This window comes from Streptomyces sp. LZ34 (genome assembly GCF_053890475.1).
The window spans coordinates 2872050-3101041 of the sequence record NZ_CM132680.1; the positions used below are offsets into that span (position 1 = coordinate 2872050).

Genomic DNA, 228992 nt, shown 5'->3' on the forward strand with positions numbered 1-228992 from the left:
CCAGCTCGTCCAGGTCGCGGGAGAGCGTCGCCTGGGTGACGGACAGCCCGTCGTCGGCGAGGAGCTTCGCGAGCTGGCTCTGGGAGCGGACCGGCTGCCGGTTCAGGATGTCCACGATCCGGCGGTGCCGGGCGGTGCGGGTCTGCGGCACGGCCGGACCACCATTGTGGGAAGTGCCGTTGCCCCGCGCCTCGGTGTGCTGCGCCTCGGTCATCGTCTCGTCAGTCTCCGGATCCGTCAGTGTCCGTGTCTCCCCTGGGCGGCGTCCAGGGCTCCGGGGAAGGCCCGGAGGAACGCATCCGCCTCCTCGTCACCGACGACGAGCGGCGGGGCGAGCCGGACCACGTCCGGCGCGACCGCGTTGACCAGGAGTCCCGCGTCCTGAGCCGCCTGCTGCACCTGTGGCGCGAGGGACTCTGTCAGCACGATACCCAGCAGCAGGCCGGAGCCGCGGACATGGCTGATCAGCGCGTGGCCGAGAGACTCGATCCCGTCACGCAGCAGCTCCCCGGTCCGCTTGACCCGGTCGAGGATGTCATCGGCCGCGAGGGTGTCGAGCACGGCCAGCGCGGCGGCGCACGCCACCGGGTTGCCGCCGAAGGTCGAGCCGTGCTGACCTGGCGTCAGCAGCTCGGCGGCGGGCCCGAAGGCCACGGTCGCGCCGATGGGCAGGCCGCCGCCCAGCCCCTTGGCGAGGGTCACCACATCGGGCTCGACGCCCTGTGCCTGGCATTCGAGCCAGTGGCCGGTGCGGCCGATTCCCGTCTGGATCTCGTCGATGACCAGCAGGGTGCCGGTGGCCCGGGTGATCTCGCGAGCCGCCGCGAGATATCCCGCCGGGGGGACGATGACGCCGTTCTCGCCCTGGATCGGCTCCACGATGAACAGCGCGGTGTCGGTGGTGACGGCCGCGCGCAGCGCGTCCACGTCCCCGTACGGAACGTGGGTGGCATCGCCGGGCAGCGGCAGGAACGGCTCCTGCTTGGCGGGCTGGCCGGTCAGCGCGAGGGCGCCCATGGTGCGGCCGTGGAAGCCGCCGGCGGTGGCCACCATGTGTGTACGGCCGGTGCGCCGCCCGATCTTGAAGGCGGCCTCGACGGCCTCCGCGCCGGAGTTGGAGAAGTAGACCCGCCCGGGCCGGCCCGAGAGCTGAAGCAGCCGCTCGGCCAGGGCCACCGGGGGCTCGGCGATGAACAGGTTCGAGACATGGCCGAGGGTGGCGACCTGGTCGGACACGGCCCGTACGACGGCGGGGTGGGCGTGGCCGAGGGCGTTGACGGCGATGCCGCCGACGAAGTCCAGATACTCCTTGCCGTCCGCGTCCCAGACCTTGGCGCCCTCGCCGTGCGTGAGCGGGACCCGCGGGGTGCCGTAATTGTCCATCAGCGCGCCTTGCCAGCGCTGCGTCAGCTCCTCGTTGCTCACCGGTCCGCCCCCTCGTCGTTGTCGGTTTCGCCGGTGTTCCCGTTGACCGGGTCCGGCAGGACCATCGTGCCGATGCCCTCGTCGGTGAAGATCTCCAGCAGGATGGAGTGCTGCACCCGCCCGTCGATGACGCGCGCGGTGTTGACGCCGTTGCGCACGGCGTGCAGACAGCCCTCCATCTTCGGGACCATGCCACTGGCCAGCTCGGGCAGCAGCTTCTCCAGCCGGCTCGCGGTGAGCTTGCTGATCACCTCGTCGCTGTTCGGCCAGTCCGCGTACAGGCCCTCCACATCGGTGAGCACCATCAGCGTCTCGGCGCCCAGCGCGGCGGCGAGTGCGGCGGCCGCGGTGTCGGCGTTGACGTTGTAGACGTGGCCGTCATCGGCGCTGCGGGCGATGGAGGAGACGACCGGGATCCGGCCGTCGTCCAGCAGGGCATGGACCGCGCCGGTGTCGATCTCGGTGATCTGGCCGACCCGGCCGATGTCCACCCGCTCGCCGTCGATCTCGGCGAAGTGCTTGGTGGCGGACATCAGATGCGCGTCCTCGCCGGTCATGCCGACGGCGAGCGGTCCGTGGCGGTTGAGCAGCCCGACCAGCTCGCGCTGGACCTGTCCGGCCAGCACCATCCGTACGACGTCCATGGCCTCGTCGGTGGTGACCCGGAGCCCCGCCTTGAACTCGCTGACGAGGCCGTGCCGGTCGAGCTGCGCGCTGATCTGCGGGCCGCCACCGTGCACCACGACGGGGCGCAGCCCCGCGTGGCGCAGGAAGACGACGTCCTGGGCGAAGGCGGCCTTCAGCTCCTCGTCCACCATGGCGTTGCCGCCGAACTTGATCACGACGGTCTTGCCGTGGTGGCGGGTCAGCCAGGGCAGCGCCTCGATGAGGATGCGCGCCTTGGGCAGGGCGGTGTGTTTACGGGCGGTCGGCTGGCTCATGAGGAATAAGCGCTGTTCTCGTGGACGTAGTCGGCGGTCAGGTCGTTGGCCCAGATGACGGCGGACTCGCCGCCCGCGGCCAGGTCGGCGGTGATGCGCACCTCGCGGTAGCGCATGTCGACCAGCTCCCGGTCCTCGCCGACGGAGCCGTATCTGCACACCCAGACGCCGTTGATGGCGACGTTGAGCTGGTCCGGCTCGAAGGTGGCGGAGGTGGTGCCGATCGCGGAGAGCACCCGGCCCCAGTTGGGGTCCTCGCCGTGGATGGCGCACTTGAGGAGGTTGTTACGGGCGATCGAGCGGCCCACCTCGACGGCGTCGTCCTCGGTGGCCGCGCCCACCACCTCGATGCGGATGTCCTTGGAGGCGCCCTCGGCGTCGCCGATCAGCTGCCGTGCCAGGTCGGCGCAGACCTTGCGGACCGCCTCGGCGAACTCCTCGGCGGCGGGCGTGACACCGGACGCCCCGGAGGCGAGCAGCAGCACGGTGTCGTTGGTCGACATGCAGCCGTCGGAGTCGACCCGGTCGAAGGTGGTGCGGGTGGCGGCGCGCAGCGCCGTGTCGAGGTCCTGGGCCTCGACATCGGCGTCGGTGGTGAGCACGACGAGCATGGTGGCGAGGCCGGGGGCCAGCATGCCCGCGCCCTTGGCCATGCCGCCGACGACCCAGCCGTCCGCGCCCTGGGCCACGGCGGTCTTGTGCACAGTGTCGGTGGTCTTGATGGCGATGGCGGCCTTGTCGCCGCCGTGGGCGGTCAGCTCGGCCGCCGCCTTCTCCACGCCGGGGAGCAGCTTGTCCATGGGCAGTCGGAGGCCGATGAGCCCGGTGGAGGCGACGGCGACCTCGCCGGCGCTGTGCCCGAGGACCTCCGCGACCTTCTCGGCGGTGGCGTGGGTGTCCTGGAAGCCGAGCGGGCCGGTGCAGGCGTTGGCGCCACCGGAGTTGAGGACGACCGCGCTGACCGTGCCGCCCTTCAGCACCTGCTCGGACCACAGGACGGGGGCGGCCTTGACGCGGTTGGAGGTGAAGACACCGGCGGCGGCCGACCGCGGCCCGTTGTTGACGACGAGGGCCAGGTCGGGGTTGCCGTTTTCCTTGATGCCCGCGGCGACGCCGGAGGCGGTGAAGCCCTTGGCTGCCGTAACGCTCACTGTGACTCCTTGTTCGCCCCGCCATGGGGGTGGGTGATGTGGTACGCGCTGGTCACGGTGCTACGCCGGTTGTGGAAAGCCCCAGCTCCTCCGGGAGGCCGAGCGCGACGTTCATGCTCTGGACCGCGCCGCCGGCGGTGCCCTTGGTGAGGTTGTCGATGGCGCTGATGGCGATGACGCGGCCCGCCGCCGCGTCGTGGGCGACCTGGATCAGCGCGGCGTTCGAGCCGTACACGGCGGCGGTGGACGGCCACTGCCCCTCGGGGAGGAGGTGGACGAACGGCTCGTCCTGGAGCGCCTTCTCGTAGGCGGTCCGGACGGACTCGGCCGTCACCCCGGGCCGGGCCTTGGCGCTACAGGTGGCGAGGATGCCGCGGGGCATGGGGGCGAGGGTCGGGGTGAAGGAGACCAAGACCGGCTCCCCGGCCGCCGCCGAGAGGTTCTGGATCATCTCGGGCGTGTGCCGGTGGCCGCCGCCGACGCCGTACGGGCTCATGGCGCCCATCACCTCGCTGCCCAGCAGATGCGGCTTGGGTGCCTTGCCCGCGCCCGAGGTGCCGGAGGCGGCGACGATCACGGCCTCGCGCTCGACCAGCCCCGCCGCGTACGCCGGGAACAGCGCGAGCGAGACGGCGGTCGGGTAGCAGCCTGGGACCGCGACGCGCTTGGACCCCTCCAGCGCATCGCGGGCCCCGGGTAGTTCGGGGAGGCCGTAGGGCCAGGTGCCCGCGTGCGGCGAACCGTAGAACTTCTCCCAGTCCGCCGCGTCCTCGAGCCGGAAGTCGGCCCCGCAGTCGATGATCAGGACCTCGTCCCCGAGCTGCTCCGCGACGGCGGCGGACTGGCCGTGCGGCAGCGCGAGGAACACCACGTCGTGCCCGGCCAGGGCCTCGGGGCTGGTGGGCTCGAGCACCCGGTCGGCCAGCGGCAGGAGGTGTGGCTGCAGGGCTCCGAGGCGCTGGCCGGCGTTGGAGTTTCCGGTCAGGGTGCCGATCTCCACCCGGGGGTGGGCGAGCAGCAGGCGCAGCACCTCGCCGCCCGCGTATCCGCTCGCTCCGGCCACCGCCGCACGTACCGCCATCGATACCTCCCTCTCGATGGCATGACTATACGGTCGACCGAAGCTTTATGCAATGAGCCTTTTCGAGGGTCCATTCGAGAGGGGGCCGATGACGAGATATCTTGATGTCGAGCAATGTTGCAGACGTGGAGCGGAGCACCCGGTGACTGACTCGACCATCATCTATACGCACACCGACGAGGCCCCGGCCCTGGCGACGTATTCGTTCTTGCCGGTGGTCCAGGCCTATGCGTCGTCCGCCGGTGTGGCTGTGGAGACCCGTGACATCTCGCTGGCCGGGCGCATCATCGCCGTCTTCCCCGAGTACCTGGAGGAGGGCCTGCGGATCCCCGACGCCCTCGCCGAGCTCGGCGAGCTGGCCAAGACGCCCGAGGCCAACATCATCAAGCTGCCGAACATCTCGGCCTCGATCCCGCAGCTGAAGGCCGCGGTCACCGAGCTGCAGCAGCAGGGCTACACGCTGCCGGACTACCCGGACGACCCGAAGACCGACGAGGAGCGCGAGATCCGCGCCCGCTACGACAAGGTCAAGGGCTCCGCCGTCAACCCGGTGCTGCGCGAGGGCAACTCCGACCGCCGCGCCCCCGCCTCGGTCAAGAACTACGCCAAGACGCACCCGCACCGTATGGGCGCCTGGTCCTCCGAGTCGAAGACCAACGTCACCACCATGGGTGTCGACGACTTCCGCTCCACCGAGAAGTCCGCGGTGATCTCCGAGGCCGGCTCGCTGCGCATCGAGCTGGCGGGCGACGACGGCTCCACCACCGTCCTGCGTGAGTCCGTACCGGTGCTGGCGGACGAGGTCGTGGACACGTCCGTGATGCGGGTGGCCGCGCTGCGTGAGTTCCTCACGGCTCAGGTGGCCCGCGCCAAGGCCGAGGACGTGCTGTTCTCGCTGCACCTGAAGGCCACGATGATGAAGGTCTCCGACCCGATCGTCTTCGGCCACGCGGTGCGGGCCTTCTTCCCGAAGACCTTCGCCGAGTACGGCGAGGTGTTCGCCGCGGCCGGCCTGACCCCCAACGACGGGCTCGGCGGCATCCTCAAGGGCGTGGAGTCGCTGCCCGAGGGCGCCAGGATCAAGGAGTCCTTCGAGGCCGAGCTGGCCGAGGGCCCCCGGCTGGCGATGGTCGACTCCGACCGCGGCATCACCAACCTGCACGTCCCCTCCGACGTCATCGTCGACGCCTCCATGCCGGCCATGATCCGCACCTCCGGCCACATGTGGGGCCCCGACGGCCAGGAGGACGACACCCTCGCCGTCCTCCCCGACAGCAGCTACGCCGGCATCTACCAGGCCGTCATCGACGACTGCCGGGCCAACGGCGCCCTCGACCCCGCCTCCATGGGCTCGGTCCCGAACGTCGGGCTGATGGCGCAGAAGGCCGAGGAGTACGGCAGCCACGACAAGACCTTCGAGATCCCCGTCACGGGCACCGTCCGCGTCCTCGACGAGACCGGCAACGTGGTCCTGGAGCAGGTCGTCGGCGCCGGTGACATCTTCCGCATGTGCCAGACCAAGGACCTGCCGATCCGCGACTGGGTCAAGCTCGCCGTCACCCGCGCCCGCGCCAGCGGCGACCCGGCCGTCTTCTGGCTCGACGAGAACCGCGCCCACGACGCTCAGCTGATCGAGAAGGTCAAGGCGTACCTGCCCGAGCACGACACCGAGGGCCTGCGGATCGAGATCAAGGCTCCGGTCGACGCGATCACGTTCTCCCTGGAGCGGATCCGCCGCGGCGAGAACACCATCTCGGTCACCGGCAATGTGCTGCGTGACTACCTGACCGACCTGTTCCCGATCCTGGAGCTGGGCACCAGCGCCAAGATGCTCTCGGTCGTCCCGCTGATGGCGGGCGGCGGCCTCTTCGAGACGGGCGCCGGCGGCTCCGCGCCGAAGCACGTCCAGCAGCTGGTCAAGGAGAACTACCTGCGCTGGGACTCGCTGGGCGAGTTCTTCGCGCTGGTGCCCTCCCTCGAGCAGTACGCGAAGACCACCGGCAACGCGCGCGCGCAGGTGCTCGCCGACACCCTCGACCGGGCCACCGCCACCTTCCTCAACGAGGACAAGTCGCCCAGCCGCCGGGTCGGCGGCATCGACAACCGCGGCAGCCACTTCTACCTGGCGCTGTACTGGGCGCAGGAGCTGGCCAGGCAGACCGACGACGCGGACCTGGCCAAGGCCTTCGGCCCGCTCGCCGAGACGCTCACCGCCCAGGAGCAGACGATCGTCGACGAGCTCATCGCCGTCCAGGGCGAGCCGGCCGAGATCGGCGGCTACTACCAGCCCGACCCAGCCAAGGCCGCCGCCGTGATGCGTCCGTCGGCGACCTTCAACCAGGCCCTCGCCACCCTCGGCTGATACCGCGGCCTGCCCCTTCCCGCCCCGGCTGGACACTTGTCCGGCCGGGGCGGTTTTCTTTTCACGCTCCGCGGTCCCCCGGTCACCGATCCGTCGATCAATAGCCGATGCCTACAAAATCCTGACGCCGGACTGCTGGGACCACAACATCCGCTCGAGCGGAATCCCCCTGACAGAGTGGCCGACAAGACGATCTCCTCCCGCACTTTATGCGGGAGTTGTGTGTCCACTACACGGGGGTAGTTTCGATGCGCGCTGACACCGACCAGGTGGTGGTCACCGGTCTCGGGGCCACCACGCCGCTCGGCGGGGATGTGGCCTCGACGTGGTCCGGGATGCTGACGGGAAAATCCGGGATCAGCAGAATCGAGGAGGAGTGGGCGGCCGAGGCACCCGTGCGGATCGCGGGCCGGCTGGCGGTCGAGCCGTCCGAGGTCCTGGACCGGGTGCAGGCCCGGCGCATGGACCGCTGCCAGCAGATCGCGCTCATCGCGGCCCGTGAGGCATGGGCCGACGCGGGCGCCCCCGACGTCGATCCGGAGCGGGTGGCCGTGGCCATCGGCACGGGCACCGGGGGCACACTGACCATGCTCCGTCAGAACGACATCATGGAGTCCTCCGGGATGCGGCGGATGTCCCCGCACTCCGTCCCCATGCTGATGGCGAACGGCCCCGCCGCCTTGGTCAGCATCGAACTCGGCGCGCGCGGCGGCGCCCATGCCCCGGTCAGCGCCTGCGCCTCGGGAGCCGAGGCGATCGCGCTGGGCTTAGACCTGATCCGCCTCGGCCGGGCCGACGTGGTCGTCGCGGGCGGCACCGAGGCCTGCGTGAACCCTCTCGTGCTGGCCGGGTTCGCCCAGGCCAGAGCCCACTCCACGCGCAACGACGAGCCCGAGCGGGCGTCCCGGCCCTTCGACGTCGACCGCGACGGCTTCGTCATCGGCGAGGGGGCGGCCGTGGTCGTCCTGGAGCGCGCCGAGTTCGCCGCCGCCCGGGCGGCCCGCGCCCATGCGACGCTCGCCGGGGCCGGGGTCACCTCGGACGCCCACCACATCACCGCCGCCCACCCGGAGGGTCAGGTCCGCGCCATGCGCCTGGCCCTGGCCGCGGCGGGACTGACCCCGCTCGCGATCGAGCACATCCACGCCCATGCGACCTCCACGCCCATGGGCGATCTCGCCGAGGCCGAGTCGATCGCCGAGGCCATCGGCGTCCATCCGTCCGTGACCGCGACCAAGTCCATGACCGGCCACCTCTTCGGCGCGGCGGGAGCGGTCGGCGCGCTCGCCGCGATCCTCGCGGTGCGCGACGGGGTGATCCCCGCGACCCAGAACGTCGACGTCCTCGACCCACGGGTGAAGCTCGACGTGGTCACCGGGCAGCCCCGGCGAGGCGCGGCGCCGGCCGCCGCGCTGACCAACTCCTTCGGATTCGGCGGCCACAACACCTCGCTCGTGTTCACCGCCGCGCCATAGGCCGTGTCCGGGCTGCTAAGGGTTTTCCCGCAGCGTCAGCCCGTAGAAGTTCACCTGGTAGTCGTCCACGGTCTGGGCGTGGTCCGAGAGGCTCAGATCCTTCGGCGACGCCACCCCCAGGCCGCGGAGGGTGTCGACGAGCAACCTGGCCAGCCGGCGGCCGTCGATGTCGTCCGGGCCGAAGACGCCGGAGTGGTGCGTCCAGTCGACCCAGTGGGAGAGCTCCGCGGGCGTGGTGGCCTCCGGGATCCAGCCCAAGGAGGCCGGGTCGGTGCCAGAGCCCGCGCCTTCCAGCTCCTCCGTGTTGTAGACGATCTCCAGCCGGTCGCCGCAGAGGATATGGAAGACGACCGGCCCGAAGGTGCCCGGCACCAGCGCGTGGATGCCGAAGTCCAGCCCGGTGCCCAGGGCGCGGGTCTCGGCCGGGAGCGAGCCCAGGAAGTCGCTCAGCGCGGTGGTGTAGACGTCCCAGTCGTCCGTGCTCCAGTAACCGGGGTAGCCCAGGCCCCCGTTGGCCGAGACCGGGAGGGAGCCGAAGAAGCCGCCGAGCGCGAAGTCCTCGCCGTGGCCCTGCCGCCAGAACCAGTTTTCCGCGGGGTCGGTCGGCTGGAGCAGCAGCTCCGGCCCCCGCTCCCCCGCGCGCAGCTCCAAGGTGTCGGGCTTTCCGCGCCACCGCAGGAAGGGGCTCCCCCACAGCGGCGTGGACTCGTAGAACGGCCCGAGGTCCCCGTACGCCCCCATGATGGACGCGCGCCCGAACGCCTCCGTCAGCGTCTCCGCCGCCCTGCGGAAGCTGTCCGCCTTGGCCGCGGCCCCGCCCGCCACCAGCTCGACCGGCACATGGAGCCCGACGAACTCCTCCCCGTCATGGACGAACGGCGACTCGTACTGTCCCGTCGGCCGCAGCCACGCCACGCCCGCGTCCCCCGCGGCCACGCGCCACTCCCACCCGAGCGACGAGACCACCGCCCGCAGCGCGGGCTCCCGCCACCCTCCGGTGTCGGCGTCCCTGAGCCGCCGCGCCACCTCGGCCAGCCGCTCGCCTTCCAGCATCACCGTCACGTCCGAACTCCCCGTTACGCACAGCACTTGACGCCCTCGACGATGCCATACGGCACCGACAGCGCGCCGGGCCCCCTGGGTAAGGTCAGTGCCCATGACCTCGGAGCACCCCAACGCCTGGGCTTCAGAAGCCATCCGGCGCCTCCACGCGGAAGGCCGCGCGCACGGCCCGACCCCGCTCCGGCCGCTCCCCCTGCCCGCGCTGCGGGACGTCGAGGTCTATCTCAAGGACGAGTCCGCGCACCCCACCGGCAGCGTGAAGCACCGCCTGGTACGGGCCATGTTCTGCCAGGCGATCGCGAGCGGCCGGATCACGGCGGACACCACGGTGGTGTCCGCCACCGGCGGCGCGGTCGCCGTCGCGGGGGCCCGTTTCGCGCGCCTGCTGGACCTTTCGTTCCTCGCCGTCGTACCGGCGAAGACCCCGGCGGACACCCTGGCCCGCATCGAGCGGGAGGGCGGTCGGTGGCAGGTGGGCGAGCAGCCGCCGGCCGCGGTGCAGAAGGAGGCCCGCGCGCTGGCCGAGCGGCTCGGCGGCCACTTCCTGGACCACTTCACCGACGCCGAACCGGCCCTGGCCGGATGCGGCGAGCCGACGATCGCCGACGAGATCTTCGAGCAGCTGCGCGCGGAGCCGCACCCGGTGCCCGCGTGGCTCGTGACGGGCGCCGGAACCGGCGCCACCTCGGCCTCGATCGGCCGCCATCTGCGACACCACGGCCACCCCACCCGGCTGGCCGTGGTGGACCCGGAGAACTCGGCCTACTTTCCCGCGTGGGCGAGCGGCTGCCGCGACTACGCGACCGGCATGCCCTCCCGCATCCCCGGCATCGGCCGCCCCCGGACCGAGCCCGGCTTTCTGCCGACCGTGATCGACTTGGTGATCCCGGTCCCGGACGCCGCGTCCATCGCGGCCCTGCGGTGGCTTCACGACACGGCCGGCGTCCCGGTCGGCCCGGCGGCCGGCACCGGCCTGTGGGGCGTGTGCCACCTCGTGTCGCGGATGCGCGAGGCGGGGGCGCGGGGCAGCGTGGTCAGCGTCGTCGGCGACCACGCCGAGCCGTACCGGAACACCCACCTGGACCCGGAGTGGGTACGCGCGCGGGGGCTCGACCCCGGGCCGTACGCGGCCGCCGTCGAGCGGTTCGCCACGACAGGGGAATGGGACGCCGGCTAGGGCGTAGCGGCGCGGTCCGTGCCCAAGGGCCCTCGGCCGGCGGCCACATGGCCGACGAGCGCACGAGCGACCTCGGCGATGGCCTCGCGCACCCCGGGGTCCGTGACGGTACCGGTCTCGGCGTCGACGGCGGTCCGGGGCACCGGCACCCGCACACACGCCTCCTCGACCAGCCGCGCCCCCGTGTACCCGAGGACCGTGCGCAGGGCGCGGTGGGCACCCTCGGCCCCGGTGGGGGATGAGGAGGCGTTGATCCAGCCCACCGGCTTGTCCACGATCTCCGTCCCGCCGACCGTCCAGTCCAGCAGGTTCTTGAACGAGCCGGGCAGGTCCCCCGCGTATTCGGGCGTGCAGAACAGCACCGCGTCGGCTTCGGCGACCGCCCGGCGCAGCCGGGTCACCTCCGCGGGCAGCGGCTCTACGTCGTCGTCCGGGTTGAAGTGCGGCAGCGCCGCCATGCCGCGGTACTCCACCGAGTGGGCCCGGTCGCCGAGGAGCCCGGGCAGGGTGCGCACCACCGCCGTGTTGGTGGATCCTTCGCGCAGACTTCCGCTGATGAGTACGAGATTCGCCGTCCGGTTCATGGTCGAGATGCTAGGCGCGTGGCTTCTAGCGGGACCCGGCGAGGTGCCGGGCGCGGTGCAGGCCGGCGGTGACATCGGCGAGTGTCGCGCAGGGGGCACCGCCCAGCGGTAGCTGGGGGACGGTGACCGATGCCCCGGCGGGCAGCGGCAGGTCGGCGGGCGGGCGGCGGGCGGCGACCGCGTCGGCCAGGTCCGACAGGCCGGCCCGCAGCCGGTCCGCCAGGGCCGCGTCCGGGGGCGGCGCGCCGTGGTCCAGCCGGACCCCGCACGCCGTCGCCGCGTCCACGATCTCCTCGAGCGCCGCGACCACCGGGGCCCACGCCGCCAGATCGCGACCGAACGGCGGGTGTTCGGCCCCGGCCACCTCCACCGCGCGGCGGGCGTCGGCCAGCGCGCGGTACGCCTCGCGGCGCAGCCGGAGCCGTAGCGCGTAGGGCGCGTCCGCGGCCAGCACCCGGTCCAGGTGGTCGCGGGTGGCGCGGACCGCGAGCGACAGCCGCACGGACACCTGGGCGCGCGGGCCGCCGAGGCCCGGCAGCGCCCCGGAGGCCAGCACCACCGCGCAGGCCAGCAGCGTGTCCGCGAGCCGCGCGTACTCCGCGCCGCGGTCGCCGCCGAGGTACACCAGGGACAGCAGCAGGGGCGTGAGCACCGCCGTCTGGAGCGCGAAGTGGCGTACGGACACCGGGATCAGCGCCGAGCACACCGCGGCGACGGCCACCGGCCATACCCCGTCCGCCCCGGCGAGCGGGCCGAGCAGCGCGGCGAGCCCGGCGAAGACGGCCACGCCGACGGCGGTGCCCAGCGCCCGGGAGACGGCCCGCGACACCAGGGGGCCCATGTCGGGCTTGACCAGGAAGGCGGCGGTGGCGGGGAGCCAGTACCAGTGGTCGCCCGGCAGTGACGTGGCCAGCGCGGTGGCGACGCCCACGCACAGCGCCACCCGGGCCGCGTACTCCCGGCCCGCCGGGCCGAGCACCCGGCGCAGCCGCTGCCGGGGGCCGGGCCCGACCGCGCCGACCGCCGGGGCGGGTTCGCCGTCGAAGACGCGGGCGGCAAGCAGCACCGCGCGGTGTGCGGCCAGGCCGCCGGCGGTGTGCGGCGCGGGCGCGGCGAGGGGGCCCGGCGGCCGGCCGGTCCGCACCGAGCGGGCCAGCAGCGCGGGGGTTCGCGCCACCCGGGTGGGCAGCGGTTCGCCCTCCCACAGCAGCGTCACCGCGGTCTCGCTCAGCGCCCCGGCCACCGCCAGCAGATCGCGCAACCGCCGCAGGCCGGCGTCGGGGCGGTGGAGCGGGATCCGGTGTCCGTAGAGCGATTCGTAGGCGGCGTCGTACGCGGCGGTCAGCCGGCGCCGGGCCGCCTGGCCGCGCTCGGTGCCGACCGCCGCCATCAGGTCGGCGAGCGCGTCGTAAACGGCGGCCACCGCGCGCCGCTCATCGGGCAGGCCGGCTGGGCGGCGAGGGGGCACCTCCCAGCGGCTGCGATCGCCACGCGGCGGAGCCGCATATCGATACAGCCGGCTACCGCCGCGTGGTCGACCGTCGACAGGGGCTGTAGCACCCCGGGGACGAACCGAGCCCTGAAAAATAGGCAGCAGCCACGCCATGGCCAGTACCCACACGGCGCCGGCGAGCAGCAGACCGGCCCGGACCGGCGGGGGCTCGGGGGCGGGCATGCCGGTTCCGACCACGCACACCACCATCAGCTGGACCCCGGCCGAGGAGCAGACCGGCCCGATCGCGCTGATCGCGCCGGACACCAGGCCGACCGCCGCCAGCGCCGGCGCTATCCAGGCGCCGAGCCCCAGCGTGCCCAGCCACGCCCCGGTGAGCATGCCCGCGGCCCCGGCCAGGGCGGGCAGGCCGATGCGCACCAGGCGGGTGGCGCGGGTGGCGGGCCGGTCGTTGATGTGCGCGAACATCGCGCCGAGGCCCGCGGTCACCCCGGCGGAGGTCTGCCCCGCGGCCACTCCGGCCGCCAGCACCGGCCCCACGCCGAGCGCGCCGCGCGCCACCGCCGCCCAGGGCACGGGCCCGCGCAGCCCCCGCGCGCCGTGCAACGGGTGGGTGAGCCAGCTGGGTGGCGCGGGCGAGGGGTGCGATGCGCGCAACGGTGTCCTCCGGGCGGTACGGCGGGGTGGGTTCCCTCTTCGTCGAGGACGTGTACCTCGAACGTACGCGCCCCATGCCGACATCCCGTAACCGCGACGTTTCCACTGTGTAGACCGTGCGGCGCGGCTGCCACCGCGCTTCTACAGTTGCGCTTCGCGGTCCACGCACAGCCGCCAGTTCCCGGCCCCGCCGGTCAGTGTGACGGTGGACAGCGGGAGTACGTCGACGTTCCAGTAGCAGTGCGCCGGCGCCTTCATCGCATGCGTCACGGCGGCGCGGATCACGCCCGCGTCGGCGACGGCGAGCATCCGGCCGTCGCTTTCGGCGGGCCGGTTGTCCAGCCATCTGCCCACGCGGTTGACGAACGCGGACAGCGACTCCCCGCCGTGCGGCGCACTGCCCGGGTCGGCGAACCAGGCGTCGACCGCCCCGGGCTCGCGCGCCTTCACCTCCTGGAGGGTGCGGCCGCGCCAGCTGCCCATGTCGCAGTCGCGCAGCGAGGTTTGGGCGAGCGGCATGAAGCCGAGGATGTCTCCGGTCTCCCGGCTGCGCGCCGACGGCGAGCAGTAGCGCAGCTCCGCGGAGCCCAGTGGAAGCAGGGTGGGCGCCACGCGCTCGACCTCGCGCCAGCCCGCCGGGTCGAGCGGCCGGTCGTCGTCGAAGCGTTCGGCGAGCCGGGAGGACCTGCGGGCGGAGGCGATCAGGGTGAGCCGGAAGTTCATCCGGGCATGCTAAGGCGCACGGATCGCGGCCGTCGGCCGTCGGCGTCCGTTCCGCGGTGTGGGAATGGTGGCGCGATGTGTGGGGTGTGTGTCCTTGCCGCCATCCGGGACAGACCGCAGGGTGGAGGGGTGAACCAGCGACACGTCGTCTTCGTGATCCACGAGGAGTTCCAGTCGCTCGACCTGGCCGGTCCGCTCGAGGTGTTCCAGCACGCGGACCGGCTCGCGGGCGGCTACGCCTGCCGGATCGTGGCTCCCCGCCCGGGCCCCGTGCGGTCGTCCAGCGGCCTGCCGGTGCACGCCGCGCACGGGGTGGCCGATCTCGACCCCGGCGGGATCGACACCCTGGTGGTGGCGGGCGGCGCAGGGGTGGACCGGGCCCGCCACGATCCGGAGCTGATCGGCTGGATCGCGGCGGCCGCGGCCGGCGCCCGGCGGATCACCTCGGTCTGCAGCGGGGTGTTCCTGCTGGCCGCCGCCGGGCTCGTCGACGGGCTGAGGGTCACCACCCACTGGGGCCGCGCGGAGCAACTGGCCCGGGAGCACCCCCACGTGCGGGTCGACTGCGACCCCATCTTCATCCGGGACGGCCGGGTGTGGACCTCGGCGGGCGTGACCGCCGGGATGGATCTCGCGCTCGCCCTGGTGGAGGCGGATCTGGGGCGGGAGGCGGCCCACACCGTGGCCCGGCATCTGGTGTTGTTCCTGCGCCGTCCCGGCAGTCAGTCCCAGTTCAGCGTGGGGCTGTGGGCGGCGCAGCCGGCCACCGACTCGATCCACGCCGCGGTGTCGGCGATCCACGCCGACCCGGGTGCCCGGCACACGGTCGCGGATCTGGCCGGGTCTGCCGGGCTGAGCACGCGCCACCTCCAGCGCAGGTTCACCGCCGAGCTCGGCATGCCGCCCGCGGTCTATGTGGAGCGGGTGCGTGTCGAGGCGGCGCAGCGCGCGCTCGTCGAGGGCGATGTCCCGGTCGAGGCCATCGCCCGGCGGTACGGCTTCGGCACCGCCGAAACCCTGCGCCGCGCCTTTCACCGCCATGTGGGCGTCACGCCGTCCGAGTACCGGGACCGTTTCCGATCCACGAGGGAGTACGCATGACCACATACGGCCTGCTGGTGTTCGACGGGGCCGAGGAGCTCGACTTCGTCGGCCCCTGGGAGGTGTTCACCGCCTCGTCGATGCTGCGCGACCACGCCGACACCGCGCTGCTCGTCGCCGAACGGCCCGACGCCGTCCGCTGCAACAAGGGCATGCGGGTGCTGCCGGACCACACGCTGGACGACCATCCGCCGCTGGACGTCCTGCTGGTGCCCGGGGGCAACGGCACGCGCCACGAGGTGTCCAACCCGGCGGTCATCGACTGGATCCGCAAGACCTCCGCACACGCCGAGTGGATCACCAGCGTCTGCACCGGGGCGCTGCTGCTGCACGAGGCGGGCCCGGCGCGCGGTCGCCGGGTGGCCACCCACCACGGCTTCGAGGACGCGTTGGAGGCCCGCGGCGAGGTCACCGTGGTGCGCGACGCCCGTTATGTGGTCGACGGCGATCTGGTCACCAGCCAGGGCGTCTCGGCCGGGATCGACATGGCGCTGTGGCTCGTCGGCCGCCTCCACGGCCGGGACCACGCGCGCGCGGTCCGCCGCTACATCCAGTACGAGCCGGCGCCGCCCTACCTCGCCGACGAGCCGCTCGGGTCTGCCCTCTGAGCACCGGCAGGGAGCACGCCGCAACCATGGGCATGCGGCAGCACGCCCCCCTCATTACCAAGTCTTTGCCATTCGTTAGGGTGTGAGGGGGACGTCACCGGCCGGCACCGGCTGCCGTACGTCCACCGGTAAGTGGCACGTACGACGGAAGGATGGCCGTGGGCGCTCCGCGGATCAGCAGTACGCCGTTGCCCGGGATCGGTGTCCGTTACGACCTGACCACGCGCGAGCAGCGCCGTCTGTCGGTGGTCGCGCATCGCGACGGCGGACGGACCCTGAGCGGATACCGCGAGGACGATCCCGACGAGTGCGCGCTGTCGGTGCGGCTGACGGCGAAGGAGGCGGAGGCGGTCATCGGCGCGCTGATGCCGTCACACCACAGCCCGGCGCTGTTGTCCACCACCGAGCTGGGGCTGGTGGCCGAGCGCGTCGAGCTGTCGTCGGTCTCGTACTGGAACGGGCGGGTGCTGGGCGAGACGCGGATGCGGACCGAGACCGGCGCCTCGATCGTGGCGGTGCTGCGCCGCGCGGAAGCGATCCCCTCCCCGGCGCCGGACTTCCGGCTGGCCGGCGGCGACACCCTGATCCTGATCGGCACCCGCGAGGGCGTGGAGACGGCCGCGGCGATACTCGGGCGGGAGTGAACCGTGCACTCCTCCGCTCTTTTCCTGATCGAGTTCGGCGCGGTCATCCTGGGCCTGGGGCTGCTGGGCCGGCTGGCCGGACGTTTTCAGTTCTCCCCGATCCCGCTGTATCTGCTGGCCGGTCTCGCCTTCGGCGAGGGTGGTCTGCTGCCGCTGGGGGCCAGTGAGGAGTTCGTGGCGATCGGCGCCGAGATCGGCGTGATCCTGCTGCTGCTCATGCTCGGGCTCGAGTACACCGCCAGCGATCTGGTCAGCAATCTCAAGACCCAGTACCCGGCCGGGCTGGTCGACGCCGCGCTCAACGCCCTGCCGGGCGCCGCCATGGCGCTGCTGCTGGGCTGGGGCCCGGTGGCCGCGGTGGTGCTGGCCGGGGTCACCTGGATCTCCTCGTCCGGCGTCATCGCCAAGGTCCTGGGCGACCTGGGCCGCCTCGGCAACCGCGAGACCCCGGTCATCCTGTCCATCCTGGTCCTCGAGGATCTGGCGATGGCCGTCTATCTGCCGATCATCACCGCTCTGCTGGCGGGGGTGAGCCTGGCGGCGGGCAGCCTGACCTTGGCCATCGCGCTCGGCATGGCCGGTCTGGTGCTCTTCCTCGCCGTGCGCTACGGCCGGGTCATCTCGCGCTTCGTCTCCAGCGACGACCCCGAGAAGCTGCTGCTGGTGGTGCTGGGCCTGACCCTGCTGGTCGCCGGGATCGCCCAGCAGCTACAGGTGTCGGCGGCCGTGGGCGCGTTCCTGGTGGGCATCGCGCTGTCCGGGGAGGTGGCCGAGGGCGCGCACAATCTGCTCAGCCCGCTCCGGGATCTGTTCGCGGCCGTGTTCTTCGTCTTCTTCGGCCTGCACACCGACCCCGCGAGCATCCCGCCGGTCCTGCTGCCCGCCCTCGCGCTGGCCGCCGTCACCGCCTGCACGAAGATCGCCACCGGCTACTGGGCGGCGAGGCGCGCCGGGATCTCCGCCAAGGGCCGCTGGCGCGCGGGCGGCACCCTGGTCGCCCGGGGCGAGTTCTCCATCGTCATCGCCGGACTCGCCGTCACGGCCGGCATCGAACCGGAGCTGGGGCCGCTGGCCACGGCGTACGTACTGATCCTGGTGATCCTCGGCCCCCTCACCGCCCGCTACACCCAGCCCCTCGCCATGCGGCTGACGGGCCACCGCACGGCCGCCGAGCCGACCGCCCGCGCCGAGATGGCCGAGACCGGCGAGACCGGCGAGGCCGTCGAGGAGCCGCGGGAGGCGGTGGACCAGCACGGCGGCCACTGACCGGCCCGTGGCCAGGCCGGGTCACCTCCCCGGCGCGCCCCCGCCGGGAAAGCGCAGGGTCATCCAGTGCTCCGGGTCGTCCACGAGCGAGAAGCCGACCTTCTCGTAGACGCCGTGGGCGTCGAACGTGGCGAGCAGGATGCGCCGCAGCCCGAAGGGCTCCAGGTGGTCGCGGACGGCCGTGATGAGCGCGGTACCGAGGCCCGTCCCGCGCGCGGACCGGTCGACGTAGACATCGCACAGCCAGGCGAAGGTGGCGTGGTCGGTGATGACCCGGGCGTACGCGACCTGGGCGCCCGAGGCGGTCTCGTACGCGCCGAAGTTGAGCGAGCCCGCGATGGCCCGGTCCTGCTTCTCGCGGGTACGGCCCAGCGCCCAGTACGCGTCGGTGGACAGCCAGTGGTGGATACGGGCCGCATCGAGACGGGAGGGGTCGGTGGATATCTCGTAGCCGTCGGTCGCCGACCGGCCGTTCGCATCGCTCATGGCGCGAGACTCGCAGGTCACAGGGGCCGCGTCGAGGGGTTTACGGCACGTACGGCATCCGGTGCGCGCGGTGGGCCGTCAGCCGAGCACCTCGTCGCAGGCGGTGCGCAGCCGGCGCAGCCCCTCCGCCAGCTCGGCGAAGCCCGCCGCCGAGGCGAAGCCCAGCCGCAGGTGCGGGGCGGGCGGTTCGGCGCAGAAGTACGGGCGGCCGGGCGTGACGGCGACCCCGGCGCGCAGGGCGGCGGCCGTCAGCGCGGCCTCGTCGGTGCCGTCGGGCAGCCGCGGCCACAGGTGGAAGCCGCCGGACGGGACCTGGCGCAGGGCGAGTTCGGGGAGGTCCCGCCGCACGCCCGTGGCCAGGGTCTCGCGGCGGACGCGCAACTCGGCGGCGACGGTGCGCAGATGGCGGGTCCAGGCGGGAGAGCCGACGAGTTCGAGCGCCGCCTCCTGTAGTGGGCGCGGCACGAAGAAGCTGTCGACGACCTGGATGGCGCGCAGCCGCTCCAGCGCGGGGCCGCGGGCGGTGAGCGCGCCCACCCGCAGGCTGGCCGAGGTGATCTTGGTGAGCGAGCAGACGTGGACGACCACGCCGTCGGGGTCGTCGGCGGCGAGGGTCGCGGGCAGCGGCCCCGCGTCCTCGTGGGCGAGGCGCCGGGCGAAGTCGTCCTCGATCACGAACGCGCCCGCCTCCCGGGCCACCCGCAGCACCTCGCGGCGGCGCTCGGCGGAGAGCACCGCGCCGGTCGGGTTCTGGAAGAGCGGCTGGCAGAGGAAGACCCGCGCCCCGCTCGTGCGGAGCGCCTGTTCGAGCAGATCGGTGCGGACCCCGTCGGCGTCCACCGGGACCGGGACCGGGCGCAGCCCGAAGGCGCGGGCGGCGGCCAGCGCCCCGGGGTAGGTGGGGGACTCGACGAGCACGGGCGCGCCGGGCGGCGCGAGGGCGCGCAGCGCGGTGGTCAGCGCGCTCTGGCCGCCCGCGGTGATCAGCACCTCGGAGGGGGCGAGGGCCCCCGCCCGGCCGCCGATCTCGGCCGCGAACCACGCGCGCAGCTCGGCCAGCCCCTCGATCGGGGGGCGGTCCCATGCCCCGGGCCGCCGCCCGGCGCGGGCGAGGGCGGCGGCCAGCGCCCGCTCCGGCTGGAGCGACGGGTGCAGATAGCCGCCGTGCAGTTCGAGGGCGCCGGGCGGCGGGACGGCCAGGGTGGCCAGCACCCCGGAGGCGTCGACGGAGCGCGGGACCGACTCGCCGGACGTCTCGACGCTGAGGGCCACCTCCTGCCAGGAGGTGTCGCCCGGGCGCGGCGCCTCCTCGGCCCGTGGCCGGGCGGCCCGGAATACCCCGGCGCCGGGGCGGGTGACCACGAGCCCCTGGGCACGGAGTGTGGCGAGCGCGCGGGAGACGGTCACCGGGCTCACCCGGTAGCGGTCCACCAGGGCCCGGCTGGACGGCAGCTTCTCACCGGGAGAGTAGCGGTTCAGCTCCTTGCGGAGGAGATCGGCCAGTTCCGCGACGCTGCTACGCTCTTGCATGAGAGCCCAAGATAGCGCTATCGCGAGCGAGACGATAGCGGTGAGCGGTGGCACCGAGCCGCGCACCACCGCCCGAGCCCCGCTGGCCCGCCCCCGCCCCGCGCCGGCCCCGCCCCGCCCCGGCGGACGCCGGGGTGGCACCCTCGGCACCGTTCTGGCCGCGCTGGGCGTGGCCGCGTTCTCCCTGACCTTCCCCGCCACCGCCTGGGGTCTCGAGGGCCTGGGCCCCTGGTCCCTGGTCGCCTGCCGGCTCGCCCTGGCCGGGCTGGTGGCGGGCGGCGCGCTGGCCGCCCTGCGCGTCCCGCCGCCCGTCCGCCGTCACTGGCCCGGGCTGCTGGTGGTGGCGGCCGGGGTGGTCGTGGGCTTCCCCCTGCTGTCCACGCTCGCGCTGCGGACCTCCACCACCTCGCACGCCGCCGTGGTCGTCGGCCTGCTGCCGCTGACCACGGCCGCATACTCGGCATTGCGCACCGGGGCCCGGCCCAGCCGCATGTTCTGGGCCGCGGCCCTCGCCGGCGCGGCGGTGATCGTCGCCTTCGCGCTGGAGCAGAGCGGGGGCGCACCGACCGGTGGCGATCTCTATCTGTTCGGCGCGCTGCTGGTGTGCGCGGCGGGCTACGGGGAGGGCGCCCGGCTGGCGGGCCACATGCCGGGCTGGCAGGTGATCGGCTGGGCGCTGGTGGCCTGTCTGCCGCTGTCGGTGCCGGGCGCGGCGGTCGCCCTGGCCGCCGAGCCCGTGCACCTCGGGGCGCACGCCGTCGCCGGGGTGCTGTGGCTGGCCCTGGGCTCCCAGTTCCTGGGGCTCGTGGTCTGGTACCGCGGGATGGCCGCCATCGGCGTGGCCAGGGCCAGCCAACTCCAGCTGGCCCAGCCCCTGCTCACCCTGGTCTGGTCCGTACTCCTCCTGGGCGAACACCTGACCTGGGTCGCGCCCGCGGCCGCCGTGGCCGTGCTGGTCTGCATCGGCGTGACGCAGCGGGCATCGACCGGCGCGAAGCGGGCACCAGTAAGCACAGACCCGGCAGGGGCAAACCCGGAGGAGCGGCCATAAACTGGCCTCAGGGACCGCAATACCCTCCGGGGCACCGGACAGGAGGTCACGCGTATGGAGGCGACCGTAGGCGACAAGCTGCTGGTACACGGCAGGGTTGTCGGAATTCACGACCGGACCGCGGAGATCATCGAGGTACTCGGGGACCACGGGACCCCGCCGTACCGCGTCCGCTACGAGGACGACGGCCACGAGTGCCTGGTCTCCCCCGGCCCGGATTCGGTCGTGCGTCACCTGCCCACCGGACGCCCGCGGCCATAGCGCCGGCCGGGCGGCTCAGCGGGGCGGACGCACGCGATATGGGTAGTGGTCGGCGACCACGCGCGCCATGGCGCCGTTGCGGTCGGCGGCCACTTCCTTCGCGGAGAAATACACGTTGCCCCGCACCTGCGGATAGTCCCGGTCGAAGGTGAGATGCCGGGACAGCTCCGCCGGGTCCTGCCAGGGCGCGGGCTGCGCCGGGTCCCCGGCCTTGTAGAGCGCCTCGCCGATGTAGAGGTCCACACCGGTGCCGCGCACCACGTCCGCCCACCAGGGCACCAGCTTGGCGTAGTCGGCGGCGGCGAAGCCGATGTTCCAGTACACCTGCGGCACGATGTAGTCGATCCACGCCTCGCGGACCCACTTCCGCGTGTCCGCGTACAGGTCGTCGTAGGTCTGCACCCCGGCCCGGGTGTCGGAGCCCAGCGGGTCGGTGGCCTGGTTGCGCCAGACGGCGAAGGGGCTGATCCCGAACCGCACCCGCCGGTTCAGCCGCTTGATCCGCCCGGCGGTCTCGCGCACCAGACGGTCGATGTTGTCCCGCCGCCACGCGGCCCGGTCCGGGTACCCCGCGCCGTAGCGCTCGTACGCCGCGTCGTCGTCGAAGACCTGGCCCGCCACCGGATAGGGGTAGAAGTAGTCGTCCCAGTGGACGGCGTCGACGTCGTAGCGCGCCACCGCGTCCAGCATCGCGTCCTGGACGAAGCGGCGGACCTCGGGCAGGCCTGGGTTGTAGTAGAGCTTGCCGCCGTAGGGCACCACCCACTCCGGGTGCAGCCGCGCGGGGTGCGTGGGGGCCAGCCGGGTGGGGTCGGTGTGGTTGGCGACGCGGTACGGATTGAACCAGGCGTGCAGTTCGAGGCCGCGCCGGTGGGCCTCGCGCACGGCGGTGCCCAGCGGATCCCAGCCCGGGTCGCGGCCCTGGACTCCGGTGAGGTACTCGGCCCACGGCTCGTACCGGGAGGGCCACAGCGCGTCGGCGGTCGGCCGGACCTGGAAGACCACCGCGTTCAGTCGGCGGGCGACCGCGGTGTCCAGGAAGGCGAGCAGTTCGGCGCGCTGCTCGGCGGCGGTGAGGCCGGGCTTGGAGGGCCAGTCCCGGTTGGCGACGGTGGCCAGCCACATCCCGCGGAACTGACGCCCGGGATGCCCGCCGCTCCCCTGCTCCTCGCGCCCGTATGCCGCCGCCGTGCCCGCCGTGGAACCCGCCGTGACGGCCGCGGCCAGCGCCCCCGCGGCCGCGGCCGTCAGGCCCCTGCGCGTGATCTGCCCCATCCTCGCTCCTCGCTGTTCCTGGTCCGGCTTCCGATCGTGGCTAACTCCCGCCGATGATGCGGGTCTTACGGGCGCGGGGCAATCCTTCCCACCCTTCCGGACGACTTGGCTCTTAACCGCCACGCCCTCTTGACGTCACTCTTCTCGCCCGGTCATCCGGCCGCTAGCATCGGTGTCACGCACAATGGGAGCGCTCCCAATCCCGGACACGGACAGACCCGCACAGACCCGCCCCCGTACCGCCGCACCCCGCGGCGGATGCCCGGAGAGGAAGTTCCCGTGCGTTTCCATGGCATTCCCGTCCGTTCGAACGGCAGAAGCGGACCACTCGGCGCGCTCATGGCCGCGCTGGCGCTCGTCGGCGGATTACTGACCGCGGCCGCCGCCCCCGCCGCCGCCCGCCCCGACGACACCCCGAGCAAGCCCACCGCCGGCCTGGCGGCCGCCACCTGGAAGAACGTCCGCGTCGACGGCGGCGGCTTCGTCCCCGGCATCATCTTCAACCGCAAGGAGAAGAACCTCGCCTACGCCCGCACCGACATCGGCGGGGCGTACCGCTGGGACCAGTCCGGCAAGCAGTGGGTGCCGCTGCTGGACTGGGTGGACTGGGACCGCTGGGGCTGGTCCGGGGTGGCGAGCCTGGCCAGCGACCCGGTCGAGCCGAACAAGGTGTACGCGGCCGTCGGCACGTACACCAACAGCTGGGACCCGACCAACGGCGCGATCCTGCGCTCCTCCGACCGCGGCGCCACCTGGCAGACCACCACGCTCCCCTTCAAGGTCGGCGGCAATATGCCCGGCCGCGGCATGGGCGAGCGCCTGGCGATCGACCCGAACAAGAACAGCGTGCTGTACTTCGGCGCGCCGAGCGGCAACGGCCTGTGGCGCTCCACCGACTCCGGCGCCACCTGGTCGAAGGTGACGGCCTTCCCCAACGCGGGCAACTACGCCCAGGACCCGAGCGACTCCAGCGGCTATCTGAGCGACAACCAGGGCGTGGTGTGGGTGACCTTCGACGAGCGCACGGGCTCGTCCGGCACCGCGTCCAAGAGCATCTACGTGGGCGTGGCCGACAAGCAGAACACCGTCTACCGCTCGACCGACGCCGGCGCCACCTGGTCGCGGGTGGCCGGGCAGCCGACCGGCTACCTCTCCCACAAGGGCGTCCTGGACGCCAAGAACGGCTACCTCTACATCACCACCAGCGACAAGGGCGGCCCGTACGACGGAGAGAAGGGCCAGGTGTGGCGGTACGCCACGGCCACCGGGGAGTGGAAGAACATCAGCCCGATGACGGACGCCGACACCTACTTCGGCTACAGCGGGCTGACGGTGGACCGGCAGAAGCCCGGCACGCTGATGGTGACCGGCTACAGCTCCTGGTGGCCGGACACCCAGATCTTCCGCTCCACCGACTCCGGAGCGACCTGGACCCGCGCCTGGGACTTCACCAGCTACCCCAACCGCTCCTTCCGCTACACCCAGGACGTCTCGTCCGTTCCCTGGCTGACCTTCGGCACCAACCCGTCCCCGCCCGAGGTCACCCCGAAGCTGGGCTGGATGACCGAGGCCCTGGAGATCGACCCGTTCGACTCCAACCGGCTGATGTACGGCACGGGCGCCACCGTCTACGGCACCGAGAACCTCTCCGCCTGGGACTCCGGCGGCCAGATCAAGATCACCCCGATGGTCAAGGGCCTGGAGGAGACCGCGGTCAACGACCTGGCGAGCCCGCCGTCCGGCGCCCCGCTGCTCAGCGCCCTGGGCGACATCGGCGGCTTCCGCCACACCGACCTCGACGCGGTGCCCAAGACGATGTTCACCTCGCCGAGTTTCACCACGACCACCAGCCTGGACTACGCCGAGACCAACCCGAACACGGTGGTGCGGGTCGGCAACAACGACGCCGCGCCCCGGATCGCCTTCTCCACGGACAACGGCGCCAACTGGTTCCAGGGCAGCGAGCCCTCCGGCGTCACCGGCGGCGGCACGGTGGCCGCGGCGGCCGATGGCAGCGGCTTCGTCTGGAGCCCCGACGGCACCTCCTCCGTCTACTACACCTCCGGCTTCGGCAACTCCTGGACCGCCTCCAGCGGCATCCCGGCCGGGGCGGTCGTCGAGTCCGACCGCAAGAACCCGAAGAAGTTCTACGGCTTCAAGGCCGGAAAGTTCTACGTCAGCACCGACGGCGGCGCCACCTTCACCGCCAAGGCCGCCACCGGCCTGCCCACCGACGGCCCGGTGCGCTTCAAGGCCCTGCCGGGCACGGAGGGCGACATCTGGCTCGCGGGCGGCACCGCGAGCGGGACGTACGGGCTGTGGCACTCCACCGACTCGGGCGCGACCTTCACCAAGCTGTCGAACGTCCAGCAGGCCGACACCATCGGCTTCGGCAAGGCCGCCCCCGGCGCCTCGTACCAGACGCTCTACACCAGCGCCAAGATCGGCGGCGTCCGCGGGATCTTCCGCTCCACGGACGCCGGGGCGAGCTGGGTGCGGATCAACGACAACGCACACCAGTGGGCCTGGACGGGCGCCGCGATCACCGGCGACCCGCGGGTCTACGGGCGGGTGTACGTGAGCACGAACGGACGCGGCATCCTGCGCGGCGACTCGGCGTAACCGCAGGCCGTCAGGCGCAGACCACTCCAACGGAGACCGCCACCCGCCCGCTTGAGATCCCGGGCCGGGGTCCGGACCACACGGTTCCGGCCCCCGGCCCACCCCATGGACCGGACCGGAGGGTAACGTCGGGACGACCAGAAGATCAGCGGAAAGGCACGAGGTGACCGACATCGAGCGCGTCGGAGTGGTGGGCTGCGGCCAGATGGGCGCGGGCATCGCGGAGGTGTGTGCCCGTTCCGGCCTGGACGTCAAGGTCGCGGAGACCACCGGTGAGGCCCTGGAGCTGGGGCGTACCCGGCTGACCAACTCCCTCGGCAGGGCCGCCGAGCGCGGCAAGATCACCGAGGCGGAGCGCGACGCGACGCTGGGACGGCTGAGCTTCACCACCGACCTCGGCGAGTTCGCCGACCGCGATCTGGTCATCGAGGCGGTCGTGGAGAACGAGCAGGTCAAGACCGAGATCTTCCGGGTCCTCGACCAGGTCGTGACCCGCCCCGACGCCATCCTGGCCTCGAACACCTCCTCCATCCCCCTGGTCAAGCTGGCCGTCGCCACCTCCCGGCCCGACCAGGTCATCGGCATCCACTTCTTCAACCCCGCCCCGGTCCAGAATCTGGTCGAGCTGATCCCGGCCCTCACCACCGGCGACCACACCATCAAGCGCGCCGAGGCCCTCGTCCACGACGTCCTCGGCAAACACGCCATCCGCGCCCAGGACCGCTCCGGCTTCGTCGTCAACGCCCTGCTGATCCCGTACCTGCTCTCCGCCATCCGTATGTTCGAATCCGGCGTCGCGAGCCGCGAGGACATCGACAACGGCATGGAACTCGGCTGCGCCCACCCCATGGGCCCGCTCAAGCTCTCCGACCTGATCGGCCTGGACACGATCGCGGCGATCGCCGACTCGATGTACGCCGAGTACAAGGAGCCCCTGTACGCCCCGCCACCGCTGCTGCTGCGCATGGTCGACGCGGGACGGCTGGGCCGCAAGTCGGGGTCGGGCTTCTACGAGTACGCCTGACCTGTGCCGGCCCAGGCCATCGGCACGGAGCGGCTGGACCTGCTGCCGCTTCACGTCGAGCACGCCGAGGAGATGGCCGCGGTGCTGTCCGACCCGGCTCTGCACGCCTTCATCGGCGGCACCCCGGACAGCCCGCCGGCCCTGCGCTCCCGCTATCAGCGCATGACCGCAGGCTCTCCCGATCCGGCCGTCTCCTGGCTGAACTGGGTGATCCGGCTCCGTGACGAGGCCTGCCTGACGGGCACCGTCCAGGCGACGATCAGCCCCTCCGGCCACGGCCACTGCGCCGAGATCGCCTGGGTGGTCGGAACTCCCTGGCAGGGAAGAGGCATCGCCACCGAAGCGGCCCGAGGACTCATCGACTGGCTCGGCCGACAGCCGGTGCGGACCGTCGTCGCCCACATCCACCCCGAACACCGGGCGTCCGCCGCCGTCGCCGAAGCCGCCGGGCTCACGCCCACCGACGAATGGCACGAAGGCGAGATCCGATGGCACCGGAATATCGGATGACGCTGTTCGGCTCGGACGCTCCCTACGGCGACCCGGCCCTTTCCCGGATGACGGTGGCACGCGTGGCACGCCCCCGGGCACTGCGCGACCGCGTCTTCGGCGGCACCCTCGCCGAGTTGCCCGCGCTCTGAGGAGGGGCGGCGGTCTGGAGGCGGACGACGGCGTCGAGGCCGCCGTCGGGGGCGGGGCGCAGGGCCGTGCCGCCGCCGCTGGCGTGGGTGAGTCGCTGGACCAGGGAGAGGCCCAGGCCCGTGCCGCCCTTGGGCGCGTCGGGGGCGCGCCAGAAGCGGTCGAAGGCGCGGTGGCGCTGTTCGGCGGTCATGCCGGGGCCCTGGTCGATGATGTGCAGTTCGACGCAGGCGGGGCGTGGGGTGCGGTGGTGGCGGCGGTCGGCGGGGGCGGAGCGGAGTTCGAGGGTGACGGTGCCGGCCAACGGCGACGCGCGCAGGGCGTTGGAGAGCAGGTTGTCCACGATCTGCTCGATCGCCCCGGGCACCGCGAGCACCTGGCCGACGAACTCGCCGCGCCGCACCAGCCGGACGCCGTGCTGGTCGAACAGCGGGGTCCAGGCGCGTTTCCGCTCGGCGCACACCCGGTCCAGGTCGACGGGTTCACGGGTGCCGGCGCTCTCCTCCATGCGGGCCATCGCCAGCAGACCTTCGACCATGCGGGCCAGCCGGTCGGTCTCGGTCATCGCGGCGGTGAGGCTGCCGCGGGCGTGCCCGGCGACGTCGGGCTCCAGGTTGTCCAGGCGCAGCCGCAGCGCGGCGAGGGGGGTCTTCAGCTGGTGCGAGGCCTCTCCGGCGAAGGCGCGCTGGGAGGCCAGGAGGTGTTCGAGGCGGGCCGCGGTCTGGTTGAAGGTGGCGGCGAGGCTGCGTATCTCCGGTGGTCCTTCGGTGGTGGGAACGGGGGTGGCCAGGCTGCCTTCGGCCAGGCGGCGGGCGGCCCGTTCGAGGTGGAGGATGGGGCGGCTGATCCAGCGGGCGAGCCCGAAGGCCACCGCGGCGAGGGCGGTGAGGACGGCGAGCCCGGCGAGGGCCAGGAGCAGCCAGACGCGGTGGATGCGCGCGGACACCGCCTCCGTGGGCACGATGACGCGTACGGCGCCCTGGAGTTCGGCGCCGTGTGTGACGGGGGCGGCGACGGACAGGGACCGCACTCCGCCGATGGTGGAGGTGCGTACGTCGGCGGTGGACCGGCCGCCCAGCGCGGCCGCGATCTCGGGGCGCGCCGCCAGGTCCCGGGACTCGCGGGCGGACAGGTCGTGGGAGGTGGCGAGCGGACGGCCGCGGCCGTCGACGACGAGGACCTTTCCGCCGATCCGCTCGGCGCACATCAGGACGCGGGGGCGCAGTTCGCGTTCCGCGCGCCCCGCGGTGATGGACAGTGAGGCGTACGCGGACACCGAGTCGGCCTCCTCCTTGGCGGCGGTGACCACGCGCTCCCGCTCGCCCCGGCTGTAGACGAAGCCCAGCGGGATCTCCAGGCACAGCAGGACCAGCGCGGCGAGGCTCAGATAGCTGAGCAGCAGTCGGCGCCTCATGCGGTTTCGTAGGCGGGGGCGTCGAACCACGACCCGGGGGCGGCCGGTGCAGGTTCCGGTCGAGACTCGGGGGCGCGTTCCGGGGTGCGTACGGGGGTGCGTACGGCCAGCCGGAATCCCACCCCGCGCAGCGTCTGGATCCAGGCCGGGTCGCCCAGCTTGCGGCGCAGCGCCGCGATATGCACGTCGAGCGTCTTGGTCGGGCCGTGAAAGTGCGGGTCCCACACCTGATCGAGGATCTGCTGGCGGGAGTACACCGCGCCGGGGTCCTCGGTGAGCAGGGCGAGCAGTTCGAACTCCTTGGGGGTGAGGGAGATGAGCGCCTCCCCCACCCACACCTGCCGGGTGCGCCGGTCCACGACCAGCGGCGGGGCGGGCAACGGACCGTCCACGGCGGGCTGAGGGGAGACCGGGAAGGCCGGTGGCTCGGGCGCGGGAGCGGAGACAGGGCGGTCGGCCGACGCCGGTTCGGCCCGCCCGGTGCGGCGGGTGACGGCGCGGATCCGGGCGATGAGCTCCCGGATGGAGAACGGCTTCGCCAGATAGTCGTCCGCGCCGAGCTCCAGGCCCAGCACCCGGTCGGCCTCCTCGCCGCGCGCGGTGAGCATGATGATCGGTACGTCGGAGACCTGCCGGATGCCGCGGCAGACGTCGATGCCGTCCATGTCCGGCAGCCCCAGGTCGAGCAGGACGATGTCGTCGTACGGCCCCGCCAGCCCGGCCGCGCCGGTCGTCACATGATGGACCGTCAGTCCATAGCGCGCCAGCCCCTCGGCAAGCGGTTCGGCGATCGTCTCGTCGTCCTCGATGAGCAGCGCTCGTACGGTCATGGGTCCTGTCTCTTCCGTGAATACGGACAACACGAATCCCCCGGTCGGAGCCGACACGCTACAAGAGGGTCATTGGCCGGTCCCGAGTTTTGTGATGTTGCGAGTAAAAACCGGATCCGGACGAGTTCTGGTCGGGCGCTGGCCTTCGCTTAACCTTCCGCTGGCCCAGACCTGCCTACGGTGCATGACACCTGGTCCAGCCAGCTGTCAGGAGGCACGATGAAATCCTTGGTCGAGCACGCCCGCTCATTTCGCTACCGGGCCGATTTCGCGGGCGACGAGTACCGGAAACTGGCCGAAGGGCAATTCCCCGAAGCGCTGTTCATTACCTGTTCGGACTCCCGGGTCATACCGGCTCTCATCACCGGTGCCCGCCCCGGGGAGATTTTCGAGCTGCGTAACGCGGGGAACATAGTTCCGCCGCACGGAATGCATCTGGTCTCCGGTGAGGCCGCCACCATCGAATACGCCTTGGACGTGCTCGGGGTGCGGGACGTCGTCGTCTGCGGCCATTCCCACTGCGGCGCCATGGGCGCGCTGGAGTCCGGCGCGGACCTGTCGACGCTGCCCGGAGTGAGCGCCTGGCTGGAGCTCGCCCGGCCGGGGCTGGCCCCGGAGATCACCGGTGGCTGCGAGGACCCGTCGCTGAGGGGGCTGGCGCAGCTCAATGTGCGCAACCAGCTCTCCGCGCTGAGGGATTATCCGGCGGCCCGCCGACGGCTGGAGGAGGGTCGGCTGCGACTGCACGGCTGGTACTACCAGGTCGACACCGGCGAGCTGTGGGAGCTCGACCAGGACGGCCGCTTCCGGGAGCATCCGTGCTGACCGGGCACGGCGCGCCCCGGCACGCCCGGGGCCGCCATGCGGCGGGGCCGCCGGTCACGTACCGGGGCACCACCGACCGGCCGTACGGGCCTGCCGACGCGCCGTACGGGGCCGGCGACCCGTCGTACGGCACCGCCGACCCGTCGTACGGGGCCACCGACGCGCCGTACGGACCTGCCGAGGTGCCCTACGGGGCCGCCGCCCCGACGCCCGCGCCCGCCGCGGCGCCGCCACAGCCAGCCGCGCCACCGCCGAGGCCGACCGGCCGCGGCCCCACGGGGCGCGGCACCCGGGCCCGTGGCGGCAAGCCCCGCGCGAGCGGCGGCGGCTTCGGCGGCACCGGCGGCACCGGCGGCATCGATCTGGGGACCGAGATCACCGCCTCGTTCGTCGTCTTCCTCGTCGCTCTGCCCCTGTGCATCGGCGTCGCCGTCGCCTCCGGCACACCGCCCGAGCTCGGCATCATCTCGGGCGTCGTCGGCGGTCTCGTGGTGGGCGTGGCACGGGGCAGCACCCTGCAGGTCAGCGGGCCCGCCGCGGGGCTGACCGCGCTGGTCCTGGAGACGGTGACGGAGCACGGCCTGGCCATGCTCGGGGTGATCGTGCTGGCCTCCGGGGTGCTCCAGATCGTGCTGGGGCTGATCCGCCTCGGCCGGCTGTTCCAGGCCATCTCGGTCGCCGTGGTCCAGGGCATGCTCGCCGGGATCGGCCTGCCGCTGATGTTCAGCCAGTCGTATCCGCTGGCCGACGCCCGGGCCCCGGGCACACCCTTGGAGAACATCGCGGGGTTCCCCGGGCTGGTCGCCGATACCCTGCGGGACCCGCAGACGATGATCGCGGCCGGGCTCGGCATCGCCACGATCGTCCTCGGCTTCCTGTGGAAGAAGGTGCCGGGGCCGGTCGGCAAGGTCCCCGCCGCGCTGGTCGCGGTGGGCATCGGCATCGCCGTCGCCGCACTGCCGGGCGTCGAGGTGAAGACGCTGGAGGTGGGCGATCTGTTCGCCTCCGTGCAGGTGCCGGGGGCCGCGGAGTTCGCGGGGCTGGCCGACGCGGCGGTCCTGGGCGCCGTGCTCACCTTCACCGTCATCGCGTCGGCGGAGAGCCTGTTCACCGCCGCCGCGGTCGACCGCATGCACGACGGCGCCCGCACCCGTTACAACTCCGAACTGGTCGCCCAGGGCGTCGGGAACACGGTGTGCGGGTTCCTCGGCGCGCTCCCGGTGACCGCGGTCGTGGCCCGCAGCTCGGCGAACGTCCAGGCGGGCGCCAAGACCCGGCTCTCCCGTACGCTGCACGGCCTGTGGCTGCTGGGCTTCGCGCTGCTCCTGCCGAACGTGCTCGCCCTCATCCCGATCTCGGTCCTCGCGGGCGTCCTGGTCCACAGCGGCTGGAAGCTGCTCGCCCCGCAGGAGTTCCCGAAGATGTGGCGTCAGGACCGCGGCGAGTTCGTCGTCATGACCCTCACCACGGTCGCCATCGTCGCCACCGCGCTGCTCGAAGGCGTGCTGATCGGTCTCGCCGCCGGGGTGGTGCTGGCCGCGCTGCGCATGTCGCGCACCCAGGTCAGGGAGCACACCGAGGGCGACACGGCCCATCTCACCATGGCCGGCAACGCCACCTTCCTGCGCCTTCCCCAGGTGATCGAGGCGCTGGAGGCCATCGCCGGGTCCGGCAAGCCGCGGATCCGCCTGGACCTGACGGGAGTGACCCATCTGGATCACGCCTGCCGCAGCCAGATCGAGGAATTCGTCGCCCAGCAGCGCGCGTCGGCCGCGGTATCGGTGGAGCTGCTGATGCCCGAGGGCGAGCCGGCCCCGGCCCCAGGCCCGGACCCCGCTCCGGCCCCGGGTCCGACGGCGGAGTGGTTCTATCTGGACACCCGTCCGATCGAGGAGGTCCGGGCGCCCGGGGCGGCGTTCGCCCGGGGCATGCGGTACTGAGAGCAAGACGGCCGTGGATACTCACGCAGCGTGACCGCTCTCGGCTCCGGAAACGGCCGACCACACAACTCGGTCACACGGTTTTCACACGGGGTGTGCGGCGCTGACCCGCGTCCGTCCTGCGCACACTCTCCCGCGCCCCCCTGCGACAGGGTTGACTCGGATTGTCGAAAGTGCACGGAAGCACATTCCGGAAGGGGAACAGCCCGTGACCACCGAGCCCGAGCACGCCGCGTTAGCCGTGGAGCTCGCGGAAATCCGCCGCAGGGTCGATGTCAGCCTGGCCCGTGTCGACGGACAACTCGCCCTGCTCGACCACCGCGGGGAACAGTCCGAGGAGGATGTGGAGCAACTGGCCGCACGTGTACGCCATCTGGAGCACGGGCGCTGGCCGCTGCGGTCCATCGCCGCGCTGACCGGCGTATGCGCGATGGCGCTGACGGTGTGGCAGGCCGCCGGCCGCTGACGCCCGGCCGGGGGGCACGCGGTCGGCCGGCCGCCGGCGGGGGCGACGCCGGCGGTCAGCCGAAGCGGATGTGGTGGAGCAGCAGCAGCGCGGCCGCCATGTTCGCGGCGGGCACCTCGCCGCGCGCCACCATGTCCGGCACGGACTTGAGCGGCACCCAGGCGCGCCGGTCGGATTCGAAGTCGTCCTCCGGGGGCCCGACGTACGCGGCTTCTTCCGCCCAGTAGATGTGGTGCCGGGCATCGGTGAGCCCGTTGGACGGCTCGACGGAGAGCAGATGGCGCAGCGGGCCGGGGCGCCACCCGGTCTCCTCCTCCATCTCGCGGGCCGCGGCGACCTCGATGTCCTCGCCGTCCTCGACGACGCCGGCCGCCAGCTCCCAGCCCCAGGCGTCGGTGATGAAGCGGTGCCGCCACAGGAGGAGCACCTCGTTGGCCGCGTTGACCACGGTGGCCACGGCCACGGGGCGCAGCCGGATCAGATAGTGGTCCAGGTGGCGGCCGTCGGGGAGTCTGACGTCGGCGAGGTTCACCGAGAACCACCGGTTCTCGTACACGGTCCGCTCCCTGAGGTTCTTCCATCGCACTGTCAGCCACCTTCCGCCGCACAGTTGGCAAGGCTGTCGACGAGGGCGCGGACCGGACTCAGAGGGGCACGCGCAGCGCCCCGTCGATGAGTTCGGCGACTTCGGCAGTCGCCGCGCTCCCGCTCTCGGCGAGGTGTTCCCGCACGGCGCGGAGTCGGTCGCGTAAGCGCCGGGACTCCATCCCGCGGGCCCGCTCGGTCATTTCCACCGCCGTGGCCACCGCCCGGTCCGCGTCGCCCTGTCTCAGCGCGATATGGGTGAGCATCGCGAGCCGGTGCACCCGGCCCCGGTCGTGCGCGGGGGTGCCGACCGCGGCGGTGGCGTGTTCGCATGCGCCGCCGAGGTCGCCCAGGCTCAGCAGCGCCTCCGCGACCTGGACGTTGACCAGGCCGGGCTGGACGTAGCCGGTCTCGTCGGGCTCATGACCCGGGCGGATCCGGTCGGCGGCGGTCTCGGCGCGCCGGATGCAGGACAGCGCCCCGGCCCCGTCGCCCAGCCGCGCGTACGCCTTGGCCTGCATGGCGTACAGGTCGGCGGCGAGCGCCGGGGTGATGCGCGAGCCGGAGGCGCGCAGCGCCGACTCGGCGAACGCGACCGCCTGCCGGTACTCCTTCATGAACAGGGACTGGTTGACCAGCAGCGCGATGACATACGCGCCGAGCCCGCGGTCCCCGCTGGCCTTGGCCAGCCGCAGCGCCTGGTGGAAGTAGCGCTGGGCCAGGCCGTGGGTGTCCGAGTCATAGGCGCAGATGCCGGCGATGGCGACCAGGCCGCCGGTCGCCCGGTGCAGCTGGCGACCGGTGGCGTCGGGGTAGCTGCCGCGCAGCAGCGGCGCGGCCTCGGCGTTGAGGAAGCCCACGACGCGGGCTCTGGTCGCCACGCCGCCGGCCTTGCGGTACATCTGCTCGTAGTGGGCGCGGGCGGCGCGCAGCATGTCGATGTCGGCCATGCTGACGCGGGTGAGGCCGCGGCGGGAGACGTCCGAGTCCTCCGGCGGGTTCTCCCACTCCCACACCGGGATGACGGCGGGGGTGCCGGTGACCGCGGGGGCGGCCATGACATGGGGCCGCTGCTGCTCGTCGGAGCGCCACAGCGCGGTGGCGCGCTCCACGAAGCCGGACAGCGGGGTGGCGGGGGCGCGCGGGGAGCCGGGGGTGCCGAGGCCGATGTCGTCGAGGGTGAGCGCGCGGTGCAACCGCCCGCCGAGCACCTCGCAGATGAGGTCGGGCACCTGGCCGCGGGGGCGCTGGCCCTTCAGCCAGCGGGCGACCGCGGTGTGTTCGTACCGCAGCTTCATGCCGCGGGCCCGGCCCGCCTCGTTGATGTGCGCGGCGAGCCCGGCATGGGAGATCCCGGCCTCGTCGAGTACGGAGTCGAGCAGTGTGTTGGGCTCCATGGCCCCCTCCTGATGCGCCCCCAGCCGCGTGCCCCCCGGTGTGGCCAGCGTAGTGGAGGTCAGTTCGCACGGGGTGTGAAGTGACCGGGCTTCGTCTCACTGCGCAGCGCCAGCAGGGCGACGTCGTCGGCGAGTCGGCCGCCGGTGTGCCGCAGCACCGCCGACCGCACCCCTGCGATGACCGCCGCGGGGACGATCGGGCCGGTGCCCGCGGCCTGGGCCAGGGCGGGCCCGAGCGCGAAGAAGGTCCCCTGCGCGTCGCGGGCGTCCTCGGCCCCGTCGGTGTGCAGGACGAGCGCCTCGCCGGTCGTCAGCGGGGCGCGGTGGGCGCCGGGGAGGTCGTCGGGCAGCGGGAAGGGGCCGAGTGGGGGCAGCACGTCGCCCAGGGTCAGTCTGCGGGCCCGCGCCACGCCGCCGGTCGGGTCCTCGGACAGCAGATACGGCCAGGGGTGGCCGCAGTTGAGCGCGGTGAGCTCGCCGCCGGGTCCCAGTTCGAGCAGCAGCACGGTGACGAACTCCTCCGCGACCGGGGTCTCCGGCTCCTCGCCGGCCGGGGGATCGCCCAGGGCGAGCTCCCGCAGACGGCGCTGCAGGGCGCGGTCCAGGCGGCGCAGTACGCCGGCGAGTTCGGGCTCGTCGTGGGCGGCCTCGCGGAAGCTGCCGAGCACGGCGGCGACGGTGCCGATGGCGCCGAGGCCGTGGCCACGCGCGTCCCCGATGATCACGCGGACGCCGTGCGCGGTGGCCAGCACCTCGTACAGGTCGCCGCCGACCGCGGCGCCGCGGCTGGCCGACAGATAGCCGGCCGCCATCTCGATGCCGTCCAGGCGGGCCGGCAGCGGCCGCAGCACCGCGTCCTGCGCGGCGGTCGCCACCGCCCGCAGCTGCTCCAGTTCGCGGACCAGCCGCAGCCTGCGGCCGTTCGTGAGATAGCTGGCGACGACCACGGCGAGGATGGCGCCGCAGCTGACCAGGCTCGCGTGCGGTTCCTCCACGTCGCCGTCGGGTTCCAGGGCGCTCGGCGGGCCGAGGGCGAACAGGATGCTCGCGCCGCCCAGCAGCAGGATGCATCTGCGGCGGCCGCTGCTGGCGCAGGCGATGGCGGGCGCGGCGGCGAGGAGCGGGATCACTTCGGTGTCGTGCGGGGTCAGCAGCTCCCAGCAGAGGACGCCGAGCACCCATAGGCAGGGGACGACCTTGGTGAAGGCCCGCCGACCCCGTGCTCCCCGTACGAACGCGCCGCCGACCGCCCATGTCCCGATCATGTGTCGCCCCCCAACGCCAACCAATGAGGCGGTCGGCCGGGCCCTGATGGGTCGGTGCTGCGCGGACCGTGCGACCGGGACGATTCTGGCGACAGCTCCTGTCAAAATGAGTAGCCGGACTCCGATTCTCACCTGATCGGGTGAGGCAGCCGTCGCCGCATTGCCGAACACCGCGCCGAAGCAGCGGGAAAGGGCCCCAACGCGGTGGGGGCGCACCCCGCGTACGGGATGCGCCCCCACCAGGGCTCAGGCGACGGATCTTCAGGCGCCGCGCAGCACGGCTCCGGTGCGCTCGACCGACGCCGCGACCGCGGCGTCGCGGGCCGCCGAGGCCTCCTCGGCGGTCAGCGTGCGGTCGGGGGCGCGGAAGCGGAGGGCGTAGGCCAGGGACTTCTTGCCCTCGCCCAGCTGTTCGCCGGTGAAGACGTCGAACAGCCGCAGCGACTCGAGGAGTTCGCCCGCGCCGGCCCGCAGCGCCGCCTCGACATCGGCCGCGGCGACCGACGCGTCGACGACGAGCGCGACGTCCTGGGTGGCCACCGGGAAGGTGGACACCTGCGGGGCCTGGACCGGGCCCGGGTCCGCCCGCTCGAGGCGGTCAAGATCGATCTCCATCGCGCAGGTGCGCTCGGGCAGGCCGAGGGCCTTGGTGACCCGGGGGTGCAGCTCGCCCGCGTTGCCCACGAGGATCTCCTGGCCGTCGACGACGGCCAGCAGCGCGGCACAGCGGCCGGGGTGCCAGGGGTCCTGCTGGTCCTGGCGGACGATCAGCTCAACCCCTGCCGCACGGGCCACGATCCGCCCCGCCTCGACCGCGTCGGCCCAGCTCACCGGGGTGTCCTTGCCCCACCAGCCGGCCTGCTCGCGGGCGCCCGCCAGGACGACGGCGGCGCGCCGCGGCTGGCTGGGCAGCGCGGCGTTGAGCGCGGCGAGCTCCTCGTCCGACGGACGGTGGTCGACGGGCAGGCTGACCGCCGGGGGCTCGTCGCCGGTGGCGCGGAAGACCAGACCCGTCTCGAACAGCGCGAGGTCATGCGTCCCGCGGCCGTCGTTGCGCCGCAGCGCGGCGAGCAGCCCCGGCAGCAGGGTGGTGCGCAGCGCCGGCTCGGCGTCGGAGAGCGGGTTGACCAGGCGGACCACGTCGCGCCGCGGATCGTCCGCGGCCAGGCCCAGCTGGTCGAGCACCTCCTCGCCGATGAACGGGTAGTTCAGGGCCTCCACATAGCCGGCGCCGGCCAGCGCCCGGCCGACCCGGCGGTGCAGTCGCTGGCGCTCGGTCAGCCCGCGGCCGGCCGGCGGCCGGGGCAGGGTCGAGGGCAGGTTCTCGTAGCCCTCCAGCCGGATGACCTCCTCGGCGAGGTCGTTGGGGTCCCGCAGGTCGGGCCGCCAGCTGGGGACGGTCACGGTGAGGGTGTCGGCGCCGTAGACGTCGCAGCCGACCTGCTGGAGCCGGCGCACCACGGTCTCCCGGCCGTAGGCGAGGCCCGCGACCCGGTCCGGGTGGTCCGCGGGCAGCGTGACCGTACGGGGCGCGCTGGGCGCGACGATCTCGGTGACGCCCGCCTCGGCGGTGCCGCCCGCCAGCAGCACCAGCAGGTCGACGGTGCGCTGGGCGGCCGCCGAGGCGGCCTCGGGGTCGACGCCGCGCTCGAAGCGCCGGGACGCCTCCGAGGACAGCTTGTGGCGGCGCGCCGTACGGGCGATCGAGACCGCGTCGAAGTGCGCGGCCTCGATGACCACATCGGTGGTGCCCTGGACGGCGCCGGTCTCGGGGTCGGTCACGGCGTCGGCGATCTCGGTGTTGGCACCGCCCATGACGCCGGCGAGCCCGATCGGGCCGTTGTCGTCGGTGATCACCAGGTCCTCGGCGTCCAGGACGCGCTTGGTGCCGTCGAGGGTGGTGAACTTCTCGCCCGGCTCGGCGCGGCGCACCCCGATCGGCCCGCTGACGCGCGACCGGTCGTAGGCGTGCAGCGGCTGCCCGAGCTCCAGCATGACGTAGTTGGTGACGTCGACGGCGAGCGAGACCGGCCGCATCCCCGCCTTCTGCAACCTGCGCCGCAGCCAGATCGGGGAGTGCGCCTCGGGGTCGAGCCCGGTGACCGTACGCGCGGTGAAGCGGTCGCAGCCGATCCGGTCGGCGACCTGGACCGGGTAGCCGTGCGCGTTGGGCGCGGGCACGTCCAGCAGGGCCGGGTCGCGCAGCGGCAGCCCGTAGGCGGTGGCGACCTCGCGGGCGATGCCGCGCAGCGACAGGCAGTAGCCGCGGTCCGGGGTGACGGCGATGTCCAGGACCTCGTCGACGAGCTCCAGCAGCTCGATCGCGTCGGTGCCCACCTCGTACTCCGGGGGCAGCACGATGATGCCCTTGTGGTCGTCGGACATGTCGAGCTCGGCGGCCGAGCAGATCATGCCCTCGGAGACCTTGCCGTACGTCTCGCGCGACGAGATCGCGAAGCCGCCGGGCAGCACCGCGCCGGGCAGGGAGACGACGACCTTGTCGCCGACCTCGAAGTTGGTCGCGCCGCAGATGATGTTCTGCGGCTCGCCCGTACCGTTCGCCTGCCCGACGTCGACCTGGCAGTAGCGGATGGGCTTCTTGAAGCCCTCCAGCGTCTCGATCGCCAGCACCCGGCCGACCACCAGGGGGCCCTTGAGCCCGGCGCCGAGCTGCTCCACGGTCTCGACCTCGAGTCCGGCCGAGACGAGTTTGGCCTGCACGTCGCGGCCGGTCTCACCGGCCGGCAGGTCGACGTACTCCCGCAGCCAAGAAAGCGGGACCCGCATCAGATCTCCATCCCGAAGGGCCGGGTGAAGCGCACATCACCCTCGACCATGTCTCGCATGTCTTCCACGGTGTGCCGGAACATCAGCATCCGCTCGATGCCGAAGCCGAAGGCGAACCCGGTGTACTTCTCCGGGTCGATGCCACAGGCGATCAGCACCCGCGGATTGACCATGCCGCAGCCGCCCAGCTCGATCCAGCCCTCGCTGGAGCAGGTGCGGCAGGGCCGGTCGGGGTTGCCGACCGAGGCGCCGCGGCACACATAGCACTGCATGTCCATCTCGGCGGACGGCTCGGTGAACGGGAAGAAGTTCGGCCGCAGCCGGGTGGACATGCCCTCCCCGAACAGCGCCCTGACCATGTGGTCCAGGGTGCCCTTGAGGTCGGCCATGGTCAGGCCCTCGTCGATGGCCAGCAGCTCGACCTGGTGGAAGACGGGGGTGTGGGTGGCGTCCAGCTCATCGGTGCGGAACGTCCGGCCGGGGCAGATCACATAGATGGGCGGCTTCCGGTCGAGCATCGAACGGATCTGCACGGGCGAGGTATGGGTGCGCAGCACCACCCCGGACCCGGTGCCCGCCTGCCCTTTCGCGCCCTGCACGAAGAAGGTGTCCTGCATCTCGCGGGCCGGGTGGTCCGGCGGGAAGTTGAGCGCGTCGAAGTTGAACCACTCCGCCTCGACCTCGGGCCCCTCGGCGACCTCGTAGCCCATGGCCACGAAGACGTCCTCGATGCGCTCGGAGAGCGTGGTGATGGGGTGGCGGGCGCCGGCCGGGATCCGGTCGTACGGCAGCGTGACGTCCACCGCCTCCTCGACCAGCACCCGGGCGTCCCGCTCCGCCTCCAGTTCCGCCTGCCGGGCCGCCAGCGCCTTGTTCACCGCCCCGCGCGCCTGGCCGACGCGCTTGCCCGCGTCCGCCTTCGCGTGCGGCGGCAGCGCGCCGATCTCGCGGTTGGCCAGCGCCAGCGGCGAGCGGTCGCCGGTGTGTGCGACCTTCACCTCGCGCAGCGCCTCGAGGTCTCCGGCGGCGGCGACGGCGGCGAGCGCCTCGTCCCGCATCCGGGCGACCTCTTCTGGTTTCAATGCCTCGACCTCGACCGGGTCGTACGACTTATTCGGTGCCGACATCTCTTCCCGTGTTTCCGATTGGCTGGCTGCGCGACCCGCCTCGACCACTGGTGCGCCAAAGGTGCCAAAAGCCGAGTCTAAAGGGCGCTGGACCGCGCTGTTCCGGGGGACGCCCCGGGCCCCGGTCGGGTGTGGGCCCGTGGGCCCCTCAGGCCAGGTAGGCCGGGGTAGCCACGGGCAGGGTAAATCGGAACTCCGCGCCGCCGCCGTGGGCCCGGCCGACGGTGATGGTCCCGCCGTGTGCCTCGACGATGCCCTTGACGATGTACAGGCCCAGGCCGGTGCCGCCGCGCTTGCTGCCCCGCCAGAAGCGGGTGAAGACGCGGCTCATCGACTCCTCGGGGATACCGGGGCCCTCATCGCTCACGGTGACGGAGGTCCTTTCGACAGCGGGGCCTTCCACGGCAGGCTTGGCCTGCTCGGGGGCCACCTCAATGGTGACGGTTCCCTCGCCGTGGCGCACCGCGTTTTCCAGCAGGTTCCCCAGCACCTGGTCGACCTTGTCCGGATCGGCCCACAGGCCCGGCAGCGGCTCCCTGACCTTGATGAGAAAGCGCTCGGAGGAGTGACCCGAGGCGGTCAGCGCCTGGACGTGGCGCCGGACCGCGGCCGCGATGTCGACCGGCTGGCGGCGCACCTCCAGCCGGCCGGAGTCGATCCGCGATATGTCGAGCAGCTCTGCGATCAGCCGGGTGACGCGGTTGGCGTCGGCGTCGACGGTCTCCAGCATCAGCCGCTTCTGGTCGTCGGTGAAGCGCTCCCATTTCGCCAGCAGCGTCGCCGTGAAACCCTTCACCGAGGTGAGTGGGGAGCGCAGCTCGTGGGCGACGGTGGCGATCAGCTCGGCGTGGCTGCGCTCAGTGCGGCGACGCGCCTCGGTGCCGCGCAGCGAGACCACGACCCGGCGCACCGGCCCGGTCGGCCGCTCGCGTACGTACCGGGCGGAGACCAGCACCTCACGGCCGCCGGGCAGCAGCAGATTCCGCTCGGGCTGGCCGACGCGGGTGGCCAGGCCCCCGTAAGGATCGGTCAGCGCCCACCAGCGCCGGCCCTCCAGGTCCTCTAACGGGAGCGCGCGCTCCAGCTTCCGCCCCAGGGCGTCGGCCTGGCGGGTCGCGGTGATCCGGGCCGCCGCGGCGTTGAAGCAGGTGACGCGGCCGGTCTCATCGGCGATGACCAGGCCGTCGGGCAGGTCGTCCGGGTGCACGCCGAGGCCCGCCGTCGCCTCGTCCGGCTCCCACCGCGCATACCCTCCGGGCAGGCGCGCTCCGGGCGCACAGGCATCACTCGACCTGGCGCCGGAGGTCCTGACGTCCATCCCCGCACCCCCTCCTAGGGCCTGTCGTCAAAGGGGGAGCCTGCTCCCGACGCCGCAGTGACATCAGCCGCTGCCGCGGCGGGCGGCACCTCGCCGCGTTGTCGCATCGCCCAAGTACGCCCAGTACGAGGGCGATGCTCCGCCTTGCGATGTACCGCACCAGACGCCGCTCGCGGCCGGACGCCCCCTTTGACGACAGACCCTGGGCCCCCAGAGGGGGCAACCCTACTAGGTCGATGTGACGGAGCGGCACCCTCCGGGAGCGCGCTGCGCACGAGCGGAGGCATAGAGGCACACGGCGGCGGCCGTGGCGAGGTTGAGGCTCTCGGCCCTGCCGTGGATCGGAACGCGCACCACCTCGTCGGCGAGTGCGCGGGTCGCCTCCGGCAGCCCCCACGCCTCATTGCCGAAGATCCAGGCGGTGGGCGCGCCGAGGACCCCCTCGTCGAGCTCGGTGTCCAGGTCCCGCTCACCCGCCCCGTCGGCGGCCACCACCCGCGCCCCGGCCTCCCGCAGGCCGCTCACGGCGCGCTCCACGGGCACGCCGACGGCGACGGGCAGATGGAAGAGTGAGCCCACGGAGGCCCGTACGGACTTGGGGTTGTACAGGTCGACGGAGGCGTCGGTGAGCACCACGGCGTCCGCCCCGGCGGCGTCCGCACAGCGCAGCACGGTGCCGGCGTTGCCGGGGTCGCGGACGTGCGCCAGCACCGCGACCAGCCGGGGGCGGGCCCGCAGTATCTCCTCGAACGGCGTGTCCAGGAAGCGGCACAGCCCGACGATGCCCTGCGGGGTGACGGTGTCCGACATCTCGGCGACGACCTCGTCGGTCGCGGTGAGCACGGGGGCGCCCGCGGCGCGGGCGGCGGCGACGATGTCCTCGTGGCGCGCGGCCGCCTCCGGGGTCACATACACCTCCACCAGGTGCGCGATCGCCTCCCGGACGGCCTGCGGGCCCTCGACGAGGAATCTGCGCTCCTTGCCGCGGAAGCTGCGCTTGGCGAGCCGTCTCGCCGCGGTGACGCGCGGCGATTTCAGGGAGGTCAGCTCGGGGGTCGCCATGGGGGTGTGCTCTCAGTTCTGTTGTCCGGTGCCCGCCGATACGCACGGACCCGCAGGTGACAGTTCACCTGCGGGTCCGTTGCCGGTCGGGCTCAGCGCCGCGATCAGGCAGCCTTCGGGGCGTTGACGTCGCTCGGCAGCGCCTTCTGGGCCGCCTCGACCAGCGCGGCGAAGGCGTTCGCGTCGTTGACCGCCAGGTCGGCCAGGATCTTGCGGTCCACCTCGATGTTGGCGGCCTTCAGACCCTGGATGAAGCGGTTGTACGTGATGCCGTTGGCGCGGGCAGCGGCGTTGATGCGCTGGATCCACAGCTGACGGAAGTCGCCCTTGCGCTTCTTGCGGTCGTTGTAGTTGTAGACCAGGGAGTGGGTGACCTGCTCCTTGGCCTTGCGGTACAGGCGGGAGCGCTGGCCCCGGTAGCCGCTGGCCTGCTCGAGGATCGCCCGGCGCTTCTTGTGGGCGTTGACTGCCCGCTTGACGCGTGCCACTTGTTTAACTCCTTGTACGGGGCCGCGGCTGACTCACACGGCCCGGAAACGAATAGGTCCCGGTCGGCTCGACGCGCGCCCCGCCCGAGCGGGGCGGGGCGTCACTTGCCGAGAAGCTTCTTGATCTTCTTGACGTCGGCCGGGGCCATCTCGGTCGTACCGGCCAGGCGGCGCGTCAACGTGGACGGCTTGTGCTCGAGATAGTGGCGGCGACCGGCGCGCTGGCGCATCACCTTGCCGGAGCCGGTGAGCTTGAAGCGCTTGCTGGCACCACTGTGCGTCTTGTTCTTCGGCATGTCGCCGTTCTCTCCTCGTCGGGACGCCGTCCGGCCGCGGCGGGCAGGGGGAAGCATCGGGATGTTTCGGTTTGTGTCCGGGGCGCGCAGCCCCGGGGCGAGGCTCGCGCCTCGAATCACGCCTCGGCGGGCTCCTCGGCGGGCTCCTCCGCGGGGCTGTGGCCCTGCTGACGCTCCGCCTTGCGGGCGGCCTGCGCCTCGCGGGCTTCGGCCATCGCCTCGGTCTTCTTCTTGTGCGGACCGAGAACCATGATCATGTTTCGGCCGTCCTGCTTCGGGTTGGACTCGACGAAGCCCAGATCCTGGACGTCCTCGGCCAGCCGCTGCAGCAGCCGGTAGCCGAGCTCCGGCCGGGACTGCTCACGGCCACGGAACATGATCGTGATCTTGACCTTGTCGCCCTGCTTGAGGAACCGGACGACGTGACCCTTCTTGGTGTCATAGTCGTGCGGGTCGATCTTCGGCCGGAGCTTCATCTCCTTGATGACCGTGTGCGCCTGGTTCTTGCGCGCCTCACGGGCCTTCATGGCCGACTCGTACTTGAACTTTCCGTAGTCCATGAGCTTGCAGACCGGCGGACGAGCGGTCGCCGCCACCTCGACGAGGTCGAGGTCGTACTCCTGCGCAAGCTCCAGGGCCTTGGCAAGCGGCACGATGCCGACCTGCTCGCCACTGGGACCGACGAGTCGCACCTCGGGGACGCGAATCCGGTCGTTGATGCGGGGCTCGGCGCTGATGGGGCCTCCTCGGTTGCACCACGCGACCGCCTGGCGGACTGCCGCGTAACGTCTGTTTTGGTTGGACCACCGCGCCGTGACGTGAAAAACGCCCCGGACGGTACACAGGCGGGGCTCCTCATAGACCGGGAGCACCGCCGCGATGTCACCGCGGGGCGCAGCCTGACCAATGACCTGCCGACCCGGGGGTCGGTTCAGGTGGGAGTTCGGAGCCTCCACTTGCGGGCCGGACACACGAGTGACCGGCCGGTCGTTTTCCACGATACCAGGACTGGCTGAGAATGCTCACACCGGGAATGCTCACCGGCCCGCCCCTCGCCCCGCGGAACGGGCCCGTGGCGCGCCGCCTAGGCTGGGTCGCACCATCCAGCAGGAAGTGAGCCTCGAGCACCATGAGCGACGCCAACGCCGGGCAGCAGCCGACGCCCGACTTCGAACAGATGACCCGCGACATCGCGGATGTGCCCGCGGTCGAGGTGATCACGACCGTCGCGGTGCACCTGATGAGCGCGGCGGCGGTCAATCTGGGGCTGGCCGAGGAGGGCCCGCGCCACAAGGACCTGGACGAGGCACGGAAGCTGATCAACGCCCTGGCCGGTCTGGTCACCGCCAGCGCCACGGAGATCAGCTCCTTCCACGCCGCGCCGCTGCGCGACGGGCTGAAGTCGCTCCAGCTGGCCTTCCGCGAGGCGTCGGTGGTGCCGGACGAGCCGGGGCAGGGGCCGGGCGAGAAGTTCACCGGGCCGGTGTTCGGGGGCTGAGCGCTCCCTCCGGCCCCTTTGGTTCCTTCCCGCTCAGGTTTGCTGCCCACGCTTGCTGCCCACGTTTGCTGCTCACGTGTGCCGCTCACGCGGCTTCCGGCCCCTTGGTCTCCGGCTCGCCCGTCACGGGGCCCCTGCCGCCGGGCCGCCTGCCCCAGAGCGTGTGCGGCCGGTCCCCGGTCACCTGCTCCTGCTCCTCCTCGGCGACCGGGTGCCCGGGCTGGGTGAGCATGTGCAGGCCCGCCGCCAGCACCCCGCCGATCATCGGCGCGATCAGGAACACCCACAGCTGTGAGAGTGCCCCGCCGCCCGCGAACAGCGCCGGGCCCAGGCTGCGCGCCGGGTTCACGGAGGTCCACGTCAGCGGAATGCCGACCAGGTTGACCGCGGTGAGGGCCAGGCCCACCGGCAGCGGCTCCACGCCGACCAGCGCGACCTTGCTGGTCACCATGAGGAAGATGAAGACCAGCAGGAACGTCAGCAGCACCTCGGCGAGGAAGGCCCCGCCGCCGCCGATGCCCACGGGCGACCTGCCCCCGTAGCCGTTGCTGCCGAACGCGTCGCTGGTCACCAGCCTCGGCACCTGCTTGGCCAGCAGGAAGAGCACGGCCGCGCCCACGATCCCGCCGGCCAGCTGCGCCACCCAGTACTCGACGGCCGTACGGATGTCGATGCGCTTGGCCAGCAGCACACCCAGGGTGATCGCCGGGTTGACGTGGCAGCCGGAGATACGGCCGAAGGCATAGGCGATCGCGATCAAGGTGAAGCCGAAGGCGAACGAGATGCCGACGGCGTTGATGTAGTCGCCCGCGAGGACCAGGGAGCCGACCCCGAAGAAGACCAGCAGCGCGGTTCCGACGAATTCGGCTACGACCGTTCTCGTCTCCGTCGTTCTCGTCTCCGCCGTACTCGTATCCATCGGCGTTCTCCTCGATCGGATCGCCAGTTGTCGTCCTTGCATTGTGGGACGAAACAGGAGATTCCGCCTGTCGGAGATCGCGGAGGCGCGGGGCTGCTCAGGGCCTCAGGGCGTAGCGGCGCGGGGCTTCATGGAGCCGCAGGGCTCAGCGGCTGAACAGCGGCTCCCCCGGTACCGGCGTCCCGGGCGGCAGCAGCGCCAGGTCCAGCCCGCGCACCAGCCGGGCCCGCAGCGTCTCGTCCGCGGCCAGGGCCTCCGCGACCCGCCGTACGGTCTCCGGCGCGGGAGCGCCCGGGTCCAGGGTGAGCGCGAGGATCCCGTCCGCGTCCGCGGCGGGCGTCAGATGGGCGCGGAGCACCCCGGGCTCGGCGGCCAGCACGGTGCGCAGCGCCGCCGCGACCGCCGGGTCGGCGAGCGGATCGGCGCTGGTCCGGCCCTCGGCGAGGGCGATCAGGGCGGGCCCGGTCAGCTGGTACGGCACCGGCCCGGCCAGGTCGAGCACCACGGTGTCCGCCTTCTCGTGCGCGGCGGCCTCCAGCGCCTGGCGCAGCGGTACGGCCACCGGCCGGGCGTCCGCGCGCCAGCGGGCCAGCGTCTCCAGGGAGGTGAAGGCGGGCAGGGCGCGTCGGCCGCCGGGCGCCTGCAGCGTGGGCACCGCCATGTCGCTGCTCTTCTCCTGACGCAGCCCCCCCGGGCCCTCCTCGACCTCGCCGAGAAGCGCGACGACCGGCACCAGCAGCCGCGCCCCGGTGAGCGCGCCGAGCACCTCGGGCTCGGCGGAGGGGTCGTCGGCCCAGGCGGCGAGCGCCGCGGTCAGCCGGGGGTCGGCGGAGCCGTCGTCGCCGGAGAAGCCAGGATCGGGGATGTTCTTGAGCGCCACCCGACGAGGGTATCGGGGCGGTCGGAGCGTTTTCTCACGGGCTCTTAACCTGCCTCTTAACAAGGAAGCAGATCAGCCGCTTAGCGTCGCCCGGCATGGAATCCGGCACTCCCGGGGGCGGAGACAACGTCGGCGCGCGCCACGGCGCACGCCGCCCGGCCACGCGCCGCCCCGCTCTGTACGCGGCCGCCGCGGCACTGGCACTGTTGGTGGCCGCGGTCGCCGTCGGCACACACATACGGGCTCACGACCGGTCGCGTCATACCGCCGCGGGCGCTTCGGCCGCCGCCTCGCAGTCGGCCACGGCCAGCGGCGGCGGACCCCGGAGAGGGAGGGGAGGGAGGGGTGGGAGCGGCATGGAGCGAGTGGACAGGAAGAAGTCGCAGGCGACGGCGTCGGCACCGCCGTCGGCCGCCGCGCTGACCGCGGCCCTGACCGACGCGCTGAACGCCGTGTCGGACGGCACCGACGCCCAGTTCTCGGCCGCGGTCCTGGACACCGGCTCGGCGGCGAGCGCGGTGTACGGCGGCGACGCGTACGACACCGCGAGCATCGTCAAGGTGGACATCCTCGCCGCGCTGCTGCTTCAGGCGCAGGACGCGGGGCGGCGGCTGACGGCCCAGGAGCGCTCGTACGCCACGGTGATGATCCAGCAGAGCGACAACGACGCGGCGACCGCGCTGTGGCAGGAGATCGGCGGCGCGGCGGGCCTCGACGCCGCCAACCAGCGGCTCGGTCTGACGGAGACCCACGGTGGCCGGTCCGGCGAGTGGGGGCTCACCCAGACCACCGCCGCCGATCAGCTGAGGCTGCTGCGGGAGGTCTTCGCGGCCGGAGAACCGGGCCACGAAGCGGTGCTCAGCGAGCCGTCCCGCGCGTATGTCCAGCAGCTCATGGGGCAGATAGCCGCGGACCAGGCCTGGGGCGTCTCGGCCGCCGCCGACGACGGGACGCGCACCCGGCTCAAGAACGGCTGGATGCCGCGCAGCGCGACCGGGCTGTGGGTCATCAACAGCATCGGCCGGGTCAGGGCGGGGGGCCGTACGTACCTGGTGGCCGTGGTCTCCAAGGGCCACCAGGACAAGGACAGCGGCGTCGCACTCGTGGAGACCGCCGCCCGCGCGGCCGTGGCTACTTTTTAGGCTCGGTTCTCCGGGAAACCAACTGGACGAAATCGTCCGCGCCCCCGGAGGCGAGCCGAGCCCGCAAAAGAGGGGCGGGCCCTCAGTGCCGTCGCGGCCCGAGCCCGGTCCGGCCGCCGGGCCCCCACCGCCACCGGGGGAGCCCCGGCCGACGCAGTGGCCCCGACCCGCGCCACAGCGCGACCGCGGCGGCCAGTAGGCCGGCTCCGGCCGCTCCGGCGGTGAGCGCCAGGCTGTTCGGTCCGCCCTCGTCGCTGTCCGTACGGGCTTGGTCCGGGCCCGAGCCGAAGTAGCGCCCCGGAGCGGCGCCCACGGCCGGCCGCTGTGCCTGGGGCTTCAGTTTCGCCCCCGCCTTGATCGCCGCCGCCGGGTCCACCAGGCCCGCGCCGAGTTCGTCGCTGCGGCCGCCGGTGGGGCGGTCCTGGGCGGTGTCGGTGAGCAGCTGTTTGATCTGTAGGGGGCTCAGCTCGGGGTGGGCGGCGCGGACGAGCGCGGCCGCGCCTGAGGCGAACGCGGCGGCGGCGCTGGTCCCCCAGCCCACGTAGTAGCGCCGGTCGGGGTCGGCGATGACCACGTCGACGCCGGGCGCGCAGACCGCGGCGTACCAGCGGCGGGTGGAGAAGGCGGCGCGCGAGCCGTAGCGGTCCACGGCGGTCACGGCGATCACCCCGGGGTACGCGGCCGGGTAGGAGGCCCGGTCGCCGTCCTCGCCGCCGTTGCCCGCCGAGGCCACCACGACCACGCCCTTGCGCAGCGCGTACTGCACGGCGGCGTCCTCGGCGGGCTCCGGGTGCGCGGAATTGCTGTCGTCGCCCAGCGACAGGTTGATCACGTCGGCGCCGTGGTCGACCGCCCAGCGGATGCCGTTCGCCAGCGCGCCGCCGCGCTGCGTACGGGCCTTCTTGCGCGCCGGGTCGGCCTCCTCGAGGATCACGCGCACCGGCAGGATCTTCGCCTCGGGGGCCACGCCCATCACCCCGTCGCTGTCGGCGGTGCCGTGTCCGTGCCCCGCGATGATCCCGGCCATCGCGGTCCCGTGCCGGGCCCAGGCGCGGTCGCCGCGCCCGGCTCCGAAGCCGATCATGTCCTTGCCCTCGAGGACCCGGCCCGCGAGGTCCGGGTGCCGGTCGTCCACGCCGGTGTCGAGCACGGCGACCGTCACGCCCGCGCCCTTGGTCGTCTTCCAGGCGGCGGGGGCGTGAATGGCGTCCAGCGCCCATTCCTGTGCCTGTAGCCCGTCCGCCCGGGCGGGCGCGGCGGGCAGCAGCGCCAGCCCGGCCGCGGCCAGCCCCGCGCCCACGGCCCGACGCAGCCGCCGCCACCGGGTCATCGCGGGACCTCCGTCATCGCGGGACCTCCGTCTTGGACAGGGCGCGGCGGAAGGCGCGCTCTGTCTCGTCGGCGATGCCGCGCGCGTCGTGGCCGAGGCCCGCCTGGGCCGGGGCCGTCGTCGCGCCGCCGCGGGTGGCCTCGCCGGCCGGTTGCGGGTCGGTGACCTTACGGCCGTCGGCGAAGCCGGACACGGTGTACACGACGGCCGGGGCGTCGGCCAGGATCCGGATCCGCCAGCTGGCGCGCTGGGCGTCGCCGAAACCGGCGGCTGCGGTGCCCTTCGCCGCGTACGGGCGGGGCATCAGGTCGGCGCGCTCACCGAGCCCTTCGGACTGGAACCGCTCGCCGAGCTTGCGCATGGCCCCCGACCCGGCCTTGGTCACCAGCAGGCCGACGGTGGTCACGCCGGTGCTGGTCGCGTCCGTGTAGGTGGCGCGCAGCAGCCGCTTGCAGCCCACCGGGGCCAGGGCCTTCTCGAGCAGCGGGTCGAAGGCGCCACCGCAGCTGCTGTCCGGGGCGACCGCGATCCGGGTCCAGGTACGGTCGGCGCCGCCGGGGCCGGTCCCGCGCAGGATGCGTGGGAAGAGTTCGTCGACGGGGACGCTGTGCCAGGCGCTGCGGGCCCGCGCATAGCTGTCGTCGGCGGCCGGCCGGGACCCGGAGTCGCCGGTCAGCCAGGATCCGGCGGCCGCGCCGCCGAGCAGCCCGAGGCCGAGGACGAGACTCGCGGCGGCGGCCGCGACCCTGCCGGGGGTACGGCGGCCGGCCGGGCGGTCCGGGGTGGCACCGCCGTACGGGGAGTCGAGCGTGGACCGGTCGGGGCGGCGCCAGGGGCCGAAGGCGGCGGGCCGGGGGGCGAGCGGGGGCGCGGCGATCGAGGGGGCGGCGGTGGGGCGCGGGGGAAGGCCGGTGGGGCGCGGCGGGGGGCTCGTGGGGCGCGGCGGGCCGGCGGCCGACCGCGCCCGCGGTATGCGTGTGCCGCTGCCCGCGCCTGTGCTTCCGCCTGCGTTGCCGTTGGTGTTGGCGGTGGTGTTCCCGCCTGTGTTCCCGCCCCCGTTGGCGCGCGGGGCACGCAGCGGCACGCCCAGGATCGGGGTGTCCGGATCGCCCAGCGGCCCGGCTCCGGCTGGGGAGCCCGGCGGGGGCGCGGGCGCGGGGTGCGGAGGGTGAGCGGGGCGGGGCGGTGGGATGCGGCGTGGGGTGCGTGCCTGTTCCGCTTCGGTGCTCACCTGCACCCCTCTCGCACCCTCGAAAGACGTGTTCACCTGGTCGCGCCGGCCGCCCACCTCACCCGGCGGCCTTGCGACCTTTCAGGCAGGTGGGCCCGTATGCGGACATCACGCCGCTGACCTGCCGGTCGTGGTGTGCGCGACACTCTACGGGGCACCGGGCGCCATCCGCACCGGCCGCCCTCTACCCGGTGGTAATGGCCGTCTGGCAAGCTTCGCCCATGTCCGCACTCCCAGCTGGTCTCCCTACTGATCTGTCTGCCGACCGCGCCCGTTACGACCGGGCCACCGCTCATCTCGAGGCACCGCTGGCGATCGTCGATCTGCGGGCCTTCGACGACAACGCCCGGGATCTGGTGCGGCGGGCCCACGGCAAGCCGATCCGGGTGGCGAGCAAGTCGGTGCGGTGCCGCGCGCTGCTCGATCGGGCGCTGGCCAAGGACGGCTTCGCGGGCGTCATGAGCTTCACGCTCGCGGAGTCGCTGTGGCTGGCCCGCGAGGGGTACGAGGATGTCCTGCTCGCCTATCCGTCCGCCGACCGGGACGGGTTCGCCGCGCTGACCGGCGATCCGAAGCTCGCGGCCGCCGTGACGGTGATGGTGGACGACATGAGCCAGCTCGACCTGATCGAGAGTGTGCGCGCCGGGACCGAAGAGGTCCGGGTCTGCCTGGAGTTGGACACCTCGCTGCGGCTGCTGGGCGGCCGGGTGCGGATCGGCGCGCTGCGCTCGCCGCTGCGCGACCCGGCGCGGCTGGCGGAGCTGGCAGCGGCGATCCAGCGCCGCCCGGGGTTCCGCGTCGTCGGGCTGATGGGGTACGAGGGGCATGTGGCGGGCGTGGGCGACGCGGTGGCCGGGCGCCCGCTGCGGTCCCGGGCGATCCGGCTGATGCAGTCCGCCGCGCGCCGCGAGCTGGCCGAGCGCAGGGCAGCGGCGGTGCGGGCCGTACGGGCGGTGGCGGACCTGGAGTTCGTGAACGGGGGCGGCACGGGCAGCGTGCAGCACACCGCCGCCGAGGGCGCGGTGACGGAGATCGCCGCCGGGTCCGGGCTCTACCAGCCCCGGCTGTTCGACAACTACACCTCCTTCCGCGGCCGTCCGGCGGCCCTCTTCGCCCAGCCGGTGGTGCGCCGGCCGGGCGTGGGCGTGGTGACGGTGCTCGGCGGCGGCTACCCGGCGTCGGGCGTGGCGGGCCGGGACCGGCTGCCGGTGCCGTATCTGCCGCGGGGGCTGTCCTACGACCCGATGGAGGGGCCGGGCGAGGTGCAGACGCCGCTGCTGGGGACGCCCGCCGACGATCTGCTGATCGGCGACAAGGTGTGGTTCCGGCACGCCAAGGCCGGGGAGCTGTGCGAGCGCTTCGACGTGCTGCACCTGGTCGACGGGGACCAGGTGGTGGGCTCGGTGCCCACGTACCGGGGCGAGGGCCGCACGTACCTGTGACGGCGGATGTCCGGGGCCGGGGTCAGACGGACTCGCCGTCCCCGTTGTCGCCCAGCGCCTTGATGCCCTTGACGATCTTGTCCATGTCGGACAGCGGCGGCGCCTTGTCGCTGACGTCGAACCCGAAGCGCACCAGAACCATGTTGTCGTGCAGGAGGGGTGATGGGAAGGCGACGGTCTGGACGTAGCCGTCCTCGCCCTTCTTCGTGATCACCTTCCAGCGCACCAGGTAGCCCTTCTGCCCGGCGACCGTGACCGCCTCGGACTTGAGCTGCTTGTGCGAGGTGATCCCGCCGTACGACTGCTTGCCGTTCTCCGGGTTCTTGCCGTAGGAGCTCTCCGCGGACTGCTTGATGTCCTCCTTGGCGATGCCCTCCGCGGACTTGGCCTTGAAGCCCGTGGCCGGCATGGAGAAGACGCCGCCGCGCAGGCAATTGCTCTTCGGGTCGTTCGGGCAGGGGTAGCGGTCCTCGGTGGTGACGCCCGCGCCGCCCGCGCTGCTGCGGCCCTCCTGCCAGCCGTCCAGGACCGGCAGGCCGATGCCGTTCAGGGCGTCCTCGGCAACGGTCGGGTCGTCGGTGGGCTCGGGGGCGCTGGGGGTGTCGGTGGGGCCGCCCGGGCCCCTCCCGCCGTCGCTGCCGGAGGAGCCGCCGTCGCCACCGGAGGTGCCCCCGTCGCTGCTCCCGCCGTCGCTGCTGTCCGGGCCGGGCGCGGTGGCGGTCGGCCCGGGCTTGGCCCGGTCACCGGACCCGCCGTCGTCGTCGTTGAGCAGCGCGACGCCGCCCGCGATGGCGGCGGCCACGACGGCCGCCACCACGACGGCCGCCGCGATCTTGGGGCCGCGGCCCCGCGCCGGGGCGTCGGCCTCCCCCGGCGAGTACACGGGCACGGGCGGGCCGAACGTCTGGCTCGTCGGTCCCGGGGCCTCGCGGGTGTGCTCGGTCCAGCCGAACCCGTCCCACCAGCGTTCGGGAGCGGGGCCGAGGCCTGTGTAGCCGGGGTCCGGGTACCAGCCCGGGGGTGTCGTCATGCTCACGCCGTCACCCTATGGGCACACGTCGACTCAGTACACCGCACCCACCCGTCCCAACCCCAGGCCGCTCACACCGGCGTGACATACGCACCCGCGATGCCGCCGTCGACGAGGAACTCCGCGGCATTGACGAACGAGGAGTCGTCGCTGGCGAGGAAGGCGACCGCGGCGGCGATCTCCTCCGGCTCGGCGAAGCGCCCCACCGGGACGTGCACCAGACGGCGCGCGGCACGCTCGGGGTCCTTGGCGAACAACTCCTTCAGCAGCGGGGTGTTGACCGGCCCGGGGCACAGCGCGTTGACCCGGATGCCCTCGCGGGCGAACTGCACACCCAGCTCGCGCGACATCGCCAGCACCCCGCCCTTGGAGGCCGTGTAGCTGATCTGCGAGGTCGCGGCGCCCATGACGGCCACGAAGGAGGCCGTGTTGATGATCGACCCCTTGCCCTGCCGCCGCATATAGGGAAGCGCGGCCTTGCAGCACAGATAGACGGAGGTGAGATTGACCTCCTGCACCCGCTTCCAGGCGTCCAGGCCGGTGGTGAGGATCGAGTCGTCGTCGGGCGGCGAGATGCCCGCGTTGTTGAAGGCCACGTCGACCGAGCCGTAGGTGTCGTACGCGGTCTTGAACAGCGCCTCGACCTGCTCGGGGTCGGTGACGTCGACCCGGACGTACAGCCCGCCGACGTCGTCGGCCGCGGCCTTGCCCGCGGTCTCGTCGATGTCGGCGCAGACGACCCGTGCGCCCTCGGAGGCCAGGCGGCGCGCGGTGGCCAGGCCGATGCCGCTGCCCGCCCCGGTGACGACGGCCGTACGGCCCACCAGGCGTCGGCACACCGGGGCCTCGGGGGCCTCGGGGGTCTTCGGGGTGTCGGTCACGTCACTGCTCCTCGGTGCTGATGAAGACGTTCTTGGTCTCGGTGAAAGCGGCCAGCGCGCCGGGCCCCAGCTCCCGCCCGAGACCGGACTGCTTGTAGCCCCCGAACGGGGTCCAGTAGCGCACGCTGCTGTGCGAGTTGACGGACAGGTTCCCGGCGGCCACCGCCCGCGAGACCCGCACGGCGCGGCCCACGTCGCGGGTCCAGATGGAACCGGACAGGCCGTAGTCGGTGGCGTTGGCCAGCCGTACGGCGTCGGCCTCGTCCTCGAAGGGCAGGACCACGGCGACCGGCCCGAAGATCTCCTCGACGGCGGCGCGGTGGGTGGTCCCGGTGCCCTCCAGGACGGTGGCCGGGTACCAGAAGCCCTTGCCCGCCGGGGCCTCGCCGCGGATGGCGACGGGCGCGTCCTCGGTGACGTAGGACCGTACGCGCTCGCGCTGCGCGGCGGAGATCAGCGGGCCCATGGCGGTGCCGGGCTCGGCCGGGTCGCCCACCACGACGGACCGCACGGCGGGCTCCAGCAGCTCCATGAACCGGTCGTAGACGCCGCGCTGGACCAGGATGCGGCTGCGGGCGCAGCAGTCCTGGCCGGTGTTGTCCAGGAACGAGCCGGGGGCGGAGCGCGCGGCCCGCTCGATGTCGGCGTCGGCGAAGACGATGTTGGGGCTCTTGCCGCCGAGTTCGAGGGTCACGCGCTTCACGCCCGCCGCGCACTTGGCCATGATCCGCTTGCCGACGGCCGTCGACCCGGTGAAGACGACCTTGGCGACGCGTGGGTGCTCGACCAGCGCCTCGCCCGCGACCGGCCCGGCCCCGGGCAGCACCTGGAAGAGCCCGTCGGGGAGCCCCGCCTCGGTGGCGAGTTCGGCCAGCCGGAGCGCGGTGAGCGGGGTGGTCTCGGCGGGCTTGAGGAGGACCGCGTTGCCGGCCGCCAGGGCGGGGGCGGTGCCCCAGGCGGCGATCGGCATGGGGAAGTTCCACGGCGCGATGACGGCGACGACGCCGAGGGGCTCCTGGAAGGTGACGTTCAGCCCGCCCGGCACGGGAATCTGGCTGCCGGCGAGCCGCTCCACTCCCCCCGCCGCGTACTCCAGCAGATCGCGGACGTTGCCCGCCTCCCAGCGGGCGTTGCCGAGGGGGTGTCCGGCCTCGCGGACCTCCAGGTGGGCCAGCTCCTCGAGGTGGTCGTCGACGGCGGCGGCGAAGCGGCGCAGCAGCCGCGCGCGGTCGCCGGGCGCCAGGGCCGCCCAGCCGGCCTGGGCCCCGGCGGCCCGGGTGACGGCGGCGTCGACGTCGGCGGGGGTGGCGGCGGGGACGGTGGCGATGACCTCTTCGGTGGCCGGGTTGAGTACCTGGTATTCGTGCGGGTGCTCGTTGCTCACTCGGTGGTTCCTCACATGCGCTCGAAGGACCGGAAGCGCTCCCAGTCCGTGACGGCGGTGTCGTACGCCTCCTGCTCGACACGCGCCATGTTGAGGTAGTGGTCGACGACCTCCTCGCCGAAGGCGGCCCGCGCCACGGGGCTGGTCCGCCACAGCTCGGCGGCCTCGCGCAGGGTGGCCGGGACGTGCTCGGCGTCGCCCTTGTAGGCGTTGCCGGTGCACACCTCGGGGAGCTCCAGCTCCTCCTCGACCCCGTACAGCCCGGCCGCGACCATGCCCGCGACGGCGAGGTAGGGGTTGACGTCGCCGCCCGGGAGCCGGTTCTCCAGGCGGTGGGAGGGGCCGTGGCCGATGACGCGCAGCGCGCAGGTGCGGTTGTCCGGGCCCCAGGCGACGGCGGTGGGCGCGAAGGAGCCGGGGCGGAAGCGCTTGTAGGAGTTGATGTTCGGCGCGTAGAGGAGGGTGAAGTCGCGCATCGCGGCCAGCTGCCCGGCGAGGAAGTGGCGCATCGTCTTGGACATGCCGTACGGGCCGTCGCCGTCGGCGAGCACGGGCGCCCCCGACTCGTCGCGCAGCGAGAGGTGGATATGGCAGGAGTTGCCCTCGCGCTCGTCGTACTTGGCCATGAAGGTCAGCGCCATGCCCTCCTGGGCGGCGATCTCCTTGGCGCCGGTCTTGTATATGGCGTGCTGGTCGCAGGTGGTCAGGGCGTCGTCGTAGCGGAAGGCGATCTCGTGCTGGCCGAAGTTGCACTCGCCCTTGGCCGACTCGACGGTCATCCCGGCCGCGCCCATCTCGTTGCGGATGCGGCGCAGCAGGGGCTCGACGCGGCCGGTGCCGAGGACGGAGTAGTCGACGTTGTACTGGTTGGCGGGGGTCAGCCCGCGGTAGCCGGTGCCCCACGCCTGCTCGTAGGTGTCCTTGAAGACCATGAACTCCAGCTCGGTGCCCGCGTACGCGGTCCAGCCGCGCTCGGCGAGCCGGTCCAGCTGGCGGCGCAGGATCTGGCGCGGGGAGGCGAGTACGGGCGAGCCGTCGTGCCAGGCCAGGTCGGCGGTGATGAGCGCGGTGCCGGGGTTCCAGGGGGTGCGGCGCAGGGTGGCGGTGTCACCATGCATGGCGAAGTCGCCGTAGCCGCGCTCCCAGGAGGACATGGCGTAGCCGTCGACGGTGTTCATGTCGGCGTCGACGGCGAGGAGGTAGTTGCACCCTTCGGTGCCGTGCTCCAGGACCTCGTCGCGGAAGAACCGGGCGGCGAACCGCTTGCCCTGGAGCCTGCCCTGCATGTCGGTGAAGGCGAGCACGACGGTGTCGATCTCTCCGGTGTCGACGAGCCTGGTCAACTCGTCGACGGAGAGCGGGGGCGTGCGGTCGGCCACGGTGAGGCCTCCTGTCGGTACGACTCGGTGCGGCAGCAGCCATAAGGTATTCGGGTAGACCATTGATTGGGAAGTAGGTGCGGAAGGTTCCATGAACGGCGGCGGAAGCGGCACGGGGACCGCGGGCGGCGGCGCAGGAGCCGCGGGCGGCACCGCGGACGACCGGCTGGCGCCGGTGCTGCGGCCGGTGCGGGCCGGCAACGGCTTCGAGGAGGCGCTCGAGCAGATACTCCGGATCCTGCGGCTGGGCCTGGTCCCCGAGGGCGAGCGGCTGCCGGCCGAGCGGGAGCTGGCCGAGCGGCTGCGGATCAGCCGGGTGACGCTGCGCGAGGTGCTGAAGGTGCTGGCGGACCAGGGGCTGGTGGAGAGCCGGCGCGGCCGCTACGGCGGCACCTTCGTACGGGCCCGGCCGGAGCCGGCCGGCGGCGAGGACGAACTGCGGCGCCGGGTCCGGGAGGTGGACGTCGAGGACACGCTGCGGTTCCGGGAGGTCCTGGAGGTGGGCGCGGCCGGGCTGTGCGCCGCGCACGGGCTGTCCGGCGAGCGGGCCGCCCGGCTGCGGGCCGCCCTCGACGCGACGCGCGACGCGCCGCTCGCCGACTACCGCCGGCTGGACACACTGCTCCACCTCACGCTCGCCGAACTGGCGGGCTCGCCCTCGCTCGCCGCCCAGTACGCGGGCGTCCGCGCCACCGTCAACGACCTGCTGGACTGCATCCCGCTGCTGGTGCGCAACCTCGAGCACTCGCAGCGGCAGCACACCGCGCTGGTCGAGGCGGTGCTGGACGGGGACGCCGACGGGGCGCGCGAGGTGATGCGCGAGCACTGCGAGGGCACGGCGGCGCTGCTGCGCGGCTTTCTGGCCGACGGCCGGGACGGCGCGCGCCCTGCTGCCGGACGGTCTTAACCGGCGTTTTACGCACGGGTCTTGCGCACCTCCACCGAGCGAGGCAAAGGTATGCCTCCAAACCATTGCCCTCGCCTCTCGTGTGGACCAGGAGCATCCATGGCCGACGGAACCGAGTCCTCGCGCGCCTCTGTCAGCTCGCCGGGCGCCTCCCCACCGGACGGTGGCGCCGCGCCCGGCGAGGACGCCTATCTGGAACGCCGCACGCTGCGCCGCGGCAGCGCGGGCCCGCTGCTGCTGACCGGCCTCGGCGTCGCCTACGTCGTCTCCGGCGACTTCTCCGGCTGGAACTTCGGCCTGGCGGAGGGCGGCTTCGGCGGCCTGGCCATCGCCGCCGTGCTCATGGGCCTGATGTACACCTGCATGGTCTTCGCCCTCGCCGAACTGGCGGCCATCCTGCCCACGGCGGGCGGCGGCTACGGCTTCGCCCGGCGCGCCCTCGGCACCTGGGGCGGCTTTCTGACCGGCACGGCGATCCTCATCGAATACGTCCTGGCGCCCGCCGCGATCGCCATCTTCATCGGCGACTACGTCGAGTCGCTCGGGCTCTTCGGCCTCGAGTCCGGCTGGCCCGTCTACCTCGCCTGCTTCGTCATCTTCATCGGTATCCATCTGTGGGGCGTGGGCGAGGCCCTGCGCTTCAGCCTGATCGTCACCGCCATCGCCGTCGCCGCGCTGCTGATCTTCGCGTTCGGCGCGTTCACCGAGTTCGACTCCGGCTCCCTCGACGACATCCCGGTCGACCACTCGGCCCTCGGCGCGAGCTCCTGGCTGCCGTTCGGCCTGCTCGGCATCTGGTCGGCGTTCCCCTTCGGCATGTGGTTCTTCCTGGGCGTGGAGGGCGTGCCGCTCGCGGCCGAGGAGACCCGCGACCCGGCGCGCACCCTGCCCAGGGCCATGGCCTGGTCGGTGGGCATCCTGCTGGTGCTGGCCCTGCTCACCTTCCTCGCCGCGACCGGCGCACGCGGCGCGAACGCCGTCCAGGACGCGGGCAATCCCCTCGTCGAGGCGCTCCAGCCGGACGGCAAGGCGACCACCCTGTCCCGCACCGTCAACTACGCGGGCCTGGCCGGCCTCGTCGCCTCCTTCTTCTCCCTCATCTACGCCGGCTCACGGCAGTTGTTCGCCCTCTCCCGCGCCGGCTACCTCCCCCGCTTCCTCTCCCTGACCAGCCGCCGCAAGGCCCCCTACCTGGGCCTGCTGGTCCCCGGCGCCCTCGGCTTCGCGCTCGCGGCGGCGACCGGCGACGGCGCCCGGATGCTCAACGTCGCGGTCTTCGGCGCCACGATCTCGTACGCGCTGATGTCCCTCTCCCACATCGTGCTGCGCCGCCGCGAGCCGGGGCTGCACCGCCCGTACCGGACCCCGGGCGGGGTGGTGACCTCGTCCGTCGCCTTCGTGCTGGCCTGCTCGGCGCTCGTGGCCACCTTCCTGGTCGACAAGGACGCCGCCTTCATCGCGCTGGGCGTCTACGCCGTGGCCCTCGCCTATTTCGCCTTCTACAGTCGGCACCGTCTGGTGGCGGCGGCTCCGGAGGAGGAGTTCGCGGCGCTGGCGGAGGCGGAGGCGGAGCTGTCCCGCGACTGAGAGATTGGACCCTGCGTTGTCAAAGCCCCTCATCGGCATCAGCACCTACCTGGAGTCGGCGGTCAGCTGGGGCGTCTGGCACCAGCCCGCCGCCCTGCTCCCGGCCGGCTACCACCGCCTCGTCCAGCGCGCGGGCGGCCTCGCCGCCATGCTGCCGCCCGACCCCGAGGACCCGGCGGCGGCCCGTTCCCTGCTGTCCCGGCTGGACGGCCTGGTCATCTCCGGCGGCCCCGACGTCGAGCCCGCCCGCTACGGGGCCGAGCCCCACGAGCGGACCGGCCCGCCCGCGCGGGAACGGGACAGGTGGGAGCTCGCGCTGATCGAGGCGGCACTGGAGGACGGCATCCCGCTGCTGGGCATCTGCCGCGGCATGCAGCTGCTGAACGTCGCGCACGGCGGCACGCTCGTCCAGCACCTGGAGGGCCATGTGGGCCCGCCGGGTGTCTTCGAGCGACACGAGGTCAAGCCGGTGCCAGGCACGCTGCTGGCGCGGATCGCGCCGGAGTCGGTGTCCGTGCCGACGTACCACCACCAGGCGGTGGACCGGCTGGGCGAGGGGCTGGTGGTCTCGGCGCAGGCGACGGGGGACGGGACGGTGGAGGCGGTGGAGGTGCCGGGAGGCTCGAGCTTTGTGCTGGGGGTGCAGTGGCATCCGGAGGCGGGGGAGGATGTGCGGGTCATGCGGGCGTTGGTCGAGGCGGCGGCGCGGTGTTGACATCCGCGTCCAGGTCCAGGTCCAGCTGTGCGAAGACGATGTTCCGGACACGCCGGACGGCATTCGGGTCCAGCTCGGCGAGGACGGGCAGCGCATAGTGCCAGCCGTCGCTCGCCAGCACCTCGGCGAGCAGGCGTCGGGCGCAGGCGAGTCGCTCACCACGGGCCTCACCGCGTGGCACGGGCAGCGCGGCGCACACGTGCAAGTAGATTGCCAGATCAGGGCTCACAAGCTCCCGCTGGGCGATCGTCGATTCCTTCTCCACGCCCACCAGCAGCGCGGCCAACGCCGCGCGGGAATGCGGACGTTCCCGCTGCGGGCGGATCCTGGCGGCCGATTCCTCAGCCTTCTCGTACTCCCCGAGCGCCGCGTGGACCAGAGCGCGCGCACCGCGCTCTTCGGCGTCGGGCTGCCCGGCGGCCCTCTCGAGGTCCCGTAGGCGGGCGTCCACGCTGCTCAGCAATCGCTCCGCATCGGCGGGATGAGCATCGATCAGCGTCAGCGCCGCCAACACCAGCGTCTTGGCCGGACCGGGCGGCTCATCCTCGTGGGGCGTCAGTGTCCGCCGTCGCATCTCGTTCACGAGAAGTTGGGCACGCTCCCGGTCCCAGTCTCTGACGGCCGTGATGAGCAGTGCAAGGGTCCTTTCTCGACTCCCCGGAGTATGCGTCGCGGGCCACTGTCCAGCGGAGCCGACCAACTCGACAGCGGACGCCCGCTCTCGTTTCTCCAACCTGGACGCCAACGCGGCACCTGCCTGATGCCTCTCAGCCGTCCCTCCCCTGATCGCGTACACCAATGAGCGCGCCCGCGAGCCGTGGCCCACGTGTCCGAGCACTTCGCCCGCCATCATCAACGCCTTGTCGCGTAGCCGCTGGTCGGTCTCGGCTTCCGCGCAGTCTCCCGCCTCCTCCGCGAGCCGCGCGGCACGGCCTGGGTCGCTGTGAGAAAGCGGCACGACCACTGCGGCCAGTGCCTGAGCCCGTCGGTCGGGTCTGGTGATCATCCGCGCCAGACGCTCAGCGGAGTCGAACTCCCCGCAGGACGCGAGCGCCCCCGTGAGCGTCTCCAGATTGCCGACCCGGTCATCGGCAATCGGGCGGGCCGCCGCTTCCAGCGCCGCTTCCAAGAGCCGCGCTGCGCGAGGCGGATCGTGGTCAAGCGCCTGTTCCGCCAGGCACCCCAACGCTTCCGCCAGCCACGCAGGGTGTCCGATCCGGGGCGCACACCGCTCGGCCTCGTCGAAATGCCCAGCGGAGGCCAGTGCCTCAACGAGCCGGACCAGCAGCCAAGGAGACACCGCCACCGGGGCGCAGTTCTCTTCCAGTATCTGCCGCGCCCGTTCGAACTGCCCTGCCCGCGCCCAACCGACGGCGACCGTCTCGTAGAACGGCGCCCGGATGTCCTGCCGGAACTGACAGAGATCAGCCAGAGCATGCGCATCGGAAACCAATCCGACGTCCACCAGCGCACACACCGTAGCTTCTACAGACTTGTAGGCCGTCATGACCGGGGGTCCACCGAGCGCCCGCCTCGCATACTGAATCGCCTCGCGTGCCCATTGCGTGGCTCGCTCTGGGCAGATGTCGTGCAGGGCCGTCGCTGCCGTCGAGAGAATGGCCGCCTTTCCGATCATGTGGTCGGCGAGCTCCTGCTCAATCCGGTCGAGCAGCCGGGAAGCACGCGGGGGATCCGTGCGAGAGCACGCGCGGACAGCCGCAGACAGAATGCGGATACGTCCCCCAACTGTGAATTCGTCGGCGGCCCGCTCCGCCCTGTTCAGGATGTCAGTGGCGAACCCCGCGTCATGACGGCGTAGTGCCACGGACACCTCGGCCATGGTCACGGCGGCGTCATCCGTCATGACGTGAACGTCGTCCTCGGCCTCCGTGCCGTACGAGCCCGCCTCGCACTCCCGGCCCATGATCGCCTCGTACTTCCGTCGCGAATACACCTGCTGAAGGGACTCAGCGCGAGCCAGTGCCCATTCGCCTGCCCCCGCCGCCGCGGCAGCCACAGCGGCGTCCTTCACTACCCGGCGCGCAAAGTGCTCGCTCCCCTTCTCCGCTGTGTCCGCCCCAAGCTGCCGGGCGAGCCGCTCCGCGTCCCGCGCCAGATCGATCGCACGCGGATCGTCGTCGTCCGCCATGGCCCGCGCCACTCCGGCCAACGCCACCGCCCTGTGATACGGATCGGGGATGCTCCGCGCCAGCCCCTCCGCGCGTCCCAGCCGGCCGAGCCGCGCCATCACCCTCGGTACGTTCGAGGGCAGCGCGATGTTGCGGCGGACCATCAGGCCCTCGGCGGCGGCGAGCGCCGCCAGGCAGCCGAGATCGTCCGGGGCCCGGCGCCTGACCGAGGACCGTACCGCGTCGAGCTCGGCGAGCCCGGCGGCATCGCTGCCGGTCACCTCGCTCATACGGTCATGCCGCCGTACGTCGGCTGCGAGGTCCACTGCCCGTTCGAGATCACCGTGGCCCAGCACCATCCGCCCGTACTGCCGCAGCAGATACGGCGGCGTCTCCTCCGGCCATCCCAGCTCCCGATACTCCTTCGCCCAGCCGTGCAGCCGCTCCCGATAGGGCCCCACATCCGGCCCCAGCAGCTCCACCGCCGCCGCGAACAGCGTCTCGTGGGCGAACAGATACCCGCGGTCGTCGAACTCCCTCGCCGAATCGCCCCGGACCCGCAGGATCCGCCCGAACACCCCGTTCACCCGCTGCCGCACCTCGTACACCTTCCGCCCGCTCAGCTCGCGCAGATCCTCCGTCCGCAGACTGCCGCGCGCCGCCGCCAGCAGGCCGACGATCTCCTTCTCCAGATCATCGCCCTCCAGCGCGCGGGACAGTTCGAACTTTGCCTCGTGCTCCAGGTCCGTCACGGCTTCCGTGCTGCTCAGCGTCTTCACCGCACAGCGCCGCAGCGGATGGCCGTGCTTGACGTCCAGGGGCAGGTCGGGGTTGGGGCGGCTGGTGACGAGGACGCGGACGCCTGTGGGGAGGCGGTCCGGGAGGAGGGAGGCGATGCTGGGGCCCAGGGCGCCTGGGTTGCGGGCCGAGTGGTCCTCGTCGAGGCCGTCCACGACGAGCAGCAGGGTGCCGCCGTCCTCGGCCACCCGCTCGGCGGCCTCGGCGAGCAGCGCTCGGCGCTCGCCGTCGCGGATGGCGGGCGAGGCGTGGGCGGAGGGCTCGCGGCCGACGAGGGCCGCGAGCTGGTGGACCAGGGCCTCGGTGTAGGCCGTGCTGTCCGCTTGGCCGGCGAGCCGCGAGGTGATGAAGAACGACACCGGCACCACCCCGCGCGGTGGGTGCAGCGCGAACGACGACACCAGCGCCGTCTTGCCCGCCCAGGGGCGCCCCTGGATCCAGTGGTACGGCTCCGGGCCCGCGCAGAACTCCATCAGCTCCCGCAGTTCGTCGCGGCGCCCCACCAGCTGGACCGGGGCGATGTCCTGTAGCAGCGCCTCGTACCCGGCCTTGATCCGGCCGAGGCCGGACGGCGCGACGACGTCAGGCAGCCGCTCCGGGGCCAAAGAGCCCCCCAACAGGCCCTCCAGCCGGGAGAGTTCCGAATCCGGGATCCGCCGCGCCCATCGGTCCGCTCTGCTGACCGCGAGCCGCCCGGGCCCGTCGTCGAAGTGATGGGCGGCCACCACGCCGACGATCCGGTCGCCGCTGAAGACGGCGGCCCCCGACATGCCGTCCCAGCTGCCGTCCGGCGGCGGCACTCGGAGGTCCAGGGTGCCTTCCTTGCGGTTCGACAGCACTGAGCAGGTGCCGTGCACATGCTCGGAGTCGCGGTACGGCCTGCCGTCCTGGCCGTCCCGCAGCTTGAAGGCGGGAAAGCCCATGGCGCTGCAGCGCAGCACCGCGTCGTGCTCGCCGACCCGCCCGTACCGGGCTCCCACGACCTCGTCCGAGCGGTCCGACAGGGCGAGCACGGCGACATCGGCCCCCGCGTGTGCGAAGGCGACCTCGGCGGTCACCACACGCTCCTCGGGCCGGTGTGCCTGAAACCGCACCCGCACCCGGGCCGCCCCGGCCACCACATGGGCCGCCGTCAGCACCGTCCCCGGCGCGACCAGATAGCCGGAGCCCCGCCTTCCGGGGCCCACCGCGACCGTGACGAGCACTTCGGCCACCCGGCCGACCTCGAGCCCGGGCACGGCCGGCTCAGCGCTCCCCGTCCACCTCGGCGCCGGAGATCCGGGCGGTCGTGGTCGTACCGCCCGGACCGGTCATCGTCGGCTGGAGGGTGAGGGAGACGCGCTGGGTCTCGCTGGTCGAGTACTTGCCGTTTGCGCCCGCCTCGACGACCCAGAAGCGGACCTTGCCGTTGACTCCGCCCTCCTTGGTGACGGCCACGGTGACCTCGATCTCGATCGGGCCGACATCGAACTTCAGCGCCTCGCCGGCGCCGGCCGCTGCCGCGGCGGTCAGCTGCGCACGCAACTCGCGGATCATCTCGGACAGTTCAACCACGGGATCCCCCTCGTCACTCGTCCCGGAAGACGAAATTTTACAAGGGAGCGCCGACAGTACCGACAGCGGCGGGCAGCCGAGCGGAGGGGACGATCAGGAGTTGATCTCGTACGGGTCGCCGTACACCTTCCACTTCAGCGGGGGCTCGAGGCCGAGGTTGCCCTCGTTGAGGAACTTCCGCTGCTCGGTGTCCACCCGGCTGGTGTTGCTGTGCGCCTCCTCGCTCTGCATGGCCTTCTTGCGGGCGTCCAGGAAGGCGTTGAGGTAGGTCTTCTCGTCGCCGCCCTGCGCCGGGGTCTTGGCGTTGGACAGGGCGGTCTTGCGGATGCCGCCGAAGCTGTACTTGCTGTCGCCGGGGCCGTGCATGACGATCGCGTCGTAGTAGATGAACTGGCCGAGCGTGCCCAGTCCGTCGTCCTTGCCCTGCTTGACGGAGGGGTTGAAGTAGACGCGGTCGCGCTCGTGCTCCTGCGCGTCCTGGAAGGCCTTGTCCTGGGCGGCGGTCTTCCAGTCCTTGGTGAAGTTCGGGTCGAGGCCGGAGTGGGAGTCGCTGCCGTCGACCTTGCGCAGCGCGGGCAGGTACTTGGCGAGCACGTTGCCGGGCTTGACCTGTGTGTAGTACTCGACGAGTTCGAGCATGTCGCCGGTGCCGGAGCAGAAGCCTATGATTCCGGCGGTGTAGCCGCGGCCGTCGTCTATGTCCTCGATGTACTTGAACTGGGCGCGCCAGTCCAGCGAGGAGTTCTCGGCGCTGGAGACCAGCTTCATGGCGATCTCCTTCTTGGCGGGATCGTCCAGGTTCTTCACCGCGGCGGCCCGGTGCTCCGCCTGCGCGGCCCGCGCGGCCTGCGCCGCCTTTCCGGCCTGTGCGAACGCCGACGACGGCGTGTGCTCGGCGGCCTGGCCGATTCCGACGCTGGCGAGGACGAGCGCGGCCGGGACGGCTACGGCGGCGGCCGCGAGGCCGATCCTCTTGGGCATCTGGTTCTCCGTTCCTTGTCGACTGTGGGGGGAGCGCGCACGGGTCGTCAGGGGAAACACGATCCGTTAGGAACCTTTCCTAACCATTCAAGCGAGCATGCCATGCTCGCGACAAGGGTTAGGAACAAAGAACCGTAACCCGCGGCCGCGACAGCGCGGCCGCGGTCAGGTGGCCCGCTACGCCTGGGGAATGGGGACCGCGGCCCCCGGGCCGCCGGTCTGGTCGCCGGGGCCGCGGCCGGACGCCGCGGCGCTCCGGCCCGGCACCTGCGGCGAGACCGCCGCCGCGGCCACCGCGCCCGCCGCCGGCCGCGCCGCGATCGCCCGCCACCACGGATCCAGCGGCAGCCCCGCCACCGGCTCGAACGGCTCTCCCGGCCGGGGCACGGCCACCCGCGCGCCGACCGCCTGCGCGGCGGTCAGCGTGCCCTCGGCCGGCTCCTCCCAGGGGTGCGGGGCGAGGTTGAAGGTGCCCCAGTGGATCGGGAGCATGATCCCCCGCTCCGGCTCACCGCCCTGGAGATCGACATGGGCCCGCAGGCCCTCCTCGGGGAGCATGTGGATGTCGGGCCAGAACTCGCTGTAGGCGCCGATCTGGATCATCGTCGCGTCGAACGGCCCGTACGCCTCCCCGATCTCCGCGAAGCCGGGGAAGTACCCGGTGTCCCCGCTGTGGTAGACGCGGTGCTCCGGCCCGGCCACCACCCAGGAGGCCCACAGTGTGTGCTGGGTGTTGCGCAGCGCGCGACCGCAGAAGTGGCGGGCCGGGGTCGCGGTGAGCCGCAGGCCGGCCACCTCCGTCGACTCACGCCAGTCCAGCTCGGTCATCCGCCGCGCGGGCACCCCCCAGCGCTCCAGATGGGCGCCGACGCCCAGCGGCACCACGAACACCGCCTCCGACCGCACCAGGGCGCGGATGGTCGGCATGTCCAGGTGGTCGTAGTGGTCGTGGGAGATCACCACCACGTCGACCGGGCCGAGCTCGCGCAGCGGCACCGGCACCGGGTGGATCCGCTTCGGCCCGGCGAAGGAGAAGGGCGAACAGCGCTCGCCCCACACCGGGTCGAACAGCACCCGCCGCCCGTCGATCTCCGCCAGCACGGTCGAGTGGCCCATCCACGTCAGCCGCAGCCCGGAGGCGGGCGGAGCGGCCAGGTCGGCGAGGGTGGTGGGGTGCACCGGCACGGGCCCGGCGGGGGCCCTGCGGACGCGCTCCTCCTTGCGGAAGTACGTGGGCAGGAACTTCAGCATGGAGCCGGACGGCGCGGTGCGGGCGCCCACCGGGTTCACGAACACGCCGTTCGCGAAGTTCGGCGACCGGCGGATGCGCTCCATCCGCTCACCGGCCGGGTCCGCCCCGAAGGCGGCGGGGCGCAGGGCGGCGGTGAGCCGGGCACGTTTCTGGCTGGGGCCGGTCACGGCACCTCCTGGGTGAAGGGGCGGACCCCTCGTACGGTCTGCGGCGTGGCAGCGCGGCGGGGACCGCCGCGCTGCTTAGGACAACTCGCGAGACCGCCGACGTTGTTCCGCTGGGTTCTGCCGATCAGCAGCCGAGGTTCGATCCGGGGGTGGTGCCCAGTATCTGGACGAACCTCTGATAGGCGTCGATCCGGCTCTGCACCTGGCCGGGGTTTCCACCGTTGCACTCGATGCTGCCGTTGATGCTGCGGATCGTCTCGCCGAAGCCCCGCTGGTTGACCATCGCGTCGTGCGGGGTCATGGTGCCCGGTCCGGTCTGGGTGTTCCAGTACCACAGGGCGGTCTTCCAGGAGACCGCGGCGTCCCGCTCGACCAGGTACGGGTTGTTCAGCAGGTCGATGCCCAGCGCGTCACCGGCCGCCTTGTAGTTGAAGTTCCAGCTGAGCTGGATCGGCCCGCGGCCGTAGTACGCGGCCTGGCCGGCCGGGCAGCCGTAGGGCCGGCTCCAGTCGCAGTAGTGCGGGTAGTTGGCCTGGTTCTGCTCCACGATGTACACCAGGCCACCGGTCTCGTGGCTGACGTTGGCCAGGAAGGCGGCCGCCTCCTGCTTCTTGACGGTGTCGCTGCCGGTGTTCGCGAAGCCGGGGTAGGCGCTCAGGGCGGCGGTCAGACCCTGGTAGGTGTAGAACGAATTCCGGCCCGGGAACATCTGGTTGAACTGCGCCTCGCTCACCACGAACCCCGCCGGGTTCTGCCCGGAGCCGCAGTCGTACGGGTCCCAGTACCAGGTGCTGATGGTGGGGTCATAGCCCGGGTTGTCATGTTCGGCGCGGTAGTACTTGCCGTCGGTGTACTTCACGATGTCGCCCGCCACGTACCACTTGCCGGCGACCCAGTCCGGGTAGGAGCAGGCCGCACGGGGGGTGGTGGCCGTGGAGGCCGCCGAAGCGGAGGCCATGGGCATGACAAACAGAAGGGCGCAGACGGCCGCGGCGGCGGCGAGACAGGCCCGGAGGCGTTTTGCGATCAAGACTCCTCCTTCAGGGGGGACTTGAGGGTCAGGGGGACCTCAGACCACTCAAGCGGACTTGGTCTATACCAGTCAAGGTCTAGACCAAGTCGTTCCCATCCCCCCTGCGGCCTCATGCGGTCATGTCTGGCGCTCCGGGGCGTATCCGTCGGCATCCAGGCCGAAGGTCCAGGCGACGCCCTCACGGGCGGTGGCGGTGCGCGGCGGCACGCGCAGCCAGTACGTGCGATGCGTCCCGTCCGGCTCCGGCGTGGAGTTGACCACCTCGACCATCGTCACCGGCTCGTCCCCGGCCATCTCGATGCGCCACAGCACCCCGGTCTCGTCGCGGTGCAGCGGCCGCGCCCCGGACTCCGTGAGATAGCGGTCATAGCCGTAGTGCTCCAGCATGACGCGGCGCAGCTCCGCGTTCTCCTCGGCGCGGATGCGCTCGGCGGTCAGCTCGGACAGCTGCTCGAGGAAGGCCGCGGGCACCGGCATGCCCCGCCACGCGTACAGCGCGAAGCCGTCGGGGTAGTCCAGCGCGGGCCCGGCGCCGCTGTCGAGGCGGCCCGCCTCGTCGCGGTGCAGCGTGACCGGACGCTCGGCGATGACCACGGCCTTCTCGTACGGCCACCACCACCCCGCGGAGCGCGCCACCGCGGCCGGGCCGGCGAGCTCGTCGGCATCCGCGCCCTCGTCCGAGCCGGCCTCGCCCTCTTCGGTCACCGCCGCCAGCCACGGCGCGTCGTGCTGGCCGAGCACCGCGTCCAGCATGGCCAGCCGGACGGCGGATTCCCGGTCCCGGTCCGACTGCGCCGCCAAGGCCTCGACGACTCCGGTGCGGACACGCTCGATGAGGGAGCGGGTGACGTCCCACAGCGGCGCGCCCGTCAGGGCCCATCGCTCGGCCCAGCCGGAGCTGCCGAGCGCGCCGTGCAGCCGCTGTCGCGCGGCCGCCCACGGAAGGGTGCGCACCGCCTCCCGTACGCAGGAACCCGCCGCGCCCGCCTCCGGCTCGACCCCCGCCGCGCGCAGCGCGCCGGCCGCCCGGTCGGCGATCGCCTGCGGCAGTGCGCCACCCTGGCCGGTCAGCAGCATCGCCGCCGCCGTGCCCTCCAGCGGGGAGTCGACCCACACGATCCGCTCCGGGCGCGCCACCCCGGCCGCGTCGTAGGCCAGCCGCACACCCTCCTCGGCGGCCCGGCGGTCGGCCGGGCCCGTGGCCGCGGCCACCGCCCGCCACCGCTCGACCGGGGTCAGGGTTTCCGCACTGCCCGGACCCGCGATGTCCGATGCCGTCGTCATGGAGCTCATGGTTTTTATCTCCCGTTTCCCAGTCCCGGTTCTCAGTCCGCCACGACGCGCACGGCGCCCGGCATGTACTCCCGCTGCCGGACCACGCGGTACCACCCCTTGGGCAGCGGTATCGCCGCGTGTTCCTCGTGCACCACCCGCCCGCCATCCGGCAGATGGAGGTACGACACGCCGAACGGCCCCGACTCGCGCACCAGCGTGCCCGGCCCGACCACCGCATGGGCGTGTCCGGTCACCTCGCCCAGCGCCAGCACCAGCCGCCCCCGCGGGTCCCGCGGCTGCCGCGGCAGCGCTTCGGTGTTCGGCGGCAGGGCCTCCTCGGCCACCGGCACGATCAGCACGTCTCCCTGTCGGTACATGCGCTTCTCCTTTTTCACCGCACAGCGGCGTCCGGGCCCACCGCTCGTACGGGGGCCGGTCGATGTCCACGACGTTAGGCGCGGGGTCTGACAACGCTTCGGCAACGCCCGCCGCCCCCGCTGTCGGTGGGGCTTGGTAGAACTCTTCGCACGCCCTTCGGAAACGGGCACGCCCACACGAAGCATCAGGAGATCTCCCGGCATGGACTACGCCGAAAACCACGACGCGCTGCACGGCCTCCCGGCCTTCGACTTCCCGGCGCCCGACGAGGTGCCGGAGCTGCCCGAGCCGGAGACCGTGGCATGGCGGCTCTCCTACGACCCGTACGGCGACTCGGGTCCGGACCACAACTTCGCCGACTGCTTCCAGCGGTTCCTGGACACGGTGGACACCTCCCGGGTGCGCGCGCTGATCTTCGGCGTATGGGGCGAGGCGTACGCGAACGACTCCAGCATGGTCATCGAGCCGCTCGTCGCCGCCAAGGACCGGTTCCCCTCCCTCGAGGCGGTCTTCATCGGCGACATCGCCGCGGAGCAGGCCGAGATCTCCTGGATCCAGCAGTCCGATGTCACCCGGGTCCTCGACGCCTTCCCCGGGCTGCGAGAGCTGAAGATCCGCGGCGGCACGGGGCTGGTGTTCCCGGCCGTCACCCACGAGCGCCTGCACACGCTCCGCTTCGAGAGCGGCGGGCTGCCGGGCACGGCGGTGCGCGGCGTCTGCGACAGCGAACTGCCCGCGCTGGAGCGGCTGGAGATGTGGCTGGGGGTGAGCGAGTACGGGGGCGACTCGACCGTCGCGGACCTCGGCGGGCTCCTCTCGGAGGGCCGCTTCCCCGAGCTGCGCCACCTGGGCCTGCAGAACAGCGAGATCCAGGACGAGATAGCCACCGCCGTCGCCGCCGCCCCCGTCGTCGCCCAGCTCACCTCCCTCGACCTGTCCATGGGCGTACTGACCGACGCGGGCGCCGAGGCCCTGCTCGGCGGCCAACCGCTCACCCACCTCAAGGCCCTCGACCTCCACTACAACTTCTTCTCCGAGGCGATGGAGCAGCGGCTGCGCGAAGCCCTGGAGCCCTCCGGCGTGGAGCTCGACCTCTCCGAAAAGGGCGACGAGGACGAGGACGAGGACGACGGAGAGGTCGAGGTGTGGCGTTACACCGCGGTCGCCGAGTGACGACCCCCTTACCCGAGACCTCGAGAGCCGCACGCCACGACGACCGAAAGGACCGCCCCGCCTCATGATCAGCGAACTCCTGGAGTCCTTCGCGGGTCTCCCCGTCGCCGACTTCACCACCTCCGGGACCGACTCCACCGATCTGCCGCCCGCCGATGCCGTCGCCTGGCGGCTGGCCTGCGGCTGGGACGATGAGCGTCCCTTCGGGCTGCTGTGGCGGGACTTCCTGGAGACCGTCCCGGCAGACCGGATCCGCGCGATCGTCATCGGCAGCTGGTGGGACGAGGGCGGATACAGCAATGTGCGGCCGGTGCTCGATCTGCTGACGGAGTCGGCCGGGCGCCTGCCGGCGCTGCGGTCGCTCTTCCTCGGCGATGTGACGGGCGAGGAGTGCGAGCTGTCCTGGCTGGAGATGAACGATGTCACGCCCGTGGTCGAGGCGTACCCGCTGCTCGAGGAGTTCGTGGCGCGCGGCTGCGGCTACGGGGGGCCCGAGGAGGAGCTGTCCTTCCGTCCCGTACGCCATGAGCGGCTGCGGACGCTGCGGTTCGAGTCCGGCGGTCTGCCCGCCGAGGTCGTCCGGGCCGTCTGCGACAGCGAACTCCCCCGCCTGGAGCACCTGGCGCTGTGGCTGGGGGTCGACCAGTACGGCGGCGACGCGAGCCTCGCCGACCTCGCGCCGCTGCTGGCCGGTGGCCGCTTCCCGGAGCTGCGCCACCTGGGCCTGCAGAACAGCGAGATCCAGGACGAGATAGCCACCGCCGTCGCCGCCGCCCCCGTCGTCGCCCAGCTCACCTCCCTCGACCTGTCCATGGGCGTACTGACCGACGCGGGCGCCGAGGCCCTGCTCGGCGGCCAACCGCTCACCCACCTCAAGGCCCTCGACCTCCACCACCACTACCTGAGCGACAAGCTGGCTCAGCGGGTGCGCGACGCGCTGGAGCCGAGCGGGGTCGAGGTGAACCTCTCGGAGCAGCAACAGGCGGAGAGGTACGACTGGGACGAGAGCAATGAGGAGCACCGCTATGTCGCCGTCTCCGAATGAGACGCGCCATGAGGGGCGCCCCGACGTGCGCTTCGCGGTGGTCGGCAACCCCGGTGGCCGCCGGGTGGAGATGTTCGCGGACGCCGTGCTGGCGGCGGGCCTGCCCGCGCCCCGGGTGCTGCCCTGGCGCGAGGTGCTGTACGACAGCAGGCCCCGCTTCGAGCCCGGCGAGACGGTGCGACTGGACTCCCCGGGCGAGGACGAGGAGGTGGAGCTGCTGCTGCGCGGCGCCGACGACCCGACCCGCGTCGAGGGCACCGCGCGCTGGTACGCCCGGTTCACCGGCGCCGTGCGCCAGGTCGCCGAGGCGGCCCGTACAGCGGGCGCGGCGGTGCTGGACGACCCGGACGAGCTGGCCGTCATGTTCGACAAGCGGCTGTGCCACGGCGTGCTGAGCGAGGCCGGGGTCCCGGTGCCGCCGTCGCCGACCTCCGGGTCCCAGGCGCCGCCCGTCCGCGGCTGGGAGGACGTACGGGCGATGCTGGCCGGCTCCGGCGGGCTGCGCCGCGCCTTTGTGAAGCTCGCGCACGGCTCGTCCGCCTCCGGGGTGCTCGCCGTCGAATGGGGCGCCCACGGCCGGGTGCGCGCGGCGACCTCGGTCGAGCGCACGGAAGACGGGCGGCTGTTCAACTCCCTGCGGGTGCGCCGGTACGAGACGGAGGCGGAGATCGCCGCGATCGTCGACACGCTGGCCCCCGACGGGCTGCACATCGAGCGCTGGGTGCCCAAGGCGGCGCAGCACGGCCGCGCCGCCGACCTGCGCGTCGTCGTGGTCGACGGGCGAGCGAGCCACGCCGTGGTGCGCACCAGCCGCTCCCCCATGACCAACCTCCACCTCGGCGGCATCCGCGGCGATCTGGCCGCCGCGCGCGCCGCGGCGGAGGCGGCCGGGGCGTCCTGGGACGAGGTGCTGGGCCTGGCGGAGCGGGCGGCGGCCTGCTTCCCCGGCACCCTGTGCGTCGGCGTCGATCTGCTGCCCGGCACCGGATGGCGGCGCTTCTCGGTCGGCGAGGTCAACGCCTTCGGCGATCTGCTGCCCCGGCTGACCGGTCTGCCCGGCAGCGGCGCGGAGGGCCTGGACACCTACGGCGCGCAGGTCGCGGCCGTGGTCCGGCGGCGAAAGCTCACGGCAAGCGAGGCCGCAAGAGGGGCGGCAGGCGAAGTGGCGGGAGGGGGTGGCGCCGATGCCCTTGGCTGAGCCCGATATGAACGAGGTCGTGGGCAGCCACGATCTGCTGCTGGTCACCTTGGACACGCTGCGCTACGACGTGGCGGCCGAGCTGGCGGCCGAGGGCCGGATCCCGCATCTGGCGAGCCGGCTCCCCGGCGGGGTATGGGACAAGCGGCATGCGCCGGGCAGCTTCACCTACGCCTCGCACCAGGCGATGTTCGCCGGGTTCCTGCCCACGCCGGCCACGCCGGGCCCGCACCGGCGGCTGTTCGCCGCCCGGTTCGCGGGCAGCGAGACCACCGCCGAGGGGACCTTTGTGTTCGACACCCCGGACCTGGTGTCCGGGCTCGCGGCCGCCGGGTACCACACGGTGTGCGTGGGCGGGGTGGGGTTCTTCAACAAGCGGGGCCCGCTGGGCTCGGTGCTCCCCGGCCTCTTCCAGGAGAGCCACTGGGAGCCGGAGTTCGGCGTTCCGTCCCCCACCTCCTTCGAGGCGCAGGTCGCGTGTGCCGAGAAGGTCATCGCCGGGCCGGCGCCGGACCGACGGCTGTTCCTCTTTGTGAACGTCTCGGCGCTGCACCAGCCCAACTGGTTCCATCTGCCCGGCGCGACCCGTGAGGCGGGCGACTCGCGCGCCACACACGCCGCCGCGCTGGAGTACGTCGACCGGCACATCGGCCGGCTGTTCTCCGCGATGGGCGACCGCGGCCCCGGCTTCGCGATCGTCTGCTCCGACCACGGCACCGCGTACGGAGACGACGGCTACACGGGCCACCGGCTCGGCCATGAAGTCGTCTGGACCGTGCCGTACACCCACTTCTTCCTCGAGGCCTCATGAGCACCAGCACCACTGCCAGCACCAACACCAACACCGGTGTCGCCGGCACCCCCGGCACTGTCAGCCCGTACCAGTCGTATGTCTACGCGTACCCGCACAAGACCGCCTACCGCCCGCTGGACCCGCGCCCCGCGCTGCGCGACCTGTGGGCGGCCGAGCCCAAGGACTCGCTGTCGCTGTATGTGCACATCCCCTTCTGCGAGGTGCGCTGCGGCTTCTGCAACCTCTTCACGCGCGTCGGCGCCCCCGAGGGGCTGGTGAGCGCCTATCTCGACGCCCTGGAGCGGCAGGCGGACACGGTCCGCGAGGCTCTCGGCGAGGGGGCCCGCTTCGCCACGGCCGCCTTCGGCGGCGGCACCCCGACCTTCCTGGAGGCGGCCGAGCTGGAGCGGCTGTGCGATGTCGCGGGCCGCCGGATGGGGGCCGATCTGGCGGCCGTTCCGCTCTCGGTCGAGGCCTCCCCGGCCACCGCCACCGCCGACCGGCTGGCCGTGCTGGCCGAGCGCGGCACCACCCGGCTGAGCCTGGGGGTGCAGAGCTTTGTGGACGCCGAGGCGCGCTCGGCGGTGCGGCCGCAGCACCGGGCCGATGTCGAGGCCGCGCTGGGGCGGATCCGCGAGGCCGGTATCCCCGTGCTGAACATCGACCTGATCTACGGCATCGACGGGCAGACCGAGCGGAGTTGGCGGCAGTCGCTGGACGCCGCCCTGGCCTGGCGCCCCGAGGAGCTGTATCTGTATCCGCTGTACGTGCGCCCGCTGACCGGTCTGGGGCGCCGCGACGCGGCGGCCACGGACGCGGAGTGGGACGCCCAGCGGCTGCGGCTGTACCGCTCGGGCCGGGACCATCTGCTCGCCCATGGCTATGAGCAGGTGTCGATGCGCATGTTCCGCCGCCTGGGCTCTGTCGGGGCGGGCGCGCCCGGGACCGGCGGGGAGGACTACGCCTGCCAGACCGACGGCATGGTCGGGCTGGGCTGCGGCGCCCGCTCGTACACCTCCGCGCTGCACTACTCGTTCGACTACGCGGTGGACATGCGGGAGATCCGCGGCATCATCGACGACTACACGGCCCGGCCCGCGGCCGACTTCGCGCGCGCCGAGGTGGGCCGCGCGATGACCGCCGACGAGGCCCGGCGGCGCCACCTCCTCCAGTCGGTCCTACAGGCGGAGGGGATGCCGGTCGCCGGCTACCGGGCCCGGTTCGGCACCGACCCGGCCGAGGACTTCCCCACCGAGCTGGCGCGGTTCGCCGAGCGCGGCTGGCTGGATCCGGACGCCGCCCCCGGCCTGCTGCGGCTCTCCCCCGAGGGGCTGGCGCACTCCGACGCGCTGGGGCCCGAGCTGTTCTCCCCGGCGGTGCGCGCCGCCATGGCCGACTACGACCTGAAGTGAGGCGGCCGGCGTGGACCTGACGATCCTCTACCGAGGCCCGCTGGCCTCGTGCGACTACGACTGCCCGTACTGCCCGTTCGCCAAGCGGCGCGACACCCCGGAGCAGCTGCGCGCCGACCGGGCCGCCCTGGAGCGCTTCACCGCGTGGGCCGCGGCGAACACCGGCGACCGGCTGTCGGTGCTGTTCACCCCGTGGGGTGAGGGCCTGGTGCGCTCCTGGTACCGCCGTGCGCTGACCGAGCTCAGCCGGCTGCCGCAGATCGCGCGGGTGGCGATGCAGACGAATCTGAGCTGCCGTACGGGCTGGCTGGCGGAGGCCGACCTGGACACCCTGGCGCTGTGGTGCACCTTCCACCCGGGCCAGACGCCGTACGACCGGTTTCTGGCCAAGAGCCGTGAGCTGGCGGCGCTCGGGGTGCGCCACAGCGTCGGCATCGTCGGCCTGCCCGAGCACCTGGAGCCCGCCCGGAGGCTGCGCGCCGATCTGCCCACGCAGGTCTATCTGTGGGTCAACGCCGCCGAGGGGCGCTCCTATACGAACGAGGAAGCGGCCGAGTGGACCGCGCTCGACCCGCTGTTCGGCTACAGCCGCCATGCGCACCGAAGCGCCGGCCTCCCATGCCGGACCGGCGCCTCGGTGATCTCGGTGGACGGCGACGGCACGGTGCGCCGCTGCCATTTCGTCCGTGCGGAGCTGGGCAACCTCTACGACGGCTCGTACCGCCCGGCCCTCGCGCCCCGCCCCTGCCCGCTCGCGGTCTGCGACTGCCACATCGGCTATGTGCACCTGGAGTCGCTGCCGCTGTACGACGTGTTCGCGGGCGGGGTGCTGGAGCGGATTCCGGCCGCCGTCGGCGCGGGCTCAGGGCTTGCGCCCCACCCCGCCGTAAACGCCCGCGTCGGCGCGTTTCCTCCGCTCCGGTGAGCGGCCGTCCGGCCGCCACAGCGGCACCTGGACCAGGCCGGGCTCCAGCAGCGGAAACCCGTCGAAGAACGGCAGGATCTCGGCGTGGCCGCGCAGGTTGAGGCTGGCCGTGGACTTCCGGTACACCTCCGCGGCGACGTCGGCTCGGTCGGTGAAGTCCAGGGTGCCGTGGCTGATCACCAGACAGCTGCCCGGAACCAGCCGTTCGGTGAGGGCGGCGACGATCCCGGCCGGGTCCTCCTCGTCCTTGACGAAGTGCAACACCGCGACCAGCAGCACCGCCACCGGCTTGGTGAAGTCGACGAACTCCCGCACCGCGGGCCGGTCGAGGACCTCGGCGGGCTTGCGCACATCCCCCAGCGCGAAGCCCGTGCCACCCGTGTTCGTCAGCTTGGCGCTCGCGTGGGTGGCGACGATCGGATCGTTGTCGATATAGACCACTCGGGTTTCCGGCGCGATCTCCCGGGCAATCTCATGGGTGTTCGGCGACGTCGGGATACCGGTCCCGATGTCGATGATCTGCCGTATCCCGCCCGCGACGACGGTGCGCACGGCCCGGAGCAGAAACTCCCGGTTGGCGCGGGCGGTGCCGCGGATGGTCGGCGTCCCTTCGAGAATGCGGTCGGCCGCCCTGCGGTCGACCTCGTAGTTGTCCCAGCCCCCGAGGTAGTAGTCGTACATCCGGGCCGGATGAGGCGTGCTGGTATCTATCTCCTGGACGGAGAATCCTTGGTCGGTCACACCGTTCTCCATTTTTCGGTCACTCACTCCCCTGTGACCCGTGGCCGCGTCAGGCGAGCAGGAAGTCCGCTTCGCCGGCTTTCGCACCCTGGATGAACCGCTTCATCTCCAGGTGCGTGTAGATGAGGGCAGGTCCGTCGGGATCCGTGGACTGGCGCAGCGCCACTCGCCCGTCCTTCAGCCTCATCGCCTCGACGCAACTTCCCCCGTTGCCACCACTCCACGGCTTGTGCCAGCCCTCGGTGCCGAGGTCCGTCGCCGGCATTCCGCTGTAGACGCGGTCCCTGCGCATGCGATCCATCGATCAGATCTCCTTGCGAATGCCACTCAGAATGGCCTGAGTGGTCTGTGCAGGCGCGGCCTGCGCACACATCCGGTCCAAGGCCTCCAGGAACGCCGATACATCATCGCGCTGGTCGAAGTAGGAGCCGCTGACGAGCGTCTCCGTGTACGCGATATCCGGCAGCTCCGGGATCGGGAACCGGAAGATATGGAAGGGGCCGTACATCGCCGGGTGCGGCCCGGCGTCGAACGGCATGATCTGCAACCTGATGTTGGGCATCGCCGCGGCTTCGATCAGCCGCGTGATCTGATCGCGCATGACCTCGGGCCCGCCGATGGGACGGCGCAGCACGGTTTCGTCCATCACCACCCACAGCATGGGCGGGTCGGGACGTGTGAGGAGGGACTGCCGCTCCATCCGCAGGGCGACATTGCGCTCGGTCTCCGAGTCGAGCGCGTGCGGCATTCCGGCGGACATCACCGCACGGGCGTAGCCCTCGGTCTGCAGCAGCCCGGGGACATAGTGCGGCTCGTAGGCCCGGATGAGGTTGGCCTCGCCCTCCAGGCTGACGAAGGTGTTGAACCACCCCGGCAGCACGTCCCGGAAGCGGTGCCACCAGCCGGGCTTGTTGGCCTCGCGCGCGAGGGAAAGGAATCCCTCGACCTCTTCCGGGTCGGTGACTCCGTAGGTGCGCAGCAGCTTCTCGACATACGGGAGCCTCAGGCCGACCTCGGCCTTCTCCATGCGGCGGATCGTGGCATGGGTGACGTCGAGGGCGCGGCCCGCCCGCTCGTATGACAGCCCGGCCTTCTCCCTCAGGTCCTGCAGCCGCTTGCCGAGCACGACTCTCAGGACGGTCGGGGCGCCGCCCGCCCGCGCATCCGGCACTACCGTCCCCCTCCAACTACCTTCACATCACAGCAGTCTGGCACGCACTCAGCCTCAGCAACAGACTGTCTCTTCGATTCTGCAATTTACAGATTGAACCTTGCCATACGCGAGTGGCGCAGAGCATAGTGGCGACGTGGCTCCTTCCTATGAGGCTCTCCGGTTAGGGCGCAGCGGCTCGCTCTCCGCTCCGTGCCTGCAGGACGCGTTTCGTCTTCCGGCACTGAGCACTTCCGTCGCGGAGGCGAGAAGGCTGGTCGTACTGCGGCTGTGCTCATGGGGCGCCAGGCAGGAGATGTGCGACAACGCCGAGTTGGTCGTCTCCGAGCTCTTCACCAACGCCGTGCGCCACACCTCCAGTGAGGAGGTCCGGTGCACAATGCAGCTCATGGGCAAGCGCTTGCGGTTGGAAGTGGCCGACCAAGGGTGCGCGCGCACGGAGCCGCAGGCCCGGTCGGTGAGCGTGGACCAGGAGGGCGGACGCGGGCTGATGCTGGTCGAGGCCCTGTCCGAGGCATGGGGCGTCAGACCGGACGCCGACGGCACGGGCCGCGCCGTGTGGGCCTACCTAGCTTAGGCTCCCCTGGCGCGACCCCGCTTCGACTTCGCTGTTTCTCGTCGCTGTTTTCTCTTCGCCGTTTCGCTGTTCCTCTTGGGAGGTGCCCGGATCTCCCCGCGCGAGCCCTCAGGGCCGCAGCGGCAGCAGATCCGGCCGCTTGGGCTCCACATGGTCCCCCGACGACTCCCCGCGCAGCCGTCGGCCGATCCAGGGCACCAGATGTTCCCGCGCCCAGTGGAGGTTGTCCCGGCGCACCTCGGCGGCCGTACGCGGCCCCTCCGGCGGCCACGGCTGGTCCGGGTCGGCCGGCACGTCGAGGCCGAGCACCTGCCCGGCGCGCAGCGCGACCCGGGTGTGTCCGTCGGGCGACAGGTGCAGCCGATCCTCGTCCCAGGCCCGCCGGTCCTGTACGGAGCGCAGTGACCACAGGTCGAGCACCGGGCTCTGGTATCGGTCCGCGATCGCCCGCACATGGGCCGTATACGTGGCGATCTTGCCGCGCAGATGGCGCAGCACCGGCACGCCGCGCGTGTCGAACCCCGTGCACAGCAGCACCGTGCCGACATGGGAGGTGAGCTGGGCCACGGCCGCCTCGTAGCGCTCGGCGACGTCGTCGGGGTCGCTGCCGGGCCGCAGGATGTCGTTGCCGCCCGCGCAGAAGGTCACCAGATCGGGGCCGAGTTCCATCGCGCGCGGGACCTGCTCCTCGACGATCTGGTCGAGGAGCCGGCCGCGTACGGCGAGGTTGGCGTAGCGGAAGTCGGCCGGAGCCGGGCCGCCGGTGGGCCCGGCTCCGGCATGCCGGTCGGAGAGCAGGACGGCCAGCCGGTCCGCCCAGCCGATGAAAACGCCTTCGGGATCCGGGTCGCCGACGCCCTCGGTGAAGCTGTCCCCGATGGCGGCGTACGACCCGATCACACCGCTGTTGAGTCTCTTCGCATCATCTGCCACGTCCCGACATCCTCCACCCTGGCGCGTGACCTACGCCACCGTAGGCAGGGGTTGACCAGGGGTGATCTATCCCACCCGGTCAGATCCGCCGAAGGTGGAATACGGCGGCGTCCAGGTCGCGACGCAGTCCTGTCTCGAGGCCGTGGTGGCTGAGTACGGCCCCCCGGTGGACCGTCCCGGTCTCCAGGTCCTCGTACCGGCTCTCGGGGTCGAGCCCGCGCAGCCGCAGCCCGGGCTGCCGCTCGCCGAGGGTCTGCGCCTGTAGCCACGCCAGCACCACGGTCTCCTCGCCGCGCACGTACTGCACCGCGGTGAGCCCGCCGTCCCCCGGCGGCCGCAGCCGGTACAGCTCGCCGTGCTGGACGACGGGCCGGATGCGCTTGTAGAGCGTCACCCAGTCACGCGCCTCGGCGAGTTCCTCCTCGCTCCACCGGCTCAGGTCGCCGCCCACCCCCAGCACCCCGGCCATCGCGCTGACGAAGCGGAAGCGCAGCGAGGTGACGCGCTGATTGCCCAGGGCGTTGGGGGTGTCGGTGACCCAGGCGGCCATGACGCGGGCCGGGTGCAGCTGGCTGAAGCCGTGCTGGATGGCCAGCCGGTCCAGCGGGTCGGTGTTGTCCGAGGTCCACACCTGGTCGGTGAGCGAGAGGACGCCCAGGTCGATCCGGCCTCCCCCGCCCGAGCAGGATTCGAAGGCGACGCCCGGGTGCGCGGCCCGCAGGCGCCCCAGGAGCTCGTACAGCCCCCGCACATGCTCGATCCACAGCCGCTGGGGGTACGGGTCGCCCGGCCACCCCGCGTCCGAGAAGGAGCGGTTGAAGTCCCATTTGACATAGTCGATGGGCGCGCTGGAGAGCAGGGTGTCCAGCCGCTCCCACAGGTGCTCCCGTACGTCGGGCCGGGCGAGGTTGAGCACCAGCTGGTTGCGGAACTCGGTGCGGGTGCGGCCGGGGTGGTGCTGCACCCAGTCGGGGTGGGCCCGGTAGAGGTCGCTGTCGGCGTTGACCATCTCCGGCTCGACCCAGATGCCGAACTGCATGCCCAGCGCGTGCACCTCGTCCGCGAGGGGCTTCAGGCCGCCGGGGAAGCGGTCGAGGTTGGGGGTCCAGTCGCCGAGCCCGGCGCGGTCGTTGGTGCGCGCCCCGAACCAGCCGTCGTCGACGACGAACAGCTCCACGCCCATCTCGGCGGCGCGGCGGGCGAGTCCGCGCTGCTGCTCCGCGCTGACGTCGAAGAAGGTGGCTTCCCAGGAGTTGTAGAGCACCGGCCGGTGCCGCTCGGCGCCGGGGATCACCTGGGCCAGCTGCCAGGCGTGCCAGGCGCGGCTGGCGGCGCCGAATCCGCCGTCGGTCCACAGGCCCGCGAAGACGGGCGTGGTGAAGGACTCGCCGGGCGCCAGGCTCAGCTGGCCCGAGTCGTCATGGCCGACGCCGCCGACCGCCTGCACGGTGCCGACGGGCAGCCGCTGGACGGCGATCCGCCAGGACCCGGACCAGGCGAGGGCGCAGCTGTGCACCTCGCCGTGTTCTTCGGTGGCCTCGCCGGCGTCCAGGGCTATCCAGGGCAGATGCTGGTGGCTGGTGTGGCCGCGACGGCTGCCGAGGACCTTCTCGCCGGGCGTGAGGTCGGCGCGCGCCACCTGGCTCTCGGCGGCCCAGCGCCCGTACAGATGCGTCAGCCGCCAGCGGTCGCGCGCCGGGAGGGACCAAGCGGCGGAGTCGACGCGCAGCAGCTCCAGGGGGGCGTCCTCCGGGCCGCCCGCGTGGGCCGCGGTGGTCCAGCGCTCGACCACGTCGAAGTCGTCGCGCATCCGGTAGTGGAGGGTGAGGGCGAGGTGGTGCAGCGGGTCGTGGAAGTGGAGCCGCAGCTCCTCCCCGGAGTCGGTCACCACGCCCCGCTCGAAGCGCCACTCGGTACCCCTGACGCCCTGCGACCGCACCGACAGGGCGGGGCGTACGAAGCGGGGCCCGCCTTCCACCGGGAACTCTTCGCGCCCGTCCAGGGATGATTCGAATCCCCACTCCATCGACGAGAGGCTGCCGGACTTGAGCGCGAGCGCCTCCGCGTCGGGGAGCGCGATGCGCGGGCCCCAGTGGAGGTGAAGCAACTCGTCGTTCTCCGTGAGGTGCAGCGCATAGCTGCTGCGCCGACCTGACAGCAGCCAGATCCGACCACTACCACCGATTTCGATCATCACTCTCCCCAATTCCACACAGACCGGAACATCATCGGGGGCAGCGCACCCGGCGCGCAATGCCCGGAGCGCCCCTCGACCCGACCGATCGCCGACCGATCCCCGCCCGATCGCCACCCGATCGCGGACCGGTCGCCCCCGCACACGCATGCCGTATGGTCAGCACAGCCCGCCTCGCCGACGAGCGGCGCCGGCGGCCGAGCCGAAGGAGCGCCCGTGACGCAGCAGACGCCGCAGGTCCCGTCGACCGAGCCCGAGCTCACGGGGGTGCGCAACTTCCGGGACGTGGGCGGTCTGCCGACCGTGGACGGGCGGCGTATGGGGCGTGGCGTACTGTTCCGCAGCGGCCATCTGGCGCATGCCACCGACAGCGACACCGCGTTCCTCGACTCGCTCGGGCTGCACACCGTCTTCGACTTCCGGAACTCCGCCGACATCAAGCTCGAAGGCCTGGACGTCGCGCTCTCGGGCGTGCGGACCGTCAACCTCCCGCTGTCCGACCCGGCCGACGGCGCGGGGTTCTGGACCATGGTCCGCGAGGGAGATCTGGCCACCCTGCGCGAGATGCTCGGCGCGGGGCGGGCGGAGCAGCGGATGATCGACTCGTACCGCTTGATCATCACCACCCGGACCGCCGAGCACAGCCGGGTGCTCGACGAGCTCGCGGACGGCGGCGCGCCCGCGCTGATGCACTGTTCGGCCGGCAAGGACCGCGCGGGCCTGTCGATCGCGGTGACCCTGCTGGCCCTCGGTGTGGAGCGGGACGCCATCGAGGCCGACTACCTGGAGTCGGCCGCCGTCCACCGCCGCTATAAGGTGTGGCGCGCCTCACACGCCGAGGACGGGATGTCCCCCGAGGTCATGGCGCTGCTCGCGCCGCTCTTCGACGCCCGCGCCGAGTATCTGGCGGCCGCGTTCGAGGCCATCGAGGAGACCTGGGGCGACACCGAGGAGTACCTCGTCCGGGGGCTCGGGCTCGACGCGGCCAAGCGGGAGCGGCTGCGGGAGCGGCTTCTCGCCACCTGAGGCGGTTGAGGTGCATGAAGCGCCGGAGGGGTCAGCGGTGGGCCAGCGCCTGCTTGACGAGCGTCCGTCCGAAGTCCCACATCAGCCCGCCGCCCCCGTGCGCGTCGTCCATGACGGCCGTGAACGCCTCGACGAAGCGGTCCACTTCCGGCTCCCCGATGATCAGCGGCGGAATCAGCTTGATGACCTCCAGATGGTCGCCGGAGACCTGGGTGAGAATGCGGTGCCGCTGTAGCAGCGGCACCACCACCATCTGCGCGAACAGCCCCTTGCGGGCCGCCTGTAGCATCGCCCAGCGGCTGCGCAGCCCCAGCGAGGTCGGCTTCCCGAACTCGATGCCGATCATCAGCCCGCGGCCGCGCACCTCGTGGAGCAGCTCATAGCGGTCCACCAGCGCGGCGAGGCGGGTGCGCAGCAGGTCGCCGGTGTGCCGGGCGTTCTCGACGACCTGGTCGTCCTCCATGACCGCGAGGACGGCCAGACCCGCCGCCATCGCCTGCGCGTTGGCGCCGAAGCTCGCCGAGTGGACCAGCACCCGGTCCATCGACGCATAGACGCGCTTGAAGATCCAGTCCTTGCCGAGCGTCGCGCCGACGGGCACATACCCGCCCGACAGGGCCTTGGCCACGCACACCAGGTCCGGCTCCACGCCCGCCTCGTGCTGGTAGGCGAAGAAGTCCCCGGTCCGGCCGAGCCCCGTCTGCACCTCGTCGGCGATCAGCAGCGCCTTGTGCCTCCGCAGCAGCTCCTGGGCGGCGCGCAGAAAGCCGGGCGGGGTCTCGTGGACGCCCTTGCCCTGGATCGGCTCGACGACGAACCCGGCCACATCGCGGCGCCTCAGCTCCCGCTCCAGCGCGGCCAGGTCGCCGAGCGGAATCGCCGTGTCCGGCAGCAGCGGGGCGAACCCCTTGCGGAAGGAGTCCTCTCCGTTGACCGACAGCGAACCGGTCGTCAGGCCGTGGAAGGCGTGCGCGCAGTACAGGACGCGCGGCTTGCCCGTCGCGTACCGGGCGAACTTCAAGGCGGTCTCCACCGCCTCCGTGCCGCTGTTGCCGAAGAAGACCCGGTCCAGGTGCGGGGCATGGCCGAGCAGCTTCTCGGCGAGCAGGCCGGGCAGCGGCTGGCAGTCGAAGCGGGTCAGATCGGCCAGCTGGGCGTCCAGGACGTCGTGCAGCGCCTTGCGGACGACCGGGTGGTGGCGGCCCAGGCCCATCACCCCGAAGCCGGCGAGCATATCGAGGTAGTCCCGGTCCTCGTCGTCCCAGAAGTACGCGCCCTCGGCCCGCTCGTAGACCTTGTCGAAGCCGATGGTGTGCAGCATGCGCGGCAGCTGGTGGTTGAGGTGCCGCGCATGCAGGTCGTACCGCTCGGACCCGCGCTCGGCCAGGAGCTTCCCGAGGTCGAAGCCCGATCGCTGCTCGGCTGCTGTCATGCGTCCTTCTCCTTGCGGGCCGCGGGCGGGGCCGGCCGGGCGGTGGCCGCGCGCCGCCCGCCACCGGCGCCGGTGGTGACGGTGGTAACGGGGGCGGTGGTGACGGTGGTAACGGGGGCGGTGACGGGCTCGGTGGCGGAGGCGTCGATACGGGCCAGGGCCGCGCCGATCCGGCCCGCGATCTCGGCGGGTGTGAGCCCGAGGTCGGCCAGCACCTCCCCGCGCCTGGCGTGTGCCAGGAACGCCTCGGGGATGCCGAAGGTGCGCACCGGCAGATCCACCTCGGCGTCGCGCAGCGCCTGCGCCACCGCCGCCCCCACCCCGCCGGTGCGGCTGTTGTCCTCGACGACGGCCACGGCGCGGTGGCGCGCCGCCAGCCCGGGCAGAGCGGCGTCGACGGGCTTGACCCAGCGCGGGTCGACGACCGTGCAGCCGATGCCGCGCTCGGCCAGCAGCCCGGCGGCCGCCAGGCCGACCTGGGCCATCACCCCGGCCACGACCAGCAGCACATCACCGCCGCCGCCGTGGTCGGCCGGTTCCGGACCCCCGTGCCGCAGCACATCCATGCCGCCGACGCGGCCGAGCGCCGGGATCGGCTCGCCCACCGACTCCTTCGGGAAGCGGATGACGGTCGGCGCGTCGGCCACGTCGAGCGCCTCGCGCAGCTGGGCGCGCAGCTGGTCCGCGTCGCGCGGAGCGGCGACCCGCAGGCCCGGCACCACCTGGAGGAGGGACATGTCCCACATGCCGTTGTGGCTGGGCCCGTCGGTGCCGGTGACGCCCGCGCGGTCCAGGACGAAGGTCACCCCGCACCTGTGCAGGGCGACGTCCATCAGCAGCTGGTCGAAGGCGCGGTTGAGGAAGGTGGCGTAGACGGCGAAGACCGGGTGCAGCCCGCCGGTCGCCAGACCGGCGGCGGAGACCGCGGCGTGCTGCTCGGCGATGCCGACGTCCCACACCCGCCGCGGATACGCCCGGGCGAACTCGGTCAGGCCGACCGGGTCCAGCATCGCGGCGGTGATCGCCACCACGTCGGGGCGCTCGGCGCCGATCCGTACCATCTCCTCGCCGAACACCGAGGTCCACGACCGGCCGCCGGAGGGTGCGAGGGGCGCGCAGGTCAGCGGGTCCATGGCGCCGACCGTGTGGAAGCGGTCGGCCTCGTCCTCCAGCGCGGGCCGGTAGCCGCGGCCCTTCTGGGTGAGGCAGTGGACGAGGACCGGGCCGTGGAAGCGCCGGGCCCGGCGCAGGGCGGATTCGACGGCCGCGATGTCATGTCCGTCGATGGGGCCGACGTACTTCAGACCCAGGTCCTCGAACATGCCCTGCGGCGCGAAGGCGTCCTTGAACCCCTTCTTGGCGCCGTGCAGCGACTCGTACAGCGGCTGGCCGACCACGGGCGTGCGCTGCAGTACGTCCTTGCCCCAGGCCAGAAAGCGCTCATAGCCGTCGGTGGTGCGGAGGGTGGCCAGGTGGTTGGCGAGGCCGCCGATGGTGGGCGCGTAGGAGCGCTCGTTGTCGTTGACGACGATGATCAGCGGGCGGTCCCGGGCGGCGGCGATGTTGTTGAGCGCCTCCCAGGCCATGCCGCCGGTCAGCGCGCCGTCGCCGATGACCGCGACGACATGCCGGTCGGTGCGGCCGAGCACCTCGTTGGCCTTGGCCAGGCCGTCGGCCCAGCCGAGGACGGTGGAGGCGTGGCTGTTCTCGATGACGTCGTGCTCGGACTCGGCGCGCGAAGGGTAGCCGGACAGGCCGCCCTTGCCGCGGAGCTTGGAGAAGTCCTGGCGGCCGGTGAGCAGTTTGTGGACGTAGGACTGGTGCCCGGTGTCCCACAGGATGCGGTCCACGGGCGAGTCGAAGACGCGGTGCAGTGCTATGGACAGCTCGACGACACCGAGGTTGGGGCCCAGGTGTCCGCCGGTTCTGGCCACCGCGGTGATCAGGAACTGACGGATCTCCTCCGCCAGTTCGGCCAGCTGTCCCTCGGTCAGCGCTTTGAGGTCACGCGGGCCCCGGACGCGCTCCAGTAGTGGCATGCGCGGATCCCCTCCTTGCGTATCTGCGTGTATCAGCTCACGGTGACCTCGGGGGTACCCGAAGGGGCCCCGTCGTCCTCCATCCGCTCGGCGATCTTCATTGCCTCGTCGATCAGGGTCTCCACGATCTTCGACTCGGGCACGGTCTTGATCACCTCACCCTTCACAAAGATCTGCCCCTTCCCATTCCCCGAGGCCACCCCCAGATCCGCCTCACGCGCCTCACCAGGACCATTGACCACACACCCCATCACCGCGACCCGCAACGGCACCTCCATACCCTCCAGACCCGCCGTGACCTCATCCGCCAACCTGTACACATCCACCTGCGCCCGACCACACGACGGACACGACACGATCTCCAACCGCCGCTGCCGCAGATTCAACGACTCCAGAATCTGGATACCGACCTTCACCTCCTCCACCGGAGGCGCCGACAACGACACCCGGATCGTGTCCCCGATCCCCTCACTCAACAGCGCACCGAACGCCACCGCCGACTTGATCGTCCCCTGGAACGCCGGCCCCGCCTCCGTCACCCCCAGATGCAGCGGATAGTCACACCGCTCCGCCAGCTGCTGATAAGCATTGATCATCACCACCGGATCGTTGTGCTTCACCGAGATCTTGATATCCCGGAACCCGTGCTCCTCGAACAGCGAGCACTCCCACAACGCCGACTCCACCAACGCCTCCGGCGTCGCCTTCCCGTACTTCGCCAGCAGCCGCTTGTCCAACGACCCCGCGTTCACCCCGATCCGGATCGGGGTCCCCGCATCCGACGCGGCCTTCGCGATCTCCTTCACCTTGTCGTCGAACTGCCGGATATTCCCCGGATTCACCCGCACCGCAGCACACCCGGCATCAATCGCCGCGAACACATACTTCGGCTGGAAATGAATATCCGCGATCACCGGAATCTGCGACTTCCTCGCGATCACCGGCAACGCGTCCGCATCATCCTGCGACGGACACGCCACCCGCACGATCTGACACCCCGACGCCGTCAGCTCCGCGATCTGCTGCAGCGTCGCACCCACATCCGCCGTCACCGTCGTCGTCATCGACTGCACCGACACCGGCGCGTCCCCGCCCACCGCCACCGACCCGACCCGCAGCCGCCGCGACACACGGCGCGCCGCCAGAGGCCGGGGCGGCACCGAGGGAAGCCCCAGATCAATCCCCGCTGATGTCATGACGTCAGCCGCGGCTTCCGGAGGCCGTTTCGCGGGCGGCGCGCAGCGACTCCTTGAGGGAGCCCATCGTGGCCAGCACGGCGGTCGGCTCATAGCCGCAGTGGGCCATGCAGTTGTCGCAGCGCGGGTCCTTGCCGCGGCCGTACTTCTCCCAGTCGGTCTCCTCGACGAGCTGACGGTAGGTGGGGACATATCCGTCGGCCATCAGATAGCAGGGGCGCTGCCAGCCGAAGAGCGAGTAGTTGGGGATACCCCACGCGGTGCAGGGGAAGTCGGTCTTGCCCTCCAGGAAATCCAGGAAGAGCGGGCTGTGATTGAAGCGCCAGCGCCGCCGGTTGCCGCCTGCGAAGACCTTCTTGAACAGTTCTCGGGTCTGCTCGACCCCCAGGAAGTGTTCCTGGTCGGGCGCCTTCTCATAGGCGTACGCGGGCGAGATCATCATCTCGTCCACCTTGAGTTCGTCGTTGAGGAAGTTGAGCACCTCGATGACGGTCTGCGGGGTGTCGGTGTTGAAGAAGGTGGAATTGGTGGTCACCCGGAAGCCGCGCCGCTGCGCTTCCTTGATGGCCTCGACCGCCTCGTCGAACACCCCCTCCTTCGCGACCGACTCGTCGTGCCGCTCGCGCAGCCCGTCGATGTGCACCGCGAAGGCGAAATAGGGAGAGGGCTTGAATTTGTGGATCTTCTTGCGCAGCAGCACGGCATTGGTGCACAGGAAGACATACTTCCGGCGCTCCACCAGCTGCCGCACGATCTCATCGATCTGCGGGTGCATCAGGGGCTCGCCGCCCGCGATGGACACCATCGGCGCGCCGGACTCCAGCACCGCGCCCACCGCCTGGGCGACCGGCATCCGCTGCTTCAGCACGCCGGCGGGGTGCTGGATCTTCCCGCATCCCTCGCACTTCAGGTTGCAGGCATACAACGGCTCGAGCTCGACAATCAGCGGAAACTTGTCACGACGCTTGATCACTTTCTGGTCGAAGAGATACGTCGCGACCCGGATGGTCTGGCGAAGCGGCATGGCCATCTAGCTCACCTCCTGGGAGCAGCGAAGAACGGTGCCAGGTAAAGAAAGCGGGAAGGATGGTGCGTAGTACGCGGAATGCAGATATTCCCCCGCGCAGTGTTCCGATACGGACGAGCTCATGTTCAGGAGCGTCCACGATCACTCGTACAGCCGCAACCGGGCGTACCCCGGCCGCCACGGCGGTCCGGAGCGTCGCGGCGGATTCCATGTCCACCGCGATCGCACCGGTGGCGTGCAGCCGGACCCGCTCGGCGCCCCGTACGACATGACCGGACCCGGCGAGCGGGCCGATGTGGACGGTGCGCCCCGGTCCGGCCCGAGCCAGACGGGTGAGCGCGTCGGCGAGGACCGCGGTGCCGGTGCACGGCGTGCGGCCCGCACCGTCCCGGGTCTCGTCGGCCACCACCAGGTCGCCCGGGTGCATCCCGGGGGCCAGGCCGGCGCAGAAGCCGGTGGCGATGACGGCGGCGCGGGCCGCGCCCCCGCCGCGCTGGTCGCCCTCGGCGAGCGCGCGCGTCACCGCGCGCTCGGCCGCCTGCGGCCCCATGCCGGTGCGCTCCACGGTCACCGGCCCGGCGGCCTCGCCGAAGTCGCCGCCGCGCAGGGCGAACCGCTCGATGCCGAGCGCGCAGGCGATCAGCAGCGGCGCCTGGCCCTCGCCCCGGAACGGATCCTCGCCCTGGTGCGGATCCTCGCCCTGGTGCGGGGAGGGAGCCGGGGCCGGGCCGGGGGCCATCAGGACCTCCGCGGCCGCGCCACGGCGGGCTCGCCGTTGACGTACCGCCCCAGCGCGGTGACCGGGAAGACCTGCCGGTACAGGTGGTAGTTGATGGAGAAGTCCCAGGGGAAGCCGGTGCCGGTGAAGTGCGGCTCGTCCCAGGACCCGTCGTCCGCCTGGGTCTCGGCGAGCCAGGTCACCCCGCGCTCGACCACCTTGCTCTCCCGCTCCCCCGCCGCCAGCAGGGCCATCAGCGCCCATGCCGTCTGCGAGGCGGTGGAGGCGCCCCGTCCGGCCCACTGCCGGTCGGGGTAGGAGCGCTGGTCCTCGCCCCACCCGCCGTCCTCGTTCTGGACGCTCTCCAGCCAGCGGACGGCACGGCGGATCGCCGGGTGGGAGCCGGGGACCCCGGCCGCCACCAGCGCCGGGACGACGGAGCCCGTGCCGTAGACATAGTTCGTCCCCCAGCGGCCGAACCAGGGTCCGTCGGCCTCCTGCTCGGCCAGCAGCCAGGCGACGCCGCGGCGCGCGGCCGGGTCCTGGGCCCTGCCCTCGTAGGCGAGCATTTCGACGACATGCGCGGTGACATCGGCCGACGGCGGGTCGATGACCTCCCCGAAGTCGCAGAACGGCAGCCGGTTGGGCAGCCGGCTGGTGTTGTCCACGTCGAAGGCGCCCCACGCGCCGTCGCTGGACTGCATGCCGAGCGTCCAGCGCGTCCCGCGCCGCACGGCCGCCTCGACCCGCTCGGGGTCGGGGTGGCGCACCCGGCGCAGCGCCAGGATCACCTCGGCGGTGTCGTCGGTGTCGGGGTAGTTGTCGTTGTGGAATTCGAACGCCCAGCCGCCGGAGGGCAGCCCGGGGCGCCGCACCGACCAGTCGCCGGGCCGGGTGACCTGCTCGTCGAGCATCCAGTCCGCGGCCTTGACCAGCGCGGGGTGGTCCGGGGCCAGCCCGGCGTCGACGAGCGCGATGGTCGCCAGACAGGTGTCCCAGACCGGCGACTGGCAGGCCTCGACCATCCGGCTGCCATCGTCGCGCCACACCGCGAAGCGGTCCAGGGAGGCCAGCCCGGCGCGCATCACGGGGTGGTCGAGGTCGTAGCCGAGGAGGTGCAGGGCGATCAGCGAGTACACGGCGGGCGGCTGGATGCCGCCCCAGCAGCCGTCGTTCTCCTGCCGCTCGACGATCCAGCGGGCACAGGATCTCAGCGCGGCCCGGCGCAACGGCCCGACCGCCACCTTGCGGTAGGCGTGCAGCGCCCGGTCCAGACGCTGGAAGGCGCCGTCCCAGGAGGCGAGGGGGGCGGGCCGGCGCGGGCCGGGCCGCCGGGGGCCGGTGTGGAGTTCGTCGAGGAGGAAGGGCGCGGGCCGTACGGGGCGCTTGGCCGAGACGACGGTGAGCGGCACGATGGTCTGCCGCGCCCAGCAGCCGAAGTCGTAGATGTTGAGCGGCAACCACTTCGGAAAGTAGATGATCTCCGGCGGCAGCTCGGGCAGGTCCTCCCACTTCCACCAGCCGAACAGCGCCAGCCAGATACGGGTGAACACCCGGCTGCTCGCGATGCCGCCGTGCTCGCGCACCCACGCGGAGGCGGCGGCCATGTGGGGCGCGTCCGGCCGGTCTCCGGCCAGCCGCAGGCCGACGTACGCCTCGATGGTGGCGGAGAGCTCCGGGGGGCCGCCGTGGAAGGTGGCCCAGGTGCCGTCCTCGCGCTGCTCGGAGCGGAGGTAGCGGGCGGCGGCTTCGAGCGTGGCCGGGTCCTGGATGCCGAGGAACTGGCGGAGCATCAGGTCTTCGGCGTCCATGGTGACGTTGGTCTCCAGGTCGCCCTTCCACCAGCCCTGTTCGTCCTGACGGTCCAACAGGTGGCGGGTGGCCCGGGCTGTCGCCTCCCGGGCAAGCGCTAAGGTCGCGGGGTCGAGGGGCTCGGGCGGATGGACGGTTGTCGCTGTCATGGCTTCCCCTTTTGCAGTGTGAGATCTCTGCCGTCGTGGGGCTTCCGTCGGCCGGCACCCCGGCTGGGTGCCGGCCGGCGACTGCGAGCTATATGCGGTCGATAGCGATCATCTCTCTCGTACGACGACGAAATCGGCGAGCGCCACGAACTGCGCCCGGACCCGATCCTCCATGTCCACCTGGTCGAGCGCCGCGACAGCGGTGGCGTGCTGTCGGCGGGCCTCCTGCGAGGTCCAGTCGCGGCCGCCGGCCTGCTCGATCAAGGCCGCGCGGGCGGCGAACTCCTCCTCGTCGAAGTCGGCGAACTCGGCCTCGGTCTTCTTCGCGTCGGCCGCGAGCAGCCGGGCGAGACGCTCGGAGGCCTCGCCACCCGCGTCGAGGGCGGCCACCACCGGCAGCGACTTCTTGCGCTGGCGCAGATCGCTCCAGGTCTGCTTGCCCGTGGCGTCGGGGTCGCCCCAGATGCCGAGCAGGTCGTCCACGGCCTGGAAGGCGAGCCCGAGGTGGTAGCCGTACCGCTCCAGGGTGTCGGCGGTGCGGTCGTCGGCGCCGCCGAGGACGGCGCCGATGGAGGCGGCACAGGCGAGCAGCGCGCCGGTCTTGTTGCCCTCCATCTCCAGGCACTCAGCGACGGTGACCCGCTCGCGGTGCTCGTAGCTGATGTCCTGGGCCTGGCCGTCGATGAGCTTGCGGGTCGCGGAGGTGAGCCGGCGGGTGGCGCGCCCGGCCTCCACCGTGCCCAGTTCCAGCAGTATCTCGCCGGCCAGGGCGAACAGCGCGTCGCCCACGAGGATGGCCTGCGCCGGTCCGTGCACCTTCCACACGGTGTCGCGGTGGCGGCGCTGTTCGTCGCCGTCCATCAGGTCGTCGTGCAGCAGCGAGAAGTTGTGCACCAGCTCCACCGCGACCGCGCCGGGCACCCCCACCTCGGCGGCCTGGCCCGCCACCTCGGCGGACAGCAGCGCGAGGGCGGGGCGGACGGCCTTGCCGCCGTCACCCGCGGCCGGGCGGCCCTCGGCGTCGATCCAGCCGAAGTGATAGGCGGCCACGGTGTCCATGGGCGGAGCCAGCCGGTCCACGGCGGCGCGCAGCACCGGCGTGGCAAGCGTGCGTCCGCGCTCGAGCAGCGCGATCACGCCTGCGGTGTCGGCTGCTGGGGTCGCCGGGGTCACGGTCTCTCCTTGGTTCTGTGTGGTGGTGCTCATACCGCCTCCTTGGGGGTCCCCCGGCCGGAGGCGGGGGGCGGGTCGCGATGCGGGCGGCCGAGGTCGGAGAGGGCCGTGCGGGCGGCGGACAGCCCGCTGCGCACCGCGCCCTCCATGGTCGCGGGCCAGCCGGTGGCGGTCCACGCACCGGCCAGGTACAGGCCGGGCGCGTTCGTGGGGGCGTCGGGGCGCAGCCGCCCGACGCCGGGGGTGGGGGCGAAGGTCGCGGTGCGCTCCCGGGTGACGAAGAAGTCGCGCACCGCGGCGCCGCGGGCGGCGGGCAGCAGCCGCTCCAGCTCGGGCAGATAGCGGGCGCGCAGCTCGGCGGCCGGGAGCTCGATCTCCTGGTGCGCCGCGGACTGGGACAGGGCCAGGTACTGGCTGTCCCCCGCCCCGGGGAGCCGCGCCAGGCCCGAGGCGTCGGTGCGGTCGAAGACCCACTGGACGGGGGTGCCGATCGCGGCGAAGAAGGGGCGGCGCATGACTTTGCGATCGTAAACCACATGGATGTTGAGGATCGGCGCGGTGCCGATGCGCAGCAGCCGCTCCGGGGCGTCCAGAGCGCCCTCGGGGAGCAGGGCGTGTGCCTCGCGCTGCGGCACGGCCAGCACCACCGCGTCCGCCTCCAGCGGCGCGGCGCCCGCCTTGTGCACGCTCCAGCGGCCCTGGGCGGTGCGGGTGACGGCGGTCACCTTGGCGCGCAGCTCGCAGGCCACGCCCGCGGTGTCCAGGGCCGCGCGGGCGAGGGTGTCGTGCAGCTCGCCGAGCGGGGTGCGCGCCCAGCCGATGTCGGCCGCGCCGGGGTGGGAGAGCAGCCCGGTCTTGAAGACCATGGCGGCCAGGCCGAGCGAGGCGTCGCGGGCGGTGGCGTTGAGCGTGGCGACCCCGACCAGGTCCCACAGCGCCTCCACGGCACGCGGCGACTGTCCGTGGCGGCGCAGCCAGTCGGCGAAGCCCACCCCGTCCAGGGCCGGGTCGGCCGGGTCGAGCCGCCCCAGGGCGAGCGCGGCGCGCCCCACCTGGGCGCGCTCGGCGAGGGAGAGGTGCGGGTAGGTGGCGAGGCTCGCGGCCAGGTGCAGCGGTACGGGCAGGGCAGCGCGGCGCAGCCGGCCGAGCCGCCGTCCCGGCCGCCCGTCGGCGTCCAGGACGGGCACGTCAAGCCTGCCCTGTAGCGGGGCGAGCCGGGAGCCGCCGACCCGGTCGAGGAACCACCGGTAGGCGGAACAGCAGCGCAGATACACATGCTGGCCGTTGTCGACGGTCAGCTCGCCGACGGGGGACGGACGGCGGAAGGAGAAGGCGAGCCCGCCCAGCCGGGGGCGCCCCTCCAGCACCGTCACGCGCAGCCCGGCGTCGGCGAGCGCGAGCGCCGCCGTGGTGCCCGCGAGGCCGCCGCCCACGACGGCCACCGAGCCCCGCGACCCGCCGCCGCCCGCGCCCGGACCGCCTGCCTTCTTCGCCCGCGACGGCGCGGCCGCCCCGTGGGGGCGGCCTGCTGTCTCTCCACCCCGCCGGCCGGGGTCGGCCTGGGGGCTTGGGCTGGGGTCAGGGCGTGAGCTTGGGGCTGGGCTGGGGCTTGGGGCTGGGCTGGGGCGGCGTGGGTGCGGGTCCGCCGGGAGGGTCATGGCCGTCCCCCGGCGGTGCGGCGGGCGGCGGCGCGGGCGTCGAGCCCGGCCAGGCCGCGGACGGCGACGTACGCCTTCTCGCGGCCGGGGAGCGAGACCCGGCCGCGCAGGACGGCCTCCGGGTCGCGGGCGATGCGCTCCAGGAGTCTGCGGTAGATGCCCGCCATGGCGGCCACACAGGCACCGCTGCGGCGGTCCAGCATCGGCAGCAGCTTGTAGCCCTCGGTGAACAGGATCCTGGCCCGCCGGACCTCGAACTGCACCAGTCCCGTGAAGTCGGCGTCCGGCGGGGCGATCGAGGTGTGAATGCCCGCGGGGCAGCCGAACTTGGCGAGGTCGTCGGCGGGCAGATAGGTGCGGCCGCCGGCGGCGTCCTCGCGGATGTCCCGGAGGATGTTGGTGAGTTGCAGGGCCAGGCCGAGCGTATCGGCGTACTCGGGGGCGCGCTCGATCTCGCGCGCGCTCATCCCGGGGGCGCTCACGGTGCCGAAGACGCCGAGGGAGAGCCGCCCGATGGCGCCCGCGACACAGCGGCAGTAGGCCTTGAGGTCGTCCCAGGTCTCATAGGTCTGGCCGGCCACGTCCATCAGCACGCCGTCGATCAGCTCGTCGAGCCCGCCCAGCGGGATCGGGAAGCGGCGCGCGGCATGGGCGAGCGCCACGGCGACCGGGTCGGTGTCGTCCTCCTCGATCGCGCCGTTCCTGACGCGGTCGAGCACGGCGCGGGTCTCGGCGAGCCGCACCCGCTTGGCGTCGCCGTCCAGGCGGCCGTCCCCGATGTCGTCGATACGGCGCGAGAAGGCGTAGAGCGCCGACATCGCCCGGCGCTTCTCGGTGGGCAGCAGCCTGATCCCGTACGCGAAGTTACGGGCCTGCTGCCCGGTCACGGCCTCGCAGTACCGGTACGCCGCGAGCACTGGTGCGGACGCGTGCGGAGCTCCGGTCACGGTCCGGCTCACCCCTCTCTTCGCAGTGTCGCCCCCGCCTCGCGCAGCACGCTGAGCTTGGTGGGTCTGGGCGGTCCAGGAAGTACGTCGTATCCCGCGGCCGCGACCGCCCTCAGGGCGGCCCGTCCCCCTGCCACGAACCCGGCGAGCAACCACTTGAGCCTGCCGTGGACGCTACCCACGAGGGGGGTCCCTTCATTCAGCAGGGTTTCGGCGCGGGCCGCCTCATGGGCGATCAGGGCGCGCACCGGGGCACCGGCCGTGGGAGCGGCGAGATCGGCCTCGGTCACGCCGAAGCTCTTCATGTCCTCGGCGGGGAGGTAGACGCGGTCGCGGCCGAGGTCCTCGGCGACGTCCTGTAGATGTTCGACGATCTGGAGTGCGGTGCAGATCGCGTCGGAGCGGCGGACCCGCTCGGGGCTGGTGGTGCCGGTCACGCCGAGCACCAGGCGGCCCACGGGGTTGGCGGACAGTTCGCAGTAGCCGAGGAGGTCCTCGTAGGTGGCGTACCGGCGCACCCGCTGGTCCTGCCGGTTCGCCTCGATCAGGCCGAGGAACGGCTCGGGGGGCAGCCGGTGGCGGCGGACCGTGGGGCGCAGCGCGCGCAGCAGCGGATGGCGGGGGCCCGCGGACACCCCCCCTGTACTGGCTGCGCCGGCTGCGCCGCCCGGGTTGCCCGGGTCGTCGAAGACGCGCCGTAGGTCGTTCTCGAAGGCGTCGAGCATCGCGAGCGGGTCGTCGGCCCGGTCGCGGTGGAGGCCCAGCAGTTCGGCGTCGGAGCCGCCGGGGGGAAGGTCGCCGTCGCCGATGTCGTCGACCAGACGGGCGTAGCCGTAGATCGCCATGAGATCGGCCCGCCAGGCGCGAGGGAGGAAGAAGGGAGCGACGGGGAAGTTCTCGTGCGCGGCCTTGTCGAGTACGGCACGGGCGGCCTCCTGCCCGTCGAGGGGACCGCTGGACGTGCTATGGAACCCGCTGCGCTCGTCCTCCACGGTCACCGTGGACAGCCAGGCGTACGGGCAAGGACCAGGTCTCCGCCCGGGCCCGGGTGACCGGGCCCTGTGGGAGAGCTGGAGATGGGCCGGGTAGCCAATGCCGTCACATCCCCCGTTCTACACCGGTTGCCAGGGTCGACACGATGCGGACACGCCGCGCCTGCCACGTCAAGCGCGCTCGACGCCGCCCCCACTCACAGGGGACAGCGACACAGGTTCGGCAGGCCCGGATGGATACCGGTACAGCTTACGCCTCTCGGTGTACAAACGTGCCGCGGTGTACCCCAAGGCGGCCCTGGGTGATCCCCCCAGACGAGCCTCCAGGGGTTTCCCGGGCCTCCTAGGCCGTGTCCTCCTCGTAGAACTCCTCGATGTCCAGCATCAGGCAAAGGTTGCGCAGCTCGAACTCGAAGAAGGACTTCCCCTCCGGCAGGGCGAACGACATATGGCCGAGAGCCTCCATGGAGATCACCCCGTACAGCCGCACCCAGCAGCGGAGCATCACGGCGAGCGCACCCGGGGGCATCTCGACGCCCTGGTCCTCGCTGAGCTCGACAAGGGCCCGTACGAGCCCGGGGTCGAGCTCCTCCTCCTTGGGGGCGGGGAAACCGCGCACCCGCCACAGGTCCGAGATCAGGTCGGAGAACACCGAGCCGAAGACCCAGCCCATGTTCCGGTCGGGCTTGGTCTCCTCCCGGCCGAGGCCGGGGGCCCAGGGGCCGAGTATGAGCCCGAACTCATGGGGATGCTTGATGGCCCAGACGCGCTGCGCTCTCGCCCCGCCGATCAGCCCGCGGCCGGGCTCCGACTCGGGGAGCTGCCCGATCACGCCGCGCATATAACGGGCCATCTCGGCGAAGATGTCCACGCGCAGCTGGAGGATCAGGGCGTCACGGCTGCTGAAATAGCGGTAGACGGCGGGCGCGGTCATGCCCATCTCGCGGGCGATGGCCCGGATCGTCACATTCTCCGGGCCCTCCTGAACCAGGAGCGTCCGGGCGACATCCTTGATCTCGCGGATGGTCGCGATGCGCAGCCGCTCGCGCCGTGAGTACGGTGCGACGTGCGCTTCCCCTGGCGACACGCGTCCCCCTCCCTGATACTCCGCCGCTCGACAAGAAACCCGGCGTTCAGGCACACGATACAGCGCCTCCGTTTAGTGAACGCCGCCTGCGTCAGTTCCCCGCGTTCACTGGCGAGAAAGGAACACCTCTCCGTCCACCACGTGGACCGCGTAGGCCTCCACGGGGTCCACCGCGGGCATCTCCAGCGCCTCTCCCGTGCGGAGGCAGAAGCTGCTGAAGTGCCAGGGGCAGACCACGGTCTCCCCCTCCAACTCGCCTTCGGACAGGGGAGCTTCCTCATGCGAGCAGCGATCGCGCAGCGCGCGGACCGTACCCCCGACGTTCGCCAGGAGCACCCTGACGCCCTCCACTTCCACCGTCGTCATCTCGCCAGGCTGCACATCCGCCAGGCGCGCGACATGGATCCCGCCTCGCTCGTTCACGGTCTCGCTCATCGTGTGGCTCCTCTCTGTCGTGACGGAAGGGCGGGCACGGTGGCCCCACTTCACAGATAGCGGAATGTCAGCTTCAGATACATCGGAAGCATATTCGAATGGAAATCCGCCGCGCGACCGGATCGACAAGTCGGACACCACGCCGGGGCGCGCACCCCAGCGCATCCACCGTAGACTGGCTACCCACCAGTCAACATTTCCACAGCCCCCGGGAGACGGTTGACAGGCACAGTCCGCGCCGCTCTATAGTAAACACTCGTAGCTGAGGTGAATTTGAGTTTCGCTCACCTCGCGGCGGACCGGCCAATGGATGTCGATCGAACCCATTCAGCCGGGAGCCAATAAAGAAAGTTCACGGGGGGATACGTGTACGCACGGTCATTGAACGATCTGGTGGACGGCTGTCTTGCCGGGGATCGGGACTGCTGGAATCAGATCGTGGAGCGGTATGCGCCGTTGATCTGGGCGATCGCCCGCTCACACCGGCTGAGCCCGGCCGACTGCGGGGACGTGAGCCAGGCGACCTGGCTGCGCGTCGTTCAGCACCTGGACAAGCTCCGGTCGCCGGAGCGGCTGGCACAGTGGATTTCCACCTCGGCCCGCCGGGAGAGTCTGAAGCACCTGGAGAAGTCGGGACGCAGCGTTCCGGTCGGCGGCACCGAGGCGTTCGACCGCCCGGAGGTCGCCGGGGAGCTGCCCGAGGATGTGGCGCTGGCCCGCGAGCGCGACGACGAGGTCCTGACGGCGTTCTGTGCGCTGTCGCCGAAGTGCCAGGCCCTTCTGGGGCTGCTGGTGACCGACCCGCCCATGTCGTACGACGAGATCAGCGAGACGCTCGGCATGCCGCGGGGCTCGCTGGGCCCGGTGCGTGCGCGCTGTCTGGCCCATTTGAAGAAGCTGTTACAGGATCAGGGTCGCGTCCACAAGAGCGACACCGTGCTCGCCTCCCGCATCAGGGCGGCCGGCCTGCGGGCGTTCGCCGTGAGCCGGCGGTCTACGCAGGAGAAGCATGGGCCGTCCGGTTCTCGTGGGCCTGGTCCTTCCGGTCCACCGCCACGTCTTCCGAATCCGCGTCGGCATCAGGATGGCGAGACGCGCTTTCTCTGAAGAGTGACTGCGCGTTTTCCAGCACACTCTTCGGCACCGGACCGAGAGCATCGGACAGGCGTCCCAGCAATTCCGCTTGCTCGTGATCCATGGCTACGGCTCCTTCTCCCCTGGCGGCGGGCGCGTCCTAAAGCCGCACCTGTCGACCACCGATAGATTCAGTGGTTCAATCTACAACAGGGGGTTCGGGTTCACCATTGCCCGTCAGGGCCTTTATGGCCCGATCGAGTTGGCGTGCGTCACGCGTGGCGTACTGCGGAATCTCCGGCCGGGTCGCACGAGCGAAGCCGGTGAGCACTTTCCCCGGTCCGACTTCGACAAAGGCCGTGGCACCGTCCGCCGCCAGCCGCACCAGGGTCTCCGTCCAGCGGACCGACCCGGCGAGCTGGCGGCGCAGCCCGTCCACCGCCCCGTCCGCGCCACACACATATCCGGCGGTCACATTGGCCACCACCGGAATGCGCGGCTCGTGAAAGGTGACCGCCTCCAAGTCGGCCCGGAAGGCGGCCTCGACATCCCGCATCAGACTGCAGTGGAAGGGCGCGCCCACATCGAGGATCACCACCTTCTGCGCCCCGGCCTCCTTTGCCGCGGCCGCCGTCGCCCGGACGGTGGCCGCTGTGCCCGAAATCACCAGCTGTCCGGGGTCGTTGTAGTTGGCCACCTCGACCACCCCGCCCTCCTCGGCCCCCACCGAGGCGCACAGCTTCTCCACGGCCGGGGCGCCGAGCCCGATCACCGCCGCCATCGCGCCCGGGGTCCGTTCATTGACCGCGGCCATGAGCTCACCGCGCCGTCGGACCAGGCGCAGCGCGTCGCGCCAGTCGAGCACGCCCGCGCACACCAGGGCCGTGTACTCCCCCAGGCTGTGCCCGGCGACAAGCGCCGGCACGATGCCGCGTGAGCGCAGCACGTCCAGGGTGGCAAGGCTGGTCAGAAAGACGGCGGGCTGGGTGACACGGGTGTCCCGCAGCTCCTCCAGCGGCCCCTCCCAGCACAGCCTGGAGAGCGGGAATCCCAGCAGTTCGTCCGCCGGCCGGTAGTAGCGGTCCAGCAGCTCCGGGTGGCGCGCGACAAGGTCGTGTCCCATGCCCACGCGCTGGGAACCCTGACCGGGAAAGAGAAAGGCGATCGCGCTCATGAGAACTCCTACTCCTCTATTGATGGGTGAGGTGTGACGCCGGGGCAAAGACACGGGGGCCGTGCGCGGTGTCCCGCACGGCCCCCGCGCTCTGTCAAGGAATGGTGAGAAAGCGCCCTTGATGAAAGGCGAGCGGGGAAATGTCCAGGAATTCCGGCCCCGCCTCCAGATCGAATACCTCGGCGATGAAAAGGGTGTGGTCCCCCGCGGCGACCGTCTTCCTGACCCGGCATTCGAGGTGCGCGAGCGTGCCGGCGAGGACCGGTGCGCCGCTCGCGCCCAGCCGGTGCGGTATGCCGGCGAACGCCTCATGGCCCGACGGACGGCCGGAGGCGGCGAACCGAGCGCCGAGCTCCGCCTGACCCCGGCTGAGGATGTTCACCGTGAACGCTCCGGCCGTCGCGACCACCGCGCCGGTACGGGAGCCGGCCCGCAGACAGATCATGATCAGCGGCGGGTCGAGGGACAGCGAGGCGAATGAGTTGACGGTGGTGCCGTGCGGACCGTCCTCGGCCCGCGCCGTCACTATCGTGACACCGGTGAGGAACTGGCCCATGACCTGCCGGAATTGCTGCTGGGTGATGGATCGCAATCGTGGCGAAGCCGATGTGGTGGCCGATGCGGTCTCCATGGGTGTCACGCCCCCTGTGTCGTCGGCTTGCGGTCTCAGGCCGGGGCCTCGGCGGTCCAGTCCACGACTGCACCCGCGTAGATCCACTTGGTGCTCTCCACCCCGACCAGCATGATCCGGTCCCCGGGCTTGACCCGGCCCTTGCGCCATGCGTCGTCCAGGAAGAGCGGCACCGCGGCGCAGCCGACCGCCCCCATGGTGGAGAGGCTGTCGATGATCTTGCCGTCGAGGGCCTTCCAGTCGGTGGTGTCCAGGCCTGCCTCCCGCAGCGAGTCGAGCATCCAGCCCACATTGCCCTCCGGCACCAGGCACAGATCGACCGTGTCCACGGCCAGGTCGGCGCGGGCCAGCGTGGCGCTGATCGCCTCGGTCACCATCACCGGGGTGAAGTCGCCCGCCCCCACGACATCCACCTTCAGATCGACCAGGCGCTTGGCCTTCAGCTGCTCATGGATCGGGGCGTGGGTGCCGCCTCCGACCGAGTGGATGCCGGGCTTGCGCCCGCCGCCGATGCACGCGGAGGCCGCGCCACGCAGCCCGCCGGGCCCGTCCTGCGCCCGCAGCACCATGGCCCCCGCCCCGTCGCCGAACATATACAGCGGCATGCGGTCGCGCATCCGGATGGCTTCGGGGTCCTTGCCGAGGAAGATCGGAGCGAGCACCGGCGAGATCGCCTCGCTGCCGATGACCAGCGCGGTGGTGTGCACCCCGGCGGCCAGATACATCCGCGCGATGTCCAGGGCCTGCACCACGCCCGCGCCCCCGGAGCGGATCTCCAAGGTCGCGCACCGCTCCAGCCCCAGACGGTCCTGGACGAAGTTGACCAGCGGTGGCAGCGGGTAGTCCGGGGTGCCGGTGGCCAGGATGATCAGGTCGATCTCGCCGGGCTCGATCCCGGCCGAGTCCAGGGCCCGCACGGCGGCCTTGTAGGCCATGTCCGAGTTGTTCTCCCGGTGTTCACCGGTCGCGGGATCGATCATCCAGTAACGGCGCTCGATGGACAGACCCTGGAGGACGTCCTCGGGCAGTGGGCCGGCGAGCCGGGCGATCTCACTGGTGGGTATGGGATCGCCCGGCTGGTAGCCGCCGGTTCCGATGATGTGGATCGCGGTCACCGTAGGCCCCTCACGCCGCCGCGGTAGCGGCGGAGGCCTCGACCTGGGCAACCACCAGATCGACCAGGTTGTCCACCGTGAACAGGCCCATGACCTGGGTGGCCTGGAGCCGGCCGGACAGCTCGGCCACATCGATCTGCGGCATCACACTCTTGAGCTGGGCCAGCCCGCGCTCGGTGATGATCTCGTGCTCGTCGCCGAACTCGTCGTCCGGGATGCCGCCCTGGACATACTCGGCGAGCTGAGCGGCCTGGATCTTGACACCGATCGAACGCTCCAGGCGGAAGAGGATGTCGAGCAGGTCGATCGACTCGGCCCCGAGCTCGTCGAGCAGGGTGGCCTCGGGGACGACCTCCTCCGGCTCGGCGCCCACCGCCTCCACGACGGCCTTCTGGACGGCTTCGCTGATCTGGGTACGGTCCATGTGAGGGTCTCTCCTGTGTCAATGAAGGTTTTGAGTGCTGTGGGTCAGCGCGGGGGATACGGGGCCGCCGGGCGCCGCCTCGGCGCGGTCGCCCCCGCTCTCACACCCCTACAGATCCGCCGCGGTCCGGCCCGGATACACCCGGCCGGGAACGGGTCGGCCTAGTTGGGGCGTCCGAGACCCAGCGCGGTCATCGCCCCGCCGTCCACGGTGACCAGCGAGCCGGTCATATAGCTCGACTCGGGGCCCGCCAGAAAGCACACCACGTCGGCGATCTCCTCGACCGATCCGAACCTGCGCTGCGGTATCTGCCGGCGGATCCCCTTGCCGGTGGCCCCCTCCGTGAGCCCCGCCACCAGCTCGGTGGGCGAGAAGCCGGGCAGCACGGCGTTCACCCGGATGCCGAAGCGGGCCGATTCCATGGCGCAGCAGCGGGTGAAGGCGTTGACCGCGCCCTTGGACGCGGCGTAGTTGGACTCCCCCACCCAGCCGCGCTCCCCCATCACCGAGGACACATTGACGATGACGCCCTCGCCCTTGGCCATGAAGTGCGGCAGGACCGCCTGGGTGCAGTTGAAGACGCCGCCGAAGTTGATCCGCATGACGTCCAGCCAGTCGTCCGGCGCCATGTTGTAAATAAGGGCGTCCTTGGCGACCCCGGCGTTGTTCACCAGCATGTGCAGATCGCCCAGTTCCTCGGTGACCCGCCGCACTACCGCCGCGGCCTCGGTGTGGTCGGACACATCCCCGCGGACCGCCAAGGCGGTGCCGCCGGCCTCCTCGATGGAGCGGACCACCTCCTTGGCCTCGCCCTCGGAGGAGCGGTAGTTGACGGCGACGCGGGCCCCTTCCGCCGCGAGGCGGCGGCAGATCGCCGCGCCGATGCCGCGGGAACCGCCGGTCACCAGGGCGACCTGTCCTGAGAGCTTCACTGGTGTACTCCTTCGTCGTTGTCCGGGCCTCCGGGATCACCGGTCCCGTGCGGGTCGCCCGCGGCGACCACCAGGGAGACATGACTGCCGCCGAGCGAGGAGCTGTTGACCACCGCGGGTGCGGCGGGCCGGGTGTCCCCCGCCCACAGGGACAGCGCGAGACACAGCGCCCCGCCGACCCCCATCGGCTCGCCCAGCACTCTCTTGGGCGCATGGCTCGGCGGGGCGGCGTCGATGCCGAACACCCGCTCCACGGCCGCGCTCTCGGCCCGGTCGGCCGCGGTCAACCCCGCGGCCGACAGCCAGACCCCGCCCACGTCCCGTGGCTCGAGACCGGCGTCGGCGAGCGCACGGCGCATGGCGAGCTCCACACCGCGGCCGCGCGGGTCCCACAGCCGGGCCCGGCTGGCGTCGGAGGCCATGCCGTGGCCCAGGACCTCGCCGAGCACCGTGGCGCCGCGCGCCCGGGCCGCCGAGAGCCGCTCCATGACCAGGGCCACGCTGCCCTCGGCGAGGGTGAAGCGGCCGTCAGCCGGTGCGCCGGGAGGACGTGTGGTGGCCGCGCCGGTGGCCGTGTAAGCGCGGGCGACCTGCTCGGTGAGCGTGTCGGTGACCGTGCACACCAGCGCGTCCGCGTGTCCGGCGGCCAGCAGGTCCGCGCTGTACGCGACGGCGGCCGCGCCGGTGGCGTGGCCCACCGACAGGGTGGAGGTGGGGCCGCGCAGCCCGAGGTGGGTGGCCACCTGTCCGGCCGCCTGGTTGTAGACGGTGTTCGGGAAGACGCTCGGGTCGGCGGCCGCGGCACCCTCCTCCAGCAGCGGAAGGACGAACTTCTCCATGGCCTCCATGGGGCCCGTGCCGGTGCCGAAGACCACCCCGACGCTCTCGTCGGCGGACAGCCCGGAGTCGGCCAGCGCCTTGGCGGTGGCCACGATGGAGAGCACCGCGAGCCGGTCCATCCGGCGGCGCTGGCGCCGGGTCAGATACGGGGCGATCTCCTCGTCGCCCAGCGCCACGCGGCCGAGCCGCAGGCCGCCCTCCAGGGAGCCGGCCTCCCGGCCGTCCCGCAGCGCGCGGCGCGCCGCCCGGACCCCGTCGCCGGCCGGCCCGAGCACGGACACGCCGGTGACCACCACACGGTCCCAGTCGGGGACGGGTGGGGTGTGGGTGCCGGGGCGGGTGAGCACCAGAGCGGCGTTGGCCCCGGCGAAGGCGAAGTTGTTGGAGAGCGCGGCGTCGGTGTGCAGTGGTCGAGCCGCGCCGGGCACATAGTCGAGCGGGCACTCCGCGGCCGCCCGGATGTATCCGGCAGTGGGCGGGGCCAGCCGCTCGTCCAGTGCGTGTGCGGTGACGATGGCCTCCACCGCCCCCGCCGCGCCGAGCAGATGCCCGATGACGGACTTGGTGCTGCTGACCGGGGTGTGCGCGGCGCTCTCACCGAGCGCACGGGCGATGGCGGCGGACTCCGCCGGGTCGTTCTTGGGCGTGCCGGTGCCATGGCCGTTGACATAGCCGATGTCCTCGGGCGCGACACCGGCCCGGCGCAGCGCCGAGCCGATCGCCCGGGCCGCTCCGGCGCCCTCCGGGTGTGGCGCGGTGACGTGATAGCCGTCGGCGGACAGCCCGTAGCCGGCCACTTCGGCCAGCGAACGCAGTCCGTGTGCCGCCGCGAACTCGGTGGAGACCAGCAGCACCATGCCGCTGCCCTCGCCCAGGGACAGGCCCTGCCGGTCGGCCGAGTACGGCGCGGCGGGCTCGGGCGACAGTGACTCCAGGGCGTTGAACCCGGCGAAGACGACATCCGAGAAGGCGTCGGTGCCCCCCGCCAGCACCGCGTCCGCCCGGCCCTGTCGCACCAGGTCCGCGCCGAGCCCGATGGCGTTCGCGCCGGAGGCGCAGGCGGTGTTGACCGCGAGCACCGGGCCGCGCAGCCCGTACGCCGCGGCCACCGACTCGGCGAGCGCCTGAGGCGTGGCCAGCAGCGGCAGCCTGGGGTCGGGGTCCGCGCCCCGGCGCGCCGCGTCCAGCCAGGCCCGCGCGGAGAGCAGCCCGGCGTTGCAGGTGCCCAGCACCAGCCCGAAGCGGGTCGGGGCCACCGCCCCCTTGGGCAGCTCCGCCAGGGCGGCAAGCGCCTCCTCGGCGGCGGCCAGGGCCAGGTCGAGCGCCCGCTCGCGGTGGCCCTCGGGCCTGCGATAGCCACGCGGCGCGGTCCGCGCCCCCTCGACCTCGCCGCCCAGCTTGGTGGCGAGCCCGCGCATGTCGATGTGCTGGACGGGCCGGATGGCGACCCGGCCGGCCCGCGCGCCCTCCCACAGCGCCGCCGCGCCCGCCCCCTGGGAGGTCAGCGCCCCGGTGCCCACCACGGCCACCGTGGTGACGGTCCTCGTCACAGGTCCCCCTTTGTTCCGCTTGGCCACCGGCACCTCTCCTTTGTCTGCTGTGCGGCCGATGTCTGCTGTACGGCCGACGCGGTCGTCGGCGCGGCTCCTCACCGGTCCCCCGGGGCGGTGAGTGCCAGCGCGACCTGCTGTCCTTCCAGGCCGCGCGCCAGCGCCAGCGCATGGCGCACCGGCAGTTCCCGGGCCTTTCCGGGGACCCAGTCCAGCCCGTGGCAAGCCGGGTCGGGCCGGTCGAGATTGAGCGTCGGGGGCACGGCGCCCCCGTCGATGGCCAGCGCGCACACCGCGGCGTTCAGTGCGCCGGCGGCGGCGACCAGATGGCCGGTCGCGGGCTTGACGCTGCTGGCCAACGGCCGATGGTCCGGCGTGGAGAAGGTCCGCCGCAGGGCGCGCGCCTCGCTGGCGTCGCCCAGCCTGGTGGCGCAGCCGTGCGTGGCGACGTAGTTCACGTCCTCAGGTGGCGTCCGTGCCTCCTGCAGAGCGTGGCTCATCGCCGCGGCGAGTGGCGCGCCGTCCTCGGTGGGGGCGAGCAGTCGGGCGCTGTCCAGCGTGGAGCCGAAGCCGCGGATCTCGGCGTAGAGGTGGGCGCCGCGGCGGCGCGCCGCCTCGCGCTCCTCCAGCACGAGAAAGACCGCCCCCTCCCCGAGCACGGAGCCGGACCGGTCCGCGTCGTAGGGCCGGAAGGCCTGGGCACCCAGGTCGTTGCGGGTGCTGAGCACTCCCAGGCCGTCCATCTTGGAGGTCACCCACCATGAGGCCGCGTCATCGCAGCCGCCGGCGAGCGCCACCTGTGACTCGCCTCGCCGGATGGACCGGTAGGCGCGCCCGATCGCGGTGGCGCCGGCGTCCGCCGTCCCGTGGAAGTAGGCGTTCGGCCCCTTGAGGCCGTAGGCGGCCGAGAGGTGGTACAGCGCGGCGGATTGGAGCCCTTCCACGTAGTACAGCGGGTAGAAGGCGGACGAGGCCCGCTCGCCCAGCAGGGCGAGGTCGGCGCGGCCGTCGGGCCTGCGGGCGGCCAGGCTGCCGGTCAGTAGGTGCTCGGGGTTGGAGATTTCCTTGTTGCCGCCGACGAAGGCCGCGGCCCGCTCGGGGTCGTACTCGGCGAAGTCCAGGCCCGCGTCCCTCACGGCGAGGGCCGCGCCGGCGATGGCGAGCCGGTCGTTGCGGGTCGTGGTGCGCAGAGCGCGCCGGTGGGCGTAGTCGGTGGGCTGGAAGTCCTCGATCTCCGCGGCCAGCCTGGTGCGGAAGGACGCCGGGTCGAAGCCCCGGATGGGCGCGATTGCGGTCCGTCCCTCCAGCAGCCTTCGCCAGGTCTCCCGGTGCCCCTTGCCGAGCGCGGTGAGCAGCCCGACGCCTGTGATCACAACGCGCTTCACGACGCTGTCCCCTCGCTCGCGGCCGGGGCGTCCTGCGGGGCGCGGCGCGCCATGCGCAGGACGCGCACGGTGGTGACCGGACGGCCGTCCACCCGCACGGTGCCGGTGCACAGCGCGGTGTCCCCGGTGACCTCGGCGATGTCCACAGTGGTCTCCATCCGGTCGCCGGGGGTGACGTAGTGGCGGAAGCGGATCCGCCGCGCCTCCGCGAGTCCCCATCGCTCCGGACTCTCGTCGGCCGCCCCGAGCGCCACGGCGGCGACCCGGGCGAGTGTGTCGAGGATCAGCACTCCGGGGAGCACGGGAAACCGTGGGAAGTGGGTGTCGAGGACGGGGAGCGTGTGCGGGACGTTGGTGAAAGCCGTGGCCCGCAGCCCCGGGAACACCTCGACGATCTCGTCGAGCGCGGTCATGCGGCTGTCCTGCCTTCCTGTTCGGACCCTGTGCCGCCGTGGGGCCCAGCGTCGCCGGGGCCGAGCACGAAGGACGCGTTGGTGCCGCCGAAGGCGAAGGCGTTCACCAGCGCGGCCCGCACCGGGCGGCGGCGCGCCACGTTCGGCACGTAGTCGAGGTCGAGCTTGGGGTCGGGGTGGTCGAGGTTGACCGTGGGCGGCACCACGCCCTCGCGCAGCGCGCCGAGCGCGGCGATGAGGTTCACCCCGGCCGCGGCCGAGGTGAGGTGTCCGGTCATGGATTTGGGCGAGCTGACCGACAGCTCCCAGGCGTGCGAGCCGAACACCTTCTTGATGGCGGTGGTCTCGCTGATGTCGTTCCCCGGTGTGCCCGTGCCGTGGGCGGCCACATAGTCGACGGCGGACGGGTCGAGGCGCGACTCGGTGAGCGCGTCCTGCATGGCGCCGATGGCCCCGCCGCCGTCGGGCGGGGAGTCGGTGATGCGGTAGGCGTTGAGCGTGGAGCCATAGCCGAGGAGCTCGGCGTGGATCCGGGCGCCGCGCGCCCGGGCGCTCTCCCAGTCCTCCAGGATGGCGATGACCGCGCCCTCGCCCAGGACGAAGCCGGAGCGCTGGGCGTCGAAGGGGCGGGAGGCCCGCCGCGGGTCATGGTTCCAGCGGTCGGTCACGGCGCCCAGGAGGGAGAACCCCACCACGTCCATCCAGGTGGTCAGCGCGTCGAAGCCGCCGGCGAGCATCATCCGGCACTCGCCCTCCTGGATCCGGCGGAAGGCCTCGCCGATGGCGTGGGCCGACCCGGCGCACGCGGTGCTCACGCTGATCAGCGGCCCCTGGCAGCCGCCGGCGCGGGCAACGGCCACCGCGCCCACGTTCTGATCGCGCAGCAGGACATCACCGGGCGCCTGGCGGTAGAACTCCCGCTGCCCGGTGGACTCCAGCAGGTGGGACATGTCCACCAGCTCCTGCAGCTCAGGCCGGCCCACCGTGCCGCCGACGGCCGCGCCGCGTCGGTACGGGTCGGTGTCCTGCCAGCCGTCTCCGGCGTCGCGCAGTGCCTCGCGGGCCGCGGCGAGCGCGAACAGGGCGGCCCGGGACAGATGCCTGCGCTCGCGCGGGTCGGGCAACGCCCGCTCCGGCACAAACCCCTTGACCTGACCGGCGATCCGGACCGGGAAGGTGCTCGCGTCGAAGGTCTCCAGGCGGCTCACGCCGCTGCGCCCGGCGGCGAGGGCCGACCAGGTGGCGGTCGCGTCCAGGCCGACGGGGGTGACCGCGCCGATGCCGGTGATCGCCACGCGCCTCATGCGGCGGCCTCCTTCAGCGCGCCGTCGGTGATCCGGGCGCCGCGCGTCAGCCGCTCGTACATCCGCCGTACGTCCTGCGGATCCTCCAGGTCCTCGGTGGGAATGAGGGAGCACATGATGGCGTCGGCGCTCAGCACGGTGCGGCCACCGGCCGTGACCGTGCCGCTGAGGACGGCGGTGTCGTCCCCGAACGACTCCACCCGGCCGGACATGACCAGCACGTCTCCGGGGCGCACCGCCCCCCGGAAGGAGACGGAGTCGGCGGACAGCAGCGCGGCCCGGCGGCGCAGCCCGGTGGATCCCATGATCAGCCAGGTGCCTGCCTGGCACAGGGCCTCCAGGACCAGCGGGGCCGGCATCTCGGGGCCGCGCCCCTCGTCGCGCCAGAACTCCTCCTGGAGAGAGGTCAGCTTGCGGGCGGTGACCGCACGATGGGCCTCGAGGACGTCGATGCGGTCGATCAGATGGAAGCGCATGGTGATCCTTCGTCAGTGGCCGTCCGGCGCGTGGCCGGTGGGTCGGCGGCCGGCGGGAGCAGGAGAACCGCCTGTGCCATGGCGTAGTCATCGGTGTGGGTCAGGGAGATCTCGGCCGACCAGCTGCCGGGCGCCCCGGCCGCCTCCGCGGCGGTGCCGTGCAGCCGCAGCCTGGGCCGGCCCAGGGGCTCATTGACCACCTCGACGTCGGTCCACCGCATACGCGGGCCGAGGCCGGTGCCCAGTGCCTTCAGGGCGGCCTCCTTGGCGGCGAACCTGGCCGCGAGGCGGGCGTACCGATTGCGCTTGCCCGCGCAGTAGCGGATCTCCCTGGTGGTGAAGAGCTCTGCCTCGGCCGCGGGATTGTCCTCCAGCAGCGACCGGACGCGGGCGACCTCGACCAGGTCGACGCCGACGGCGACGCGCGGCAGCGCGGCCCCTGGCGTCCTGTGTTCCTCCACGAATCCCGCTCCCCCTCCGCAGGCCGTGACGGCCGTGTGCCGCCTTCCACCCCCACAGATCCGCGGGCGGCCGCGGCGGATACACCGCGGTGGGGAAGAAGAGCGTCGGAAGAGGGCGCGGGCCGCTCAGGCGGTGGCGCTCCCGGTGGCGTGCCCGCCGTGGCCGCCGTGGCCGACCGCCTGGTCCTCGATGCGGAGTGTGTCGGCGACCATACGGCCCAGCCGCTCGGCCAGGCCGTCCGGACGGCGGCGTTGAAGATAGAGCGTGGCGAAGACCGGGCCGGCGAGCAGCGCGTGGACGAGGTCGACGTCCGGGGGCGCGCCAAGTTCGCCACGGGCCACCGCCCGGTCCATCAGCTCGGCGACGACCGCCCGCTGGCTGGTGACAAAGCTCGCGTGGAAGCGGTCGGCGAGACCGGAGGAGGCCCCGAGATCGGCGAGCAGGCCGAGGACGGCCGAGGAGGCCGCGGGGTTGCCGAGCGTGGCGACGATGTCCTCGACCAGACGGGTGAGGTCACCCCGGAGGCCGCCCGTGTCGGGCGGCGCCGCCAGGTCGGAACCGTGCACCGCGGCGGCGAACACCATCTCCTGTTTGGTGGCGTAGCGGCGGTAGATGGCCGCCTTGCCGATGCCGGCGTGCTCGGCGACCGCGTCCACCGTCAGACCGGCGTATCCGTTGCGCGCCAGCAGCTCGCGGGTCGCGGTCAGGATCGCCTCGTCCACCCGGGTATCCCTCGGTCGTCCCATGGGGTCATGTTATGGTACCGACAGTTCCGAAACTAATAGTTTCGAAAGGGGGGCCGCCATGAGGACGCTCTGGGCGGGACGAAGCCTGGTCGTTCTGGGCATCGGGCACCTGGTGGGAATGGGGGCGCAGAACACGGGACACATGGACGACTGGTTCCGCGGGGACCTGTGGGGTCTGCCGCGTGAGCAGTTCGCCCACCCCAGCGGGGCCAACGGCGCGTTCTGGATCGTGCTCGCCAGCTTCGCCGTGCCGCTGCTGCTGCTCGGTGTCCTGGTCTGTCATCTGGCCCGGCTCGGTGTCGTGGTGCCGCAGTCCATCGGCTGGGGACTTGCCGCGTGGAGCGTGGTGGGCGCGGCCATCCTGGAGCCGACCCCGCTGCTGCTGGGGCTCGTCCCCGCCGTGCTGCTGATCCGGGAAGCCCGCCGGACTCCTGCCGCCATGGCCGTCGGGTCCGAGGCGGACGAGGCACGCGAGAGGGCGGCGCGCCTGTGAGGCTCGGGCGGGCGTGAGGCGAACCTGAGGCGTGTGCCCGCCCGACCGGACCGGGCATGACGTCGGTCATGCCCGGTCCGGGTGCGTCTCAGGAACCGGCGGCGGCCGGCACATCGGGCTCCTTCGCCACCGCAGGAGCCTTCGCCGTGTGGCCCTCGCCCGTCCTCCCCGGCGCCTCGCTGAGCCCGAACCTCCGGTGCGCCCGGCGCAGCGCGCCCGGGGCCCACCAGTTGGCCGAACCCGCGAGCCGCATAAAGGCGGGCAGCAGCAGGCCGCGGACGACCAGGGTGTCCACCACGAGGGCGACCGCCAGACCGAGGCCGAGCATCTTCTGGAAGGTGATCTGTGCGGTGAACAGGCTCACGACCATCACCACGCCCAGCAGCAGTGCCGCCGCCGTCACCAATCGGCCGGTCAGCTCCAGGCCGCGGGCCACCGCGGCGGTGTTGTCCCCGGTGCGCTCGTACTCCTCCTTGATCCGGGAGAGCATGAACACCTCGTAGTCCATCGAGAGGCCGAACATCAGGCAGAACATCAGAATGGGGGTGAGAGTGATCAAGGACCCGGTCACCGTCGCGTCCAGCGCCCCCGCCAGGTGCCCCTCCTGGAAGATCCACACAACGGCGCCGAAGGTCGCACTCAGACTCAGCGCGTTCAGAACCAGTGCCTTCAGCGGCAACAACAGACTGCCGGTGAACAAGAAGAGCAGCACGAACGTGGAGAGCATCATGAAACCCAGCACCATGGGCATCCGGTCGCCGAGCGCGTCCTTGGTGTCGACCAGTGCGGGGCCGCTGCCCGCCACCTTCACCGGCCAGGGGGAGTCGGCGCCGCGGATGTCGTGGACCAGCTGCTCACCGGCGGCGGAGAACGGCTCGACGTCCGGGGAGACCCGCAGATAGGTGGCGGACTTCGCGGCGAGCGAAGCGGTGGCGGGTCCGGCCGGCGCCACCCGCGCGCCGTGCGCGAACACACCGGCGGACGAGGCCACCGACTCCACGCCGTCGAGCTTCGAAATCCGCTCCGCGTACGCGCCGATCGCCGCGGTCTGCTGCTTCGGGTCCCCCATCCCGGTGGCCACGATCGCGATCACATCGGCCTCCCGGGAGACGAAGTCCTCGCGGATGACGTCCCCCACCTGACGGCTCTGCGCCGTCTTCGGCAACTGACGGTCGTCCGGCAGGCTGTATTTGGCCCCCAGGAACGGAAGTCCGAGGAACAGCAGAGCCGCGGTCGCCACCACGGCGACCGGCGCGGCGAAACGCATCACAAAGGTGGCCAGCCGATGCCACACGCCGCGCTCCAGTTCGGCCCGCGGCCGGGGCGGGCGGCCGAGCAGACGCCGCACGCCCTTCCGCAGATCCAGGCTGTCGATTTTCGCGCCGAACAGCGCGAGCAGCATCGGCATCACAATGGTGGCCGCCAGGGCGGCGAACAGCATCACACCGATACCCGCCACGGCGATCGAGCGCAGGAACAGCAGCGGGAAGAGCGCGAGCGCGGCCATGGAGAGCATCACCGTGACGGCGGAGAACACCACGGTGCGCCCGGCCGTGCGCACCGCGGCCACGATCGCCGCGGACCGCACCTCCTTGTCCGTCAGATCGCCGCCACGGTCCCTGATCTCCTCCCGGTACCGGGTCACGATGAACAGGCTGTAGTCGATGGCGATGCCCAGGCCGATGATGGTCGTCACGTTCAGCGCGAAGACCGACACATCGGTGAACAGCGTGATGGCCCGGAGCATGAGCAGCGTGCCGAGCAGCAGCGGAAGGACCATCAGCAGGGGCAGCAGCGCCGAGACCAGGCTGCCGAACACCAGCAGCAGGATGACGAAGAGCACCGGAAAGGCGATGGCCTCCATCCTCTGGAGGTCCTTTTGGACCGTGTGGTCGGTGTCGAAGCCCATGGCGGTGCTGCCGCCGAGCTTCACGTCCAACGACCCCTGCCGGCCGGCGAACTCCTTGCGCAGCCCCTCGACACGGTCCGCCGCGGCGTTCTCGCCGCCACCGATGTGCCCGATGACCATCGCGTACTGGGAGTCCTCGCTGCGCAGCCGCTGGTCTCTGCCCTGGGTCCAGTAGGAGCCGACCTGGGAGATCCCGGGCTCGGCCGCCAGCCGCCGGGTCAGGGCGGCACCCTCCTCGGCGGCCGTGTCCGAGTCGACCGAGCCGGGTGCCCGGACCAGCAGCACCAGGTTGGAGTCCTTCACCCCGAAGTGCTGGTCCAAGGCCTGCTTCGCCAGGCTGGACTCCGACTTCGGGTCCTCGAACCCGCCGTTGACGAGCTTGCCGACGACGGGCCCGCCCAACGGGCCGGCGATCAGCATGAAGCCGAGGACCGCGATGAGGAACGCCCTCGGGCGCCGGACGATGGCCCGGGCCAAGCGATCGAGCATGGACTTTCTCCTTACCGAGTCTTCGTCAGTGCGTAGTCGTGGATGTCGGCCCAGATGAGCACGGGGCGCGGCATCGCTCCCCCGGCCCGCGGGCGCCTCGGCATCACCCGGCGGCGGGAGGCGTACGGGACGCCGTCGGCGTCCCGGTACTCGCTGGTGAGATGGCAGGCGTGCGCCCAGCGGCGGCCGAAGACCTCGGCGGTGTACTCGTGCTCGGTGACCAGGCCGGTGGCCGGGTCGAGCCGGAAGCGCTGCTCCGGGCAGTGGGTGGCCAGGTGCTCGGGGAAGCGCGCCAGGAGGGCATCGGGGCCGTCGGCACGCCAGCTCATGTCCTCACGGAGCAGCAGCGCGGGAAAGGCGAGGTAGTTCCACAGGGCGTAGCCCAGGAAATACATCATGTCCAACGAGTCCCAGCGGAGCAGGCGGCGGCCGCCGGGGAACGGGGCGCGGGCGTCCGCACGCCGCGCGGCGACCGCGCCATCCCGCTCCAGCCGCACCTCGTGGCCTTCCAGCACTCCGTCGAGGGGGCCGTCGAAACCGTGGAACCGGATCCGCTGCCTCGCCACTTCCGCGGTGACGCGCATCCGGTCGAAGGTCCCGGCGCTGCCGCGCTTCCACCGGAAGAGCAGGCCGCCGCAGGAGAGCTCCGCTTCGATCCGCCCGGCGGACGCCCAGCGGTCCGCGCCGCCGTACGCCGCGAGGGCGCGGCCGAGGGCCGCCGCATCGGCCGTCTCACGGGCCCCGGTCATGCCCTCGCCCCCTTGCGTGCGGCGGCGATCCGGCGCGGGGCGGTGGCCAGCGTCGCGGCGAGCCGAGCAAACCACAGGAGATAGCCGGCGGAGCCGGACCCGGGCCGGGGCACCACCCCGAAGCCCAGCATCAGCCCCAGTGCGTCGATCTCCTGCCAGCTCTCCACGATTTTGCCGTCCTCGATGCGGCAGATCACCATCTGCCCGAGGGAGAACGGCCGGCCGGTGGGTGGCAGTCCGCGGTAAGGACCCAGGTGAGTGCCGGTCATCCGGACCCGGCAGGCGACCCGGTCGCCGACCGGGATCAGGTCCTCGATGGTCGCCTTGGCATCGGGGAAACCGGTCAGGATCCCGCGGATGAAGCGCTCGTAGCCCTTCGGGCCGCGCAGCGGCTCGGGCTCGGCGTGGGGCGGGGAGTGGCCTCGATAGGTCTCGTGGAAGATCTCCTGGCAGATGTGCACGGCCTGTTCGTTGACGCATTCCGCGATCCAGCGCCGCAGCGGCAGGGCATTGGCCTCGAGCAGGTCGGCGGAGGCCGGGACGGTGCCCGACAGAGCACCGTGGAAGGCGGGGGTGCGCTGCCGGTCGGTGCCCCGCCATGGCCACGGCTGGTCCTGCGGCACGCGGTGGTGGGCCCGGTGGTGCGCCGCCGCGATGGCCCAGCCCAGCGCGCGCAGCGCGCTCGTGGTGCCCAGCGGGGGCGCGGCGCCCAGGGTGATCAGGGTGCCGAGCGCGTCCGCCTCCTGCCAGATCTCGGCGATCCGGCCGCCTGGGCCGTCCTCGACGCGGAAGATCAGCGTCTGCGAGAACTCCACTTCGCGCCCGGTGGCGGGGACGCCCAGCCAGGGCCCTCGGTGGGTCCCCCGGTGGGTGAGCCGGGCCACGACCCGGTCACCGGCGCCGAAGAGGTCCTCCACCTCGGTACGCAGGTCGGGGAACGCGCGGTGCAGCAGGACGAGATGGTCCCGGACGCCGGCCGCGCCGCGCCCGTCCGGGCCGAGCCAGGGCGGATTGTGCAGCCGGGCGTCCCGGGTCACCAGCCGGTCGGCCAGCGCGAGCTGCCGGGCGCCTCCGCATTCCTGGAGATAGGCCCATACGGTCTCCAGGCCGGCCCGCAGGGCGGGTTCGGTGGCGAGCGTCATTGCGCTCCACCTCCGTGCATCGGGCAGCCCGCGGCGGCCGCGGCGGCCACGACGGCCTCGGAATCGGCGACCGGAAGGGCGCGGGGGGCGGCGGGCGGTGCCTTCTCGCGCGGCGCGACGGTGGCGATCACGCCGTGTTCCTGTCCGAGGGTGATCCCGGGGCGCGGGATCACGGGGTGGCCGGGCGCGAGCCGGATCCGTACCCGCTGCGCCATCATCGCCAGCACCAGCTTCATCTCCTGTAGACCGAAGACATCCCCGATGCACTTGCGGGGACCGCCGGAGAACGGCCACCAGGCATAGCGGTGCGGGCCCTGCTCGCCCAGCGGGATCCAGCGATCGGGGTCGAAGCCCTCGGGGTTGGGCCAGAAGTCCGGGTGCCGATGGGTCACATAGGAGGAGAGCAGCACCATCGAGCCCTTGGGGATGTCATAGCCCTGCACGGTGTCGTCCTCCAGCGGGGTGCGCGAGATGAGCGACACCGGGGGGTAGAGCCGCAGCGACTCGCGCACCACCCGGTCCACATAGGGCAGTCGGGGGAGATCCTCGACTCCGGGAAGGCGGCCGCCCAGCACCTCGTCCACCTCGGTCTCCAGCCGCGCGGCGACCCCGGGGTGGCGGGAGAGCAGATACAGCGCCCAGGTCAGCCCGGAGGCGACGGTCTCATGGCCGCCGAACATAAAGGTCATGACCTCGTTGCGGACCTGCTCGACGGTCATGCCCGAGCCGTCGTCCTCGGTGGCGGTCATCAGCGCCTCGAGCAGATCGTCGGGGTGCGGGCCCCGGTCGGCCCGCCGGTCCTCGATGACGCGGTAGATGATCCGGTCGAGCTGTTTCCTGGCCTTGGCGAACCTCAGATTGGCAGGGGTGGGCACGCCCTCCGGCAGGCTGACGAACTTCCCGAACTTCTTGTACGCCTCGCCGATGGCCACTTCGACGGCGTGCGCCATGACCTCGGAGTCCTGCCGCCAGTTCGCGCCGAACAGGGCGCCGCCCAGGACGCTCAGGGCCAGCCGGGTCATGTCGAGAGTGACATCCACCTCGCGGTGCGCGTGCGCCGCGGCCTCCCAGCGGTCCAGCAGCTCGGCGGTGACCTCGGTCATCCCGGTGGCGAAGCTGGTGATCAGGCGGCGGTGGAAGGCGGGCTGGCAGAGCCTGCGCTGGCGCTTCCACAGCTCGCCCTCGCTACAGATGAGACCGTCGCCCACCAGGGCCCGCCAGCGGTCGCTGACGAACGGCGTCTTGGGGAAGTTGCGGTGCTTGTCCTGCAGGATCTCCTTGATCCCGTCGGGGTGGCCGACGAAGAACACCGGGAAGAGCGGGCCGATGCCCTCGAACCGCACCACATCGCCGTACTCCCGACGCCCCCGCTGCAAGGCCTGGAGGATGTCGGACTGGAAGGCCCGTGCGTTGCCGAGGACGGGATCGCCCTTGGGGCCTGGTGCTTGACGGGTCATCGGGAAGCCTCCTCAGCGGGCCGGAGCCACATCCACATGGGGTCCCGGGGGCGCAGGGAGATCGCCGGCTCCGGGAAGACCCGCTGACCCTCCACCAGATCCAGCCGGAACCGCTGCGCGACCATGGCGACCACCAGGGGCATCTGGAGCATCGCGAACGAGTCGCCGATGCACTTGCGCGGTCCCGCGCCGAACGGGAGATACGCCATCCGGTGGCGGTCCGCGCTGTTCTCGAGGGTGAACCGCTCGGGTTCGAAGCCCTCCGGGTTGTCCCAGAACTCGGGGTGGCGGTGCGTCACATAGGGGCAGACCACCACCCAGCGCCCGGCGGGCACGTGATAGCCGCCGATTTCGTCGTCCCGCGCGGCGCAGCGCATATAGACGAAGATCGGCGGATACAGGCGCATGGCCTCCTGGAGCACCATGGTCGTGTACGTGAGCTTCGGCAGGTCGTCGACGGTCGGGACGCGCCCGGCCAGCGTCCGATCCACCTCGTCCTGGATCCGGCGCCTGCTCTCGGGGTTGAGCGAGAGCAGATACCAGGTCCAGGTGAGCGCGGTGGAGACGGTCTCATGGCCGGCCACGAAGAAACCGCTCACCTCGTCTCTGATCTGCTCGTCGGTGAACGCCTCGCCGGAGCCGGGGTCCTTGGCGTCGATGAGCATGCTGACCAGGTCGTCCTCGCCGCCCTCCCGGCGCCGCTCGACGATCATCGGATAGAGCACCGAATTGATCGTCCCGAGCGCGTCCCGGAAGCGCCCTCTGGCCTTGGAGGGAATCCGCAGCGGGTCCACGGGGGAGGTCATCCGGCGGTGGGTGAAGCTCAGCGCTCCCTGGACGGCCGGCTCGATCCTGGCGATGGCGTCGGTGAGATCCGCTTTGAACAGCGCCCGGGCCAGATTGGCCAGGCTCAGATGCATCATCTCCGACTTGATGTCCAGCGGCCGGCCCTGGCCGTGGCGCCGCTCCCAGTCGTCCAGCATCTCGGAGGTGGTGCGGGTGAAGGTCTCCCCGAAGCGGCGGAGGATGTCGCGGTGGAAGGCGGGCTGGGTGAGCCGCCGGGACCGGAGCCAGGAGCCGCCCTCGGCGGCGACCAGCCCGTCCCCGACGATCGTGCTCAGGCAGCCCTGCACCTTGCGCGGCCTCGGATAGTTCTTGTGCTGGTCGCGCAGCACATGCTGGACATGGTCCGGGTGGGCCAGCAGATTGATCCTCAGCGGGCCGCGGAAGTTGACGATGTCGCCGTGGTGCCGGAACGCGTGCATGAACGCCGACACATTGTCCCGCTGGATCTCCCGGATGCTGCCGAGCACGGGATGTCCCCGGGGGCCGGGCGGCGCGAATACGGTGGTCATGGGGGGCTGCCTTTCACCTGTCCAGCGCCGGCTGCGGCACGTCGTCGGGTTTGAAAGTGGGCACGTCCAGACCGGTGCCGAGGTGGCCGAGCACCTCACGGGCCGTGTTCATGCCGGAGAGGATCACCCGGAAGGACGCCGGTCCCTCCTCGGTCCAGTGGCCGGAGAGAAACAGACCGGGCACCGGCGCCTCATGGGCGAGCCGCTTTCCGCCGATCTGGTGGGGGCTCAGCGCCCAGCCATAGGTGGCGCCCTCGTGATTGCGCGTGTAGCGCTCGATGGTCACGGGCGTACCCGCCTGGAGGAACGTCAGATGGTCCCGCAGGCCGGGGATCACGGGCTCGAACTCGGCGAGCAGGGAGTCGGCGAACCGGTCCTTGTGCTGCTGCCACGGCCTGTCGCCGGGCAGCCGGTAGGGCGCCACGGCGGTGCCGATCAGCAGATGCTCTCCGGGCGGAGCGAGCTCGGGATCGAGCATCGTCATCACGGACAGCGACATCCCGCCCGGCCGGCCACCCATCAGGTCCCGCCACGTCTCCTCGTGGTCCCAGTGGTTGTACTTGAAGGTCTCGTGCGCGACGCCGAGAGCGGGCACGTCCTGCGTGGTCGCCGCGTATACGACGCAGGCCGACATCGACGGCCGGAGCCGCCGCAGCCGCCGGGCGTAGGACGCGGGCAGATGCTCGGGGCCGACCAGGTCCTCGAAGGTCTGGCGGGCGTCCGCGTTCGAAATGACGACCGGGGCGGTGCACACGTCCCCCTCCGCCGTGCGCACCCCCACGACCCGGCCGTCCTGGAGCAGGATCCGCTCGACGGGGGTGCCGGTGAGGACCTGGCCCCCGTGCCGCTCGACCGCGGTGACAAAGGCGTCCACCAGATTCTGGAAGCTGCCCTTGCAGTAGTACGGGCCGTCGATGAGCACCCCGATGAACTGGGCGTAGGCGAAGAACGACAGTTGAGAGGGCGGCGCCCCCATATACGGCCACAGGGCCGAGCACATGGCCTTCAGCCGCGGGTCGCGCAGATACTCGTCCATGACCTGCGCGAGCGTCGCCGTCCGGTATTTCATCAGCGTCGGCAGCAGCTCCTGCAACTGCCCGAGCGCCGACGGGTCGGTCACCCGCATGGGCGCCTGCGCCGTCTCCCAGAACATCTGGCGGCGCAGCTGGAAGAAGGCGCGGATGCCCTCCGCCTCGCCCGGGAAGAGCCGGATATGGGCCTCCATGAACTCCTCCAGGCCCGTGGGCGCGAAGACGCTCATCCCCGGGAACTCCGCCTGGTAGAGATGGTCGATGACGGTCAGCTCGCACTGGTCCTGAACGCCCAGCCAGTCCAGCAGCCCGAGCACCATCTCGCCCTCGGCCAGCACCCGGATCGCCGAGTCGAAGGTCCGCCCGTCGCGGCTGAAGGCGTGCGCGAGCCCGCCAAGACCTTCGCCCTGCTCGCAGACGAGAACCTTCAGCCCCGAGCGCGCCAGGACGGCCGCGGCCGAGACGCCTCCGAGCCCGCTGCCGACGACGATGGCGTCCCACTCGGCACTCTTGACGCCGGGGCTCTTGATGACGGGCCTGCTGGTGACGGGCTGGCTCATCTGACCTTTCCTCCGCTCGGTATCCGTACTGCCCAACAGATCCGGCGCCGCGCCACGCGGATACATCCTTTGCGCGTGTATCCACGGGCCACCGGTCGGGATCTGTAAAAGGAGGAAGGCTGTGCCCTGTTCAGGTTCGGAAAGTCTGCGCAGGTTCAGGAAGTCTGCGCAGGCCCAGGAAGGGAGCCGATCGCATGGGAGACCAGCGGGACCGCGAGCGGGACAAGGGAAGCGACGCCGCCGCCGCGGCGGCCGTCTACTCCCGGCCCCTGCTCGCCCTGTACGACACGCTCGTCCTGGGCGCGGTGTGCCGCGCGGTGTGGCGCTGCCCGCCCGAGGAGATGCTCGCCCTCTACGACCGGCATGTCTCCGGCCGCCATCTGGACATCGGTCCGGGCACCGGCTACTTCCTCGACCGGTGCCGCTTCCCCACCCGCCTGCCGGAGATCACCCTGGTCGACCTCAACCCGACGGTACTGGCGACCGCACAGCGCCGGATCGCGCGCTACGGCCCCACGGCGCTGCGCCGCGATGTGCTGCGCCCGATGGAGCTGGAGGGGCGGCGCTTCACCTCGGCCGCGTTGAACTTCGTGCTGCACTGCCTGCCCTCGGGGGCGCCGGCGAAATTCGCGGTCTTCGACCATCTGCTGCCGCATCTCGAGCCGGGGGCCCGGGTGTTCGGCAGCACCGTGTTGGCGCGCGGAGTGCGCCATACCGCGGTCTCCCGCCTCCATCAGCGCGAGTGCGTGCGGCGCGGGGTGCTCAACAACTCCGAGGACTCGCTGGAGCTGCTGGACGAGGCGCTCGGGTCCCGGTTCGAGCGCCATCGCATCCGGGTGCGCGGCACCGTCGCGCTCTTCGACGCCACCACGTAAGCGCCACCACGTAAGCGCCACCGCATGAGTGCCGGCGCGTAAGCGCAGCGGGCCCCGCCGGACAGTGTCCGGCGGGGCCCGCTGGTGCGCGGCGCGCGGCGCGCGGAAGTCGGCTACTTGCCGGTCTCCTTCTCGTACGCCTTGATGACCTCGTCCGTCGGGCCGTCCATCAGCAGCTCCCCCTTCTCCAGCCACAGCACCCGGTCACAGGTGTCCCGGATCGACTTGTTGTTGTGGCTGACCAGGAAGACCGTGCCGGCGTCCTTGCGCAGCTCGCGGATGCGGGCCTCCGAGCGCTTCTGGAACTTCCGGTCGCCGGTGGCCAGCGCCTCGTCGATCATCAGCACATCGTGGTCCTTGGCGGCGGCGATCGAGAACCGCAGTCGGGCCGCCATACCGGAGGAGTAGGTGCGCATCGGCAGCGTGATGAAGTCGCCCTTCTCATTGATGCCCGAGAAGTCGACGATCCCCTCGTAGCGCTCGCGGATCTGCTCACGCGACATCCCCATGGCCAGCCCGCCGAGGATGACGTTCCGCTCGCCGGTCAGGTCGTTCATCAGCGCCGCGTTCACGCCGAGCAGCGACGGCTGGCCGTCGGTGTAGACCTTGCCGCGCTCGGTGGGCAGCAGCCCCGCGACGGCCTTGAGCAGTGTCGACTTGCCGGAGCCGTTGGAGCCGATCAGGCCGATCGACTCGCCGCGGTAGGCCACGAAGGTGACCCCGCGCACGGCGTGCACCTCTCGCATGCCCGGCGCGTTCTTGCGGCGGAGGATGCGGCTGAGGGCCGCGGTGGCGCTGCCGCGGCCACGGGGGCCCCCGTTGACGCGGTAGACGATGTGCACATCGTCGGCGATGACGGTCGGGATGCGCCCCATGGCCGGGGCCGCCTGAGCGGCCTGGCCCGCCTGGGGCGCCTTGGACGCCTGGGAAGTCTCGTCAAGGGTCTGCTCAGCCACGGCCGTACTGCTCCTCTGCCTTCCAGAAGTACACGAAGCCGCCGACGCCGAAGACCACTGCCCAGCCCAGGGCCAGCGCCCACACATGCGGAGGCAGGTAACCCTGACCGTAGTCGTTGATCAGCGCGTACCGCATCAGGTCCATGTAGACGGCCGCCGGGTTCCCCAGCATGACGTCGGCGATCCAGCCGCTCGCCCCGGCCCGCTCGAGCGTGGGCGCCAGCGGGTACATCACGCCGGACGCGTACATCCACGTCCGCAGGAGGAACGGCAGCAGCTGGGCGAGGTCCGGGGTCTTCGCCCCGAGCCGGGCCATGATCAAGGAGAGACCGGTGTTGAAGACGAACTGCAGTGCGAGCACCGGGAGGATCAGCACCCAGGCCAGGGCCGGGTAGTGCCCGAAGCCCAGCAGAACGATGACCAGCACGATCATCGAGAACAGCAGCTGCTGGAGCTGCTGGAGCGAGAAGGAGATGGGGAGCGAGGCGCGCGGGAAGTGCAGGGCCCGCACCAGACCCAGGTTCCCCGAGATCGCTCGCACCCCCGCCATCGCGGAGTTCTGCGTGAACGTGAAGACGAAGACACCCGTCACCAGGAACGGGATGTACATGTCATGTGACATGCCCCTGTTGCTCTTCAGGAGCAGGCCGAAGATGAAGAAGTACACCGCCGCGTTCAGCAGCGGCGTCGCCACCTGCCACAGCTGGCCGAGCTTGGCCTGGCTGTACTGGGCGGTGAGCTTGGCCTGCGAAAAAGCCAGAATGAAGTGGCGCCTGCCCCACATCTGCTTGACATACTCGACAAGGCTCACCCGGGCGCCGCTCACCGACAGCCCGTACTTCGCCGCCAGCTCTGCCGGGGCCAGGCCGTCATCCGGCGACGGCGGGGCGCTGGCGACCGCACTATTGTGCGTAGTCTCGCTCACAGTTGACACTTTCGTCCTCATCAGGGGTGCGCTGACGGGGGCCGCGCCCCGGGTCGCGCCCGATGCTCTCAGATACGAGCTTGTCAGATGACAGGCGGTCGGCCCAGTCGGGTCAGGCGCCATACCGTACGCCACTTCATGGGGCGGCGTGCACCACACGGTGTCTTCCAGCCTTCCCGGAACCCGCCCAACCAGGCACGGAGGGCGGCTTTCGAGGGTCGCCGGGCCAAGGTGAGCAGCAGCCAGACGCCGAGATACACGGGGATGAGCGGGATGGGGAGGTTGCGCCGCGCCAGCCAGACCCGGTTGCGGGCGACCATACGGTGGTAGACCGCGTGCCTGCTCGGCGCGGTGGCCGGGTGGTGCAGCACCATGTCCGACCGGTAATCGATCATCCAGCCCGCGTTCAGGGCGCGCCAGGCGAGGTCGGTCTCCTCATGGGCGTAGAAGAAGTCGTCCGGCAACCCGCCGACCTGCGCGAAGACCTTTGTACGGACCGCGTTGGCACCGCCGAGGAAGGTGGTCACCCGCGAGGACCGCATGGGGTCGGAGGCGCGCAGCCGGGGCACATGGCGGCGCTGCGTGGTGCCGGTCTCGGGGTCGGCGATGCGGAAGGAGATGATGCCGAGCTCCGGGTCGGCGGCGAAGGCCTGCCGGCACAGCTCGGCGGTGTCCGCATGGGGCAGCAGACCGTCGTCGTCGAGGAAGAGCAGCACGTCGACCTCGGTGCCGCCGGGGCCGAACGCCTCGATGCCGACGTTGCGCCCGGCCGGGATGCCGACGTTCTCCGGGAGCTCGACGGTGCGCACCCCGTCCGGCAGCTCGGGCAGCGGTGAGCCGTTGCCCACGACGACCACCTCGATCCGGTCGCCGTGCTGCTTGGCGACCGAGTCGAGCAGCGCGCGCAGCTCGTCGGGGCGGTTGCCCATCGTCAGGACGACCGCGCCGACCGTGAGTGTGTCCGTCATCACTTCAACCTGCTCGACGCGAGGATGGACACCAGGTGAAGAAGGGTTTGCAGAAGGGCGATGCCCGCGAGTACGGCGACGCCGAGCCGGGAGAAGAACAGGTCGCCCCGCACCGAGTCCAGCACCGCCAGGACCAGGATCAGCAGGGACGCCTCGATCCCGAGCACCAGCCGGTGGAACTTCAGCGCCCCGGCGGCCCTGCGGGCCATCGCCATGCCGGAGGAGCGCGGCTCGGACGCCGCCTCCTTGACCGGCGGCAGCCCGCCCTGGTGGCGGGCGACGCCGACGAGGTCCGTCTCGGCCTTGATCAGGATCGCGCCGAGGGCGGCCAGGGTGCCGAGGAAGGCCCAGAGCCAGTCGATCCGCCCGCTGCCCCACAGATCGGCGGCGCGCAGGCCGAAGCCGACGAGCACCGCGGCGTCGGTCAGATAGGCGCCGACCCGGTCCAGGTAGACCCCGCCGAGGGAGAACTGCTGCCTCCAGCGCGCGATCTCGCCGTCGACGCAGTCGAGCAGCAGGTAGAGCTGGACCATCAGCACGCCGAGGACGGCGCCCGCGATCCCCGGCACCAGCAGTGCCGGGGCCGCGAGCACGCCGCAGACGGTCATCAGGTACGTGAGCTGGTTGGGCGTGACCCGCGTGTTCACCAGATGCCGGTCCACCCGCAGCGAGATCTCCCGCATGTACAGGCGTCCCCCCCAGTGCTCACCGCTCCGCCGGTCCTTCACACCCTCGGGGTGGACGACCGGGCGGAGTTCAGCCACCGATGGTTTGACTGACTGCTTTGGCATAGTCGGCGTATGCGTCCCTGATCGCGTCGGAGGAGAGGTCAAGGTGCTCGAGGATCGTGTAGCGCCCGGGGCGGGTCTGCGGGGCGTACTCCACCGCCTTGACGAACTCGTCCTCGCTGAATCCGATTTCGGTCGGCAGGACGGGCAGGCCGTGCCGCCGCAGTACGTCGACCATCAGCGCGGATTCCTCGAGCGCGCCCCGCAGGTGCATCGCGAAGGCGGCGCCGAGGCCGACCTGCTCGCCGTGGAGCGCGGAGCGCTTGGGGTAGAGCAGGTCGAAGGCGTGGCTGATCTCATGGCAGGCGCCGGAGGACGGCCGGGTGTGACCGGCGATCGACATGGCGATGCCGGACAGCACCAGTCCCTCGGACAGCACGGTCAGGAAGTCGTCGTCGCCGCAGCCGCCGGGGTGCCGGAGCACCGACTCGCCCGCTGTACGGGCCATGGCCGCCGCGAGGCCGTCGATCGGCTCGCCCGTCTCGCGGTGCGACAGCTCCCAGTCCGCGATCGCGGAGATGTTGGAGACGGCGTCGCCGATGCCGGAGCGGACGAAGCGCACGGGGGCGTCACGGATCACGTCGAGGTCGATGACCAGCGCGATCGGGGTCGGCACACCGTATGAGCCGCGGCCCGCGTCGTTGTCGAGGATCGACACCGGCGAGCAGATGCCGTCGTGCGACAGGTTCGTCGCGACGGCGACCATCGGCAGGCCGATACGCGCGGCGGCGTACTTGGCGGCGTCGATGATCTTCCCGCCGCCCAGGCCGACGACGGCGTCGTAGTGCCCGGACTTCATGGCGTCAGCCAGCTGGATGGCGCCGTCGATGGTGCCGTCGGCCAGCTCGAACCAGTCGGCGCCCGGCAGCACCGGGGCCAGCCGGTCGCGCAGTACGGCGCCGGAGCCGCCGCTGATCGCGATCGCCAGCTTGCCGGAGGCCGAGATGCGCTGGTCGGCCAGCAGGCCCGCCAAGTCGTCCAGGGCCCCGGCGTTGATGTCGACGGAGACGGGAGACGGGATGAGGCGGGTCAGTACTGGCATGCGATCTCACGGCCCTTCGCGAGGTCGTCGTGGTTGTCGATCTCGACCCACTTGATGTCGCCGATCGGGACCACGTCGACCTTGAAGCCGCGGTTGACCAGCTCCTGGTAGCCGTCCTCGTAGTACAGGTCGGGGTCGCGCTCGAAAGTGGTCTTCAGCGCGTCCGCCAGCTCCGCGGCGGCCTCGCCCTCGATGAGGGTGACGCCGATGTACTCGCCGGTCGCCTCGGCCGGGTCCATGAGCTTGGTGATCTTCTGGACGCCCTTCTCGGGGTCCGCGACGACCTTCATCTCCTCGTCGGCGAGCTGCTTGACCGTGTCCAGGGCGAGGATGATCTTCTGGCCGTTGCCCCGGGCGGCGAGCAGGGTCTTCTCGACGGAGACCGGGTGCACGGTGTCGCCGTTGGCGAGGATCACGGTGTGCTGGATCGCGTCACGGGCACACCACAGGGAGTAGGCGTTGTTCCACTCCTCGGCCTTGTCGTTGTCGATGAGGGTGAGCTTGAGGCCGTACTTCGCCTCCAGCGCCTCCTTGCGCTCGTACACGGCCTCCTTGCGGTAACCGACCACGATCGCGACCTCGGTGAGGCCCACCTCCGCGAAGTTGCCAAGGGTGAGGTCGAGGACGGTGGTGTCACCATCGACGGGCACCAGGGCCTTGGGAAGGGTGTCGGTGTAAGGGCGCAGACGCCGTCCGGCGCCGGCCGCCAGCACGAGGCCGATCATGCGGGTTCTCCTGTTTCGTCGTGTACAGCGGGTGCTCCGGAGGACACCCAGAAGCGGATGCTCTCGCTGAGCACGGTCAGCGCGAGGGCCGCCGCGAGGGCGGTCAGCGCGATGGTGAAGCCTTGGTTCTGCTCGTACAGCAGGGCGGCGGCGACCGTGACCGCCAGGGTCCGCCCCTCGTGCCCGCCGATCGCCCGCACCAGCCGGTGCGGGGGCGCGCCGGTGCCGCCGCGGATGCGGTACACCGTGTCGTAGTGATGGTAGGCGACCGCCGACACCAGCCCGAAAGCGGCGGGCAAGGCCCCGTTCACCCCCGAGTCAGCTGCCAGGACCAGGATGGTGCCGTATTCCGCGGCGCGGAAGACCGGCGGTACAAGCCAGTCGAGCGGGCCCTCCAGTGGACGGGCCACGGCCAGTCCGGAGGTGAGCGCGTAGCCCGCGGCGGCGACGACCGCCCAGGGGCTGCCGAAGGACGTGAGCGCCGCCACGGCGACCACGACGGCCGCCCCGAGCAGGGCGAGGGCGGGGGCGGCGAGGGCCGGGAGCCGGCGCGCGGCCCCGCGGAGGGCCGCGGCGAGGCCCTGGGCGAGCAGGCCCGAGTCGGCGAGGTCCGCGAGGGCGAGCGCCGCGCGGTCCGTACGCCGCGCCTTGCGGGTCAGCGACCGCAGCACCCGGCCCGCGGTGGTGTAGCAGGCGGCCAGCGCGCAGCCGATGAGCAGCACATAGAAGGTGATGCGGGGCGTGGTGCACGCGGTGAGCACCGCGATCAGCGCCCAGCGCTCGCCGATCGGCAGCACGATCATCCGGCGCAGCCAGACGGTCCAGCCGACGCTGTCGAGGCGGTTGGAGAAGGTGGCGGTGGGGCTGGTGTTGCCGGTGGCGTCGTGGTTCGCCTCGTTGAAGGAGAAGTCGACGACGTGGCGGCAGGTCTGCAGCACCATCGCGCCGAGCGCGAGCGCCCATACGTCATCCCCGCCCCCGCGCGCGGCGCCCAACGCGAGCCCCGCGTAGTACGCGTACTCCTTGGCCCGGTCGAACGTGGCGTCCAGCCAGGCGCCGAGCGTGGAGTACTGGAGGGAGTAGCGGGCGAGCTGGCCGTCGGTGCAGTCCAGGACGAAGGAGGCGATCAGCAGCAGCCCGGCCGCGATGAATCCGGGGCGGGTGCCGGTGGCCGCGCAGCCCGCCGCGACGAGGGCGGTGAGCAGGGAGGCGGTGGTGACCTGGTTGGGCGTCAGCCCGCGGCGGGCGCACCAGCGGGCGATGTAGCGCGAGTAGGGGCTGATGCAGAAGGTCGTGAAGAAGCCGTCACGCGACTTGACGGCGCTGCGCAGTCGCACCCGCTCGTCGTCCACCGCCCGGGTGCGGGCCAGCGCCTCCGTGCGCCCCGGCGCGTCCTCGGGCACGTCGGCGACGAGCACCCCCAGCTCGGGCCGGTGCACGGCGACGTCCTCGGCGTCCAGTGCGTCGGCGAGGGCGTCGGGCAGTACGGCGAGGCCGTCCGGGGCCGGCAGGAGGACCTCCGCCCCGGGGGCCGCCGTGGCGCCGGCCGCGGCGAGGGCGCCGCGCCCGGGCGCCGCCGCCCCCGGTGCGTACGCCGCCAGCGCGCGGGTGAGCGCCGCGCGGGCCTCCGGCTGGGCGGTGAGGGCGCCGTGGACCGCGGCGGCCGGGAAGCGCGGATCGGTCAGGGCCAGGCGCAGCGCGTGGACGTGGCCGACGAAGCGCGGGTCGACCAGGGCCACCCGCTCACGCGCCGGGGCGGCCGCGAGTTCCCTCGCGACCCCGGCGGCGTCGGCTGCCGTGCGCACGTCGAACCCCAGCGACCGCAGGTCGTCCTCAAGAGACGAGCCCGCGACCGCGGGACCGGTGAGAATGGCGGTCGACAGACGAACTCACTCCTTGGCAGCTGGCACGGTGGCCGCGCCGGACAGGGATCGGCCGGTGGCCGCCGTCCGGACAGCGGTCGTCGCACGCCCCGGGCCCCATGAGGGGCGGGCGGCACGTCGGCAGAGGCTATCGGATGAAAGGAAGCGTCCGTTCACCGCACATTCATCACCCGCTCGGAGGAACGACGGCTTCCGCTGCCGCGATCATCATGGTGGATGGCGGTGCTCCAGGACAAACGCCGCCCGCCCCGGCTGTGGATAAGGTGCGGTCATGACGTGGCTGATCACAGGTGGTACCGGATATATCGGGGCGCATGTCGTGCGGGTCATGGCGGAGGCCGGGGAGCGTGTCGCCGTGCTCGACGATCTGTCCAGCGGTGTCGCCGAGCGGCTGCCGGACGGCATCCCTTTGGTACAGGGCTCCACGCTCGACCGTGAGCTGCTGGACCGCACCTTCGCCGACCTCGGCGTGACCGGGGTGGTGCACCTGGCGGCGAAGAAGCAGGTCGGGGAGTCCGTCGAGCAGCCGTTGCGCTACTACCGCGAGAATGTGCACGGCCTGACGGTGCTGCTGGAGGCGGTGGTCGCGGCCGGGGTCGGCAGCTTCGTCTTCTCCTCCTCCGCCGCCGTCTACGGGATGCCGGATGTGGAACTCGTCACCGAGGACACCCCCTGCCGGCCGGTGAACCCGTACGGAGAGACCAAGCTGGCCGGAGAGTGGCTGGTCAGAGCCACGGGCGCGGCCCATTCGATCTCCACGGCCTGTCTGCGCTACTTCAATGTGGCGGGCGCCACCCGCCCCGAGCTGGCCGACACCGGAGTGTTCAACATCATCCCGATGATGTTCGAGCGGATCACCCAGGGCGAGGCGCCCCGGATCTTCGGCGACGACTATCCGACGCCGGACGGCTCCTGCATCCGTGACTACATCCATGTCGAGGACCTGGCCTCCGCCCACCTCGCCGTGGCCCGCCGGCTGGCCGAGCGGCCCGGAGGGGGCGATCTGACGGTGAACATCGGCACCGGCAAGGGCGTCTCGGTGCGCGAGATGGCCCAGCTGATCGGCGAGGTCACCGGCCACCCGGAGCTCGCCCCGGTGGTCGAGGCGCGCCGCGCGGGCGATCCGGCCCGGGTCGTCGGATCGGCCGAGCTGATCGCCAAGGAGCTGGGCTGGAGCGCGCGGCACGGGGTGGCGGCGATGGTGCGGTCGGCCTGGGAGGGCTGGTGCCTGCACCACCCTGCTTCCGGGCGGTCTTAGACCGTCCGGCAGCAGGGAGCGCGGGCTCAGGCCCGGCGCGGCTGACCGTGCCTTAGGGGACCGCCGTAGTTCACTGGGCCGTAGGCAGCTGGCGCGCCCGGGCAGTGGCGGCGCGCGGGAGGAGGCCGTACATGGGCGCGGGCCACGACCACGGCGGCGGCCTCGGCACGGCGGGCGCCGCGCACCAGTGGCGGCTGCGGGCCGCCCTCGGCATCACGCTCACGGTGATGGCCGTGGAGGTGGCCGGCGGTGTGCTCGCCGGTTCGCTCGCGCTGCTCGCGGACGCCGGCCACATGGCCACCGACGCCCTCGGGCTCGCCATGGCGCTGCTGGCGATCCACTTCGCGAACCGCCCGCCGAGCCCGCGCCGCACCTACGGCTACGCACGGGCCGAGATCCTGGCCGCGCTGGCGAACTGCCTGCTGCTGCTCGGCGTGGGCGGCTACATCCTGTACGAGGCGGTGCTGCGGTTCATCACCCCGGTCGCCAGCCACGGCGGGCTGACGATCCTGTTCGGCGCCGTCGGCCTGGCCGCGAACGCGGTGTCACTGGCGCTGCTCAGGGGCGGGCAGCGGGAGAGCCTCAACGTCCGCGGGGCGTTCCTGGAGGTGCTGGCGGACGCGCTGGGCTCGGTCGCGGTCCTCGTATCGGCGGGGATCATCGTGACCACCGGCTGGCAGGCGGCGGATCCGATCGCCTCGCTGCTGATCGGCCTCATGATCGTGCCGCGGACGTTCCGGCTGCTGCGGGACACGCTGAACGTGCTGCTGGAGGCGGCGCCGCGGGAGGTGGACATGGATCAGGTACGGGCCCACATCCTCGCCCTCCCCGGCGTCGAAGGGCTGCATGATCTGCATGTATGGACCATCACCTCGGGCATGCCGGTACTCTCCGCACACGTGGTCGTCAGCAGGCGGGCGCTGGACGCCGTCGGCCATGAGCAGATGCTGCACGACCTGCAGGGCTGTCTGGGCGAACACTTCGACGTGGCCCACTGCACGTTCCAGCTGGAGCCAGGCGGACATGCTGAGCACGAAGCCAAACTTTGCCACTGACGCAGGGCACAGGTGCGGCAGACTTGAAGGTTCCGAGACGGACGATGAGGATGGTCATGCCAATCACACCCGCCAACGGCCGTACCACCGACTCCGCCAGGCCCGCCGCGCCGGGCGCACCGGCCGGTTCCACGGAGTCGATCATGCTGGAGCTGGTCGACGAGGACGGCAGGACCATCGGCACCGCGGAGAAGCTCTCCGCCCACCTCGCCCCCGGCCGGCTGCACCGGGCCTTCTCCGTCTTCCTCTTCGACGACGGCGGGCGGCTGCTGCTCCAGCGCCGGGCCCTGGGCAAGTACCACTCCCCCGGCGTCTGGTCGAACACCTGCTGCGGCCACCCGTACCCCGGCGAGCCGCCGTTCGTGGCCGCGGCCCGGCGTACGGGTGAGGAGCTGGGGGTGGCGCCCGCGCTGCTGCGCGAGGCGGGCACGGTGCGCTACAACCATCCGGATCCGGTGTCGGGGCTGGTGGAGCAGGAGTACAACCATCTCTTCGCGGGGCTGGTCCGGGCGCAGCCGCACCCGGACCCGCAGGAGATCGACGAGACCGCCTTCGTCACCCCCGAGGAGCTGACCCGGCTGCTCGAGCGGAACCCCTTCTCTGCCTGGTTCATGACCGTGCTGGACGCGGCCCGGCCGGTGATCCGGGAGGTCACCGGAGCGGCGGCAGGCTGGTAGCGGCCCGGGCGGCCGCGAGCGGCAGCGCGGCCCAGACCACCTTGCCGCCGCTCGCCGTGTGCTGGACGTCGTAGACCCCGCCCTCTTCCTCGGCGATCGTCTGGACCAGTAACAGCCCGCGCCCCCCGGTCCGGCCCTGGTCGGCCATCAGCGCCTTGGGCCGGTAGGGGTGGTTGTCCTCGACCGCGACCCGCACCCAGTCCGGACCGATGGACACCTCCACGGCGATCTCCGGGGAGAGCAGCGCCGCGTGCCGTACGGCGTTGGTGACCAGTTCGGAGACGATCAGCAGAAGGTTCTGCACGAGCTCGTCAGGGGCGGGCACCCGCTGGTGGGCGAGCAGGTCCCGCACCGCGTGCCGGGCCTGTGGGACCGAGGTGTCGAGCGCGGGGGCGGTGAAGCGCCAGACGCCCTCGTAGGCGACCGGCCCGCGGGGCGGGGCCGCTCCCCGTTCAGGAGGGACGCTCCCGACGATTTCCATGTCCGATCCCCACCCATCGCCGCAGCTCGACCTCTCGTCATCGAGTGTTGGGAACGTGTCGGTACGGACCGGCTGACTGAGCGCAAGTCGCTCCCTATCGACGGCTTTTGACCGCGTGCGTATGCCAGAGTCACTCGCTCGACTGTTCCTGCCCGGCCTGCTTCCGGCGATGCCGACAGTCGCTTGAGCGGGCCGGATACGATCCGCGCCATGGAGCCCTGCCTGCAGCACGACGTCACCGACGGCATAGCGACCGTCGTGATCCGCAACCCCGCCAAGCACAACGCGCTGACCCCCGGCATGTGGCGCGCGCTGCCCCCGCTGCTGGAGCGGCTGGCCGCGGACCCGGCCGTACGGGCGCTGGTGCTCACCGGCGAGGGGGACACCTTCAGCACGGGCGCGGACATCGGCTCGCTGGGCGCGACGTACGAGGACACCACGGCGCTGGCGCTGCCCGCCGAGGAGGCCCTGGCCGGGTTCCCCAAACCGACGCTCGCCGCGGTGCGCGGCTACTGCGTGGGCGGCGGCTGTCAGCTGGCCGCCGCCTGCGACCTGCGGTTCGCCGAGCAGGGCGCCCGCTTCGGGGTCACTCCGGCCAGGCTCGGGATCGTCTACGCACCCTCGTCCACCCGGCGGCTGATGGACCTGGTCGGCCCGGCGCCCGCCAAATACCTGCTGCTCTCCGGCGAGCTGATCGGCACCGAGCGGGCGCTGCGGACGGGGCTGGTGGACGAGGTGCTGCCGCCGGGCGGGCTGGGCGAGCGGGTGGCGGAGTTCACGCGGGTGCTGCTGTCCCGCTCCGCGCTCACCCAGACGGCGGCCAAGGAGTTCACGGCCGGGCCCGTCGATCCGGCGCGCCTGGACTACTGGCGGGACCAGGTGCGCGGCAGCGGCGAGATCGGGGAGGGCGTCGCCGCCTTTCTCGAGCGGCGCGCCCCGCGCTTCGGCTGGACGCCCCCGACGCCGGCCGACGCCGGCGTCCCGATGTAGCCCGGCCTTGTCACGACAGACCTGTACGACAGTCTTGTGCGACCGCGGCGCCCGGGCCCGACACACTCCCCATACCCGCAAGTAACATACGGTCATGACCTCACTTCCCGAGCGTGCCGCGCGGCGCTGCCACAGCGTCGTCAACCCCATCCACTCGAGCGTCTACTTCGCGCCCGACTTCGGGCGAGAGCTCAAGCGGCTGGGGATCGAGGACCGGGGCGCCGACTACTTCGTCAACCGCGCGGCGGCGTTCGGCCGCGTCGGTGCCGGGACCGTCACCGCGACCTTCTTCAACTTCAAGCACGACCTGGTCGCCCGCCACCTCCCCGCCGCCTGGGACGTGGTCTCCCCCGAGGCCGCGCTGGCGGCCCGGCTGCGCGCGGTCGACAGCGTGCTGCGGCGGCTGCTCGGCGACGACGCGGTCTCCTCGAAGGAGATGGCCGAGGCCGCGGAGCTGGCGCTGCGCGCCACGGAGGCGTGTTCCCGCGCCGCCCGCCCCCTGTACGCCGCGCACGCCGACCTCCCCGTCCCCGACGCCCCGCACCTGGCCTACTGGCACGCCGCCACGCTGCTGCGCGAGCACCGCGGCGACGGCCATCTGATGACCCTCCTGGGCGCCGGGCTCGACCCCGTGGAGGCGCTGGCCAGCCATGCGGCGAGCGGCAAGGGCATGTCCCCGAAGTGGATCCTGCGGACGAGGGGCTGGTCGGACCAGGAGTGGGCGGCCGCGCGGGAGCGGCTGCGGGAGCGCGGACTGCTGGCCGCCGACGGGGAGTTGACCCCGGCGGGCACGGACCTGCGCAAGGCCCTCGAGGACGAGACGGACCGGCTGGACCGGGCCCCGTACGAGCACCTCGGGGCGGCGGGCGTGGCGCGGCTGACGGAGCTGGCGGGCGCCTTCACCAACGCCGCGATCGCGGCGGGCGCGTTCCCCGCGGACCTCATCGGCAAGCGCTGAGCGGCATCGGCAAGCGCTGAGCGGCGGTGGGCGGTTTGCCGGTGGCGCGGTGGGTTACCCGGTCGTTGAGCACGATCCGCCGCCTCCCGACGGCGCCCAACCGCACGCCGCGCACGCCGGCGACTGCCCGTGCCCCGCGTCGCGTACGGCGCCCGGCGACGACTTCCGGTCGGTCGCGCCCGCTTGTGTCAGTGCCACCTGCCACAATGCAGGTCGCAGCGCAGACAGAAAGCGGAGCGTGATCGTGACGACGTCCATCGAAGGCAGGATCGCCGAGGAGCTCGGCGTACGGGAGCGGCAGGTGAGGGCCGCCGTCGAGCTGCTCGACGGCGGCTCGACCGTGCCCTTCATCGCGCGGTACCGCAAGGAAGCGACCGAGATGCTCGACGACGCGCAGCTGCGCACCCTCGAGGAGCGGCTGCGCTATCTGCGGGAGCTGGAGGAGCGGCGGGCCGCGATCCTGGAGTCGGTCAGGTCCCAGGGCAAGCTCGACGAGGCCCTGGAGGCGCAGATCCTGGCCGCGGACTCCAAGGCCCGGCTGGAGGACATCTACCTCCCCTTCAAGCCGAAGCGCCGCACGAAAGCGCAGATCGCGCGGGAGGCCGGGCTCGAGCCGCTGGCCGAGGGGCTGCTCGGCGACCCGTCCGTGGAGCCGCTGGCCGCCGCGGCCACCTTCGTCGACGCGGAGAAGGGGGTCGCGGACCCCGCCGCCGCGCTGGAGGGCGCGCGGGCCATCCTCACCGAGCGGTTCAGCGAGGACGCGGACCTCATCGGCGAGCTCCGCGAGCGCATGTGGACGCGGGGGCGGGTGGCCACCAAGGTGCGGGAGGGCAAGGAGGAGGCGGGCGCGAAGTTCGCCGACTACTTCGACTTCGCCGAGCCGTTCACGGAGCTGCCCTCGCACCGGGTGCTGGCGATGTTCCGCGGCGAGAAGGAGGAGATGCTCGAGCTCACCCTGGAGCCTGAGGAGCCCTCCGAGGTAGCGGGCCCCACCTCGTACGAGCGCAGCATCGCGCACCGCTTCGGCATCGCCGACCGGGGCCGCCCGGCCGACAAGTGGCTGGCCGACACGGTGCGCTGGGCCTGGCGCACCCGGGTCCTGGTGCACCTCGGCATCGACCTGCGGCTGCGGCTGCGGCAGGCCGCCGAGGACGAGGCGGTGCGCGTCTTCGCCGCCAACCTCCGCGATCTCCTCCTCGCCGCCCCGGCCGGCACCCGCGCCACGATGGGCCTGGACCCCGGGTTCCGTACCGGGGTGAAGGTGGCCGTCGTCGACGCCACCGGCAAGGTGGCCGCGACCGAGACGATCTACCCGCACGTCCCGCAGAACAAGTGGGACGAGTCCCTCGCCAAGCTGGCTCGGCTGGCGCGCGAGCACGACGTCGAGCTCATCGCGATCGGCAACGGCACGGCGTCCCGCGAGACCGACAAACTCGCGGCCGAGCTGTGCGGCGCCCATCCCGAGCTGAAGCTCACCAAGGTGATGGTCTCGGAGGCCGGCGCCTCGGTGTACTCCGCCTCGGCCTTCGCCTCCCAGGAGCTGCCGGGCCTGGATGTCTCGCTGCGCGGCGCCGTGTCCATCGCGCGGCGGCTTCAGGACCCGCTCGCCGAGCTGGTCAAGATCGACCCGAAGTCGATCGGCGTCGGCCAGTACCAGCACGACCTGTCCGAGGTGAAGCTCTCCCGCTCGCTCGACGCGGTCGTCGAGGACTGTGTGAACGGCGTCGGGGTCGACGTCAACACCGCCTCCGCCCCGCTGCTCAGCCGGGTCTCGGGCATCGGCGGCGGGCTCGCGGAGAACATCGTCGCCCACCGGGACGCCCATGGCCCCTTCCGCAGCCGCAAGACGCTCAAGGACGTGCCCCGGCTCGGCCCCAAGGCGTACGAGCAGTGCGCGGGCTTCCTGCGCATCCGCGGCGGCGACGACCCGTTGGACGCCTCCAGCGTGCACCCGGAGGCGTATCCGGTGGTGCGGTCGATGGCCACCTCGGCGGGCGACGCGGTGGCCTCGCTCATCGGCAACACGTCCGTGCTGCGCAGGCTCAGGCCGGAGGAGTTCGTCGACGACACCTTCGGGCTGCCCACGGTCACCGACATCCTCAAGGAGCTGGAGAAGCCCGGCCGCGACCCGCGGCCCGCGTTCAAGACCGCGACCTTCAAGGAGGGCGTCGAGAAGATCGGCGACCTGGCCGCGGGGATGATCCTGGAGGGCGTCGTCACCAATGTGGCCGCGTTCGGGGCGTTCGTCGACGTCGGTGTGCACCAGGACGGCCTGGTGCACGTCTCCGCGATGTCGAAGACGTTCGTCAAGGATCCGCGGGATGTGGTGAAACCGGGGGACATCGTGCGGGTGAAGGTCCTGGACGTGGACATCCCGCGCAAGCGGATCTCGCTGACGCTGAGACTGGACGACGAGGCGGGCGCGGGGTCGGGCGGCGGCCGCGACCGCAACCGGGACCGCTCCGCCCAGGACGACCGCGGCCCCCGCGGCGGCGGCCGCCGTGGGGCCCCTCAGCAGCGCCAGGGCGGCGGCCGGGGGCAGCGTGGCGGATCCGGCGGCCGCGACGCGGCCCCGGCCAACGGAGCGATGGCGGACGCGCTGCGGCGTGCGGGGCTGCTGGACCCGAAGAAGCGGTAGCGCCTCCCGGCGGGGGATATCGGGGTTACGGCGCGCCGCCCGCGAGCGGCGGGCCGCCCCTCCCCGGCGCGGGACCGCCCGTGCCCAGTCGTCGTACCGCCGGAACCGGGCGCGGGGCACTCCCCCGCGCCCGGTTCCGGCGCTGCCGGGTCCTTCGGTCAGAGTTCGGCCACCTGGCCGCCCGCGACCTGGAGGCGGCGGGTGGTGTGCACCGCGTCGAGCATCCGGCGGTCGTGGGTGACCAGCAGGAGCGTGCCGGTGTAGGAGGCCAGCGCGGACTCCAGTTGCTCGATGGCGGGCAGGTCCAGGTGGTTGGTGGGCTCGTCCAGGACGAGCAGGTTGACGCCGCGGGCCTGGAGCAGGGCGAGCGCCGAGCGGGTGCGTTCGCCCGGGGACAGGGTGGACGCGGGGCGCAGCACATGCTCGGCCTTGAGGCCGAACTTGGCCAGCAGCGTGCGCACCTCCGCCGGCTGCAGCTCCGGCACCGCCGCGCCGAAGGCGTCCAGCAGCGCTTCGCCGCCGAAGAACAGGGCGCGCGCCTGGTCGATCTCGCCGACCACCACGCCCGGCCCGAGCGCCGCCGCGCCCGCGTCCAGCCGGAGGCGGCCGAGGAGCGCGGCCAGCAGCGTGGACTTGCCGGAGCCATTCGCTCCGGTGACCGCGACCCGGTCCGCCCAGTCGATCTGGAGGTCGACGGGGCCGAAGTGGAATTCGCCGCGCCGCACCTGAGCGCCGCGCAGGGTCGCCACCACCGCGCCCGAGCGCGGCGCGGCGGCGATCTCCATCCGCAGCTCCCACTCCTTGCGCGGCTCCTCGACCGCCTCCAGCCGCTCGATCATCCGGTCGGTCTGGCGCGCCTTGGCGGCCTGCTTCTCGGTGGCCTCGACCCGGGCGTTCCGCCCGATCTTGTCGCCGTCGGTGGCCTTGCGGCGGGCGTTCTTGACGCCCTTCTCCATCCAGGCGCGCTGCGTGCGGGCCCGAGTCTCCAGGGTGGCGCGGGTGTCCGCGTACTCCTCGAAGCGCTCGCGGGCGTGGCGGCGGGCGGTCTCGCGCTCCTCCAGATAGGAGGCGTAGCCACCGCCGTAGAGGTTCACCTGCTGCTGGGCGAGGTCGAGTTCGAGGACCTTGTCGACCGTACGGGCGAGGAACTCGCGGTCGTGGCTGACCAGCACCGTGCCGGCGCGCAGCCCTTGGACGAAGCTCTCCAGGCGCCGCAGCCCGTCCAGGTCCAGGTCGTTCGTCGGCTCGTCGAGCAGGAACACGTCATAGCGGCTGAGCAGCAGCGAGGCGAGCCCGGCGCGCGCCGCCTGCCCGCCCGACAGGGCGGTCATCGGCCGGTCCAGGGAGATGTCGAGCCCCAGCGAGGCCGCGACCTCGTCGGCGCGCTCGTCCAGGTCGGCGGCGCCGAGCCCGAGCCAGCGCTCCAGGGCGGTGGCGTAGGTGTCGTCGGCGCCGGGCGCGCCGTCGACCAGTGCCTGGGTGGCGGCGTCCAGCGCGGCCTGGGCGGCGGCCACGCCCGTACGCCGGGCCAGGAAGTCCCGTACGGTCTCGGCCGGCCGCCGCTCGGGCTCCTGCGGCAGATGGCCCACGGTCGCATGCGGCGGGCTCAGCCGCACGGCCCCGTGCTCGGGGTCGGTCAGCCCGGCCAGCAGGCGCAGCAGTGTGGACTTCCCGGCGCCGTTGGCGCCGACGAGACCGATCACCTCTCCGGGCGCCACGACCAGGTCGAGGCCGGAGAAGAGGGTGCGGTCACCGTGGCCCGCGGCGAGGTCCTTGGCGACGAGAGTGGCAGTCATCAGAGCGCCGATCCTAACCGGAGCGGCGCGGTGGCTGTCGCGCGGTTTTCCGGGAGCGGGGCCGGGGGCCGGGGCGGCTGCCCGTCAGTGGGACACCGGGGCCACGAGGACGGTGCTGGAGGTGCGGGCGACCACGAAGGCGTCCCCCCGCACGGCCCGCGCGGCCCGCGCGTCCAGGGGGATGCGGTGGGTGCCCGGCTCCAGCTGGTCGTCGAACAGGTCCTGGGTGCGGGGGCGGCCGAGCCGGTCGAGGCGGTGGACCAGGACCCGCACCCGGCACGGGGAGACGACCTCCAGCAGCGCCTCGGCGCCCTCGGCCCGGAGCCCGGCCAGCCGCCGCTGGTCCTGAGGGGAGCGGTCCAGGGCCTGTTCGATCCGGGCGACGAGGAGGGGGACGATCGGGGCCGACTCGGCGACGAAGACCGCGTCGGAGCCCGCCGCCGCGAAGGCGTCGCGCACGGCGGCGCGCTCTTCGGGGCCGACCGTCCGGCCGAAGGCCACGACGCCGTATCCGCGCAGCTCGTCGGCGTGGGCGGCCACCGCGTCCCGGGTGATCTCGGCGCCGATGCCGATGGTGCGCAGCGCCGCGGCGAGCTTGGCGAGGAAGGCGACGCGCTGCCCCACGAGCAGCACCCGGCGCCCCGCCGGGGCCTCGAGTGCGAGCAGCCGCTCCAGTTCGGCGCGGTACTGCCCGCCGCGGAAGCGGTACGGACCGAGGTCGGGGTAGATGTCCGGTGTGTCGTCGGTCTGCCAGGCGAAGTCGCGCCAGACGACGTCCGGTCCGTCGCGCTCGATGACCGCCGTGACCACACCGCACTCCAGGCCCTCGCACTCGGGGCAGCCGTAGAGGACACGGCGGCCGGCCGGCAGCGGCGCCTCGGTCTCCAGCAGCAGGCCGCGCACCTGGGCGGTGAAGATGGTGGGGCCGAGGTCGGCGGCGAGCGGCGAGACCGCGTCGAGGTCGGCGAGGCGCGACAGCAGCGGTCTGCCGTCGACGATGAAGTCCAGGAAATCGCGGTGTATCCGGTACGCGCCCTTGGACAGCACGCCGCCGGCGCGCATCGCCGGCGCGAGGCCGAAGGTCGCGTACTCGGAGGTCATGCCCCAAGTATTCCCATATCGGGGCACTGTCACCGCGCAGCACGCCCCGGCGATAGCCTCCGGGCATGACGAGCGATGCGATAGTCGTCGGCGCCGGGGTCATCGGCCTGACCAGCGCCATCGTGCTGGCCGAGAGCGGCCGGCGGGTAGCGGTGTGGAGCCGGGATCCGGCCGGGGCCACCACCTCGGCGGTGGCCGGCGGGCTGTGGTGGCCGTACCGCGTCCAGCCGGAGGAGAAGGTGGGCGCCTGGGCCCTGCGTACGCTCGGGGTGCTCACCGAACTGGCCGCCCGGCCCGGGGAGACCGGCGTCCGGATGGTCGACGGGACGCAGGCGGGCATCGGCCTCGGGGACCTCGGCCCCTGGGCCGCCGAGGTGCCGGGGCTGCGCCCGGCGCGGCGCGAGGAGCTGCCGGAGGGCTGGACCCACGGCCTGCGGGCGCGGATTCCGGTGGTCGACATGTCGACCCATCTCGGCTATCTGCGGCGTCGGCTGGAGGCGGCGGGCGGCAGCGTCGAGCAGCGCGCCGTGACCACGTGGGCCGAGGCCGCGCGGGAAGCGCCGCTCGTCGTCAACTGCACCGGCCTCGGCGCCCGCGACCTGGTGCCGGACGCCGAGGTGCGCCCGGTGCAGGGCCAGTTGGTGATCGTCGAGAACCCGGGAGTGGACGAGTGGTTCGTGTCCGCCGACCCCGGCTCGGCGGACACGCTGTACGTACTGCCCCAGCCGTACGGGGTGATCCTCGGCGGCACCGCCCGGGAGGACGTCTGGGATCTGACGCCCGACCCGGCGACGGCCGAGGCCATCGTGGCCCGCTGCGCCCGCGCGGTCGGGCCCCGGCTGGCGGACGCCCGCGTCATCGGGCACCGGGTGGGGCTGCGCCCGGCCCGGTCGCGGGTGCGGCTGGAGGCGGACACCGCGGTGGGCGGTGTCCGCCTCGTGCACAACTACGGACACGGCGGGGCGGGCGTCACCGTCGCCTGGGGGTGCGCTGAGGAGGCCGCCGGGCTGGGGTGAGAAAACGGGCCGGTCAGCAGGTCTCAGCAGGTGTCGGCCGGTTGTCCCTCGGTCAGGTGGTAGGTGGCGCGGCCGTCGAGGAGCAGCGGCACCAGCGCGCGCAGCGACTGGCGCAGCGGTACGAAGGCACCGTCCACGCCGTCCTGACGGGGCCGCACCGCGACGCCGTGCAGCGCGAGCTCGTCCTTCACCCGCGCGTACTGTCCGGCGTCCAGCAGATAGCCGCACGGCGGGTCGGCGAGGGTCTCGTCCTCGCCTGCGGGGTCGTTGTCGCCGCCGCCGAGGTAGACCGGGCCGCGGTCGGCGTAGCCGGTCAGCCGGGCTCGGGTGGTGGCGGCCTCAATACGCCCGCGCCGCTCGTCCGTGAAGGCGAAGGCGCCGTCGAGCGCGGCGAGCTGGGAGCCCACCCGGCGCCGGTTGTTGACCGCGGGGTCGGCCTTTTCCGCGTCGGTGAGCGGGTCGACCCGCGTCTCGACGAGGAGGCCGACGGAGTTCTTGACCCCGGCGGTGTTGCGCAGGATCCGCTCCTGGCCGTCGCCCGCGACCTGCTTGATGGGATCTCCGGTTTCCGGGTCGGTCCAGATGCCGTAGACGCCGGTGTCGAAGCCCGCCCGCTCGACGTGCGGCCGGACGTACGAGTCGGAGAGCGTGCGCGCCTCCTCGTGCACGGCGTCCGCCGTGTTGAGGTTGCGCGGCCACAGCGCCAGCAGGTCCTTCATGTAGTACGGGACGGTGGCCCCGTACTCGTGGAGGTCGTAGACGGTGTCGGGCCGCCAGTCGCGGAGGACGGCGGCCGCCGCGCGGGCCTCCGCGGTCTCGAGGGCGATGTGGTCGCGGTTGATGTCGACGCCCTCGGAGTTCTCGCGGGTGTCGGCGGCGCGGCCGTCAGGGTTCGCGGCCGGGATGACGAGGACGTTGGTACGCTCCAGGAAGCGCTTGGTCCGCGCGTCCTTGGCGTAGGCGAGGTCGCGGACGGTGGACAGGCAGGCCTCGCGGCCGGACGGCTCGTCGCCGTGCTGTGAGCAGATCAGCAGCAGCGTGTTGGCGCCCGCGGTGGAGCGGGCCGGGGCGGCGGGCGCGCCGATCCGCACCAGGCGCAGCGGGCGGCCCTGCGCGGTGGTGCCGATGCGGTCGACGGCGACGCGCGCGCTCGCGGCGTCGACCGCGGCGAGGAAGCGCTCCTCCTCCGGTTCGGTGGTCCAGCGCGCGCCGTGGCTCGCCTCGAAGCCGGTGCGGGGCTTCGGAGTTCCGGCGTGTGCGGGCGCGGTGAGGAACGACGTGGTCAGCAGCGCGACGGCGCCGACCGCCGCGGAGCGGATCAGCGGTATGCGTGGGAACACTGAGCGCTGTCTCCTTGGGTGAGGTGGTCGGGCGTCTCTCATCAGGGCAGCCGTCATCAGGGCAGCCGTGGCTTCTGGCGCGGCTCGGCGACGCCCTTCAGCGTGGGCGCGGGTGCGGGGTCGGCCGGGGTGCCCGCGGTGGCCCGGGCGAGCGCGGGGGCGCCACCGGTCAGGGGCAGCCGGGCCCGGGTACGGGCCAGGTCGACGGTGACCGTGGGTGTGGTGTCCGCCGGTTCGATCAGGCCCGCGTCCGTACCGGCGACGATGAGGGCCAGCCGGTGGCCCGCGGGGACGATGTGGTCCGTGGCGGCGAGGTCGAGGGTGATGGTGTAGGGCTTGCCGGGGGTCAGCGGGCGGCCCTTCCCGTCGTTCGTCCAGTGGCCCAGGTCGGCCCAGCCGCGGCTGAGGACGGTGTAGCCGACGCTCGCCGGGTCCGCCTCGGTCCGCTTGAAGCAGGCGCTGTCGCCCGCGGTGCTGCTGCCCCAGCAGGTCCGGTCGGCGAGGGTGCGGATGCCTTCGCCGTCGCCGGTGTAGTTCCGGATGGTGTCCGGGCCGAGGTCCACCACGACCGCGGACAGATGCGCGGAGGAGGTGGAGGGGGTCGCGGTGACCGTGACCGTGCCCGAGCCCGCGAGCCGCAGGTCCTGCTTCAGCGGTGCGGTGGCGAACCCGGCCTTGGCGGCCGTCGGCTGGTCGATCCGGGCGGCCCAGTCGGCCTCGCTCAGCCTCGGGTCGTCGGTGAACGTCTCGGTGGTGCCCGGCTCGGCCGGCTCGGTGCCGAGGACGCCGACGCCGGGGGTCTGGCCGGCGCGGGGCCGCAGCGTGGTCGGGCGGGTGCCGGCGGGGGGCCAGGAGCGGTCGGTGGACCAGCGGTCGGGGGCGCGCTCGACGTCGGCCATCGGCTCGCGCTCGACGCCGTTGTCGATGCCGAGCAGGTAGTGGTCGAACCAGCGGTGCAGGGTGCGCACCCAGTCCGCGCGGCGGAAGTCGAAGGGGTCGACGTGCCCGGTCTGCGAGAGCCAGATCTTGCGCTCCACGCCGGCGTCGGCGAGCGCGTTCCACCACTGCCCGAGGTGTTTCGTACGGACGTTGAGGTCCTGCATCCCGTGGACGGCGAAGACGCTGGCCCGCACCTTGTCGGCGCTGGGGACGTAGTCGCGCCCGGTCCACAGGCCGGTCCAGTCGCCGTTGCGCGGCGCGCCGTCGACGAGTTCCTGCTGTACGGCGGCGCAGCGCGCGTGCGCGCCGTCGCTCTCGACGGCGTCCGCGAGGCCGTCGGGGCCGCTGTCGAAGAGCGGGGCGCCCTTGGCGAAGTAGTAGTCGTACCAGGAGGAGATGGCGCCGATCGGCACGATGGTCTTCAGGCCCTTGACGCCGGTGGCCGCGACGCCGTTGGCGATGGTTCCGTCGTAGCTCTTTCCGATCATGCCGGTGGCGCCGTTGGACCAGCCGGCCGTGACGGTCGCGGTGCCGGTGCGGGTGGTGTAGCCGGTGGCGCGGCCGTTCAGCCAGTCGACGACGGCCTTGGCGGACTGGATGTCGGAGCGGCCGCCGATGTCCGCACAGCCGTCGGAGCGGTTGGTTCCGGCGAGGTCGACCAGGACGGTGGCGTAGCCGCGCGGCACGAAGTAGTTGTCGTAGAAGAGCGGGAAGAGGACGGGCTTGCCGGCCGCGTCGTAGGTCTTCTTCTGGCTCTCGTTGCCGCGTCCGCAGCAGGAGTAGTACGGGCTCGCGTCCATGATCACGGGGATCCGGCGGCCCTGCCGGGCGGGTTCGCCCGGCCGCACGATGTCGACGGCGACCCGGTCGGTCTTCCCGTCCGAGTCGCCGTCCAATCCGGTGTCCACCCATACGGATTCACGGATCGCCTTGTCGTATGAGTAGACCGGTCTGCTCTCCCGCTCGGCGGCCTGGGCGGCCGGTATGCCGAGGGGCGGTATGAGCGTCGCGGCGAGGGCCGCCAGGGCGGCGGCCGCGAGCGGTCGGAGCGCGATCCGTGTTCTTGCGCGGCGGGGCTTCCGCATACGTAGCAGCACGGGCGGACCGTAGCGCGAGTCAACTCCCGTGCAGAAGAGGGCATTCGGATGCCGGCGGGGCCACGGTGACCGCTGATGTCGACCGGATGTCGATCGTGTGTCGTCCAGGGTGATGGACAGGAGGGGGCCTCGACGAGTACCTAGGGTCTTCAGTGATCGTTCTCCCCGACGAGTTGGAGGACCCGTGCGTCACAGACTCACCGTCCCGAGCGCGGCCGCCGCGTGCCTGCTCCTGGCGGTCCCGGCCTCGGCGGCCGACGCCACCCCGGGCGCACCCGGCATCGGGGACTCGTACTACCCCAGCTACGGCAACGGCGGGTACGACGTCTCCCACTACGACCTGCGGCTGACGTACCAGCCGGCCACCGACCGGCTGGAGGGCACGGCGACGGTCTTGGCCACCGCCAGCCAGGACCTGTCCCGCTTCAACCTCGACTTCGCGCTCGAGGTGAGCGAGGTGCTGGTGGGCGGCAAGAAGGCGGCGTTCGCGGCGACGGGCGACCACGAACTGGAGATCACCCCGGCCGCCCCGCTCGACTCCGGCCGCCCCTTCACCGTCGTCGTGCGCTACCGCGGCACGCCCTCCAAGGTGCAGGTGAACGGGTATACGGCCTGGCTGCGCACCCCGGACGGCGGGGTCGCGGCGAATGAGCCGGAGACGGCTTGGTGGTGGTTCCCGAGCAATGACCACCCGCTCGACAAGGCCACCTACGACGTGTCGGTCGCGGTGCCCGAGGGGACACAGGCGATCAGCAACGGCACGCTCCAGTCGACCACCACTCCACGGCCGGGCTGGACGCGCTACAGCTGGCGCTCCAACAGGCCGCAGGCCAGCTATCTCGCCACCCTCGCCGTCGGCAGATTCGACATCACCACCGACACCACCGCGAACGGCCTGCCGGTCATCAACGCCTACAGCAAGGACCTGGGCGACAACGCGGGCGCGGCGCGCGCGAGCGTCGAGCGGACGGCCGAGGTCGCGGACTGGCTCAGCGGGGTCTTCGGCCCCTATCCCTTCAACGCGCTCGGCGGCTATGTGCCCAACGTGGGGACCAGCTACGCGCTGGAGACCCAGACCCGCCCGTTCTACAGCCCCCGGCAGTTCGGAGGCGGCTCGAACGTCTCGGTGGTCGTCCATGAGCTCGCCCACCAGTGGTACGGCGACAGCGTCTCGGTGAAGGACTGGCGCGACATCTGGGTCAACGAGGGCTTCGCGCGCTACGCGCAGTGGCTGTGGTCGGAGAAGGAGGGCGAGGGCACGGCGCAGGAGCTCGCGGACTACGTGTACGCGCGGCATCCGGCCGAGGACGCGTTCTGGACGGTCAAGCCGGGTGACCCGGGGCCGGACAACCAGTTCCACTCGGCGGTGTACGACCGCGGGGCGATCGCGCTTCAGGCGCTGCGCAACGAGATCGGCGACGACGACTTCTTCGCGATCCTCAAGGGGTGGCCCACGGAGCGGCGCTACGGGAACGGGTCGGTGCGCGACTTCGAGACGTACGCCGAGAAGGTCTCGGGCCGGCCGCTCGGCGACCTCTTCGACACCTGGCTGTTCACGGCGTCCAAGCCGGGCGCACCGGCCGCGCGGGCGACCGGAATCGGGGCGGGGGCGCGTGCCGATACGGACGCGGGTGCGGGCGTGACGGCGGCGCAGCCGAAGTCGTGGAAGGCGATCCACGCGACGGACACCGTCCACGGCGGCGGAAACCGCTGACGCTCCCCGGGCGAGGCCCCTGCCGGGGTCTCGCCCTCAGCGCCGCGGCTACGGGGAGACCGTGCCGCGGTACACGTAGTGGGCGCCCTCGGCGGGGCTGAGCTCCACCAGGGCCATGGGTTTGCCCTTCGGGTTGCCCCGCTCGTCGAAGGCGATCAGGCCGCTGAGGCCGGGCAGCTCGGACCGCTTCCCGACCTGAAGCAGCATGTTCCGCACCCCCGCCGCGTCCACCGCGTCCTTCCCCTGCGGGGCCTCCGCCAGGCGGCCGGCCTTCCCCAGGCAGAGCACCGCGTCGTGCCCCATCATCGCCTGGCCGTTCTGTAGTTCCTGGTCGCCGCCGAATCCGGCGTCGTGGTACGCCTTCCGGAAGGCGGGGTAGGGGTTGACGCCGCGGCGGGGATAGATCTCCGCCGCGGCGTCGGGGTGGGCGTAGCCGGTGTAGAGGACCTTGATACGGCTGTGCTTCCAGCGGGTGAGCACATCACCGGCGACCGCGAGCCCGTCCTTCGACGCGGGGTCGAAGAAGACGCCTATGGCGCTGGAGCCGGAGAGCACGGTGAGATCGCATCGCCTGCCGGGTGCCGTGAGGGCCTGGAGGAAGTACTTCAGCTCCCGTCCGCGACCGGCGAAGTAGACGGCCTTGACCGAACGTTCCGGAAGGCAGATGGTCTCGGCGATCGAGGCGAGGGCGGTTTCGGTCGAGGTGTTGCCGGAGACGAAGGAGTGCCCTTCCCCGGTCACCAGCTTCACTCCCTCGGCGCGCCGCGCCCGGTCGAAGTCCTGGTCGAGGGTCTCGTTGTACGCGTCGTCGTGCTTGATGTCCTTGACGACCTCGACCCGGAAGCGCGGGTCGTCGTCCTGCCGGCCCTTCAGATACTTGGCGGCGATGGCGGTCTGGTCCGTGTTGGGCGAGGACACCCGGAAGAACACCGGCTTCTCGGCGGACAGCCCGTCGGCCGCGACCGTCGCGCCGACCATCGGGACCTCCGCCTTGCGCAGCGCGTCCACGGCGGACTTCGTGGTCTCCAGACTCTGTCCGAAGCCCGCGACCCCCACCAGATGCTCTTCCTTCGACATCCTGATCAGCTGGTCCACGAGTGGCCGCCACTGCTCGCCGCCCTGTCCGCTGTTGGCGAGCAACAGCTTGAGCTGCGGGGTGCGGCCGTGGCCGCTTTCGGGGTCGTTGAGCTCGCGCTGCGCCAGATACGCGCCCTCGATGGCCTCCCGGACCACCTCCGGCCCGCGGTCGTTCGCGCGCGGACCGTCTTTTCTGCTCGTCATGGACTCGGTGTAGGCGACCGCGACCCAGGGGTCGCCCGACTTCTCCACCCTGCGGTTCTCGGCGCGGATCTTCTCGCTGACCTTCTCGAGCTCGGGGCTGAAGACATACGAGCCGTCGCTCACCCCGACACACTCCCCGCCCGGCCCCCGCTTCCAGACCCCCTCGGCACAACGCGCGGGCCCGGAGTCGCGGGGCCACCACACGCCCGCCAGGACCAGGCAGGCGCCGACTGCCAGGGCCACGACGGCCCACAGGCCCCGCCGGGACGGGGGTCTCGGTGGCACGTACACCCTGCCGCTCACCACGGTTTCCCTTCGTACTGCGCCGCCTTCGCCAGCAGCGTGCGGTCCCAGCTCACGCTCTCCGTGTGCGCCGCCAGCGTCCTGAAGCGGGCGGCGATCTCCCCGTACAGCTCGGCGTACAGGTCGCCGAGCGGATCGCGGTACGGATCCCCGACCCGGTCGGTGGCGGGGGCCGACCGTGGCTCGGGGCTGATCCAGCTCGCCGCCAGCAGGCGGGTGACCGTGCGCAGCCGGCTCTCGATCTCGCCTTCGTTGAGGAAGTCGACGAGCGCCTCGTAGCGCTCCCAGGGCGGCCGGTGGGGGGCCTCGGGGCCGAGCGGGCGCAGCGGTGCCCGGCGCAGCCGGCACAGCTCGGCGCACCAGTCCTCCGCGGCGATCCGGCCGAAACGCTCGTTCAAGTAACCCGCCGCGGCGGGCAGATCGCCGAGGGCGAGCGCGTGATAGGCGGCCAGGCCGGGCTTCCCCGCCTCCTGGGCCTGGGCGCGCAGCGCGGTGTGGGTCGCGTCCCAGCCGTCCGGGCCGGATGCGCCCCCTGTGGGGTCCAGCGCGGCCAGCTTGCGCAGCAGCAACAGGCGCAGCACCGGGTGCAGGGTCTCGGTCCGTCCGTCGGCGGCCCGGTCGCCGGTGTCGATGTGCATCGTGCACAGCACATCCGCGCAGAAGTCGTCGAACTCCTTCTGCACCGCCGCGTTGGCCTCGCCCCACAGCTGTCCGGCGGCGCCCGCGTGGGCCAGGTCGACGGACGCGGCCGCGCGGGTGAGCGCCCGGATCAGATCTCTGCTCGCGTCGATGGGCAGCAGCCGGTCCAGGAGGCCGTCCACCAGTTCCCCGGACGGATCGAGGACCTGCCGCAGCCGCTCGTCCCAGTCCGCGGTGGCGCCGCGGCCGAGCAGCGCCTCCAGCACCGCGGCGGTGGCGGCGGGCTGCCCCCGGGTCAGCTCGTACGCCGCCCAGCCGAGCCACTTGACGCCACTGTCGACCCGCGGCGCCCGTACGTCGCGCCCGGCCGCCCGCAGCACCTCCTTCGCCTGCCGCTCGACCTCGAGCCGGCGCAGATCGCGCAGCTGTCCGACGCACAGCCCCTTGACGACCTGGGCCGGCCGGAACTCCTCACCGCTGTCCCAGCGCCCCGGATACGCGCCGGGCTGCGGCGCCCCGCCCCACGCGTGGTCCTCGAACACCCTCGGGTAGCTGCCCGCGGCGCCCACGACCACCAGCGGGTCCGGGTCGTCGGCCTCTCGGCGCGCCTCCAGGAGGTGCTCGAGGAAGTCGCTGCCGAGGCTGGAGTCGACGTTGTCGAGCAGCACCAGGCAGCGCGAGGTGCGCCGCCGGTCGCCGCTACGGGTCCGGTACGCCCGGCGCAGATCGTCCAGGAAGGCCGCGAAGAGCACCGCCTCGGCCCGCTTGCGCTCCTCGTCCTCGCTGGCGCCGTAGCGCTGGTTGAGTTCGAGCAGGAATGTGTCGTGGGACTGCTGGGGCGCGGTGTGGCGGATCCGTCGGAGCCGTCGGCGGGTGCGCAGCCGGCCCCAGCCTTGCTGCCACTCGGGCAGCAGGGGCAGGGCGGCGCCGACCAGCCCGGGCGCGCCGACGGCACCGGCCACGGCGTCCGCGAGCCGGCCCAGCACCTCCAGGCGGCGGCTCTCCGGGCCGGCCAGCGCGTCCGCCATGTCCCGTACGGCGGTGTCCCGGTCGATCCCGTCCACCTCGGCGGCCACGGCCATGACCAGCAGGCCGAACGAGGGGAAGGCCAGCTTGGGGAAGTCGGCCTTGCGCGCGTTGAGCCGGAAGACCAGAGCGGTGAGCGCGTCGATCGGCTTGCCGCCCTTCTGGCCGAGGTCGGCCAGGTCGAGGCGGGCGACGGGCGCGCGCTCCGCCCATCGCTCCAGATGGCGCAGCAGGGTGGTCTTACCGCTGCCGCGCGGGCCGAGCAGCAGGGTGGCGTCGAGCTGTGGGCCGGGCGCGCGGGCCCGGCCGAGGCCGGACCCGCGCCCGCTGTCACTCTCGCGTCTCAGCCTTGCTTCGACATAGGCCTCCACGGCCCGGTCCCGCTCGGACTCCCCCGCCCACTCGCGGCGCATGGCACTCCCCCGTCCCCCCGGTGCCGCGTTCACTCATGTGTCTTCCTACGAAAGCGCCGATCGGGCGGGGACACAAGACGTTCACCTGTTCGACGTGTCCTCCTTTCCGGTGAGCGGGCGCAGCGTCAGGGTGTAGTCGTATGGCTGGTCCGCCCTGACCCGGTACTGCTCGCGGACCGGGTTGGGGGTGTCGCCGACTCCGGTGACCGCGTGGTCGGCGTGCAGGGTGTGCCAGCCCGCGTTGCGCTTGAGGAGGTGCGGGTAGGCGGCGCGGTCGAGCTCGTCGTACGCGGTGGCGCCCGCCTCCAGGTCGCCGGAGACCAGCAGCCCGCGGCCGCCGCCGTCGGTGAGCGAGGCCCAGCGGACGTCGTCGTGGTTGCCGTGGTCCTGGGGCTTGAGGTATTCGACGTACTGGTCCTGGACGGAGCTGGACCACACGCCCATGGGGGTGCCGTCCTTACGGTCGTCGAAGTTCTCCACAGGGCCGCGGCCGTACCACCGGAAGGTGTCGTACCGCTCGGGCACCCGCAGTTTCAGGCCGATGCGCGGCAGATACGACAGCGTACGGAACTCGCCGCGCGCCTCGACCCGGTGCCGGACGCCGATCTCACCGGAGCCGTCGACCCGGTAGTCGACGGTCTGCTCGAAGGACGCCCCGGTCACATCGGGCGCGGCGGCGGTGGAGCGGACGGTGACGGTGACCGTGCCGTCGTCCGCCGGGCTCACGTCCACCCCGTCCACGGTGGTACGCAGCCGGTCGAGCCCGAGGGCGCGCCACCGCTTGCCCTCGGCGGTGCCCCAGTCGGAGCGTTCGTTGCTGATCGGGGCGCGCCAGGCGTCCAGCTCGGGGCCGGAGCGCAGCAGCTCGCGGCCGCCGACCCGCATGGAGGTGAGCGTGCCGTCCTTCTTGCCGAATGTGTAGCGGAAGCCCTCGCCGGTCACCGCCACGCTCTCGGCGCCGTCGTCGGCCGTGGCCGGGCGGTCGGCGCTCGCGGGGGCGGCCGGTTCCGGCACCTTGTCGCCACCCACCGCGAACTGGCCGAACGACACGGGGTGTCCGGCCTTCGCCCAGTCGGTGTCCTGGGCGGTGACGGCCTGAACGGTGAGGTACCGCTCGTATCCACCGTGGTTGGCGGGCGGGGCGGGCAGCTGGATGTCGGCGCTGTCGCCGGGGCCGACGTCCAGCGCGCGGGTTCCGCTCGCGACGGTCTGCGCGCCCTGGGTGACCTTCCAGCGCAGCCTGAGGTCGGAGGTGCCGGTGAAGGCGCGCTCGTTGGTGACCTTCACCTGACCGGAGCGCGGGTCGGTGCCGGAGGGGGCGGTGATCCGGATGGGCGCCTGCACCCAGGCGAGCTGGGCGGTCTCCGGCTCCGGGTCGCGGTCGGCGGTGACCAGCCCGTCCACGCCGGATTCGTACAGGCCGTAGGAGAGATAGCTGCCCTTACGGGTGAAGTCGTCGAAGTCCAGGGCGATCAGCGCCTCGCGCTTGGGGTCCTCGCCCGCGGCGAGCTGCCCGGCGGTGAGCGCGGTGCCGTAGACGCGGACCTGGTCGACGGTGCCCTTGGCGGTGCGTCCGGCGTAGCCGTCCTCCATGGTGTCGGTGTTGCGGCCGACGCCGAGGTCGAAGCCGGTGTAGTCGATGCGGCCGGTCCAGGGGGTGTCGGCGAGCGGTTTGCCGTCCACGTACAGGGTCAGCCGGCTGCCGTCGTAGGTGCCGGTGACCCGGTGCCAGGCGCCGGTCCAGCCGTCGGGGACGGGGGCGGTGACGGTGCGCGGCTTGCCCTCGCCGGTGAGGGTGAACTCCAGGGTGTCCTGGTCCTTCATCCGCAGGACGTACTGGTCCCCCTTGCTCACGACGGTGAAGTCACCGGTCCAGGTGTCGGCCGGTTTGACCTGGGCGTCGAGGGTGACGGAGGCGCCGGTGAGGTCGAGCTTCGGGTCGCGGTAGACCTCGACGAAGTCGTCCAGGCCGGACAGGTACAGCGCCTTGCCGCTCTTGCCGGCGACGACCTGGGGCTTGCCGGACAAACTGGCGGCGATGCGGTTGCCGGAGGAGTCGGGGGTGGTGATCAGCGGGCGGCGGATGTTCTGCTCGGCCCAGTCCCAGATGAAACCGCCCTGGGCGTTCGGGTAGGCGCGCATGACCTCCCAGAACTCCCGGAAGTTGCCCAGACTGTTGCCCATGGCGTGGGCGTACTCGCCCATCACGATGGGCTTGGTGAACGTCTTGGCCTTGGCCTCCAGGGAGGCCGGGGTCGGATAGCGGGGTCCGGCGATATCGGCGAAGGGCGCGTCGCCGTCGGGCCGGTTGGACTGGTGGTAGAGCGGCCGGGTGGGCTCGTGGAGCCGGGTCCACTCCGCCATGGCGTAGTGGGCCTTGCCGAGCCCGGCCTCGTTGCCGGTGTCCCACATGATGACGCTGGGGTGGTTCTTGTCGCGCTCGACCATGCCCTGGTGGCGGTCGAGGAACGCCTTCTGCCATTCGGGCCGCTCGGCCAGGCAGTTGTCGGGGCAGTTCTCGTGGCTGTGGGTCTCCACCTCCATCTCGTCGTCGATGAGGATGCCCTCGCGGTCGGCGAGCTCGTAGAGGTAGGGGTCCGACGGGTAGTGGGAGGTGCGGATCGCGTTGACGTTCAGCCGCTTCATCAGCCGGATGTCCTGCTCCATGCGGGCGCGGGTGGCGTGCCGCCCGGTGGCCGGGTCGGTCTCGGCCCGGTTGACGCCGCGGATCAGGATGCGCTTGCCGTTCAGCTTGAGCTGCTTGTCCTTGACCGCGATCTCGCGGAATCCGACGTTCTGGCTGATGGTCTGCACCGCCTGCCCGGTGGGGTCGCGCAGGGTCAGCTCCAGCCGGTAGAGGTTCGGCGCCTCGTCCGACCACTTGGCGGGGTCGCTTATTCGGGCGGTCAGCTCGGCCTTGCCGTCGGTCTCCTCGGCGGTCAGCCGCCGCACCGCGCGGCCCTTGGGGTCGTAGAGGACTCCGCTGACCTGGTGCGGGCCGCTCTTGTTGCCGTCCGCGCGCGCGATCTCGACCTCGGCCCGCAGGGTCGCGTCCCGGTAGTCGTCGTCGAGGTCGGTGGTGACGTACGCGTCCTCCATGCGGGTCTTGGGTGTGGAGTACAGCGTGACGGAGCGGAAGATGCCCGCGTAGCGCCACTGGTCGTAGTCCTCGAGGTACGAACCCGCGCTCCAGCGGTGCACCTGGACGGCGACGCGGTTGATGCCCGGGTGCAGATAGTCGGTCACATCGAACTCGGCGGGCACATAGCCGCCCTGGTCATAGCCGACGTACCGGCCGTTGATCCACAGGAACGAGCCCGAGGTCACCCCGTCGAAGCGGATCACCTGGCGCCGGCCGTCCCAGCTCTCCGGCACCTGGAAGTCGCGGAGGTACGCGCCGGTGGGGTTGGTGTCACGCGGGACCTTCGGCGGCGCGTCGGGGACCATCTCGCTCTGGACGTTCCGGAAGAGGGGGTGGTCGAGATCGTCGGTCTGCCAGGTGTGCGGGACCTGGACGCTCTTCCAGGCGGAGGCGGCATACGTGGCGGATGCGGCGGACGGGGCGGATGCGGCGGACGGGGCGGATGCGTCGTAGTCCCGCTTCCAGAAGCCCTGCGGCGCGTCCTCGGGCCGGTCGGCGATGGCGAACCGCCAGGTGCCGTCCAGGCTGCGCTGCCACTTCTTCCGGTTCGCCCCGTCCGGCCGCAGCAGGGTGTGCGGGGGCTCCTGCCCCTCGCCGGTCATCTCCGGGTCTTCGAGATACGTGTGCACATCGGCCGGGAACTTGCCCGCGTCCGGTGCTCTGCCCAGGGCCGTGTCCGCCGTGGTGAGGCTCAGCCCGGCGACCGTGGCCATCGCCAGCACCGCGCCGAGCAGCCTGCTGAGGCCCCGTCTGTTGTGTCTGCTGTGCCCTGTGCTCACTCCGACCCCACCTCACAGATTCGGAAGAAAACCAACACAGTTGAACAGCACCGCACGCTATGCAGTGACTCCTGCGGCGTCAACAGGTGCGCGGGAAGGGGGTCGCCGGAGGAGGGGCTTCACACCGATGGTGAGACAGCAATACTGGAGAACCGACCGATGAACCCGACCGACGGACCCGATCGTGCAGCGGGGCGGAGAGCGAGGCACGGCGCATGGCTACCCCCGACACGGCCACCACCGACACCGAGGAACCGACACTCACCGTCGACGAGTTGGCGGCCCGCGCCGGGGTGACGGTCCGTACGGTGCGCTTCTACGGCACCCGCGGGCTGCTGCCGCCGCCCGAGCTCGGCCCGCGCCGCGTCGGCCGCTACGGCCCCGAACACCTCTCCCGCCTCGCGCTGATCGAGGAACTCCAGCACCACGGCATGACCCTGTCCGCCATCGAGCGCTATCTGCGACAGCTGCCGCCCGACCTCAGCGCGGACGACCTGGCCATCCACCGCGCCCTGGTGGCCTCCTGGGCTCCCGACGCGCCGGAGGAGGCCACCCGGGAGCAGCTGGCGCGGCGGGCCGGGCGCCCGCTGCCGGAGGAGGACATCGACCGGCTGGCCGCGCTGAACGTGCTGGAACGCACCGAAGACCCGGACGTCTTCCGTATCGACCCCGGCGTGCTGCACCTGGGCCTGCGGCTGCTGGAGGTGCCGATCGCGCTGGAGACCATTCTGGCGGCCCATACGGTCGTCCTCGAACACACCCGGTCCGCGGCCCGCGAACTGAGCAGGCTCTTCCGCGACGAGGTGTGGGGGCCGGACCACGACGGGTCCGGCCCGTCCGGCGCCGAGCGGGTCAAGGCCAAGAAGTCGCTGTCGGCACATATGCAGCCGCTGGTGGTGCAGGCCCTGGTGATCGCCTTCCAGCGGTCGATGAAGAGCGAGCTGCGCGGCTGGTACGGGCAGGACGAGCCGGAGGCCCCCGTCAGTCCGTGAACCGCTCCCCCTTCGACGCCTTGTCCAGCAGCAGCTCCGGGGGCGCGAAGCGGTCGCCGTACCGGGCCTGGAGCTCGCGGGCGCGCGCTACGAAGCCGGGCAGCCCGCCCTCGTAGCCGTTGATGTACTGAAGCACGCCGCCGGTCCAGCCGGGGAAGCCGATGCCGAGGATCGAGCCGATGTTCGCGTCGGCGACCGACGTCAGCACGCCCTCCTCCAGGAGCCGGACCGTGTCGAGCGACTCGGAGAAGAGCATCCGCTCCTTCAGGTCCTCGAACGGCACCGCGACATCCGGCTTGGTGAAGTGGGCACGCAGGCCGGGCCACAGACCGGTCCGCTCGCCGGTCGTCTCGTCGTACGCGTAGAACCCGGCGCCCCCGGCGCGGCCCGGACGCCCGAACTCCTCGACCATCCGGTCGATGACCGCGTCGGCGGGGTGCGGCCGCCAGGTGCCGCCCGCCTCCTCCACGGCCCGCCGGGTCTCCTCGCGGATCTTGCGCGGCAGGGTCAGGGTCAGCTCGTCCATCAGCGCCAGCACCTTGGCGGGGTAGCCGGCCTGGGCGGCGGCCTGCTCGACGGACGCCGGGTCGACGCCCTCCCCCACCATCGCCACGCCTTCGTTCATGAAGTGGCCGATGACGCGCGAGGTGAAGAAGCCGCGCGAGTCGTTGACCACGATCGGCGTCTTGCGGATCTGCCGCACCAGGTCGAAGGCGCGGGCCAGGGCCTCGTCGCCGGTCCGCTCGCCCTTGATGATCTCCACGAGCGGCATCTTGTCGACGGGCGAGAAGAAGTGCAGCCCGACGAAGTCGCCGGGGCGCTGGACACCCTCCGCGAGCAGGGTGATGGGGAGGGTGGAGGTGTTGGAGCACAGCAGGGGGTACCCCCGAACGGAGTTTGGGGGAGCGTCGGGCGCGACGATGCCCTCGATCTCCTGGAAGACCTTGTGCTTGAGCGCCGGGTCCTCGAAGACCGCCTCGATGACCGCGTCACACCCGGCGAGGCCGCCGGGGTCGGCGGTGGGGGTGATGCGGGCGAGCAGCGCGCTCCGCTCGGCCTCGGTCGTACGGCCCTTGGCGATGGCCTTGTCGAGCAGCCCTTCGGAATAGGCCTTGCCCTTGGCGGCGGCCTCCTCCGACACGTCCTTCAGGACGACGTCGATGCCCGCCTTGGCGCAGGAGTACGCGATGCCCGCGCCCATCATCCCGGCGCCCAGCACACCCACCCTGCGGACCTGGCGCGGCGCGACGCCCTCGGGCCGGCTGGCACCGGAGTTGACCGCCTGTAGATCGAAGAAGAACGCCTGGATCATGTTCTTGGCGGTCTGGCCGGTGACCAGGTCCACGAAGTACCGGGCCTCGATGATCTGCGCGGTCTCGAAGTCGACCTGGGCCCCCTCGACGGCGGCGGCCAGGATGTTGCGCGGTGCCGGGTAGGGGGCGCCGTTCAGCTGCTTCCGCAGATTGGCGGGGTAGGCGGGCAGGTCGGCGGCGAACTTCGGGTGCGCGGGGGTGCCGCCGGGGATCTTGTAGCCCTTGACGTCCCAGGGCTGCTGCGATTCGGGGTGGGCGTCGATGAAGGCGCGGGCCTTGGCCAGCAGCTCCTCCGGGGAGTCCGCGACCTCGTGCACCAGGCCCGCCTCCAGCGCCCGCCGCGGGGCGTACTGCCGGCCCTCGAGCAGGACCGTGAGCAGTGCGCCGGCGACGCCGAGCAGCCGGACCGTACGGGCGACGCCGCCGCCGGCCGGGAGCAGGCCCAAGGTGACCTCGGGACAGCCGATCTTGGAGCCGGGGGCGTCGAGGGCGACGCGGTGGTGGCAGGCGAGGGCGATCTCGAAGCCGCCACCGAGGGCGGCGCCGTTGATCGCGGCGACGACCGGCTTGCCGAGCGTCTCGATGCGGCGCAGGCCGCGCTTGACCTCCATGCTCGTGTCGTACGCCCGCTGGGCGTCGCCCGGCCCGAGCTTGATCATGTCCTTGAGGTCGCCGCCCGCGAAGAAGGTCTTCTTGGCGGAGGTGACGACGATGCCGCGGATCGAGTCCCGCTCGGCCTCCAGGCGGCCGGCGACCGCGGTGAGGGAAGAGACGAAGGCGGCGTTCATGGTGTTGGCCGACTGGTGGGGGTCGTCCAGGACGAGGGTCACGATGCCGTCGTCGCTGCGCTCCCAGCGGATGGTGGACGCGGCGGTGGGGCTGCTCATGGTTCGGGTCTCCCTGGGAAATCGTGGGGGGCGGGCCGACGGCTGGGGCCTAGAGGCGTTCGACCACGGTCGCGATGCCCATGCCGCCGCCGACGCAGAGCGTGGCCAGCCCGTAGCGCTGCCCGCGCCGCTCCAGCTCGTCGATGAGCGTGCCCAGGATCATCGCCCCGGTGGCACCGAGCGGATGCCCCAGGGCGATCGCTCCGCCATTGACGTTGATCTTGTCCATGCCGAGCCCCATGTCCTTGGCGAAGCGCAGCACGACGGCCGCGAAGGCCTCGTTGATCTCGACCAGGTCGATGTCGTCGATCGTCAGCCCGGCCTTGGCCAGCGCCTTGCGGGTGGCGGGCGCGGGTCCGGTCAGCATGATGGTCGGGTCGGCGCCGGAGACCGCGGCGGAGACGATACGGGCGCGGGGCGTGAGGCCGTAGCGCTCGCCGACCTCGGCGCTGCCGATGGCGACGAGGGCCGCGCCGTCCACGATGCCGGAGGAGTTTCCGGCGTGGTGGACATGGTCGATGGCCTCGATCCGGTGGTACTTCTGCAGCGCCACGGCGTCGAACCCGCCCGCCGCGCCGATCGTGGCGAAGGACGGCTTCAGCCCGGCCAGGGATTCGGGCGTCGTCCCCGGGCGGATGTGCTCGTCGCGGTCGAGGACCGTGAGGCCCGAGCGGTCGCGGACCGGGACGACGGAGCGGTCGAAGCGGCCCTCCTTCCACGCGAGCGCGGCGCGCTCCTGCGAGAGCGAGGCGAACGAGTCGACGTCATGGCGGGAGAAGCCCTCGACGGTGGCGATGAGGTCGGCGCCCACGCCCTGGGGGACGAAGCCGGTCTCGTAGTTGGTCATCGGGTCGGCGAACCAGGCCCCGCCGTCGGAGCCCATCTTGACCCGCGACATCGACTCGACGCCGCCCGCCAGCACCAGGTCCTCCCAGCCGGAGCGGACCTTGGCCGCCGCCAGGTTGACGGCTTCGAGGCCCGAGGCACAGAAGCGGTTCTCCTGGACGCCCGCGACCGTCTCGGGGAGCCCGGCCGCGATGGCCGCGACCTTCGCGATGTCGGAGCCCTGGTCCCCGAGGGGGCTGACGACACCGAGCACGACGTCGTCGATCGCCGCCGAATCCAGCCCGGGCAGGCGCCGCTGGATCTCGTGAATGAGGCCCACGACGAGATCCACCGGCTTGGTGCCGTGCAGGGCCCCGTCGGCCTTGCCGCGCCCGCGCGGGGTGCGGATGGCCTCGTACACGTACGCTTCGGTGCTCACGTCAGCAGCCTTTCGGGGGTCGGGCAGGCGGAGACAGGCGGAGAGCACGCGCCTCACGAGGGGCTCTCCTGCGGGAAGGGCGGCAGGCCCCAGTCGCGGGCCACCTCGGCGGCGTCCGCCCCGGGCCGGGCGGGCGGGCGGCGCACCGCGCCCGGGGTGGCGGAGAACCGCGGGGCGGGGGCGGGCTGGGTGATGCCGCCGTGGTCGACGAAGGTGGCGCGGGCGGCCAGGTGAGGATGGCCGGGGGCCTCCCGGAGGGAGAGGACGGGGGCGACACAGGCGTCGGACGAGGCGAAGACAGCCGTCCACTCCTCGCGGGTGCGCTGCTTGAAGCGGGCGGCGATGAGGGCGCGCAGCTCACCCCAGCGGTCGAAGTCACGGCGGCCCGGCGCCTGATCCGCGATCCCGAGGAGCTCGATGAACTCGGCGTAGAACTTGGGTTCGAGGGCGCCGACGGCCATATAGCCGCCGTCCGCGGTCTCATAGGTGCCGTAGAAGGGGGAGCCGCCGTCGAGGAGATTGGCGCCGCGCCGGTCCTGCCAGCCGCCCGCCGCCATCATGCCGTGGATCACGGCGGTCAGATGGGCCGTGCCGTCCACGATCGCGGCGTCCACGACCTGGCCGTCGCCGGAGGTACGGGCGTGCTGGAGGGCGGCGAGGACGCCGATCACCAGATAGAGCGCGCCACCCGCGTAGTCCCCGAGGAGATTGGCGGGGGCGGCGGGCGGGCCGTCCGCCGCGCCGATCATGCCGAGCGCGCCGGTGACCGCGATATAGCCGATGTCGTGGCCGGCGGTGTCGGCGAGCGGGCCCTGCTGGCCCCAGCCCGTCATCCGGCCGTAGATCAACCGGGGGTTGCGGGCCAGGCACGCGTCGGGGCCCACTCCCAGGCGCTCGGCGACGCCCGGGCGGAATCCCTCGATGAGGATGTCGGCGCGCTCCACGAGGTCGAGCACGGCCGCCTGGCCCGGCTCGGTCTTGAGGTCGAGCAGCACGGAGCGCTTGTTGCGGTTGCCCAGGTCGTATGCCGGGTCGACCTTCAGCCCGCCGGTGCCGCCGGGCCGGTCGACGCGGACGACGTCGGCGCCGAGGTCGGCGAGGAGCATGGCGGCGAACGGGCCCGGCCCGATCCCCGCGAGCTCCACCACGCGCACCCCCGTCAACGGGCCGTGCTCTGTCGCCGCCATGCCGTCCCCAAACCGTATGACACTACCGCTGTAACACCGCTGATGCTAAGAATGCGCCCGGCATTCCACAAGCCCCCACGGCGAGCCTGTGGATAACCGGACGGGCGCTCAGAAAACCTGGCCCACCAGGCATTTGACCAGCGGCGCCGGACGAGGCACGGGTCGCCGGTCCTCAGCCGGTCCTCTCCACGCTAGCGGCAGCCCCCGACAACGGCCGCTCCGGCACGAGGTGGTCATCAGGTCCTTCCGGGTCGGTGAGCCGGGCAAGACGCTGTGGGACATTGCCGCCGACCAGCACGATCACCACCAGGGTGAGCCCGAAGGTGAGCACCGCCAGCGCCCGTCCGAGGGACATGCCCTCCGCCAGGTGGGCGCCCAGCACCGGCGCCACCGCGCCGCCGAGCGCCCCGGTGTTGTAGACGAAGCCGAGCGAGGCGGCCCGGGTCTCGGTCGGGAAGTGGCTCGCGATGTACTTGGGCAGGATCCCGGATATCCCCTGGCTGAGGGCGAGCAGGAAGAAGAGCAGCACCCCGAGCCCCACCAGGCTGTCCTGCACCGCGAACACCGGGAAGACGAAGACCAGCGAGGCCAGGAGGGTCCAGGCGTATGCGCGCCGGGTGCCCAGCCAGTCGCCCATGAACCCGGCGAGCCAGCAGCCGACCATGGTCCCGAACCCGGCGTAGAACATCATGTCCGTGACCTCGCCCGGCGCGTAGCCCAGCTCCTTCTTCAGATAGGTGGGCAGCAGCGCCTGGATGGGCCAGCTGTAGAGGAACGCGCAGAACACGGTGCACATCAGCGCCACGCACAGCACCCAGCGCCGGCGCCCGCCGAGCTGCGCGGCGAAGGCGAACAGACAGCCCGCCGCCACCAGCGCCAGCGGCCACACCATCCCCTCCCCCACCGGGGTGAAGACGCAGAACAGCGCGACGCTCGCGGCCACGGCCAGTGCCGTGTTCAGCGAGGCCCGGCGGCGCCCGGCGAACAGCGGCCGGAACGGGTTCGGGCGTGGCCCGCCGCCGGTCGCCTCGCTCCAGTCCCCGGCCTCCGGGAGCGCGCGCCGCACCCACAGCGCCACGAACACCGGCAGCACCCCGATCCAGAACAGCCAGCGCCAGCCCCAGTGGGGCACCACCCACTTGTAGAGCTCGGCGGCGATGATCGAGCCGCCCGCGAAGCCGGAGATCAGAAAACCTGAGGCGCGGTTGCGCAGCCGGGCCGGCCAGCTCTCCAGGACATAGGTCGCGCTCGCGCTGTACTCCCCCGCCATCCCCATGCCGATCAGCAGCCGGGCGGTGAACAGGCTGAAGTAGTTCCACGCGAAGCCGCAGGCGAAGGTGCCCAGCGAGTAGAGCAGAATGCTGATGATCATGGCGGGTTTGCGCCCGTAGCGGTCGCCCAGCGCACCGAGCAGCGCGCCGCCGAGCCAGCGGGTGATGAACGCCCCGGAGACCAGGGAGGCGGCCGACGCGTCGCTCAGCTCGAACTCGTCGGCTATCTCCGTCAGGACCAGCGTGATCAGGACGAAGTCGAAGCCGTCGAGCAGATAGCCGATCCAGGCGGCGAACATCGCCTTCCACTGCCGGAGGGAGACTTCCCGGTACCAGGGCAGGGGTGTGGTCACGGCAAGAGGCCTCCGTTTTCCAGAAGTTGACGGACGGACTTCACAGCGGCGTCCCCCAGCGGCACCTGGGGAGGGGCGGTGGCCGGGCAGTCGATGACGCCCAGCAGGTGCAGGGCGGCCTTGAAGGCACCGAGCGCGGAGGAGCTGCCTCCCATGGCGGCCGGGTCGCCGACGTCGGTGATGGCGAAGAGGGCGGCCAGCCGGTCCTGCTCGGCCGCCGCTTGCTCCCAGCGGCCCGCCCGCGCGTGCTCGTACAGCCGTACGAAGCCCGCCGGGTCGACGTTCCCCAGGCCCGGGACGACGCCGTGCACCCCCGCCAGCAGGGCGCCGTCCACGGCCAGCTCGGAGCCGGTGAGCACCGAGAAGGAGGTGTGCAGCCCGCGCCGGCGCACCTCGACCAGGAGGCGGCGCAGCGCGCCGTCGTCCCCGCTGCTGTCCTTGAGCCCGGCCAGCGTGCCCTCGGCGGCGAGCGGGAGGACGGTGGCCGGGGTGAGCTTGGTGTGGACGGAGGCCGGGATGTCGTACGCGAAGAGCGGCAGCCCGGCGCCGCCGCGGATGCGCCGGAAGTGGTCGGCGATCTCCACCGGGTGGGTGCGGGTGTAGAACGGAGCGGTGGCGACGAGTCCGTCCACGCCCGACTCCACTGCCGTACGGGCGTGGTCGAGCACCCGCTCGGTGGTCATGTCGATCACCCCGGCGAGCACCGGCACCCGCCCGGCCGCGGCCTCGGCCACGGTCTCCAGGACGGCGCGCCGCCGACGGTCGCTCAGATAGGCGGCCTCGCCACTGGACCCGAGGACGAACAGGCCGCTGACCCCGGCACCGATCAGCCGCTCGGCGAGCGCGGTGAGGGAGCGGGTGTCGACCTCGCCGGTGGGGGTGAGCGGGGTGCACAGGGGCGGAACGACACCGGTGAGCGGGGTCGGCAGACTCATCGAGACCTAGCCTTCTGACGATCGTACGAATATTTCGGTCATTCAGGACGTCGGACGTCCCATGTTCGCGGCTGAATCTGACGGAGCGCCAACACGCTGTCAAGCCCCCGTACGCGTCGGCGTCGGCGCCGGTCCAGCGCACCGCCCGAGCGCGCCGTCCGAATCCCGCCAGCGCCGACCCGCCCCCGGCGACCAGCATGGACGGCATGAGCGAGAACTACGAGATCCGGGCCATCGCGCCCGAGGTACTGAAGCAGCTGCGGATCAGCGACGACGCGGGCAACCCGCCGCGCACCGTGGTCGACGAGGAGGGCGACAGCCCGCTGCGCTGCTGCCTGGGCCGCAGCCGGCCGGGCGAGACCATCGCGCTCGTCGCATACGCCCCACTGCGCCGCTGGGCGCTCGAGACGGGCGCCACGCCCGGCCCGTACAACGAGGTGGGCCCGGTCTTCATCCACGTCGAGGAGTGCGGCGGCTGGCCGGGCGGCGGCTACCCGGACGCCATGACGGGCGAGCGGAGGGTGCTGCGGGCGTACTCCGCCAAGGGCGACATCCTCGGCGGGCTGCTGCTGCAAGGCGCGGATCGGACCATCAACGAGGGGCTGGCGGAGGTCTACCGCGATCCGGAGGTGGCCGCGGTGCACGTACGCGCCGTGGAGTACGGCTGCTTCCATGCGGAGACACGGCGGACGGCCGGCTGAGCGACACCGCGCGCGTACGGGGGTCGCGCGCGGATGACCCGTGAGCCCGAGTGCGCCTGGTGGGCGCGGCTCACGCGCCCACCAGCACCCGGCGGCACAGCGCGTCGGCCCGCCGCGTCGTCTCGGGCAGCCGGTAGTCGCGGGCCAGGTGCAGCGCGTACGCGCAGGCGTCCGCGAGGGTCACCCGGTGGCCGACGGAGACGAAGACCGGCTTCACGCCGTCCTGGGTGCGCAGCGCGCGGCCCACTTCCTCCGCCCCGTCCAGGAGAGGTGACCACTGCCCGCGGCGCGGGCCGGGGGCGTCGTGGGTGAAGGTGAAGGGGTTCTTGGCCACGCCGATGGTGGGCAGCCCGGTGAGCACCCCCAGATGGCTGGCCAGCCCGAAGCGGCGCGGGTGGGCGAGGCCGTAACCGTCGCAGACCACCACGTCGGGGCGGTGGCCGAGGCGGTCCAGGGTGCCCAGCGCGTCGAGGACGGCCGGGATCTCGCGGAACGCCAGCAGGCCGGGCACATAGGGGAACGTGACCCGGCCGACCGCCGTGGCCTCTCCCACGACCGCGAGGCCGCGCGGGTCGAGCGCGACGGCGGCCGCCGCGACCACGCCCCGCTCGTCGTCGTACGCGACGTCCACGCCCACGACGGCGCCCGTACCGCTGCCCGGCGCGTGCAGGTCGCCGCCCACCAGAACGGAGCCGCGCAGCCGCTCCTGGACGGCGGCCGCCTCCACCTCGGTCGTGGGCCAGCCGGGCGGGAGCTCGTAGCTGGGGGGCTCGGCGGCGGGCCGGGGGTCGGAAGTGCTGGTCATGGTGTGCCCCACGTTACTAGCATCGCGATCATGTTCGTATTGGAGCTGACCTACACCGCGCCGCTCGATCGCATCGATGCCGCGCTCCCCGACCACGTGGCCTGGCTGCAGGGGCTGTACGCCTCCGGCGACATCATCGCCTCCGGCCGCAAGGTCCCCCGGGACGGCGGGATCATCCTGGCTGTCGGCGACGATCGCGCCGGGATCGAGCGGCTGGTGGCGACCGACCCGTTCTCGGTCGCGGGCCTGTGCGAGTACCGGATCACCGAGTTCCTGGCCACGAACACCTCTCCCGAACTCGCGGCCCACCGCGTGCAGCCGCCGTCCTGACGCACCTCCCGGCCGGACTCGCCCCCGGCCGGACTCACCTCCCCGGACTCACCTCCCGACCGGTTCCAGCCGGGCGACGCGGCCCTGCTCGCCCGCCGCCCAGCAGCCCAGGTCCGGGGCGCAGTCGACGGTGTCGTACGAGCCCTGGTCCACCGGGCGCCAGGTGCGGCCGCCGTCGGTCGTCACATCCGTGCCCGTCGGACCGACCGCGAGGGCGGTGCGGCGGCTGTACGGCAGCCAGGTGACGCCCGAGCGGTACGCGGTCGGCGGCGCGTCGGCCACCGTCCAGGCCGCCCCACCGTCCGCCGTGACGGCGGCCGCCTTCGGGGACGGCTGCCCGGCCCGGTAGTCGCCGCCGACGGCCAGGCCGGTGCGGGCGTCGCGGAAGGCGAGCGCGAAGACGCCGCGCGCCGGGTCGCCCGCCGGGAGCGGCGCGTCGGCCACCGTCCAGGTGCGGCCGCGGTCGGCGGAGTGGAACACGCGCGCGGTGGCCGCGCCCCCGGTGGCGAACCACGCGTCCTGGCGCCCGGCGCTGACCAGGCACTGCCCGCCGGCCGCGAACGCCGCCTCGCCCGGCTGCGCGGCGGGCATCCCGGCCGAGGGCAGCACGCGCCAGCTGCGGCCGCCGTCACCGGTCGCCAGGACGCGGTACTTGCCGTCGACCGGGTCGCTGAGCGCGATGCCGTTGCGCGCGTCGAAGAAAGTCAGACAGTCGTAAAAGGCGCGCGGATCGGTGTTGCGGAAGCTCTCCGTCCAGGTCGCGCCGGCGTCGTCCGTACGGAAGACCCGGGACGCCTCGCCCTCACCGATCGCCAGCACCACCGCGCGCCGAACGCCGAACGCCTCGATGTCCCGGAACTCCAGCCCCTCGGCGCCCGGGGGCGATACGTTGCGCCAACTGCGTCCGCCGTCGTGCGTACGCAGCACGGTCCCCTTCGAGCCCGCCACCCACGCCGTCGTACGGCTGACGGCGGCGAGCCCGCGGAACCGGGCGTCGCTGCCGCTGTCCTTCAGCCGCCATGTCGCGCCCGACAGGCCCTCCTCGCCCCCTTGTTGGGCCCGCGCCGGCACGGCGGCCACGGCCGACACGAGCCCCGCGCCGCACAGCCCGGCCGCTGCCGCGCGTCTCAGCGTCCCCGCGAGCCCCTTGAGCCTCTGGAACGCCTTGAGCCCCTTGGTGGTCCTCTTGTCCCTCATGGCGCCGGAAGCTAGCCCATTGGCGGGACGCCGTCCACAGACGAGTGACGCCGGACGCCGAATCGCGGGACCGGTTGGGCCTTCCTATGGTGGGGGCGGGGGGAACGAGGAGGCGTGGCGTATGTCAAACCCCGTGTTCCACCCCGCGTCAGACGGGTTGTCGGATCCCAAGAGCCGGGCCGGGGGCTGAGGCGGCCATGGACGTCGAACGCTCGAAGCCGTATGTGGGAGCCATGGTCACCATCCACTACGAAGTGGAGCGATGTCTCCACGCGGGTGAGTGCGTCCGGGCGCTGCCCCAGGTCTTCGACCCCGGGCGGCAGCCGTGGATCCAGCCCGACGGCGCCCCCGCCGACGTCGTCGCCGAGATCGTCCGGCGGTGCACATCCGGCGCCCTCCGCTACCGGATGGCCAACGGCCAGACCGAGGCCCCCGCCCGCCCCACGGCGGTCGCCCGTACGGCCTCGGGCCAGATCCTCGTCCGCGGGGACCTCCGGGTCGAGACCGCGGCGGGGACCCGCCAGGAGACCCGCGCGACGCTGTGCGGGTGCGGGACGAGCGCGAACGCCCCGTACTGCGACGGGGCCGGGCCCTGCGGCAGCCGGACCGGGCCCCGCGGCACCACCCCGGTGGCCACCCGCCCCGGCTAAAAGAGCGTTTTGTTCCGCCAGGGGCGTTTGATAAGGCGGCGAAGTTGAGTAGGTCACGGTCGCTCGAGAGGGTGGCACGTGGGATTCAATGCAGGTATGGAGAACGCCTTGTGGGACCGGCTGTCCGCGGCCGGAGAGGGCAGGAGCCTGCGATGGCACCGAGCCTGCTTGGCTTTCTCGTCAGGCGTGGTGTCGGCGTGCAGGCAGTGCATCACCTATGTCGACACCAACAGCCCCGGCGCCGATCCCGGCCCGGTCGTCATCGCCTGTCACGACCAGCGCGTCACCTCCGTACGCTCAGCCTCGCTGAGTACCAGTTCTGACTTGTGGCGGCCCGGCCGCGGCTCGTCCGCCAGTCCCACCATCCGCCGGTCAGCGAACAGTGAGCGTACTTGCGTACCGTCTCCGTGGATACGCTGAAGTCCGCTGGCACACGCGTGTTCGATGCGCCTTCCGCGCAGGCCGCAACGATCCGGGTCCGCTCCGCCACACGAGCTGGGACGTGCCACACAAGGCCGCCGTACCTCACGTGTGATGAACTGTGGCCCGGTTTCGAGACGTTGATCTCGTCTCGAACAAGAGAGTGGGAGGGACCGTGGGCCTTGGTGGGGGGACGTGGCAGCGACTGACCGCCGTGGTGCTCGTCATGGCGGTGGCGGCCGGGTGTACGGGGCAGGGCGAAGGCGCGGGCGGCGGAAACGACGAAGACCTGCTGCGGAACCACGACTGGACGCAGATGCCGGGCACCACCGCGCGGAACGACATCCTGCGGGTCAGCGCATTGGATCGGCACATCGTGGAGCAGGACTCCTCCGGCGGCCAGCCCAACCCCCCGCTGAACCTGGCCGGCCCGCATCTTAGGTCCGATGGCGACTTCACCGTCACCGCGCGCATGTCCGGTGTGGGTGACGATGACGGCGACTCATGGCTGCGGCTGTACGGACGTGTACCGGTCATCTACGACGAGTGGCGGCAGGAGCGGCCCTCACTCCGCGTCGGCGTGACCGCTGACGGACAAGTGAAGGTACAGATATGGGACGGCGAGGGCGATGAGCCAGCCACCTCCAAGGATTTCGACTGCGGCTGCTCCGGGACGGTGACGCTCGCCGTGTCGAGCATCGGTGACACCTTCCGCGTGAAAGCCGACGGGCGGCGGCTGGGAACCGTGCAGGACCCGGGGGTGTTCGCCGAGGGCACTGTCTGGTTCGGTCTGGAGGCGGACGCGGGCGAAGACGAGCGCCGCGAGGGATGGCGTCTGACGCAGCTGATCGCGCGGGCAGAGAGCGGTGACTCGCTCCGCGTGATCAAGGCGCCGCAGCTACGCCAGGAGCAGTCCGACGACTCGCTGCGTGCGCGGGCCGCAGACGTGGGGCGGCCGTTCGACGTCGGCGCCGCCCTGGCCGAGAACCCGCTGCTCACCGACTCACGCTACCGGGCGCTCGCGGGGGCCCAGTTCTCCATGCTCACTCCGGAGAACGCGTTCAAGCCATAGTTCCTCCACCCACGCCGGGGCGTCTACGACTTCCGCGACGCGGACCTACTCGTACGCTTCGCCCGCGCAAACGACATGAAGGTGCACGCGCACACCCTCGTCTGGCACGAGGCTCTGCCCAACTGGATGCGGGAGAACGACGACCCCGAGGAGGTGCGCCGGACCATGCTCCGGCACATCGCCATGGTCGCCGGACACTTCAAGGGAAAGGTCGCGGAATGGGATGTGGTCAACGAGCCCATGTCCGACGACGAGAAGAGCTACACCAACGGGGATCTCGGTCTGCGCTCCGAGCAGAGCCCGTGGTTCGAGGCCATGGGCGAGGAGTACATCGACGAGGCGTTCAGGGCCGCCCACCGGGCCGATCCGAAGGCACGGCTGTTCCTCAACGAGTACGGGGTCGAGGAGGAAGGCGAGCGGTGGGACGCCCTTTACGATCTGGTCAAGCGGCTCAAGGAACGCGGCGTACCGATCGACGGCGTGGGTTTCCAGAACCATGAGTACGCACCCGGCGACCGCATCGACCCGGAGACCTTCCGCAGCCATGTGCGGGATCTGGCGGAGCTCGGGGTTCAGGCGCGGGTGTCGGAGATGGACGTCCCCATAGGTGAGGACGAGGAGGACGGGCAGCAGACCCAGGCTGATGAGATGGCGGGCAAGCTGCGGGTCTGCCTGGAGGAGCCGAACTGCACATCGTTCTCCACATGGGGATTCACCGACCGGTACGGTTCCACCGCCGACACCAAGATCTATCCTCCGCGCACGGCCGATTCCCTGCCGTGGGACGCGGCCCTGCGGCCGAAGCTGGCGTACGAGCGCTTGCTCGAGGCCTTTGACGAGGCGTGAGGAATCTAGGTGCGATCTCTCGGTTTGGTGTCGATGGTAGTGAGAGTCAAAGAGCGTCTTGTTCCGCCAGGGGCGTTTGATGAGGCGGCGAAGTTGAGTAGGTCACGGTCGCTCGAGAGGGTGGCACGTGGGATTCAATGCAGGTATGGAGAACGCCTTGTGGGACGGCTGTCCGCGGAGGTCCGCCGGGAGGTGGACAGCCTCGTTTCGGCCGGTCGAAACGTGCAGGCCATTGCCCTGATGCGTGAGCATGCCGGCCTACCAACGCCGCATCTGCATGATTGCGTCGATGTAGTGGGCCAGCGATTCAGCGTATTGCGGCATAGGCCGGCGAGCTCGTGACAGTGCTTTACACCGTGGTCACGCGTGGCGCCAGTTCGGGGTCGATTCGCGAGTGAGCCTACGGCTCATGAGGTCGATCATGGCGAGGTGGACCATGGCTTCGGAGCGGTGAGGGAGGGCCTCGTAGTCGCGGGCCAGGCGGCGGTGATGCATGAGCCAGCCGAAGGTCCGCTCGACAACCCAACGCCGCGGAATCACCTTGAAGCCCTTCTGGGCGGGATCGCGGCGAGTGACTTCCACATCAATGCCGAGGCGGGCACCATGGTCGATGACTTTGGTCCGGTAGCCGTTGTCGACCCACGCTTTGGTGATGCGCGGGTGGTCAGCGGCGATGCTCGAAAGCACATGAATGCCACCGGCATTGTCGGAGACGCTGGCGGCCGTAACCAGTACGGCCAGGAGGAGGCCGAGTGTGTCGACGCCGATGTGGCGTTTGCGGCCTGCGATCTTCTTGCCTGCGTCGATGCCCTGACCTGCCGCAGGCACGTTAGCTGAGGTCTTGATGCTCTGGGCGTCGAGCACGCAGGCGCTCGGCTCGGCGTCACGGCCTTCGGCTTCGCGGACGAGGCGTCGGAGCAGGCCGTTGAGATGGTCGAAGACCGCGTCCTTCTGCCAGGCGGCGAAGTACCCGTAGACGGTCTCCCACGGAGCGAAGTCGTGGGGCAGGTAACGCCAGGGAATTCCGGTCCGGTCGACGTAGAGGATCGCGTCCATGATCCGGCGCAGGTCGTGCTCGGGCGGCCGGCCTATGTCTAAGCCTTTCCCTCTGCGTTCGGCACGCCAGGCTGTCAGAGTGGGCTCAAGAAGTTCCCAACGGGCGTCGGACAAGTCACTCGGATAAGGCCGCTGTCGGCGAGACATGTCTCAGTAGTACTGACGCGCGTCGTCTCTCCATAGGACGCAAACAGGGGTGACTGGGGGCATGTTGGGATCAGACAGGAGCGAAGGAGGCGAATAGAGCTCTCCAAAGCCGTCACCTACCGCACCTACCACAATGGATATCCGCTCCCTCGGCTGTCCCGAAGCGGCCCGCCACCCAAACTGCAGACAAACGCCCCTGGTGGAACAAAACGCTCTTTAAGGACTTGTCTCACAATTCTCCGAGTGTCCGTAACCCGGACAGCCGAGCATCGTTGAGCTGGACAGAGGGCGGGAAGACGCCCCGTCGAGTCAACCACGGCAGTCCGCACCTCCGGGCCGGACACTCGTGGCAGCTGGACTCCACCGCAGGTGAAGCACAGCCTCTGCTCGGCAGATTCCGGTGGGCAACATGTCTACCCCAGGATGAGACCCGGCCTGCCGGGACCACGCCTGGGATGCCGTGTTCGCAATCCGGACTGTCCCAGCATGATGGGACAGCTCTTAGCCGTTGTCCCAGCCGTCGCCGCCGCTACGGCCGGGCGCCGGGGACTGCTCGGTCCCCTTGGTCGGCTTGGCCGAGTCGTCGGGCTTGTTCGATGTACTCGGCTCCGCGGCGGGCGGCTCGGTCGACGTCGCGGTCGGCTCGGGAGTCGCGGTCTGGCTCTGGGTCGGCTTGGGCGTGGCGCTCTGCGTCCGCGTCGGGGTCGGCTGCGTGGCCGGGGCCCGGGTGGGGGTCTTCGCCGGGGCCTTCCCGCCGCCTCCGGAGCCCGTGGACGGCGCCGTGGACGCCGGTGTGCTCCTCCGCGGCGTGTCAGGCGTGTCAGGCGTGCCGGGAGCGGACGGCGAAGAGGACAAGGCCGACGAGGACGGCGACCGCCCCGGCGACTGGTTGTCGGCGCCGCCGGAGGGAGCGTCCTCGGTGGAGCGCCCGGAGGGGGTGGAGCCCGGCGCCCCGTGTCCCGCCGTGTCCGACCGTGTCGACTCCTCTCCCCACGGCGGCGCGGCCACCCCCGAGGACGACGCCGACGAGGGCGCCGAGGCCGTACGCTGCTCCGGCCCGGGCGAGTCGCCGCCCGTGAGCACCAGCCCGGCCGCGACCGCCGCCCCCGCGAGGGCCAGCGCACCGGCCCCGGCGATGACCGCGACCGGCCGGCCGGACCGGGTCGCCCGTCGGCGCGCCCGGTGGCGCGGGGAGCCGGCCTCGGACGTCCGGGCCGGGAGTTTCAGCGTCTCGGCCGCCGGGCCCGCATGGGCGCCACCCGACGACGGGGACGACAGGGCGGCCACCGCGCCGCCCGCGCGGGCCAGCGGCACCAGGTAATCGGTGGTCCCGCGGCCCAGGAGAAGCAGCAGGGCCGGCCCCACCAGCGCGGACAGCCGGGCGTCGGCCGCCATCAGCCGCTCCACCCGCGCCCGGCAGTCCGCACAGCCGGCCGCATGGATCGCGACCTGCTCCGCCTGGGACGGCGAGTCCGCACCCCGTACGTGCTCGGGCAGCCGCTCCCAGCACCACCCGCAGGCCGGGTCGGCCGGGCTGCCCGGCTGAGCCCGCAGGAAGTGCTGGCGCATGCCGTCCCGGGCCCGCTCCAGCGCGGCGGCGGGGCTCGCGCCCGCCTCCGCCCGGCGGCCCGTCTCCGCCACCGGCGGCTGCCGCTCCGCTTCCGCCTGCCACAGCAACTTCACCCACCGCTGCGGCAGCTCCTCGATGACGCGCGCGAGCAGGTCGACATAGGAGACGCGCTGCGCGCGGTCGCGGCTTGCCGCGGACATGGCAAGGTCCCGCACGGTGGCCTTCAGGGCGGCCGGGACATCACCGACGGCCTCACCGGACCGCAGCCGCCGCCACACGAGAAAGTACGCCTCGGCAACGGCGTCCTCGGCCGGCCATGGAGTGCCGATGAGGGTGCGTGCATAGGCGACGAGCTCTGGATGGTGATCTTGGTGGAGCCGGATGTAGGTATCCGCGTCGAGCGCTGCGGGACCTTCGGTCATGGTGGAACAACCCCTGAATTGATGCCTCGCCGCGGCCGCGGTTTTGTAACAGCTCAGCACGGCACCTGAGACTTTGCGTGGATTCCGCAAGCCTAAATGTCGCATCTCCACCCGAAAATATGGTCGTGACACACGTCACGTCCGCAGCGGGTGCACTGGGGTGATCGCCCATACGTCTTAAAGGCGTAGAGAGAGGCAAGGACCCGCACCGATCGCAAGGGAGCAGGCGTTGTGACCACCACAGTCATCGATCAAGCCGTCCAGGCCCACCTCATCGCGTCGACGCCCGAGGCACGCGCAATCCCCGCATATCTGCGCTACGAACGCGAGGACCCGTTCGCCGTGCGCGTCTCCTTCCCGCCCGCCGCGTCCTTGGACGGGGAGGCGGTCGAGTGGACCTTCGGGCGTGAGCTGCTGACCGCCGGGCTGCGGGGCCCGGCGGGCAGCGGCGACGTGCTGGTGTGGCCGTGCGGCCCGCACCGCACCGTCCTGGAGTTCCACGCCCCGGAGGGCATGGCCATGGTCCAGTTCGACACCGATGATCTCCGGCTTTTCCTCGACCGCTCGTACGCCCTCGTGCCCGAGGGCAGCGAGAGCTCACGGCTGGACCTCGACCACGACCTCGCCGTGCTGCTGCGGGAGGCCTGAGGGGGCAGGGCGACCCGCGATGCCCGGCGCCAACGCCGGGCCGCCCCCTCTCCCGGGCACCCTGCTCCCCTCCCCCCCGTCCCCCCTGCCCCCTCTTGGCAGCGCCACCCCGATGACCGCGACCGCCACCGCCGATCTGGCGTCCGCGGCCGTCACGGCCTGGTCGCGCACCGCGCACACCAGCGTGACGACGACGCGCACCCCCCTTGCGTGCGCGTAGCCGACACAGCTGGACGCGGTTCCCTCGACACGCGGTGCCTCCGGGCGAGCGCCGCTTTCGGTGGCTGCTCCCCCTGAGCGCTACTCCTGGTAGAGCTTGATGACCGCGGTCGTCGTGGTGTGCTTGAAGTCGGCCACCTGGGCCTGGTCGTAGCCGCCCATCTCGCCCCACTGGACGATGGTCACGGTCCGTCCGTCGCGGCCCACCCCGTAGAGGTGGATGCCGGGCTCCGAGTCCGGGTACGAGGTGTGGACGCCGTAGACGTGGGCCCCGTCCTCGGCCTGGACCGCTCCGTAGTCCCGCCAGGAGGCGGTGCCCTCCGGGTGGTCCCGCTCCCAGTCGGCGGCGCAGTTCCGGATCTTCTTCTCGGCGGCCGCGGCGAGCTTGCGGGCGGCGTCCACGGTCCCGGTCCTGACGACGATCTGGCTCGCGCCCGTGTCGTACTCGGTCCAGAACGTCCGGTGGGTGGCGCCCGCCGAGGGCAGCGTGTGCTCGACGCAGAACGGAACGTTCTCCGGCAGGCCCTTGGTGACGTCGCTCGCGTACCAGTCCGACTGCGGGTGCGGCGGCAGCTCCTTGGGCACCAGGTGGGCCGGAACCGTCTGAACGCTCGCCTGGGCCGGTCCGGCCCCGACGACGGCCACGGCGGCCGCGGTGACCGCGCCGAGGGCGGCGAGGCCGGCGCGGGTGCCGAGGCCGGCGCGGGGAGAGCTCTTGTGCTTATGCCTGTGCATGAGGTGCTTCCCGTCTCTTCGGCCCGCGTCTGTGCGGGCCGGATCTGCGTGGACCGGGTCTGTGCGGTCCGAGTCTGTGCGGTCCGAGTCTGTGATGCGCCACGGCGGTCGCGGCGACTGGTCCCCAGCGTGTGCGCCGCCGAGCCACGGCCGCTACGGGTGGCGTGGCATCCGGGACGCGGGAATGCCTACACGTACTCTGACTTGGGGGAATAACAAAAGCCTGGAACGCGGTCGCGGGACGGTGGAACCTGAGCGCGAGTGGCGGTGTAGGGAATCGTGGGGGGTGGTTCAGGTGAGCAGCGGGGAAGAGATCACGGAGTTCGCGGAGAGTCTGCGCGGGCTGAAGGACCGTTCGGGCCGCAGCTACGGCATGCTGGCCGAGCGGCTGCACGTCAGCACGTCGACGCTGCACCGCTATTGCAACGGCGACGCGGTGCCCGCGGAGTACGCGGTGGTGGAGCGCTTCGCGCGGCTGTGCGAAGCCACGCCGGAGGAGCTGATCGCCTTGCATCGCCGGTGGATCCTGGCGGACACGGCGAGACGGTCGGCCTCCGGCCGGGGCAGGACCGGGCGAGCGACCGCGCCGGACGGCGCGTCGGGGCGTCCCGCCGCCAGGCGCGGCTCGGCGGCGCGGGCTGTCGGGGCGCCGGATGCGGCTGGACGGACCGCCGGTCCTCCCGACCCGGCGACGCAGGCCGCCGGAGCGGGCCCTGCGGGGTCGGGCACCGCGCGGGCGGGAGGGACCGCGTCGGCGATCGGACGGGGGTCGGAGAGCGGTGCCGATGACGCGACCGGCCTCGGGGGCCTGTCGGCCGCCGACGCCGCCGTGTCGGATCATCAAGGTCCGAGGGCCGGGCGTGACAGCGCGGTTGACGCGTCGTCGGCGAACAGCGCGGCCACGCGCGAGGGCGAAGCCTATGCCACGACGGCCGATCCGTCGCGGGCCCGTACGAGCGAGGCGGGGGACACGGCGGAGGGCCCCATCGTGGAGGGAGACGCCCCCGAGGGGCGCACCAAGGCGGCCTTCGCCGCCGAGGGCGCGGCCGACGTCGACCGCGACGAGCCCGGAAAGACTCCACATCCCGCCAGCCCAGGCGCCGACACCACCAACGAAGACACACCCCAAAGCCCCACCACAACAACCCTCACCGCCAAAGACGCGGCCGACGTCGACCGCCACGAGCCCGGAAAGACTCCGCATCCCGCCAGCCCAGGCGCCGACACCACCAACGAAGACACGCTCCAAAGCCCCACCACAACAACCCTCACCGCCAAAGACGCGGCAGCGGGGGAGTCCGCGGGCGGCGCGAGGGCCGGGGGCGGCCGGGGTGGTGCCGCTCGTGCGGGCGCTGCCGGCCCGGGGGCGGGGGCGCGCGGGGGTGATGGTCCGTCGGTCGAGCGGCAGTCGGCGCATGCCGGCGGTGCCCGGCGTGCGGCGGAGGGTGAGGCGCCGCGGACCGACCGGGAGGGCGGGCGCGCGCCCGATGGTCCGGGCGGCCGCGCGGCGGGGTCTGCGGGAAGGGCCCGGGGCGCTGCGGGCCGCGGGCCGTTGCGGCCCGTGCCGGCGGTGGGCGGCGCGGGTAGGCGGCCGGTCGGGCTCCGCGCCTGGCGGAGCCGGCCGTGGGGGCTGATGCTCGGGGCGGCCGCGGCGGCCGTTCTCGCCCTTACGGCCGTGGAGGTGCGGTCGACCACCGGGGGCGAGCGGGAGGAGGCCGCCACCTCACCGTCGTCCCCCGTGCCCTCCACGACCGTGCCGGACACCGCACCGCCGGCCCGGCCCACCGCGCGGGGCGGGCTCAAGAAGGACGACACGGCAGACGGCCGTGAGTCGGCCTCACCCCGGGGCGGCGGGCGGCGAGGCGGCGCGTCTGCCTCCCCCTCGCCGAAGCAGGGCGGAGCCGGCGACGGCGACTCGGGCGGCGGCCGGGACGACAAGCCGGGCAGCGGCATCCCGCTGACCGTCAGCACCCGCTCCCACATCTGGGAGAACGGCTGCGGTCACCGCTATCTCATCAACCGTCCTCCGTCCCAGGTCGCCCCGCCGCCCGTCGAGCAGGACGCCGCGGCCTGGGCGTCAGCCCATGGCGCGGTGCACGGCGGCACCACGAACGTCGAGACGACGGTGAAGGGCCGCTCCGAGTCGGCCGTCGTGCTGCAGGCCCTGCACGTCCGGGTGGTGGGGCGGCGCGCCCCGCTGCCCTGGTCCTCCTTCGCGATGGACAACGGCTGCGGCGGCTCCCTGACCCCGCGCGCCTTCTCCGTCAACCTGGACGCCGCCCGTCCGCTGGCCGTCCCGACGGACGGCAACGACGCCGGCGAGCCGATCCCCGCCGTCCGCTTTCCGTATCGCGTGTCCGACACGGACCCGGAGGTGCTGTTGGTCAACGCCCGCACGTCCGGCTGCGACTGCAGCTGGTATCTGGAGCTCGACTGGACGAGCGGCGACCGCGAGGGGACGATACGGATCGACGACCACGGCGCGCCGTTCCGCACCAGCGGCGTCAAGGGGCGCCCGGAGTACGGCTATCAGTTCGCGGAACAGGTCTGGCACCGGAATGACTAGGCGTCACACTCGTGAGCGCTCACTCCTACAGGGTCGCCGGCTCTTACTCCTGCGCGCTCGCCAGGAACAGCGCGGCATCGCGCACGTCCGGGTGCGGGTGGCGGCGCAGCGCGCGCAGCCGGGTCCGCCAGGGCTCCGCCCATTCCGTACGCGCGCCGCCCACGCCGGTGAGGGTCGTGGCGAACAGCCCGGAGGCGAGTGCCCCGTCGTCGCCGAGTTCCCGCGCGGCCCGCAGCAGGGCCTCGCTCCGGCCGGGCCGCACGGCGGTGTGCAGCCTCTGGTACAGGGCGTCGGCGGTATGGGCCGCGAGCGCGGGCCTGGTGGCGTGCAGCCGGGCCAGCCGGGCGAGTGCGGCGGTGAGCACACCGGGCTCGGCGTCCAGGTCGACGGCGTTGACGAGCACATGGGCGGCGTCCATGACGAAGGGCTCGTAGCCCGCGAGGAGTTCGGCCGCCGCGGTGGCCACGGGCCGCATCGTGCCCGGCCGCATCCGGCTGTGCTGGGCCAGCCTGACGGTGATGCGCCGGATGCGGCGGCGGGCCGGGCGGTCGCGGTCCGGTTCGGCGTCGGGCGCCTGCGGGTGGGCGTCGGCGGCGACGAGGGCCGCGAGGACCCAGGCCAGGGGGTTGTCCTCGGGCATGCCGTCGGGGACTGCGGCCATCAGGTCGATCAGCGCGTCGGCGGCGGACTGCCAGCCGGCCCGGTCGTCCAGGTCGGTGGCGGCGGCCACCAGCACCGCCGCCGCGTCCGGCGCCCAGGGGGACCAGGTGGCGAGCGCGGCGTAGGCCGCCCGGGCGACCTCGGGGTCGTCGGTGTCGCACACGTCCCGTACGAGGCGGGCGTAGCGGGCCCGGTGGAGTTCCGGCAGGTCCAGCGGGCGGGTGCGCAGCACGGCCCACCGCAGCTCGCGCCGCCCGCGGGCGGCGGCCGACAGCAGTTCCCAGGCGGACTCGTGGCCGAGCAGCCCGGTCGCGAAGGCCACGCAGGCCGCCCGTACGTCGTGGTGCTGGCCCTGCGCGTCGTACGTGTCGGCGAGCAGCGCGGCGGCGTCGGGGGCGGGCAGCCGGGTGGCGGCCAGCCGCGCGGCCTCTTTCCGGCTGGTGACCTTCGCGGGCACAGCTGGAGCGGTTCGAGTGACCTGAGCAGTTGGAGAGACCTGAGCAGCCGGAGCAGCGGGACTGTGCGGAACCGGCTGTTCCGCTGCCCCGGCAGTCGCCCCGACGTCCACGGCCGCACCTGCGACGCCCGCCTCTTCCCCCGGCGCGAGCACTCCGCGCAGCAGCCCCTCCAGTCGCGACGGCGCCACATACCGGGACGCCCGCGTCCCCGCGTAGACCGCCACTCGGGCCCGGTCGCCGCCCGCGTGGCCGAGCAGCAGGGGAAGGTGGTCCCCCGGGCGGTCGGTCCAGGCCAGGGCGGCGAGGGAGGCCTCCGCCAGGGCCACGTCGTCGGAGTCGGTCCAGGCCAGGGCGGCCTCGGCGCCGTAGTCCGGAATGCGCGCGGCGGCGGCGATCGCCGCCGTGCGCTGGTCCGTGCGCAGCGAGCCGTCGGCGGCGGCGCGGGCCAGGATCCGGGCCGCGGCGGCTCGCTGGCGGGGCAGCCAGCGGCCGGTGCCATGGTCGACCGGGGGCGTCCAGTGGCTGCCGGGCGTCAGAAAGCGACCGTAGGGAGGGGTGTCGTCCAGCACGAGGTCGAGCAGGTCGGTCCGGCGGTGCGTGAGCACCGCGAGGACGGGCGGCAGCACGGCCGCCGAGGGCTCCAGCGCGAGCAGTTCGGCGACCCGCTCGTCGCGCCGCGCGGGGTCGTCCAGCCACAGCCCCACGGCCGTGCGGATCGTCGTGTTGCTTCCGAACTGGATCGCCTGCCGCAGCAGTTCCTGAAGCTCGGGCATGGCGTGCGCGCGACGCCCGAGCGAGCGGGCGAGGGCGAAGGTCAGCTCGTGGTCGACCCGGTCCGCGCCCGCCTCCAGCCATGGCCGCAGCGCCTCGAAGACCGCCTGCTCCTGGCCGCGCTGCAGGGTGTGGTCGAGTCGGCCCAGGTCGGTGCGGCCGACGTTCCCGGCGAGCCGGGTGACGGTGCGCAGCGCCCATCCGATCAGTTCCCGTCGGCCGGTGACCGCGTGTTCCCGCAGGAGGGCGACGGCCAGGAGGCGCAGGGCCTGCCGGGTCGCGGGCGAGGAGTCGCGTGCCTCGATGGCGTCGATGGCGATCCGGTCGAGGTGTTCGGCGGCCGCGTCGAGGAAGAGGGAGGGGTGCGTTTCGGCCAGTGCGCGCAGCGCGGCCGACCGCACCGGGTCCTGCTCGTTGCGCAGCCGCTCCAGCAGCGCCAGCAGCGAGGTGACCGCGTCCGGGTCGCCGGAGCGGGCGGTGTTGCGTATGAGGAGCGGGTAGGCCAGCGCGCGGTCGTCGGCCGTGGAGCGGCGGGCGGCTCGCAGCAGTTCGTCGCGCGCCTCCTCGACCGGCAGATACGCGACCGCCTCCAGCACCGCGGTCCAGGGCGCGCCGCGCTCGCGCGCCCGCGCGGCCATCCGGCGCGCCTCAGCCTCCCGGCGCGGCCGGGGCACCACCTCGAGCAGGTCGGGCTCCACATCGGCGCGGCTCAGGTCGCGTTCGGCGACGGCCGCGTCGAAGAAGTCGGGGCGGCGGGCGGGCGGCAGGGCGGCCAGCAGCCGGGACAGGGCCTGGGCGTCGTGGCCCAGCGCCCGTGCCAGGTCGACCAGTTCGGGCGGGTCCGCGCGGACCAGGCGCCGCAGCACGGCCCGCTCCAGGCCCCGGCCGCGCAGGATACCGGCGTGTTCGGGCGCCAGCAGGAGCCATATCGTACGGCCGGGCTCCGCGGCGGCCAGCGCGCCCAGCCGATGCCGGACCGGAAGCGGCAGCGCGCTGTGGCACAGCCGCTCCAGCAGCCCGAGGACCCGCCCTGGCTCGGCGGGCGCCGCGAGCGCGACGCAGGGGGCGTGGCGGAACCACCAGTCGCTGCGCAGCGCCTCGGGGAGCGCGGCCAGCTGTCGCTCGGCCTCGTCGAGGACCACCGCGGGGTGACGGGAGGCGAGGGCGCGCCAGCTGTCGACGGCGTGGAAGAGGCCCGGGAGCAGCCGGGCGACGGTCTCGGGCCCGCAGGCGGGCAGCAGCCGGGCCGCCTCGGCGTCGCCCCACCGCTCCCGCAGGGGGTCGACGAGGCGGTCGGCGAGCGCGGTGCGCCGCCCGGCGACGACGGTACGGGCCAGCTGGCGCCGTACGACGGCGGGGGCGTCCTCGAAGGCCGCCTCCAGCGCGGCGTCCGTGAGCTGTCCGCGACGCGCGGCCTTGAGGGCGCGGCCGCGTACGACGGGGTCGGGATCGGCCAGCCGCCGTTCCAGATAGTCGGTCCGGCCGCCGGCCGCCGCGGCCGTCGCGGCCAGCGCCCGCTCGTACCCGCCGCGCTCCGACAGCTCTTCGAGCAGCCCGGCCAGTTGTCCGTGTGCGCTCGCCGCCCTCGCGCGCAGGGCCAACTCCCGCATCCTGCGCGGGTAGGGCAGCGGATCGAGGGCGGCGAGCAGCTCGTCGGCGAGCGCGTGCGGGGCTTGCGGATCACGGGCCATGGCAGGGATTGTGCATGCCGCGCCGGCGGCCGAGGACGTCACCCCCGGCTCCCCCGCTCCCCGCCGCCCCGGTCACCCCGGTCACCCCGTCCCCCCTGCCGCCAGGCGGATGCCCCTTCGCACGCCGTGCGAGGCCGGGGTGCGCCGCTTAGGCTCGGTATATACGGGTTATGCGCGCCGCCACGGGTATGCGCACCGTCCCTCCGAGCCCGGAGGCATCCCATGCCGGAGCTGTTCATCGGTGGCCAGTGGACCGCCGCTCTCGACGGTCAGGTGAGGGAGATCCACTCCCCCGCGGACGGCACGCTGGTCGGCACGGTCGACGAGGCCGGGCCGAAGGACGCCTCCTCCGCGGTGGAGGCCGCCCGGGACGCGTTCGACCGCGGCCCGTGGCCCCGTGTCTCCGCCGCGGAGCGGGGCGGGCTGCTGCTGCGCGTCGCCGACCTGCTGCGGCGCGACAAGGCCGAGCTGGCCCGCGCCGAGTCGATGGACACCGGAAAGCGGCTGGTCGAGAGCGAGTACGACCTCGACGACGTCGCCGCCTGCTTCCGCTGGTTCGGCGATCTGGCCGCGGCCGACGGGGCGGACCGGGTCGTCGAGGCGGGCCGCCCCGAGATCGACAGCAGGGTCGTGCACGAGCCGGTCGGCGTCTGTGCCCTGATCACCCCCTGGAACTACCCGCTGCTGCAGACCGGCTGGAAGGTCGCGCCCGCGCTCGCCGCCGGCGACACCTTCGTCCTCAAGCCCAGCGAACTGACCCCGCACTCCGCGATCGGCCTGATGCGGCTGCTGGCGGAGGCCGGGCTGCCGGCGGGCGCCGCCAATCTCGTCCTGGGTGCCGGGTCGACGGTGGGCGCGCCGCTGACCACGGACGAGCGGGTGGACATGGTGTCGTTCACCGGCGGCGTGCTCACCGGGCGGTGGATCATGGCCGCCGCCGCGCCCACAGTCAAGCGGCTCGCCCTGGAGCTGGGCGGCAAGAACCCCAATGTGGTGTTCGCCGACGCCGAGTTCGACGCCGCCGTCGACCACGCCCTGACCGCCGTGTTTCTGCACTCCGGACAGGTCTGTTCGGCGGGCGCCCGGCTCCTCGTCCAGGAGGAGCTGCACGACGCCTTCGTCGACGAGATCGTCCACCGCGCCCGCAGGATCCGGCTCGGCGGCCCGTTCGACGAGAACGCCCGCGCCGGCCCGCTGATCTCCGCCGGGCACCGCGAGAAGGTCGCGATGTATGTGGCGGCCGGGCTGGACGAGGGCGCGGTGCTGCGCTGCGGCGGCACGCCGCCGGCCGACCCGACGCTGGAGGACGGCTACTACTATCTGCCGACCGTGCTGGACGACTGCACTCCGGACATGTCCGTCGTCCAGGAGGAGTCGTTCGGCCCGGTGCTCACCGTGGAGCGGTTCCGCGGCGAGGACGAGGCGCTCGCGCTGGCCAACGACACCGTCTACGGGCTGGCCGCGGCGGTGTGGACACAGGACGCCGCCCGGGCGCACCGGATGGCCCAGCGGCTGCGGGCCGGGACGGTGTGGGTCAACGACTTCCATCCCTATGTCCCGCAGGCCGAGTGGGGCGGAATGAAACAGTCCGGCGTGGGGCGGGAGTTGGGCCGGGCGGGGCTGGCGGAGTATCAGGAGACCAAGCACATCTGGCGCAACACGGCGCCGAGCCCGCAGCGCTGGTTCGAGTAGCCGCTCCCTGACACGACTGCTCCCTGACACGACTGCTCCCCGATACGACTGGCCCCTGGTACGACTGGCCCCTGGTACGACTGCTGCCTGGTAGGCAAGCCCCCTGGTACGCAAGCTCCCTGGTAGGACTCCTGTGACCGATAGGGGCGTTGGCACAGCCTGGCCACAGGATTCCCTTGAGCACGTTCGCTCCCGGCCACCACTCTGATCGCACCTTCCGACAGGAGAGTCGGATGATGCGATGAGGGAGGAAAGCCAGCCGATGCGAAGATTGCGTCGCCTTTTGGCTGTCACCGGCGCGGCCGGGCTGCTCAGCGCCCTGGCCGCCCCGGTGGCGAGCGGGCAGCCGTCCCAGGCCGACCCGAAGGCCCCACCGGTCCGTGCCCAACACACCGTCACCCTGATCACCGGCGATACGGTCACCGTCACCACCGGCGACGACGGCCGGTACGCCGTCGATGTGCAGCGAGGCGCGGGCCGCGAGTCGGTCGACTTCGTGGCCAGTCAGCAGGGCAAGGAGATCAGCGTCGTCCCCGACGACGCGCTCAAGCTGCTGTCCGCGGGCCGGCTCGACGCGAACCTGTTCAACATCACCCAGCTCGTCAAGGACGGCTACGACGACAAGAAGACCGGCTCGTTACCGGTCATCGCCACCTATCGCACCAAGGGCGCGCATCCGACACCCGAGGGCGCGAGGAAGACGCTGACCCTGTCCAGCGTCGGCGGCGCCGCGTTCAGCGCGAAGAAGGCCGACGCCGCGGCGTTCTGGGCCGACATCAGCCACGCCAAGGGTCTGGCGAAGCTGTGGCTGGACCGGAAGGTCAAGGTCTCCCTCGACGTCAGCGTCCCGCAGATCGGCGCCCCGGAGATGTGGAAGGCCGGGTACGACGGCAAGGGCGTCAAGGTCGCCGTGCTGGACACGGGCGTGGACTCGGCACACCCGGACGTCAAGGACTCGGTCGCCGACTCCAAGAGCTTCGTCCCGGACGAGACGGCCCAGGACGGCTTCGGGCACGGCACCCATGTGGCCGCCACGATCGCTGGCGGCGGAGCCGCCTCCGACGGCCGGCGCAAGGGCGTGGCGCCCGGCGCGAAGCTGCTGGTCGGCAAGGTGCTGAACAACGCCGGCGAGGGCTATTCGTCATGGCTCATCGAGGGCATGGAGTGGGCCGCGAACTCCGGCGCCAAGGTGATCTCCATGTCTCTCGGCGGCACGGCGAGCGGCCCCTCGGACCCGATGAGCGAGGCGGTGGACCAGCTCTCGGCGTCGTCCGGTGCGTTGTTCGTGATCGCGGCAGGCAACGCCGGCCCGTTCGAGCAGACCTTGGGCACGCCCGGCATCGCGGACTCGGCCCTGACCGTCGGCGCCGTCGACAAGCAGGACAAGCTGGCGTCGTTCTCCAGCCGCGGCCCGCGCATCGGGGACTCCGCGGTCAAGCCGGAGATCACCGCACCGGGTGTCGCCATCACGGCGGCCCGGGCGGCCGGTACCAGCATGGGCACTCCGGTCGACGACCTGTACACCACGGCCAGCGGCACCTCCATGGCCACGCCGCATGTCGCGGGCGCGGCGGCGATCGTCGCCCAGGCGCATCCCGACTGGACCGCCCAGCAGATCAAGGCGTCCCTCGCCAGCACCGCGAAGACCAACACCGCCAATGGCCCCTTCCAGCAGGGCGACGGCCGGGTCGACGTGCCGCGCGCCGTCACTCAGAACGTCTTCGCGACCCCGACGCTCAGCTACGGCCTGTACGGATACGCGGACGACACGCCGGACACCAAGACGATCACATACACCAACGCCACCGAGAAGCCGGTGACCTTGAAGCTGGCGTCCTCGGTGGACGGCGGGTCGCTCTCGCTGGAGTCCGACAGCGTGACGGTGCCGGCGAACGGCGCCGCGAAGGTCCCGGTGACCGTCGACCCGGCGAAGGCCGACGTCGGCCGCCACACCGGATACATCACGGCGACCAGTGAGGACGGCACGGTCAAGACCACCACGGCCGTCGGGTACGAGCGGGAGGCGGATCTGTACGACCTGAAGGTCGAACTGCTGAACCGCGAGGGCAAGCCGGTGCCGTCGGCCATCTTCACCTTCCAGAACCTCGCCGACTACACGTACAACCAGTTCGGCGCCATGGGAGGCTCCGAGACCTTCCGGGTGGAGAAGGGCACCTACTCCCTCGCCACCTGGATCCCCATCCTCGACAGCGGTCGGCACGAGGTCGGGACGAGCATCGTCGGCGACCCGCAGATCGAGGTCACCGGCGACACCTCGATCACTCTCGACGCGCGCAAGGCCGTCGAGATCAAGCCACAGACCAAGGAGAAGGACGCCGAGCTCCAGGGCGTGACCACCTCCTGGCACCGGGAGCGCAAGGGAGGCAGCTCCTTCGGGCTCACCTACATCATGGGCCAGTGGAAGAAGCACATCTATGCCGCCCCGACCGAGCAGGTCACCGACGGCTCCTTCGAGTTCTACAGCAGGTGGCGGCTGGAGAAGCGGAAGCTGACCGCGAGCGTGACCAGCCCGGAGCGGGTGACGCTGAACCCGCAGTACGCGAACACGTACACCGGCTGGCCGGTCAAGATCACCGGTAACCGCAAGGTGCGGCTGATGGACGCCAAGGGCGGCACACCCGAGGACTTCGAGGGACTGGATGTGAAGGGCAAGGCCGTGCTGGTGGGCCTGGCTCCGGACGGCTGGCCCGACGAAGCCGTCGTCAACGCCACCAAGGCGGGCGCCGCCTACGTCCTCGCGTACCGCAAGACCACGGCCGGCCTGTGGCTCACCGCGGTCGACAGCGCCACGATCCCGGTCATTTCCATACCCGGCGAGGAGGGCGACAAGCTGCTGTCCCTGCTCACCGCGGAGGGCCGCGGCGCGGTGACGCTCGACCTCGGCGGCACGGCGGTCAGCCCGTACGTGTACGACGTGCTGCTGCCCGAGCCCGGTGCCATCGGCAAGGATCTGACCTACCCCCTCGACAGCCGCAACACCACCAAGGTCACGGCCCGCTACCACGGCTCGGCCAAGGGGCAGATCGGCGCCGAGGCCACGCACACCTTCCGCCCGTACCAGCTCTTCTCGCTGGAGTCGAAGTACGACGTGCCGCTGGGCATCCAGCGCACCGAGTACTACAGCGCCGACCCCGACACCCGCGTCTGGCGCACCGCCATGCAGGACTACGACGGCGCCGGCCGGCAGTGGGCGCCCCTGGGCACATACCGGCCCGGGACGAAGCAGACGGTGGACTGGCTGTCACCCGTGTTCCGTCCGACGACCGCCGCCGAGTTCGGCGTCTCACAGCGCGAGGGCGATGAACTCACCCTCGCCATCCCCGAGTACGCCGACTCCGGCAGCGGTCACTACGGCTCGGCGGGCGCGGCCCAGGACAACGTGGACAAGGTCAAGACGAGCCTGTACGCGGACGGAAAGCTGGTCGGCGAGGCCCCGTACGGCTCCGGCACCTTCCAGGTGTCCGCCGACAAGGCCGCGTACAAGCTGACGATCGACGCCGAGCGCACGGCGGACTGGGCGGCGTACTCGACCAAGACCAGCACCCAATGGGACTTCACCTCCGCCCGGACCGCCGAGGCGAAGGCCCTCCCCCTCCTGTCCGTGGACTACGACCTGGCCCTCGACCTGTTCGGCCGCACCAAGGCCGGGCGCCAGTTCAGCTTCCAACTGGCCCCGCGCCACCAGGAGGGCGCGGAGGAATCGAAGGTCAAGACGGTCAAGGCGTGGGTGTCCTACGACGACGGCAAGACCTGGAAGGAGGCCAGGCTGACCGGCTCCCGCGCGGGCTACAAGGCCACCGTCAAACACCCCGCTCTCGGTGCTTCCAACGGCTTCGTCGCCCTGCGCGTCCAGGCCACCGACACCGACGGCAATCGGATCGATCAAACGGTCACTCGCGCATATGGCCTGAAGTAGGCCGAGATCCGCCCTTCGGCGGTAACAAACTCCGTCTAGCGTGCCGTTGAATCGTTGCATCGACACGCGGAGCCGCCGCAAGTGGACCACAGAGCAACCGAGGAGACCCCTGCCACGAGCCCGAGCCCCTGGGCCGCGGCAGGGGTCTCCGACTTCGACGAGACGGTGTACCACGCGATCCTCCATCAGCCCGACGCCGGCGTCACCACCTGGTCGGAGCTGGTCCGGGCCTCCCCGTCACGCGTCCGCCGCGCCTGCGCCCGGCTGCTCCGCCTCGGCCTGCTGCAAGCCCCCGACTCCACCGGCGGCCTGCGGCCGGTCGACCCCCGCATCGCCATCCGGGCCCTCATCCGCAAGCGCGAGACCGAGTCCGAGCTGCTCGCCGCCACCGCCGACGACATGGCCAAGATCTACGCGGCGGGGCTGCTGCGCTCCGAACCGGCCGTTCTCGTCGAGGTGGTGCGCGGGGAGAGCGCCAACGCCGCCCGGCTGGAGGAGCTGTACGCCCAGGCCGAACACGAGGTCTGCCTCATCGACTCCCCGCCCTACCTCGCCCCGCTCACCCCTCAGTTGGACCTCCAGAGCGAGGTGCTGCGCCGCGGTGTCTCATACCGCGCGCTCTACTCCGTCGTATCCCTGGAGTCCCCGGATCTGCTGGCCTACGCCGAGGGGATGGTCGCGCTCGGCGAACAGGCACGGGTGCTGCCCACCGTCCCTTTGAAGCTGATGGTGATCGACGGCCGGACCGCGATGCTGCCGCTCACCAGCGTCGACGCCGGGCCGGTCTACAGCTCGGTGATCGTACGGCACTCCGGGCTCACCGACGCGCTGCGGACGCTCTTCGAGACGCTGTGGCAACAGGCCACACCCCTGGACGGCCCACCGGCCGAGGAGGACGAGGAGCTCGGCGACGCCGACCGCACGCTGGTCGGCCTGCTGGCCGTCGGCATGAAGGACGAGGCGATCGCCCGCCACCTGGGCATCAGCCTGCGCACGCTGCGCCGCCGGATCAGCGACCTCCAACAGCGCCTGGGCGCGGGCGGCCGCTTCCAGGCCGGCGTCCGCGCCGCGCACCGGGGCTGGGCATAGCCACGGACCGCCGGTCGGGAACCTGGTGGCTTATGGGGGCCGATGACACCCTGGGAGATGAGTCACTGGGGGGTGGTGGAGCATGCAAACGCCTGGGGGCATCTGGGAGGCCGCCGATCTGCCGGAGCGTCGGCTGGCCGGGGTGGCGCTCAATCCGTCGGCTCCGGAGGACGTCCTGTTACGGCTGCTCGCAGAGGGCCCGCCAGCCGTACGGATGGTGCTGTGCCGGGACCGGATCCTGCCCGACGCCGTGGTCGAGGCCGTACTCAAGCACCCCGACACCTACACCCGCAGCTTCTTCGCGCGCAATCCACATGTGGATCCCACCCAGCGGGTCCGGCTGGTGGACGATCCGGAATGGTTCGTCCGTGTGGCCCACCCCACCGCGGCGAACCCGGCGCTGCCTCCGGAGACGATCCACGAGCTGGTGGCGACGGACGGACGCCGGGCGTAATCCCCTACGGCGGTCGGCGGCGGGGCCGAGGGGACCGTCAGTGGTCGACGGTGACGACGATCTTGCCCACCTGGGCGCCCGCCTCCATGTACCGGTGCGCTTCGACGATCTCGTCCAACCCGAAGGTGCGGTCCACGACGGGCTGGAAGGCACCGGTACGCAGGCCGGAGGAGACGAACGCCTCGGCACGGCGCAACCGCTCCGGGTCCGAGGTCAGCTCACGGGTGACGGTGTACGTGCGCATGTTGAGCGCGGGCATGCCGAGCTCGAACCCCGGATAAGGGGTCGTCTCGCCGCTCAGCGCCCCGTACAGAAAGAGCGTGCCGCCGGGGGCGACCACCTTGGCCAGGGTCACCACGCCGGGGCCGGCGATGGCGTCGAAGACGAACTCGGCGCCCCGGCCTCCGGTCACTCCGAGGACCCGGTCGGCGACGTCCTCCTCGTCGGTGACTATCACGTCGGCCGCGCCCGCCTTGAGCAGCGCGTCCTTCTTGGCACCCGTGCGCGTGGTGGCGATGGGTACCGCCCCGACGCGTAGGGCGATCTGGATCGCGGCCAGGCCCACGCTGCTGGAGGCCGCGGTCAGCACGACCGTGTCTCCGGCACGCATCCCGCCGACCTCCATCAGCGCCCCATAGGCCGTCAGATACGGCATCCACACCGCCGCGCCGGTCACCGCGTCGAGCCCTTCGGGGCGGTGCACCACCGCGGACGCGGGGACGATCGCGCGCTCGGCGTAGACGCCGTAGTCATTCATCGAGAACGCGGGCACCACACTGACCGGCCGGCCGATCTCAAACCCCGTCACCCGCGCGCCGACACCCTCGACCACCCCCGCGGCCTCTGCGCCGAGCCGGGCGGGGAACTCCTTGACCGGCTCGATGTAGTGGCCGCCGCGGAACAGCACCTCAGCGCGGTTGACGCCGATCGCGTCCACGCGGATCAACAGCTCTCCGGGGCCGGGCTCACCGACCTCCGCGTCCTCCAGCCGCAGCACCTCCGGCCCGCCATGCTCATGGAACCGCACCGTTCTGGCCATCACGCATCCCCCTTCCGCTCGGTGACGACGACGCGAGGCCGCGCCCCCGCCGTGGCATCACCCAAGCGGAAAGTACGATGGCTGTCAAATTTTGACGAGCATCAAACTTCTAGCTTCTGCGGAATCGGCTGCTTTCACCGAACCGGCTACCCCACGGACCGCAGAAACGTCAGCGTGCGGTCGAGCAGCAGCGCGGCCGCGTCCGCGTCGTAGGACGCGAGCGTGCTGTCGGCGAAGTAATGCTGGTCGCCCGGGTAGAGGAACAGTTCGGCCTGCCCGGCCGAGGCAACGAGGGCCCGCGCCGCGTCGAGGTCGCCCTCGCCGGCGAAGATCGGGTCGGCGTCCATGCCGTGCACCTGGACCGGCACACCGTCCGGCCAGGCCGGGCCGAACTCCGCGACCGGAACGCACGCGTAGTACAGCAGCGCTCCCCGCGCTCCGGCCCGGGTCTGGGCCAGCTTCTGAGCCGGGAGCACTCCTACCGAGAAGCCGACGTAGACGAGGTCCACGGGCAGGTCGTCGACCGCCCGGGCACCGCGCTCGATCACCTCACCGAAGCCGATCTGTTCGACGTGGCCGATGCCCTTCTCCAACGTGTCGAACGTACGCCCGTCGAAGAGGTCGGGCGTCCACACGGCGTGCCCGGCCCGGCGCAGCTCGTCGGCGAAAGCGGTCACCCCCGGCGTGAGCCCGAGCGCGTGGTGGAACAGCACGACGTCGGCCATCCCTGCCTCCAGTTGTGAGTCGACAGCACGAATGATCAAGGCATCAGTATGCTCCGGAGAAACGCGTGCGGCCGCCGACCCGGAGGGGGCGCCCTGGCGGAAGGGGCGACTCCAACCGCTCGTCCACCGGGATGCCCGACCAGTCGATGCGCAGTGCCTTGCCGCCCGGCTCTGCCTGCATTCGAACGTTCAGGTTGTACTCGGCAATGCGCCGGCCAGGTCGATGGATCTGCAAGAGCATCCGCTCCCCGTGCTTCTCCTCACCCTCGCCCAACTCGCCCTCGTCCAATTCCCCCTCGTTCGCGTCGAGAATCTCGACGCATCGCCTCCTCCTATGCCGCGACGGCACCCTCGCGATCTCCCGACCAGGTGAGCGCATGCCCCAGGTGCAGCGGCACGAGGGGGTCCGTGGGATCGACGACTCCATACCGCCCAACAAGGTGCCGTCGTCATCGTCGAAATCACAATTCACATGGAACAGCACGGCATGCCGCAGCGCGAACGTCGCGGCCATCGAGCGCAGGACGGCAATCGTGGCGGCAGCCTCCGCGTCACCGTGGACCGCCGCCTCCTCGGCCTCATCGCAGCACTGCCGCACATCGGCCAGCAGCCTGGCAATCTCCCGCTCGTTGTCAAATTGCTGGAGCAAAAACTCACAGTCGGCGAGCAGGCGATTCGCGCGTATCAATGGGGGGGCCATATCTCCCCCAGTCATGAAGCCGCAGCCTACAGGCAGCTGTCCCCGTGCGGATCGGAGTCGAGAGCCGGCGCCATAGCTAGCGCCATTGAGGGGCCGCCCCCGCGGCGCCGGGCGCCGCGGCTTCGATGCGGCCGCGGATCTCGCGCATGACGGTGACGATCCGCCGCTCGTGCTCCTCGGTCAGCCGGGCCGTCGGCACCGAGCAGCTGATCGCGTCGATGGCGGGCGAGTCGTACCGCAGGGCGAACCCGAAGCCCGCGATGCCCACCACGCCCTCCTCCCGGTCGATCGCGTAGCCCCGCTCCCGTGCTCGCGCCAGATCCGCGGTCAGCGAGGCGCGGTCCGCGTGGGTGTTGGGCGTCAGCTGTTCCCAGGGACCGTCGGGCAGGGGGAGCTCTCGCTCGTCCCGCTCGGCGAGGAGGGCCTTGCCGAGCGCGCCGGCGTATGCGGGGAGCCTGCGGCCGACCCGGCTGAAGGGGCGCAGATACTCGTGTGACTCGCGGGTGGCGAGATAGATGACGTCGCCGCCGTCGAGCCGGGCGAAGTGGATGGTCTCGCCGAGCGCGTCGGACGCCTCGTCGAGGTACGGCCGCGCGGTGCGTACGTGCGGGTCGCTGTCGAGGTAGTTGGTGCCGGTGAGCAGGGCGCGGATGCCGATGCCGTAGAGCGAGCCGGTGGCGTCGGTGCGCACCCAGCCGCGGTCTATCAGCGTCTGGAGGAGCGCGTACATGCTGCTGCGCGGCACCCCGAGCTCGTCGGCGAGCTCGCGCAGCCGGGCCGGGCGGTCGCCGCGCGCGGCGAGCAGTTCCAGCAGCTCGACGGTGCGGGCCGCAGACTTCACTTCGCGTACGCCGCCGGTATCGGACATGGGTCAGATCGTAAACGGCGAACGGCGGCGATCGCTGCCGTGGGTATTGACGGCCCTTGCCCCTCTCTCTAGCCTCTCCCTCACCTTCATCTTCATACGTAGACAGCATCCACATAGGGAGACGATATGACGGCCCCCACGGCCGACACACCGAATCTGACCATCAGCGAGGTGCGGCTGACACCGGTCCTGGTGGCCGACCCGCCGCTGCTGAACACCCAGGGCGTGCACCAGCCGTACACGTCCCGGCTGATCATCGAGGTGGTCACGGCCGGCGGGGTGACGGGCGTCGGCGAGACGTACGGCGACAGCAAGTATCTGGAGCTGGCCCGGCCGCTGGCCGACAAGCTCGAAGGGCGCGCGGTCAATGATCTGAACGCGCTGTTCACACTGGCCGACGAGGTCGCGGTGGACTCCGCCCAGGTCGAGAACGCGGTGGACGTCGGCGGGCAGCGCGGTGTGCAGACCGCGGACAAGCTGCGGCTGTCGATCCTCTCCGGGTTCGAGGTGGCGTGCCTGGACGCGTGGGGCAAGTCCGCCGGAATGCCGGTGCACGCGCTGCTGGGCGGCAAGGTCCGCGACCGCGTCGAGTACAGCGCGTATCTGTTCTACCGCTGGGCCGAGCACCCGGGCGGCGCGGGCGAGCCCGACGACTGGGGCGCGGCGCTCGACCCCGCGGGCGTGGTCGCGCAGGCCGAGCGCTTCGCCCGTGACTACGGCTTCGCCTCCTTCAAGCTCAAGGGCGGGGTGTTCGAGCCGGACCAGGAAATCGCCGCGATACGGGCGCTGGCCGAGCGGTTCCCCGGGCAGCCGCTGCGGCTCGATCCCAACGGCGCCTGGTCGGTGGAGACCTCCCTGAAGATCGCCGGGGCGCTGCGCGACGTCCTGGAGTACCTCGAGGACCCGACCACCGGCACCGGCCGGATGGCCGAGGTCGCCGCGGCGGGCGGGGTGCCGCTGGCCACCAACATGTGCGTGACCACCTTCGGCGAGATCCGCGAGGCCTTCACCCGGAACGCGGTCCAGGTGGTGCTCTCCGACCACCACTACTGGGGCGGGCTGCGCAACACCCGCGAACTGGCCGCGATCTGCCGTACGTTCGGGGTGGGGCTGTCCATGCACTCCAACACCCACCTGGGCATCAGCCTGGCCGCCATGACCCACGTGGCCTCGACGGTGGCCAACCTGGACTACGCCTGCGACAGCCACTACCCCTGGCAGACCGAGGACGTGATCACCGAGCGGCTCACCTTCCGCGACGGCCGGCTGGACGTGTCCGACGCGCCGGGCCTGGGTGTCGAACTCGACCGGGGCAAGCTCGCCACCCTCCACCAGCGGTGGCTGGACGACGACGGCACCATGCGCGACCGCGACGACGCCGCGGCCATGCGCGTCGTCGACCCCGGCTGGGTCACCCCGGCCTTCCCGCGCTGGTAGCCCTCCGCCGCCTGGCTCTACGGCCGCCGCCCCGGTCAGCGGCGGCGGCCGGAACGGGCGACGGCGGACGGCCCGCGCGCCGAAACCGGTCGAAGCCCGACGCGGGTTGTCGCTTATCGCATTACGGCTGCGCCCACCGGGATGAGGCGGGACACTCTCAGTCCGAAGAACGGGACCGTACTTGAGTCACGGGACCAGCGGAGGATGTTCATGCACTCACCGCAGGACGCGAGCGAGGCGGTCGGCCTGATGTGGGACCTGGTCACCGCCCTGGAGAACGGCGAGCGGGACTATGTCGACTGTGGGGCCGAGCTCGTCCAGCTCACCTTTGTGCAACAGCCGTACATGATGCGAGAGGCACTGGCCGAGTTCGAGCGCCAGGTGGCGCTCGATCCGGCCCCCGCGGGGGCGGTGCCGGAGATCGTCGAGACCGTCCGGGACGTCATCGGCAGCCCGGACGAAACTTTTTGACGGTCTTTCGGCTGGAACTTTCGATGGGAATTTTCGAACCTGACCGCCTCTCTTGACGTTGAACCGATTCAACGCTTCCATCGTGGGCGCGCCCGCGATGGGAGCGCTCCCGAGGAGGTTCCCGGGCCGGTACCCGCACCCGCCCACAGAGAGGACGGCCCATGCCGCCGACCGCACCCCCCACCAGGAGCACCAGGAGCACCAGGAGATCCACCGCCTGCACGGCCGTACGCACGGCACGCGCCATGTTGTTGCTTGTCATGACCACGTCCTTGCTGGTCTGGGGCCTGAGCCTGGGCGGCTCCCGGGCGCACGCCGCCCAGACTCAGGCCACCACGGCCCTGGGCAACGGCTCGGTGAGCGACCCGAACATCTCCTACGTCGGCCGCTGGGACGTGAGCTCGGGCACCGCCGCCGTGCCCAACTGGACCGGCGGCTACCTCCAGACGGCTTTCACCGGGACGACCGTGAAGGTCAAGGCCCGCGACGCGGTGAACTTCTACGCCGGCGTCGACGGCGGCGCCGATGTCTTCTACGCGGGCGTCAAGGGCACCGTCAACCTCACCCCGCAGCCCCTCCCCCAGGGCAACCACACCCTCCGGATCTCCTACCGCTCGGGCGACACCGTCTTCCAGGGCCTCGTCCTGGACTCGGGCGCGGGGACGATCAGCCCACAGGTTCCTTCGAAGCTGATCGAGTTCGTCGGGGACTCCATCACCGCCGGCGCCCTGACCGACCGGCTCGCGCTCGACTCGTACGGCTGGAAGACCGGCGAGCAGCTGGGCATGCGGCACACCCAGATCGCCCGCTCGGGCTACTGCCTCGTCGGCAAGGACGGCTGCACGGGGCTGGCCACCCAGTTCTTCAAGACCGCCTCCACCGGCGACCAGAACTGGGACTTCTCCCGCTACCAGGCGAACGCGGTCGTCATCAACCTCGGCACCAACGACATCGGGCACGGCGTCACCGGCGCCGAGTTCCAGGCGGCGTACACCAACCTCCTGCGCGACATCCGCGCCAAGTACCCGAACGCGGCCCTCTTCGCGCTCCAGACCCTCAAGAAGCGCTATGTGACCGAGACCAAGGCCGCCGTCAGCGCCCGTACCGGCGCCGGGGACGCCAAGGTCTACTACGTCGACACCACGGGCTGGCTCACCGACGGTACCGACTACGAGGACGGCAACGGGCACCCCAACGAGTCCGGCCACACCAAGTTCGCGGGCCGCCTCGCCCCGGTCGTCTCCGCGAAGCTGGGCGCCACCGCCACGACCAACACCGCCACCAAGGCCGCGGCCGTCGCCCCCGGGGACCCGGGCGACCCCAACATCAAGTTCTCCGGCCGCTGGGACACCAAGAGCTCCGCCACCGCTTACACCCCCTACTGGGCGGGTGCGTACTTCCGTACCGGCTTCACCGGGCGCACCGTCAAGCTCAAGCAGCGCAACGCGATCGACCTGTGGGCCAGCATCGACGGCGGTCCCGCCACGTTCTTCGACGAGGCCAAGGGCACGGTGAACCTGACCCCGACCCCGCTGTCCGCCGGAAACCACACCCTGCAGGTCAACTACCAGGTGATCGCGGGGTCCTACCACGGTGACGCGGTCTTCCAGGGGCTGACCCTGGACAGCGGAGCCACCACCTTCACACCGCCCACCCCGAAGAAACTGATCGAATTCGTCGGCGACTCGATCACGGTCGGCACCACGACCTCTCAGAACGCGCGCACCGCGTACGGCTGGCTGATCGGCGAGCGACTCGGCGCCGACCACACCCAGATCGCCCAGGGCGGCGCCGCACTCGTGGACACGGCGGACGACCGTATGAGCCTGGAGCAGCAGTTCACCAAGCTGAACCCGAACGCCGCCACGCCCGCCTGGGACTTCTCCCGCTACCAGGCGAACGCGGTGGTCATCAATCTCGGCACCAACGACGTGGGCCGCGGCGTGACCTCGGCGCAGTTCCAGGCCGCCTACTCCAGCCTGCTGCGCAAGGTCCGCACCGCCTACCCGAACGCCTGGATCTTCGCCCTGGAGACCTTCCGCGGCCGCTTCGTCCCCGAGACCCAGGCGGCCGTGACCGCCGCCGTCAGCGGCGGCGACAGCAAGGTCTCCTTCGTCGACACCACGGGCTGGCTGGCCTCCGACGAGCTCTCCGACTCCGTCCACCCCAACGACAAGGGCCACCGCACCATCACCGACCACCTCGCGCCCATCATCTCCGCCAAGCTCGGCTAGCCGGCCCCTGCACGCACGCACCGCATCCGCGGGCCTCCGGTCGCCGGCCGGGGGCCCACGTGCGCGATAACCCCGGGTCCGGCAGACCGCAAATCGGCGCGCCGAGGCGTGCGCGCATTCGGCTCGTTCCCGCCGCAGCCGCCGCGCGCTCGTGATCTTTGATCGTGAATTGACTTCGTATTCCCGCAGGGTAATGCCTTGTTCAAGCCGGACTCGAGTAAAACGATCTAGAATTCCGGGACCGGCGAGATGACCGGAACACCGGCTTGACCCACCCTGAGGTGGGGAAAGAAACTCAAGAAGCACTCATGCATCAAGAGCGCAAGCGATGTGCTGGACCTTGCGATACCGATTTCGCGAGGGTGTGCGACGGGGGAAGCAGTGGAGAAAGTGCGCGCACGGCGATGACGTGTTCGCGCGCCCTTCACTTCCCCTCCTCATCTCTTGGTGCACTCAGAGAATGGAGGGGGAATGCCGACGCACGCGGGCTATCCCGGCGTATACATCGAAGAGCTTCCCAGCAGCGTCCGCACCATCGCCTCGGTGACCGCGCTCGTGGGCCACACCCGCCGGGGTCCGTTGAACACGCCGGTGCGGTCACCAGCTTCGCTGACTTCGAACGCCGCTTCGGCGGACTCACCTCGCAGAGCGCGGTCGGCTACGCCGTGCACCAGTTCAGCTGTACCGGGTGGAGATCCACGAGGGCGGCACGGCGAAGGAGGCCACCTTCAAGTGGTCGCGGGAGAACGGCTCGGTGGTGTTCCCCGTCAATGAACTCCACGGCACCTGGGTCGGGTTGGCGACTCCCGGCAGTGACGACAAGCTGGATCTGAACGTCGGGGACTGGGTCGCGAGGGCGGATTGAGCCCCGCACCGACGACATCCGTACATCATCACGTACCCCCTTTGAAGGAGCACACCAAGATGGCCACTCCCCTGACCGCCGACCGCCTGCTCAAGGCACTGCGCGACGAGGGACTGGAAGTCCACGAAGTCCGCAGCTGGCGCACCCACAACCGGAACTCCAAGGGCCCCTGGGGCCCGATGAACGGAGTGATGATCCACCACACCGTCACCAAGGGCACGGCCTCCTCCGTGGCGCTGTGCTACGACGGCCACTCGGCCCTGCCCGGGCCGCTGTGCCACGGCGTCATCGACAAGTCGGGCGCGGTCCACCTGGTCGGCAACGGTCGCGCCAACCACGCCGGCCTCGGCGACCGCGACGTACTCAACGCCGTGATCAACGAGACCGCGCTGCCCCGCGACAACGAGGCCGACACGGACGGCAACCGCCACTTCTACGGCTTCGAGTGCATCAACCTCGGCGACGGCGAGGACCCCTGGCCGGAGGCGCAGAAGCTGGCGATCGAGAAGGTGTCCGCGGCCATCTGCCGGGCGCACGGCTGGACCCAGAAGTCCGTGATCGGCCACCTGGAGTGGCAGCCGGGCAAGGTGGACCCGCGCGGCTTCTCGATGGACAGCATGCGCTCCCGCATCGCCAAGCGCCTGGGCGCCAAGCCGGACGGCCCCGCCCCGCAGCAACCCAAGCCGCCCGCGACGTACGAGCCCTTCCCTGGCTCGGCGTTCTTCCGGAACGGCCGCGAGAGCAAGATCATCACGGCGATGGGCAAGCGTCTGGTCGCCGAGGGCTGCGGGCGGTACGAGGAGGGGCCGAGCCCGGAGTGGACCGAGGCGGACCGCAAGTCGTACGCGGCGTGGCAGCGCAAGCTGGGGTACTCCGGCGACGACGCGGACGGCACCCCGGGCCGCAAGAGCTGGGACAAGCTGCGCGTCCCGAACGTGTAGCCGCCATTTGTGGTGAGTACGTTTGTGGTGAGTATGAGACGGCGGCACGCCGTAACGTCGGCGTGTCGCCGTCTCGTACTCACCACAAACTCACGAATGCCCCCGGGCCACCGGGGTGACGGACAACAACGGCCGGTAGTGGCCCGCCGGATAGGGCTCTCCGACGGGCTCGCCCGCGACCTCGATCCAGGCGTGTGCCTCGAACGGGCTGGTGCGCACCCCCGTGCACCAGGTGGGCCACACGCCCCGGCTCCGGCACAGCAGAGCCGCCGCGATGGACCGCTGTAGACAGGCCTGGCCCGCGCAGCGCAGGCTCACCGCCACCACGGCCCGCCGGGCGGCGAGCGCCTGCTCGGCGGTGGCGGGCCGCGCGCCACGGCGCAGAAACTCCAGCACCGCGCGCACCCGGGCCGGCTTGGCGCGCGCGAGCAGCCGGGCCACGACCACGGCGAGCCAGGGCATCACGCGTCGGTGGAACGGCAGCCGGTCCCGGTCGGCCAGGGCCATGGGAGCGCTCATCGGGCCTCGTCAAGCAGGTGCGCCTCGCGCAGCTGTGCCACCAGCCGGGAGACGTCGCGCCGCGCCGCATCGGAGTCGACACGGTGGTGGGCTGCCAGCTCGTCCGCGGCCTGCTCGTCCGTACGGCCGTCCAGCAGGGTCTTCAGCACGAACACGCCGGTGGGATTGAGCTGCCAGTACCGGCCGGTGCGCTGATGGAGCAGGACGGCGCCGTCATCGGTCTCGGCCATGGACACGTCCTGACGCAAATTCAGGGACATCATCGCTTCCCAAGTGGTCGAGGCAAGGAAGAGGTTGCCGCGCGGGCCCAGGTCTCACACCCAAGAAGCTTTTCGGTGGTGATGTCCCTGGAGATGTCGGCATGCGGTGTCAGCAGGTACTCGCGCAGCGCCCCGGGGGACACCAGACCCATGTCGGCCAGGACGGAATCGGAGAACACCTCCAGCAGCGCGGACAGATTGCGCTGCCGCCCGACCCGTACATCGGCGCTGAAGTCACCCTTGGTGGTGCGGCCCAGCACCACGTCCGGCACCAGCCCCCGCATGGACTCGGCCAGCAGCGGCTTGTAGCGCCACGGCGTGACGCGCTCATGCAGCCGCACCGCCAGCGCCGCCTCCACCACCCGGTCGTCCAGATAGGGCTGGTGCAGTGCCACGCCCGCCGCGCCGAACAGCCGGGACACCTGCCGGTACGCCGGCGCGGTGATCCGCAGCGCGGTGAGGTACTGATGCTGCCCCCGGTCCTCGGCGAAGGGCATGGCGTGTTCGGCGGTGGCGCGCAGCGCCTCGCGCGCGGCGGCCACGGCATCGTCGGTCGCCCAGACCGGGGCGCGCAAAGGTGCCGGCCCCCAGCCCAGCGCGGGGGCTCTGCGCGGCGGGGGCGGGCCGGTCAGCCCCTCGGCCTGGGTCAGCCACCACTGGGCGGGGCTCTCCGCCCGTACCAGCTGGGCGACGATCGCGGCGAACGGCCAGCGGCTGAGCGCACGGTGCCCGCGCAGGTGCCGGACCGCCGTCAGGGGGTGGCGGCGGGCCAGCCGGTGCAGATAGCCGGGGAACGCGCTGAAGAGTTCGTCGGCACCGTGCCCGGCCAGATGCCACCGGGACCCGTGCTCGGCGAGCAGCCGCGCCGTGTACCGTACCCGCGCCAGCGTGCGCGGGAACAGATACGGCCGTTCGGTGTCGGCCAGGGCCGCGGGGTCGGTGAAGATCGGTGGCAGCTCGTCCTGAGCCACCACCAGATGGTGTGCGTCGGGCAGCGAGCGTGCGGCCTGCGCGGCGAAGTGGGAGTCGTCGTTTCCCGCCTCGGCCTCGGCCCACCGGAAGGTCAGCAGCGCGGGGGTGTGGCGTGCGGCCAGGAAACTCAGTGAGGTCGAGTCCATGCCGCCGGACAGATCCGCGCTGAGCCCGCCCCTGTCCCGGCGCCGCCCGTCCACCGCCGTGATCAGCGCGGCCCGCAGCGCCGCGGCGCCCGCCTCCAGGCCGAGTTCGGGATCGGGCGGCCGCCACCACCGCGACTGACGCGCCCGGCCCGGCTCCAGCAGCAGACAGTGGTCGGGCGCCACCGTGGACACGCCCGCCCATACGCTCCGGTCGGCGAGCGGCGGCGGCAGCATGCCACCGCACACGACACGGGCGGCCAACGCGCCCGCGTCGACACCGGCCCCGGTCATCACCGCGAGCACATCGGCCCGGTCGGCGGCGATCGGCACCTCGCCCAGCCGGGTGTGGAACACCTGGCGCAGCCCCGTCACGCTCCCCTGGACACGTGTTGTGGCATCGACGGCGGCCACCAGATGGAAGCTCCCCGGCAACGCCCGTGCCACGGCGTCCACATCGGTCAGCGTACGAACCCGTCGGCACAGCTCATCGAGCCGGCCGGTGGTGACCGGGCAGAACCCGATCACCACCAGTCGCACGGGCCCGGTCGCCACCTGACGGATCTCATCCGGCTCCCACCGCCCCACCAGCCATGGTCGGCCCGACGGGTGCGATATCAAACAAGGAGCCTCAAAGGGATACGCATCAAACGAGAGCTGTGTACCCGGCACGTCCGGAAGGACGACAAACCCGGTGCTCATCTCAAACAATCCGGAAGGTTGCCCTCACCATCAGGTGTGCTCGCCAATGATGTCGGTGTACCGGCTTCCGAATCCGAGCGTGTCCTCCGAGAACTCACCCACGGCCACCAGGGCCGGTGGCTCGTAGCTTTCGACTGCGTCTTGCTCGTCCGTTCTCGCCTGTTTTTCCATGGGTTTTCCTCCAGAGATAGATCCAGTGAATCGACCCCGAGGTCGACCACTGATTACCCCTCCTTCGAAAAACCATGCGACCCGCCCGCCCCAGTTGCCACGATTCGGCAGCTTCCTGACGCATCGGCTCAGACCTGTGTCGGCAGCGGCCCTCCGTTGTAAGCGATCGCGTCGGCGAACGTCGCGAAGGGGTCGAAGTCGCCACCCACGCGGTCCGCGTACGCACGGTGCAGATTGAGGACGATGCGCTCGGCGTCGGGGAGATCCCCGAACTCGCCGAGCGAGCAGGCGCGCGCGGCCTCCAGCGGCGTCAGCCCGTCCCGCAGGCCCGCCTCGGCCGTGTCCAGCACCAACCGGTAGTAGCGCCGGTGGGTGTCCAGCACCTCGGGCAGAGTGTTGGCATCGATGAGGGGGCCATGCCCGGGTACGACATGCTCGGGCTCGAACGCCGCGATCCAGTCGAGCGAGCGCAGCGCGCCCTCCACGGAGCCCATGAACACCAGCGGATTGACCTGGTGGAAGAGCAGATCCCCGGCAAACAGAACACGCTCCTCGGGAAGCCACGCGATGGCATCCCCCGGGGTGTGCGCGGCATACCCGGGGTGATGCAGTTCGATGCGCCGCTCCCCCACGTGCAGCGTCAGCGCCGTACGGAAGGTCACCCCGGGCGCCCGCCGGGTCACCCCGCCCCAGTCCGGGACCGGATGCCAGGCGGGCGGACAGCCGTCGATCACGGTGTCGGCGAGGATCCCCTCGCGGGTCGCCTCATGGGCGACGATCACGGTCGTCTCGGGCAGCAGGCTGTTGCCGTGCGTGTGGTCGCCATGCAGATGCGTGTTCACCGCATACCGCACCGGCGCGCCACCGGCGGCCTGATCCACCGCGCCCAGCAGATTGCGAGTGCGGCGCTCGGTGGCGCAGGTGTCGACGAGCACGACCCCGTCGTCCGCGGCCACGACGCCCGCGTTGTTGACCCACCACGAGCCGTCCGGCTGAATCCAGGCGTACACGCCGTCGGCAATGGGCTGGAGGGTGCCGGTCTGGTTCGGGTCGTTCATGAGCGAAGTGTGTCATGGTTCGAAAATCGGATCGGGAATCGGCTCGGGAATCGGTCGTCGATGGCTCAAGTAATGGGATTGAGCGGCGCGTTGACGTCGTAGCCGCGCGCCACCCGATGTCCGCCTGGTGCTTCCGATCCATTCGTGCGGGTTGTTTAGCGGTTTATATCGCTTATTTGCCATGAGGCGGGTGGAACCGTGGGCTGGCGGCGCCGCGGTCGGCCGGGTGGCCCGCTCGGTGAGGAGTTTCGGCCGGGAAGGGGGTGAATCCCATGGAAGCAACAGAACAAACAGAAGAGACACCTGAGGTCTATGAGTCGCCGGTGGTCACGGAAGCCGGCGACTTCGCCGAGGTCACGGCGGGCAGCATCTTCGGTTTCCAGTATGACGGTGGCTTTTACCCGTACAGCCAGTACGGCTGACAGGTGGTCGGCGGGGGCGGGCCGTGCCCGTCCTCGCCGGACCGCGTGGTTGCGAGTTGAGGCGGTGCGGGTGCTCATGGACACGTGGTGGTTGATCCTGCCGGATACGGAGGCGGCGGCCGCCCTGGCGGATCGGCTCGGTGTGCGAAATCTGGATTGTCTGCGGCACGCGTCGGGTCGGCCGTGGCTGCTGGGCCGCTGGCGTGGCGCGGGGGTGGTGACAGCCGAGGCGGGGGACGCGCGGGTGGCGGTGTTGGGCCGGTGCCTGCTGACCCCGGATGCCCTGCGGACGCGGGTCGGGCGGCTTCGGGATGTGCGGGAGGTGGAGGGCGCGGTCGGGCGGGTGGCGGGCAGCTACCACGTGTTGGCCACGGTCGGTGGCCGGGTGTGGGCGCGCGGCACCGCCTCAGCGGCGTGTCGGCTGTTCACCACTCGTGTGGAGGGTGTGCAGGTGGCGGCGCCGGGGGCCGATGTGCTGGCCGGGCTGCTCGGCTCGGCCCCGGACCAGGAGATGCTGGCCGCGCGCCTGATGGATCCTCCCTTGTCGTGGGCGGCGCTGGGCGGACGCACCATGTGGCGGCAGGTGTGGGCGGTGCGGCCTGATGAGGCGCTGGTGTGGGAGCGGGACGGGGCTCAGCGCACCGTGCGGTGGTGGCGTCCGCCCGAGCCGGAGCTCGGGTTGCGTACGGCGTCCGAGGGGGTGCGCGCCGCGCTGGTCGAGGCGGTGGCCACCTGCACGGCCGGTGGGGGGACGGTCAGTTCGGATCTGTCGGGCGGGCTGGACTCGACCAGCCTGTGCTTTCTCGCGGCCGCCCGGGGCGAGGCCGAGTTGGTGACGCTGCGCTGGGAGGGCGTGGACGCGCAGAACGACGACGCCTTCTGGGCGCGGCGGGCGGTCGCGGCGCTGCCGGGGGCCACCCATCTGGTGGTGCCGGAGCGCGAGACTCCGGACTGGTTCGCCGGTGTCGGCGGGATGCGCTTGGCCACGGAGGAGCCGGTGGCGTGGGCGCGGGATGTGGTGAAGCAGAGCGATGTCCTCGATCGGGTGGGGGCGCACGGCTCTCGGCTGCATCTGTGCGGAGGTGGCGGCGACGAGCTGTTCACCCCGTCGCCCGCCCACCTGACCGACCTGGTGTGGTCGCATCCGCTGCTGGTGCTGCGGCGTCTGCGGCGCCGGCGGTTCGACTGGCGGGTGAGCCGTACGGCGGCACTGCGCGCGGTGTGCGATCGGGGCGGCTACCAGCGGTGGCTGTACCGGGCATGCCGCGATCTGACCTCGCCACCGCCCAACCCGCTGCTGAGCCGACTGGGCTGGCAGCCACCGCCCCGCATGCCCGCGTGGGCAACCCCCGAGGCGGTACGCGCCGCCTCGGCGATGCTCAAGGGCTCCGCCGCCCGCTGCCCCGAACCGCTGGCCCCGCAGCGGTCCCTGCACACCGCGCTCTCGCAGGTACGCGAGGGCGGCAACGCGATCCGCCAGATGAACCAGGCTCTCCCCGGGCCCGATTACGCCCTCCCCTACAACGACGACGCGGTGGTGGCCGCCGCGCTGTCCGTCCGCCCGCTGGAAGCCGGCGTCCCGGGCCGCTTCAAACCGCTGCTGACCGAGGCGATGGACGGCATCGTGCCGCGCGAGATCCTGCGCCGTACCTCAAAAGGCCGCTACGGCACCGACCTCTACCGTGGGCTGCGCCGCCGGCGCGGCGAGATCCTGGCCCTCCTGGACGGCTCACTGCTGGCCAAGGCCGGTCTGATCGACGCGGAGCGGCTGCGTCGCGCCCTGCACGCGCACGCTTCCGTGTCCGAGGCGGCCCTGCTGACGCACACCGTGGCCGGGGAGATCTGGCTGCGCTCGGTGGCCCAAGGACCGCGCCCACGGGCCGTTCGACTCACTGGAGGCGCTCGTTGACACCCATCACGTTGCGGCCGCAGGTCACCTGCGTGACCACCCCGGAGGGCATGGTGCTGCTCGATGAGCGGTCCGGACGCTACTGGCAGCTGAACGCCACCGGCGCCCTGATCCTGCGGCACCTCCTCCGCGGCGAGACACCGCGGCAGGCCGCCGCCGCCCTGGCCCGCAGACACCCCGCGGCCGCCGCCCGCGCCACCGGAGACGTCGACCAGCTCCTGTCCATGCTCCGCGAGCGCCGCCTGCTGGCCGAGCCCCCCGATTCCCGCACCCCGGCGCCCGCCCCCGGCCCCAAGCTGCCGGCACCGGGGAGGATCACCCCGGCGCACCGCGTGCTCGCCATGCTGTGCACCGCGGCCGCCGGTCCGCTGTCCCGTGCCCGGCCACGCCGTATCCGCGCCGTGCTCTGCCTGCTGCGCCGCGGCGCGGCACCGGCCTCTCCCGAACAGACCGCCGCCGCCCGCCACGCCGTGGTCACGGTCAGCGCGCGCTGCGCCGCCGCCCGAAGCTGTCTGCACCGCTCGCTGGCCACCACCCTGCTGTGCCGGGCCCTGGGGGTATGGCCCACGTGGTGTACGGGGGTGCGTACCGACCCCTTCGGCGCACACGCCTGGGTGGCCGTGGACGGTGTGCCGATCGGCGAACCCGCCCACGAGCGCGGCTACACCCCCGTCATCACCGTCCCCCCGTGCTCCTGAGAGGGGTGTGCGAACCGTACGGTGATGGCCAGGCCGCCTTCTGGGCGTGCGGTGGTCGTGAGGGTGGCGTGGTGAGCTTGGGCGACGGCGTTGACGATGGCGAGGCCGAGGCCGAGGCCGTAGCCGTCGCGGCGGCTGTTACGGTCGGGCGCCAGTCTCTGGAAGGGTTGGAAGAGGCGCTGGACCTGGTTGTCGGGGATGACCGGCCCGCCGTTGGTGATCGTCAGGGTCGCCTGTGTGCCAGAGGTCTGAGTGGCGATCTCCACCTGCCCGTCCGGTTGGTTGTGGCGGATGGCGTTGTCGATGAGGTTGGCGATGAGGCTTTCGATCAGTCTCGGGTCCCCGGCCGTCACCGCGGGCGTGAGGTGTTCGGCGAGGTCGATGCCTTTTTCTGTCGCTTGGTCACGGCGGGAGGCGAGCACTCCCCGGACGACTTGGGCGAGGTCGAGGGTGTCGCAACGGGTGGCGCCGCGCTCGCTGGTGGCCAGGGCGAGCAGTGCTTGGACGAGTCGTTCCTGGTGTTCGCCGAGAGCGAGGGCCTCCTGGCAGGCCGAGCGCAGGGTGTCGGGGTCGGCGTCGGGGTCGGCGAGGGTGACTTCGAGGAGGGTGCGCAGGCCGGCGAGGGGGGTGCGCAGCTCGTGGGATGCGTTGGCGACGAAGTGTCGTTGGGCGTCGAAGGATGCTTGGAGGCGGGCAAAGAGGTCGTCGAGGATGTAGCCCAGTTCGGTCAGCTCGTCGGCGGGTTCGCCGAGGTTGAGGCGCTGGTGGAGGTTTCCGGCGGAGATGGCTTTGGCGGTGGCGGTAATGGCCCGCAGGGGCCGCAGGAAGCGGCCGGCGACGAACCAGCCGCCGGCGAGGGCGACGGGGATGAGGACGGCGAGCGCGATGGCGGAGCCGACGAGGAGCTGGTGCGGGCCGATCCCGTTCCCGGTGCCGGTGATCGTGCCTGGCGCTGAGCTGTGGGCGGGAACGGTTGACTGGATGCCGACCAGGGGCACGGTGACGACGGCGAGGACCACGATCCCGGCCACATAGATTCCCGCGGCGTAGAAGAGCGCGAGCCGGGTCCGCAGGGACCGGCTGGGAAGCGGCCGGGGTTCGGTCATGCCGGCCCGATCCGGTAGCCGCCTTCGCGGATGGTCTCGATCACCGGCGGGTCGCCGAGCTTGGCCCGCAGCCGGTGCACGGTGTGCTTGACCGCAGAGGTGAAGGGGTCGGCCGCTTCGTCCCAGACGCGTTCGAGGAGTTCCTCGGCGGGCAGGACCAGGCCCGGTGCAGCAAGCATGCATTCAAGGAGCGCGAACTCCTTCGGGCTGAGCTCAAGTCGCCGGCCGGCGCGGAACGCCACCCGGCGAGCCGGGTCGAGGGTGATGTCCCCGCAGGAGAGGATGGGAGGAAGCGGCGGGGTGGCCCGGCGGGCCAGGGCCCGGACGCGGGCGACCAGTTCGGCGAAGGCGAACGGCTTGGGCAGGTAGTCGTCCGCGCCGAGGCTGAGCCCGTCGACGCGGTCTTCGATGGTGCCGGCCGCGGTCAGCATCAGCACGCGGGTGCCGGAGCGGTCGCCGACGAGTCGCCGGCAGATGTCGTCGCCGCCGACGTCGGGCAGGTCCCGGTCGAGAATGACCACGTCATAGCGGGTGACGGCCAGGCGGGCAAGGGCGTCGGTCCCGTCCAGCACGACATCGACGGCCATACCCTCGCGGCGCAGCCCGGTGCCGATCGAGCGGGCCAGCACCTCGAAGTCCTCGACCACCAGGACCCTCACCGCGGATCACCGCCGGTCGTACGGGAAGGGCGGCGGGGCGGGGCGTCGGTTCGAGGTGCCATGTACTCAACGATGCCAGCTCGCAGGTTCCAGCCAGGTCGCAGCGGCTGAGACCGGGCGGGAACCAGCCGCCACGTACAACAGCCCGCATGAGATCACATCGAACCGGCAGCTCATCCCGGTGAGCGCCGCAGAGATCACCGTCACCGGGCTGCGCAAGCGATACGGCGCGACCCGAGCCCTCGACGGCATGTCCTTTACCGTCCGTCCGGGGCTGGTGACCGGCTTCGTGGGGCCGAACGGGGCCGGTAAGTCCACCACGATGCGGGTGATCCTCGGCCTGGACGCGGTCGATGAGGGCACCGCGCTGATCGAGGGGAGGCCGTACCACAGCCTTCGGCACCCGCTGAGCCACGTCGGTTCACTGCTGGACGCGGCGGCGCCGCACCCCAGCCGGAGCGCTCGTAACCACCTGCTCTGGCTGGCGCATTCACAGGGCCTGGCCGCACGGCGGGTGGACCGGGTGCTCGATCTGGTCGGCCTGACCTCGGCGGCCCGGCGCAAGGCCGGCGGCTACTCGCTCGGCATGCGGCAGCGGCTCGGGATCGCCGCGGCCCTGCTGGGCGACCCGCCGATCGTCATGCTCGATGAACCGTTCAACGGCATGGACCCCGACGGCATCGTATGGATACGTGGCATCCTGCGGTCGCTGGCCGCTCAGGGCCGCGCCGTCTTGGTGTCCAGCCATCTGATGAGCGAGGTGCAGGACACCGCCGATCACCTCGTCGTGGTCGGGCGCGGCAAGGCCATCGCCGACGCCGGCGTGGCCGACCTGGTCGCGGCCGCGTCCGGGAGCCGGGTGGCCGTGCGTACCACGGCCCGGCCGGACGCGATGACAGTGCTCGGGCGTGCGGGCGCTGCCGTGGCGGCTACCGGCCGCGACACCGTGACCGTCTCCGGCCTGCCGGCGGAGCGCATCGTGGCGTTGCTCAACCGGAGCGCGGTCCCGTTCTCGGAGGTATCGGCGCACCGCGCCACCCTTGAGGACGTCTACTTCGAACTCACCCGCGAGGCGGTCGAGTTCCGCGCCGCGACGCCCACGGAGGTACCACGGTGACCTCTACCGTTACGCCGTACCGAACCGGCCAACGGGTCGGGCGAGACGGATTCCTCCAGTTGCTGCACGCGGAATGGACCAAGCTCCGGACGGTCCGGGGCTGGACGGTCGGCGTGGTGGTGGCAGCGCTGATGGTGGTGCTGTTCGCCCTGCTCGTCGGGGTGAGTGGCAATCAGAAGGGTTCGCCACCCGTTCCGATCGGACCGGGCGGTGGGCCGGTCACCGACAGCTTCTACTTCGTGCACCAGCCGCTGGCCGGAAACGGCAGCATCACCGTCTCGGTTTCCGCGCTCAGAAGCAGCGTCCCTCAGGGCCCCGGGGACCTGCGGCCCGGCATCGTGCCGTGGGCGAAGGCCGGGATCGTCATCAAGCAGAGCACCCGCCAGGGATCGCCCTACGCGGCGATCATGGTTACCGGCAGCCACGGCGTGCGGATGCAGGACAACTACGTCAACGACACGGCCGGCCTCCCCGGCCCTGTCTCCGCCGCGTCTGTTCGCTGGCTGCGGCTGGACCGCTCGGACGACGCGATCACCGGCTATGCCTCCACCGACGGCACGCACTGGACCAAGGTGGGCCACGCGCAGGTGAGCGGGCTCGGACCGACCGTGCAAGGCGGGCTGTTCGTCGCCTCGCCGCCTGCCGTGGGCGGCGGGGGCACGGCCGGCAGTGTGTCCACGGCCACCTTCGGGGATCTTCGTACCCAGGGGGGCTGGGCCGGTGGCAACTGGACAGGCGGTCAGGTGGGAGCCGAATCCCCCGGCTTTGCCGGCTACCCGGAGAACTCCTCGGGTTCGGTCACGGGATCCGACGCCCGGTTCGCGGTGACCGGTGCCGGCGACATAGCGCCCGCTGTCCGCGACAGCCTGCCGACCGGCGGCCACCTCCGGGACATCCTCACCGGCACGTTCGCCGCGCTGATCGCAGTGATCGTCGTGGGGGCGCTGTTCATCACCGCGGAGTACCGGAACAAGATGATCCACCTCACCCTGGCCGCGAGTCCGAGGCGGAGCCGGGTGCTGGTGGCCAAGGCGATCGTGTTGTGGGCCGTCACCTTCGTCGCCGGGTTGGCGGGGGCGATCCTCGCGACTCCGCTCGGTGAGCGGCTCGCCCGGGGCAACGACGTCTACATTTTCCCGGTGTCGTCCTCGACCGAACTGCGCGTGGCGCTCGGGACCGCGGCGCTGCTCGCGACCGCCTCGATCCTGGCCCTCTCCGTCGGCGCCATCTTCCGGCACAGTGCGGGCGCGGTCACCACCGTCATCGTGGCCATCGTGCTGCCCTACATCCTGACCGCCATCCCGTTCATGCCCGCAAGCGTGTCGAACTGGCTGGCCCGGGTGACGCCGGCGGCGGCCTTTGCCGTCCAGCAGACGCTTGTGCGGTATGACCAGGTCGCAGGCAATTACACGCCGTACTACGGCTACTACCCGCTGGCGCCATGGGCCGGGTTCGCCGTGCTGGCCGGCTACGCGGTGGTAAGCCTGGCCGTAGCAACCGTCCTTCTCCGCAGGAGGGACGCATGAGACCGGCCCTGCACGCGGAATGGACGAAGATACGGACCGTCGCCGGCCCCCTGTGGCTGCTGCTCGGCATGATCCCGGCGACAGTGGCCCTGAGCGCCGGGGCGACCTCGGTGGTGACATGCGCGGCCGCCGGCTGCGGCGGCGACATGACCAAGCGCAGCCTCATCGGCGTCGAGCTCGGCCAGGCGCTGGTCGCCATGCTGGCCGTGCTGGTCATCAGCGGCGAGTACAGCTCGGGCATGATCCGCACCACACTCGCGGCGATGCCGCGTCGGACCACCGTCTTCGCGGCCAAGGCCATCACGCTCACCGGCGTCGTGGCCGCGGCCGGAAGCATCGCGGTTCTCGGGTCGCTGCTGGCCGGGCGGTTCATCCTGCCCCGCCACGGCTTCACAGCCGCCCGCGGCTACCCGGCCCTGTCCCTGGCCGACGGTCCCACGCTGCGTGCGACCGCCGGGTCGATCCTCTACCTGACCCTGATCGCCCTGCTCAGCCTCGGCATCGCCGCCATCGTGCGGGACTCCGCGACCAGCATCGGGGTCATCCTCGGCCTGCTCTACCTTCTCCCCATCCTCTCCCAGGTGATCGGCGATCCGCACTGGCAGCGCCTCCTCCAGCAGATCGGGCCGATGAGCGCCGGGCTCGCCATCCAGGCCACCACCAATCTCCACAGCCTGCCCATCAGCCCCTGGGCCGGCCTTGGCGTCACCGCCGGGTGGGCCGCCGCCGCGCTCGTGGCCGGCGGCCTGCTGCTCCGCATACGCGACGCCTAAGAGTGCCCCTGCGGCAACGCCGGTTCATCGTCCCGTTCCTACTTCGGACCCCACCCCAATCTCGCGCTGACGTGGGCTGGAAGGCCCTCCCTCCCAGCTGAGAGGAAACCGGCCTTTGCCCGCCCCTGCCCTGGGCCCTACGGTGTAATAGTCGACCGGTCGGACAAGAAACCGTGACGTCCGGTCGCGAATTCGTACCCTTTTCTTGGAGAATGTCACCATGGGCTCTCAAGACCAGAAGGTCGCCGTCATCACCGGCGCCTCGCAGGGCATAGGCGCCGCCCTCGCCGACGCCTACCGCAAGCTCGGCTACGCCGTCGTCGCCACCTCGCGCGCCATCCCTGCCTCCCCCGACACGGGCATCCTGACCGTCCAGGGCGACATCGCCGACCCCGCCACCGCCGAGCGGGTCATCGCCGCCGGCATGGAGCGGTTCGGCCGCGTGGACACCCTGGTCAACAACGCGGGAATCTTCGTCGCCAAGCCCTTCACCGATTACACCCCGGCCGACTACGCCGCTGTGACCGGGATCAACCTCGCCGGTTTCTTCCGCATCACCCAACTGGCCATTGAGCAGATGCTCACCCAGGGCGGCGGTCACATCGTCAACATCACCAGCAGCCTGGTCGACAACGCCGACTCCCGGGTCCCCTCCGTGCTGGCCTCGCTGACCAAGGGCGGCCTCCAGTCCGCCACCAAGTCCCTCGCCATCGAGTACGCCACCCGCGGCATTCGCACCAACGCCGTCTCGCCAGGCACCATCAGGACTCCCATGCACCCCGAGGAGACCTATGCGGACCTCGCCGCGCTGCACCCGGTCGGCCGGCTGGGCGAGGTGAGCGACATCGTGGACGCGGTGATCTACCTGGAGAACGCCCCGTTCGTCACCGGCGAGATCCTCCACGTCGACGGCGGCGTGAGCGCGGGCCATTGAGCAGGAGAACCGTGATGCACGGCACGACAAACACCACAGACACCACAGACACCACAGACACCGAGGCGGTCCTGCACAGGGTCCTCGACCAGTGGAAGGCAGCCGTCGACGCCCACGAGCCGCAGCGGGTCGCCTCCCTCTTCACCCAAGACGCGATCTTTCAGGGGCTGCACCCCTACAGCGTCGGGAGACAGGGCGTCGCCGACTACTACGGCTCCCAGCCCCTGGGCATGTCAGTCGTCTACCGCATTCTGGAAAGCAGGCGTCTTTCCGGCGACATGGTGCTCGGATACCTGGCGGTCGACTTCTCGTTCACCGACCGGCCCACGCTGAGCCTGAACCTCGGCGTACTGCTGAAGCGTTCGGAAGACGACTGGCACCTCAGCCACTACCAGATCTCCCGCCTGGCCTAGTCGCCGATCTCGGCCCCACGGGCGGTACGCCGCTCGTGGGAGCCGCACGAGCCGTGACAGAACGAGCCGTGACAGATTACTTGAGCGCCTTGAGCAGTTCCTGTGCCAAAGGTGCGGCGGACGCGGGGTTCTGCCCGGTGTACAAGTTGCGGTCCACGACGGTGTACGGCTTCCAGATCTCGCCGCGGGTGAAGTGGACGCCCATGCCGACCAGCTCGTCCTCAAGCAGCCACCTGGCTTTGGCGGCCAGCCCGACGGCCTCCTCTTCCTCGTTGGTGTAGGCGGTCACCCGATAGCCGGCGAACGGCGAAACGCCCTTGCGCCGAGTGGCCAGCATCGCCGCCGGAGCGTGGCAGACGATGGCAAGGGGCTTGCCCGAGGCAAGCGCCGCGGTCAGCAGTCGGCCCGAGTCGGCGTCGGCCCACAGGTCCTCCATGGGACCGTGGCCGCCGGGGTAGTAGACGGCGTCGTAGTCGTCCAGGCGCGCGTCCGCCAGTTCGATCGGGCGCCGCAGCTCCTCGGCGCTCCGGAGGACCCCCTCCTCCTCCAGAGCGATCTTCTCGCTCCCGGCCATCGAGGGGCGCAGACTCATCGCATCCACATACGGCACCACTCCCCCAGGAGTGGCCACCACCACCTCGTGGCCGTCCGCGGTGAGCGCGCTGTACGGTGCCGCGAACTCTTCGGCCCAGTAACCCGTCGGATGCCTGGTGCCGTCTTTGAGCGTCCAATAACTCGCACCGGTCATTACGAAAAGGATCTTGGCCATTGGAGAATCGCCTCCTCGTCACATTTCGCCCGAGACACGGGGTATTCCGACTGAATGTCACCCTATGCTCTGGCCCAAACGAGCGCACGTTCCCGCCGCAGTGACACGCGGGTCGAGCACAGTGGCCGGGGCGGGCGGGGCGGCGACCACGGCCGTCCGGCGGGCCCGGGCGCTACTTCGCCTGCCAGGACGCGGTCTTCAGCTACGCCCCCTCCGGCGCCCAGTTCCGCGGGCCGCGGGCCGCCGCCGACTGCCCACCACCGGACGCCAGGCCCTGGTCGCCGACCCGGACCTCACCCTGCTGTGGGCCGAGACGGAGACCACCGCCCTGCGCTCCGTCCGCTACCCCCGGCGCCCTGCGCTACGGCGCGTTCCTCACCTCCGACGAGCCCGTGGACGCCGCCGGCACCCCCGATGGCCTGCTCGCCGTCCTACCCGGCGGTGACGCCCCGGCGCCCGCCCTGCGCATCTCCTGCCACACCGTGGCCGGCCCGCACCCCACCCGGCCCGCGCCACGGCCGGTCACCGGCCCGCTATGGGCGCCTCTCCGGGCCTCAGCAGGGAGAGCCTCAGGCAGTGCGACTCGGCTTGGTGGACGTGCCCCGGTGACCGCGTACACCGGCGAGCCGGCGAAGGGCTGCCGCTCGCCGGCCTCGGCAACGCCGACTCTCAAGGCTTCACAGGTCCGGATGCGCTGTGTGCCAGGCCGTTTCGAGGGTGGACAGGAACTCCGCCTGGGCCGTGCGCTGGAACCACGTGAACAGGATCGCCTGAGACTGTCCGCCGATCTTCGTCTTCGGGGCGCTCGCCCAAAAGGGGCTGACCCGCTACGGCTTGCTGCTGAAGCCGCAAGTTCGATTCCTCGGCGGGAGCCATAATCGAGTGCTGGTCATGCCACACCCCCCGGTAACCAGCACCATTCCGGAGGATCACCAAACCATGTCCGAGACCGTTGACGCGCCTGTCATCCTGAGCAATGAGCCCGGGACTTTCGCCTGGGGTGTGCTGGCCGAGCGCCACCCGGCACTCATCGAGAGGGTGCGCGATGCCTTCCCGTACAACCCCGAGCAGCACCGGGCTCTCGATGCCCTGCTCACAGAGTGCACCAAGGGTGTGATCGGCCCCCTCGGCTCTGGTGCGTCAGACCGCGACCAGTGGGCGGAATGGGGGCGGGGCCACGTCGGCCGCTCTTGGTTCGACGTACCGTTCCTGTGGGCGGAGAGCTACTTCTACCGGAAACTGCTCGAAGCGGTTGGATACTTCGGGGCGGGCCCGTGGCAGGGCATCGACCCATTCCGGCCCTTCAAGCAGGCCGAGCTGCGCACCGAAGAGGCGGAAGCCGAGCTGGCGGCGCTGGACCACCTCGCGCTGAAACCCGTCGGCGAGCAGGCACGGGCGCTCCTGCACGGGTCTCTGTGGGGCAATCGCGCGGACCTCGGCTTCAGCATGACCGCTGGTGGCGGTGCGGCGAGTGGCGCCGACAGGCCACTCGTCGCGGACGACTCAGCTGCGCTGTGGTCGCTGCTGCCCGCCGGAGGGCCGAACACGGTTTGCCTGGTCGCGGACAACGCAGGACGCGAGCTCGTCCCCGACCTGCTCCTCATCGACCATCTACTGCGGCACCAGCACGCCGAACACGTCATCCTCCACGTCAAGCCGTACCCGTACTACGTCTCCGATGCCACCACCGCCGATGTCATCGACTGCGCGCGCCATCTGAAGCAGGCCGACGGCGTCGCCGGCGTAGTCGGCAAGCGGCTGTGGGAGGCCATGAGGCGCGGTCGGCTCACTGTACGAACCCACGTCTTCTCCTGCGCACCACTGCCGTATGCCGATATGCCCGAAGACCTGCGCCAGGAGTTCACAGACGCCACCGCGACCATCATGAAGGGCGACTTGAACTACCGGCGCCTCGTCGGTGATCAGCTGTGGCCTGCGACCACGTCATTCGCGGAGCGCACCGCATACTTCCCCAGCCCCGTGGCAGCGCTGCGCACGCTGAAGTCCGACGTGATCGTCGGACTCGATGAGCGAACAGAGGCATCGCTGGTCGCCGCGCACGACCAGCGATGGCGCACCAGCGGCTCCCACGCGCTCATTCAGGTGCGGCGATGACGCGATCAACGTGAGGTGCGCTCCCGGCAGCCGATGCCGACCGCGAGAACCCGATCTGTCCGGTATTCGGCCTCATGCTCAGCTACAACAACATGAAAAAGCGGGTCGTGACTGTTGAGTCACAACCCGCGTCATCCGCATAAGCAAGATCGTGTCCGAAGGGGGTTCGGACCGATGCCCCACGGATCACGCCCCTCACGACGGTGCTGGCGCTGGTGTAGCCGCAGTCGCAAGCTCTTGGCGGGAGTCGCAATGGGGCGCTGGTCGCGGCGCACCCTCTGCGTCCTGCGGAGATGCTCTGGTGGTGATGCCAGCGCGTCTTCCGGGACTCCGGTCGGTTCACTCGACCGCCACCCTGCTCCTGGAGCAAGGCGTCGACCTCGTCGTCGTCAAGGAAGACCGCGAGGCACCTCCGAGAGGACGGGAAAACCATGCGGCGGCTGCTTCAGCCGGAGGTCTCGAACGTCTCGATCTCGCAGCGCGCCACGCCGCTCTTGTCGATCCTGGCGTCGCTGGTGATCAACGGCAGTCCCAGAATCTCGGCCAGGGCGACATACTGCGCGTCGTAGGCGGAGAGGTTGCTCGACAAGCCCTTGACGCGCTCCCAGAGGATCAACGTCTCATGCCGGTCGAGCGCCAGATCGCGGTACGTCGCCACGGCCTTGCGGAGCTGCTTCTCGCTCAGCTTGGGCTCGCCGCCACGCCGGCCGCGCGCCAGGCCGAGCAATGCGGACATGATCTCGTAATCGATCAGGTGCGGTGCGGCGAGACGGTCCTCCTTGGCGACACGTTCGCGTACCCGGTGCCCGGTGGGGCCCTCGTCGCTCAGGAAGAAGACGAGTGCCGAGCAGTCGACGACGATCAACGGCCCGCCCTCGCGTCGTCGATCGCGGCCAGCACGTCCGACGTACTCAGGCTCGCCCCGGCCTCGGCTTCCGCGCGGGTGGCGGCCTCGGCGAGCGTGGGCCTGGCGGCTTCACCGACGAGGAGGTCGAGTGCGTAGGCCTGTAGCGACTTGCCCGCCTTCGCGGCGCGGGCCTTCAGCGTGGCAAGGGCATCGTCCGGCACATCGCGAATAGTCAGGGCAGTCATGCCTGCATTTTAGCAGCATTGCATGCAAAGCGCAGTTTTGCTCGCACTGCTGATGTCGGAGACTGTCAGTGGCTCTCAGTGCGCTGCACCCGAGGCGTGACGGCCCAGGCGTGCCCTCGCACCGGTCGCGGGCTCCACCGACCCCGTCGAATGCGTCGCCTTCGCCTGCAAGTTCCCGCTCCGTGGCATCCTCGCCAGCCAGGGCTCGGGCCGCCACCGTCATCCGGCCCGAGACGGTGACCACGCGGCCCGGCATCCGCTTCGGACTCATCGACCATGCCCTCCTGCTGCTGGAAGGGACGCTCGGCACGGCGGACCCGAACGCGTGCGTCCTGCTCAAGCGGGACCTCGCGGTGGTGATGAGCGCTGAGGCGCTGTTCACCCTCACCGATCTGTGCGGGCTCGGCCCCGACGAGGCCGTCACCAGCGCGGTCCGGACCGCGACCGCCCTGACCAGGGCCGCTGTGCGCGCGATTGCGTAGCGGCGAGGAGGAGGGGGCGGACCCACGTGCCGGTGTGCCGCACCAGCTCGACGACGGGGCGGGGCCCGGATGCCCCGCGACGAGATCGCCCGGCGCGGTCGTAGGGAACCTCCCCGCACCGGGCCCGCTCGGCGAACCGTGTCATCGCCGCCTGGTCCATGATGTCCACGCCTAGCTCGGCGGCAGTGACCGTCCAGAACTTCGCCGGCCCCCAGCGGGTACGGTCAGCCATCCGGGCGCCGAACTCCCCGGCTGCTGGAGTCATCGGCCGGGCGGAAGAGGGTCTGCACTGGCACCGGCGCGCCGTAGACGCCGGGGACGCAGGGGGACGGGCCGTATCGAGGAAGCGCACATGTCACGGCGCTATGAATGGGACCCCAGCGGTATCGCGGACCCCATCAGCCGAGGACCCGCAGCAGGTGTTCCGCCGCCTCGGCCATGCGGGTGCGGGCGGTCGCCAGATAGCTCCGCGGGTCGACGGTGTGCGTGTCCTCGCTGAAGAAGTCGCGTATTGCTCCGGTGAAGGCGATGTTCAGCGCCGTACCTATGTTGATCTTCGTCATGCCTTCAGCGACCGCGCGGCGGAGTTCGTCGTCGGGTACGCCGGTCGAACCGTGCAGGACCAGCGGGACCGGGACGGTGTGCGCGATCCGGGCGATGCGGTCGTGGTCGAGTTTCGCTGTTCTGGTCGTCATCGCGTGGGAACTGCCGACCGCGACGGCCAGCGCGTCGACGCCGGTGGCAGCCACGAACGCGCGCGCGTCGTCGGGATCGGTACGGACTCCGGGAGCGTGCACGCCGTCCTTACCGCCGATCTCGCCGAGCTCGGCCTCCAGCCACAGGCCCTGGGCGTGGGCCCAGTCGGCCGCGGCCCGGGTGGCGGCGATGTTTTCCTCATGCGGCAGCGCCGAGGCGTCGTACATCGCCGAGCCGAAGCCGAAGTCACCGGCGCGGCGCAGCAGCGCCTCGTCGGTGACGTGGTCCAGATGCAGGCCGACCGGGACCCGGGCGGCCTCCGCCACGGCAGCCGTGGCGTGGGCGAGGGGGCCGAGGGAGCCACCGTGGAAACGGACCGCGTTCTCGCTGATCTGGCAGATGACCGGCGTTCCGGCAGCCTCGGCGCCCGCGACAATCGCCTCGGCGTGCTCCAGTGTGATCACGTTGAACGCGCCGACGCCACGGCCGTCAGCGCGGGCCGAGCGGACGAGTTCGGCGGTGGGGATCAGGGGCATGGGGTGGTGTGGCCTTTCCTCACGGCTGAAATGATCGTGGGTGAAAACGGTTGCTCTGGCGAGATAAAATTTCGGGGCCCGCACACCACGGAACAGGGGATGACGCATGGGGGCACCGCAGGCCAGATGGAGCGCGTTGCTGGAGATGCTGACGCGCGACGGACGGATCGAGGTCGAGGCCGCCGCCGACGTACTGCGGGTCTCCGCCGCCACGATCCGGCGTGATCTGGACGAGCTGGCGCGCCAGCAGATGGTCACCCGTACCCATGGCGGCGCCGTGATCAACGCGATCGCGTACGATCTGCCGCTCCGCTACAAAGCCGCGCGCAACGCTCCGGAGAAGGAGCGGATCGCCGACGCGGCGGCGGGCCTGGTGAAGGCGGGCGCCGTGGTGGGTCTGAACGGCGGCACCACGACCACCGCGGTCGCCCGTGCGCTGGCCACCCGGCCGGAGCTGGGCACAGAGGGCGCCGGGCCCTCGCTGACGGTGGTCACCAACGCGCTGAACATCGCCAACGAACTGGTGGTACGGCGCCATGTGAAACTCGTCGTCACCGGAGGCGTGGCCCGCCCCGCCTCGTACGAGCTCACCGGGCCGCTCGCCACCGAGGTGCTCGCGCAGATCACCCTCGACCACGTCTTCATCGGCGTCGACGCGATCGACGTCAGATACGGTGCGACGGCCCAGGACGAGGGCGAGGCCGGCATCAACCGGGCGCTGGCCCTGCGCGCCGAGCAGGTGGTCGTGGTCGCGGACTCCTCCAAGCTGGGCCGGCGGGCCTTCGCCCGGATCTGCCCGGTGGAGGACGTCGATGTGCTGGTGACCGACAAGGCGGCGGGCCCCGAGCTGACCGAACCGTTCGCCGCTGCCGGCGTGGAGATCGTCCGGGCCTGAGCGCCGGCTCCCGTGGTGACTCACTTGACGCCGCCTGCCGTCAGACCGCTGATCAGATAGCGCTCCACGAAGATGAACAGAACGACGACCGGCACGATGGCGATCAACGAGGTGGCGAAGAGGTACTGCCACTGCTCCTGGTACGCCGTGACGAATCCGGGGATGGCCTTGGTCAGCGTCGTCCGGTCGCCGGACGAGGTGATGGTGAGGGCGACGACGTACTCGTTCCAGGCGCCGATGAACGTGTAGACGAGTGCGGTCACCACGCCGGGCAGCGCCAGCGGCAGAGTGACCCGGGCCAGCGCGCCGAACCGCCCGGCCCCGTCCATGTACGCCGCCTCCTCCAGTTCCTTGGGGATGCTCGCGAAGTACGCGTTGAGGATCCAGACGCAGAACGGCAGGTTGAACGCCGCGTTGACCAGGATCAGCCCCTCCGCGGTGTCGGTCAGATCGAGGCTGACCATCTCCCGGTAGATGCCCACCAGCAGCGCGGTCGGCGCGAACATCTGGGTGACCAGCACCAGCAGCAGGAAGGCACCGCGCCCGCGGAACCGGTGGCGGGCCGTGTAGTACGCGGCGGGCAGCCCCACGGCCAGAGCGAGGAGCGTGGACATCCCGGCGACGTACAGCGAGAACCACAGGGCGTCGGCGACCGGCGGGTCCTTCAGTGACCAGACGTCGGCGAAGTTCGACCACTCCCACCGCGACGGCAGATAGGAGGGCGGTGACTTCATGAGCTCCGGCGTCGGTTTCAGCGCGGTCACCAGCATCTGGAGGTACGGCGCGAGGAACACCAGGGCGACCAGCCAGCCGACCGCGGTGAGCAGTACGGTGCGCAGTCTGAGGGGGCGTCTCCGCCGGGCGGCTGCGGTTTCGGCCGGGACCGCGGACATCAGCTCATCTCCTCTCGCCGGCGGACGACGCGCAGATACACCAGCACCACCAGGAGGATCAGCCCGAAGTTCACGACGGCCATGGCGGCCGACTCGCCGACGGACTGGTTGTCGAACGCGAGCTTGTACATATAGGTGGTGGTCGTGTCGGTGGCGAAGCCCGGGCCGCCGCGGGTCATCGCCCAGATGACCGGGAACGAATTGAACACATTGATGACGTTGATGATCACGGCGACCAGCAGCGAGGGGCGCAGCAGCGGCAGCGTGATGCCGAGATAGGTGCGGACCGGTCCCGCGCCGTCCAGACGGGCGGCCTCGTACACCTCGGCCGGGATCGTCCCGAGCCCGGACAGGATGACGAACGCGGTGAACGGCAGGGAGACGAAGACCGCCACGGCCATCATCCAGGCGAACGCCTGGGCCGGGTCGGCCAGCCAGTTCACCGGCTTGTCCAGGATTCCGACGTCCATCAGCACGCGGTTGACGACGCCGTAGAAGTTGTTGAGCATCCAGCGCCAGGTCAGCGCCGTCATCAGCACCGACGCCGCCCAGGGCACGATCAGCGCCCAGCGGACCAGCCGGCGCCCCGGGAAGCGGGCGTTCAGCAACTGCGCCAGGCCCAGGGAGACCGTGACCGTGACCGTGACCACGCCGACCACCCAGACCAGGGTGCGCAGCACCACGCCGGGCAGGTCCTGCTCGGCGAACAGATCGGCGTAGTTGGCGCCGCCCGCGAAGCCGCGGGTCAGGCCGGTGGAGCTGATGTCCATCAGGGAGGTGCGGATCATCTCGACGACGGGCCAGATGACCACGGCCAGGATCAGCGCGAGGGCGGGGCCGAGCCACAGCAGCGGTTCCAGCCTCCGTATGCGCCGGATGCCGCGAGTGCGGCGGGATCCCCGCCCCGGTGGTGCCACCGGGGCCCGGCCCCGCGAGGCGCCGGCGGTGTGTGGGGTGACGTCTTGTACGGCCACCCCGTCAGCCGTCCTTCTCGGCGGTCTTCTGGATCTCGCTCAGGACCTTCTCGGGGTCGGCGCTCGACACGGCGGTGCCGATGCGCTGCTTCACGGCGCCCTCTACGGCAGCCCAGTTCGGGTTGTCGGTGGGTGCGAACCGCGCGCCCGACAGCGCGTTGACGAACGGCTTGTAGTAGGCGGCGTCCGAGCTCAGCGCGTCACCGGCCGACTTGGTGACCGACAGAAACCCTTCCGTGGACAGGAACTTCGAGGCGTTCTCCTTCTGGTAGAAGAAGTCGAGGAACTTGTTGACCGCCTCGCGGTTCTTGCCCTCGTGCTTCTTGAAGGCCACGAGGTAGTCCTGCACGCCGAGCGTGTTGTGCGTCGTACCGTCCTTGCTGGGCAACGGCGCGACGCCGTAGTTGAGGTTCTTGTCGACCGTGTCGATGAAGCCCTTGCGCATGAAGACGGCGCCGTTGAGCATGCCGGTCTTCCCCTGGGCGAACTGGTTGAAGACGTCCTTGCGGTTGGTGACCTCGGGGTTGGGCTGCGTCAGTCCGGCCTTGGTGAGCTTCCGCAGGAAGTCCAGCGTCTCCACGTTGGCCCGCTGGTCGACCGCCCACTCGCCCGATCTGTCGGTCCAGCCGCCGCCGTTGTTCATGGCCCAGATGGAGAACTCGGCCTGGGCTTCCTCCGCGCCGAGCGGCAGGCCCAGCGGAATGTCCCCGGCCTTCTTCATCTTCTTCGCGGCATCCTCGACCTCGGCCCAGCTGGAGGGCGGTCCGGAGACGCCGGCCTTGGCGAAGATGTCCTTGTTGTAGAACAACAGCCGTGCGCTGGAGATGAACGGCAGGCCGTACTGGACGTCCTTGTACCGCGCCTGGTCGGCGAAGAGCGGCAGGAAGTCGGCGAGCACCTTCGGCGATACGACATCCTCCGCCTTGAAGATCAGCTCGTCTCGGGCCAAGTCGGAGAACTTGTTGTAGTTGAGGATGTCGGGCTGCTGCCCGGTCTGGACATACGTCTTGACCTTGGAGTCCATCTGCTCCCAGTCGACGACCTCCAGCTCGACCCGGTAGCCGGGGTTTGCGGCCTCGAAGTCGTCGATGAGCTTCTCCCAGTAGGGCTGGGTGTCGTCGTCGTACTTCGCGGCCACGAACCTGATCGTTTTTCCGTCGGAGTCGTTGCCGGACGAGCCTCCCTTGCCGCATCCGGTGAGACTCAGGGCGAGGGTTACAGCTGCTGCGATACCAACGAGGTGCCGTTTCACGGGATCCACCTTCACTGCAAAGCGAGTGATTGATTCTGCTCGGAAGTTGCCAGAATCGAGCATCGACATCCATCATGCTCAAAGGTTCGCGCATGATGTCAAGGGCCGCCGGTTGCCACTCGGTTACGCCGGCGGCCCCATCAGCGCCTGAGACGGGAGTCCCTGATGAGTCGGACCGAGATCGAGATCGCCACCCAGCCCGAGTGCTGGAGTCGCGCCGCGGAACTGGCGCGGCGTCCGGACGACCCGCCGTACGCCGCCATGCCCAGGCCCGGCGAGCGGGTCGCCGTCGTGGGATGCGGGACCTCCTGGTTCATGGCCCAGGCCTATGCGGCGCTCCGCGAATCCGGCGGGCACGGGGAGACGGACGCGTTCCCGGCGTCGGAGATGCCGGCCGGCCGGGCCTATGACCGGGTGGTCGCGCTGACCCGGTCCGGCACCACCTCGGAGGTGCTGGAGCTGCTCGGCCGACTGCGTGGCAGGACGCCCACCGTCGCGGTCACCGCCGATCCGGCGACCCCGGTCATGGAGGTCGCCGACGCGGCCGTCGTGCTCGACTTCGCCGACGAGACCTCGGTGGTGCAGACCCGGTTCGCCACCACGCAGCTGGTGCTGCTGCGTGCCCTGCTCGGCGAGGACGTCGGCCACTTGGGGGCACAGGCGGCGTCGGCGCTCGCCGAGCCGCTGTCCGAAGCGCTCCTCGGCGCCGAGCAGTTCACCTTCCTGGGCCGGGGCTGGGCGTACGGGATCGCCCAGGAGGCGGCCCTGAAGATGCGCGAGGCGGCGGGCGCCTGGACGGAGTCCTATCCGGTGATGGAGTACCGGCACGGGCCGATCAGCATCACCGGCCCGGGCCGGGTGGCCTGGTGGTTCGGCGATCCGGCCGCCGTTCCCGACGGCCTGCCCGAGCAGATCGCCCGCACCGGCGGCCAGTTGGTGGCCCTCGGGCGCGACCCGCTGGCCGATCTGATCGTGGTGCAGCGGCTGGCCGCCGCTCTGGGCACGGCGCGTGGCCTGGACCCGGACAACCCCCCGCATCTGACCCGCTCGGTGATCCTGGCCTGAACCGGCCCACCCCTCGCACCTGACCCACGCAAGGGGAGCGGAACCGCCCGAATCGGGCATGGTTCACGCAGAATTTACCGCCGCCTTCCCCGGGTCCGCGACCTCAGGAACCAGGGCGCGGACCCGGGGAACCCACCGTCACCAGGGACGACGGGACCGATGGGTGGAGCCAAGAAATCATGGAAGCGAGCGTTGACAGATGACACCTATGGCCAGAACATGAACAGAAATAAGCATGATCTTGCAGTGCTGCTCAACGACACCATGCCCCGCCCCGCAGGAGGACGTGAGTGCGCACCCACCCCCGTAGACCGCGCGAAACCGCCAGATTCGGCACGTTCCTGGCCGCCGCGCTGGCCTTGACGCTCATACCGTCCGTGACCGAACCCCTCATCACACCGGCCCGGGCGGACACCGCCGCCCAGCCGAAGGTGACCCGCAGCGCGGATGCCCTCACCGTGTCCATGCCGGCCACCGAGAAGACCCCCGGCTACACCGTCGACATCGCCACCGACGAACTCGCCGTCAGCACCGAGCGCGCCGGAGAAGCCGTGCTCAGCACCGCGGGCGGCGACACGGGAGGCCTGCGATTCCGCTCCGGCGGCCAATGGCAGCACGCGACCGAGGTCACCGACTGGGCATGGAAGGACGGCGTCCTTGCCCTCACCGCCGACACCACGCTCGACGGCGCCACCGTCAAGGCGCGGCTGACCCCCACATCCGACCGTTACCAGCTGGACTGGGACGTCGAGGGCGGCAGCCCCGACCGACTCGGCCTCGCCTACGACCTGTCATCGGCGGGCCACTGGTACGGCCACGGCGAGGCGGAGACCCCGCAGGGCGGCCCCGGTGTCAACCAGCCCTGGCCGCTCGACACAGGCGAGGTCGAACACGGAACCTTCGGCCCGGCCTCGTACAACATGATCGACCCGTTCTGGTACACCTCCACCGCGACCGGTCTCCGGGTCGACACCGGGGACGTCATGGACGTGGCGCTCAACAAGGACAAGGACGGCCTCGGCCGCTTCACCGTCGAGTCGCCCGACACCTACAAGGCCACCGTGTTCATCGAGTCGACCCCCCTGGAGGTCTACCGCGACTACATCGGCATCGTCGGCAAGCCGGACAAGAGCGATGCCACATACGAGCAGTACGCCAAGCCGCTGTGGAATTCCTGGGCACAGTTCTACACAAAGGTCGACCAGGAGAAACTGCTCGACTATGCCACCGACCTCCACGACAACGGTCTTGACGGGCACACCATCCAGCTCGACGACAAGTGGGAGTCGAACTACGGCAATCTGACCTGGGACCCCAAGACCTTCCCCGATCCCAAGGGCATGTCCAAGAAGATCCACGACATGGGGTTCGACTTCGGCCTCTGGGTCACCCTGTGGATCAATCTGGACTCGGACAACTACCAGCACGCGGTCGACAACGGCTATCTCCTCATGGACGCCGAGGACACCAGCAAGCCCTGCGAAGTGACCTGGTGGAACGGCCAGGCCGGAATCATCGACCTGGCCAACCCCGACGCCAGGGCCTGGTACGAGGGCAACCTCAAGAAGCTCATGAGCGACTACGACGTCGACGGGCTGAAGTTCGACACCCGCTTCTTCGACGAGAAGTGCGCGCCGCGCGAAGGCCACCAGGCCACCGACTACCAGAAGCTCGGCACACAGCTCGCCGACGAGTTCGACCTCCAGGGCGCGGGCATCCGGGTGCACTGGAACGAGACGGCCCACAAGGCCGGCTTCGTCACCCGCCAGGTCGACAAGGGCACCGGTTGGGACTCCCTGCGGGCCTCCGCCACCCAGAACCTGGCGATCTCCACCATCGGCTACCCGTTCGTCGAGTCCGACATGATCGGCGGCTCCGGCGGCCAGCCCGCACCGTCCAAGAACGTACTGGTGCGATGGGCGCAGTCCGCCTCGCTGATGCCGCTGATGTACTCCTCGACGTCACCAGTGGACACCAATGACACCACCACCGGGCAGAAGGTGGACTACGACCAGGAGACGGTCGACCTCTACCGGCAGGCGATCGAGACGCACAAGAAGCTCGCCCCGTACATCTGGGACCAGGTCCAGGCCACTCTGAAGACCGGCGACCCGATCATGCGGCCCCTGTTCTTCGACTTCCCGAAGGACAAGGAGAGCTACACCGTCACCGACGAGTGGATGCTCGGCCCGGCCGTGCTCGCCGCGCCCAAGCTGAGCACCGGCGCCACCCGGACCGTCCATCTGCCGCCCGGCACCTGGTACGACGTCAATCAGGGCACGGTGATCCGCGGCCCCAAGACCCTCAAGGGGTACGCGGCGCCGCTCGGCGTCACCCCGGCGTTCGTCAACCTCAAGGCCAAGGGCGCCGCCAAGGCCATCAAGGCGCTGAAGCGCGACGACGTCCCGGCCGCCTCCGTCCTGATCAGCCCGGACGCCCCGGCCACCGGCTCCGGCACCCCCTTCGAGGTGACCACCGAGGCGACCAACTGGTCCACGGGGGCCATCAGGAACGTCCAAGCGGCACTGGACCTCCCCGACGGCTGGACCGCCACGGCGGCCGGCCCCACCACCGCGAAGTCCCTCAAGGCCGGTGGAACGCTCACGACCAGTTGGACGGTGACCCCGGCCGCCGACGCGAAATGGGGCGGTCACGACCTCACCGGGACAGTGACGTACGACCGGGCCCAGAAGGTCTCCGACACCGTGCGGGCCGAGGTCAAGGCGGCCCCGGGCAGTGTGACGGCCCCGTATCTGACGACCGCCACCACCGATGACGCCCGATACGCCCAGGGCGGGGACCAGTTCGCCATCTGGGCCGGCGGTCAGGACCTGTCCGGGTGGAAGGACGAGAAGGGCGTCATCTACCTCGACGACGCGGCCGGCGAGAAGGCCACGGTGCGGACCCAGCTGGTCTCCCAGGACAGCGCCTCACCCTTCGGCAAGGCGGGGATCGCCCTCGCCAACGATCTGACCGCGCCCGGCAAGGGCGGTTACGCGGTGCTGGTCATGACCGAGCAGTACGGGCTGGAGTTCATGACCGACAGCAATGGCGACGGCGCGCTCGACACCTGGGCGGGCGGCGGCTCCACCTACCACCCGGCGTATCTGAAGCTGACCCGGGACGGCACCGCCTACACCGCGTACGCCAGTAAGGACGGCGAGACCTGGTCGCAGGTCGGCACCGCCGACGTGCCCTCGGCCGCCGGCACCGGTGACGCCGGGATGGTCGCCAGCGCGGCCAACGTCAGCTACCCCGGCGAGAACATCGAGGCCGTCTTCAGCGGATTCTCCGTCACCTCCTGACGCCACAGGGACCAAGTGCACCGCCCGTTCCCGGCAGGCCCCCCATCCTCCCCGGGGGCCTGCCGGGGAGCCACGCCCGTGCATGTCCGTGAGAGAGGGAACACAGACCCATGGCACGTACGTCCTCGCTCGTCGCCGGCTTCGTCGCGGGTGTCGTGGTGGCCGCGAGCACCACCGCGATCGCCGTCACCGGCACGACCACCGATACCGACCCCGATTCCAAGGCCACCACCACCTGGCTGACCGTCAAGGTCGCCGACGCCATGGGCACCAAGGACACCATCACCTGGGTGCCCACCGGGTCCTTCGCCGGCTCCGCGGAGGAGCGGGTCCCGCGCTACCCGATGACCGCCATCCAGGGCAAGGACACCAAGGAGCTGAGCCTCTCCGCCGTGCGCAACGAGCAGGTCTCGGCGCAGCTGGCGATCGCGTCCGGCCAGGATCTCGACAACGTCAAGGCCGTGGTCGGCGATCTCACCGGACCGGGCGGGGCGAAGCTGTCCGGCGACGACACCCAGGTCCGGTTCGTGAAGTACGTGCCCGTGCAGCGTTCCAAGAGCGAGGTCGACTGGTCGGCCACCATCGACCAGGTCAGCTCCGGCAAGGAGGTCTCCGGCGACCGCAACCCCGACGTGGTCGGCGACCCCCTGGAAGAGCGGTCCTCCGTGGACGTGCCCGCGTACGCGGCGCAGCCGCTGTGGTTCACCTTCCATGTCCCCGAGAAGGCCAGGCCCGGCACCTACCGGGGCACGGTGAGGGTCGACGCCGACGGCCGTACCCAGGCCAGTTACCCGCTGACCATCGAGGTCGCGGACGCGAGCGCGCCCGACTCCGATGACTACAACTTCTTCCTCGACGTATGGGCGCAGCCGGAGACCATCGCCCAGGCACACGGCGTGAAGCTCTGGTCCGACAAGCACTGGAAGCTGATCGAGGCCTACAGCCGCGACCTGGCTTCCCGCGGTCAGAAGGTCATCAACACCACCATCGTCGACAACCCCTGGCACCATCAGTGGTCGCTGGGCACCCGGGAGTCGCAGACGGCCACGCCGTACTCCAGCATGGTCGGCTGGACCTGGGACGGGAAGACGTTCTCCTTCGACTTCGCCCGCTGGGACAAGTACGTCCAGACCACCAGACGCGCCGGGCTCGGGCCCGACATCGGCGCCTTCTCCATGCTGGCGTTCCAGGACAAGGAGCACCTCACCTACACGGACACCCGTACCGGCAAGACCGTCTACGAGAACGTCGATCTGGGCGGGGACCGCTGGCGGGAGGCGTGGGGGGCGTTTCTGCCCGCCTTCGAAAAACATCTGAAGGCGAAGGGCTGGCTGGAGGACGCCTGGCTGTCGTTCGACGAGCGCCCGATTGACACCATGAAGGTCGTCAAGGACTTCGTCCACGAGGTCGCGCCGGCCTTCGACGACCGTATCTCCGTCGCCGGGTCGATCAGCACGGAGGGCGTCGCGTCGAACCTGTCCGTCGACTGGGGCGGCATCGACGCGATGACGAAGGAGAAGGCGGCGGAGCGGCGCGCGGCCGGAAAGATCACCACCTTCTACGTGTACGGCTCACCGGCTCATCCCAACACCCTGTCGTACTCTCCCGCCGTCGAGTCACGCATGCTGCCGTGGATCTCCGCCCAGCGGAACCTCGATGGGTTTCTCCGCTGGTCGTACAACAGCTGGACCCGCGACCCCTTCGATCAGCCGGTGCACATCTTCACCCAGGGCGACGAATACCTGGTCTACCCCGGCAAGAACGGGCCGATGTCCAGCATCCGCTGGGAGCAACTGAAGGAGGGCATCGAGGACTATGAGCTCATCGCCCAGCTGAGGAAGAAGGAGGCCGGTGGCGCCGACAGCGACGCTCTGACCGAGGCCCTCGCCACGGCGACCCGGAACCTCGACGGCCGTACGAAGGACGTCACCGACATCGAGACCGCGCGGGCGGCCGTGGTGAAGGGGCTGACGTCATGAGAGGGCGATGGCGCTCCCTGGTGCTCGCCGCGCTTCTGACCGTCATTCCCCTGACCGGTCCGGGCGCCGCGACACCGGCCCAGGCGGAGCCGCGGACGCAGGAGCACACGGTCACGTACGACCAGTACTCCGTGAAGGTCGACGGCAAGCCCCTGTACATCTGGGGCGCCGAGCTCCACTACTTCCGGCTGCCCAGCCCCGACGCGTGGCGTGACGTACTCCAGAAGATCAAGGCCGGCGGATTCAACGCGGTCTCGCTGTACTTCGACTGGGGTTACCACTCGGCCAAGCCGGGCTCGTACGACTTCACCGGCATCCGTGATGTGGAACGGCTGCTGGACGAGGCCGAGCGCGCGGGTCTGTATGTGATCGCCCGCCCCGGCCCGTACATCAACGCCGAGGTCTCCGGTGGCGGCTTCCCGGCCTGGCGGAAGACGCGAAAAGGCGTGAACCGCACCTCCGAGGCCGACTACCTCGACGACGCGCGCGAGTGGATGAGCCGGATCAACCGGATCATCGCCCGCCACCAGCTCACCCGTGGCACCGGCACGGTGATCCTCTACCAGGTCGAGAACGAGTACCAGGGCGGCCGCCAGGACGCCGACTACATGCAGACGCTCATCGACTGGGCGAAGAGCGACGGCATCGAGGTGCCCACCTTCGTCAACGACGGCGGCGCCAACAAGAACTGGGTGAGCGGCAAGGGCGCCCCCGACATCTACGGCTTCGACGCCTACCCGCAGGGCTTCGACTGCTCGAAACCCGACACCTGGAAGAACCTGCCGGACTATTCGTACGTGGGCGAGTGGAAGCCCGAGTCCCCGCTGATCATCCCCGAGGCACAGGGCGGTGCCTTCGACCCCTGGGGCGGCACCGGGTACCAGGACTGCGCGCGGCTCACCGGCACCGACTTCACCCGGGTGTTCAGCAAGATGAACATCGCCGCCGGGGTGAGTGGCCAGTCCTTCTACATGACGTACGGAGGCACCAACTGGGGCTGGCTCGCCGATCCGAACGCGGTGTACACGTCGTACGACTACGGGGCTCCGATCAACGAGTCCCGTCAGCTGACCGACAAGTACCAGGAGTTCAAGCGCCTCGGGTACTTGGTCAACTCGGTCCGCTCGCTGGCGCGGACCGACAAGGCCGAGGCGCCCACTCCTTCCGATGAGGCACTGCGCGTCGACCGGCGGGTCAACCCCGACGACGGCACCCAGTTCTTCACCGTCCGGCACGCCGACACCCGGGTGAAGGACAAGGATGAGACCACTCTGTCCCTGACCGGCGCGGACGGCGACTATCCGCGCGTGCCGCAGCAGGGCACGATCACGGTCGACGGCCGGGACGCCAAACTCCTCGTCGCGGGCTACGACCTGGGCGATCAGCGGCTCGTCTACTCCACCTCGGAGATCATGACGCACGCCCGCGTCGGCGACCGTGACGTGGCGCTGCTGTACGGACGCGAGGGCGAGGCCGGTGAGACCGTTCTGCGGTACACGAAGCGGCCCAAGGTCACCGTGCTCGACGGCGATGTCACCACCGCCTGGGATGCCGAACGTGGCGATCTGCGGCTGGACTACACCCACGACGGACTGGCCCGAGTGCGGGTGAACGGCCTGGAACTGCTGATCGCCGACACCGCGGAGACCGCCCACTGGTGGCGGCAGGACACCGCCGCGGGCCCGGTCCTCGTACGTGGCCCGTCCCTCGTCCGCACGGCCCAACTGGACGACGGAACCCTGAAGTTGACCGGCGACTCCACCGATGCCGCGAGGATCGAGGTCATCGCGGACGCCACCAAAGTGACGTGGAACGGCCGCGAGACCGCCGTCACCCAGGCGCCTCGCCCCATCGAGCTGCCCGAGCTGACGACGTGGAAATACAAGGAGGAAGCGCCGGAGTCCGCCCCGGGCTTCGACGACTCCACCTGGACCACCGCCGCGGGGCTCAGCGCCAACAACGCCGAACTGGACGGATCGCTGCCCGTTCTCGCGATGGACGAGTACGGCTACCACCACGGCGACGTCTGGTACCGCGGCCGGTTCAAGACCACAGGGAAGGCGACCGCGATCGCGCTGAACGCCAACACCGGACCGACCGGCCAGTACGCGGTCTGGCTCAACGGCAGCTATCTCGGCAGCTCCGGCGACGGCGCGCACACCTTCGACATCCCGGCGGGGACGCTCGATGCGGAAGGCGACAACGTCCTCTCCGTGCTCGTCGAGAACGCGGGCCACAACGAGGAATGGGGCCACGACTACTCCAAGGAACCGCGCGGCCTGCTCGGCGCCGAGGTGATCGGCGGGGCCACCACCCTCACCTGGAAGATCCAGGGCAGCCGGGGCGGCGAGAACCCGGTCGACACCGCACGGGGCCCGTACAACAACGGCGGGCTGTACGGGGAGCGGGCCGGATGGTCGCTGCCGGGCTACCCCGACAACGGCTGGAGTCGCACCACCCTGTCCGGGCAGACCGGGAAGACCGGGCCCGGCGTACGGTGGTACCGCACCACCACCGGGCTCGACCTGCCGCGGGGCCAGGACAACGCGATCGCGTTGGATCTCGCCGAACCCAAGGGCGGAAACACCGACTACCGCGCCCAGATCTTCGTGAACGGCTGGCTGATCGGCCGCTACCTGGCCGACACCGGGCCCCAGACGCGCTTCGTCATCCCCAAGGGCATCCTGCGCGAGCAGGGCAGCAACACCATCGCCCTGGCCGTCTGGTCCACCGACAAGGCTTCGGGGCCCGGTTCCGCGACCCTCGTCGACCTCGGCGCGTCGGCGGGCGGGACCAAGGTCCGTGACGTGGACGCGCCCTCGTACGACGCCAAGACCTACGCCATGCCGACGTCGGGCGCCCGGGTCACCGTCGGCGCCGAGCCGTTCCTGAGCACCGGCACGGCCACCGAGGTCCCCGTCACGCTCACCGTGCCGAAGGACGCGCCGACCGCGCGGAATGTCAAGCTGGCGCTGACCGTGCCGGACGGCTGGACCGCGGCCACCGACGACACCACCCGTTTCGACCGGGTCCGGCCCGGCGACACGGTGACCGCGGCCTATACCGTCACCCCGCCCGGCGACCCGGTTCACTACGCCGTCCTGTCCGCGACCGCGCAACTGACGCAGACAGGCCACTCAGGCACCGTCACCGGCCAGCGGGCCGTTCAGGTGCCGCCGCCGGGGCTGTCCGCCGACGCCTACGTGAGCGACCTGACCCTGGTCAAGGCGGTCAACGGCTGGGGCCCGGTCGAGAAGGACGCCTCCAACGGCGAGTCCGCGGCAGGCGACGGGCGGCCGCTCGCGATCGGCGGCACCACGTACGCCAAGGGCCTCGGCGTGCACGCGAACAGCCAGATCCGGGTCTACCTCGGCGGCGGCTGCACCCGGTTCACCGCCACCACCGGGGTGGACGACGAGGTCGGCGACAACGGCAGCGTCTCCTTCCAGGTGATCGCCGACGGCCGCTCGCTCTTCACCAGTCCGGTGCTGTACGGCTCCGGGGGCGGCGCCGCCGTCGACGTGGACGTGACCAGGGCCCGCTGGCTGGACCTGCTGGTCGACGGCGACGGCGATGTCTCCGCCGACCACGCCGATTGGGCAGAAGCCAAGCTGACCTGCGCGGGAGGCACCTCGTGAACTTCGCCCGATTCGGACAACTGCGTACCCTGCTGGCCGGAGCGCTGGCCGCCGTACTGCTCGCGGTCCTGTCCGCGGCGGTGCCCGCCCACGCCACGGGCACAGCCGCCGAAGCCACCAAGGCCACGCCCCACACGGTCAGTTACGACAAGTACTCCGTCAAAGTCGACGGCGAACGACTCTTCGTATGGTCCGGAGAGTTCCACTACTGGCGGCTCCCCAGCCCCGACCTGTGGCGTGATGTGCTTCAGAAGATCAAGGCAAGCGGCATGAACGCCGTCTCGATCTACTTCGACTGGGCCTACCACTCCCCCGCGAAGGGCCGTTACGACTTCACCGGCGTCCGTGACGTCGACAAGCTGCTCGACATGGCCGAGGAGGCCGGGCTCTATGTCATCGCCCGCCCCGGACCGTACATCAACGCCGAGACGGACGGCGGAGGCTTCCCCGGCTGGCTGATGACCCAGAAGGGACAGGCCCGCTCCACCGACCCCGAATACCTCGACGCCGCCCGCGAGTGGCTCCAGGAGATCGACCGGATCCTCGCCCGCCGCCAGGTCACCGACGGCACCGGGCCGGTGCTGCTCTACCAGGTCGAGAACGAGCTGTACGACCCGGAAGGCCGGGACCACATCGTCGAGTTGAGCAAACAAGTGCGGGCCGACGGCATCACCGTGCCCCTCGTCGGCAACGAGCCGATGCCGCAGTACGCGGGCGGTGAGGGTCTGGACTTCGTCGGCGAGCTGGACCAGTACAACTCCTTCTGCAAGGGAGAGTGGTGGCTGCCCACCCTCAAGCAGCAGCAGGACGACGCACCGCTGGCGATTTTCGAGGCGGGCACCGGCTGGTTCCAGACCTGGGGCGACACGGGCTACGAGAAGTGCCGGGAGAAGATGGGCCCCGCGTACCAGAAGATCGTCAACAAGCACGAGGTCATGCAGGGCACGACGATCGAGAACCTCTATATGACCTACGGCGGCACCAACTGGGGCTGGCTCGCCGACCCGCGACAGGTCTACACCTCGTATGACTACGGCGCACCGATCAGCGAGCCACGCCAGACCGGCGCCGACTACGACGAGATGAAGCGGCAGGGCCTCTTCTACACCACCACAGGACCACTCACCGCGACCGATCCGGCCGACGCGCCCGACTCGTCCAACGAGGCCGTGCACATCGAAGCCCGCGCCAACCCGGACACCGACACCCAGTTCCTCTACCTCCGGCACGGCGACCCGATGGCCGCCGCCGACGCCACCACCACCTTCGACTGGGCGACCCCGGACGGCACCTATCCGGTCACCGCACGGCTGAACGGCAAGACCGGCAAGATCCTCGTCGCCGGCCACGACCTCGGCGGCCGGCAGCGGCTCGTCTACTCCACCAGCGAGCTGCTGACCAGCACACGGACCGGTGACCGCACGCAAGCCGTGCTGTACGGCGGCGAAGGCGACCCCGGGCAGACCATGCTCCGGTACTCCACCAAGCCCAAGGTCACCGTGGTCGCCGGCAAGGCCGACGCCACCTGGGACGCCGAGCGCGGCGACCTGAAGCTGGACTACACCCACTCCGGTCTCACCCGGATCCTCGTTCAGGGCGGCGGCCGCCCCGATCTGCTGCTGCTCATCGGCACCGACGACCAGGCCGCCGATTTCTGGCGGCAGGACACGGGAGCCGGTCCGGTCCTGGAACGCGGCACCGAGCTGGTCCGTACGGCATCCGTCACCGGCCGGACGCTCGCACTCACCGGGGACGCCCGGAAGGCGGGGCCGCTGGAGGTCTTCGCACCGCCCGGCGTACGCGGCATCACCTGGAACGGCGTACCCCTGAAGGTCAAGCCGACCGCGTCCGGCAGCCTGCTCGGCACGGTGCCCGGTCCGAAGGACGTCACCCTCCCCGAGCTGACCGGCTGGAAGACTTCGGCCGAAACGCCCGAGGCCGACCCGGACTTCGACGACTCGTCCTGGACGTACGCCGACAAGCTGACCACCGACAACCCCACCGCGCCCGGGACTCTGCCGGTGCTCTACCAGGACGAGTACGGCTACCACTACGGCTACGTGTGGTACCGCGGGCGCTTCAAGGCCACCGGCACCGAGAAGTCCCTGTCCCTCGCCGCGAACGCCACCAACCCCGATACCTCGTCGGGGGCGGTGGGCGCGTACTCGGTGTGGATCAACGGAAAGTTCACCGGGACGAGCAAGACCGGCCGCCGGACCTTCCCCCTCGCCGACGGTCTGCTGCGCAAGGGCAAGGACAATGTGGTCTCCGTCCTGGTCGGCACCATGGGCCACAACGAGGACTTCACCTGGAACAGCGACGACCACAAGCAGCCGCGCGGGCTGACCACGGCGTATCTCGCCGGCTCCGACGCGCAGATCACCTGGCGCGTCCAGGGTGCCCGGGGCGGCGAAAAGCCCGTCGACACCGTGCGCGGGCACATGAACAACGGCGGTCTGTACGGCGAGCGGGCGGGCTGGACCCTGCCCGGCTACCCGGACCGCTCCTGGGACGCGGCCACGCTGCCGACCAGTGACACCACCCCCGGTATCGCCTGGTACCGCACCACCTTCAACCCCAAGCTGCCCAAGGGCCAGGACGTGTCGGTCGGCGTCACCATCGCCGACAACCCCGACCGTGACTACCGCGCCCTCATCTATGTCAACGGCTGGCTGATAGGCCATTACGTCAACAACACCGGCCCGCAGCACACCTTCCCCGTTCCCAACGGCATCCTGCGCGCCGACGGCAAGAACACCATCGCCATCGCCTCGTGGAGCGAGGACGCCAAGAGCGGCGGCCTCGGAAAGGTGGGTCTCACCACCCTCGGCAATGTCACCTCCTCGCTGCGCGTCGCCGATGTGGCCGCTCCGGCCTACGACGCCGCCACCTACGCCGACCCGGCCACCCCGGCTCGGGTGACCGTCGACGCCCCCGACGCCGTCGAGCCGGGCGGCAGCTACCAGGTGACGGCCGCGGTCTCGGTACCGGACGAGGGCGAGCCGCTCCACGACCTCACCCTGAGCCCGAACCTGCCGGACGGCTGGACCGCGACCCCGGCCGGCCCGGTCCGGCTCGGCAGCCTGAAACCCGGTGCCTCGGCGAGCGCGAAATGGACCATCGACGTGCCGTCGGCCCAGAAAACCGGCACCGTCGCGATCCTCGGCGCCACCGCCGACTTCACCCGGCGCGGCAAACCCGGCTCGGCGACCGGGGAAGAGGTGGTGGCAGCGCAGCCACCGCCGCTCACGGCCGGCGAACACTACGTCAGCGACCTGCCGTTCCAGTCCAGCAGCAATGGCTGGGGCCCGGTCGAACGCGACCAGTCCGTCGGCGAGAACGCCGAGGGCGACGGCCTGCTGCTCACTCTCCACGACACCGTCTACGAGAAGGGCCTCGGTACCCACGCCGCCAGCAGCGTCCAGGTGTGGCTCGGCGGCACCTGCACCACCTTCCACGCGGCCCTCGGCCTCGACCAGGAGACCTACGGCCGCACCGATGGCCCGGCCACCGTCACCTACACCGTCCTCGCCGACGGAACGCCCGTCTACGAGAGCGGCACCGTCGACCGGGACACCGCGACGAAGAAGATCGACGTCGATGTGGCAGGCGCGCGCCGGCTCGAACTCGTCGTCTCGGACG

Annotated in this window: 190 protein-coding genes and 2 pseudogenes (2 of these 192 cut by a window edge); 74 read left to right on the forward strand and 118 right to left on the reverse strand. The window is 71.7% G+C overall.

Annotation, left to right across the window (positions count from 1 at the left end):
• The 5 genes in view from ACWY4P_RS10650 to argC are tightly spaced (at most 52 nt apart) and all read right to left on the reverse strand, a layout consistent with a single transcriptional unit that may run on beyond the window.
• Positions 1 to 214, reverse strand: the 5' end (the start) of a protein-coding gene (locus ACWY4P_RS10650) for an arginine repressor (protein ID WP_456210099.1). It extends 347 nt beyond the left edge of the window; 214 of the gene's 561 nt are visible here — the first part of the coding sequence; the start codon lies at positions 212 to 214; its stop codon lies beyond the left edge, outside the window.
• A 23-nt stretch (positions 215 to 237) separates the two neighbouring features.
• The gene (locus tag ACWY4P_RS10655; RefSeq protein WP_456210100.1) at positions 238 to 1425 is read right to left on the reverse strand and encodes an acetylornithine transaminase; all 1188 of its coding nucleotides are present in this window, start codon (positions 1423 to 1425) and stop codon (positions 238 to 240) included.
• Positions 1422 to 2366 carry an acetylglutamate kinase gene (gene argB, locus ACWY4P_RS10660; RefSeq protein WP_456210101.1) on the reverse strand — a complete coding sequence of 315 codons (945 nt, stop codon included), beginning with the start codon at positions 2364 to 2366 and terminating at the stop codon, positions 1422 to 1424. Before argB ends, ACWY4P_RS10655 begins: the two co-directional genes overlap by 4 nt.
• Positions 2363 to 3517, reverse strand: coding sequence for a bifunctional glutamate N-acetyltransferase/amino-acid acetyltransferase ArgJ (argJ, locus tag ACWY4P_RS10665; protein ID WP_456210102.1), 1155 nt, complete (start codon positions 3515 to 3517; stop codon positions 2363 to 2365). Before argJ ends, argB begins: the two co-directional genes overlap by 4 nt.
• 52 nt (positions 3518 to 3569) lie before the next feature.
• The gene (gene argC, locus ACWY4P_RS10670; RefSeq protein ID WP_456210103.1) at positions 3570 to 4598 is read right to left on the reverse strand and encodes an N-acetyl-gamma-glutamyl-phosphate reductase; all 1029 of its coding nucleotides are present in this window, start codon (positions 4596 to 4598) and stop codon (positions 3570 to 3572) included.
• A gap of 142 nt (positions 4599 to 4740) precedes the next feature.
• On the opposite strand from argC, the gene ACWY4P_RS10675 reads away from it, so the two are divergent.
• Both ACWY4P_RS10675 and ACWY4P_RS10680 read left to right on the forward strand, forming a co-directional pair.
• On the forward strand, positions 4741 to 6960 hold the full coding sequence (locus tag ACWY4P_RS10675) for an NADP-dependent isocitrate dehydrogenase (protein ID WP_456210104.1): 2220 nt from the start codon (positions 4741 to 4743) through the stop codon (positions 6958 to 6960).
• Positions 6961 to 7208: 248 nt separating this feature from the next.
• Positions 7209 to 8435: a beta-ketoacyl-[acyl-carrier-protein] synthase family protein gene (locus ACWY4P_RS10680; protein ID WP_456210105.1), complete on the forward strand. Its 1227-nt coding sequence runs from the start codon at positions 7209 to 7211 to the stop codon at positions 8433 to 8435.
• Between the two features lie 15 nt (positions 8436 to 8450).
• On the opposite strand, the gene ACWY4P_RS10685 is transcribed toward ACWY4P_RS10680, so the two are convergent.
• Positions 8451 to 9488, reverse strand: a complete 1038-nt coding sequence (locus ACWY4P_RS10685; protein ID WP_456212877.1) for a hypothetical protein — start codon at positions 9486 to 9488, stop codon at positions 8451 to 8453.
• 103 nt (positions 9489 to 9591) lie between these two features.
• Here ACWY4P_RS10685 and ACWY4P_RS10690 point away from each other — a divergent pair, with 103 nt between their 5' ends.
• Positions 9592 to 10674, forward strand: coding sequence for a PLP-dependent cysteine synthase family protein (locus ACWY4P_RS10690; protein WP_456210107.1), 1083 nt, complete (start codon positions 9592 to 9594; stop codon positions 10672 to 10674).
• Here the strand turns inward: ACWY4P_RS10690 and ACWY4P_RS10695 are convergent.
• From ACWY4P_RS10695 to ACWY4P_RS10705, 3 genes are all read right to left on the reverse strand, one after another.
• Positions 10671 to 11258 (reverse strand): NADPH-dependent FMN reductase, encoded by a 588-nt coding sequence (locus ACWY4P_RS10695; RefSeq protein WP_456210109.1) that lies wholly within the window; start codon positions 11256 to 11258, stop codon positions 10671 to 10673. The genes ACWY4P_RS10690 and ACWY4P_RS10695 overlap by 4 nt on opposite strands.
• A 25-nt stretch (positions 11259 to 11283) precedes the next feature.
• Entirely contained in the window at positions 11284 to 13368 is a 2085-nt protein-coding gene (locus tag ACWY4P_RS10700; RefSeq protein WP_456210111.1) for an FUSC family protein, read from the reverse strand.
• A 141-nt stretch (positions 13369 to 13509) separates the two neighbouring features.
• Positions 13510 to 14091 carry a histidine phosphatase family protein gene (locus tag ACWY4P_RS10705; protein ID WP_456210113.1) on the reverse strand — a complete coding sequence of 194 codons (582 nt, stop codon included), beginning with the start codon at positions 14089 to 14091 and terminating at the stop codon, positions 13510 to 13512.
• Positions 14092 to 14220: 129 nt separating this feature from the next.
• Between ACWY4P_RS10705 and ACWY4P_RS10710 the strand changes: the two genes are divergently transcribed.
• From ACWY4P_RS10710 to ACWY4P_RS10725, 4 genes are all read left to right on the forward strand, one after another.
• The gene (locus tag ACWY4P_RS10710) at positions 14221 to 15192 is read left to right on the forward strand and encodes a GlxA family transcriptional regulator (protein ID WP_456210115.1); all 972 of its coding nucleotides are present in this window, start codon (positions 14221 to 14223) and stop codon (positions 15190 to 15192) included.
• Positions 15189 to 15800, forward strand: a complete 612-nt coding sequence (locus ACWY4P_RS10715; RefSeq protein WP_456210116.1) for a DJ-1/PfpI family protein — start codon at positions 15189 to 15191, stop codon at positions 15798 to 15800. The genes ACWY4P_RS10710 and ACWY4P_RS10715 overlap by 4 nt, the downstream gene beginning before the upstream one ends.
• Before the next feature lie 152 nt (positions 15801 to 15952).
• Positions 15953 to 16444: a cation:proton antiporter regulatory subunit gene (locus ACWY4P_RS10720; RefSeq protein ID WP_456210118.1), complete on the forward strand. Its 492-nt coding sequence runs from the start codon at positions 15953 to 15955 to the stop codon at positions 16442 to 16444.
• Between the two features lie 3 nt (positions 16445 to 16447).
• A complete protein-coding gene (locus ACWY4P_RS10725) occupies positions 16448 to 17710 on the forward strand; it encodes a cation:proton antiporter (RefSeq protein WP_456210120.1) in 1263 nt (420 codons plus the stop codon).
• A gap of 21 nt (positions 17711 to 17731) precedes the next feature.
• On the opposite strand, the gene ACWY4P_RS10730 is transcribed toward ACWY4P_RS10725, so the two are convergent.
• Together ACWY4P_RS10730 and ACWY4P_RS10735 are read right to left on the reverse strand one after the other, a co-directional pair.
• The gene (locus ACWY4P_RS10730) at positions 17732 to 18196 is read right to left on the reverse strand and encodes a GNAT family N-acetyltransferase (protein WP_456210122.1); all 465 of its coding nucleotides are present in this window, start codon (positions 18194 to 18196) and stop codon (positions 17732 to 17734) included.
• 78 nt (positions 18197 to 18274) lie between these two features.
• Entirely contained in the window at positions 18275 to 19726 is a 1452-nt protein-coding gene (locus ACWY4P_RS10735; protein ID WP_456210124.1) for an aminotransferase-like domain-containing protein, read from the reverse strand.
• Between ACWY4P_RS10735 and ACWY4P_RS10740 the strand changes: the two genes are divergently transcribed.
• Together ACWY4P_RS10740 and ACWY4P_RS10745 are read left to right on the forward strand one after the other, a co-directional pair.
• Positions 19725 to 20777 (forward strand): DMT family transporter, encoded by a 1053-nt coding sequence (locus ACWY4P_RS10740; RefSeq protein WP_456210126.1) that lies wholly within the window; start codon positions 19725 to 19727, stop codon positions 20775 to 20777. The two genes, ACWY4P_RS10735 and ACWY4P_RS10740, sit on opposite strands and share 2 nt — an antisense overlap.
• 54 nt (positions 20778 to 20831) lie before the next feature.
• Entirely contained in the window at positions 20832 to 21038 is a 207-nt protein-coding gene (locus ACWY4P_RS10745) for a DUF1918 domain-containing protein (protein WP_014175108.1), read from the forward strand.
• A 15-nt stretch (positions 21039 to 21053) separates the two neighbouring features.
• On the opposite strand, the gene ACWY4P_RS10750 is transcribed toward ACWY4P_RS10745, so the two are convergent.
• Entirely contained in the window at positions 21054 to 22313 is a 1260-nt protein-coding gene (locus ACWY4P_RS10750) for a glycoside hydrolase family 10 protein (RefSeq protein WP_456210128.1), read from the reverse strand.
• Between the two features lie 339 nt (positions 22314 to 22652).
• Between ACWY4P_RS10750 and ACWY4P_RS10755 the strand changes: the two genes are divergently transcribed.
• From ACWY4P_RS10755 to ACWY4P_RS10765, 3 genes are all read left to right on the forward strand, one after another.
• The gene (locus ACWY4P_RS10755) at positions 22653 to 24935 is read left to right on the forward strand and encodes a xyloglucanase (RefSeq protein ID WP_456212878.1); all 2283 of its coding nucleotides are present in this window, start codon (positions 22653 to 22655) and stop codon (positions 24933 to 24935) included.
• Between the two features lie 163 nt (positions 24936 to 25098).
• On the forward strand, positions 25099 to 25959 hold the full coding sequence (locus tag ACWY4P_RS10760; RefSeq protein WP_456210130.1) for a 3-hydroxybutyryl-CoA dehydrogenase: 861 nt from the start codon (positions 25099 to 25101) through the stop codon (positions 25957 to 25959).
• Positions 25960 to 25962: 3 nt separating this feature from the next.
• A complete protein-coding gene (locus ACWY4P_RS10765; protein ID WP_456210132.1) occupies positions 25963 to 26469 on the forward strand; it encodes a GNAT family N-acetyltransferase in 507 nt (168 codons plus the stop codon).
• Positions 26470 to 26491: 22 nt separating this feature from the next.
• On the opposite strand, the gene ACWY4P_RS10770 is transcribed toward ACWY4P_RS10765, so the two are convergent.
• Both ACWY4P_RS10770 and ACWY4P_RS10775 read right to left on the reverse strand, forming a co-directional pair.
• Positions 26492 to 28012 carry a sensor histidine kinase gene (locus ACWY4P_RS10770; protein ID WP_456210134.1) on the reverse strand — a complete coding sequence of 507 codons (1521 nt, stop codon included), beginning with the start codon at positions 28010 to 28012 and terminating at the stop codon, positions 26492 to 26494.
• Complete coding sequence (locus ACWY4P_RS10775; RefSeq protein ID WP_456210136.1) at positions 28009 to 28842, reverse strand: response regulator transcription factor; 834 nt, start codon at positions 28840 to 28842, stop codon at positions 28009 to 28011. The genes ACWY4P_RS10770 and ACWY4P_RS10775 overlap by 4 nt, the downstream gene beginning before the upstream one ends.
• A 219-nt stretch (positions 28843 to 29061) precedes the next feature.
• Between ACWY4P_RS10775 and ACWY4P_RS10780 the strand changes: the two genes are divergently transcribed.
• The 3 genes from ACWY4P_RS10780 to ACWY4P_RS10790 all read left to right on the forward strand — a co-directional run bounded on the left by ACWY4P_RS10780 (position 29062) and on the right by ACWY4P_RS10790 (position 32073).
• Entirely contained in the window at positions 29062 to 29667 is a 606-nt protein-coding gene (locus ACWY4P_RS10780) for a carbonic anhydrase (protein WP_456210138.1), read from the forward strand.
• Positions 29661 to 31607: a SulP family inorganic anion transporter gene (locus ACWY4P_RS10785; RefSeq protein ID WP_456210140.1), complete on the forward strand. Its 1947-nt coding sequence runs from the start codon at positions 29661 to 29663 to the stop codon at positions 31605 to 31607. The genes ACWY4P_RS10780 and ACWY4P_RS10785 overlap by 7 nt, the downstream gene beginning before the upstream one ends.
• 208 nt (positions 31608 to 31815) lie before the next feature.
• Positions 31816 to 32073 carry a hypothetical protein gene (locus ACWY4P_RS10790; RefSeq protein ID WP_456210142.1) on the forward strand — a complete coding sequence of 86 codons (258 nt, stop codon included), beginning with the start codon at positions 31816 to 31818 and terminating at the stop codon, positions 32071 to 32073.
• Between the two features lie 55 nt (positions 32074 to 32128).
• On the opposite strand, the gene ACWY4P_RS10795 is transcribed toward ACWY4P_RS10790, so the two are convergent.
• From ACWY4P_RS10795 to infC, 10 genes are all read right to left on the reverse strand, one after another.
• Entirely contained in the window at positions 32129 to 32659 is a 531-nt protein-coding gene (locus ACWY4P_RS10795; protein WP_456210144.1) for an NUDIX hydrolase, read from the reverse strand.
• Between the two features lie 58 nt (positions 32660 to 32717).
• Entirely contained in the window at positions 32718 to 34055 is a 1338-nt protein-coding gene (locus tag ACWY4P_RS10800; protein WP_456210146.1) for a tetratricopeptide repeat protein, read from the reverse strand.
• Positions 34056 to 34114: 59 nt separating this feature from the next.
• Positions 34115 to 35320: a PP2C family protein-serine/threonine phosphatase gene (locus tag ACWY4P_RS10805; protein WP_456210148.1), complete on the reverse strand. Its 1206-nt coding sequence runs from the start codon at positions 35318 to 35320 to the stop codon at positions 34115 to 34117.
• Between the two features lie 261 nt (positions 35321 to 35581).
• The gene (gene pheT / locus ACWY4P_RS10810) at positions 35582 to 38107 is read right to left on the reverse strand and encodes a phenylalanine--tRNA ligase subunit beta (protein ID WP_456210150.1); all 2526 of its coding nucleotides are present in this window, start codon (positions 38105 to 38107) and stop codon (positions 35582 to 35584) included.
• On the reverse strand, positions 38107 to 39234 hold the full coding sequence (gene pheS / locus ACWY4P_RS10815; protein WP_456210152.1) for a phenylalanine--tRNA ligase subunit alpha: 1128 nt from the start codon (positions 39232 to 39234) through the stop codon (positions 38107 to 38109). Before pheS ends, pheT begins: the two co-directional genes overlap by 1 nt.
• A 148-nt stretch (positions 39235 to 39382) precedes the next feature.
• Entirely contained in the window at positions 39383 to 40552 is a 1170-nt protein-coding gene (locus tag ACWY4P_RS10820; RefSeq protein WP_456210153.1) for a sensor histidine kinase, read from the reverse strand.
• Positions 40553 to 40780: 228 nt separating this feature from the next.
• The gene (locus ACWY4P_RS10825) at positions 40781 to 41614 is read right to left on the reverse strand and encodes a TrmH family RNA methyltransferase (protein WP_456210155.1); all 834 of its coding nucleotides are present in this window, start codon (positions 41612 to 41614) and stop codon (positions 40781 to 40783) included.
• A 104-nt stretch (positions 41615 to 41718) separates the two neighbouring features.
• The gene (gene rplT / locus ACWY4P_RS10830) at positions 41719 to 42102 is read right to left on the reverse strand and encodes a 50S ribosomal protein L20 (protein WP_014175141.1); all 384 of its coding nucleotides are present in this window, start codon (positions 42100 to 42102) and stop codon (positions 41719 to 41721) included.
• A 101-nt stretch (positions 42103 to 42203) separates the two neighbouring features.
• Positions 42204 to 42398 (reverse strand): 50S ribosomal protein L35, encoded by a 195-nt coding sequence (gene rpmI, locus ACWY4P_RS10835; RefSeq protein ID WP_456210158.1) that lies wholly within the window; start codon positions 42396 to 42398, stop codon positions 42204 to 42206.
• A gap of 116 nt (positions 42399 to 42514) precedes the next feature.
• Positions 42515 to 43135, reverse strand: a complete 621-nt coding sequence (gene infC / locus ACWY4P_RS10840) for a translation initiation factor IF-3 (protein WP_352129359.1) — start codon at positions 43133 to 43135, stop codon at positions 42515 to 42517.
• A 392-nt stretch (positions 43136 to 43527) separates the two neighbouring features.
• Between infC and ACWY4P_RS10845 the strand changes: the two genes are divergently transcribed.
• Positions 43528 to 43896: a DUF1844 domain-containing protein gene (locus tag ACWY4P_RS10845; protein WP_456210160.1), complete on the forward strand. Its 369-nt coding sequence runs from the start codon at positions 43528 to 43530 to the stop codon at positions 43894 to 43896.
• Between the two features lie 85 nt (positions 43897 to 43981).
• Here the strand turns inward: ACWY4P_RS10845 and ACWY4P_RS10850 are convergent, their stop codons facing one another.
• Positions 43982 to 44815, reverse strand: coding sequence for an aquaporin (locus ACWY4P_RS10850; RefSeq protein WP_456210162.1), 834 nt, complete (start codon positions 44813 to 44815; stop codon positions 43982 to 43984).
• A gap of 145 nt (positions 44816 to 44960) precedes the next feature.
• The gene (locus ACWY4P_RS10855; protein WP_456210164.1) at positions 44961 to 45695 is read right to left on the reverse strand and encodes an SseB family protein; all 735 of its coding nucleotides are present in this window, start codon (positions 45693 to 45695) and stop codon (positions 44961 to 44963) included.
• 356 nt (positions 45696 to 46051) lie between these two features.
• Here ACWY4P_RS10855 and ACWY4P_RS10860 point away from each other — a divergent pair, with 356 nt between their 5' ends.
• On the forward strand, positions 46052 to 46837 hold the full coding sequence (locus ACWY4P_RS10860; protein WP_456210166.1) for a serine hydrolase: 786 nt from the start codon (positions 46052 to 46054) through the stop codon (positions 46835 to 46837).
• Between the two features lie 82 nt (positions 46838 to 46919).
• On the opposite strand, the gene mycP is transcribed toward ACWY4P_RS10860, so the two are convergent.
• Both mycP and ACWY4P_RS10870 read right to left on the reverse strand, forming a co-directional pair.
• Entirely contained in the window at positions 46920 to 48167 is a 1248-nt protein-coding gene (gene mycP, locus ACWY4P_RS10865) for a type VII secretion-associated serine protease mycosin (RefSeq protein ID WP_456210168.1), read from the reverse strand.
• Positions 48168 to 48180: 13 nt separating this feature from the next.
• Complete coding sequence (locus ACWY4P_RS10870; protein ID WP_456210170.1) at positions 48181 to 49398, reverse strand: hypothetical protein; 1218 nt, start codon at positions 49396 to 49398, stop codon at positions 48181 to 48183.
• Positions 49399 to 49619: 221 nt separating this feature from the next.
• Here ACWY4P_RS10870 and ACWY4P_RS10875 point away from each other — a divergent pair, with 221 nt between their 5' ends.
• Positions 49620 to 50840 carry an amino acid deaminase/aldolase gene (locus ACWY4P_RS10875; RefSeq protein ID WP_456210172.1) on the forward strand — a complete coding sequence of 407 codons (1221 nt, stop codon included), beginning with the start codon at positions 49620 to 49622 and terminating at the stop codon, positions 50838 to 50840.
• A gap of 22 nt (positions 50841 to 50862) precedes the next feature.
• Here ACWY4P_RS10875 and ACWY4P_RS10880 read toward each other — a convergent pair whose 3' ends face one another.
• The 4 genes from ACWY4P_RS10880 to ACWY4P_RS10895 form a co-directional block, all read right to left on the reverse strand.
• Entirely contained in the window at positions 50863 to 51870 is a 1008-nt protein-coding gene (locus ACWY4P_RS10880) for a DUF2510 domain-containing protein (RefSeq protein ID WP_456210174.1), read from the reverse strand.
• 71 nt (positions 51871 to 51941) lie between these two features.
• A complete protein-coding gene (locus ACWY4P_RS10885) occupies positions 51942 to 52751 on the reverse strand; it encodes a 3-oxoacyl-ACP reductase (protein WP_456210176.1) in 810 nt (269 codons plus the stop codon).
• A gap of 1 nt (position 52752) precedes the next feature.
• Positions 52753 to 54135 carry an aldehyde dehydrogenase family protein gene (locus ACWY4P_RS10890; protein WP_456210178.1) on the reverse strand — a complete coding sequence of 461 codons (1383 nt, stop codon included), beginning with the start codon at positions 54133 to 54135 and terminating at the stop codon, positions 52753 to 52755.
• Positions 54136 to 54146: 11 nt separating this feature from the next.
• Positions 54147 to 55514, reverse strand: coding sequence for a glutamine synthetase family protein (locus ACWY4P_RS10895; protein WP_456210180.1), 1368 nt, complete (start codon positions 55512 to 55514; stop codon positions 54147 to 54149).
• Positions 55515 to 55605: 91 nt separating this feature from the next.
• Here ACWY4P_RS10895 and ACWY4P_RS10900 point away from each other — a divergent pair, with 91 nt between their 5' ends.
• From ACWY4P_RS10900 to ACWY4P_RS10910, 3 genes are all read left to right on the forward strand, one after another.
• Positions 55606 to 56421 (forward strand): FadR/GntR family transcriptional regulator, encoded by an 816-nt coding sequence (locus ACWY4P_RS10900; protein ID WP_456210182.1) that lies wholly within the window; start codon positions 55606 to 55608, stop codon positions 56419 to 56421.
• 99 nt (positions 56422 to 56520) lie between these two features.
• Positions 56521 to 58008 carry an ethanolamine permease gene (eat, locus tag ACWY4P_RS10905; RefSeq protein WP_456210184.1) on the forward strand — a complete coding sequence of 496 codons (1488 nt, stop codon included), beginning with the start codon at positions 56521 to 56523 and terminating at the stop codon, positions 58006 to 58008.
• A 16-nt stretch (positions 58009 to 58024) separates the two neighbouring features.
• Positions 58025 to 58723 (forward strand): gamma-glutamyl-gamma-aminobutyrate hydrolase family protein, encoded by a 699-nt coding sequence (locus tag ACWY4P_RS10910; protein WP_456210186.1) that lies wholly within the window; start codon positions 58025 to 58027, stop codon positions 58721 to 58723.
• Here ACWY4P_RS10910 and ACWY4P_RS10915 read toward each other — a convergent pair.
• The 7 genes from ACWY4P_RS10915 to ACWY4P_RS10945 form a co-directional block, all read right to left on the reverse strand.
• Positions 58686 to 62888, reverse strand: a complete 4203-nt coding sequence (locus ACWY4P_RS10915; RefSeq protein ID WP_456210187.1) for a trypsin-like peptidase domain-containing protein — start codon at positions 62886 to 62888, stop codon at positions 58686 to 58688. The genes ACWY4P_RS10910 and ACWY4P_RS10915 overlap by 38 nt on opposite strands.
• Before the next feature lie 7 nt (positions 62889 to 62895).
• The gene (locus tag ACWY4P_RS10920; RefSeq protein ID WP_456210189.1) at positions 62896 to 63204 is read right to left on the reverse strand and encodes a trypco2 family protein; all 309 of its coding nucleotides are present in this window, start codon (positions 63202 to 63204) and stop codon (positions 62896 to 62898) included.
• 93 nt (positions 63205 to 63297) lie between these two features.
• A complete protein-coding gene (locus ACWY4P_RS10925; protein WP_456210191.1) occupies positions 63298 to 64185 on the reverse strand; it encodes a chitosanase in 888 nt (295 codons plus the stop codon).
• 177 nt (positions 64186 to 64362) lie between these two features.
• The gene (locus tag ACWY4P_RS10930) at positions 64363 to 65604 is read right to left on the reverse strand and encodes an MBL fold metallo-hydrolase (protein ID WP_456210193.1); all 1242 of its coding nucleotides are present in this window, start codon (positions 65602 to 65604) and stop codon (positions 64363 to 64365) included.
• Positions 65605 to 65728: 124 nt separating this feature from the next.
• Positions 65729 to 66568 (reverse strand): glycoside hydrolase family 19 protein, encoded by an 840-nt coding sequence (locus ACWY4P_RS10935; protein WP_456212879.1) that lies wholly within the window; start codon positions 66566 to 66568, stop codon positions 65729 to 65731.
• 186 nt (positions 66569 to 66754) lie between these two features.
• Positions 66755 to 67921: a DUF6745 domain-containing protein gene (locus ACWY4P_RS10940; RefSeq protein WP_456210194.1), complete on the reverse strand. Its 1167-nt coding sequence runs from the start codon at positions 67919 to 67921 to the stop codon at positions 66755 to 66757.
• Between the two features lie 41 nt (positions 67922 to 67962).
• A complete protein-coding gene (locus ACWY4P_RS10945) occupies positions 67963 to 68289 on the reverse strand; it encodes a hypothetical protein (RefSeq protein ID WP_456210196.1) in 327 nt (108 codons plus the stop codon).
• A 202-nt stretch (positions 68290 to 68491) separates the two neighbouring features.
• Between ACWY4P_RS10945 and ACWY4P_RS10950 the strand changes: the two genes are divergently transcribed.
• The 6 genes from ACWY4P_RS10950 (at position 68492) to ACWY4P_RS10975 (ending at position 74836) form a co-directional block, all read left to right on the forward strand.
• Positions 68492 to 69463 (forward strand): STM4015 family protein, encoded by a 972-nt coding sequence (locus ACWY4P_RS10950; RefSeq protein WP_456210198.1) that lies wholly within the window; start codon positions 68492 to 68494, stop codon positions 69461 to 69463.
• A gap of 64 nt (positions 69464 to 69527) precedes the next feature.
• Positions 69528 to 70508, forward strand: coding sequence for an STM4015 family protein (locus ACWY4P_RS10955; RefSeq protein ID WP_456210199.1), 981 nt, complete (start codon positions 69528 to 69530; stop codon positions 70506 to 70508).
• The gene (locus ACWY4P_RS10960) at positions 70489 to 71706 is read left to right on the forward strand and encodes an STM4014 family protein (protein WP_456210201.1); all 1218 of its coding nucleotides are present in this window, start codon (positions 70489 to 70491) and stop codon (positions 71704 to 71706) included. Before ACWY4P_RS10955 ends, ACWY4P_RS10960 begins: the two co-directional genes overlap by 20 nt.
• Before the next feature lie 7 nt (positions 71707 to 71713).
• A complete protein-coding gene (locus ACWY4P_RS10965) occupies positions 71714 to 72517 on the forward strand; it encodes an STM4013/SEN3800 family hydrolase (protein WP_456212880.1) in 804 nt (267 codons plus the stop codon).
• Positions 72514 to 73911: an STM4012 family radical SAM protein gene (locus tag ACWY4P_RS10970; protein ID WP_456210203.1), complete on the forward strand. Its 1398-nt coding sequence runs from the start codon at positions 72514 to 72516 to the stop codon at positions 73909 to 73911. Before ACWY4P_RS10965 ends, ACWY4P_RS10970 begins: the two co-directional genes overlap by 4 nt.
• Before the next feature lie 10 nt (positions 73912 to 73921).
• Positions 73922 to 74836, forward strand: coding sequence for an STM4011 family radical SAM protein (locus ACWY4P_RS10975; protein ID WP_456210205.1), 915 nt, complete (start codon positions 73922 to 73924; stop codon positions 74834 to 74836).
• Here the strand turns inward: ACWY4P_RS10975 and ACWY4P_RS10980 are convergent.
• Genes ACWY4P_RS10980 through ACWY4P_RS10990 form a run of 3 tightly spaced genes read right to left on the reverse strand, consistent with a single transcriptional unit; the run spans position 74774 to position 76748 of the window.
• Entirely contained in the window at positions 74774 to 75589 is an 816-nt protein-coding gene (locus ACWY4P_RS10980) for an SAM-dependent methyltransferase (RefSeq protein ID WP_456210207.1), read from the reverse strand. The two genes, ACWY4P_RS10975 and ACWY4P_RS10980, sit on opposite strands and share 63 nt — an antisense overlap.
• A gap of 37 nt (positions 75590 to 75626) precedes the next feature.
• Positions 75627 to 75869 carry a DUF397 domain-containing protein gene (locus ACWY4P_RS10985; RefSeq protein ID WP_456212881.1) on the reverse strand — a complete coding sequence of 81 codons (243 nt, stop codon included), beginning with the start codon at positions 75867 to 75869 and terminating at the stop codon, positions 75627 to 75629.
• A 12-nt stretch (positions 75870 to 75881) separates the two neighbouring features.
• A complete protein-coding gene (locus ACWY4P_RS10990; RefSeq protein ID WP_456210208.1) occupies positions 75882 to 76748 on the reverse strand; it encodes a helix-turn-helix domain-containing protein in 867 nt (288 codons plus the stop codon).
• Between the two features lie 268 nt (positions 76749 to 77016).
• On the opposite strand from ACWY4P_RS10990, the gene ACWY4P_RS10995 reads away from it, so the two are divergent.
• Positions 77017 to 77325 carry an ATP-binding protein gene (locus ACWY4P_RS10995; protein ID WP_456212882.1) on the forward strand — a complete coding sequence of 103 codons (309 nt, stop codon included), beginning with the start codon at positions 77017 to 77019 and terminating at the stop codon, positions 77323 to 77325.
• Between the two features lie 108 nt (positions 77326 to 77433).
• Here ACWY4P_RS10995 and ACWY4P_RS11000 read toward each other — a convergent pair whose 3' ends face one another.
• Both ACWY4P_RS11000 and ACWY4P_RS11005 read right to left on the reverse strand, forming a co-directional pair.
• The gene (locus ACWY4P_RS11000; RefSeq protein WP_456210210.1) at positions 77434 to 78258 is read right to left on the reverse strand and encodes an SGNH/GDSL hydrolase family protein; all 825 of its coding nucleotides are present in this window, start codon (positions 78256 to 78258) and stop codon (positions 77434 to 77436) included.
• A 79-nt stretch (positions 78259 to 78337) separates the two neighbouring features.
• Positions 78338 to 80452 (reverse strand): alpha-galactosidase, encoded by a 2115-nt coding sequence (locus tag ACWY4P_RS11005; protein WP_456210212.1) that lies wholly within the window; start codon positions 80450 to 80452, stop codon positions 78338 to 78340.
• Positions 80453 to 80668: 216 nt separating this feature from the next.
• Between ACWY4P_RS11005 and ACWY4P_RS11010 the strand changes: the two genes are divergently transcribed.
• A complete protein-coding gene (locus ACWY4P_RS11010; RefSeq protein ID WP_456210214.1) occupies positions 80669 to 81478 on the forward strand; it encodes a tyrosine-protein phosphatase in 810 nt (269 codons plus the stop codon).
• Between the two features lie 31 nt (positions 81479 to 81509).
• On the opposite strand, the gene ACWY4P_RS11015 is transcribed toward ACWY4P_RS11010, so the two are convergent.
• The 12 genes from ACWY4P_RS11015 to ACWY4P_RS11070 form a co-directional block, all read right to left on the reverse strand.
• Positions 81510 to 82910 (reverse strand): aspartate aminotransferase family protein, encoded by a 1401-nt coding sequence (locus ACWY4P_RS11015; RefSeq protein ID WP_456210216.1) that lies wholly within the window; start codon positions 82908 to 82910, stop codon positions 81510 to 81512.
• Positions 82907 to 84949, reverse strand: a complete 2043-nt coding sequence (dxs, locus tag ACWY4P_RS11020) for a 1-deoxy-D-xylulose-5-phosphate synthase (RefSeq protein WP_456210218.1) — start codon at positions 84947 to 84949, stop codon at positions 82907 to 82909. The genes ACWY4P_RS11015 and dxs overlap by 4 nt, the downstream gene beginning before the upstream one ends.
• 32 nt (positions 84950 to 84981) lie before the next feature.
• Positions 84982 to 86145 carry a flavodoxin-dependent (E)-4-hydroxy-3-methylbut-2-enyl-diphosphate synthase gene (ispG, locus tag ACWY4P_RS11025; RefSeq protein ID WP_456210220.1) on the reverse strand — a complete coding sequence of 388 codons (1164 nt, stop codon included), beginning with the start codon at positions 86143 to 86145 and terminating at the stop codon, positions 84982 to 84984.
• A 4-nt stretch (positions 86146 to 86149) separates the two neighbouring features.
• Positions 86150 to 87175, reverse strand: a complete 1026-nt coding sequence (hpnH, locus tag ACWY4P_RS11030; protein ID WP_456210222.1) for an adenosyl-hopene transferase HpnH — start codon at positions 87173 to 87175, stop codon at positions 86150 to 86152.
• Positions 87102 to 87911, reverse strand: a complete 810-nt coding sequence (locus ACWY4P_RS11035; protein ID WP_456210223.1) for a phosphorylase family protein — start codon at positions 87909 to 87911, stop codon at positions 87102 to 87104. The genes hpnH and ACWY4P_RS11035 overlap by 74 nt, the downstream gene beginning before the upstream one ends.
• Entirely contained in the window at positions 87911 to 89851 is a 1941-nt protein-coding gene (gene shc, locus ACWY4P_RS11040; protein WP_456210225.1) for a squalene--hopene cyclase, read from the reverse strand. The genes ACWY4P_RS11035 and shc overlap by 1 nt, the downstream gene beginning before the upstream one ends.
• Positions 89852 to 89959: 108 nt before the next feature.
• Positions 89960 to 91057 carry a polyprenyl synthetase family protein gene (locus tag ACWY4P_RS11045; protein WP_456210226.1) on the reverse strand — a complete coding sequence of 366 codons (1098 nt, stop codon included), beginning with the start codon at positions 91055 to 91057 and terminating at the stop codon, positions 89960 to 89962.
• On the reverse strand, positions 91054 to 92466 hold the full coding sequence (gene hpnE / locus ACWY4P_RS11050; RefSeq protein ID WP_456210228.1) for a hydroxysqualene dehydroxylase HpnE: 1413 nt from the start codon (positions 92464 to 92466) through the stop codon (positions 91054 to 91056). The genes ACWY4P_RS11045 and hpnE overlap by 4 nt, the downstream gene beginning before the upstream one ends.
• Positions 92467 to 92678: 212 nt before the next feature.
• A complete protein-coding gene (gene hpnD, locus ACWY4P_RS11055; RefSeq protein WP_456210230.1) occupies positions 92679 to 93641 on the reverse strand; it encodes a presqualene diphosphate synthase HpnD in 963 nt (320 codons plus the stop codon).
• On the reverse strand, positions 93638 to 94621 hold the full coding sequence (hpnC, locus tag ACWY4P_RS11060; RefSeq protein ID WP_456212883.1) for a squalene synthase HpnC: 984 nt from the start codon (positions 94619 to 94621) through the stop codon (positions 93638 to 93640). The genes hpnD and hpnC overlap by 4 nt, the downstream gene beginning before the upstream one ends.
• 343 nt (positions 94622 to 94964) lie before the next feature.
• Positions 94965 to 95708 carry a TetR/AcrR family transcriptional regulator gene (locus tag ACWY4P_RS11065; RefSeq protein ID WP_456210232.1) on the reverse strand — a complete coding sequence of 248 codons (744 nt, stop codon included), beginning with the start codon at positions 95706 to 95708 and terminating at the stop codon, positions 94965 to 94967.
• Between the two features lie 105 nt (positions 95709 to 95813).
• Positions 95814 to 96143, reverse strand: coding sequence for a Rieske (2Fe-2S) protein (locus ACWY4P_RS11070; RefSeq protein ID WP_456210234.1), 330 nt, complete (start codon positions 96141 to 96143; stop codon positions 95814 to 95816).
• A 381-nt stretch (positions 96144 to 96524) separates the two neighbouring features.
• On the opposite strand from ACWY4P_RS11070, the gene ACWY4P_RS11075 reads away from it, so the two are divergent.
• Entirely contained in the window at positions 96525 to 97250 is a 726-nt protein-coding gene (locus ACWY4P_RS11075) for an RNA polymerase sigma factor (RefSeq protein ID WP_456210236.1), read from the forward strand.
• Positions 97251 to 97416: 166 nt separating this feature from the next.
• Here the strand turns inward: ACWY4P_RS11075 and fabD are convergent, their stop codons facing one another.
• The 12 genes from fabD to ACWY4P_RS11135 all read right to left on the reverse strand — a co-directional run bounded on the left by fabD (position 97417) and on the right by ACWY4P_RS11135 (position 108669).
• Positions 97417 to 98391: an ACP S-malonyltransferase gene (gene fabD, locus ACWY4P_RS11080; protein WP_456210238.1), complete on the reverse strand. Its 975-nt coding sequence runs from the start codon at positions 98389 to 98391 to the stop codon at positions 97417 to 97419.
• A 94-nt stretch (positions 98392 to 98485) separates the two neighbouring features.
• Positions 98486 to 99022 (reverse strand): flavin reductase family protein, encoded by a 537-nt coding sequence (locus ACWY4P_RS11085; protein ID WP_456210240.1) that lies wholly within the window; start codon positions 99020 to 99022, stop codon positions 98486 to 98488.
• Between the two features lie 35 nt (positions 99023 to 99057).
• Positions 99058 to 100137, reverse strand: coding sequence for a 3-oxoacyl-ACP synthase III family protein (locus ACWY4P_RS11090; protein ID WP_456210242.1), 1080 nt, complete (start codon positions 100135 to 100137; stop codon positions 99058 to 99060).
• 10 nt (positions 100138 to 100147) lie between these two features.
• Positions 100148 to 100561, reverse strand: coding sequence for an acyl carrier protein (locus ACWY4P_RS11095; RefSeq protein WP_456210244.1), 414 nt, complete (start codon positions 100559 to 100561; stop codon positions 100148 to 100150).
• A gap of 161 nt (positions 100562 to 100722) precedes the next feature.
• Positions 100723 to 101493, reverse strand: coding sequence for an SDR family NAD(P)-dependent oxidoreductase (locus tag ACWY4P_RS11100; protein ID WP_456210246.1), 771 nt, complete (start codon positions 101491 to 101493; stop codon positions 100723 to 100725).
• Positions 101490 to 103883, reverse strand: coding sequence for a beta-ketoacyl synthase N-terminal-like domain-containing protein (locus ACWY4P_RS11105; protein ID WP_456210248.1), 2394 nt, complete (start codon positions 103881 to 103883; stop codon positions 101490 to 101492). The genes ACWY4P_RS11100 and ACWY4P_RS11105 overlap by 4 nt, the downstream gene beginning before the upstream one ends.
• Positions 103884 to 103981: 98 nt before the next feature.
• Positions 103982 to 105268, reverse strand: coding sequence for a beta-ketoacyl-[acyl-carrier-protein] synthase family protein (locus ACWY4P_RS11110; protein WP_456210250.1), 1287 nt, complete (start codon positions 105266 to 105268; stop codon positions 103982 to 103984).
• Positions 105265 to 105681: a 3-hydroxyacyl-ACP dehydratase FabZ family protein gene (locus ACWY4P_RS11115; RefSeq protein WP_456210252.1), complete on the reverse strand. Its 417-nt coding sequence runs from the start codon at positions 105679 to 105681 to the stop codon at positions 105265 to 105267. Before ACWY4P_RS11115 ends, ACWY4P_RS11110 begins: the two co-directional genes overlap by 4 nt.
• A complete protein-coding gene (locus ACWY4P_RS11120; protein ID WP_456210254.1) occupies positions 105678 to 106985 on the reverse strand; it encodes a beta-ketoacyl-[acyl-carrier-protein] synthase family protein in 1308 nt (435 codons plus the stop codon). The genes ACWY4P_RS11115 and ACWY4P_RS11120 overlap by 4 nt, the downstream gene beginning before the upstream one ends.
• On the reverse strand, positions 106982 to 107461 hold the full coding sequence (locus ACWY4P_RS11125; protein ID WP_456210256.1) for a hotdog domain-containing protein: 480 nt from the start codon (positions 107459 to 107461) through the stop codon (positions 106982 to 106984). The genes ACWY4P_RS11120 and ACWY4P_RS11125 overlap by 4 nt, the downstream gene beginning before the upstream one ends.
• A complete protein-coding gene (gene acpS / locus ACWY4P_RS11130) occupies positions 107446 to 107922 on the reverse strand; it encodes a holo-ACP synthase (RefSeq protein ID WP_456210258.1) in 477 nt (158 codons plus the stop codon). The genes ACWY4P_RS11125 and acpS overlap by 16 nt, the downstream gene beginning before the upstream one ends.
• 126 nt (positions 107923 to 108048) lie before the next feature.
• Entirely contained in the window at positions 108049 to 108669 is a 621-nt protein-coding gene (locus ACWY4P_RS11135) for a TetR/AcrR family transcriptional regulator (RefSeq protein WP_456210260.1), read from the reverse strand.
• 58 nt (positions 108670 to 108727) lie between these two features.
• Between ACWY4P_RS11135 and ACWY4P_RS11140 the strand changes: the two genes are divergently transcribed.
• Positions 108728 to 109162, forward strand: a complete 435-nt coding sequence (locus tag ACWY4P_RS11140) for a DUF6463 family protein (RefSeq protein ID WP_456210262.1) — start codon at positions 108728 to 108730, stop codon at positions 109160 to 109162.
• Positions 109163 to 109250: 88 nt separating this feature from the next.
• On the opposite strand, the gene ACWY4P_RS11145 is transcribed toward ACWY4P_RS11140, so the two are convergent.
• The 6 genes from ACWY4P_RS11145 to ACWY4P_RS11170 are packed head-to-tail and all read right to left on the reverse strand — an operon-like array spanning position 109251 to position 117854.
• Positions 109251 to 111560, reverse strand: coding sequence for an MMPL family transporter (locus ACWY4P_RS11145; protein WP_456210264.1), 2310 nt, complete (start codon positions 111558 to 111560; stop codon positions 109251 to 109253).
• Positions 111561 to 111571: 11 nt separating this feature from the next.
• Complete coding sequence (locus ACWY4P_RS11150) at positions 111572 to 112309, reverse strand: hypothetical protein (protein ID WP_456210266.1); 738 nt, start codon at positions 112307 to 112309, stop codon at positions 111572 to 111574.
• Entirely contained in the window at positions 112306 to 113451 is a 1146-nt protein-coding gene (locus tag ACWY4P_RS11155; RefSeq protein ID WP_456210268.1) for an ester cyclase, read from the reverse strand. Before ACWY4P_RS11155 ends, ACWY4P_RS11150 begins: the two co-directional genes overlap by 4 nt.
• The gene (locus ACWY4P_RS11160; RefSeq protein WP_456210269.1) at positions 113448 to 114908 is read right to left on the reverse strand and encodes a cytochrome P450; all 1461 of its coding nucleotides are present in this window, start codon (positions 114906 to 114908) and stop codon (positions 113448 to 113450) included. Before ACWY4P_RS11160 ends, ACWY4P_RS11155 begins: the two co-directional genes overlap by 4 nt.
• Complete coding sequence (locus ACWY4P_RS11165; RefSeq protein ID WP_456210271.1) at positions 114905 to 116263, reverse strand: cytochrome P450; 1359 nt, start codon at positions 116261 to 116263, stop codon at positions 114905 to 114907. The genes ACWY4P_RS11160 and ACWY4P_RS11165 overlap by 4 nt, the downstream gene beginning before the upstream one ends.
• A 13-nt stretch (positions 116264 to 116276) precedes the next feature.
• Positions 116277 to 117854: a phytoene desaturase family protein gene (locus ACWY4P_RS11170; RefSeq protein ID WP_456210273.1), complete on the reverse strand. Its 1578-nt coding sequence runs from the start codon at positions 117852 to 117854 to the stop codon at positions 116277 to 116279.
• Between the two features lie 194 nt (positions 117855 to 118048).
• On the opposite strand from ACWY4P_RS11170, the gene ACWY4P_RS11175 reads away from it, so the two are divergent.
• A complete protein-coding gene (locus tag ACWY4P_RS11175; protein WP_456210275.1) occupies positions 118049 to 118729 on the forward strand; it encodes a class I SAM-dependent methyltransferase in 681 nt (226 codons plus the stop codon).
• A 113-nt stretch (positions 118730 to 118842) separates the two neighbouring features.
• On the opposite strand, the gene ACWY4P_RS11180 is transcribed toward ACWY4P_RS11175, so the two are convergent.
• From ACWY4P_RS11180 to ACWY4P_RS11210, 7 genes are all read right to left on the reverse strand, one after another.
• The gene (locus ACWY4P_RS11180) at positions 118843 to 119685 is read right to left on the reverse strand and encodes an ABC transporter ATP-binding protein (protein ID WP_456210277.1); all 843 of its coding nucleotides are present in this window, start codon (positions 119683 to 119685) and stop codon (positions 118843 to 118845) included.
• A complete protein-coding gene (locus ACWY4P_RS11185; protein ID WP_456210278.1) occupies positions 119678 to 120610 on the reverse strand; it encodes an ABC transporter permease in 933 nt (310 codons plus the stop codon). Before ACWY4P_RS11185 ends, ACWY4P_RS11180 begins: the two co-directional genes overlap by 8 nt.
• A gap of 83 nt (positions 120611 to 120693) precedes the next feature.
• The gene (locus tag ACWY4P_RS11190) at positions 120694 to 121578 is read right to left on the reverse strand and encodes a glycosyltransferase family 2 protein (RefSeq protein WP_456210280.1); all 885 of its coding nucleotides are present in this window, start codon (positions 121576 to 121578) and stop codon (positions 120694 to 120696) included.
• The gene (locus ACWY4P_RS11195) at positions 121578 to 122369 is read right to left on the reverse strand and encodes a CDP-alcohol phosphatidyltransferase family protein (protein ID WP_456210282.1); all 792 of its coding nucleotides are present in this window, start codon (positions 122367 to 122369) and stop codon (positions 121578 to 121580) included. Before ACWY4P_RS11195 ends, ACWY4P_RS11190 begins: the two co-directional genes overlap by 1 nt.
• Complete coding sequence (locus ACWY4P_RS11200; RefSeq protein ID WP_456210284.1) at positions 122335 to 123408, reverse strand: iron-containing alcohol dehydrogenase family protein; 1074 nt, start codon at positions 123406 to 123408, stop codon at positions 122335 to 122337. The genes ACWY4P_RS11195 and ACWY4P_RS11200 overlap by 35 nt, the downstream gene beginning before the upstream one ends.
• Positions 123396 to 124133, reverse strand: coding sequence for a phosphocholine cytidylyltransferase family protein (locus ACWY4P_RS11205; protein ID WP_456210286.1), 738 nt, complete (start codon positions 124131 to 124133; stop codon positions 123396 to 123398). The genes ACWY4P_RS11200 and ACWY4P_RS11205 overlap by 13 nt, the downstream gene beginning before the upstream one ends.
• A complete protein-coding gene (locus ACWY4P_RS11210) occupies positions 124130 to 126016 on the reverse strand; it encodes a DUF5941 domain-containing protein (protein ID WP_456212884.1) in 1887 nt (628 codons plus the stop codon). The genes ACWY4P_RS11205 and ACWY4P_RS11210 overlap by 4 nt, the downstream gene beginning before the upstream one ends.
• A gap of 271 nt (positions 126017 to 126287) precedes the next feature.
• Here ACWY4P_RS11210 and galE point away from each other — a divergent pair, with 271 nt between their 5' ends.
• The 3 genes from galE (at position 126288) to idi (ending at position 129006) form a co-directional block, all read left to right on the forward strand.
• A complete protein-coding gene (galE, locus tag ACWY4P_RS11215; protein ID WP_456210288.1) occupies positions 126288 to 127274 on the forward strand; it encodes a UDP-glucose 4-epimerase GalE in 987 nt (328 codons plus the stop codon).
• Between the two features lie 131 nt (positions 127275 to 127405).
• The gene (locus ACWY4P_RS11220; RefSeq protein WP_456210290.1) at positions 127406 to 128329 is read left to right on the forward strand and encodes a cation diffusion facilitator family transporter; all 924 of its coding nucleotides are present in this window, start codon (positions 127406 to 127408) and stop codon (positions 128327 to 128329) included.
• A 56-nt stretch (positions 128330 to 128385) separates the two neighbouring features.
• The gene (gene idi, locus ACWY4P_RS11225; RefSeq protein WP_456210292.1) at positions 128386 to 129006 is read left to right on the forward strand and encodes an isopentenyl-diphosphate Delta-isomerase; all 621 of its coding nucleotides are present in this window, start codon (positions 128386 to 128388) and stop codon (positions 129004 to 129006) included.
• Here idi and ACWY4P_RS11230 read toward each other — a convergent pair.
• The gene (locus ACWY4P_RS11230) at positions 128981 to 129487 is read right to left on the reverse strand and encodes an ATP-binding protein (RefSeq protein ID WP_456210294.1); all 507 of its coding nucleotides are present in this window, start codon (positions 129485 to 129487) and stop codon (positions 128981 to 128983) included. The genes idi and ACWY4P_RS11230 overlap by 26 nt on opposite strands.
• 210 nt (positions 129488 to 129697) lie before the next feature.
• On the opposite strand from ACWY4P_RS11230, the gene ACWY4P_RS11235 reads away from it, so the two are divergent.
• From ACWY4P_RS11235 to ACWY4P_RS11245, 3 genes are all read left to right on the forward strand, one after another.
• Positions 129698 to 130477 carry an enoyl-CoA hydratase/isomerase family protein gene (locus tag ACWY4P_RS11235; protein WP_456210296.1) on the forward strand — a complete coding sequence of 260 codons (780 nt, stop codon included), beginning with the start codon at positions 129698 to 129700 and terminating at the stop codon, positions 130475 to 130477.
• A 94-nt stretch (positions 130478 to 130571) separates the two neighbouring features.
• Positions 130572 to 131435, forward strand: coding sequence for an SCO6745 family protein (locus ACWY4P_RS11240; protein ID WP_456210298.1), 864 nt, complete (start codon positions 130572 to 130574; stop codon positions 131433 to 131435).
• Positions 131436 to 131679: 244 nt separating this feature from the next.
• Positions 131680 to 134073: a Tex family protein gene (locus ACWY4P_RS11245; RefSeq protein ID WP_456210299.1), complete on the forward strand. Its 2394-nt coding sequence runs from the start codon at positions 131680 to 131682 to the stop codon at positions 134071 to 134073.
• Between the two features lie 158 nt (positions 134074 to 134231).
• Here the strand turns inward: ACWY4P_RS11245 and ACWY4P_RS11250 are convergent, their stop codons facing one another.
• Complete coding sequence (locus tag ACWY4P_RS11250) at positions 134232 to 135869, reverse strand: ABC-F family ATP-binding cassette domain-containing protein (RefSeq protein WP_456210301.1); 1638 nt, start codon at positions 135867 to 135869, stop codon at positions 134232 to 134234.
• An 84-nt stretch (positions 135870 to 135953) separates the two neighbouring features.
• Complete coding sequence (locus ACWY4P_RS11255) at positions 135954 to 136970, reverse strand: oxidoreductase (protein ID WP_456210303.1); 1017 nt, start codon at positions 136968 to 136970, stop codon at positions 135954 to 135956.
• A 65-nt stretch (positions 136971 to 137035) separates the two neighbouring features.
• Between ACWY4P_RS11255 and ACWY4P_RS11260 the strand changes: the two genes are divergently transcribed.
• Positions 137036 to 137986 (forward strand): FAD-dependent oxidoreductase, encoded by a 951-nt coding sequence (locus ACWY4P_RS11260; protein WP_456210305.1) that lies wholly within the window; start codon positions 137036 to 137038, stop codon positions 137984 to 137986.
• Positions 137987 to 138009: 23 nt separating this feature from the next.
• Here ACWY4P_RS11260 and ACWY4P_RS11265 read toward each other — a convergent pair whose 3' ends face one another.
• Positions 138010 to 139326, reverse strand: coding sequence for a M14 family zinc carboxypeptidase (locus ACWY4P_RS11265; RefSeq protein WP_456210307.1), 1317 nt, complete (start codon positions 139324 to 139326; stop codon positions 138010 to 138012).
• A 56-nt stretch (positions 139327 to 139382) separates the two neighbouring features.
• The gene (locus ACWY4P_RS11270; protein WP_456212885.1) at positions 139383 to 141350 is read right to left on the reverse strand and encodes a Xaa-Pro dipeptidyl-peptidase; all 1968 of its coding nucleotides are present in this window, start codon (positions 141348 to 141350) and stop codon (positions 139383 to 139385) included.
• A gap of 196 nt (positions 141351 to 141546) precedes the next feature.
• Between ACWY4P_RS11270 and ACWY4P_RS11275 the strand changes: the two genes are divergently transcribed.
• Complete coding sequence (locus ACWY4P_RS11275) at positions 141547 to 143076, forward strand: M1 family metallopeptidase (protein ID WP_456210309.1); 1530 nt, start codon at positions 141547 to 141549, stop codon at positions 143074 to 143076.
• Positions 143077 to 143124: 48 nt separating this feature from the next.
• On the opposite strand, the gene ACWY4P_RS11280 is transcribed toward ACWY4P_RS11275, so the two are convergent.
• The 3 genes from ACWY4P_RS11280 to ACWY4P_RS11290 form a co-directional block, all read right to left on the reverse strand.
• Positions 143125 to 144660: an ABC transporter substrate-binding protein gene (locus ACWY4P_RS11280; RefSeq protein ID WP_456210310.1), complete on the reverse strand. Its 1536-nt coding sequence runs from the start codon at positions 144658 to 144660 to the stop codon at positions 143125 to 143127.
• Positions 144657 to 146738 (reverse strand): ATP-binding protein, encoded by a 2082-nt coding sequence (locus tag ACWY4P_RS11285; protein WP_456210312.1) that lies wholly within the window; start codon positions 146736 to 146738, stop codon positions 144657 to 144659. The genes ACWY4P_RS11280 and ACWY4P_RS11285 overlap by 4 nt, the downstream gene beginning before the upstream one ends.
• A gap of 81 nt (positions 146739 to 146819) precedes the next feature.
• A complete protein-coding gene (locus ACWY4P_RS11290; protein WP_456210314.1) occupies positions 146820 to 150659 on the reverse strand; it encodes a glycoside hydrolase family 2 TIM barrel-domain containing protein in 3840 nt (1279 codons plus the stop codon).
• A 215-nt stretch (positions 150660 to 150874) separates the two neighbouring features.
• Between ACWY4P_RS11290 and ACWY4P_RS11295 the strand changes: the two genes are divergently transcribed.
• Positions 150875 to 151651, forward strand: a complete 777-nt coding sequence (locus tag ACWY4P_RS11295) for a MerR family transcriptional regulator (RefSeq protein WP_456210316.1) — start codon at positions 150875 to 150877, stop codon at positions 151649 to 151651.
• On the opposite strand, the gene ACWY4P_RS11300 is transcribed toward ACWY4P_RS11295, so the two are convergent.
• From ACWY4P_RS11300 to ACWY4P_RS11320, 5 genes are all read right to left on the reverse strand, one after another.
• Positions 151641 to 153851: a 3-hydroxyacyl-CoA dehydrogenase NAD-binding domain-containing protein gene (locus ACWY4P_RS11300; protein ID WP_456210318.1), complete on the reverse strand. Its 2211-nt coding sequence runs from the start codon at positions 153849 to 153851 to the stop codon at positions 151641 to 151643. The two genes, ACWY4P_RS11295 and ACWY4P_RS11300, sit on opposite strands and share 11 nt — an antisense overlap.
• A 49-nt stretch (positions 153852 to 153900) precedes the next feature.
• Positions 153901 to 155115 carry an acetyl-CoA C-acetyltransferase gene (locus ACWY4P_RS11305; protein ID WP_456210320.1) on the reverse strand — a complete coding sequence of 405 codons (1215 nt, stop codon included), beginning with the start codon at positions 155113 to 155115 and terminating at the stop codon, positions 153901 to 153903.
• Positions 155116 to 155168: 53 nt separating this feature from the next.
• Positions 155169 to 156302, reverse strand: coding sequence for a CaiB/BaiF CoA transferase family protein (locus ACWY4P_RS11310; RefSeq protein WP_456210322.1), 1134 nt, complete (start codon positions 156300 to 156302; stop codon positions 155169 to 155171).
• A gap of 172 nt (positions 156303 to 156474) precedes the next feature.
• A complete protein-coding gene (locus tag ACWY4P_RS11315) occupies positions 156475 to 157872 on the reverse strand; it encodes a sialate:H+ symport family MFS transporter (protein WP_456212886.1) in 1398 nt (465 codons plus the stop codon).
• Positions 157873 to 157922: 50 nt separating this feature from the next.
• Positions 157923 to 158861 (reverse strand): dihydrodipicolinate synthase family protein, encoded by a 939-nt coding sequence (locus ACWY4P_RS11320; RefSeq protein WP_456210323.1) that lies wholly within the window; start codon positions 158859 to 158861, stop codon positions 157923 to 157925.
• Between the two features lie 206 nt (positions 158862 to 159067).
• Here ACWY4P_RS11320 and ACWY4P_RS11325 point away from each other — a divergent pair, with 206 nt between their 5' ends.
• Positions 159068 to 159562: a DUF1203 domain-containing protein gene (locus ACWY4P_RS11325; RefSeq protein ID WP_456210325.1), complete on the forward strand. Its 495-nt coding sequence runs from the start codon at positions 159068 to 159070 to the stop codon at positions 159560 to 159562.
• 70 nt (positions 159563 to 159632) lie between these two features.
• Here the strand turns inward: ACWY4P_RS11325 and ACWY4P_RS11330 are convergent, their stop codons facing one another.
• Positions 159633 to 160367: an endonuclease V gene (locus tag ACWY4P_RS11330; RefSeq protein ID WP_456210327.1), complete on the reverse strand. Its 735-nt coding sequence runs from the start codon at positions 160365 to 160367 to the stop codon at positions 159633 to 159635.
• Between the two features lie 30 nt (positions 160368 to 160397).
• Between ACWY4P_RS11330 and ACWY4P_RS11335 the strand changes: the two genes are divergently transcribed.
• Positions 160398 to 160697, forward strand: a complete 300-nt coding sequence (locus ACWY4P_RS11335; protein ID WP_456210329.1) for a YciI family protein — start codon at positions 160398 to 160400, stop codon at positions 160695 to 160697.
• Positions 160698 to 160745: 48 nt separating this feature from the next.
• Here the strand turns inward: ACWY4P_RS11335 and ACWY4P_RS11340 are convergent, their stop codons facing one another.
• On the reverse strand, positions 160746 to 161894 hold the full coding sequence (locus ACWY4P_RS11340; RefSeq protein WP_456210331.1) for a WD40/YVTN/BNR-like repeat-containing protein: 1149 nt from the start codon (positions 161892 to 161894) through the stop codon (positions 160746 to 160748).
• A gap of 197 nt (positions 161895 to 162091) precedes the next feature.
• On the opposite strand from ACWY4P_RS11340, the gene ACWY4P_RS11345 reads away from it, so the two are divergent.
• From ACWY4P_RS11345 to ACWY4P_RS11355, 3 genes and pseudogenes are all read left to right on the forward strand, one after another.
• Positions 162092 to 162544: a (4Fe-4S)-binding protein gene (locus ACWY4P_RS11345; protein ID WP_456210333.1), complete on the forward strand. Its 453-nt coding sequence runs from the start codon at positions 162092 to 162094 to the stop codon at positions 162542 to 162544.
• 634 nt (positions 162545 to 163178) lie between these two features.
• Positions 163179 to 164036 (forward strand): hypothetical protein, encoded by an 858-nt coding sequence (locus tag ACWY4P_RS11350; RefSeq protein WP_456210335.1) that lies wholly within the window; start codon positions 163179 to 163181, stop codon positions 164034 to 164036.
• A gap of 63 nt (positions 164037 to 164099) precedes the next feature.
• Positions 164100 to 164882, forward strand: a pseudogene (locus tag ACWY4P_RS11355) (endo-1,4-beta-xylanase); the annotation flags it as partial.
• Positions 164883 to 165242: 360 nt separating this feature from the next.
• On the opposite strand, the gene ACWY4P_RS11360 reads toward ACWY4P_RS11355, so the two are convergent.
• Complete coding sequence (locus ACWY4P_RS11360) at positions 165243 to 166085, reverse strand: IS5 family transposase (RefSeq protein WP_456210337.1); 843 nt, start codon at positions 166083 to 166085, stop codon at positions 165243 to 165245.
• Positions 166086 to 166586: 501 nt separating this feature from the next.
• Positions 166587 to 168077 (reverse strand): hypothetical protein, encoded by a 1491-nt coding sequence (locus ACWY4P_RS11365; protein ID WP_456210339.1) that lies wholly within the window; start codon positions 168075 to 168077, stop codon positions 166587 to 166589.
• A gap of 231 nt (positions 168078 to 168308) precedes the next feature.
• On the opposite strand from ACWY4P_RS11365, the gene ssgD reads away from it, so the two are divergent.
• Both ssgD and ACWY4P_RS11375 read left to right on the forward strand, forming a co-directional pair.
• Positions 168309 to 168725, forward strand: a complete 417-nt coding sequence (gene ssgD / locus ACWY4P_RS11370) for a spore wall synthesis regulator SsgD (protein ID WP_456210341.1) — start codon at positions 168309 to 168311, stop codon at positions 168723 to 168725.
• 19 nt (positions 168726 to 168744) lie between these two features.
• Entirely contained in the window at positions 168745 to 168945 is a 201-nt protein-coding gene (locus ACWY4P_RS11375) for a hypothetical protein (protein ID WP_456210343.1), read from the forward strand.
• A gap of 80 nt (positions 168946 to 169025) precedes the next feature.
• On the opposite strand, the gene ACWY4P_RS11380 is transcribed toward ACWY4P_RS11375, so the two are convergent.
• The gene (locus ACWY4P_RS11380) at positions 169026 to 169679 is read right to left on the reverse strand and encodes a hypothetical protein (RefSeq protein ID WP_456210345.1); all 654 of its coding nucleotides are present in this window, start codon (positions 169677 to 169679) and stop codon (positions 169026 to 169028) included.
• Between the two features lie 295 nt (positions 169680 to 169974).
• Between ACWY4P_RS11380 and ACWY4P_RS11385 the strand changes: the two genes are divergently transcribed.
• Positions 169975 to 172245, forward strand: a complete 2271-nt coding sequence (locus ACWY4P_RS11385) for a helix-turn-helix domain-containing protein (RefSeq protein ID WP_456210347.1) — start codon at positions 169975 to 169977, stop codon at positions 172243 to 172245.
• 43 nt (positions 172246 to 172288) lie between these two features.
• On the opposite strand, the gene ACWY4P_RS11390 is transcribed toward ACWY4P_RS11385, so the two are convergent.
• Positions 172289 to 175825, reverse strand: a complete 3537-nt coding sequence (locus tag ACWY4P_RS11390) for a hypothetical protein (protein ID WP_456210349.1) — start codon at positions 175823 to 175825, stop codon at positions 172289 to 172291.
• A gap of 222 nt (positions 175826 to 176047) precedes the next feature.
• Here ACWY4P_RS11390 and ACWY4P_RS11395 point away from each other — a divergent pair, with 222 nt between their 5' ends.
• The 4 genes from ACWY4P_RS11395 (at position 176048) to ACWY4P_RS11410 (ending at position 182997) form a co-directional block, all read left to right on the forward strand.
• A complete protein-coding gene (locus ACWY4P_RS11395) occupies positions 176048 to 177517 on the forward strand; it encodes an aldehyde dehydrogenase family protein (protein ID WP_456210351.1) in 1470 nt (489 codons plus the stop codon).
• Between the two features lie 262 nt (positions 177518 to 177779).
• A complete protein-coding gene (locus ACWY4P_RS11400) occupies positions 177780 to 181454 on the forward strand; it encodes a S8 family serine peptidase (RefSeq protein ID WP_456210353.1) in 3675 nt (1224 codons plus the stop codon).
• 81 nt (positions 181455 to 181535) lie between these two features.
• Positions 181536 to 182543, forward strand: coding sequence for a helix-turn-helix transcriptional regulator (locus ACWY4P_RS11405; protein ID WP_456210355.1), 1008 nt, complete (start codon positions 181536 to 181538; stop codon positions 182541 to 182543).
• 82 nt (positions 182544 to 182625) lie between these two features.
• Positions 182626 to 182997, forward strand: a complete 372-nt coding sequence (locus ACWY4P_RS11410; protein WP_456210357.1) for a hypothetical protein — start codon at positions 182626 to 182628, stop codon at positions 182995 to 182997.
• A gap of 37 nt (positions 182998 to 183034) precedes the next feature.
• Here ACWY4P_RS11410 and ACWY4P_RS11415 read toward each other — a convergent pair whose 3' ends face one another.
• The 4 genes from ACWY4P_RS11415 to ACWY4P_RS11430 form a co-directional block, all read right to left on the reverse strand.
• Positions 183035 to 184036 (reverse strand): zinc-dependent alcohol dehydrogenase family protein, encoded by a 1002-nt coding sequence (locus tag ACWY4P_RS11415; protein WP_456210359.1) that lies wholly within the window; start codon positions 184034 to 184036, stop codon positions 183035 to 183037.
• A gap of 146 nt (positions 184037 to 184182) precedes the next feature.
• The gene (locus tag ACWY4P_RS11420; protein WP_456212887.1) at positions 184183 to 184761 is read right to left on the reverse strand and encodes a dienelactone hydrolase family protein; all 579 of its coding nucleotides are present in this window, start codon (positions 184759 to 184761) and stop codon (positions 184183 to 184185) included.
• Between the two features lie 43 nt (positions 184762 to 184804).
• Complete coding sequence (locus ACWY4P_RS11425) at positions 184805 to 185476, reverse strand: hypothetical protein (RefSeq protein WP_456210363.1); 672 nt, start codon at positions 185474 to 185476, stop codon at positions 184805 to 184807.
• A 61-nt stretch (positions 185477 to 185537) separates the two neighbouring features.
• The gene (locus tag ACWY4P_RS11430) at positions 185538 to 186329 is read right to left on the reverse strand and encodes an IclR family transcriptional regulator (protein ID WP_456210365.1); all 792 of its coding nucleotides are present in this window, start codon (positions 186327 to 186329) and stop codon (positions 185538 to 185540) included.
• Positions 186330 to 186455: 126 nt separating this feature from the next.
• Between ACWY4P_RS11430 and ACWY4P_RS11435 the strand changes: the two genes are divergently transcribed.
• The 5 genes and pseudogenes from ACWY4P_RS11435 to ACWY4P_RS11455 all read left to right on the forward strand — a co-directional run bounded on the left by ACWY4P_RS11435 (position 186456) and on the right by ACWY4P_RS11455 (position 192277).
• Entirely contained in the window at positions 186456 to 187766 is a 1311-nt protein-coding gene (locus ACWY4P_RS11435) for a glucarate dehydratase family protein (protein ID WP_456210367.1), read from the forward strand.
• 210 nt (positions 187767 to 187976) lie between these two features.
• A complete protein-coding gene (locus ACWY4P_RS11440) occupies positions 187977 to 188237 on the forward strand; it encodes a hypothetical protein (RefSeq protein ID WP_456210368.1) in 261 nt (86 codons plus the stop codon).
• A 260-nt stretch (positions 188238 to 188497) separates the two neighbouring features.
• Positions 188498 to 190471: a GDSL-type esterase/lipase family protein gene (locus tag ACWY4P_RS11445; RefSeq protein WP_456210370.1), complete on the forward strand. Its 1974-nt coding sequence runs from the start codon at positions 188498 to 188500 to the stop codon at positions 190469 to 190471.
• 670 nt (positions 190472 to 191141) lie between these two features.
• Positions 191142 to 191333: pseudogene (locus tag ACWY4P_RS11450) on the forward strand (DUF6519 domain-containing protein); the annotation flags it as partial.
• Positions 191334 to 191395: 62 nt separating this feature from the next.
• Complete coding sequence (locus tag ACWY4P_RS11455; RefSeq protein ID WP_456210372.1) at positions 191396 to 192277, forward strand: peptidoglycan-binding protein; 882 nt, start codon at positions 191396 to 191398, stop codon at positions 192275 to 192277.
• A 90-nt stretch (positions 192278 to 192367) separates the two neighbouring features.
• Here the strand turns inward: ACWY4P_RS11455 and ACWY4P_RS11460 are convergent, their stop codons facing one another.
• The 5 genes from ACWY4P_RS11460 to ACWY4P_RS11480 all read right to left on the reverse strand — a co-directional run bounded on the left by ACWY4P_RS11460 (position 192368) and on the right by ACWY4P_RS11480 (position 196102).
• Positions 192368 to 192796 carry a lasso peptide biosynthesis B2 protein gene (locus ACWY4P_RS11460; RefSeq protein ID WP_456210374.1) on the reverse strand — a complete coding sequence of 143 codons (429 nt, stop codon included), beginning with the start codon at positions 192794 to 192796 and terminating at the stop codon, positions 192368 to 192370.
• On the reverse strand, positions 192793 to 193026 hold the full coding sequence (locus tag ACWY4P_RS11465) for a lasso peptide biosynthesis PqqD family chaperone (RefSeq protein ID WP_456210376.1): 234 nt from the start codon (positions 193024 to 193026) through the stop codon (positions 192793 to 192795). Before ACWY4P_RS11465 ends, ACWY4P_RS11460 begins: the two co-directional genes overlap by 4 nt.
• A gap of 29 nt (positions 193027 to 193055) precedes the next feature.
• Positions 193056 to 194726, reverse strand: coding sequence for an asparagine synthase-related protein (locus ACWY4P_RS11470; RefSeq protein ID WP_456210378.1), 1671 nt, complete (start codon positions 194724 to 194726; stop codon positions 193056 to 193058).
• A gap of 177 nt (positions 194727 to 194903) precedes the next feature.
• The gene (locus ACWY4P_RS11475) at positions 194904 to 195044 is read right to left on the reverse strand and encodes a lasso RiPP family leader peptide-containing protein (protein WP_456210380.1); all 141 of its coding nucleotides are present in this window, start codon (positions 195042 to 195044) and stop codon (positions 194904 to 194906) included.
• Positions 195045 to 195172: 128 nt separating this feature from the next.
• The gene (locus tag ACWY4P_RS11480; RefSeq protein ID WP_456210382.1) at positions 195173 to 196102 is read right to left on the reverse strand and encodes an MBL fold metallo-hydrolase; all 930 of its coding nucleotides are present in this window, start codon (positions 196100 to 196102) and stop codon (positions 195173 to 195175) included.
• A gap of 272 nt (positions 196103 to 196374) precedes the next feature.
• Here ACWY4P_RS11480 and ACWY4P_RS11485 point away from each other — a divergent pair, with 272 nt between their 5' ends.
• The 3 genes from ACWY4P_RS11485 to ACWY4P_RS11495 all read left to right on the forward strand — a co-directional run bounded on the left by ACWY4P_RS11485 (position 196375) and on the right by ACWY4P_RS11495 (position 199131).
• Complete coding sequence (locus tag ACWY4P_RS11485) at positions 196375 to 196524, forward strand: lasso RiPP family leader peptide-containing protein (RefSeq protein ID WP_456210384.1); 150 nt, start codon at positions 196375 to 196377, stop codon at positions 196522 to 196524.
• A 142-nt stretch (positions 196525 to 196666) separates the two neighbouring features.
• Complete coding sequence (locus tag ACWY4P_RS11490; RefSeq protein WP_456210386.1) at positions 196667 to 198433, forward strand: asparagine synthase-related protein; 1767 nt, start codon at positions 196667 to 196669, stop codon at positions 198431 to 198433.
• Positions 198430 to 199131 carry a lasso peptide biosynthesis PqqD family chaperone gene (locus ACWY4P_RS11495; RefSeq protein ID WP_456210388.1) on the forward strand — a complete coding sequence of 234 codons (702 nt, stop codon included), beginning with the start codon at positions 198430 to 198432 and terminating at the stop codon, positions 199129 to 199131. The genes ACWY4P_RS11490 and ACWY4P_RS11495 overlap by 4 nt, the downstream gene beginning before the upstream one ends.
• Here the strand turns inward: ACWY4P_RS11495 and ACWY4P_RS11500 are convergent.
• Together ACWY4P_RS11500 and ACWY4P_RS11505 are read right to left on the reverse strand one after the other, a co-directional pair.
• Positions 199095 to 200237, reverse strand: coding sequence for a sensor histidine kinase (locus tag ACWY4P_RS11500; protein ID WP_456210390.1), 1143 nt, complete (start codon positions 200235 to 200237; stop codon positions 199095 to 199097). The two genes, ACWY4P_RS11495 and ACWY4P_RS11500, sit on opposite strands and share 37 nt — an antisense overlap.
• On the reverse strand, positions 200234 to 200896 hold the full coding sequence (locus ACWY4P_RS11505; protein WP_456210392.1) for a response regulator transcription factor: 663 nt from the start codon (positions 200894 to 200896) through the stop codon (positions 200234 to 200236). Before ACWY4P_RS11505 ends, ACWY4P_RS11500 begins: the two co-directional genes overlap by 4 nt.
• A 175-nt stretch (positions 200897 to 201071) precedes the next feature.
• Here ACWY4P_RS11505 and ACWY4P_RS11510 point away from each other — a divergent pair, with 175 nt between their 5' ends.
• The 5 genes from ACWY4P_RS11510 to ACWY4P_RS11530 all read left to right on the forward strand — a co-directional run bounded on the left by ACWY4P_RS11510 (position 201072) and on the right by ACWY4P_RS11530 (position 205659).
• Complete coding sequence (locus ACWY4P_RS11510) at positions 201072 to 202013, forward strand: ATP-binding cassette domain-containing protein (RefSeq protein WP_456212888.1); 942 nt, start codon at positions 201072 to 201074, stop codon at positions 202011 to 202013.
• Entirely contained in the window at positions 202010 to 203539 is a 1530-nt protein-coding gene (locus ACWY4P_RS11515) for an ABC transporter permease subunit (protein ID WP_456210394.1), read from the forward strand. Before ACWY4P_RS11510 ends, ACWY4P_RS11515 begins: the two co-directional genes overlap by 4 nt.
• A complete protein-coding gene (locus tag ACWY4P_RS11520) occupies positions 203536 to 204312 on the forward strand; it encodes an ABC transporter permease (RefSeq protein WP_456210396.1) in 777 nt (258 codons plus the stop codon). Before ACWY4P_RS11515 ends, ACWY4P_RS11520 begins: the two co-directional genes overlap by 4 nt.
• Positions 204313 to 204532: 220 nt before the next feature.
• Positions 204533 to 205246: an SDR family NAD(P)-dependent oxidoreductase gene (locus ACWY4P_RS11525; protein WP_456210398.1), complete on the forward strand. Its 714-nt coding sequence runs from the start codon at positions 204533 to 204535 to the stop codon at positions 205244 to 205246.
• Positions 205247 to 205260: 14 nt separating this feature from the next.
• Positions 205261 to 205659: a hypothetical protein gene (locus ACWY4P_RS11530; protein WP_456210400.1), complete on the forward strand. Its 399-nt coding sequence runs from the start codon at positions 205261 to 205263 to the stop codon at positions 205657 to 205659.
• Positions 205660 to 205735: 76 nt separating this feature from the next.
• Here the strand turns inward: ACWY4P_RS11530 and ACWY4P_RS11535 are convergent, their stop codons facing one another.
• Positions 205736 to 206428 (reverse strand): type 1 glutamine amidotransferase domain-containing protein, encoded by a 693-nt coding sequence (locus ACWY4P_RS11535; protein ID WP_456210402.1) that lies wholly within the window; start codon positions 206426 to 206428, stop codon positions 205736 to 205738.
• Between the two features lie 939 nt (positions 206429 to 207367).
• On the opposite strand from ACWY4P_RS11535, the gene ACWY4P_RS11540 reads away from it, so the two are divergent.
• The gene (locus ACWY4P_RS11540; protein ID WP_456210403.1) at positions 207368 to 208543 is read left to right on the forward strand and encodes a damage-control phosphatase ARMT1 family protein; all 1176 of its coding nucleotides are present in this window, start codon (positions 207368 to 207370) and stop codon (positions 208541 to 208543) included.
• Between the two features lie 445 nt (positions 208544 to 208988).
• Here the strand turns inward: ACWY4P_RS11540 and ACWY4P_RS11545 are convergent, their stop codons facing one another.
• The gene (locus tag ACWY4P_RS11545) at positions 208989 to 209408 is read right to left on the reverse strand and encodes a type II toxin-antitoxin system VapC family toxin (protein ID WP_456210405.1); all 420 of its coding nucleotides are present in this window, start codon (positions 209406 to 209408) and stop codon (positions 208989 to 208991) included.
• Positions 209405 to 209635: a FitA-like ribbon-helix-helix domain-containing protein gene (locus ACWY4P_RS11550; protein ID WP_456210407.1), complete on the reverse strand. Its 231-nt coding sequence runs from the start codon at positions 209633 to 209635 to the stop codon at positions 209405 to 209407. Before ACWY4P_RS11550 ends, ACWY4P_RS11545 begins: the two co-directional genes overlap by 4 nt.
• A gap of 182 nt (positions 209636 to 209817) precedes the next feature.
• Here ACWY4P_RS11550 and ACWY4P_RS11555 point away from each other — a divergent pair, with 182 nt between their 5' ends.
• Entirely contained in the window at positions 209818 to 210117 is a 300-nt protein-coding gene (locus ACWY4P_RS11555; protein ID WP_456210409.1) for a hypothetical protein, read from the forward strand.
• Positions 210118 to 210515: 398 nt separating this feature from the next.
• On the opposite strand, the gene ACWY4P_RS11560 is transcribed toward ACWY4P_RS11555, so the two are convergent.
• Positions 210516 to 211349: a class II fructose-bisphosphate aldolase gene (locus ACWY4P_RS11560; protein ID WP_456210411.1), complete on the reverse strand. Its 834-nt coding sequence runs from the start codon at positions 211347 to 211349 to the stop codon at positions 210516 to 210518.
• Between the two features lie 106 nt (positions 211350 to 211455).
• On the opposite strand from ACWY4P_RS11560, the gene ACWY4P_RS11565 reads away from it, so the two are divergent.
• Positions 211456 to 212244 carry a DeoR/GlpR family DNA-binding transcription regulator gene (locus tag ACWY4P_RS11565; RefSeq protein ID WP_456210413.1) on the forward strand — a complete coding sequence of 263 codons (789 nt, stop codon included), beginning with the start codon at positions 211456 to 211458 and terminating at the stop codon, positions 212242 to 212244.
• A 20-nt stretch (positions 212245 to 212264) separates the two neighbouring features.
• Here the strand turns inward: ACWY4P_RS11565 and ACWY4P_RS11570 are convergent, their stop codons facing one another.
• From ACWY4P_RS11570 to ACWY4P_RS11580, 3 genes are read right to left on the reverse strand one after another with little or no spacing between them, the layout of a single operon-like run.
• A complete protein-coding gene (locus ACWY4P_RS11570) occupies positions 212265 to 213137 on the reverse strand; it encodes a carbohydrate ABC transporter permease (protein WP_456210414.1) in 873 nt (290 codons plus the stop codon).
• Positions 213137 to 214111 carry a carbohydrate ABC transporter permease gene (locus ACWY4P_RS11575; RefSeq protein ID WP_456210416.1) on the reverse strand — a complete coding sequence of 325 codons (975 nt, stop codon included), beginning with the start codon at positions 214109 to 214111 and terminating at the stop codon, positions 213137 to 213139. Before ACWY4P_RS11575 ends, ACWY4P_RS11570 begins: the two co-directional genes overlap by 1 nt.
• A 4-nt stretch (positions 214112 to 214115) precedes the next feature.
• A complete protein-coding gene (locus ACWY4P_RS11580) occupies positions 214116 to 215249 on the reverse strand; it encodes an extracellular solute-binding protein (RefSeq protein WP_456210418.1) in 1134 nt (377 codons plus the stop codon).
• A gap of 279 nt (positions 215250 to 215528) precedes the next feature.
• On the opposite strand from ACWY4P_RS11580, the gene ACWY4P_RS11585 reads away from it, so the two are divergent.
• The 5 genes from ACWY4P_RS11585 to ACWY4P_RS11605 all read left to right on the forward strand — a co-directional run.
• Complete coding sequence (locus ACWY4P_RS11585; RefSeq protein WP_456210420.1) at positions 215529 to 216428, forward strand: SIS domain-containing protein; 900 nt, start codon at positions 215529 to 215531, stop codon at positions 216426 to 216428.
• A 290-nt stretch (positions 216429 to 216718) separates the two neighbouring features.
• Positions 216719 to 219733 (forward strand): TIM-barrel domain-containing protein, encoded by a 3015-nt coding sequence (locus tag ACWY4P_RS11590; RefSeq protein ID WP_456210422.1) that lies wholly within the window; start codon positions 216719 to 216721, stop codon positions 219731 to 219733.
• 110 nt (positions 219734 to 219843) lie between these two features.
• The gene (locus ACWY4P_RS11595; RefSeq protein ID WP_456210424.1) at positions 219844 to 221712 is read left to right on the forward strand and encodes a glycoside hydrolase domain-containing protein; all 1869 of its coding nucleotides are present in this window, start codon (positions 219844 to 219846) and stop codon (positions 221710 to 221712) included.
• The gene (locus ACWY4P_RS11600; protein ID WP_456210426.1) at positions 221709 to 225350 is read left to right on the forward strand and encodes a beta-galactosidase; all 3642 of its coding nucleotides are present in this window, start codon (positions 221709 to 221711) and stop codon (positions 225348 to 225350) included. The genes ACWY4P_RS11595 and ACWY4P_RS11600 overlap by 4 nt, the downstream gene beginning before the upstream one ends.
• Positions 225347 to 228992: the 5' portion of a beta-galactosidase gene (locus ACWY4P_RS11605; RefSeq protein ID WP_456210427.1), read on the forward strand. 71 nt of this gene lie beyond the right edge of the window; the window shows 3646 of its 3717 coding nt (coding positions 1-3646); it begins with the start codon at positions 225347 to 225349; the stop codon falls past the right edge of the window. The genes ACWY4P_RS11600 and ACWY4P_RS11605 overlap by 4 nt, the downstream gene beginning before the upstream one ends.

Bases quoted from the DNA above. Each gene is read 5' to 3' on its own strand.
- ACWY4P_RS11570 (WP_456210414.1), bottom strand. From the start codon at position 213,137: ATGTCCGCGGTCCCGGCCGAAACCGCAGCCGCCCGGCGGAGACGCCCC.
- ACWY4P_RS11190 (WP_456210280.1), bottom strand. From the start codon at position 121,578: ATGACGGACACACTCACGGTCGGCGCGGTCGTCCTGACGATGGGCAAC.
- ACWY4P_RS11525 (WP_456210398.1), top strand. From the start codon at position 204,533: ATGGGCTCTCAAGACCAGAAGGTCGCCGTCATCACCGGCGCCTCGCAG.
- ACWY4P_RS10965 (WP_456212880.1), top strand. From the start codon at position 71,714: ATGAACGAGGTCGTGGGCAGCCACGATCTGCTGCTGGTCACCTTGGAC.
- ACWY4P_RS11540 (WP_456210403.1), top strand. From the start codon at position 207,368: ATGTCCGAGACCGTTGACGCGCCTGTCATCCTGAGCAATGAGCCCGGG.
- ACWY4P_RS11455 (WP_456210372.1), top strand. From the start codon at position 191,396: ATGGCCACTCCCCTGACCGCCGACCGCCTGCTCAAGGCACTGCGCGAC.
- ACWY4P_RS10770 (WP_456210134.1), bottom strand. From the start codon at position 28,012: ATGAGGCGCCGACTGCTGCTCAGCTATCTGAGCCTCGCCGCGCTGGTC.
- ACWY4P_RS10680 (WP_456210105.1), top strand. From the start codon at position 7,209: ATGCGCGCTGACACCGACCAGGTGGTGGTCACCGGTCTCGGGGCCACC.
- ACWY4P_RS11250 (WP_456210301.1), bottom strand. From the start codon at position 135,869: ATGACTGCCACTCTCGTCGCCAAGGACCTCGCCGCGGGCCACGGTGAC.
- ACWY4P_RS10940 (WP_456210194.1), bottom strand. From the start codon at position 67,921: ATGACGACGGCATCGGACATCGCGGGTCCGGGCAGTGCGGAAACCCTG.
- ACWY4P_RS10685 (WP_456212877.1), bottom strand. From the start codon at position 9,488: ATGCTGGAAGGCGAGCGGCTGGCCGAGGTGGCGCGGCGGCTCAGGGAC.
- ACWY4P_RS10720 (WP_456210118.1), top strand. From the start codon at position 15,953: ATGGCCGTGGGCGCTCCGCGGATCAGCAGTACGCCGTTGCCCGGGATC.
- ACWY4P_RS11070 (WP_456210234.1), bottom strand. From the start codon at position 96,143: ATGAGCGAGACCGTGAACGAGCGAGGCGGGATCCATGTCGCGCGCCTG.
- ACWY4P_RS11345 (WP_456210333.1), top strand. From the start codon at position 162,092: ATGGACGTCGAACGCTCGAAGCCGTATGTGGGAGCCATGGTCACCATC.
- ACWY4P_RS11170 (WP_456210273.1), bottom strand. From the start codon at position 117,854: ATGAGCCAGCCCGTCACCAGCAGGCCCGTCATCAAGAGCCCCGGCGTC.
- ACWY4P_RS10755 (WP_456212878.1), top strand. From the start codon at position 22,653: ATGGCCGCGCTGGCGCTCGTCGGCGGATTACTGACCGCGGCCGCCGCC.
- ACWY4P_RS10900 (WP_456210182.1), top strand. From the start codon at position 55,606: ATGAACGGCGGCGGAAGCGGCACGGGGACCGCGGGCGGCGGCGCAGGA.
- ACWY4P_RS11560 (WP_456210411.1), bottom strand. From the start codon at position 211,349: ATGCCCCTGATCCCCACCGCCGAACTCGTCCGCTCGGCCCGCGCTGAC.
- ACWY4P_RS11360 (WP_456210337.1), bottom strand. From the start codon at position 166,085: ATGTCTCGCCGACAGCGGCCTTATCCGAGTGACTTGTCCGACGCCCGT.
- ACWY4P_RS11155 (WP_456210268.1), bottom strand. From the start codon at position 113,451: ATGACGCTCGCCACCGAACCCGCCCTGCGGGCCGGCCTGGAGACCGTA.
- ACWY4P_RS10925 (WP_456210191.1), bottom strand. From the start codon at position 64,185: ATGCCCAAGAGGATCGGCCTCGCGGCCGCCGCCGTAGCCGTCCCGGCC.
- ACWY4P_RS11330 (WP_456210327.1), bottom strand. From the start codon at position 160,367: ATGACCAGCACTTCCGACCCCCGGCCCGCCGCCGAGCCCCCCAGCTAC.
- ACWY4P_RS10715 (WP_456210116.1), top strand. From the start codon at position 15,189: ATGACCACATACGGCCTGCTGGTGTTCGACGGGGCCGAGGAGCTCGAC.
- ACWY4P_RS11150 (WP_456210266.1), bottom strand. From the start codon at position 112,309: ATGACCGGGGCCCGTGAGACGGCCGATGCGGCGGCCCTCGGCCGCGCC.
- ACWY4P_RS11115 (WP_456210252.1), bottom strand. From the start codon at position 105,681: ATGACCGCGCTCGACGAGATCGTCGAGGTGTTCCCGGGGCTGCGGGCC.
- ACWY4P_RS11135 (WP_456210260.1), bottom strand. From the start codon at position 108,669: ATGGGACGACCGAGGGATACCCGGGTGGACGAGGCGATCCTGACCGCG.
- ACWY4P_RS10695 (WP_456210109.1), bottom strand. From the start codon at position 11,258: ATGAACCGGACGGCGAATCTCGTACTCATCAGCGGAAGTCTGCGCGAA.
- ACWY4P_RS11285 (WP_456210312.1), bottom strand. From the start codon at position 146,738: ATGCGCCGCGAGTGGGCGGGGGAGTCCGAGCGGGACCGGGCCGTGGAG.
- ACWY4P_RS11220 (WP_456210290.1), top strand. From the start codon at position 127,406: ATGGGCGCGGGCCACGACCACGGCGGCGGCCTCGGCACGGCGGGCGCC.
- pheS (WP_456210152.1), bottom strand. From the start codon at position 39,234: ATGTCGGCACCGAATAAGTCGTACGACCCGGTCGAGGTCGAGGCATTG.
- ACWY4P_RS11310 (WP_456210322.1), bottom strand. From the start codon at position 156,302: ATGGCGGCGACAGAGCACGGCCCGTTGACGGGGGTGCGCGTGGTGGAG.
- ACWY4P_RS10935 (WP_456212879.1), bottom strand. From the start codon at position 66,568: ATGCCCATGGCCTCCGCTTCGGCGGCCTCCACGGCCACCACCCCCCGT.
- ACWY4P_RS10730 (WP_456210122.1), bottom strand. From the start codon at position 18,196: ATGAGCGATGCGAACGGCCGGTCGGCGACCGACGGCTACGAGATATCC.
- ACWY4P_RS10970 (WP_456210203.1), top strand. From the start codon at position 72,514: ATGAGCACCAGCACCACTGCCAGCACCAACACCAACACCGGTGTCGCC.
- ACWY4P_RS10740 (WP_456210126.1), top strand. From the start codon at position 19,725: ATGAGAGCCCAAGATAGCGCTATCGCGAGCGAGACGATAGCGGTGAGC.
- ACWY4P_RS10800 (WP_456210146.1), bottom strand. From the start codon at position 34,055: ATGGAGCCCAACACACTGCTCGACTCCGTACTCGACGAGGCCGGGATC.
- ACWY4P_RS10805 (WP_456210148.1), bottom strand. From the start codon at position 35,320: ATGATCGGGACATGGGCGGTCGGCGGCGCGTTCGTACGGGGAGCACGG.
- ACWY4P_RS11485 (WP_456210384.1), top strand. From the start codon at position 196,375: ATGGAAGCAACAGAACAAACAGAAGAGACACCTGAGGTCTATGAGTCG.
- mycP (WP_456210168.1), bottom strand. From the start codon at position 48,167: ATGACCCGGTGGCGGCGGCTGCGTCGGGCCGTGGGCGCGGGGCTGGCC.
- ACWY4P_RS11300 (WP_456210318.1), bottom strand. From the start codon at position 153,851: ATGAGCAGCCCCACCGCCGCGTCCACCATCCGCTGGGAGCGCAGCGAC.
- ACWY4P_RS11270 (WP_456212885.1), bottom strand. From the start codon at position 141,350: ATGCGGAAGCCCCGCCGCGCAAGAACACGGATCGCGCTCCGACCGCTC.
- ACWY4P_RS11400 (WP_456210353.1), top strand. From the start codon at position 177,780: ATGCGAAGATTGCGTCGCCTTTTGGCTGTCACCGGCGCGGCCGGGCTG.
- fabD (WP_456210238.1), bottom strand. From the start codon at position 98,391: ATGAGCGCGATCGCCTTTCTCTTTCCCGGTCAGGGTTCCCAGCGCGTG.
- shc (WP_456210225.1), bottom strand. From the start codon at position 89,851: ATGACAGCGACAACCGTCCATCCGCCCGAGCCCCTCGACCCCGCGACC.
- ACWY4P_RS11160 (WP_456210269.1), bottom strand. From the start codon at position 114,908: ATGACCCGTCAAGCACCAGGCCCCAAGGGCGATCCCGTCCTCGGCAAC.
- ACWY4P_RS11120 (WP_456210254.1), bottom strand. From the start codon at position 106,985: ATGAGGCGCGTGGCGATCACCGGCATCGGCGCGGTCACCCCCGTCGGC.
- ACWY4P_RS11480 (WP_456210382.1), bottom strand. From the start codon at position 196,102: ATGAACGACCCGAACCAGACCGGCACCCTCCAGCCCATTGCCGACGGC.
- ACWY4P_RS11375 (WP_456210343.1), top strand. From the start codon at position 168,745: ATGCCCGGCGCCAACGCCGGGCCGCCCCCTCTCCCGGGCACCCTGCTC.
- ACWY4P_RS11320 (WP_456210323.1), bottom strand. From the start codon at position 158,861: ATGAGTCTGCCGACCCCGCTCACCGGTGTCGTTCCGCCCCTGTGCACC.
- ACWY4P_RS11295 (WP_456210316.1), top strand. From the start codon at position 150,875: ATGGCTACCCCCGACACGGCCACCACCGACACCGAGGAACCGACACTC.
- ACWY4P_RS11335 (WP_456210329.1), top strand. From the start codon at position 160,398: ATGTTCGTATTGGAGCTGACCTACACCGCGCCGCTCGATCGCATCGAT.
- ACWY4P_RS10955 (WP_456210199.1), top strand. From the start codon at position 69,528: ATGATCAGCGAACTCCTGGAGTCCTTCGCGGGTCTCCCCGTCGCCGAC.
- hpnH (WP_456210222.1), bottom strand. From the start codon at position 87,175: ATGGCCATGCCGCTTCGCCAGACCATCCGGGTCGCGACGTATCTCTTC.
- ACWY4P_RS10775 (WP_456210136.1), bottom strand. From the start codon at position 28,842: ATGACCGTACGAGCGCTGCTCATCGAGGACGACGAGACGATCGCCGAA.
- ACWY4P_RS10960 (WP_456210201.1), top strand. From the start codon at position 70,489: ATGTCGCCGTCTCCGAATGAGACGCGCCATGAGGGGCGCCCCGACGTG.
- ACWY4P_RS11365 (WP_456210339.1), bottom strand. From the start codon at position 168,077: ATGACCGAAGGTCCCGCAGCGCTCGACGCGGATACCTACATCCGGCTC.
- ACWY4P_RS11395 (WP_456210351.1), top strand. From the start codon at position 176,048: ATGCCGGAGCTGTTCATCGGTGGCCAGTGGACCGCCGCTCTCGACGGT.
- ACWY4P_RS11535 (WP_456210402.1), bottom strand. From the start codon at position 206,428: ATGGCCAAGATCCTTTTCGTAATGACCGGTGCGAGTTATTGGACGCTC.
- ACWY4P_RS11005 (WP_456210212.1), bottom strand. From the start codon at position 80,452: ATGATCGAAATCGGTGGTAGTGGTCGGATCTGGCTGCTGTCAGGTCGG.
- ACWY4P_RS11140 (WP_456210262.1), top strand. From the start codon at position 108,728: ATGAGGACGCTCTGGGCGGGACGAAGCCTGGTCGTTCTGGGCATCGGG.
- eat (WP_456210184.1), top strand. From the start codon at position 56,521: ATGGCCGACGGAACCGAGTCCTCGCGCGCCTCTGTCAGCTCGCCGGGC.
- ACWY4P_RS11460 (WP_456210374.1), bottom strand. From the start codon at position 192,796: ATGAGCGCTCCCATGGCCCTGGCCGACCGGGACCGGCTGCCGTTCCAC.
- dxs (WP_456210218.1), bottom strand. From the start codon at position 84,949: ATGCCACTACTGGAGCGCGTCCGGGGCCCGCGTGACCTCAAAGCGCTG.
- ACWY4P_RS11200 (WP_456210284.1), bottom strand. From the start codon at position 123,408: ATGCCAGTACTGACCCGCCTCATCCCGTCTCCCGTCTCCGTCGACATC.
- ACWY4P_RS11420 (WP_456212887.1), bottom strand. From the start codon at position 184,761: ATGGCCGACGTCGTGCTGTTCCACCACGCGCTCGGGCTCACGCCGGGG.
- ACWY4P_RS11175 (WP_456210275.1), top strand. From the start codon at position 118,049: ATGGGAGACCAGCGGGACCGCGAGCGGGACAAGGGAAGCGACGCCGCC.
- ACWY4P_RS11595 (WP_456210424.1), top strand. From the start codon at position 219,844: ATGGCACGTACGTCCTCGCTCGTCGCCGGCTTCGTCGCGGGTGTCGTG.
- ACWY4P_RS10880 (WP_456210174.1), bottom strand. From the start codon at position 51,870: ATGACGACACCCCCGGGCTGGTACCCGGACCCCGGCTACACAGGCCTC.
- ACWY4P_RS11015 (WP_456210216.1), bottom strand. From the start codon at position 82,910: ATGACAGCAGCCGAGCAGCGATCGGGCTTCGACCTCGGGAAGCTCCTG.
- ACWY4P_RS11195 (WP_456210282.1), bottom strand. From the start codon at position 122,369: ATGCCAAAGCAGTCAGTCAAACCATCGGTGGCTGAACTCCGCCCGGTC.
- ACWY4P_RS10980 (WP_456210207.1), bottom strand. From the start codon at position 75,589: ATGGAGAACGGTGTGACCGACCAAGGATTCTCCGTCCAGGAGATAGAT.
- ACWY4P_RS11255 (WP_456210303.1), bottom strand. From the start codon at position 136,970: ATGACCTCCGAGTACGCGACCTTCGGCCTCGCGCCGGCGATGCGCGCC.
- ACWY4P_RS11340 (WP_456210331.1), bottom strand. From the start codon at position 161,894: ATGAGGGACAAGAGGACCACCAAGGGGCTCAAGGCGTTCCAGAGGCTC.
- ACWY4P_RS10985 (WP_456212881.1), bottom strand. From the start codon at position 75,869: ATGCGCAGGGACCGCGTCTACAGCGGAATGCCGGCGACGGACCTCGGC.
- ACWY4P_RS11465 (WP_456210376.1), bottom strand. From the start codon at position 193,026: ATGGCCGAGACCGATGACGGCGCCGTCCTGCTCCATCAGCGCACCGGC.
- ACWY4P_RS11240 (WP_456210298.1), top strand. From the start codon at position 130,572: ATGACCTCACTTCCCGAGCGTGCCGCGCGGCGCTGCCACAGCGTCGTC.
- ACWY4P_RS10750 (WP_456210128.1), bottom strand. From the start codon at position 22,313: ATGGGGCAGATCACGCGCAGGGGCCTGACGGCCGCGGCCGCGGGGGCG.
- ACWY4P_RS11600 (WP_456210426.1), top strand. From the start codon at position 221,709: ATGAGAGGGCGATGGCGCTCCCTGGTGCTCGCCGCGCTTCTGACCGTC.
- ACWY4P_RS10850 (WP_456210162.1), bottom strand. From the start codon at position 44,815: ATGGATACGAGTACGGCGGAGACGAGAACGACGGAGACGAGAACGGTC.
- ACWY4P_RS11410 (WP_456210357.1), top strand. From the start codon at position 182,626: ATGCAAACGCCTGGGGGCATCTGGGAGGCCGCCGATCTGCCGGAGCGT.
- ACWY4P_RS11565 (WP_456210413.1), top strand. From the start codon at position 211,456: ATGGGGGCACCGCAGGCCAGATGGAGCGCGTTGCTGGAGATGCTGACG.
- ACWY4P_RS10860 (WP_456210166.1), top strand. From the start codon at position 46,052: ATGGAGCGAGTGGACAGGAAGAAGTCGCAGGCGACGGCGTCGGCACCG.
- ACWY4P_RS11205 (WP_456210286.1), bottom strand. From the start codon at position 124,133: ATGATCGGCCTCGTGCTGGCGGCCGGCGCCGGACGGCGTCTGCGCCCT.
- ACWY4P_RS10690 (WP_456210107.1), top strand. From the start codon at position 9,592: ATGACCTCGGAGCACCCCAACGCCTGGGCTTCAGAAGCCATCCGGCGC.
- ACWY4P_RS11045 (WP_456210226.1), bottom strand. From the start codon at position 91,057: ATGAGCACCACCACACAGAACCAAGGAGAGACCGTGACCCCGGCGACC.
- pheT (WP_456210150.1), bottom strand. From the start codon at position 38,107: ATGCGGGTCCCGCTTTCTTGGCTGCGGGAGTACGTCGACCTGCCGGCC.
- ACWY4P_RS11235 (WP_456210296.1), top strand. From the start codon at position 129,698: ATGGAGCCCTGCCTGCAGCACGACGTCACCGACGGCATAGCGACCGTC.
- ACWY4P_RS11585 (WP_456210420.1), top strand. From the start codon at position 215,529: ATGAGTCGGACCGAGATCGAGATCGCCACCCAGCCCGAGTGCTGGAGT.
- ACWY4P_RS11475 (WP_456210380.1), bottom strand. From the start codon at position 195,044: ATGGAAAAACAGGCGAGAACGGACGAGCAAGACGCAGTCGAAAGCTAC.
- ACWY4P_RS11380 (WP_456210345.1), bottom strand. From the start codon at position 169,679: ATGCACAGGCATAAGCACAAGAGCTCTCCCCGCGCCGGCCTCGGCACC.
- ACWY4P_RS11085 (WP_456210240.1), bottom strand. From the start codon at position 99,022: ATGGAGACCGCATCGGCCACCACATCGGCTTCGCCACGATTGCGATCC.
- ACWY4P_RS10735 (WP_456210124.1), bottom strand. From the start codon at position 19,726: ATGCAAGAGCGTAGCAGCGTCGCGGAACTGGCCGATCTCCTCCGCAAG.
- idi (WP_456210292.1), top strand. From the start codon at position 128,386: ATGCCAATCACACCCGCCAACGGCCGTACCACCGACTCCGCCAGGCCC.
- ACWY4P_RS10820 (WP_456210153.1), bottom strand. From the start codon at position 40,552: ATGGACGTCAGGACCTCCGGCGCCAGGTCGAGTGATGCCTGTGCGCCC.
- ACWY4P_RS10845 (WP_456210160.1), top strand. From the start codon at position 43,528: ATGAGCGACGCCAACGCCGGGCAGCAGCCGACGCCCGACTTCGAACAG.
- rpmI (WP_456210158.1), bottom strand. From the start codon at position 42,398: ATGCCGAAGAACAAGACGCACAGTGGTGCCAGCAAGCGCTTCAAGCTC.
- ACWY4P_RS11415 (WP_456210359.1), bottom strand. From the start codon at position 184,036: ATGGCCAGAACGGTGCGGTTCCATGAGCATGGCGGGCCGGAGGTGCTG.
- ACWY4P_RS11035 (WP_456210223.1), bottom strand. From the start codon at position 87,911: ATGGCCCCCGGCCCGGCCCCGGCTCCCTCCCCGCACCAGGGCGAGGAT.
- ACWY4P_RS11435 (WP_456210367.1), top strand. From the start codon at position 186,456: ATGACGGCCCCCACGGCCGACACACCGAATCTGACCATCAGCGAGGTG.
- ACWY4P_RS10705 (WP_456210113.1), bottom strand. From the start codon at position 14,091: ATGAACTTCCGGCTCACCCTGATCGCCTCCGCCCGCAGGTCCTCCCGG.
- ACWY4P_RS11430 (WP_456210365.1), bottom strand. From the start codon at position 186,329: ATGTCCGATACCGGCGGCGTACGCGAAGTGAAGTCTGCGGCCCGCACC.
- galE (WP_456210288.1), top strand. From the start codon at position 126,288: ATGACGTGGCTGATCACAGGTGGTACCGGATATATCGGGGCGCATGTC.
- ACWY4P_RS11125 (WP_456210256.1), bottom strand. From the start codon at position 107,461: ATGCGCTTCCATCTGATCGACCGCATCGACGTCCTCGAGGCCCATCGT.
- ACWY4P_RS10875 (WP_456210172.1), top strand. From the start codon at position 49,620: ATGTCCGCACTCCCAGCTGGTCTCCCTACTGATCTGTCTGCCGACCGC.
- ACWY4P_RS11550 (WP_456210407.1), bottom strand. From the start codon at position 209,635: ATGACTGCCCTGACTATTCGCGATGTGCCGGACGATGCCCTTGCCACG.
- ACWY4P_RS11315 (WP_456212886.1), bottom strand. From the start codon at position 157,872: ATGTTCGCCGCCTGGATCGGCTATCTGCTCGACGGCTTCGACTTCGTC.
- ACWY4P_RS11325 (WP_456210325.1), top strand. From the start codon at position 159,068: ATGAGCGAGAACTACGAGATCCGGGCCATCGCGCCCGAGGTACTGAAG.
- ispG (WP_456210220.1), bottom strand. From the start codon at position 86,145: ATGACATCAGCGGGGATTGATCTGGGGCTTCCCTCGGTGCCGCCCCGG.
- ACWY4P_RS10950 (WP_456210198.1), top strand. From the start codon at position 68,492: ATGGACTACGCCGAAAACCACGACGCGCTGCACGGCCTCCCGGCCTTC.
- ACWY4P_RS10825 (WP_456210155.1), bottom strand. From the start codon at position 41,614: ATGGCGACCCCCGAGCTGACCTCCCTGAAATCGCCGCGCGTCACCGCG.
- ACWY4P_RS10780 (WP_456210138.1), top strand. From the start codon at position 29,062: ATGAAATCCTTGGTCGAGCACGCCCGCTCATTTCGCTACCGGGCCGAT.
- ACWY4P_RS10945 (WP_456210196.1), bottom strand. From the start codon at position 68,289: ATGTACCGACAGGGAGACGTGCTGATCGTGCCGGTGGCCGAGGAGGCC.
- ACWY4P_RS11165 (WP_456210271.1), bottom strand. From the start codon at position 116,263: ATGACCACCGTATTCGCGCCGCCCGGCCCCCGGGGACATCCCGTGCTC.
- ACWY4P_RS11390 (WP_456210349.1), bottom strand. From the start codon at position 175,825: ATGGCCCGTGATCCGCAAGCCCCGCACGCGCTCGCCGACGAGCTGCTC.
- ACWY4P_RS11440 (WP_456210368.1), top strand. From the start codon at position 187,977: ATGCACTCACCGCAGGACGCGAGCGAGGCGGTCGGCCTGATGTGGGAC.
- ACWY4P_RS11230 (WP_456210294.1), bottom strand. From the start codon at position 129,487: ATGGAAATCGTCGGGAGCGTCCCTCCTGAACGGGGAGCGGCCCCGCCC.
- ACWY4P_RS11095 (WP_456210244.1), bottom strand. From the start codon at position 100,561: ATGGACCGTACCCAGATCAGCGAAGCCGTCCAGAAGGCCGTCGTGGAG.
- ACWY4P_RS11260 (WP_456210305.1), top strand. From the start codon at position 137,036: ATGACGAGCGATGCGATAGTCGTCGGCGCCGGGGTCATCGGCCTGACC.
- ACWY4P_RS11500 (WP_456210390.1), bottom strand. From the start codon at position 200,237: ATGACCGAACCCCGGCCGCTTCCCAGCCGGTCCCTGCGGACCCGGCTC.
- argB (WP_456210101.1), bottom strand. From the start codon at position 2,366: ATGAGCCAGCCGACCGCCCGTAAACACACCGCCCTGCCCAAGGCGCGC.
- argC (WP_456210103.1), bottom strand. From the start codon at position 4,598: ATGGCGGTACGTGCGGCGGTGGCCGGAGCGAGCGGATACGCGGGCGGC.
- ACWY4P_RS10745 (WP_014175108.1), top strand. From the start codon at position 20,832: ATGGAGGCGACCGTAGGCGACAAGCTGCTGGTACACGGCAGGGTTGTC.
- ACWY4P_RS11145 (WP_456210264.1), bottom strand. From the start codon at position 111,560: ATGCTCGATCGCTTGGCCCGGGCCATCGTCCGGCGCCCGAGGGCGTTC.
- ACWY4P_RS11530 (WP_456210400.1), top strand. From the start codon at position 205,261: ATGCACGGCACGACAAACACCACAGACACCACAGACACCACAGACACC.
- ACWY4P_RS11445 (WP_456210370.1), top strand. From the start codon at position 188,498: ATGACCACGTCCTTGCTGGTCTGGGGCCTGAGCCTGGGCGGCTCCCGG.
- ACWY4P_RS11520 (WP_456210396.1), top strand. From the start codon at position 203,536: ATGAGACCGGCCCTGCACGCGGAATGGACGAAGATACGGACCGTCGCC.
- ACWY4P_RS11425 (WP_456210363.1), bottom strand. From the start codon at position 185,476: ATGACTGGGGGAGATATGGCCCCCCCATTGATACGCGCGAATCGCCTG.